At 66.6% G+C, this 228186-nt stretch carries 223 protein-coding genes, 1 pseudogene and 3 riboswitches (2 of these 227 running past the window's edge); of the genes and pseudogenes, 109 read left to right on the top strand and 115 right to left on the bottom strand.

Going from position 1 to position 228186, the window contains the following annotated elements; translation table 11 throughout:
- The 5 genes from PGN27_RS03440 to PGN27_RS03420 form a co-directional block, all read right to left on the bottom strand.
- On the bottom strand, window positions 1–595 hold the 5' end (the start) of the coding sequence (locus tag PGN27_RS03440; RefSeq protein ID WP_335324838.1) for a protoporphyrinogen/coproporphyrinogen oxidase. 725 nt of this gene lie to the left of the window's left edge; the window shows 595 of its 1320 coding nt (coding positions 1–595); the start codon lies at window positions 593–595; its stop codon lies off the left edge, out of view.
- Window positions 596–703: 108 nt separating this feature from the next.
- A complete protein-coding gene (locus PGN27_RS03435; RefSeq protein WP_335324837.1) occupies window positions 704–1789 on the bottom strand; it encodes an oxidoreductase family protein in 1086 nt (361 codons plus the stop codon).
- Window positions 1790–1814: 25 nt separating this feature from the next.
- Complete coding sequence (locus PGN27_RS03430) at window positions 1815–2744, bottom strand: alpha/beta hydrolase (protein ID WP_335324836.1); 930 nt, start codon at window positions 2742–2744, stop codon at window positions 1815–1817.
- The gene (locus PGN27_RS03425) at window positions 2741–3391 is read right to left on the bottom strand and encodes a TetR/AcrR family transcriptional regulator (protein ID WP_335324835.1); all 651 of its coding nucleotides are present in this window, start codon (window positions 3389–3391) and stop codon (window positions 2741–2743) included. Before PGN27_RS03425 ends, PGN27_RS03430 begins: the two co-directional genes overlap by 4 nt.
- On the bottom strand, window positions 3381–4754 hold the full coding sequence (locus tag PGN27_RS03420) for a flavin-containing monooxygenase (RefSeq protein WP_335324834.1): 1374 nt from the start codon (window positions 4752–4754) through the stop codon (window positions 3381–3383). The genes PGN27_RS03425 and PGN27_RS03420 overlap by 11 nt, the downstream gene beginning before the upstream one ends.
- A 413-nt stretch (window positions 4755–5167) precedes the next feature.
- Here PGN27_RS03420 and PGN27_RS03415 point away from each other — a divergent pair, with 413 nt between their 5' ends.
- The 9 genes from PGN27_RS03415 (at window position 5168) to PGN27_RS03375 (ending at window position 14574) form a co-directional block, all read left to right on the top strand.
- Entirely contained in the window at window positions 5168–5845 is a 678-nt protein-coding gene (locus tag PGN27_RS03415; RefSeq protein WP_335324833.1) for a hypothetical protein, read from the top strand.
- A 249-nt stretch (window positions 5846–6094) separates the two neighbouring features.
- On the top strand, window positions 6095–6499 hold the full coding sequence (locus tag PGN27_RS03410) for an SCP2 sterol-binding domain-containing protein (protein ID WP_019509865.1): 405 nt from the start codon (window positions 6095–6097) through the stop codon (window positions 6497–6499).
- A gap of 3 nt (window positions 6500–6502) precedes the next feature.
- Entirely contained in the window at window positions 6503–8041 is a 1539-nt protein-coding gene (locus PGN27_RS03405) for an acyl-CoA synthetase (protein WP_335324832.1), read from the top strand.
- Window positions 8038–9294: a cytochrome P450 gene (locus PGN27_RS03400; protein ID WP_335324831.1), complete on the top strand. Its 1257-nt coding sequence runs from the start codon at window positions 8038–8040 to the stop codon at window positions 9292–9294. Before PGN27_RS03405 ends, PGN27_RS03400 begins: the two co-directional genes overlap by 4 nt.
- 12 nt (window positions 9295–9306) lie before the next feature.
- A complete protein-coding gene (locus PGN27_RS03395; protein ID WP_335324830.1) occupies window positions 9307–10098 on the top strand; it encodes a coniferyl-alcohol dehydrogenase in 792 nt (263 codons plus the stop codon).
- A gap of 102 nt (window positions 10099–10200) precedes the next feature.
- On the top strand, window positions 10201–11538 hold the full coding sequence (locus PGN27_RS03390) for an aldehyde dehydrogenase family protein (protein ID WP_335325212.1): 1338 nt from the start codon (window positions 10201–10203) through the stop codon (window positions 11536–11538).
- Entirely contained in the window at window positions 11538–11723 is a 186-nt protein-coding gene (locus PGN27_RS03385; protein WP_019509870.1) for a ferredoxin, read from the top strand. Before PGN27_RS03390 ends, PGN27_RS03385 begins: the two co-directional genes overlap by 1 nt.
- 45 nt (window positions 11724–11768) lie before the next feature.
- On the top strand, window positions 11769–13361 hold the full coding sequence (locus PGN27_RS03380; RefSeq protein WP_335324829.1) for an FAD-dependent oxidoreductase: 1593 nt from the start codon (window positions 11769–11771) through the stop codon (window positions 13359–13361).
- 22 nt (window positions 13362–13383) lie between these two features.
- Window positions 13384–14574, top strand: a complete 1191-nt coding sequence (locus PGN27_RS03375) for an acetyl-CoA hydrolase/transferase C-terminal domain-containing protein (protein WP_335324828.1) — start codon at window positions 13384–13386, stop codon at window positions 14572–14574.
- Window positions 14575–14667: 93 nt separating this feature from the next.
- On the opposite strand, the gene PGN27_RS03370 is transcribed toward PGN27_RS03375, so the two are convergent.
- The 5 genes from PGN27_RS03370 to PGN27_RS03350 all read right to left on the bottom strand — a co-directional run bounded on the left by PGN27_RS03370 (window position 14668) and on the right by PGN27_RS03350 (window position 20472).
- The gene (locus PGN27_RS03370) at window positions 14668–15981 is read right to left on the bottom strand and encodes a cytochrome P450 (RefSeq protein WP_335324827.1); all 1314 of its coding nucleotides are present in this window, start codon (window positions 15979–15981) and stop codon (window positions 14668–14670) included.
- Window positions 15982–16124: 143 nt separating this feature from the next.
- Entirely contained in the window at window positions 16125–17276 is a 1152-nt protein-coding gene (locus PGN27_RS03365; protein WP_335324826.1) for an acyl-CoA dehydrogenase family protein, read from the bottom strand.
- A gap of 5 nt (window positions 17277–17281) precedes the next feature.
- The gene (locus PGN27_RS03360) at window positions 17282–18433 is read right to left on the bottom strand and encodes an acetyl-CoA C-acetyltransferase (RefSeq protein ID WP_030136661.1); all 1152 of its coding nucleotides are present in this window, start codon (window positions 18431–18433) and stop codon (window positions 17282–17284) included.
- A 68-nt stretch (window positions 18434–18501) separates the two neighbouring features.
- Window positions 18502–19173, bottom strand: coding sequence for a TetR/AcrR family transcriptional regulator (locus tag PGN27_RS03355; protein ID WP_335324825.1), 672 nt, complete (start codon window positions 19171–19173; stop codon window positions 18502–18504).
- A gap of 135 nt (window positions 19174–19308) precedes the next feature.
- Complete coding sequence (locus PGN27_RS03350) at window positions 19309–20472, bottom strand: acyl-CoA dehydrogenase family protein (RefSeq protein WP_335324824.1); 1164 nt, start codon at window positions 20470–20472, stop codon at window positions 19309–19311.
- A 59-nt stretch (window positions 20473–20531) separates the two neighbouring features.
- Here PGN27_RS03350 and PGN27_RS03345 point away from each other — a divergent pair, with 59 nt between their 5' ends.
- The 3 genes from PGN27_RS03345 to PGN27_RS03335 are packed head-to-tail and all read left to right on the top strand — an operon-like array spanning window position 20532 to window position 22757.
- Complete coding sequence (locus PGN27_RS03345) at window positions 20532–21152, top strand: cytochrome c oxidase subunit 3 (RefSeq protein ID WP_335324823.1); 621 nt, start codon at window positions 20532–20534, stop codon at window positions 21150–21152.
- A complete protein-coding gene (locus PGN27_RS03340; RefSeq protein ID WP_335324822.1) occupies window positions 21152–21421 on the top strand; it encodes a cytochrome C oxidase subunit IV family protein in 270 nt (89 codons plus the stop codon). Before PGN27_RS03345 ends, PGN27_RS03340 begins: the two co-directional genes overlap by 1 nt.
- A 49-nt stretch (window positions 21422–21470) precedes the next feature.
- Window positions 21471–22757 carry a protoporphyrinogen/coproporphyrinogen oxidase gene (locus PGN27_RS03335; protein ID WP_335324821.1) on the top strand — a complete coding sequence of 429 codons (1287 nt, stop codon included), beginning with the start codon at window positions 21471–21473 and terminating at the stop codon, window positions 22755–22757.
- A gap of 20 nt (window positions 22758–22777) precedes the next feature.
- On the opposite strand, the gene PGN27_RS03330 is transcribed toward PGN27_RS03335, so the two are convergent.
- From PGN27_RS03330 to PGN27_RS03310, 5 genes are all read right to left on the bottom strand, one after another.
- Window positions 22778–23215 (bottom strand): pyridoxamine 5'-phosphate oxidase family protein, encoded by a 438-nt coding sequence (locus tag PGN27_RS03330; protein ID WP_335324820.1) that lies wholly within the window; start codon window positions 23213–23215, stop codon window positions 22778–22780.
- Between the two features lie 102 nt (window positions 23216–23317).
- Window positions 23318–24838, bottom strand: a complete 1521-nt coding sequence (locus PGN27_RS03325; protein WP_335324819.1) for a GMC family oxidoreductase — start codon at window positions 24836–24838, stop codon at window positions 23318–23320.
- Window positions 24835–25326, bottom strand: coding sequence for an SRPBCC family protein (locus tag PGN27_RS03320; protein WP_335324818.1), 492 nt, complete (start codon window positions 25324–25326; stop codon window positions 24835–24837). Before PGN27_RS03320 ends, PGN27_RS03325 begins: the two co-directional genes overlap by 4 nt.
- On the bottom strand, window positions 25323–26213 hold the full coding sequence (locus tag PGN27_RS03315; protein WP_335324817.1) for a PaaI family thioesterase: 891 nt from the start codon (window positions 26211–26213) through the stop codon (window positions 25323–25325). The genes PGN27_RS03320 and PGN27_RS03315 overlap by 4 nt, the downstream gene beginning before the upstream one ends.
- 125 nt (window positions 26214–26338) lie before the next feature.
- Window positions 26339–26845 carry a CAP domain-containing protein gene (locus PGN27_RS03310; RefSeq protein ID WP_335324816.1) on the bottom strand — a complete coding sequence of 169 codons (507 nt, stop codon included), beginning with the start codon at window positions 26843–26845 and terminating at the stop codon, window positions 26339–26341.
- 309 nt (window positions 26846–27154) lie between these two features.
- Here PGN27_RS03310 and PGN27_RS03305 point away from each other — a divergent pair, with 309 nt between their 5' ends.
- A complete protein-coding gene (locus tag PGN27_RS03305) occupies window positions 27155–27817 on the top strand; it encodes a TetR/AcrR family transcriptional regulator (protein ID WP_335324815.1) in 663 nt (220 codons plus the stop codon).
- 6 nt (window positions 27818–27823) lie between these two features.
- Here PGN27_RS03305 and PGN27_RS03300 read toward each other — a convergent pair whose 3' ends face one another.
- The gene (locus PGN27_RS03300) at window positions 27824–28882 is read right to left on the bottom strand and encodes a phosphotransferase family protein (protein WP_335324814.1); all 1059 of its coding nucleotides are present in this window, start codon (window positions 28880–28882) and stop codon (window positions 27824–27826) included.
- An 87-nt stretch (window positions 28883–28969) separates the two neighbouring features.
- Here PGN27_RS03300 and PGN27_RS03295 point away from each other — a divergent pair, with 87 nt between their 5' ends.
- The 6 genes from PGN27_RS03295 (at window position 28970) to PGN27_RS03270 (ending at window position 33281) form a co-directional block, all read left to right on the top strand.
- Window positions 28970–29557, top strand: coding sequence for a TetR/AcrR family transcriptional regulator (locus PGN27_RS03295; RefSeq protein ID WP_335324813.1), 588 nt, complete (start codon window positions 28970–28972; stop codon window positions 29555–29557).
- Window positions 29558–29691: 134 nt separating this feature from the next.
- Window positions 29692–30000: a fibronectin-binding protein gene (locus tag PGN27_RS03290; RefSeq protein WP_335324812.1), complete on the top strand. Its 309-nt coding sequence runs from the start codon at window positions 29692–29694 to the stop codon at window positions 29998–30000.
- 99 nt (window positions 30001–30099) lie between these two features.
- A complete protein-coding gene (locus PGN27_RS03285; protein WP_335324811.1) occupies window positions 30100–30483 on the top strand; it encodes a hypothetical protein in 384 nt (127 codons plus the stop codon).
- Between the two features lie 118 nt (window positions 30484–30601).
- Window positions 30602–30871, top strand: a complete 270-nt coding sequence (locus PGN27_RS03280) for a DUF3297 family protein (protein ID WP_335324810.1) — start codon at window positions 30602–30604, stop codon at window positions 30869–30871.
- Window positions 30872–30890: 19 nt separating this feature from the next.
- A complete protein-coding gene (locus tag PGN27_RS03275; RefSeq protein WP_335324809.1) occupies window positions 30891–31346 on the top strand; it encodes a GNAT family N-acetyltransferase in 456 nt (151 codons plus the stop codon).
- Between the two features lie 522 nt (window positions 31347–31868).
- On the top strand, window positions 31869–33281 hold the full coding sequence (locus PGN27_RS03270) for a wax ester/triacylglycerol synthase family O-acyltransferase (protein ID WP_335324808.1): 1413 nt from the start codon (window positions 31869–31871) through the stop codon (window positions 33279–33281).
- Window positions 33282–33337: 56 nt separating this feature from the next.
- On the opposite strand, the gene PGN27_RS03265 is transcribed toward PGN27_RS03270, so the two are convergent.
- Entirely contained in the window at window positions 33338–34324 is a 987-nt protein-coding gene (locus PGN27_RS03265) for an NAD(P)H-dependent flavin oxidoreductase (RefSeq protein ID WP_335324807.1), read from the bottom strand.
- A gap of 7 nt (window positions 34325–34331) precedes the next feature.
- Window positions 34332–34943 (bottom strand): PadR family transcriptional regulator, encoded by a 612-nt coding sequence (locus PGN27_RS03260; protein ID WP_335324806.1) that lies wholly within the window; start codon window positions 34941–34943, stop codon window positions 34332–34334.
- A 113-nt stretch (window positions 34944–35056) separates the two neighbouring features.
- Here PGN27_RS03260 and PGN27_RS03255 point away from each other — a divergent pair, with 113 nt between their 5' ends.
- Window positions 35057–36136 (top strand): LuxR C-terminal-related transcriptional regulator, encoded by a 1080-nt coding sequence (locus PGN27_RS03255; protein WP_335324805.1) that lies wholly within the window; start codon window positions 35057–35059, stop codon window positions 36134–36136.
- Here PGN27_RS03255 and PGN27_RS03250 read toward each other — a convergent pair whose 3' ends face one another.
- From PGN27_RS03250 to PGN27_RS03220, 7 genes are all read right to left on the bottom strand, one after another.
- Complete coding sequence (locus PGN27_RS03250; RefSeq protein ID WP_335324804.1) at window positions 36137–36340, bottom strand: ferredoxin; 204 nt, start codon at window positions 36338–36340, stop codon at window positions 36137–36139. It abuts the gene before it with no gap.
- Window positions 36337–37692 (bottom strand): cytochrome P450, encoded by a 1356-nt coding sequence (locus PGN27_RS03245; protein WP_335324803.1) that lies wholly within the window; start codon window positions 37690–37692, stop codon window positions 36337–36339. Before PGN27_RS03245 ends, PGN27_RS03250 begins: the two co-directional genes overlap by 4 nt.
- Window positions 37689–39209: an aldehyde dehydrogenase family protein gene (locus tag PGN27_RS03240; RefSeq protein ID WP_335324802.1), complete on the bottom strand. Its 1521-nt coding sequence runs from the start codon at window positions 39207–39209 to the stop codon at window positions 37689–37691. Before PGN27_RS03240 ends, PGN27_RS03245 begins: the two co-directional genes overlap by 4 nt.
- 1 nt (window position 39210) lies before the next feature.
- Window positions 39211–40269: an alcohol dehydrogenase catalytic domain-containing protein gene (locus PGN27_RS03235; RefSeq protein WP_335324801.1), complete on the bottom strand. Its 1059-nt coding sequence runs from the start codon at window positions 40267–40269 to the stop codon at window positions 39211–39213.
- Window positions 40262–40672, bottom strand: a complete 411-nt coding sequence (locus PGN27_RS03230) for a hypothetical protein (protein WP_335324800.1) — start codon at window positions 40670–40672, stop codon at window positions 40262–40264. Before PGN27_RS03230 ends, PGN27_RS03235 begins: the two co-directional genes overlap by 8 nt.
- Window positions 40673–40815: 143 nt before the next feature.
- Window positions 40816–41760 (bottom strand): haloalkane dehalogenase, encoded by a 945-nt coding sequence (locus tag PGN27_RS03225; protein WP_335324799.1) that lies wholly within the window; start codon window positions 41758–41760, stop codon window positions 40816–40818.
- A gap of 32 nt (window positions 41761–41792) precedes the next feature.
- Window positions 41793–44060 (bottom strand): arylsulfatase, encoded by a 2268-nt coding sequence (locus PGN27_RS03220; protein WP_335324798.1) that lies wholly within the window; start codon window positions 44058–44060, stop codon window positions 41793–41795.
- Between the two features lie 80 nt (window positions 44061–44140).
- On the opposite strand from PGN27_RS03220, the gene PGN27_RS03215 reads away from it, so the two are divergent.
- Window positions 44141–44752: a TetR/AcrR family transcriptional regulator gene (locus PGN27_RS03215; protein WP_335324797.1), complete on the top strand. Its 612-nt coding sequence runs from the start codon at window positions 44141–44143 to the stop codon at window positions 44750–44752.
- A gap of 14 nt (window positions 44753–44766) precedes the next feature.
- Here the strand turns inward: PGN27_RS03215 and PGN27_RS03210 are convergent, their stop codons facing one another.
- The 4 genes from PGN27_RS03210 to PGN27_RS03195 all read right to left on the bottom strand — a co-directional run bounded on the left by PGN27_RS03210 (window position 44767) and on the right by PGN27_RS03195 (window position 48705).
- Complete coding sequence (locus PGN27_RS03210) at window positions 44767–45597, bottom strand: DUF1330 domain-containing protein (RefSeq protein ID WP_335324796.1); 831 nt, start codon at window positions 45595–45597, stop codon at window positions 44767–44769.
- 94 nt (window positions 45598–45691) lie between these two features.
- On the bottom strand, window positions 45692–46960 hold the full coding sequence (locus tag PGN27_RS03205) for an NRAMP family divalent metal transporter (RefSeq protein ID WP_335324795.1): 1269 nt from the start codon (window positions 46958–46960) through the stop codon (window positions 45692–45694).
- Entirely contained in the window at window positions 46927–47790 is an 864-nt protein-coding gene (locus PGN27_RS03200; protein ID WP_335324794.1) for a magnesium transporter, read from the bottom strand. Before PGN27_RS03200 ends, PGN27_RS03205 begins: the two co-directional genes overlap by 34 nt.
- A 57-nt stretch (window positions 47791–47847) precedes the next feature.
- Window positions 47848–48705 (bottom strand): oxidoreductase, encoded by an 858-nt coding sequence (locus PGN27_RS03195; RefSeq protein ID WP_335324793.1) that lies wholly within the window; start codon window positions 48703–48705, stop codon window positions 47848–47850.
- A gap of 135 nt (window positions 48706–48840) precedes the next feature.
- Between PGN27_RS03195 and PGN27_RS03190 the strand changes: the two genes are divergently transcribed.
- Together PGN27_RS03190 and PGN27_RS03185 are read left to right on the top strand one after the other, a co-directional pair.
- The gene (locus PGN27_RS03190; RefSeq protein ID WP_335324792.1) at window positions 48841–49824 is read left to right on the top strand and encodes a hypothetical protein; all 984 of its coding nucleotides are present in this window, start codon (window positions 48841–48843) and stop codon (window positions 49822–49824) included.
- A gap of 99 nt (window positions 49825–49923) precedes the next feature.
- Window positions 49924–50223 carry a hypothetical protein gene (locus PGN27_RS03185; RefSeq protein WP_335324791.1) on the top strand — a complete coding sequence of 100 codons (300 nt, stop codon included), beginning with the start codon at window positions 49924–49926 and terminating at the stop codon, window positions 50221–50223.
- Between the two features lie 37 nt (window positions 50224–50260).
- Here PGN27_RS03185 and PGN27_RS03180 read toward each other — a convergent pair whose 3' ends face one another.
- Together PGN27_RS03180 and PGN27_RS03175 are read right to left on the bottom strand one after the other, a co-directional pair.
- Window positions 50261–51847 (bottom strand): MFS transporter, encoded by a 1587-nt coding sequence (locus tag PGN27_RS03180; protein WP_335324790.1) that lies wholly within the window; start codon window positions 51845–51847, stop codon window positions 50261–50263.
- A 9-nt stretch (window positions 51848–51856) separates the two neighbouring features.
- Complete coding sequence (locus PGN27_RS03175; protein WP_335324789.1) at window positions 51857–52870, bottom strand: TerC family protein; 1014 nt, start codon at window positions 52868–52870, stop codon at window positions 51857–51859.
- 144 nt (window positions 52871–53014) lie between these two features.
- Between PGN27_RS03175 and PGN27_RS03170 the strand changes: the two genes are divergently transcribed.
- Genes PGN27_RS03170 through PGN27_RS03160 form a run of 3 tightly spaced genes read left to right on the top strand, consistent with a single transcriptional unit; the run spans window position 53015 to window position 54881 of the window.
- On the top strand, window positions 53015–53578 hold the full coding sequence (locus tag PGN27_RS03170; RefSeq protein ID WP_335325211.1) for a biotin transporter BioY: 564 nt from the start codon (window positions 53015–53017) through the stop codon (window positions 53576–53578).
- 17 nt (window positions 53579–53595) lie between these two features.
- The gene (locus tag PGN27_RS03165) at window positions 53596–54282 is read left to right on the top strand and encodes an energy-coupling factor ABC transporter ATP-binding protein (RefSeq protein ID WP_335324788.1); all 687 of its coding nucleotides are present in this window, start codon (window positions 53596–53598) and stop codon (window positions 54280–54282) included.
- Window positions 54279–54881, top strand: coding sequence for an energy-coupling factor transporter transmembrane component T family protein (locus PGN27_RS03160; protein ID WP_335324787.1), 603 nt, complete (start codon window positions 54279–54281; stop codon window positions 54879–54881). Before PGN27_RS03165 ends, PGN27_RS03160 begins: the two co-directional genes overlap by 4 nt.
- Before the next feature lie 8 nt (window positions 54882–54889).
- On the opposite strand, the gene PGN27_RS03155 is transcribed toward PGN27_RS03160, so the two are convergent.
- Window positions 54890–55225 carry a hypothetical protein gene (locus tag PGN27_RS03155; protein ID WP_335324786.1) on the bottom strand — a complete coding sequence of 112 codons (336 nt, stop codon included), beginning with the start codon at window positions 55223–55225 and terminating at the stop codon, window positions 54890–54892.
- A complete protein-coding gene (locus PGN27_RS03150) occupies window positions 55222–55977 on the bottom strand; it encodes a hypothetical protein (protein ID WP_335324785.1) in 756 nt (251 codons plus the stop codon). The genes PGN27_RS03155 and PGN27_RS03150 overlap by 4 nt, the downstream gene beginning before the upstream one ends.
- 229 nt (window positions 55978–56206) lie before the next feature.
- Here PGN27_RS03150 and PGN27_RS03145 point away from each other — a divergent pair, with 229 nt between their 5' ends.
- Entirely contained in the window at window positions 56207–56362 is a 156-nt protein-coding gene (locus tag PGN27_RS03145; protein ID WP_335324784.1) for a hypothetical protein, read from the top strand.
- A 42-nt stretch (window positions 56363–56404) separates the two neighbouring features.
- Here the strand turns inward: PGN27_RS03145 and PGN27_RS03140 are convergent, their stop codons facing one another.
- From PGN27_RS03140 to PGN27_RS25690, 3 genes are all read right to left on the bottom strand, one after another.
- Window positions 56405–57781 (bottom strand): dihydrolipoyl dehydrogenase family protein, encoded by a 1377-nt coding sequence (locus PGN27_RS03140; RefSeq protein WP_335324783.1) that lies wholly within the window; start codon window positions 57779–57781, stop codon window positions 56405–56407.
- A gap of 43 nt (window positions 57782–57824) precedes the next feature.
- Complete coding sequence (locus PGN27_RS03135; RefSeq protein ID WP_335324782.1) at window positions 57825–58748, bottom strand: lytic transglycosylase domain-containing protein; 924 nt, start codon at window positions 58746–58748, stop codon at window positions 57825–57827.
- Between the two features lie 119 nt (window positions 58749–58867).
- Window positions 58868–59146: a hypothetical protein gene (locus PGN27_RS25690; RefSeq protein WP_418888520.1), complete on the bottom strand. Its 279-nt coding sequence runs from the start codon at window positions 59144–59146 to the stop codon at window positions 58868–58870.
- 79 nt (window positions 59147–59225) lie between these two features.
- Between PGN27_RS25690 and PGN27_RS03130 the strand changes: the two genes are divergently transcribed.
- Complete coding sequence (locus PGN27_RS03130) at window positions 59226–61016, top strand: alkaline phosphatase family protein (protein WP_418888519.1); 1791 nt, start codon at window positions 59226–59228, stop codon at window positions 61014–61016.
- A gap of 3 nt (window positions 61017–61019) precedes the next feature.
- Here the strand turns inward: PGN27_RS03130 and PGN27_RS03125 are convergent, their stop codons facing one another.
- Complete coding sequence (locus PGN27_RS03125; protein WP_335325210.1) at window positions 61020–61634, bottom strand: VldE C-terminal domain-containing protein; 615 nt, start codon at window positions 61632–61634, stop codon at window positions 61020–61022.
- A 409-nt stretch (window positions 61635–62043) separates the two neighbouring features.
- Here PGN27_RS03125 and PGN27_RS03120 point away from each other — a divergent pair, with 409 nt between their 5' ends.
- Together PGN27_RS03120 and PGN27_RS03115 are read left to right on the top strand one after the other, a co-directional pair.
- Window positions 62044–63768 carry a hypothetical protein gene (locus tag PGN27_RS03120; RefSeq protein ID WP_335324780.1) on the top strand — a complete coding sequence of 575 codons (1725 nt, stop codon included), beginning with the start codon at window positions 62044–62046 and terminating at the stop codon, window positions 63766–63768.
- Between the two features lie 133 nt (window positions 63769–63901).
- Window positions 63902–66238, top strand: a complete 2337-nt coding sequence (locus tag PGN27_RS03115) for an esterase-like activity of phytase family protein (RefSeq protein WP_335324779.1) — start codon at window positions 63902–63904, stop codon at window positions 66236–66238.
- Here the strand turns inward: PGN27_RS03115 and aceA are convergent.
- Window positions 66235–68514: an isocitrate lyase ICL2 gene (gene aceA / locus PGN27_RS03110; protein WP_335324778.1), complete on the bottom strand. Its 2280-nt coding sequence runs from the start codon at window positions 68512–68514 to the stop codon at window positions 66235–66237. The two genes, PGN27_RS03115 and aceA, sit on opposite strands and share 4 nt — an antisense overlap.
- A gap of 118 nt (window positions 68515–68632) precedes the next feature.
- On the opposite strand from aceA, the gene PGN27_RS03105 reads away from it, so the two are divergent.
- On the top strand, window positions 68633–69052 hold the full coding sequence (locus PGN27_RS03105) for a DUF4267 domain-containing protein (RefSeq protein ID WP_335324777.1): 420 nt from the start codon (window positions 68633–68635) through the stop codon (window positions 69050–69052).
- On the opposite strand, the gene PGN27_RS03100 is transcribed toward PGN27_RS03105, so the two are convergent.
- On the bottom strand, window positions 69040–69459 hold the full coding sequence (locus PGN27_RS03100; protein WP_335324776.1) for a DUF5313 domain-containing protein: 420 nt from the start codon (window positions 69457–69459) through the stop codon (window positions 69040–69042). The genes PGN27_RS03105 and PGN27_RS03100 overlap by 13 nt on opposite strands.
- A 72-nt stretch (window positions 69460–69531) precedes the next feature.
- On the opposite strand from PGN27_RS03100, the gene PGN27_RS03095 reads away from it, so the two are divergent.
- From PGN27_RS03095 to PGN27_RS03070, 6 genes are all read left to right on the top strand, one after another.
- Window positions 69532–69912 (top strand): ArsR/SmtB family transcription factor, encoded by a 381-nt coding sequence (locus PGN27_RS03095; RefSeq protein WP_335324775.1) that lies wholly within the window; start codon window positions 69532–69534, stop codon window positions 69910–69912.
- On the top strand, window positions 69909–71603 hold the full coding sequence (locus PGN27_RS03090) for a SulP family inorganic anion transporter (protein ID WP_335324774.1): 1695 nt from the start codon (window positions 69909–69911) through the stop codon (window positions 71601–71603). The genes PGN27_RS03095 and PGN27_RS03090 overlap by 4 nt, the downstream gene beginning before the upstream one ends.
- On the top strand, window positions 71600–72241 hold the full coding sequence (locus PGN27_RS03085; RefSeq protein WP_335324773.1) for a sensor domain-containing protein: 642 nt from the start codon (window positions 71600–71602) through the stop codon (window positions 72239–72241). Before PGN27_RS03090 ends, PGN27_RS03085 begins: the two co-directional genes overlap by 4 nt.
- Before the next feature lie 53 nt (window positions 72242–72294).
- Window positions 72295–73602 carry an acyltransferase family protein gene (locus tag PGN27_RS03080; protein ID WP_335324772.1) on the top strand — a complete coding sequence of 436 codons (1308 nt, stop codon included), beginning with the start codon at window positions 72295–72297 and terminating at the stop codon, window positions 73600–73602.
- 63 nt (window positions 73603–73665) lie between these two features.
- Window positions 73666–76044 (top strand): Tex-like N-terminal domain-containing protein, encoded by a 2379-nt coding sequence (locus PGN27_RS03075; protein ID WP_335324771.1) that lies wholly within the window; start codon window positions 73666–73668, stop codon window positions 76042–76044.
- Between the two features lie 21 nt (window positions 76045–76065).
- The gene (locus PGN27_RS03070; RefSeq protein WP_335324770.1) at window positions 76066–76335 is read left to right on the top strand and encodes a YdeI/OmpD-associated family protein; all 270 of its coding nucleotides are present in this window, start codon (window positions 76066–76068) and stop codon (window positions 76333–76335) included.
- On the opposite strand, the gene PGN27_RS03065 is transcribed toward PGN27_RS03070, so the two are convergent.
- Together PGN27_RS03065 and PGN27_RS03060 are read right to left on the bottom strand one after the other, a co-directional pair.
- Window positions 76336–77580, bottom strand: a complete 1245-nt coding sequence (locus tag PGN27_RS03065) for an MCE family protein (protein ID WP_335325209.1) — start codon at window positions 77578–77580, stop codon at window positions 76336–76338.
- 105 nt (window positions 77581–77685) lie between these two features.
- Complete coding sequence (locus tag PGN27_RS03060) at window positions 77686–78843, bottom strand: acyl-CoA dehydrogenase family protein (protein WP_335324769.1); 1158 nt, start codon at window positions 78841–78843, stop codon at window positions 77686–77688.
- A gap of 87 nt (window positions 78844–78930) precedes the next feature.
- Between PGN27_RS03060 and PGN27_RS03055 the strand changes: the two genes are divergently transcribed.
- The 3 genes from PGN27_RS03055 to PGN27_RS03045 all read left to right on the top strand — a co-directional run bounded on the left by PGN27_RS03055 (window position 78931) and on the right by PGN27_RS03045 (window position 80385).
- Entirely contained in the window at window positions 78931–79569 is a 639-nt protein-coding gene (locus PGN27_RS03055) for a TetR family transcriptional regulator (protein ID WP_335324768.1), read from the top strand.
- Window positions 79570–79646: 77 nt separating this feature from the next.
- Window positions 79647–80015, top strand: a complete 369-nt coding sequence (locus tag PGN27_RS03050) for a YidH family protein (RefSeq protein WP_335324767.1) — start codon at window positions 79647–79649, stop codon at window positions 80013–80015.
- A gap of 1 nt (window position 80016) precedes the next feature.
- Complete coding sequence (locus tag PGN27_RS03045) at window positions 80017–80385, top strand: DUF202 domain-containing protein (protein ID WP_335324766.1); 369 nt, start codon at window positions 80017–80019, stop codon at window positions 80383–80385.
- On the opposite strand, the gene PGN27_RS03040 is transcribed toward PGN27_RS03045, so the two are convergent.
- Entirely contained in the window at window positions 80369–80638 is a 270-nt protein-coding gene (locus PGN27_RS03040) for a metal-sensitive transcriptional regulator (RefSeq protein WP_335324765.1), read from the bottom strand. The two genes, PGN27_RS03045 and PGN27_RS03040, sit on opposite strands and share 17 nt — an antisense overlap.
- A gap of 263 nt (window positions 80639–80901) precedes the next feature.
- Here PGN27_RS03040 and PGN27_RS03035 point away from each other — a divergent pair, with 263 nt between their 5' ends.
- Both PGN27_RS03035 and PGN27_RS03030 read left to right on the top strand, forming a co-directional pair.
- Complete coding sequence (locus PGN27_RS03035) at window positions 80902–82065, top strand: DUF7159 family protein (RefSeq protein ID WP_335324764.1); 1164 nt, start codon at window positions 80902–80904, stop codon at window positions 82063–82065.
- A 90-nt stretch (window positions 82066–82155) separates the two neighbouring features.
- A complete protein-coding gene (locus PGN27_RS03030) occupies window positions 82156–83085 on the top strand; it encodes an SAM-dependent methyltransferase (protein ID WP_335324763.1) in 930 nt (309 codons plus the stop codon).
- Here PGN27_RS03030 and PGN27_RS03025 read toward each other — a convergent pair.
- Genes PGN27_RS03025 through PGN27_RS03005 form a run of 5 tightly spaced genes read right to left on the bottom strand, consistent with a single transcriptional unit; the run spans window position 83082 to window position 89350 of the window.
- A complete protein-coding gene (locus PGN27_RS03025; RefSeq protein WP_335324762.1) occupies window positions 83082–84746 on the bottom strand; it encodes an acyl-CoA synthetase in 1665 nt (554 codons plus the stop codon). The genes PGN27_RS03030 and PGN27_RS03025 overlap by 4 nt on opposite strands.
- A 48-nt stretch (window positions 84747–84794) precedes the next feature.
- Window positions 84795–85229: a cupin domain-containing protein gene (locus PGN27_RS03020; RefSeq protein ID WP_335324761.1), complete on the bottom strand. Its 435-nt coding sequence runs from the start codon at window positions 85227–85229 to the stop codon at window positions 84795–84797.
- A 45-nt stretch (window positions 85230–85274) separates the two neighbouring features.
- Window positions 85275–86465 (bottom strand): FAD binding domain-containing protein, encoded by a 1191-nt coding sequence (locus tag PGN27_RS03015; RefSeq protein ID WP_335324760.1) that lies wholly within the window; start codon window positions 86463–86465, stop codon window positions 85275–85277.
- Entirely contained in the window at window positions 86462–87829 is a 1368-nt protein-coding gene (locus tag PGN27_RS03010; protein WP_335324759.1) for an MFS transporter, read from the bottom strand. The genes PGN27_RS03015 and PGN27_RS03010 overlap by 4 nt, the downstream gene beginning before the upstream one ends.
- Before the next feature lie 30 nt (window positions 87830–87859).
- Window positions 87860–89350, bottom strand: coding sequence for an aldehyde dehydrogenase (locus PGN27_RS03005; RefSeq protein ID WP_335324758.1), 1491 nt, complete (start codon window positions 89348–89350; stop codon window positions 87860–87862).
- A 126-nt stretch (window positions 89351–89476) separates the two neighbouring features.
- On the opposite strand from PGN27_RS03005, the gene PGN27_RS03000 reads away from it, so the two are divergent.
- The 3 genes from PGN27_RS03000 to PGN27_RS02990 all read left to right on the top strand — a co-directional run bounded on the left by PGN27_RS03000 (window position 89477) and on the right by PGN27_RS02990 (window position 93484).
- The gene (locus PGN27_RS03000; RefSeq protein WP_335324757.1) at window positions 89477–91279 is read left to right on the top strand and encodes a helix-turn-helix domain-containing protein; all 1803 of its coding nucleotides are present in this window, start codon (window positions 89477–89479) and stop codon (window positions 91277–91279) included.
- Window positions 91280–91415: 136 nt separating this feature from the next.
- Window positions 91416–92408, top strand: a complete 993-nt coding sequence (locus PGN27_RS02995) for an amidohydrolase family protein (RefSeq protein ID WP_335324756.1) — start codon at window positions 91416–91418, stop codon at window positions 92406–92408.
- Window positions 92405–93484, top strand: coding sequence for an NADH:flavin oxidoreductase/NADH oxidase (locus PGN27_RS02990; RefSeq protein WP_335324755.1), 1080 nt, complete (start codon window positions 92405–92407; stop codon window positions 93482–93484). Before PGN27_RS02995 ends, PGN27_RS02990 begins: the two co-directional genes overlap by 4 nt.
- Before the next feature lie 14 nt (window positions 93485–93498).
- Here PGN27_RS02990 and PGN27_RS02985 read toward each other — a convergent pair whose 3' ends face one another.
- Window positions 93499–93903 (bottom strand): hypothetical protein, encoded by a 405-nt coding sequence (locus PGN27_RS02985; RefSeq protein ID WP_335324754.1) that lies wholly within the window; start codon window positions 93901–93903, stop codon window positions 93499–93501.
- Window positions 93904–93967: 64 nt separating this feature from the next.
- Entirely contained in the window at window positions 93968–94324 is a 357-nt protein-coding gene (locus PGN27_RS02980) for an Rv0313 family protein (RefSeq protein WP_030136741.1), read from the bottom strand.
- A 37-nt stretch (window positions 94325–94361) separates the two neighbouring features.
- Here PGN27_RS02980 and PGN27_RS02975 point away from each other — a divergent pair, with 37 nt between their 5' ends.
- Genes PGN27_RS02975 through PGN27_RS02965 form a run of 3 tightly spaced genes read left to right on the top strand, consistent with a single transcriptional unit; the run spans window position 94362 to window position 96217 of the window.
- Window positions 94362–95162: a ketosteroid isomerase family protein gene (locus PGN27_RS02975; protein WP_335324753.1), complete on the top strand. Its 801-nt coding sequence runs from the start codon at window positions 94362–94364 to the stop codon at window positions 95160–95162.
- Between the two features lie 52 nt (window positions 95163–95214).
- Window positions 95215–95808, top strand: coding sequence for a hypothetical protein (locus tag PGN27_RS02970; protein WP_335324752.1), 594 nt, complete (start codon window positions 95215–95217; stop codon window positions 95806–95808).
- Between the two features lie 40 nt (window positions 95809–95848).
- A complete protein-coding gene (locus tag PGN27_RS02965; RefSeq protein WP_335324751.1) occupies window positions 95849–96217 on the top strand; it encodes a DUF732 domain-containing protein in 369 nt (122 codons plus the stop codon).
- A gap of 9 nt (window positions 96218–96226) precedes the next feature.
- On the opposite strand, the gene PGN27_RS02960 is transcribed toward PGN27_RS02965, so the two are convergent.
- Complete coding sequence (locus PGN27_RS02960) at window positions 96227–97018, bottom strand: SGNH/GDSL hydrolase family protein (protein WP_335324750.1); 792 nt, start codon at window positions 97016–97018, stop codon at window positions 96227–96229.
- A gap of 73 nt (window positions 97019–97091) precedes the next feature.
- Here PGN27_RS02960 and PGN27_RS02955 point away from each other — a divergent pair, with 73 nt between their 5' ends.
- The gene (locus tag PGN27_RS02955) at window positions 97092–97568 is read left to right on the top strand and encodes an NUDIX hydrolase (protein ID WP_335324749.1); all 477 of its coding nucleotides are present in this window, start codon (window positions 97092–97094) and stop codon (window positions 97566–97568) included.
- A 27-nt stretch (window positions 97569–97595) separates the two neighbouring features.
- Here the strand turns inward: PGN27_RS02955 and PGN27_RS02950 are convergent, their stop codons facing one another.
- The 3 genes from PGN27_RS02950 to malQ form a co-directional block, all read right to left on the bottom strand.
- Complete coding sequence (locus PGN27_RS02950) at window positions 97596–99017, bottom strand: serine/threonine-protein kinase (RefSeq protein ID WP_335324748.1); 1422 nt, start codon at window positions 99015–99017, stop codon at window positions 97596–97598.
- Window positions 99018–99039: 22 nt separating this feature from the next.
- Entirely contained in the window at window positions 99040–99480 is a 441-nt protein-coding gene (locus PGN27_RS02945) for a hypothetical protein (protein WP_335324746.1), read from the bottom strand.
- Window positions 99481–99544: 64 nt separating this feature from the next.
- Complete coding sequence (malQ, locus tag PGN27_RS02940; RefSeq protein ID WP_335324745.1) at window positions 99545–101653, bottom strand: 4-alpha-glucanotransferase; 2109 nt, start codon at window positions 101651–101653, stop codon at window positions 99545–99547.
- A gap of 81 nt (window positions 101654–101734) precedes the next feature.
- On the opposite strand from malQ, the gene PGN27_RS02935 reads away from it, so the two are divergent.
- Window positions 101735–102937 carry an MFS transporter gene (locus PGN27_RS02935; protein WP_335324744.1) on the top strand — a complete coding sequence of 401 codons (1203 nt, stop codon included), beginning with the start codon at window positions 101735–101737 and terminating at the stop codon, window positions 102935–102937.
- Here the strand turns inward: PGN27_RS02935 and PGN27_RS02930 are convergent.
- Together PGN27_RS02930 and PGN27_RS02925 are read right to left on the bottom strand one after the other, a co-directional pair.
- Window positions 102906–103229 (bottom strand): DMT family transporter, encoded by a 324-nt coding sequence (locus PGN27_RS02930; protein ID WP_335325208.1) that lies wholly within the window; start codon window positions 103227–103229, stop codon window positions 102906–102908. The two genes, PGN27_RS02935 and PGN27_RS02930, sit on opposite strands and share 32 nt — an antisense overlap.
- Window positions 103229–103570 carry a DMT family transporter gene (locus PGN27_RS02925; protein WP_335324743.1) on the bottom strand — a complete coding sequence of 114 codons (342 nt, stop codon included), beginning with the start codon at window positions 103568–103570 and terminating at the stop codon, window positions 103229–103231. Before PGN27_RS02925 ends, PGN27_RS02930 begins: the two co-directional genes overlap by 1 nt.
- 133 nt (window positions 103571–103703) lie before the next feature.
- Here PGN27_RS02925 and PGN27_RS02920 point away from each other — a divergent pair, with 133 nt between their 5' ends.
- The 5 genes and pseudogenes from PGN27_RS02920 (at window position 103704) to PGN27_RS02900 (ending at window position 108881) form a co-directional block, all read left to right on the top strand.
- On the top strand, window positions 103704–105257 hold the full coding sequence (locus PGN27_RS02920; RefSeq protein ID WP_335325207.1) for a carboxylesterase/lipase family protein: 1554 nt from the start codon (window positions 103704–103706) through the stop codon (window positions 105255–105257).
- A gap of 71 nt (window positions 105258–105328) precedes the next feature.
- Window positions 105329–106219: a sterol desaturase family protein gene (locus PGN27_RS02915; RefSeq protein ID WP_335324742.1), complete on the top strand. Its 891-nt coding sequence runs from the start codon at window positions 105329–105331 to the stop codon at window positions 106217–106219.
- Between the two features lie 39 nt (window positions 106220–106258).
- Window positions 106259–107665 (top strand): NAD(P)/FAD-dependent oxidoreductase, encoded by a 1407-nt coding sequence (locus tag PGN27_RS02910; RefSeq protein ID WP_335324741.1) that lies wholly within the window; start codon window positions 106259–106261, stop codon window positions 107663–107665.
- Window positions 107666–107798: 133 nt separating this feature from the next.
- A pseudogene (locus PGN27_RS02905) lies at window positions 107799–107969 on the top strand (LysM peptidoglycan-binding domain-containing protein); the annotation flags it as partial.
- Window positions 107970–108122: 153 nt separating this feature from the next.
- The gene (locus PGN27_RS02900; protein ID WP_418888518.1) at window positions 108123–108881 is read left to right on the top strand and encodes an Rv1815 family serine proteinase; all 759 of its coding nucleotides are present in this window, start codon (window positions 108123–108125) and stop codon (window positions 108879–108881) included.
- On the opposite strand, the gene PGN27_RS02895 is transcribed toward PGN27_RS02900, so the two are convergent.
- Window positions 108794–109234, bottom strand: coding sequence for a PNPOx family protein (locus PGN27_RS02895; RefSeq protein ID WP_335324740.1), 441 nt, complete (start codon window positions 109232–109234; stop codon window positions 108794–108796). The two genes, PGN27_RS02900 and PGN27_RS02895, sit on opposite strands and share 88 nt — an antisense overlap.
- 100 nt (window positions 109235–109334) lie before the next feature.
- Here PGN27_RS02895 and PGN27_RS02890 point away from each other — a divergent pair, with 100 nt between their 5' ends.
- Genes PGN27_RS02890 through PGN27_RS02880 form a run of 3 tightly spaced genes read left to right on the top strand, consistent with a single transcriptional unit; the run spans window position 109335 to window position 112065 of the window.
- Complete coding sequence (locus tag PGN27_RS02890) at window positions 109335–110024, top strand: TetR/AcrR family transcriptional regulator (RefSeq protein WP_335324739.1); 690 nt, start codon at window positions 109335–109337, stop codon at window positions 110022–110024.
- Between the two features lie 45 nt (window positions 110025–110069).
- On the top strand, window positions 110070–110564 hold the full coding sequence (locus PGN27_RS02885; RefSeq protein WP_335324738.1) for a VOC family protein: 495 nt from the start codon (window positions 110070–110072) through the stop codon (window positions 110562–110564).
- 19 nt (window positions 110565–110583) lie between these two features.
- Entirely contained in the window at window positions 110584–112065 is a 1482-nt protein-coding gene (locus tag PGN27_RS02880; protein WP_335324737.1) for an FAD-binding protein, read from the top strand.
- Window positions 112066–112084: 19 nt separating this feature from the next.
- On the opposite strand, the gene PGN27_RS02875 is transcribed toward PGN27_RS02880, so the two are convergent.
- On the bottom strand, window positions 112085–114016 hold the full coding sequence (locus PGN27_RS02875; RefSeq protein WP_335324736.1) for an ABC transporter ATP-binding protein/permease: 1932 nt from the start codon (window positions 114014–114016) through the stop codon (window positions 112085–112087).
- Between the two features lie 155 nt (window positions 114017–114171).
- On the opposite strand from PGN27_RS02875, the gene secA2 reads away from it, so the two are divergent.
- The 13 genes from secA2 (at window position 114172) to PGN27_RS02810 (ending at window position 127402) form a co-directional block, all read left to right on the top strand.
- Window positions 114172–116505, top strand: a complete 2334-nt coding sequence (gene secA2 / locus PGN27_RS02870) for an accessory Sec system translocase SecA2 (protein WP_335325205.1) — start codon at window positions 114172–114174, stop codon at window positions 116503–116505.
- Window positions 116506–116515: 10 nt separating this feature from the next.
- Window positions 116516–117175: a CDP-alcohol phosphatidyltransferase family protein gene (locus tag PGN27_RS02865; protein ID WP_335324735.1), complete on the top strand. Its 660-nt coding sequence runs from the start codon at window positions 116516–116518 to the stop codon at window positions 117173–117175.
- Window positions 117168–118076: a DUF881 domain-containing protein gene (locus PGN27_RS02860; protein ID WP_335324734.1), complete on the top strand. Its 909-nt coding sequence runs from the start codon at window positions 117168–117170 to the stop codon at window positions 118074–118076. The genes PGN27_RS02865 and PGN27_RS02860 overlap by 8 nt, the downstream gene beginning before the upstream one ends.
- Window positions 118077–118101: 25 nt before the next feature.
- Window positions 118102–118434, top strand: a complete 333-nt coding sequence (locus tag PGN27_RS02855) for a small basic family protein (protein ID WP_030136766.1) — start codon at window positions 118102–118104, stop codon at window positions 118432–118434.
- A gap of 3 nt (window positions 118435–118437) precedes the next feature.
- Complete coding sequence (locus PGN27_RS02850; RefSeq protein WP_335324733.1) at window positions 118438–119256, top strand: DUF881 domain-containing protein; 819 nt, start codon at window positions 118438–118440, stop codon at window positions 119254–119256.
- A 28-nt stretch (window positions 119257–119284) separates the two neighbouring features.
- Window positions 119285–119680 carry a glycine cleavage system protein GcvH gene (gcvH, locus tag PGN27_RS02845; RefSeq protein WP_335324732.1) on the top strand — a complete coding sequence of 132 codons (396 nt, stop codon included), beginning with the start codon at window positions 119285–119287 and terminating at the stop codon, window positions 119678–119680.
- 199 nt (window positions 119681–119879) lie between these two features.
- Window positions 119880–120344: a glycogen accumulation regulator GarA gene (gene garA, locus PGN27_RS02840; protein WP_335324731.1), complete on the top strand. Its 465-nt coding sequence runs from the start codon at window positions 119880–119882 to the stop codon at window positions 120342–120344.
- Between the two features lie 28 nt (window positions 120345–120372).
- On the top strand, window positions 120373–121101 hold the full coding sequence (gene ftsR, locus PGN27_RS02835) for a transcriptional regulator FtsR (RefSeq protein WP_335324730.1): 729 nt from the start codon (window positions 120373–120375) through the stop codon (window positions 121099–121101).
- A 46-nt stretch (window positions 121102–121147) separates the two neighbouring features.
- Window positions 121148–121642, top strand: a complete 495-nt coding sequence (locus tag PGN27_RS02830; protein WP_281570417.1) for a bifunctional nuclease family protein — start codon at window positions 121148–121150, stop codon at window positions 121640–121642.
- A 190-nt stretch (window positions 121643–121832) separates the two neighbouring features.
- Window positions 121833–122456 carry a MerR family transcriptional regulator gene (locus tag PGN27_RS02825; RefSeq protein ID WP_335324729.1) on the top strand — a complete coding sequence of 208 codons (624 nt, stop codon included), beginning with the start codon at window positions 121833–121835 and terminating at the stop codon, window positions 122454–122456.
- 62 nt (window positions 122457–122518) lie between these two features.
- A riboswitch (glycine riboswitch) is annotated at window positions 122519–122616 on the top strand.
- Window positions 122617–122711, top strand: a riboswitch (glycine riboswitch).
- Between the two features lie 51 nt (window positions 122712–122762).
- Window positions 122763–125591, top strand: coding sequence for an aminomethyl-transferring glycine dehydrogenase (gcvP, locus tag PGN27_RS02820; protein ID WP_335325204.1), 2829 nt, complete (start codon window positions 122763–122765; stop codon window positions 125589–125591).
- A gap of 9 nt (window positions 125592–125600) precedes the next feature.
- Window positions 125601–126506 (top strand): alpha/beta fold hydrolase, encoded by a 906-nt coding sequence (locus PGN27_RS02815; protein WP_335324728.1) that lies wholly within the window; start codon window positions 125601–125603, stop codon window positions 126504–126506.
- Between the two features lie 32 nt (window positions 126507–126538).
- Window positions 126539–127402 (top strand): endonuclease/exonuclease/phosphatase family protein, encoded by an 864-nt coding sequence (locus PGN27_RS02810; RefSeq protein WP_335324727.1) that lies wholly within the window; start codon window positions 126539–126541, stop codon window positions 127400–127402.
- Here the strand turns inward: PGN27_RS02810 and PGN27_RS02805 are convergent.
- The 9 genes from PGN27_RS02805 to PGN27_RS02765 form a co-directional block, all read right to left on the bottom strand.
- On the bottom strand, window positions 127383–129398 hold the full coding sequence (locus tag PGN27_RS02805) for a vWA domain-containing protein (protein WP_335324726.1): 2016 nt from the start codon (window positions 129396–129398) through the stop codon (window positions 127383–127385). The genes PGN27_RS02810 and PGN27_RS02805 overlap by 20 nt on opposite strands.
- Window positions 129399–129444: 46 nt before the next feature.
- Entirely contained in the window at window positions 129445–131628 is a 2184-nt protein-coding gene (locus PGN27_RS02800) for a malate synthase G (RefSeq protein ID WP_335324725.1), read from the bottom strand.
- Window positions 131629–131670: 42 nt separating this feature from the next.
- Entirely contained in the window at window positions 131671–132549 is an 879-nt protein-coding gene (locus PGN27_RS02795) for a 3-methyladenine DNA glycosylase (protein ID WP_335324724.1), read from the bottom strand.
- Window positions 132546–133598: a hemolysin family protein gene (locus PGN27_RS02790; protein WP_335324723.1), complete on the bottom strand. Its 1053-nt coding sequence runs from the start codon at window positions 133596–133598 to the stop codon at window positions 132546–132548. Before PGN27_RS02790 ends, PGN27_RS02795 begins: the two co-directional genes overlap by 4 nt.
- Complete coding sequence (locus PGN27_RS02785; RefSeq protein WP_335324722.1) at window positions 133588–134952, bottom strand: hemolysin family protein; 1365 nt, start codon at window positions 134950–134952, stop codon at window positions 133588–133590. Before PGN27_RS02785 ends, PGN27_RS02790 begins: the two co-directional genes overlap by 11 nt.
- A gap of 244 nt (window positions 134953–135196) precedes the next feature.
- The gene (locus PGN27_RS02780; RefSeq protein ID WP_335324721.1) at window positions 135197–136633 is read right to left on the bottom strand and encodes a GuaB1 family IMP dehydrogenase-related protein; all 1437 of its coding nucleotides are present in this window, start codon (window positions 136631–136633) and stop codon (window positions 135197–135199) included.
- Window positions 136634–136734: 101 nt separating this feature from the next.
- Window positions 136735–138189 carry an NADP-dependent phosphogluconate dehydrogenase gene (gene gndA, locus PGN27_RS02775; RefSeq protein WP_335324720.1) on the bottom strand — a complete coding sequence of 485 codons (1455 nt, stop codon included), beginning with the start codon at window positions 138187–138189 and terminating at the stop codon, window positions 136735–136737.
- 77 nt (window positions 138190–138266) lie between these two features.
- The gene (locus tag PGN27_RS02770; RefSeq protein WP_335324719.1) at window positions 138267–139214 is read right to left on the bottom strand and encodes a M56 family metallopeptidase; all 948 of its coding nucleotides are present in this window, start codon (window positions 139212–139214) and stop codon (window positions 138267–138269) included.
- A 14-nt stretch (window positions 139215–139228) separates the two neighbouring features.
- Window positions 139229–139645, bottom strand: a complete 417-nt coding sequence (locus PGN27_RS02765; protein ID WP_030136605.1) for a BlaI/MecI/CopY family transcriptional regulator — start codon at window positions 139643–139645, stop codon at window positions 139229–139231.
- Window positions 139646–139860: 215 nt separating this feature from the next.
- Between PGN27_RS02765 and PGN27_RS02760 the strand changes: the two genes are divergently transcribed.
- The 8 genes from PGN27_RS02760 to PGN27_RS02725 all read left to right on the top strand — a co-directional run bounded on the left by PGN27_RS02760 (window position 139861) and on the right by PGN27_RS02725 (window position 145648).
- Entirely contained in the window at window positions 139861–140640 is a 780-nt protein-coding gene (locus PGN27_RS02760; RefSeq protein ID WP_335324718.1) for an iron reductase, read from the top strand.
- Between the two features lie 179 nt (window positions 140641–140819).
- Entirely contained in the window at window positions 140820–141221 is a 402-nt protein-coding gene (locus tag PGN27_RS02755) for a PaaI family thioesterase (protein WP_335324717.1), read from the top strand.
- 45 nt (window positions 141222–141266) lie between these two features.
- A complete protein-coding gene (locus tag PGN27_RS02750) occupies window positions 141267–141569 on the top strand; it encodes an urease subunit gamma (protein ID WP_030136602.1) in 303 nt (100 codons plus the stop codon).
- Between the two features lie 10 nt (window positions 141570–141579).
- Window positions 141580–141897, top strand: coding sequence for an urease subunit beta (locus tag PGN27_RS02745; RefSeq protein ID WP_335324716.1), 318 nt, complete (start codon window positions 141580–141582; stop codon window positions 141895–141897).
- On the top strand, window positions 141894–143627 hold the full coding sequence (locus PGN27_RS02740; RefSeq protein ID WP_335324715.1) for an urease subunit alpha: 1734 nt from the start codon (window positions 141894–141896) through the stop codon (window positions 143625–143627). Before PGN27_RS02745 ends, PGN27_RS02740 begins: the two co-directional genes overlap by 4 nt.
- A complete protein-coding gene (locus PGN27_RS02735) occupies window positions 143627–144295 on the top strand; it encodes an urease accessory protein UreF (protein ID WP_335324714.1) in 669 nt (222 codons plus the stop codon). Before PGN27_RS02740 ends, PGN27_RS02735 begins: the two co-directional genes overlap by 1 nt.
- Before the next feature lie 23 nt (window positions 144296–144318).
- Window positions 144319–145002: an urease accessory protein UreG gene (ureG, locus tag PGN27_RS02730; RefSeq protein WP_335324713.1), complete on the top strand. Its 684-nt coding sequence runs from the start codon at window positions 144319–144321 to the stop codon at window positions 145000–145002.
- Between the two features lie 4 nt (window positions 145003–145006).
- A complete protein-coding gene (locus tag PGN27_RS02725) occupies window positions 145007–145648 on the top strand; it encodes an urease accessory protein UreD (protein WP_335324712.1) in 642 nt (213 codons plus the stop codon).
- A gap of 14 nt (window positions 145649–145662) precedes the next feature.
- Here PGN27_RS02725 and PGN27_RS02720 read toward each other — a convergent pair whose 3' ends face one another.
- The 4 genes from PGN27_RS02720 to PGN27_RS02705 form a co-directional block, all read right to left on the bottom strand.
- The gene (locus PGN27_RS02720; protein ID WP_335324711.1) at window positions 145663–146148 is read right to left on the bottom strand and encodes a DUF2628 domain-containing protein; all 486 of its coding nucleotides are present in this window, start codon (window positions 146146–146148) and stop codon (window positions 145663–145665) included.
- Window positions 146149–146219: 71 nt separating this feature from the next.
- On the bottom strand, window positions 146220–147605 hold the full coding sequence (locus PGN27_RS02715) for a type II NADH:quinone oxidoreductase Ndh (protein WP_335324710.1): 1386 nt from the start codon (window positions 147603–147605) through the stop codon (window positions 146220–146222).
- A gap of 125 nt (window positions 147606–147730) precedes the next feature.
- The gene (locus PGN27_RS02710) at window positions 147731–148657 is read right to left on the bottom strand and encodes an LLM class F420-dependent oxidoreductase (protein WP_335324709.1); all 927 of its coding nucleotides are present in this window, start codon (window positions 148655–148657) and stop codon (window positions 147731–147733) included.
- A gap of 67 nt (window positions 148658–148724) precedes the next feature.
- A complete protein-coding gene (locus tag PGN27_RS02705; RefSeq protein WP_335324708.1) occupies window positions 148725–149396 on the bottom strand; it encodes an SDR family oxidoreductase in 672 nt (223 codons plus the stop codon).
- Window positions 149397–149708: 312 nt separating this feature from the next.
- Here PGN27_RS02705 and PGN27_RS02700 point away from each other — a divergent pair, with 312 nt between their 5' ends.
- Together PGN27_RS02700 and PGN27_RS02695 are read left to right on the top strand one after the other, a co-directional pair.
- Window positions 149709–150680 carry an alanine and proline-rich secreted protein Apa gene (locus PGN27_RS02700; protein ID WP_335324707.1) on the top strand — a complete coding sequence of 324 codons (972 nt, stop codon included), beginning with the start codon at window positions 149709–149711 and terminating at the stop codon, window positions 150678–150680.
- 144 nt (window positions 150681–150824) lie between these two features.
- Window positions 150825–151127: a GlsB/YeaQ/YmgE family stress response membrane protein gene (locus tag PGN27_RS02695; protein ID WP_335324706.1), complete on the top strand. Its 303-nt coding sequence runs from the start codon at window positions 150825–150827 to the stop codon at window positions 151125–151127.
- Between the two features lie 5 nt (window positions 151128–151132).
- Here PGN27_RS02695 and map read toward each other — a convergent pair whose 3' ends face one another.
- Complete coding sequence (map, locus tag PGN27_RS02690; protein WP_335325203.1) at window positions 151133–151900, bottom strand: type I methionyl aminopeptidase; 768 nt, start codon at window positions 151898–151900, stop codon at window positions 151133–151135.
- A 110-nt stretch (window positions 151901–152010) separates the two neighbouring features.
- Here map and PGN27_RS02685 point away from each other — a divergent pair, with 110 nt between their 5' ends.
- Window positions 152011–152277: a helix-turn-helix domain-containing protein gene (locus tag PGN27_RS02685; RefSeq protein ID WP_335324705.1), complete on the top strand. Its 267-nt coding sequence runs from the start codon at window positions 152011–152013 to the stop codon at window positions 152275–152277.
- A 6-nt stretch (window positions 152278–152283) separates the two neighbouring features.
- Here the strand turns inward: PGN27_RS02685 and PGN27_RS02680 are convergent, their stop codons facing one another.
- The gene (locus tag PGN27_RS02680) at window positions 152284–153060 is read right to left on the bottom strand and encodes a CPBP family intramembrane glutamic endopeptidase (protein WP_335324704.1); all 777 of its coding nucleotides are present in this window, start codon (window positions 153058–153060) and stop codon (window positions 152284–152286) included.
- 84 nt (window positions 153061–153144) lie between these two features.
- On the opposite strand from PGN27_RS02680, the gene PGN27_RS02675 reads away from it, so the two are divergent.
- From PGN27_RS02675 to PGN27_RS02665, 3 genes are all read left to right on the top strand, one after another.
- A complete protein-coding gene (locus tag PGN27_RS02675) occupies window positions 153145–155517 on the top strand; it encodes a CaiB/BaiF CoA-transferase family protein (protein WP_335324703.1) in 2373 nt (790 codons plus the stop codon).
- Window positions 155514–156938 carry an aldehyde dehydrogenase gene (locus PGN27_RS02670; RefSeq protein WP_335324702.1) on the top strand — a complete coding sequence of 475 codons (1425 nt, stop codon included), beginning with the start codon at window positions 155514–155516 and terminating at the stop codon, window positions 156936–156938. Before PGN27_RS02675 ends, PGN27_RS02670 begins: the two co-directional genes overlap by 4 nt.
- Window positions 156939–157030: 92 nt before the next feature.
- Window positions 157031–158506 carry an acetyl-CoA acetyltransferase gene (locus tag PGN27_RS02665; protein WP_335324701.1) on the top strand — a complete coding sequence of 492 codons (1476 nt, stop codon included), beginning with the start codon at window positions 157031–157033 and terminating at the stop codon, window positions 158504–158506.
- Window position 158507: 1 nt separating this feature from the next.
- On the opposite strand, the gene PGN27_RS02660 is transcribed toward PGN27_RS02665, so the two are convergent.
- The 8 genes from PGN27_RS02660 to PGN27_RS02625 form a co-directional block, all read right to left on the bottom strand.
- The gene (locus tag PGN27_RS02660) at window positions 158508–159497 is read right to left on the bottom strand and encodes a malate dehydrogenase (protein WP_335324700.1); all 990 of its coding nucleotides are present in this window, start codon (window positions 159495–159497) and stop codon (window positions 158508–158510) included.
- Between the two features lie 60 nt (window positions 159498–159557).
- On the bottom strand, window positions 159558–160790 hold the full coding sequence (locus PGN27_RS02655; RefSeq protein WP_335324699.1) for an NAD(P)/FAD-dependent oxidoreductase: 1233 nt from the start codon (window positions 160788–160790) through the stop codon (window positions 159558–159560).
- A 2-nt stretch (window positions 160791–160792) separates the two neighbouring features.
- Window positions 160793–161440 carry a DNA glycosylase family protein gene (locus PGN27_RS02650; RefSeq protein ID WP_335324698.1) on the bottom strand — a complete coding sequence of 216 codons (648 nt, stop codon included), beginning with the start codon at window positions 161438–161440 and terminating at the stop codon, window positions 160793–160795.
- A 40-nt stretch (window positions 161441–161480) separates the two neighbouring features.
- Window positions 161481–161804 (bottom strand): TfoX/Sxy family protein, encoded by a 324-nt coding sequence (locus PGN27_RS02645; protein ID WP_335324697.1) that lies wholly within the window; start codon window positions 161802–161804, stop codon window positions 161481–161483.
- A gap of 49 nt (window positions 161805–161853) precedes the next feature.
- Entirely contained in the window at window positions 161854–162327 is a 474-nt protein-coding gene (locus PGN27_RS02640) for an OsmC family protein (protein WP_418888547.1), read from the bottom strand.
- On the bottom strand, window positions 162324–163340 hold the full coding sequence (locus tag PGN27_RS02635; RefSeq protein ID WP_335325202.1) for an LLM class flavin-dependent oxidoreductase: 1017 nt from the start codon (window positions 163338–163340) through the stop codon (window positions 162324–162326). Before PGN27_RS02635 ends, PGN27_RS02640 begins: the two co-directional genes overlap by 4 nt.
- Before the next feature lie 73 nt (window positions 163341–163413).
- Window positions 163414–165750, bottom strand: coding sequence for an endopeptidase La (lon, locus tag PGN27_RS02630; RefSeq protein WP_335324695.1), 2337 nt, complete (start codon window positions 165748–165750; stop codon window positions 163414–163416).
- 66 nt (window positions 165751–165816) lie between these two features.
- Window positions 165817–166503, bottom strand: a complete 687-nt coding sequence (locus tag PGN27_RS02625) for a VC0807 family protein (protein WP_335324694.1) — start codon at window positions 166501–166503, stop codon at window positions 165817–165819.
- 197 nt (window positions 166504–166700) lie between these two features.
- Between PGN27_RS02625 and PGN27_RS02620 the strand changes: the two genes are divergently transcribed.
- Window positions 166701–168473, top strand: a complete 1773-nt coding sequence (locus tag PGN27_RS02620; RefSeq protein WP_335324693.1) for a BCCT family transporter — start codon at window positions 166701–166703, stop codon at window positions 168471–168473.
- A 498-nt stretch (window positions 168474–168971) separates the two neighbouring features.
- On the opposite strand, the gene PGN27_RS02615 is transcribed toward PGN27_RS02620, so the two are convergent.
- The 3 genes from PGN27_RS02615 to PGN27_RS02605 form a co-directional block, all read right to left on the bottom strand.
- Window positions 168972–169967: an esterase family protein gene (locus tag PGN27_RS02615; protein ID WP_036462141.1), complete on the bottom strand. Its 996-nt coding sequence runs from the start codon at window positions 169965–169967 to the stop codon at window positions 168972–168974.
- 185 nt (window positions 169968–170152) lie between these two features.
- A complete protein-coding gene (locus tag PGN27_RS02610) occupies window positions 170153–171553 on the bottom strand; it encodes a mechanosensitive ion channel domain-containing protein (protein WP_335324692.1) in 1401 nt (466 codons plus the stop codon).
- Window positions 171550–173712, bottom strand: a complete 2163-nt coding sequence (locus tag PGN27_RS02605; RefSeq protein WP_418888517.1) for an adenylate/guanylate cyclase domain-containing protein — start codon at window positions 173710–173712, stop codon at window positions 171550–171552. Before PGN27_RS02605 ends, PGN27_RS02610 begins: the two co-directional genes overlap by 4 nt.
- A 77-nt stretch (window positions 173713–173789) precedes the next feature.
- Between PGN27_RS02605 and PGN27_RS02600 the strand changes: the two genes are divergently transcribed.
- Window positions 173790–175112, top strand: coding sequence for an NAD(P)/FAD-dependent oxidoreductase (locus PGN27_RS02600; protein ID WP_335324690.1), 1323 nt, complete (start codon window positions 173790–173792; stop codon window positions 175110–175112).
- On the opposite strand, the gene PGN27_RS02595 is transcribed toward PGN27_RS02600, so the two are convergent.
- The 10 genes from PGN27_RS02595 to PGN27_RS02550 all read right to left on the bottom strand — a co-directional run bounded on the left by PGN27_RS02595 (window position 175103) and on the right by PGN27_RS02550 (window position 185058).
- Window positions 175103–176380, bottom strand: a complete 1278-nt coding sequence (locus PGN27_RS02595) for an alpha-amylase family glycosyl hydrolase (RefSeq protein ID WP_335324689.1) — start codon at window positions 176378–176380, stop codon at window positions 175103–175105. The two genes, PGN27_RS02600 and PGN27_RS02595, sit on opposite strands and share 10 nt — an antisense overlap.
- Complete coding sequence (locus PGN27_RS02590) at window positions 176377–176856, bottom strand: nucleoside deaminase (RefSeq protein WP_335324688.1); 480 nt, start codon at window positions 176854–176856, stop codon at window positions 176377–176379. Before PGN27_RS02590 ends, PGN27_RS02595 begins: the two co-directional genes overlap by 4 nt.
- A gap of 30 nt (window positions 176857–176886) precedes the next feature.
- Window positions 176887–177102 (bottom strand): hypothetical protein, encoded by a 216-nt coding sequence (locus PGN27_RS02585; protein ID WP_019510027.1) that lies wholly within the window; start codon window positions 177100–177102, stop codon window positions 176887–176889.
- A gap of 132 nt (window positions 177103–177234) precedes the next feature.
- A complete protein-coding gene (locus PGN27_RS02580; protein WP_335324687.1) occupies window positions 177235–178911 on the bottom strand; it encodes a tetratricopeptide repeat protein in 1677 nt (558 codons plus the stop codon).
- Between the two features lie 19 nt (window positions 178912–178930).
- The gene (locus PGN27_RS02575) at window positions 178931–179950 is read right to left on the bottom strand and encodes a hypothetical protein (protein ID WP_335324686.1); all 1020 of its coding nucleotides are present in this window, start codon (window positions 179948–179950) and stop codon (window positions 178931–178933) included.
- Entirely contained in the window at window positions 179950–180531 is a 582-nt protein-coding gene (locus PGN27_RS02570) for a TetR/AcrR family transcriptional regulator (RefSeq protein WP_335324685.1), read from the bottom strand. The genes PGN27_RS02575 and PGN27_RS02570 overlap by 1 nt, the downstream gene beginning before the upstream one ends.
- 97 nt (window positions 180532–180628) lie before the next feature.
- Window positions 180629–182224, bottom strand: coding sequence for a regulator (locus tag PGN27_RS02565; RefSeq protein WP_335324684.1), 1596 nt, complete (start codon window positions 182222–182224; stop codon window positions 180629–180631).
- A gap of 12 nt (window positions 182225–182236) precedes the next feature.
- On the bottom strand, window positions 182237–182929 hold the full coding sequence (locus tag PGN27_RS02560) for a cysteine hydrolase family protein (RefSeq protein ID WP_335324683.1): 693 nt from the start codon (window positions 182927–182929) through the stop codon (window positions 182237–182239).
- Window positions 182926–184332, bottom strand: a complete 1407-nt coding sequence (locus tag PGN27_RS02555; RefSeq protein ID WP_335324682.1) for an allophanate hydrolase — start codon at window positions 184330–184332, stop codon at window positions 182926–182928. Before PGN27_RS02555 ends, PGN27_RS02560 begins: the two co-directional genes overlap by 4 nt.
- 57 nt (window positions 184333–184389) lie before the next feature.
- Window positions 184390–185058, bottom strand: coding sequence for a GntR family transcriptional regulator (locus tag PGN27_RS02550; RefSeq protein ID WP_335324681.1), 669 nt, complete (start codon window positions 185056–185058; stop codon window positions 184390–184392).
- Window positions 185059–185183: 125 nt separating this feature from the next.
- On the opposite strand from PGN27_RS02550, the gene PGN27_RS02545 reads away from it, so the two are divergent.
- Window positions 185184–185807, top strand: a complete 624-nt coding sequence (locus PGN27_RS02545) for a PaaI family thioesterase (RefSeq protein ID WP_335324680.1) — start codon at window positions 185184–185186, stop codon at window positions 185805–185807.
- Window positions 185808–185814: 7 nt separating this feature from the next.
- Here the strand turns inward: PGN27_RS02545 and PGN27_RS02540 are convergent, their stop codons facing one another.
- Window positions 185815–187815 (bottom strand): FUSC family protein, encoded by a 2001-nt coding sequence (locus tag PGN27_RS02540; RefSeq protein ID WP_335324679.1) that lies wholly within the window; start codon window positions 187813–187815, stop codon window positions 185815–185817.
- Window positions 187816–187916: 101 nt separating this feature from the next.
- Here PGN27_RS02540 and PGN27_RS02535 point away from each other — a divergent pair, with 101 nt between their 5' ends.
- Window positions 187917–188627, top strand: a complete 711-nt coding sequence (locus PGN27_RS02535) for a hypothetical protein (RefSeq protein ID WP_335324678.1) — start codon at window positions 187917–187919, stop codon at window positions 188625–188627.
- Window positions 188624–189379, top strand: a complete 756-nt coding sequence (locus tag PGN27_RS02530; RefSeq protein ID WP_335324677.1) for an enoyl-CoA hydratase/isomerase family protein — start codon at window positions 188624–188626, stop codon at window positions 189377–189379. The genes PGN27_RS02535 and PGN27_RS02530 overlap by 4 nt, the downstream gene beginning before the upstream one ends.
- Window positions 189380–189383: 4 nt before the next feature.
- Here PGN27_RS02530 and PGN27_RS02525 read toward each other — a convergent pair whose 3' ends face one another.
- Window positions 189384–189575 carry a (2Fe-2S)-binding protein gene (locus PGN27_RS02525; RefSeq protein WP_335324676.1) on the bottom strand — a complete coding sequence of 64 codons (192 nt, stop codon included), beginning with the start codon at window positions 189573–189575 and terminating at the stop codon, window positions 189384–189386.
- A 4-nt stretch (window positions 189576–189579) separates the two neighbouring features.
- Window positions 189580–189780 carry a hypothetical protein gene (locus PGN27_RS02520; RefSeq protein ID WP_335324675.1) on the bottom strand — a complete coding sequence of 67 codons (201 nt, stop codon included), beginning with the start codon at window positions 189778–189780 and terminating at the stop codon, window positions 189580–189582.
- Between the two features lie 261 nt (window positions 189781–190041).
- Here PGN27_RS02520 and bfr point away from each other — a divergent pair, with 261 nt between their 5' ends.
- The 4 genes from bfr to PGN27_RS02500 all read left to right on the top strand — a co-directional run bounded on the left by bfr (window position 190042) and on the right by PGN27_RS02500 (window position 193679).
- Window positions 190042–190533, top strand: coding sequence for a bacterioferritin (bfr, locus tag PGN27_RS02515; protein WP_019510040.1), 492 nt, complete (start codon window positions 190042–190044; stop codon window positions 190531–190533).
- 84 nt (window positions 190534–190617) lie between these two features.
- Entirely contained in the window at window positions 190618–192726 is a 2109-nt protein-coding gene (locus tag PGN27_RS02510) for an MDR family MFS transporter (RefSeq protein ID WP_335324674.1), read from the top strand.
- Between the two features lie 42 nt (window positions 192727–192768).
- Complete coding sequence (locus PGN27_RS02505; protein WP_335324673.1) at window positions 192769–193251, top strand: carboxymuconolactone decarboxylase family protein; 483 nt, start codon at window positions 192769–192771, stop codon at window positions 193249–193251.
- Between the two features lie 44 nt (window positions 193252–193295).
- Window positions 193296–193679, top strand: a complete 384-nt coding sequence (locus PGN27_RS02500; protein WP_335325201.1) for a hypothetical protein — start codon at window positions 193296–193298, stop codon at window positions 193677–193679.
- Here the strand turns inward: PGN27_RS02500 and PGN27_RS02495 are convergent.
- From PGN27_RS02495 to PGN27_RS02485, 3 genes are read right to left on the bottom strand one after another with little or no spacing between them, the layout of a single operon-like run.
- Window positions 193668–195002, bottom strand: a complete 1335-nt coding sequence (locus PGN27_RS02495; RefSeq protein WP_335324672.1) for a cytochrome P450 — start codon at window positions 195000–195002, stop codon at window positions 193668–193670. The genes PGN27_RS02500 and PGN27_RS02495 overlap by 12 nt on opposite strands.
- Window positions 195003–195032: 30 nt before the next feature.
- Complete coding sequence (locus PGN27_RS02490; protein WP_335324671.1) at window positions 195033–195506, bottom strand: nuclear transport factor 2 family protein; 474 nt, start codon at window positions 195504–195506, stop codon at window positions 195033–195035.
- A complete protein-coding gene (locus tag PGN27_RS02485) occupies window positions 195496–197283 on the bottom strand; it encodes an N-acyl-D-amino-acid deacylase family protein (protein WP_335324670.1) in 1788 nt (595 codons plus the stop codon). Before PGN27_RS02485 ends, PGN27_RS02490 begins: the two co-directional genes overlap by 11 nt.
- A gap of 92 nt (window positions 197284–197375) precedes the next feature.
- Here PGN27_RS02485 and PGN27_RS02480 point away from each other — a divergent pair, with 92 nt between their 5' ends.
- The 3 genes from PGN27_RS02480 (at window position 197376) to PGN27_RS02470 (ending at window position 199898) form a co-directional block, all read left to right on the top strand.
- Window positions 197376–198272, top strand: a complete 897-nt coding sequence (locus PGN27_RS02480) for a dienelactone hydrolase family protein (RefSeq protein ID WP_335324669.1) — start codon at window positions 197376–197378, stop codon at window positions 198270–198272.
- Between the two features lie 83 nt (window positions 198273–198355).
- A complete protein-coding gene (locus PGN27_RS02475; protein WP_335324668.1) occupies window positions 198356–199462 on the top strand; it encodes a glycosyltransferase in 1107 nt (368 codons plus the stop codon).
- 43 nt (window positions 199463–199505) lie between these two features.
- Window positions 199506–199898 carry a hypothetical protein gene (locus PGN27_RS02470; RefSeq protein WP_335324667.1) on the top strand — a complete coding sequence of 131 codons (393 nt, stop codon included), beginning with the start codon at window positions 199506–199508 and terminating at the stop codon, window positions 199896–199898.
- On the opposite strand, the gene PGN27_RS02465 is transcribed toward PGN27_RS02470, so the two are convergent.
- The gene (locus PGN27_RS02465; RefSeq protein ID WP_335324666.1) at window positions 199888–200166 is read right to left on the bottom strand and encodes a winged helix-turn-helix domain-containing protein; all 279 of its coding nucleotides are present in this window, start codon (window positions 200164–200166) and stop codon (window positions 199888–199890) included. The two genes, PGN27_RS02470 and PGN27_RS02465, sit on opposite strands and share 11 nt — an antisense overlap.
- Window positions 200167–200478: 312 nt before the next feature.
- On the bottom strand, window positions 200479–201234 hold the full coding sequence (locus PGN27_RS02460) for a MetQ/NlpA family ABC transporter substrate-binding protein (RefSeq protein ID WP_335324665.1): 756 nt from the start codon (window positions 201232–201234) through the stop codon (window positions 200479–200481).
- A 168-nt stretch (window positions 201235–201402) separates the two neighbouring features.
- On the opposite strand from PGN27_RS02460, the gene PGN27_RS02455 reads away from it, so the two are divergent.
- Complete coding sequence (locus tag PGN27_RS02455) at window positions 201403–202854, top strand: APC family permease (protein WP_335324664.1); 1452 nt, start codon at window positions 201403–201405, stop codon at window positions 202852–202854.
- Window positions 202851–204185 (top strand): glutamine synthetase family protein, encoded by a 1335-nt coding sequence (locus tag PGN27_RS02450; RefSeq protein WP_335324663.1) that lies wholly within the window; start codon window positions 202851–202853, stop codon window positions 204183–204185. The genes PGN27_RS02455 and PGN27_RS02450 overlap by 4 nt, the downstream gene beginning before the upstream one ends.
- Here the strand turns inward: PGN27_RS02450 and PGN27_RS02445 are convergent, their stop codons facing one another.
- Together PGN27_RS02445 and PGN27_RS02440 are read right to left on the bottom strand one after the other, a co-directional pair.
- Window positions 204186–205484, bottom strand: coding sequence for a cytochrome P450 (locus PGN27_RS02445; RefSeq protein WP_335324662.1), 1299 nt, complete (start codon window positions 205482–205484; stop codon window positions 204186–204188).
- Window positions 205485–205553: 69 nt separating this feature from the next.
- Window positions 205554–205991, bottom strand: coding sequence for an acyl-CoA thioesterase (locus tag PGN27_RS02440; protein ID WP_335324661.1), 438 nt, complete (start codon window positions 205989–205991; stop codon window positions 205554–205556).
- Window positions 205992–206033: 42 nt separating this feature from the next.
- Between PGN27_RS02440 and PGN27_RS02435 the strand changes: the two genes are divergently transcribed.
- On the top strand, window positions 206034–207017 hold the full coding sequence (locus PGN27_RS02435) for a threonine ammonia-lyase (protein WP_335324660.1): 984 nt from the start codon (window positions 206034–206036) through the stop codon (window positions 207015–207017).
- Here the strand turns inward: PGN27_RS02435 and PGN27_RS02430 are convergent.
- A complete protein-coding gene (locus tag PGN27_RS02430; protein ID WP_045546466.1) occupies window positions 206985–207206 on the bottom strand; it encodes a hypothetical protein in 222 nt (73 codons plus the stop codon). The two genes, PGN27_RS02435 and PGN27_RS02430, sit on opposite strands and share 33 nt — an antisense overlap.
- 253 nt (window positions 207207–207459) lie before the next feature.
- The gene (locus tag PGN27_RS02425; protein ID WP_335324659.1) at window positions 207460–208938 is read right to left on the bottom strand and encodes a peptide MFS transporter; all 1479 of its coding nucleotides are present in this window, start codon (window positions 208936–208938) and stop codon (window positions 207460–207462) included.
- A 236-nt stretch (window positions 208939–209174) separates the two neighbouring features.
- Between PGN27_RS02425 and PGN27_RS02420 the strand changes: the two genes are divergently transcribed.
- Both PGN27_RS02420 and PGN27_RS02415 read left to right on the top strand, forming a co-directional pair.
- Window positions 209175–210497 carry a DUF7159 family protein gene (locus PGN27_RS02420; protein WP_418888516.1) on the top strand — a complete coding sequence of 441 codons (1323 nt, stop codon included), beginning with the start codon at window positions 209175–209177 and terminating at the stop codon, window positions 210495–210497.
- A 139-nt stretch (window positions 210498–210636) separates the two neighbouring features.
- A complete protein-coding gene (locus tag PGN27_RS02415) occupies window positions 210637–211362 on the top strand; it encodes a L,D-transpeptidase (protein WP_335324657.1) in 726 nt (241 codons plus the stop codon).
- Window positions 211363–211372: 10 nt separating this feature from the next.
- Here PGN27_RS02415 and PGN27_RS02410 read toward each other — a convergent pair whose 3' ends face one another.
- Together PGN27_RS02410 and PGN27_RS02405 are read right to left on the bottom strand one after the other, a co-directional pair.
- Window positions 211373–212023 carry a sterol desaturase family protein gene (locus PGN27_RS02410; RefSeq protein ID WP_335324656.1) on the bottom strand — a complete coding sequence of 217 codons (651 nt, stop codon included), beginning with the start codon at window positions 212021–212023 and terminating at the stop codon, window positions 211373–211375.
- Complete coding sequence (locus PGN27_RS02405) at window positions 212020–212742, bottom strand: FadR/GntR family transcriptional regulator (RefSeq protein WP_335324655.1); 723 nt, start codon at window positions 212740–212742, stop codon at window positions 212020–212022. Before PGN27_RS02405 ends, PGN27_RS02410 begins: the two co-directional genes overlap by 4 nt.
- Before the next feature lie 178 nt (window positions 212743–212920).
- Window positions 212921–213054: riboswitch (cobalamin riboswitch) on the top strand.
- A gap of 142 nt (window positions 213055–213196) precedes the next feature.
- Here PGN27_RS02405 and PGN27_RS02400 point away from each other — a divergent pair.
- The 3 genes from PGN27_RS02400 to PGN27_RS02390 all read left to right on the top strand — a co-directional run bounded on the left by PGN27_RS02400 (window position 213197) and on the right by PGN27_RS02390 (window position 216171).
- Window positions 213197–214246 (top strand): FecCD family ABC transporter permease, encoded by a 1050-nt coding sequence (locus tag PGN27_RS02400; RefSeq protein WP_335325200.1) that lies wholly within the window; start codon window positions 213197–213199, stop codon window positions 214244–214246.
- A complete protein-coding gene (locus PGN27_RS02395; RefSeq protein WP_335324654.1) occupies window positions 214243–215061 on the top strand; it encodes an ABC transporter ATP-binding protein in 819 nt (272 codons plus the stop codon). Before PGN27_RS02400 ends, PGN27_RS02395 begins: the two co-directional genes overlap by 4 nt.
- 81 nt (window positions 215062–215142) lie before the next feature.
- A complete protein-coding gene (locus PGN27_RS02390) occupies window positions 215143–216171 on the top strand; it encodes an ABC transporter substrate-binding protein (RefSeq protein WP_335325199.1) in 1029 nt (342 codons plus the stop codon).
- 18 nt (window positions 216172–216189) lie between these two features.
- On the opposite strand, the gene PGN27_RS02385 is transcribed toward PGN27_RS02390, so the two are convergent.
- From PGN27_RS02385 to PGN27_RS02375, 3 genes are all read right to left on the bottom strand, one after another.
- Window positions 216190–217014, bottom strand: coding sequence for a formate/nitrite transporter family protein (locus PGN27_RS02385; protein WP_335324653.1), 825 nt, complete (start codon window positions 217012–217014; stop codon window positions 216190–216192).
- 70 nt (window positions 217015–217084) lie between these two features.
- A complete protein-coding gene (locus PGN27_RS02380; protein ID WP_335324652.1) occupies window positions 217085–218527 on the bottom strand; it encodes a HAMP domain-containing sensor histidine kinase in 1443 nt (480 codons plus the stop codon).
- On the bottom strand, window positions 218524–219219 hold the full coding sequence (locus PGN27_RS02375; RefSeq protein WP_335324651.1) for a response regulator transcription factor: 696 nt from the start codon (window positions 219217–219219) through the stop codon (window positions 218524–218526). Before PGN27_RS02375 ends, PGN27_RS02380 begins: the two co-directional genes overlap by 4 nt.
- 129 nt (window positions 219220–219348) lie before the next feature.
- Here PGN27_RS02375 and PGN27_RS02370 point away from each other — a divergent pair, with 129 nt between their 5' ends.
- Window positions 219349–219951, top strand: coding sequence for a hypothetical protein (locus PGN27_RS02370; protein WP_335324650.1), 603 nt, complete (start codon window positions 219349–219351; stop codon window positions 219949–219951).
- Between the two features lie 29 nt (window positions 219952–219980).
- Here the strand turns inward: PGN27_RS02370 and PGN27_RS02365 are convergent, their stop codons facing one another.
- A complete protein-coding gene (locus PGN27_RS02365; protein WP_335324649.1) occupies window positions 219981–220757 on the bottom strand; it encodes a helix-turn-helix domain-containing protein in 777 nt (258 codons plus the stop codon).
- An 86-nt stretch (window positions 220758–220843) separates the two neighbouring features.
- Here PGN27_RS02365 and PGN27_RS02360 point away from each other — a divergent pair, with 86 nt between their 5' ends.
- Window positions 220844–221194: a hypothetical protein gene (locus PGN27_RS02360; RefSeq protein WP_335324648.1), complete on the top strand. Its 351-nt coding sequence runs from the start codon at window positions 220844–220846 to the stop codon at window positions 221192–221194.
- On the opposite strand, the gene PGN27_RS02355 is transcribed toward PGN27_RS02360, so the two are convergent.
- Window positions 221139–222413, bottom strand: coding sequence for a cytochrome P450 (locus PGN27_RS02355; RefSeq protein ID WP_335324647.1), 1275 nt, complete (start codon window positions 222411–222413; stop codon window positions 221139–221141). The two genes, PGN27_RS02360 and PGN27_RS02355, sit on opposite strands and share 56 nt — an antisense overlap.
- A 209-nt stretch (window positions 222414–222622) precedes the next feature.
- Here PGN27_RS02355 and PGN27_RS02350 point away from each other — a divergent pair, with 209 nt between their 5' ends.
- On the top strand, window positions 222623–223285 hold the full coding sequence (locus tag PGN27_RS02350; protein ID WP_335324646.1) for a hypothetical protein: 663 nt from the start codon (window positions 222623–222625) through the stop codon (window positions 223283–223285).
- Between the two features lie 12 nt (window positions 223286–223297).
- Here the strand turns inward: PGN27_RS02350 and PGN27_RS02345 are convergent, their stop codons facing one another.
- From PGN27_RS02345 to PGN27_RS02335, 3 genes are all read right to left on the bottom strand, one after another.
- Complete coding sequence (locus tag PGN27_RS02345) at window positions 223298–225544, bottom strand: molybdopterin-dependent oxidoreductase (protein ID WP_335324645.1); 2247 nt, start codon at window positions 225542–225544, stop codon at window positions 223298–223300.
- 1 nt (window position 225545) lies between these two features.
- On the bottom strand, window positions 225546–226103 hold the full coding sequence (locus PGN27_RS02340) for a TetR/AcrR family transcriptional regulator (RefSeq protein ID WP_335324644.1): 558 nt from the start codon (window positions 226101–226103) through the stop codon (window positions 225546–225548).
- Window positions 226104–226246: 143 nt separating this feature from the next.
- The gene (locus PGN27_RS02335; RefSeq protein ID WP_335324643.1) at window positions 226247–227377 is read right to left on the bottom strand and encodes a nitronate monooxygenase; all 1131 of its coding nucleotides are present in this window, start codon (window positions 227375–227377) and stop codon (window positions 226247–226249) included.
- 180 nt (window positions 227378–227557) lie between these two features.
- Here PGN27_RS02335 and PGN27_RS02330 point away from each other — a divergent pair, with 180 nt between their 5' ends.
- Window positions 227558–228186, top strand: partial view of a fatty-acid--CoA ligase gene (locus PGN27_RS02330; protein WP_335324642.1) — the 5' portion only. The gene runs 16 nt beyond the window's last position; only the first 629 of its 645 coding nucleotides appear in the window; its start codon is at window positions 227558–227560; the stop codon falls past the right edge of the window.

Below are 228186 nucleotides of genomic sequence, written 5' to 3'. Positions count from 1 at the left end.
CGTTACGCAGCAGCGCGACCAGGAACGAGCGCGAGATCGTGGACAGATCGGCACCGGTCAACGGTTCCATCAGGGGGCGGACCACATACTCGTGGACACGGTCGCCGAACATCCGGCGAGACCATGCCTCCATGGTCTCGCCGTTGTCGTCATCGGCCAGCGATTGCAGATCGAACGGCTCGGGCCCGCGGCGCAGCACGAGCATGGCGATGCCCGCGACGAGGCGAACACGATCCGTCCACCGAAGCTGGGGTACGCGCAGGAATGTGTGCGGCGCGTCGAAACGCACCGGGTAGCGTCCGCGTGCGTCGCGCAATTCGGTGCGCGCCAACCAGCGTCGCATGTGGTGTGCCCTTCCGGCCTCGGCGATGGCGCTGCGGGTGCGTCGGTAGGTGCCCATCACGAAGATGGCCCCGGAGTCGATGGCGAATCCGTGTTTGCGGTCGGTGCGCGTCCTGCCGCCGACGGCATGCTCGCGGTCCAGCAGCACGGCGTGTACGCCGGCGGCGGTGAGCACGCGTGCGGCGGCGGCGCCCGCCGGTCCCGCGCCGATGACGATGACGTCGGTATCGGTCGAAGTCTGGGGAGTCGGCATGGCGCTACCTCGATCAGCTGGGGGATTCGGGCTCGAAGGTCAGATCGCCACGAACATCTAGAATTTAACAGCAATTCGAAAATATGACGAACCGACGAGGGGGCTGGGTCAGCCGGCGAGCGTGCGCAACGCCGTGAAGCTGTCGTTGTCGACGATCTGTTGTGCTGCCCTGGCCGCCATCGCGGCGAACATCCGGTCCCCGCGTTCGGAGTTCTGGACTCCCAGCGAGACCGGAATGCACAACACCAGGCCGTACAGAGCGTGTGCACGATATTCCAGCCAGCACCGCTCGAAGTCGTAGTCGGTGACGCCGAGTGCCACCAACCGCCGGTGATACTCGGTGACCAACGCGCGCTCGTGTTCGGCCCGCGCGGCCTCCGCCATCGAGGTGCCCAGGAGATACGACACGTCGATCACGCCGGGTGCGGCGGCCACGCTCTGCCAATCGACGACGGCGATCGAGGTGTGCCCGCCCTGCGCATCGAACAGGAGATTGTCCAGCCGGAAGTCCCCGTGCCAGAGGCAACGGAGCTCGGCCAGCGTTGCCAACCACGCCGGCACGTCCCGGGCCAGCTGCCGGGCCGCCTCGACGTGCTCGGATCCCAGGTGGGAGCCGAAACGCTCCAGCCACGGGTCGATGATCTGAGGGAGATGGCCGGCCAAGGCATTCCACACTCCGCCTGCGCCGAGCCAGGGGTGCTCGGCCAGCCGGGCGTGCCCCCACGAGCCTGCATGCAGTGCGGCAGCCTGAGCCAGCGCGAGATCCGCCTCATCGGCGGTGCAGCCGCCGATCTGCTCGACGGTCCGTGCCGGGCCCATGTCTTCGAGAAGCAGCACGAAGGTACCGAGGTCGTCGGCGATGTGGGCGGCGAAGCATCGTGGTGCGCGCACGGTGGTCATATCCAGAAGGTGTTGGTAGAACAACACCTCGCGCTGGTAGGCGCCGGTACCGGTCGCCATCTGACGGCTGGCAGGGTCGGTGCTGGACACCTTGGCGATCACGGTGTCCGGAGCGCCTGCCGGACGCACCGCGTAGTCGAGTGTCAAGCGATAACTGCTGGCCATCTGACCGGTCCCGACCGGTGTGGCGTCCAGCGTGGCGACCTCGACGGTGTCCCATCCGGGCACATCGGCAAGCAGCGCCGATATCACCGACGGGCTGAAATGATCGACGGAGTGGGGGATGACGGTCATATTGTCTCCTTCTGAGCGGGTCGGGTCAGGTAACGGTGACGGCACGCCGCGCCAGCACCCGGCGCAGGAACGCCTTCTGGTGTTCGGTGACGCGATCATGATGTGCCGCAGCGGGGTAGACGTCGAAGTGGTCGCACGGGTAGTGATGCACGGTGGCGCGGGCCCGCGTGGCGGCCGACGTCGCGGCTCCCGGGGGCGCGCTGCGGTCACCATCGGCGATCTGCATCAGCACCGGACACGCGATGCGGATGGCGCCGGCACCCGGGCGATACATCCCGATCCGCAGGAGCACCCGCGCCGCGATGGCATTGCGCCAGGTGGGCCCGGCGATCGCCTGCATACCGTCCACCGCGCCGGGGGCGCACAGTGCGGCGGGCTCACCGGGGTGTCCGACGATCGGCGCGAGTACTGCTGGTCGGTGGCGTAGTGCGGCCAGTTGGTCGGCGAGCCCGATCCGTAACAGCCGCATGACGTGGCCGGGTCCGTGCGCCCCGAGCATCGTCCGCACCGCCGCAGCACCGTCCACTGCGGGTGTCAGGCTGATGACGCCGGCGATCCGGTGATCCTCGGCCGCGACCCGCAACACGTGTCCGCCGGACAGCGAGACACCCCACACCACGATCCGGTCCGGGTCCACCCCGGACAGTGACCTGGCGTGGCCGACGGCAAGATGGTAGTCCTGGATCTGCCGTTTCAGGTGCACGAGTTGCCTTGGCTCACCGGAGGATCCGGCGAAGTGGCGATAGTCGAAGGCGATCACGTCGGCGCCCGCGGCCACCAGGGCCGCCGCGAAGCCGTCGAGACCGCAGTCCCGGGTGGCGCCGACGCCGTGCGCCATCACGACGCACGGACGCCCGTGGGTATCGGTCAGGTCATCGCTGTCGGCGCGGTGGTGCTCGGCCGCCAGGTGTCCGCCGTCGGGTGTGTCGATGCGGATCTGCCGTGCGGTGCTCATCGGGAACTCCGATCGATCGTCGAGGTCGGTTCGCCGTATATCGCGTTGACCCAGATGTGCTCCAGGGCCGCGTGGACCGACTCGGCGCTCGCCAGCCCGGTGCCGCGCAGATGGCGTTCCAGCGTCAGCGCATTCAGCGATATCAGTGAGTGGGCCAGTTCGCGCGACGGGATCGGTGCCGTGGATCGGTGCTCGTCGATATAGCCGGCGACGAAATCTTCGTAGCGCCGTAGCCATGCTTCCCAGATCTCGCGCGTCTCCGGATCGGCATCGCGGGCGTCGAGCATCGCGAGGAATCGCCGGCGCTGGGTCACCCACGATTGCACAGCCAGGTGCAGTGATTCCGACAGATTGACCCGTGGGTCTCCAGGCCTGCTGATGACCCTGCTGGCCTCGTCGATCTGGGTATCGAAGATCTCGCCCAGTAGATGGGTCACCGCTTCGTTCTTACTGCTGAAATAGAAGTAGAACGCAGAACGCGCCAAACCGGCCTCCTCGGCCACCGCGGCGACCGAGATATCGGCCAACGATTGGTGTTCCAAGTGCTCGGCCAGCACCGCCAACAGTCGATGGCGCCGATGCTCGCCACGTGGTTGAGGCTTGCCGGGATTGCGCCGGCGGGTGGCCTTGGCCGCGTCAGCTGGCACGGGGGGAGGCCGCGGGTGCCCGACCGGTGAGTATCACCGGTCCGTATTTGGCTGCCCGCCGCGCCCCGGCGGGCAGCTCCCGGGTGCGCATATTGCGTTCGTAGTCGAAGTAGTCCACCTGCTGGGTGTGCCGGGGCTTGTCGGAGAAGTGGCCGATGTACTTGCGCTCGTCGGCGGCGATGGTCTTGTGCATCTCGGCGATGGACGGCGGCCGATACGTCCCGGCCAGATAGGCCGACGCGAGCCGGGCCTGGCATTCGACGAAGGGGAACAACGTGGGCAGTGCCTGGGCGAAGCCGACGAAGATCAGATCATCGAGGCCCGGCTTGAGCATGCGCTTGTACAGGGGCAGATGGTTGTTCGGAGCGCTGAGGAAGTCCGGGTCGAAGAACGGGAAGGTGATGTTGTACCCGGTGGCGTAGATCAGCACGTCGGCCTGCACCGACGTCCCATCGACGAAGTGCACCGTGTCACCGTCGAGTCGTTCGATGTTGACCTTGGCGGTCGCGTCACCGGCGCCCAGCCGCATGAGCAACTCGGCGGACTGCGTCGGGTGGGCCTCCAGGAAGTGATGATTCGGCGTGGGCAAGCCGTAGTTTTCGGGATTGCCGAACAACCAGCGGGCCACCGGACGCATGGCGCGACGTTGCCAGGACAGCGGAATCACCGGCAGCGTGCGTGCGATCTTGTCGGCGGTCATGCCGAAGGTGTACTTCGGTACCACCCAGGCGCCCGATCGCGTCGACAGGTACACCGTGTTCTGCCACGACTTCTGGGAAAGCTCGGAGACCAGATCGGCCGCCGAGTTGCCGATCCCCACGACCACGATGCGCTTGCCCTTCAGGTCGAGCGGCTCGGTGGGGTCGATATAGGCGTGGGAGTGGATGATCTCGCCGGTGAACTCCCCGGGGAAATCCGGGAAACGCGGATCCCAGTGATGACCGTTGGCGACCACGAGCGCGTCGTAGGTGCCGCTTCTCCCGTCGCTGGTGTCGATGCGCCACCCGCCGCCGGGAAAGCGGTGGGCCCGGGTGACCGAGGTGTTGAACTGGATGTGCTCGCGCAGACCGAATGCATCGGTGTAGTCGTCGAGATAGTCCTTGATCTGGGAGTGGTGCGGATAGTCGGGCAGGCTCGGGTCCATCGGAAAATCCTTGAAGCACAGTAGATCCCGAGAGGTGTCGATGTGCAGGGAGCGGTACGCGCTGGAGTGCCCGTTGGGGTTGCGAAACGCCCAGTTTCCCCCCACTCGGTCAGAGGATTCGAAGCAGTCGTAGCCGACACCGGCGTCAGCGAGGTTCTTCGCGGTGGTCAGACCGCTGATGCCGGCGCCGATGATGGCCGTACGGGGTGTGTTCTGCATTGCACTCCTGATCCGATGTGGCTTGGCTCACGCTCGGTCACCGACGCTAGCTTCAAAAACTGACAAGAGTCAACATTTGGTGCGCGAAATCTAGCGAAAAGTCGAAAATTGCGGGAGGGTGCGGAGCCGGCGCGTTCGACCCCGTGTGGAGGCCATCCGCTGCGCACCCGGCCGATCGGTCGGGTGCGCAGCAGCCGGGCCCAGGTCGACGATGGCGCCGAATAGGTTTTTCCTTGAGTAGGTTTGGCGCACGCGGCAGCGGTGATCCGATCCGCTCGACCGGCACTTCGGGCATAACCTTGTCGTGGATGACCGCGGCGGACTATCTTTTAATCCACATTAAAACTTCTGCAAGGTGGTGTGCTTTGTCGCGTCGAATTCAAGTGATCTGTGCATGGTGCGGTCCGGCCACGGTGATCGTCGCCTTCATCGGCTGGCTGATCGCCGGCGTACTACCGATTCCGTTGGGATCGTCGAGCACCACCGAGGAAGTGGTGAGCTTCTATGCCAATGACACCCGGGTGTTGTTCGGTCTGGTGATCGCGCAGCTGGGCGTATGTCTGGTCTTTCCGCTGATCGCGCTGATCGGCTATCGGATGTTGCGCATGGAGGGGCGCCATCCGATCCTGGCGCTGATCCAATTGGTGACCGGGGCGGCCACCGGGGTTCTACTCTTGCTGCCGATGCTGTTGATGGCGGTCATCGCCTTCCGGCCCGACCGCAATCCGGAGATCACCGTGACGCTCAACGACATCTGCTGGTTGTTGTTCATCACCCCGATTGCTCCGTTCATCATCCAGAACATCGCCATCGGCACCGCGATTCTCCGGGATCGGAACCGCACCCTGCCGCGTTGGGTCGGATACACGAACTTCTGGATCGCCGCATCATTCCTGCCGGACCCCCTGGCATTTTTCTTCCACGGCGGGCCGTTGTCCTGGCGCGGCATCTTCATCTTCTGGCTTGCGTTGACGTCGTACAGCATCTTCTTGATCGTGATGGGCGTCGTCTTGCGCGCCGCGGCGTTGCGCGAGGACGCCGCCGGAGAAGCTCCGGTCGAGTCCGCTCCGGGGGAGGCGATCCCGAGCTGATATCGGACATGGTCGAAGAAGAATTGAAGTTTTCATCGAAAAATCGAACTGGTCTATCTGCGGCCGACACTCGAGCGCCCGCTATCGACGGCCCGGCACGTCTACCGGTCTGTACAGGGTAAATGCCGCACTGCGGCTGCGGTTTGGCGAAACCATAGGTTGACTTATGGTGACCCAAGTGTGACGATGGCCTCACCTTCAGGTCCGGTCCGGACAACGTTTTGAATCGAACATAAATTAAGGAGAACGATGGGGTTCGCCAGCTCTGACGAAGTTGTCAAGTACATCGGCGGGATCTTCGACGAGGCCTTCGCCGACCCGGAGATCGGTCCGAAACTGGTCGACACCGGGCTCGTCGTGGCTTTCGACTTCACCGATCCCGACGCGGTCGTCGTGATCGACATGGCCAACAAGGCGGTGCGTTCGGGTGTCGACGGGGGAGCCGAGCCCATGGCGACCATGTCGATGACAGCCGAAACCGGTAATGCCTACTGGCAGGGGAAGGTGAACCTGCCGTTGGCCATGGCGAAGAAGAAGATCAAGGTCGAGGGCAATGTCGCCAGCCTCCTCAAACTGGCGCCGTTGGGTAAGAAGCTCTACGGCCCGTATGTCGAACGGCTCAAGGCCGACGGCCGCGAAGACCTGCTGGCCTGACCGATGTTCCCCGGAGTTCACGCCAAGACCGATCCCGACAAGCCAGCGGTGATCATGGCCGAGACCGGCCAGACGCTCACCTATCACGAGCTGGATCAGCGCTCCGCAGCGATCGCCGCAGCCCTTCGCGACCTCGGACTGCGGCGCGGAGATGTGATCGCGCTGCTGTCCGACAATGTCCTGGAGGCATTTGAGATCTACTGGGCGGCAATACGATCAGGTCTGTACATCACCGCGGTCAACTGGCATCTGGCCGCCGACGAGGCCGCCTACATAGTCAACGACTGCGGTGCGCGGGTGTTGTTCGCCTCGGCCGGTGTCGGTGAGCTGGCTCGCGAGATCGTCTCGGCCACCCCCGGGGTCGATCACCGATTCGGCTTCGGCGGCGATATCGACGGACACCGCAATTACATCGAACTGATCGAGCCCGGCCGGAACGGGCTGGCCGATCAGCCTCGCGGGGCGGAGATGCTGTACTCCTCCGGCACGACCGGCCGCCCGAAAGGTGTGAAGCCGGTGCTGCTGGATCTGCAGGTCGACCAGCCGGGAGAACCGCTCGTGGGTATGCTCGCCCACGGCTTCGGCTTGACTGCCGACGACCGCTATCTGTCTCCCGCGCCCATTTACCATGCCGCACCGTTGAAATGGTGTGGCGGGATCCATGCGCTCGGCGGCACGGTGGTGCTCATGGAGAGGTTCGACGCCGTCAAGGCGCTGGCGGCCGTCGAGCAGTACCGCATCACCGCCACCCAGATGGTGCCGACGATGTTCATCCGGATGCTCCAACTGCCATCCGAGGAGCGCGACCGTTTCGATGTGTCGTCGCTGCGGGTGGCGGTCCACGCCGCCGCGCCATGCCCGCCGGACGTCAAGCAGGCCATGATCGAATGGTGGGGGCCGAAACTCGTGGAGTACTACGGCGCCACCGAGGGGCATGGGGTGACGGTGGCAACGTCCCAGCAATGGGTCGACAAGCGCGGCACGGTGGGTCGCGCAGCGCTGGGCACCCTGCACATCTGTGACGACGAAGGCACCGAGTTGGCGCCTGGACAGATCGGCACCGTGTATTTCGAACGCGAGCTGGCGCCCTTCGAGTACCACAACGACCCGGAGAAGACGGCTGCAGCGCGACACCCGCAGCACCACAACTGGTCCACCGTGGGCGATATGGGCTACGTCGACGAGGACGGCTTTCTGTTCCTGACCGACCGCAAGGCTTTCATGATCATCTCCGGCGGGGTGAACATCTATCCCCAGGAGATCGAGAACGTGTTGGCGCTGCATCCCAAGGTGGGCGATGTCGCCGTGATCGGCATCCCGGATACCGAGATGGGTGAACAGGTCAAGGCCGTTGTCCAGCTGCGCGATCCGGACCAAGCGGGTGACGACCTTGCGGCCGAGCTGATCGGCTATGTCCGCGATCGGATCGCACATTACAAGGCCCCCAAGACCGTCGACTTCGTCGAGGAGCTGCCCCGGCTTGCGACCGGCAAGCTGGCCAAGCGCAAACTTCTCGACCAGTACCTGGAGGTCCGGCAATGAGTGCGCCCACTGCGACCGCGCGTGACTTCGACCCGGTGAGCATCTCGTCGCTGGATTTCTGGGCGACCACGGCGCAGGAACGGGAGAAGTCGTTCCAGATCCTGCGCGACGAACGGCCGCTGAGCTGGCACCGCCCGATCGAGGGCGGCCTGATGGAGGCCGAGATCGACGGGCTGTGGGCGGTGACCCGCAACGAGGACATCGCCTATGTCAGCAAGAATCCGGCACTGTTCTGTTCCGGTCAGGGCGTGATGATCGAAGCCGTCCCCGAAGACCTCCTGGACGCAGCTCAGTCCTTTCTGGCAATGGACGGTGCTGCGCACTCCACGTTGCGTCGCTTGATCAGTTCGGTGTTCACGCCGCGGCAAGTGGCCAAGATTCGGGATCAGGTGCGCCTGCAAGCCGCCACGATCGTCACCGATCTGTTGGCCACCGACAGCGGTGACTTCGTGGAGCAGGTCTCCAAACGCCTACCGATGTGGACCATCTACGAGATGGTGGGTTTGCCCGAGGAGTTCCGCGACGAGGCCGCCCACCATGCCGATGGCATGGTGTCGTGGGCAGACCCCGATGTCGCCGCCGGCCGAGAGCCCGGTGAGGTGCTCAACGAGTCGCTGGTGGGGCTGTTGTCCATGGGGCTGGAACTTGCCGAGCGCAGGCGAATCGAGCCGACCTCGGATCTGATGTCGCTACTGGTGCAGGCCGAGGTCGATGGCCGCAGGCTCACCGACGAGGAACTCGGAGCCTTCTTCGTCCTGCTCTCGGTCGCCGGGAACGACACCACCCGCAACACGGTCACCCTGGCCACCATGGCGCTGCAGGAGTTCCCCGAGCAACGTGCCCTGTTGCAGAACGATTTCGACACCCATATCGCCCGTGGAATCGAAGAGTTCGTCCGCTGGGCGACCCCGGTGATGACCTTCCGGCGCACGGCCACCCAGGACACCGAGCTGTGCGGTCAGCAGGTCAAGCAGGGCGACTGGGTACTGTTGATCTATTCCTCGGGAAACCGCGACCCTCGGGCATTTGCCGACCCTCACCTGTTCGATATCACCCGAGAGCCCAACGGCCACGTGGGATTCGGTGGCGGTGGACCACATTTCTGCATGGGTGCGTTCCTGGCCAAGATGCAGCTGGAATCGCTATTCCGGGAGTTGATTTTCCGCGCACCGAACCTGCGGGTCGGTGAACCCGAGTATCTCACCGGCAACTTTGTGCACGCCGTCAAATCCCTTCCCTACAGCCTGGATTGATCAGAGGAACACATGTCGGAATTCATCGGTAAACACTTCGTCGTCACCGGCGCCGCGTCGGGGATCGGACACGCGGTCGCCGAGCAGCTGCTCGCGGCCGGAGCCTCGGTGACCAGCCTGGACCGCAACCAGCCCACAGCGGCGGTCACGCGCCATATCGAGGTCGATCTGGCCAATCCGCGCAGTATCGACTCGGCCCTGGAGTCGCTGGAAGGGCCCTATGACGGTCTGATGAACGTTGCAGGCATTCCCGGCACCGCCCCGGCCGATACCGTGCTCGCAGTCAACAGTCTGGCCGTGCGCCACTTGACCGAGGCGTTCTTCGACCGACTGGTGCCCGGTGGTTCGGTCACCGTGGTGTCCTCGACTGCCGGCTTCGGTTGGCCGGACCGCTTGGATGTCATCCGAGATCTGTTGGCCACCGAGACATTCGAAGAGGGCGCTGCGTGGTTCAAGGCCAATCCGCAGCAGGGCAACGCCTACAACTTCTCCAAGGAGGTCACCACGGTCTACACCCAGTCGATGGGTTTGGCGTTGGCGCAGATGGGGTTGCGCATCAATGCGGTGTTGCCGGGCCCGGTCGAGACACCCATTCTCGTCGACTTCGAGGAGTCGATGGGCAAGGACGCCCTCGACGGGGTCAGGGATCTGTTGGGACGCCACGCTCAGCCTGCCGATGTCGCCGCCGTCGTGTGTTTCCTGGCCTCGGATGCTGCACGTTGGGTCAACGGTCAGGCGTTGGCGGCCGACGGCGGGATCACCGGAGCTGTGGTCACCGGTGTCGTTCCGAAGCCCGAGATCTGAGGCGGCACCGTGACGTCAACCTCTCCGGGGGCAGCCTCGACAACAGCCTCGACAACGGTCGGGGATCCGGCACCCGAGACCTCCGGCGCCGAACGTGTCGAGCTGCACCGGGTCTTCCGCACCGGGCGAACCCGTTCGCTGCAATGGCGATTGGACCAGTTGGCCGCGATCGAGGCATTGTGCGACGAGCAGGAGTCCGCGGTGGCTGCCGCACTGGCGGAGGACCTCGGCCGCCCGCCGGTGGAAGCCTGGCTCGGCGATATCGCCTCCACCAAGGGCGAGGCGGTATACGCCCGCAAGCACCTCAAGAAGTGGATGCGCCGGCAGCGCCAACCGCTGCCGTTGGCGCAACGACCCGGACGTGGCTGGGTGCAGTACGACCCGCTGGGCAGCGTGCTGGTGATCGGACCGTGGAACTATCCGTTCTACCTGAGCATGGGTCCGCTCGTCGCCGCGGTCGCCGCGGGCAACTGCGCACTTCTCAAGCCTTCCGAACTGGCACCGGCCACCTCAGCCCTGCTCGCCGATCTGGTGCCGAAGTATCTCGACAGCCAGGCGGTGCGGGTCGTCGAGGGCGACGGCGCGACCACGCAACGGCTTATCGGACAGGGCTACGACCACATATTGTTCACCGGCGGCACCGAGATAGGTCGCAAGATCATGGCCGCGGCCGCCCCGACACTCACGCCGGTGACACTGGAGTTGGGCGGCAAGAGCCCGGTGATCGTCACCTCGGATGCAGATCTCGACGTCACCGCCCGGCGCATCGCGTGGGTGAAATTGATGAACTCCGGGCAGACCTGTATCGCGCCGGACTATGTCCTTGCCGAGCGTTCGGTGGCGGACACGCTGACCGCCAAGATCGTCGAGAACATGGCGGTGTTCCGGGCGCAGGAGGCCTCGACGGGTCAGCGCATCGTCAATCGCCGTCAGTTCGACCGGTTGCGCGGGCTGGTCGAATCCACCTCGGGCACGATCGTCACCGGCGGCGGGCGCGTCGAGGCCGAACTGCGTATAGAACCCACCGTCATCCGTGATCCCGCGCCGGACGATGCGGTGATGGCCGACGAGATCTTCGGTCCGATTCTGCCCGTCTTGGGGATCGAGAACACCGCGGCAGCAGTCGAATTCATCAACTCTCGGCCCAAGCCGCTGGCCTTGTACGTGTTCACCGGTTCGAATCGGCTCGGCGAGGAGCTGATCGACGCCATACCGTCCGGTGGCGCGGTGATCAACCACGTGGCCATGCACTGCCTGGTACCGCAGCTGCCGTTCGGTGGCGTGGGAGCCAGCGGGATGGGTCAGTACCACGGGCGATGGGGTTTCGAGGCACTCAGTCACCGCAGGGCGGTGCTGGCCAAGGGCGCCAAACCCGATCTGGCACTGACTTACCCGCCCTACACCGACCGCGCGATCAAGATCATGAGGAGGTTGTTCTGATGGGAGTACGGGTCGACGGCTCCAGGTGCTCGGGCATCGGAATGTGTGAGATGACCGCCCCGGACGTCTTCGAGATCGGTGACGACGGCCAGGCCCATGTCATCGGGGATCCGGATGGGAACCGGGAGTTGACCGCGGAGGCCATCTCCAATTGCCCCACCAGCGCGCTGTCGTTCGACGACTAGCCCGACGCGACCCATCTTCAGCGATCGAGTACTCGAGGAGAATCGATGACCTTCGTCATCACCCAGAACTGTTGCACCGATGCCAGCTGTGTTCCGGTGTGCCCGGCCGACTGCATTCGCCCGGCTCCGGACACGGCCGGTACCGCGGCGCCGATGCTCTATATCGATCCCGCCAGTTGCGTGGATTGTGGTGCGTGTGTGGCGGTCTGCCCGGTCGGTGCGATCTATCACGAAGATGACCTGCCGGAGTCCCAACAGCGATTCAAGACCATCAATGCCGACTACTTCGCCGGCACACCGCTGGATATCCGGGCCACACCCGCGCGGTGGTCACCGACACCGGTCGGCCGCGATGCGTTACGGGTGGCGGTCGTCGGTGCCGGTCCCGCGGCGTGCTACGCGGTGGCCGACCTGACCCGCAGCCCCGGCGTGCGCGTCGACGTCTTCGATCGTCTACCCACCCCCTATGGGCTGGTCCGCTTCGGGGTGGCCCCCGACCACCAGCACACCAAGGACATCACCTCGGTGTTCGACACCGCGCTGTCCGGGCCGAGCGTGCAGTGCTTTTTCAACGTCGGTGTGGGTACCGACGTCACCCACGAACAGCTGACGGCGTCCTATGACGCGGTGATCTATGCGACCGGCGCCACCCGCAGTCGCGAGCTCGGCATTCCCGGCGAGCGGCTACCCGGCAGCGTTGCCGCCGCCGACTTCGTCAACTGGTACAACGGCCATCCCGATCACGCCGAGGCGACGTTCCCGCTGGACTCGGAGCGGGCGGTGATCATCGGCAACGGCAATGTCGCGCTGGACGTCGCACGGATCCTCGTCCTGGACGAGGCAACCCTGCGCGCGACCGATATTGCCGAGCACGCGCTGAACGAGCTGCGCCGCAGCGCGGTTCGCGAGGTCGTGATCCTGGCTCGCCGCGGTGCCGGGGCGGGTGCGTTCTCGGTCGGCGAGCTGATGGCGCTCGGTTCCCTGCCCGATGTCGATATCGTCGTCGAGGGCGCCCTCGGTGAGCGGCCGGACGATCACGAGGGGGCGCTGAAGTTCGATATCGTCGGCGAGTACGCCACGCGTCCGACCGTCGCCGGTCGTCGCCGCATCGTGCTCCGATTCGGTGCCCGACCGTTGCAGGTGAGCGGAACCGAGCGGGTCGAGGCGTTGGTCATCGAGGACGGCGATGAGACCAGCACGATCGAGACGTCGATGGTGTTGCGTGCCATCGGGTATCGATCGGCACCGGTGCCCGGCCTGCCGTCCGACCCGGAGACCGGGGTGGTGCCCAACCAAGCGGGACGGGTGACCTCCGACGGTGCGCCCGTGCCGGGGCTGTATGTCACCGGCTGGGTCAAGCGCGGCCCGCGTGGTGTCATCGGGACCAATCGTCTGTGTGCTCGCGAGACGGTGGAAAGTCTGCTCGCCGATGCTGCCGCCGGTCGGTTGCCGACACCGACGGCGCAGCCGGAGGCGATCCGCGCCCGCCTCGACGAGCAGGGGGTTGCCGTCGTGGACTGGTCGGGCTGGCGGCAGATCGACGAAGCGGAACGGGCGCAGGGATCGGTCGCCGATCGGCCACGGGTCAAGGTCGTCGACCGCGCCGCGCTGCTCACCGCGGCCGGCTTGGCCGGCTAGCCGACGATCAGGACACGCTACGGTGCACAGTGGTGATCTTGCCCGCCTGCTCGCGCGCCTGCCGACCGACCGCCCCGTCATCGCGCTCGGTGACGGGGTAGGCGCACTCGGAACCCTCGCCGGGAGCACCGACACGATCGGTGCGGTACTGAGCGACTACGCGGCGAACACCGGCGGTGCGACCCTCGTCCTCGGATGGAGCCCTGTTGCTCCGCAGGATGTTTCGGCCGAAGCCTTCGCCAGGATCGTGACGCTGATGCCGGGCTGGGGAGTCCGCGGTCTGCTGCCACATCCGGGCACCTGCGCCATACCGACCAGTCTTGCGGCGATTCCGGGTCTGTTGACCGGGCCGCTACGTCCCGATGTCCTGATCACCCGGATGGCTCGCCGCGGTGACACCGTGCACTTCTGCACCGAGGTGTCATGGCAGCAGGCGCTGGTCGATGCTGGTGTTCCGGTATGGGCGGTGCTCGACGATGCGGCACCGGCGGCCAGCGCCGAATCCGGGCTGCCACTGGATGCGGTGTCGGTGGTGGGCCGGGCCGGTGACACGCCGGCATGTGTGGCCCCGCGGGCGCCCGAGCCGCTACATGAGGAACTGGCCGACCGGGTCCTGGCGCTGATCCCCGAGGGAGCCCGGGTGCAGTACGGTCCCGGACAGCTGGGCACCGCACTGCTGCAACGCGGCCGCACGCCCATGGCGGTCGACACCGGGCTGTTGACCGATGCGGTGATCGATCTGGAGCGCCGTGGGCTGCTCATCGGGGAACCGTCGGCGACGTATCTGTTCGGCGACCGAGCCCTCTATGACTGGGCCGATGGACGGCCCATCCTGCGCGGTATCGGCCACAGCCACGACATCACCAGATTGTCCCGTGGCCGACCCTTTTTCGCGGTCAACACTGCCATCGAGATCGATCCGTTCGGTCAGGTCAACGTCGAGGGTATCGGCGACAAGATCGTCGGTGGCATCGGGGGACACCCCGACTACTGCGCAGCCGCGCGGCTGCATCCGCATGGGCTGTCGATCATCGCGGTCGGTTCCGGATTCGGCGGGCGCTGCACCCTGGTGGACACGCTGAGCAGGCCAGCGTCGACACCGGCCCATGACATCGAGGTGATCGTCACCGAGGCCGGGCATGTGGATCTGCGTACCGCGGACTGGGGGCAGCGACGTGCCCTGATCGAGAAACTCTTCGATCGGTCGCGCTGACCGTCGGTGCCGCCCACACAGACCACGGCACCCCCCGCCCCGACAACGGTGTCGGGGCGGGGGGTGCCGGTTCAGTCGGGGAGTCGGACGAACTCAGTGCCCGACCGGACAGCGCGCTTGGGCATGCATGGTCTTCACCGCTGCGGCGAAGTTGCTGACCAGCATGTCGGGTTCACCGAACCGCAACTCGGGCAGGCGATGCAAGATCTGGTCCAGCATGTGCTTGAGCTGCATCTTGGCCAGGAAGGCGCCGAGGCAGTAGTGCGGCCCGCCGCCACCGAAGGCGACGTGTTGATTGGGCTTGCGGCTGATGTCGAAGGTCCAGGGGTCGGGAAACTCGTTCTCGTCGCGGTTGCCCGACGAGTAGATCATCACCACCCAGTCGCCCTTGCGGATCTGGCGTCCGCCGAGCACCGTGTCCTGGGTCGCGGTGCGCCGGAAGGTCATCACCGGCGTCACCCAGCGCAGCACCTCATCGATGGCGGCGTCGATCCTGCCTTCGAAGTCCTCGAGCAGATACGCCGTCTGGTCCGGGTTGTCGACGAAGGCCTTCACGCCCAGTGACAATGTGGTGCGGGTCGTGTCGTTGCCCGCGAAGGACATCAGCACGAACATCGAGGCGAGTTCGTCGTCGTCGAGCTCATGACCATCGACGGTCGAGGTCACCAGGTTCGACCAGATATCGTCGCGCGGGCAGGCCCTGGTCGTCTCGGCGAACTCCAGACCGATCCCGAGATTGCCGACCAGAGCGTCGTTGAGGACCTCGGCAGACGACCGGCCTGCAGCGATGTCGGGGTCGTTCCAGCCGGCGAGCTCGTCGGCGAAATGCGCTGCCTCATCCCGTTTCTCCACGGGGAGGCCGGCCATCTCGTAGATCGTGTTCATCGGCATCTGCTTGGCGACATTCTCGACCCAGTCGCCGGAACCTTTGGCAAGGAATTCGTCGACGATCGTTGCCGCCCGGTCGCGGATCTGGTCTTCGATGCGCTTGACCTGGCGAGGCGTGAACGAGCCACTCATCAGCCTGCGATAGGTGAGGTGGCGTTGACCATCCATCGCCAGGAACGATGATGCCGCCTCGAGAAACTCGTCGGGCACATCTTCGAGTTGAATACCGCCGCCGGAGCAGAATATCTCGGGATGTGTGCTGACTTCACGGATCAGCTCATGGGAGGTCACCGCCCAGAAGCCGGTGATCTCCGACGGGGCGAGATCACTCTCGACGGGCCGCTGCCAGCTCACCGGGGCCCGGCGGCGTAATTCTGCGAATGCGACATCGCGCTCGCGGGCCGATTTCGCCCAGAACGATTTGGGGGAGATGTCGACGGGGTCATACTCGCGCTCCGCGGGGTTGTCTGGATCTTGATCGTTGTGCGCTGGTGCCGAATCCACCGGGCTGCTGGTCATCGGGCGCTCCTCGGGTGTGCGAGCAAATGAATTTTTAGTATAGATTCGAAAATCGGAACGGATCAAGGTTTTTCGCTGATGGGTTGTCCCGCCGACGAATATGCCCGGGGCCGGTTGTTCCAGCCCCGGGCATAAACAGATGCTCAGCGGGCGGCGATATCGCGCCCGATGATCTCCTTCATGATCTCGGTGGTGCCGCCGTAGATGGTCTGGATGCGGGTGTCCAGATATGCCCTGGCGACGGGATACTCCATCATGTAGCCGTACCCACCGTGCAGTTGCAGGCACCGGTCTATGACCCGCTTCTGCAGCTCGCTCAGATACCACTTGCCCTTCGCCGCGTCCGCAGCGCTCAACTCGCCGGCGTTGTAGGCGAGCACGCTACGGTCGGTATAGGCCTCTGCGATGTCGATCTCGGTCTCCATCTCGGCGAGCTCGAAGCGCACATGCTGTTTGTCGGTCAGCGGCGCGCCGAAAGCCTGCCGGTTCTGGCAGTACTCGACGGTGGCGGAGAAGATGGCCCGCGTGGTGGCCATTGCCTTGGCGGTGACGCCGAGCCGTTCACGGGGCAGATGGCTCATCAGGTACTGCAGACCCTTGCCCTTGTCGCCCAGCAGGTTGGCCGCAGGCACCACGGCATCCTCGAAGTAGAGTTCGGCGGTGTCCTGGGCGGGCAGACCGAGCTTGTCGAGTTTGCGGCCGCGTTCGAATCCGGGAGTGTCGCGTTCGACGACGAACAGGCTGAAGGCGCGTGAGCCACCGTCGGGGTCGGTCTTGGCGGCCACGACCAATACATCGGACATGATGCCGCTGGAGATGAAGGTCTTCTGGCCGTTGAGAATCCAGTTGTCACCATCGCGGCGGGCTGTGGTGCGCATACCGCGCAGGTCGCTGCCCGCGCTGGGCTCGGTCATCGCCAGGGCGCCGATCAGCTCGCCGGCGGCGAATCCCGGCAACCAGCGTTGCTTCTGCTCGTCGTTGGTCAGGTCGAGCAGGTAGTGCAGCACGAGGTCGTCCTGCAGGCTGACCGTGAGCCCGAACGAGAGCGCGTTGATCCGGGCGATCTCCTCGCACACGATCATCCGGTACCGGTAATCGGCCTCGCCGGATCCGCCGTAGGTTTCGGGAACCTGTAGGGCGTAGATGCCCGACTTGGCGGCACGCGCGAAGACGGAGCGGTCGATCCAGCGTTGCTCGTCCCAGTCATGCTGATGCGGAACCACTTCGCGGGCAAGGAATTCCCGCACGGTGTCCCGGTAGGCCTCGTGATCGGCTTCGTACAGTGAGCGCTTCATGATGATCAGAGGCGTTCGATGATGGTCACGTTGGCCTGGCCGCCGCCTTCGCACATGGTCTGCAGGCCGAATCGTCCGCCGGTGCGCTCGAGCTCGTGCAGCATGGAGGTCATCAGCCGGGCGCCGGTGCAGCCGATGGGATGTCCGAGCGCGATTGCGCCGCCGTTGGGATTGACCTTGGCGGGATCGGCGCCGATCTCGGCCAGCCACGCCAGTACGACCGGAGCGAAGGCCTCGTTGATCTCGACGACGTCGATATCGTCGATCGACATACCGGCGCGCTTGAGCGCGTGCTGGGTCGCGGTGATGGGCGCCGAGAGCATCATCACCGGATCGGCGCCGCGTACCGACATGTGGTGGATGCGAGCGCGGGGGGTCAGTCCGAATCGGTCGACAGCAGACTTGGAGGCGACCAGCAGTGCGGCAGCGCCATCGGAGATCTGGCTGGCGACTGCGGCCGTGAGCACTCCGCCCTCCACCAGGGTGGGCAGCGAGGCCATCTTCTCGGCGGTGGTGTCCGCACGGGGGCCCTCGTCGACGCTGACGCCCTTGAACTCGGTGATCTCCCTGGCAAAGTGGCCGTCGGCGATCGCGGCGAGGGCGCGTCGATGGCTTTCCAGGGCGAACCGCTCGTTGTCCTCGCGGCTGAGCTTCCATTGGGCCGCCATCATCTCGGCACCACGGAACTGGGAGATCTCCTGGTCGCCGTAGCGGTCCTGCCAACCTTCGCACCCGGTCCACGGATCGCTCGATCCGAAGGGTTCACCGGCGTTGAACGCGCACAGGATGGGGTACTGGGTCATCTTCTGGACACCGCCGGCGACGATGAGGTCCGACGTTCCACTCATCACGGCCTGGGCGGCGAAATGTACTGCCTGTTGGGCAGATCCGCATTGGCGGTCGATCGTCACACCCGGCACTGACTCCGGCAGTCCGGCGGCCAGCGCCGCGGTGCGGGCGATGTCACCGGCCTGGCTGCCGATGTTGTCCAGACAGCCGAGGATCACATCGTCGATGGCCGCCGGGTCGATATCGTGGCGACCGGTGACGGTCTTGATCACGTGAGCGGCCATATCGGCCGGGTGTGCGTCTGCGAAACCGCCCTTGCGCCGTCCGACGGCGGTGCGGGTGGCGTCAACGATATAAGCCTCAGTCATGCCGATTAATTTAACATAGAATCAAAAATGTCGGCAATCCGTTGGTGCGCATCGAGCGGGCGCGAGCGTCACCGCTTGCGGCGGGTCTTCGCCGGTGGCACCGGACTCAGGCCGTGGCGGACGAACACCTGGGCGTTGTGAACCATGGTCTCCACGGAGTTGCGGCGCGGGTCCCACCATTCCGCCGCCCAGTTCAGCGCGCCCAGAACCAGGGCCTGGGCCAGCATGGGATCGAGATCGTCGCGGATCTCACCGTCGTCGGCGGCGGCCTTGACCAGCCCTCTCCAGATCCGGGTGTATGCAGCCTCTTCCTTCTTCTGGCGGGCCTTCAGATGATCGGGGATCTGGCCTGAGTTGCGGATGGTGGCGCGGGCATAGTCGGAGAGCTCGAGCTCGTGCTGCAGATGGGCCTCGACCGCGGTCATGATCCGATCCATCGAGTTCATGCCGTCGGGAAGCGCGTCGAGCACACCGGTCAGATGCCGTCGCATATCGCTGATCCCGCAGAACATGACCTCTTCGATGAGATCGTCGCGGGACTTGAAGTAGTAGTAGATCGCCGGCGCCTGCAGATCGGCCTGCGTGGCGACATCGGTGAGGCGGGTGCCCGCGTAGCCCTTGACGCTCAGGACGCGCGCGGCGGCGTCGAGGATGCGCGCCCGGGTGCGTTGCGCCTTGGTGTCACCCGACGTGTCATCCGATGCTTCACGTGTTTCGGCAATCGCCGGCTTTCTCGCCATCAGATGATGATAAGAGCGTGAGCGCCATAAATTTGGCTGCGCCCCCACTTCGTCGCCATGTCGTCGGCGACGCAGGCGGTACGAGTGGGCGGCGCGAGCCCGGCGTCCGGGTGCCGTGTGCGACGTCGTTCCCGCTCAAAGGGTGCCACGCGAAACAAGTTGGGCGGCGATGACGTTGCGCTGGATCTCGTTGGTTCCCTCGCCGACGATCATCAGCGGAGCGTCGCGGAAGTATCGCTCCACGTCGTACTCGGTGGAGTAGCCGTAGCCGCCGTGGATACGCACGGCGTTGAGCGCGATCTCCATGGCCGTCTCCGAGGCGAACAGCTTGGCCATACCGGCCTCCATATCGGCACGTCGTCCGCTGTCGTAGCACTGTGCAGCGTGCAGCGTCAGCTGACGCGCGGCGGTCAGTTTCGTGGCCATGTCGGCAAGGTAATGACCGATCGCCTGGTGCTTCCAGATGGGCTGGCCGAAGCTCTCTCGTTCCTGGGCGTAGGCCAGCGAGTCCTCCAGTGCGGCGGTCGCGACACCGAGCGCGCGGGACGCGACCTGGATTCGTCCGGTCTCCAGGCCGCGCATCATCTGGGGGAAGCCCTTGCCGGGCACGCCGCCGAGAACGGCGCCGGCAGGCACTCGGCAGTTGTCGAAGGACAGCTCGCAGCTCTCCACCCCCTTATAACCGAGTTTGGGCAGGTCGCGCGACACTGTCAGGCCGTCGCCGTGTTCGACGAGGACGACCGAGATGCCGGTGTGTTTGGGCGTGGCCTTCGGGTCGGTCTTACACAGCAGTGCGATCAGCCCGGACCGGCGAGCATTGGAGATCCAGGTCTTCGCGCCGTTGATGACGAGTTCGCCGTCATTGTCGGGGGCGGGCAGTGCCGTGGTGGTCATGGCTTGCAGGTCCGATCCGCCGCCCGGCTCGGTCAGTGCCATCGTGGCACGCATCTCGCCACTGGCCATCGCCGGAAGGTACTTCTGGCGCTGTTCTTCGGTGCCGAACTGGGACACCAGCTTGGCCACCACGGTATGTCCGCCCATCGCTCCGGCGAGGCTCATCCACCCGCGTGCCAACTCCTGGGTGACCAGGACGTAGCAGGCGGTGGACACCGGTGTGCCGCCGTACTCCTCGGGAACGGCCAACCCGTAGATCCCGATACGCTTCATCTGATCGATCCACGCCTCGGGGTACTCGTTGGCGTGTTCGACGTCGCGCACCGTCGGTCGGACATCGCGGTCGACGAACTGACGCACGGTGTCGACGAGCAGGTTTTCTTCCTCGCTGAGCTGACTCACCATACCGATACCGTACTCCACTTTTTATTTCATGTTAAATTCTTCGTCGTACGGTCCGATCAATGACGAAGGGCGCCAGCATGCCGACGACCGCCAAGCACACTCGAGCAGGAAACGATGTGCCACGGCAGCGACATCTCCCCGGTGAAGAGGGCATGTGGGTCTTCATCTTCGGGGACATGACAGTGTTCGCAATGCTTTTCGGCGTCTATCTGTACTACCGCGGCGCCGATACCGCGGAGTTCAACCAATCGCAGCTCCTGCTCAACCAGACCTTCGGTGTCGTCAACACCCTCGTACTGCTGACCAGTTCACTGTTGGTGGTGACCGCCCTGCGGGCAGTTCGCGGTGGTGCCCTCGAGCTGGCCCGCCGGCTTCTCTACGGGGCCATGGGGTGCGGGGTGGTCTTCATCGTCAACAAGGCGATCGAGTACGGCGAGAAGATCTCGCTGGGTCTGGTGCCGGCGACCAACGAGTTCTTCATGTACTTCTACGTGATGACGGGGCTGCACCTGCTGCATGTGGTGATCGGACTCGCGTTGTTGTGGTTCATGGTCACCCTGACCCGTCGGCCGGCGCGCGGTGAGCGCCAGCAGCGCTACCTGGAGGGCGCAGCGTGCTTCTGGCACATGGTCGACCTGTTATGGATCGTCATCTTCCCACTCCTCTACTTGGTGAAATAATGCTGACAAATCTTCTGCGCGACCGCATCACGGTTGTCTGGTTCTTCCTCGTCGCGGCCACCGTGGCATCCTGGATCCTCGGCGTCGGACACGAACTGGGCGACCGCAGCGCTGCGATCAGCATCATCGTGATCGCCTTTGCCAAGGTGCATTTCGTCGGCCAGTACTTCATGGAGCTGCGCGACGCGCCGTTCGCGCTGCGCGCGGTGTTCGGCGTCTGGAACATCGTGGTCGGATTGCTGCTCGTCGGCCTCTACCTGCTGGCATGACGCGGCGCCCGGCCTGCCACCCCGATCGTCGGACAGAGGAGACATCGCCATGTATGTGATCATCGGAGGCGGGATGGCGGGCTGCGCCGCCGCAGCGACCCTGGCACGTGCCGGAAGACCGGTAGCTGTACTGGAGGCCGGTGATGCGCTCGGCGGTCGGACCCGCACCGTTACCCGCGGGGGATTCGGGGTCGAGGTCGGTGCCATCTACCTGTTGAATTCCTATGACCGGACGATCGCGATGCTCACCGACGCGGGCCGCGGTGATCTGCTGACCGGCTGGTCGCCGCTGGCAGGTCTGTGGGACGGCCGACAGCTGAACGCCATCCGCTACGACTACATCCCCTCGGTGCTCGCGTCGTCTCTGCTGTCCTTCGCAGACAAGGCGCGTCTGGCGGCGCGTGCAATCCAGGCGATCGTGTCCCCGGCGCCCGATCCGTTCGAGACAGACAGTCTGGCGGAGTTCGACACCGGTGAAGACATGGAGAGCTGGGCGCGACGCCGATTGGGTGACAACCTCTTCGAGTGCTTCGTTCGGCCACTGATCGAACCGTCGTTCGGAACCGACTGCCGCGATCTGTCGATCCCGTACCTCCAGGGGTTGATGAAGCGCGCCCACCGCGCGAAGTTCTTTCTGCCACGCGCGGGCATGGGAAGTCTGTGCGCAGAACTGGCCAGGGACGCACAGGTGCGCCTCGGCACCGAGGTGACCTCGGTGACAGCTCGGTCGGACGGGTCGGTGCTCGTGGGAATCGCAGACGGGACGTCGCTGTCGGCCACGGGTGTCGTGGTGGCGACCGATTCGGCCACCGCGGCAGGGCTGCTCGGCGATGCCGCCACGGCAGACGCACGCCGGGTCTTGATGGATGCTCCGTATGCGTCGATGGCTCACGTCAATCTCCGCTGGGAGCGGGATCCCTGGCCCAGCAGCGCATTCGAGATATTGCTGCCGATCGGCGCCGGGCCACGCGACGTTCTCGGGACGATTGTGAAGACCGCCCGCACGTCGGATCTGGTACCCGCCGGGGCGCGGATGACCGATTCGTACTTCTCCAGCGAGGCCACCGGGCGCCTCGACGACGACGAACTCATCGCGGTGGCGCAACGACACGTGGGGGAGATTCTCGGTTCGCGATATCCGCAGCCGGAAGCGGAGGTGTTCCGCTTCGATCGTGCGCTGGCGACATGCCCGCCCGGCCACTATGCGCGCATGCGCGACCTGCGGGCGTCGATGCCCCCGCGAATCCGGGTGGCCGGCGACTATCTGGCCCACCTGGGCGTCGAGACCGCCGTGGTGAGCGGGGAGCGGGCAGCCCGTCAACTGCTGGACAGTTGAGGGCGCCGGGACCGACCGAGCTATGCAGGCCGCTGTGCGATCTTGCGGAAGTCCCAGCTGCGCAGCCGGTTCGGGATGACCCGCAGCCATGCGTGGCGCCCGTCGCTGACGAAGTCGGCGGAGCCGAAGTACTTGTCCGCGAACAGCCGTTCCGGTTCGGTCAGCTGTGGGTCGGGGGTGGTGGTCCGCGGGATGTCGCCCACCGTCTGTGCGACCCCGAGGATCTCTACTCCGCGTAGTTCCGCGTAACGCTCCCCGTCATCGATGACGACGCTCACTCGGGGATCACGAACGATGTCGGCCCAACGCTGACTGTCGACGATGGAGTACAACCACACTGCTGTGCCGTCCCAGGCAAACCACAACGGGGTCACGTGCGGTTGCCCACTTGCCGAGACGGTGCCGACTCGGCACGTCCGCTGCGCACGGAGGAAAGCATCGAGCTCTGATCGGGTCATGGCAAGCGATCGCCGACGCCGCTGGGGTGGCGGGCTTCCGGGTGAAGACGTTTCGGGTGAGGACGTTTCGGGTGAAGACATAGCGGCTCCTGCGTGAAATGGTCAGCCGTGCAGAATGACGTCGGCGGCGCGATAGCCGATCATCATCGAGGGCGCGTTGGTGTTGCCGGAGGTGATGTTCGGCATGATCGAGGCATCTGCGACACGGAGCCCGCCCACAGCGTGTACACGTAGATCCGGTCCGACGACGGCGTCGTCGTCGGTTCCCATGCGGCATGTGCCGACTGCGTGGTAGATGCTGGATTCCTTGTCGCCCAGCCAGTCTGCGTCGAAGCGTCCGGTGTCGTCCAGATACCGCCCGGCCATGGGCCGCATCGCCGATGTGGATTCCACCAGCTCGCGGGCCAGTGCGGTGCCCGACAGCAGATCGGCGCGATCCCGGGCGTCGGCCAACCGGTGGTGACGTACCACCGGTTGGCCGTTGCGTAACTCGACGTGCCCGCGGGATCGCGGGTGCAGCAGCACGGTGTACACCGTGAATGCATCGGCACGTCCGATCCTGGCCCGTCCCCGGAGCGGATCGAGCTGATAGTGGACGGGTGATATCGCGATCTGGAAATCGTCGGTGAAAAGCTGTGCCTCGAATGGTGTGGTGGTCAGCGGGCCGGAGCCACGCGCGGCCAGCGAGCCCAGTGCCCGTGCCGCCTGCGGCACGGTCAGGGAGTTGATCGTGGGCACGTGACTGGACCAGTGCTGTGCCACCACGAGGTGGTCCTGAAGATTCTGGCCCACCCCGGCCAGATCTGCGGTGGTGCCACCGGGTCCGATTCCCGATCTCAGCAGCACGGCCGGTGTACCGATCGCGCCCGCACTGAGAATGACATCGTGCTCGGCACGCAGGAGTCGCCCGCGGGCCATGACCCCGATGGCCCGACCGCGCTCGAACACGACCCGATCGACCGGCGCCCGGGTGATGACGCGCGGTCGCCGGTCGGCGGGCAGCGGGCGGAGAAATCCGGTCGCCGCCGAGCATCGCAGGCCTCGCCGCTGATTCACCTGGGCCGTGCCGGCACCGAGTTGTGACGCGCCGTTGTGGTCCGGATTACGGTCGAAGCCGGCTTCGGCGGCAGCGTCGAGGAAGGCCGCGTCGAGCGGGTGGGTATGTCCGCACCAGCTCACGTCGATCGGGCCGCCGGAGCCGCGGAACTCGTCGGCACCGTCGCACCAGTTCTCCAGGGCCCGAAACGCCGGCAGCACATCCTCGTGGTCCCATCCGGTGGCACCGGCTTGCGCCCAACGTCGGTAGTCGGCGGCACGTCCTCGCACGTAGACCATCGCGTTGATCGACCCACTGCCACCGATGATCCGGCCGGCCGCGAATGCACTGGGTTGATCGTGCTTGCTCGGATCGGGCAGCATGGGATATCGCCAATTCGCGGTCGCGAACAGGGAGGCGATGCCCAGCGGCAGCCGCACATCGGGGCGGCGGTCGGTGCCGCCGGCCTCCAGTAGGGCGACCCGGGCCCCGGCTGCCGCCAGCCGTGCGGCGATCACGCACCCCGCCGAGCCGGCCCCGACAACAATATGGTCGAACACCTCGGGATTCGAGGCACCGGCGGTCACGGTAGGACCACACCGTTCGGCTGGGCCGAGGTCTCGGCGATGCGCCGGATGGTACGAAGCGACTGGTCGATGTTGCCCTGCAGGTCGGTTCGGCGGTCCTTGACCCGCAGCGCGATACGTTCGAACAGCAACGCGACCGTGGGAAGGTCGACACACATGGTCATCTCTTCGCTGAGCTCGCAACCGTGCGGTGCGGGCACCATACGGTAGATCCAGGTGGTGAAGTCCGCGCCGCCCATCTGGACGGCGAAGCCGAATTCCCGTCCCGGATCATCGGCGATGATGCGCCCGGTGGTGGACCAGCGTCCGAATCGGCGACGATTGGTGCCGCGGAACTGTTGAGGACCGGTCCATTCGGCGCGGATGCACTCCGGGCTCCATTCCGGAATTCGGCGGATATCGGACACGATGTCGTAGACGTGCCGCGCGGAGGCGCGCACCACCGTCCTGCCTGTGATGCGGTCACCCTTGCGCAGTGCCGTGCTCATCTGGCCTCCTCCTCGGTCGATGCGGATGTCGAAGTCGATGCCCGATCGACGGCGCCCAGCCGGCGTGCGGTCACGGTCGACACGGTGCACAGCTCTCCGGAGCCGCCGAAGCCGAGAACTTCGACGACGGCCGAGGACCTACCGACGTGATAGGCACGAGCCGTTGCGACATAGGGAGATCCGACAACGACCGGGCGCAGGTAGGCGGTGTGTACGTGCGCGGTGTGCAGGTCCGGATTGTGCGCGCGAACGTACTCGGCGGCGGCCAGTTCGGTGACACAGGCGGAAACACCGCCATGCATGATCCCGAATCCGTTGACCCAGCCATCTGGATCCGTCATCTCCACGTGGAGCAGGTCGTCCGACTGCCGATAACTCAGGCCGAGAACGCGATCGATGTCACTGCAGTCGATCGGCATATCCTCTTGTGCGGCATCCTCCTGTGAGGCGTTGTCGGTCAACGGATCTGCTCCGGCAGCGGCAACGGTGACGCTGCGCGTCGTGCCGGTTGCCACGATCTCGCCCGTGCGGTCGGTGATGTGACATTCGACGAACGTCTCCGAACGTCCGGCCACGGTTCGCGCTTCGGCGATGAGTTCTCCGTCCAGCGGAACCGCCCTGATGATATCGAGGGTCAGTTCCCCGGTGAGTGTCCAGGTTCTCGGCGGCCTGTTCAGGTAGGGGAGCTCGCCGAGGATGTGGTCGGCCAGCACCATCAGTGCGCCCACTCTCGGTCGCCCGGACCGATCGCGGGCCCACGGTGGAATCCGGAACGCGCAACGATTTCCGTCGGCGGTGAGACGACAGTCGTGCAAACCGAAGCGGGCTTCGACCGATGTCGGGTCCCCGACCATGCACCCGGCGCGGGTGTCATCGGCAGTGGTCATGTGTTCATCCAATTTCTCTGGTGCGCGTCACGGCAACACTGATGAGCTGCCGGGGTACGGACGGATGCCATGTCGCCGAACGTGTTCCGGCTGAGGACGTTCGATGGGACATTGCAGGTGGCCGGTCAGTTCGGCTGACCGAACACCGCGACGACGACGGTACGGTCAAAGCTGTTCTCCGACCACACTCCGATCTCGGTGTTGGCGCAGTTGCGCATGATTCCCAGCGAGACGGGGTTGTGATACCACTGGTTGATCAATTCGATTCCGCTGATGGCCAGTGCCGGGTTGATGGCAACGGTCTGCTGTGCGGTCCCGCGGTAGCCGGCCCTGTCCGCGCGGGATTGCGAAGTGGAACCGTCAGATCCGAGTTCGCCGAACACGTCACGATGGGCCACCGCATCGCGCGCATGCCATTGGGCGGCAAGCTGCAGCGCAGGGTTGCGGGTGATGTCGGTCGGGCAGCCCGCCTGACGTTGCACCGTGTAGACATTGGCGATGACGCTCTCGTTGAGCCTGCGGTTGTCCGCATGCGCCGGCGCCGCGCCGAGCACCGCGATCGGCAGGAGAGCGGTAAGCGCGATGCTGCGCCGGAATGCTGTGGTCGCGCCACCCGATGCCGATATGTGCATGGTGGTCGCTCCGATCCAGGGGTGCTCGGCCGGTGATGCTCGCGTCGCCAACCGAGCATCGCGCGTTCAGGCGTGATCTCACCGAGGTTCGAGTGCTCGCGTTCTTGAGCGTCCGTCGCGGTCCGCGCGGCGGGGGCCACCCATCACTGTGCGCAATGCAAGCGGTTTGGTCAAGCAGTTTTTAGTTTATATTCATTTTTTGTGGCGGCGGCAGCCGGTTGCATGCCGGGACGGTGATGGGTCATGGCGGTACCGCCGACCCAGTCGGATGTCGACCGACCTGGGTGAGCCCGGCCGTATCATGTCGGAATGCCCAGGCACAGCAATCGGCCCTCGACGTCGGCGAATCAGGTGGATTCGGGCGAGTCCGAGCACGAATCCAAATCGGCTCTGACGCGCAAGCGCATCCTCGACGCCGCCGCCGGGGTCCTGTCTGAGCATGGCTATGCGGGTCTTCGATTGACTGATGTCGCCGCCGCCGCGGATCTGCAGGCGCCCGCCATCTATTACTACTTCCCGTCTCGCGACGAACTGATCGAAGAGGTGATGTGGGCGGGCATAGCGGATATGCGGGAGCATGTGGCGTCGGTGCTCGACGAAATTCCCGACGGAACCCCGGCCCTGGACCGACTACTGGTTGCCGCGGAGGCTCATCTTCGACATGAACTGGAGATATCGGATTACACGACGGCCGCGATCCGCAACGCCGGTCAGGTGCCTCAGGAGATCCGGAAGCGGCAGATTCTCGAGGAGGAGCGCTACGGCGACATCTGGCGCAGGCTGATCAACGATGTCGCCCGAGATGGCGTCCTACGCCGCGATCTCGATCTGTACATCGCGCAGATGTTGGTGCTCGGGGCGTTGAATTGGGCAGTGGAGTGGTGGAATCCGCGTCGCTCATCGGTGGAGGCTGTCGTCGAGAACGCTCAATCCATCATTCGACACGGTATTGCCGACGCCGCGCATCGTTGAGCTGGATCAGCCGATATCGCGCAGGTGCTCGCGCGCCGATGCCAGCAGTACCCCGATCGAGTCTTCGAGAGCACCCGGGTCGATGGCGGCGTGCGTTCCCATCGCTCCGGACAGACGACGGAATCGCACGCCCTCCAAGAGGCTTGCCGCCCGCCACTGGGTGAAGGCGCGGTAATAGTCGAGATTGTCGACGTCCCGGCCGGTGACGTTGCGGTATATGTCGATCATCTCGGCACGATTCGGGAAACCGCCGGCCCGGGTGGGGCTCGGCATCACGATGGCCGGTTCCGCGGCGGGCCGCCAATCGTCGAGGAGCCAGGCCAGATCGGCGAGTGGGTCGCCGACGGTGCACAGCTCCCAGTCCAGCACGGCGGTGATCCGACCGCCGGCTACCAACAGATTGGACAGCCGGTAGTCACCGTGCATGATGACCGCAGGTGCGTTCTCGGGAAGGTGCTCGGCGAGCTTGTCACGCGTGGCCGACCACGCGTCATCGTGGCGGCTCTCTGCGCGGACGCGTTCCCAGGCCGCCGTCACCCGTCGGATCTGACGAAGCAGATACGGGTCGCCCGACACCTCGATGTTCAAGATCGCGGGGTCCAATCGATGCAGCGACGCGAGGGTCATGGCCACCGAACGACCGAGGGCATGCCGCTGGTCCGGTGTGAGGGAACGGGCATCGTCTTCTGTCTCCAGCGCCGAACCGGCGGCGCGCTCCATGACCACGAACGGTGCTCCGCCGGAACTCCTGCCGGTGCCGATGACCGCCGGAACGGGTACCTCGGTGGGTGCCAGCGCACGCAGGATGCCGACTTCCCGGTCCAGATTGTGGGTCTGACCGGCCGCGGTGCCTGCCGGTGGCTCGCGCAGCACCCATTCCCGGCCCGCGGCATCGACGACGAGTGTGGTGATGTTCGATTGCCCGATACCCACTCTGGTGATGGTCAGTGGAGTGCTGACGTCGATACCGTGGGTCCGTAGCCAGGTCGCCACGGCGTCGGGTTGCGTCCACATACCCGAGTCTGCGCGGTCCTCGCGGGCGGAGGTGGCTGGTCGGATAGTCATATGCGGATCTCCATCGGGCCGGCGGGTCTCGCACGCACTGCGTGCAGTGAGATGCTTCCCTTGGTTATTTATCATAGATTAGAATTTGTGCGTGCCCCGACCCGACAACCTGCAGCGGTCCGGCCGACAGTGACCCGGGAGGATTACGTGGCGGTCGGGCTGGAAGTCCTCGGCGACCGGGGGCATTTGGGGCTGAAGCTGGCTGAGGTGTGTCGAAGGTTGGGGGTCACCTCCGGGTCGTTCTATCACTACTTCGACAACTGGGCGGACTGCCGCCATCAACTCATCGAGTACTGGAAAGTCAACGGCACGTTGGCGCAACTCAAGGTGATCTGCGCCGAACCCGATCCGCGGCGGCGTATCGAGGGCCTCGTCGAGGTGGCATTGCGACTGAATCACCCCGCGGAATGTGCGATACGAGCCTGGAGTCGGGTGGATCCCGAGGTGGCGGCCATTCAGGCCGAGGTGGACCGATTGCGGCAACGAGTTGTGTTCGATGCGGCCCTTGAGCTTGGTGTCGACGGGATCCGCGCCGGTCGCTTCGCCGATGCGGCCCTCTATCTCCTCGTGGGTTACGAGCAGGCCGCCTTGGCTCCTGATCTGGACGGCCTCGAGGCGATCTTCCGCGACCTGTTGAGCCTGATAGAAGGCCGCACCGGTCTTGCGAGTGGATGAGAAGATGTGGAACTCCGGTGCCGACATTCCTACTTCGCCCATATTTGAATGCAAATTCGAATATGATCGGCGCCAATGGAGTGTGCACCGATGTGTCGGGCGTCGTGCCATCGGCGGCAGGAGAGGGGCGTGACGTGACGGGCACCATCCCGATGGACGGTCCGCGACCGGGTATCCCGGCCGCGGCGAGGCGACGAGGGTTGTCGGCAGTTGTCGCGATCGCCGTCGCCGCGTTTATTGCCGCTGTGGTCCTGGCGTCACCGGTTCACGCCGAACCGGTGGACGAGCCCTGCGCGTTGGCGGTCTCCCTGCTCTGTCGATTTGTTCCGATCGCCCCGTCGCTGGACGGGGACGTGGACTACACCCAACAGCAGCCGGGGGCGGGCATCCTCGCTCCCGAGTCGGCCCAGCCTGTCGATCCATGTGTCAGCGGATGTATCTGAGGAGCGTCGCCACGGCGGACGATGCGGCGGCGGGGCCGGCGCGCGGCAATGGGCCAGCGGCACATTGGGTCGTGAGAAGGGGGTAGCGAAGTGGTGGTGATGGACCGAGCGGCCGAGGTGGCCTTCGCATGGGCGCTGTTGCATGCCGCGCGGGGCTTCGTGGATCACAGCGCCTACTCCTGGCTGTGTACGAAACTGGGCGCCGGTGAGACGCAATCGGTCATCCGAGATCTGCTGGCCGGTTTCGTCGGCAGTTCGACCCCGCTCCCCGCGGCGATTGCTCCTTCCTTGTCGTCCTGGGTCGACGGGTTCCACGGCAGCGACGCCGAGGTGGACCTGCGTGATATCGCCGCCCGGCTTCGGCTGACAGAGCCCGGTGCGGCTGATGCTGCGACCTCCGGCCCGGCGGCCAGGTTGGTGGCTCGCCAGACCGGTCGGGCCGCTGACGGGTTCGCCCTCGTGCTGGTGCCCCCGGCGTTGTAGTTCGATTCGCCCGAGGTGGGTGCGCCGAGGGCGACCTGGGCTGACCGGGTCGGCCCCGGTCGCGTAGGTTCTTTGGGGACCACAGCCGAGAACATCGCAGCATTGGACGATAGTCATCATGTCTGAGCAAGACTCTGAGCACCAGAACGAGGACGTTCCTCCGAACCACCTCTCCATCGACCCGCGCAGTGCCCACTACAGCGAGGACGTACTGATCCGCGGTGTGGGGATCCGATTCAATGGCGTCGAAAAGACCAATGTGCACGAGTACAACGTGGCCGAGGGGTGGGTTCGCGTAGAGGTGCCCACCGCCAAGGACCGCCGCGGGAACCCGATGGTCGTCAAGGTCAACGGGACAGTCGAGCCGTACTACCGCTCCGCGGAGTAGTCGGCGCTTTCCTCGTCTCGTGTGTCCGTCGGCCGGTTCTGTCCTGTGTACTCGGCGGATTGTTCGTGCCGACTGGCAGTGGATCGCGGCATGGTTCGGCGATGAAGAGCTCAACCGCCGACTGGGTCCGCTCGACGAGGAATGGCTCGAACATGTTCTGGCCGAGAGTGCGGGCGTTCAACTGGTGATCACCGACGCCGACGGCGCGCCGGTGGGTCTGGCGGGCTGCGCCTGGGGCCCCTCCGATGGGGTGCACGCCATCACCGATCTGGCCGTGTGCCCGTGGCGTAGGCGCTCGGGTCTGGGGCGGGAAGTCTTGTCAGCTGTGCTGAGCTGGGGTGACCATCCACCGACGCGGGGGTGGGTCGCATTCGTCGACCCGGATAACCGGGCGGCCGTCGAGTTCTTCGTCGCGGCCGGCTGGCATGTCGACGGTGACGAAGACGGTATGCATCGGTTCCACCTGGTCCGCTGAGTTCGGAGCCCAGTGCCGTTCTTTCGTGCCTGTGGCGCGCTCGCCCGCCGAGGTCGAGCCCGCATGCGCTGACGCTGTCACGGAATCAACCGCCTGACGACGCTCGCGGACACCGGCTTCGTGGCGTCGAGCGGAATAGGCGACGAAATTCGTGGTGTGCCGCCGTTGGTGTAATCGATCCATCGTGGAGGGGGTGTGAAATCACCTGCGGCCGTCAGCTATTCGTGCCGACCTACCGAAATCGCTGTGATTGGAAATCTCTCATATGTGAAAGGCATTGGTAGAAAACGATTCCCGTAGGATGCAGCCAGTATTAGCCGTTGCCGTACTGGCTGGTAACTCCGCCAAGCGCTGATATTTACTGATGCGAAGGGAATTCCGGCCATCTCGTTGAATAGGTCACACGCCGTGCGAATTTCACGATCATCTTCTAACGTTGATTCAAATCATCTCGGGGTGAGAAGGGGCGACCAACGATGACGCGGCGGATGTTGACAGGGCCATCCGAGGGGTGGGATTGAAATGCGACGACTCTCAAGTTTGGATGCGCAGTTTTTCGCTGCCGAGCGTGCGGGCGCGGAATCGCACTATTGCGGGCTGTCGATCTACGACACGTCGGACGATGCACGGCCGATCACCGCTGGCACTGTCGCGCAGCGTATTCGGGAACGTATCGAGCACTATCCGCCGTTACGCTGGCAAGTGGTCACCGTGCCATTCGGGTTGGACCACCCGGTTTTCGAGACGGTGACCGTGGATCCGGCCGACCACGTGCGCGAGGTCGAGTTGGACATCAGTGACGAGCAGGGCCTGCGAGCCGCCGTCAGCGACGACCTCAAGGTGCCGCTGGACCGCGGCAAGCCGCTTTGGCGGGTCACCGTGTTCCACGGGTTACCCGGGCGCACCGCGGTGGCCTTCACGCTGCATCACGGTGTGGTGGACGGTATCAGCGCCAAAGAGGTTTTCGGGGTGTTGGTCGACGACGCAACCTCGTTGGGGACACCGCCCGCGGCGCAGGGCGAGTCGTCCGGTGCGGTGAGCAGGCTCGGCCTGGCTGCACGGGCAATGCTCGAGACACCGGTAGGTGCGGTGCAGAAGGTGCGCAATATCGCTGGAAGCCTTGCCCACCTTGACCAGAGCCCGGTGCTGAGGTCGTTGCCCGGCGTACAGGAACTCGCGCGGCTGATTCGCCGTGATGGTTCCCCGTACGCGGTGCACGCCCCGCGTACTCGCTTCAACAGCCGGTTGTCGGGCACCCGGTCAAACGGCTTCGCCAGTGTATCGCTGGAGGACGTCAAGACCGTCAAACGGCACCTCGGCGTCACCGTCAACGACGTGGTGCTGGCCGCCTGTGCCGGCGCGTTACGAAACCGATTGCTGGCCAACGACGAACTTCCCGAGGTGCCGCTGCTGGCCTACATTCCGGTGTCTGTCCGCCACCCCGAGCACCGGCGGTACGGCAATGCCATCACCTCGATCATCGCCCCGCTGCCGACTCATCTGGGCAATCGGCGTGACCGCGTCACGTTTGTCAGCGATGTCATGAAACGTGCCAAAGACCGCACCGCACAGATACCGCCGAGTCTGATGGCCGATGTCAACGACATCATCCCCACGCCGATGTTCCAGATGGCGGCGCGCGGCCTGATGGACGTCATCTGCTCGCCGTTGGTGCGCCCGCCGGTCAACTTGATCATGTCCAACGTGCCGGGGCCGAGCGACGGGCTCACCCTGCTGGGCGCGCCGCTGCTCGCGCATTACCCGCTGAGTCTGATCTTCGACGGGATTGCCTTGAACATCACCGTGGTGAGTTACCGCGACGGTATGGACATCGGCGTCGTCGGCGATGCCGATGCCGTGCCCGATGCGGCGGACCTCGTCGAGGACCTGCGCACGGAATTCGCTGCGCTGCTGCGGCTCACCACCGAGGACTGAGTTCGATCGGGTGTGCGGGCGGTGAACTGATCACCACCCGAACACTCGACCGGTCCTCACACGCCTGCGGGAGCGACGCTTTCGGTCAGCAGCCTGCTGCGCGCCTCGCTGTACTCGCGGCCCAGGCGTTCCACCAACTGCGCCGTGGTCGTGACCTCACGAATCGGGCCGATACCCTGGCCAGCGCCCCAGATGTCCTTCCACGCCTTGGCATCGGTGTTGCCGCCCGAGCCGAAGTCCATTGCCGACGGGTCCGACTGCGGGAGATTCTGTGGGTCCAGCCCGGCCGCCTCGATCGAACCGCGCAGGTAGTTGCCGTGCACACCCGTGAACAGATTCGAATACACGATGTCACTGGCGCCGCTCGTGGTGATCATCTCCTTGTAGGCGGGCTCGTTGCGCGCCTCGGTGGTCGCCAGGAACGCCGATCCGATATAGGCCAGATCGGCACCGGCGGCCTGTGCCGCGAGGATGGAGCGGCCGTGACCGATGGCGCCGGAAAGCAGCAGCGGTCCGTCGAACCAGGCCCGAATCTCCTGTACGAGTGCGAACGGTGAGATGGTGCCGGCGTGCCCACCTGCTCCGGCGGCCACGGCGATCAATCCGTCGGCACCCTTGTCGACCGCCTTGCGGGCGAAGGTGTCGTTGATGACATCGTGCAGAACGATGCCGCCATAGGAGTGGATGGCGTCGTTGACGTCGGCTCGGGCTCCCAATGAGGTGATCACGATCGGCACCTTGAAATCGACGCACGCCTGCACGTCCTCTTCCAGGCGCTCGTTGGATTTGTGCACGATCTGGTTCACGGCGTACGGCGCCGTCACCAGTTCGGGATGGTCATGCCGGCGGCGCTCCAACGTGGTCGAGATCTGCTCGAGCCACTCGCGCAGCGCGGGTGCCGGGCGCGCGTTGAGGGCGGGGAAGGAGCCCACCACGCCGGCGCTGCACTGGGCGATCACCAGCTCCGGGCCCGAGCAGATGAACAGTGGCGACGCCACGACGGGCAGTGCGAGATTATTGCGGAGAATATCGGGAAGGGTCATCTGGCAATCACTTTCGTTCGGTGTGGACGATGGGGGACAGCGGGGGCGGCGGCGCCGACCCGGGACACGACGGCGCCAGTTCGTCAGCGGTTTCCGCGATCTCGCGCCAGAACGCGATGGAGGCCTTCTCGATCATCTGGCCGGCCTTCAACGTCGCCAGCGGATAGCCGAGATCGGGCCGATCCTGGTATCGCCGCTCCAGATCCGCGTAATAGGCCAGCCGTGCTTTACGTTCGACGATCTGGTTCTCGGCGAGCTCGCGCATGCTCGACGGGTCGACGAGCTCACCGAAATGCAGTTTGAGAAGCGCTTCGTCATGCAGTTCGGCCGGTAGCGATGTCGTAGGGTCTCGAAGCCAATCGCGAAGGCAGTCAAGGCCTTTGTCGGTGATCGTGAAGAACTGACGCTTGCGCCCACCGTCTTCGGTCTCGGACCGCAGCAGTCCGGCAGCTTCCAGTCGACGTGGCTCGCGGTACAGCGTCGCGTGTTGTAGCGGCCATAGATAGGCGATGGACTCGGCAACGTACTGCTTGAGTTGATACGAGGTGGTAGGACCCCGGACTGCGGTCACACCCAGAACCACATAGGACAGGTGAGTGACGCGGAAACCCTCGGACACCGCTTGACCGTATCATTGATACGGTTAGCGCGACCAGTGGCGGCGCCCGGGAAACGGTCGTCTACGCTTGTGTGGTGCCTCACAATAGCGGCGCGAAACGGGATGGGTCACACGTGGAACGCGATGGCCGGTTGCACGCGGTGCTCGACGAGCTGCGGTCGGTGAGCACCGCCGCCGGGGTCGATGCCGCCGGTCCCGCCGGTGTATCGCCGCAGGTGGCGCAGCGGGTGCTTGCCGATGCCTGGTCCGCATTGGCCGATGCGCTCGACGGCGACAACGAGGCTGTCGCGGTGCTCGCCGCGCTGCGCACCCTGGCGGGTGCCGACGCCGCAGTGGCGCAGGCCAGGGATCGGACACGTGGGCTCGGCGATGCGCTCGCCCGGCTCGACGCCGCGCCGTGCACCGTCACCGAGCTGATGGATCTGGCCCCCCAACTGGTCACCGGGCTCGGATTCGACAGGGCCATCTTCTCCCGCATCGTCGACGGGGTCTGGGTCTCACACTCGGTGCACATCCCCGACGAACCGGACTGGGCGGCCGAGATCAACCGGGTCGGCCAAGAGCAGTCCCAACCTCTGGTGCGCGGCCTCTTCGAGACCGAGATCGTGCGCCGTCGAGAGGCCCGTCTGGTCACCGACGTGCAGCACGACTCCCGCGTCCACCGGCCCATTGCCGATGCCTCGCGCTGCGATTCCTATGTTGCCGCTCCCGTCATGGCCGGCGACCGGGTCGTGGCGCTGATCCATGCCGACCGCTACCGACAGCGCCGCGACGCCGACGACGCCGACTGCGAGGTGCTCACCGCCTACGCACACGGGCTGGCGCTGGCGTTCAGCCGTGCGCGGGCCGCCGAGCGACTGCATTCGGTGAGCGCGGCACTGCAATCGGCAGCCCGCGACTGTACCGAGGCCGCGATCGGTGTCGGTGACTATGCGCTGGCTCCGATCGGTCGTGACGAGGAATCGTCCGCACCGGTGCGCCAGGGACTTCGGTCGGTGCGCGGACTGCTCACCTCGCGCGAAGGCGAAATTCTCGAACAGATGGCCAGCGGTCGCACCAACGCCGCGATCGCCGCCAAGCTGTTCATCTCCGAAGGCACGGTCAAACAACACGTCAAACACATCCTGCGCAAACTCGGCGCCGAGAACCGGGTGGAGGCCGTCGCCATGCTCTACCAGTCCCACGCTGGGTGATCAGACGGTCTGCACCCGCAGCGACTGCGTCGGACAATTGCGCGCCGCCTCCTCGACCTGATCACGCAGGCCGTCGGCGAAGTCGTCGCGCTGAGCGTGCACCCGCCCGTCGTCGCCCACCTCGAACACGTCGGGTGCCAGCGCCTCGCACATGCCGATCCCCGAGCACTGATCGGTGTCGATGAGCACCCGCCAGCCGCTCATGCCGGCTTGCCCGGGTCGAATGGCATGCTCAGCACACCCCTGATGAAGTTGGTTCGCACCAGTTCCGGTACGCCGGTGCTGAAGTCGGGCGCCTGGGTGTAGAGCTCGCGGAACAGCGAGCGAAGCATGACCTTGGCGAGCTGGCTGCCCAGACAGTAGTGGATCCCGCCCCCGCCGAACGCCATATGCGGGTTGGCGCCCCGACCGAGATCGAAAACGGTCGGATCGGTGAACACGGACTCGTCGCGGTTGCCCGACGCGTACATCATGACCACCTTGTCGCCCGGCAGGATCTGCTGACCGCCGAGTTCGTACGGACTCACGCAGGTTCGACGGAAGTTCTGCACCACCGAACCCCACCGCAGGAACTCTTCGATGGCCGGGTTGATCCGGCCGTCGAAGTCCTCCCACAGAAAGGCGCGTTGCTGCGGAAAATCGTTGAGCGCCTTGGCCGCCAAGCTCGATGTGTGCCGGGTGGTGTCATTGGCGGCCACCGAGAACAGCACCATGGTGGCGCCGATCTCGAAATCGGAGAGCTTCTCGCCGTCGACCTCGGCGCTCACCAGGGCCGACAGCAGATCCTCCTGGGGTGAGGCTCGGCGCTCGTCGATCAACTCCTGGGTCATATCGTGAATACGCAGGGCGGCCTCGATCTGAACCTCGGCGGGATCTCGACCGGCCAGCAGGACCGGGTCGGCCCACGCCTGCGTTTCATCGGCTGCGTGCACCACATCGACCCGCATGTCCTCGGGGAATCCGAACATGTCGCCGAACATCTCGGTGGGCAGGTGTCGGGCGATGTCGGCCACGAAGTCGACCGCTTCGCCCGCGCGACCCTTGTCCACCGCTGTGGCAACGATGCGTTGCGCGCGCGAGGCGATATCGCCCTCGATGCGCCGGATCTGGCGGGGCGTGAACACCGAGCTGACCAGTCGCCGGATCTTGTGGTGCTGCGGATTGTCCATTGCGAGAAAGGACATTGCCATCTCCAGGAACACCGGCGGCAGCATGTCGAACATGACGCCGTACCGGGACACGAACACGTCACTGTTCTGGCTGATCTCGACGATATCGGCATGCCGCACCACCGCCCAATAACCGGGATCATCGGGATCGGGGGAGACCGCGGTCTCGATGGGCGGTTGCCAGCTCACCGGGCGGTGCACACGCAGCTCCGCGAAGATCGGTTCGCGGTCGGGCAGGTCCAGATCCCAGAACGCGTCGGTCGAGACATTGATCGGGTCATAGACCCTGGTGGCCGCGACGTCATTGGTGGGCGGAACGTCGACCGTATCGTCGTCGTCATCGAATGATAGATCGGCGCTGAACAATTCGTTGTCCAAAGTGCTCATGAGTTTTCTCCGTCGTCGGCGTGGCTGAGCAAGATGTCATAGGGTTTCGGCGGCCGGCCCCCGGACAGATCGAGGTGAACGGTCTTGGTCTCGGTGTAGGCATCCAACGCATCGGGCCCGAGTTCGCGGCCCAATCCGCTCTGTTTGTATCCGCCGAAGGGCACCTGACAGTTGATCTGGTGGGCGTCGTTGATCCATACGCTGCCGCAGGCGATACGCTCGGCCAGCTCCAGCGCCCTGGTGTTATCCGAACTCCAGATACTGGCCGCCAGACCATATTCCGAGTCGTTGGCGATGGCCGCGGCCTCGTCCTCGTCGGCGTAGGGAATGACCACCAGCACCGGGCCGAATACTTCTTCTCGGGCGATCCGCATATCGTTTCGCACGCCGGTGAGGATGGTCGGTGTCACCCAGAATCCCGGTTGGTCCAGCGCCTCGCCCCCCAGTGCGACAACGGCTCCCTCGGCATCCGCTGCCCGGATGTGGTCCACAATGCGGTTCTGTTGTCTGGCATTGATCACTGGGCCCATATCGGTATCCCAGTCACGGGTCGGACCCATGGTGATGGTTGCGGCCCTGGCCACCAACCGGGTGACGAACTCGTCGTGCAGCGATGCCGGAACCAAAGCGCGGGTACCGGATTCGCAGATCTGTCCGGAGTAGACGAAGCATCCGTAGAGCACACCGTCGACTGCGAGATCCAGGTCGGCGTCGTCCAGCACGATCGAGGGTCCTTTGCCCCCGAGTTCGAGGGTGACCTGCTTGACGGTGCCCGCGGCCAGTCGCATGATCTCACGGCCCACCGCGGTGGAACCGGTGAACGCGATCTTCCCGACGTCGGGATGGCCGGCCAACCGCGCGCCGGCGTCCGGTCCGTCACCAGTGACGACATTGAGCACTCCTGGCGGCAATCCGTTGGCCTCCGCGATGCGCGCGAACGCCAGGATCGACAGCGGCGTGTGCTCGTCGGGTTTGACGACGACGCTGTTGCCGGCGGCCAGCGCAGGCCCGACCTTCCACAGCGTCAGTAACAGCGGAAAGTTCCACGGCGCGATGGCCCCCACGACACCGATGGGCTCGCGGTGCACGACGGCCTGGCCGAGGGCCGGGAACGAGGTGATCGGCGCGGGACGCTGCCAGGCGTAGGTTTCAGCCAGATCGGCGAAATAGCTGAAATGAGCCAGAGCGTAACCGATGTGGAATCCAGTGGCTTGTCGCACCGTTGCGCCGTTGGCGCTCAGCTCCAGCTCGACGAGCTCCTCGGCGGCATCATTGGCCGCCGCGACGATGCGGCGCATGACGGCGGCGCGCTCCTGGGGGGTGCGGTGCCGCCATACCCCGGACTCGAACGTCGCGCGCGCGGCGGCCACGGCGTCGTCGACGTGGCCGGCACTGCCGTGTGCGACCGTGGCGACGGTGTCGCCGGTGCTGGGATCCACGATGTCGCGGTGGTTCTCGGTGTCGACATCGCGACCACCGATGAGCATCGAATGATGTTGGAGGGCAATGCTTGTCATATCAGATCCTCGGATCCAGGACGATCTTGGTGGCCTCCCGTGCCTCGAACATCCGGTAGGCCTCGGCCGCGGAGGACAGCCCCATCTGGTGGGAGACGATCGAACTCGGCCGTAGCTTGCCCGCACAGTTCAACGCGATCACCTCGTCCATGTACTCGGTGATATGCGAGACGCCCATCTGCAGTGTCACACCCTTGAGGTAGAGCTCGCCGAAGGGCAATGTGATCGCATCCTCGTTGTACACACCCGGGATGGACAACGTGCCGCCCGCCCGCACCAGCGCAATCGAGGACAACAAGGCCGATTCGTGGCCGACGGCGTCGACGACGACGTCGGCGCCGCGCCAGTCGGTCAGATCGAGCACCGCATCGGCAGGGTCGTCTTCGGAGGCGTCTACAGCCACAGCACCGAGATTGGCCGCCTCCTTGAGCCGGGCCGCGACCTTGTCGATGACGATCACCTGTGCGGCGCCCAGGATGTCGGCAGCCATGGCCGCACACAGGCCCACCGGGCCTGCGCCCACCACGGCGACGGTGTCACCAGGGGTGATGGCCCGGGCGACCGCCTCGTATCCGGTGGTCATGATGTCACCGGCGAAGAGGAAGTCGTCATCACACGCAGAGCCCGTATCCGGGATGGCTCGCGCGGTGCTGTCGGCATTGGGCACCACCACGTAGTCGGCCTGTCCGCCCGCCAGGTCTCCCAGGGCCAGTCCGAGGCCGAAGATCCGTGAGCCCGCGCAGTTTCCCGGCTGGTGGCGGCGGCACTGATGGCAGGCTCCGCAGCTGACCACACACGAGCTGACCACCCGATCGCCCTCGGCGAACCGGCCGACTGCCGAACCCGCCGCGACGACGGTGCCCAGGAACTCGTGGCCCAGTACGATATCGGGCTCCAATTCCAGTCGGCCCTCGTAGGGGTGCAGATCGGTACCGCAGATGGCGGTTCGTTCGACTCGGACCAAAATATCTGTGGGGCTGGTGATCTCGGGTATCGGGATCTCCGCGACCTCCACCCGGTACGGCGCGCGCAGGATCACCGCGCGCATGGTGTCAGGCATGCGTACCGGCCTGGGCGTCCTTGACGGCGACCTTCTCGCGGTACATCGGGAACAGCGGCTTGGTCAGCGGGACCAGCTTCAGGATCTTGTTGACCGGGCCCTTGGCCTTCACCTGCCCCTTGGCCAACCCGATCGCGAGGTTGTACTCACCCCGCCAGAACTGGTCGCCGGTGTCGCCGCGCATCAACAGGGTGACATCGGCCTTCTCGTCACAGGGGCCGAAGATGACCTTGCTGTCCGGGCGGAAGACCATCGTCATCTCACAATCGGGATCGGTGTAGATGACCCGCATGATGATGTTGGCGCCCTTGAGCTTCGGGCCCGATTCGGGATGGTCGAGTGCGTCGCGGAAGACGCCGCCGATATAGGTGTCCAATTCGGCGGGGTCGGTGAAAAAGCCCATGTCAGAAAGCTCCAGTTCTCGCGGTGTGACGGGTGTCACCCATGTAAACACCGCGCGTGAACTACAGGCAGCTGTCCTTGGTGAGCTCTTTCTACCCCCTTAGAGGGATACGGTGAGGCGGGATGGTGTCCGACGTCGAGGGATCAACGGACACCGTGGGAACTGGATGGGCTCGACGAGGGCGTGGCAGCGATGAATTCGTTGATCAGCGCGGCGAGTTCGGGACCCCGGTCCTCCTGCAGAAAGTGTCCGCCGCCGGTGATGGTGGTATGCGGTTGTCCATGCGCTCCCGGCACCTTGGCCTGGAAGAGTTGATCGCCACCGCGGGTGATGGGATCTTGGTCGCTGAAGCAGGTGAGCAGTGGCTTGTCGAAGGTGGACAGGACCGACCACGCGTCGATGTTGGCAGCCGATTCGGGGTCATCTGTACTCGTCGGTACCAGGGTGGGGAAGACCCGGGCACCTGCCTTGAACGAGTCGTCGGGGAACGGTGCGTCATAGGCGGCGATGACCTCGGCGGGCAGATCGGTGGTGCAGCCACCGTTGATGATGGCACCGACGGGAAGGTCGGGGACCTCTTGGGAGAACTTCTGCCAGGCGGCGAACGCCTCACCGAGCGGGAACTCACCGGTCGGCAGGCCGGTGTTGGCCACGATCACCCGATCGAATCTCTCGGGTTGAGCGGTCATTAGGCGTAGTCCGATCAGCCCACCCCAGTCCTGGCCGAAGAATGTGATGTTGCGCAGGTCGAGCATGTCGAACAGCAGCGCCGACATCCAGCCGATATGTCGCGCATAGGTGTAGTCCCCGGTCGCCGTGGGTTTGTCGCTGCGGCCGAATCCGACCAGATCGGGCGCCACGACCCGGTGGCCGGCTGTCACGAGCGGGCCGATCATGTGCCGGTACAGATAGCTCCACGACGGTTCTCCGTGCATCAGCAAGATCGGATCGGCGTCGACCGGACCTTCGTCGAGATAGTGCACACGCAGCGATTGTCCGCTGCCACTCGGTATTTCGACGTAGTGCGGCGCGAAATCGTAGCCGGGTAGGTGGGCGAACTGCTGGTCGGGGGTGCGGACGATATCCATAGTGTCGCTCTTTCCGGGATGGCGGGTCGGGTCTACTGGCGTGCCATCGCCGCTCTTGAGGCGACGGCATCGGATTCCGTGGGCGGGGGTGAGACCAGGTCGACGGTGATCTCGTGCAGCGTTCCCCGGAAGGCAAAGGGCGATCGATAGCGATCCGAGACCGCAGATCCGTGGTCGTATCCGATGCTCGATCCGACGGAGGAGATCATCAGCATGTACAGCGGCAGGTCGACGTGGCCCGCCGGCGTGGTATCGATCTCGATATCGACTGTGCCGCCGCGGTGATCTCCACGCCGGAACCTGACGGTCAGAACCGCATCACCGGCAGGTAGCGGCCGGGTCGAGGTGAGTACGGTGTGTTCGCCAAAGGCGTTGTAGTCCACCACCAGATGATCGTTCTGCACAAAAGCCGCAATGCCCGAATTCTCCGTGCCGGTGGCCCACAGCACGCCGTCTTGACCGTCGGCGCGGGTGACACGAGCCGACACGTAGAAGCTGGTGCCCCCGATGGGGGCGAAGGCCTGCGGCGGTATCGGCGAGCACGGCGGCCGATAGATGTAGCGGCCTTCGACGGGGTGCGGGGAGCGCTGTCGAAACCGTGGGGCGAACAGCTCGATACCCCGATCGTCGAGTGGCAGCACGCCGTGCCGGTCGGCCTCCAGCCACCACAGGGTGATCAGCTCCCTCAGCCGTTCGGGTTCGGCTGCGGCCAGGTCGTCACACTCGGACATGTCCCGGGACAGGTCGTAGAGCTCCCACTGCTCGGTGTCATAGTCCGCGCCAGGGATGTGCTTGCACACCGCCTTCCAGTGGCCGGCGACGAGCGCACGGCTACCGGCCATCTCGAAATACTGGACGGTGTTGGTGGCGGGCGCGTCGGCGTCGTTCAGCAGACCGGCGAACGAGTGGCCGGTGACCGGCAGTTGCGCTATCCCGCGGTAGATCTGCGGTGGTGTGACCCCGGCGATCTCGTACAGTGTCGGGGCGATATCGCTGACGTTGACGAATTGGTCGCGCCGGCTACCGCGGTGGTCCTCGGCGATACCGGCCGGCCAGTGCACCACCATGGGGACGTGCACGCCGCCCTCGTGGGTGTTCTGCTTGTACCACTTGAACGGTGCGTTTCCGCACTGTGCCCAGCCCCACGGATAGTTGGTATGGCTGTGTGGTCCGCCGATATCGTCCAGTCGTGTCACCGCCTCGGCGGGGTCCTCCAGGATGCCGTTGAAGAACTTCATCTCGTGCAGAACCCCGATCGGCCCGCCCTCCTGGGAGGCCCCGTTGTCCGACATCAGGATGAGCACGGTGTCGTCCCATACGCCGAGTCGGCGCAGCCCGTCGACGAAGCGGCCGATCTGATCGTCGGTATGGTCCAGGAAGGCGGCGAACGCCTCCTGCAGGCGGCACGCCAGGCGCTGCTGATCCGGGGGCAGGGTATCCCAGGCCGCCACGCCCGGATTGCGCGGTGCCAGTGCGGTACCCGCGGGTATCAGCCCGGTGCGGAGTTGGCGTCGGTAGACCCGTTCACGGACGATATCCCAGCCCTCGTCGAAGGCGCCGCGGTACTTGTGCAGATAATCGGCCGGTGCCTGGTGCGGGGCGTGCGCGGCTCCGAAGGGCAGGTAGGCGAAGAACGGTCGGTCGGGCCGCACGCTGGTGCTGTCCGTGATCATCGCCAGCAGCCGGTCCACCAGATCTTCGCTGAGGTGGTAGCCGTCCTCCGGTGGTGCGGGGGGCTCGACCATATGGTTGTCGCAGACCAGTTCGGGGCTGAACTGGTCGGTCTCACCGTCGAGAAAACCGTAGAACCGATCGAATCCGCGTGCCAGCGGCCACTGGTCGAACGGGCCCGCCGCCGAGCACTGTTCCATGGGCGCCAGATGCCATTTGCCGGCCGCAAAGGTGGCGTAGCCGGCCGTGTGCAGCACTTCGGCGATGGTGGCGGCGCGGTCGGTGATGTGTCCGAGTTGGTGTGGAAACCCGGTACGGAAGTTGGAGACCGTGCGCATGCCCACGGCGTGTTGGGACCGGCCGGTCAGTAGGGCGGCGCGGGTCGGTGAACACAACGGTGTCACGTGGAAGTTGGTGAACTGCAGGCCATCGCCGGCGAGTTGATCGATGTTCGCGGTGTCGATATCGGAGCCGTAGCAACCCAGCTGGGCGAAGCCGGTGTCGTCGAGCACGATCACCACGATGTTGGGTGCACCATCCCGCGGGTGCGGTGGTTCATGGAAATCCGGTACCGATTCGGCGATGGTGGCCCCGATGGTGCCACTGAAATGATCGTCCGGTTGCGACATGGCAACCCCCTCTCTTCCGTGACGCTATGTGTTGATAGTTCAACTGTCAATATATTGAGGTGGTGCTAATCTCGTGGTCGATGAATCAGACACCTCCGGAGCCTGCCGAACCGGTCGACGGTCGCCGCGCGCGGCGCGAACGTGGCCGGGCAGCTGTGGTGGAGGCGACCATCGACCTTGTGTTGGAAGGGTTTTCACCGCCGACGGTGGAGCAGGTTGCCGAGCGGGCGGGCGTTTCGACCGCCTCGGTGTTTCGATACTTCGACACCCTCGACGAGCTGCGTGACGAAACCACTCGCCGCTACTACCAGCGATTCGCCCACCTGCTGCAGATTCCGGACATCGGCGCAGGCGCCTTGGACGCCAGGATCAAACGCTTCGTCGACAGCCGTCACCAGCAGTACTCCGTGACCGCGCCGATGGCTCGAATGGTGCGCCACCGCGCCTCGAAGGTGGCTGCCCTGGGTGCGATCTTGCATCGGCATCGCGCGATGACGGCGACCGATATCGGCACCCACTTCGCCGCCGAACTGGACGAACTCGGCGCCGCGGCGCGGGCGGAATTGATCGGCACCATCGCCACCCTGACCTCGTTCGAGGCGTGGTCTGAGTTGACCGAAGGTCACCGCCGCACGCCGGCTCAGATTCGACGCGGGTGGACCAGCGCGCTCCTGCGATTGCTGACCGCCTGAACCGCCCTGGTTCCTCATGCGTGCAGTGCAGCGGCCAGGGTGTTGACGACGGGCCGGGTGATCATCGTGTATGTGTCGGCGATGGCGGCCTCGCGGTGCGTCTGCTGTGCCTGTAGCCGCGCCGGGTCGGCGGCGACCGCCATGAAAGCCCGCAGGCTCGGGAAAAGATTGAATCGAACCTGGTGCCATAGACGGCCGTCGCCGACGATGGTGCCGTCGACGCCGAACCAGCCCGCCACGCGAGCGCCATGGGACAGTGCGACGCCGGCGGCGGCGCTCTGATACGCCTGCATCGCATCGGGTGTGGTGCGTGCGGATTCCGGATCGTTGAAGCGCAGCACGTGCACGATCATCACCGGCCCATCTTGTGCGCTGGGGGGTTCGGGAACATCCTTCCAGTCGGGCTGTTGCAGTCCGTGCGGAATCGTGGGGTAGGGCAGCGGATCGCAGCCGAGGACGATGGTCTGATCCATCCCGGCTTCTTTGTGGACGTGTGCGGCCTGGAAATCGGGGCGTGACTGCATGTCGATGAACGATCGCCCGGTCGGGTAGCGCACGACGGCGATTCGATCCCACGTCGGCGCATCGCCGAGGAGTTGGGTTTCGACATCGGCCAGCAGGCACAACTCGGCGCCGATCGCGGCCAACGTATCCATGGGTGCGTACAGATCGTCGGCCTCGCGTCCGGAGATGGTGCCGCCGAGTCCGTCGCCATAGTCTGCGACGGCGCGGTACTTCATCAGATTGACCATCCAGCATGGTTTTCCGGACTCAGGTGCCGCACCACTGAGTCGGGCCGCGTAGTCGGCATCGATGAGTCCGTATCGGGGGTGGTGTTGGATCACGTTGTCTCCATGGCGATTGCGGCAGTGGGGGCGAGGCCGGTTCCACGCTAAATTGTGAGAGTGCAACTGTCAATATATGTCCACGCGGGAACGGTCAACCGAGAATGGTGGTGATCGCCAGCGCGATGACACAGGCGGCGATCACCAAGGTGGTGAGTGCATAGACGGCGGTGCCGCCCCGGCCGACGGCAAACGTGCCCATCAGATTCCGGTCGCGCGCAATACCGATCATCGCGATCAGGATCGGCAGCAGCAGTACGGCATTGAGGATCTGGGTGGCGACCAGAATGGTGACCAGGGGCACCCCGGGTAACAACACGGCGGCTGCCCCGGCGACGGTGACGGCCCCGAATGTCACATAGAACGTCCGTGCCTCCCTGAACGAGTCGTCCACCGCCCCCTCCGTGCCCGCGTACTCGCATACCGAGTACGCGGTCGACAGCGGCAGGACCGAGGCTGCCAGCAGCGCGGCGCCTATCAGCCCGATGGCGAACAGGGTGGCCGCGGCACCGCCGGCCAACGGCTCCAAAGCCCGAGAGGCATCGGCGGCATCGGTGATCTGTAGTCCGTTCTCGTGCAGTGTCGCCGCGCACGCCACCACGACGAAGAATCCGATCACTCCCGTCAGCACGGCCCCGGTGACGACGTCCACCCGCTCCAAGGGGAGATCGTCGGTGCGTAGTTTCTTGTCGACCGCATAGGACTGGATGAACGACAGACCCCACGGCGCCAGCGTGGTGCCGACGGTGGCCGTCACGATGGCCAGCGCGGCGCCCGTGGCGGGCATCGACGGCACCACGAGTCCGCGGGCGGCAGCACCCCAATCCGGTTCGGCCAGAATGCCCGAGGCGATGTAGGCGAGAAAGACCGTCGACAACAGCAACAACACATGCTCGACGCGATGAAAGCTGCCACGCAGCACCAGGAGTGAGACGATGACCGCCGCCGCAGGCACGCTGACCTGACGACTGATGCCGAACAGTTCCGAACCCGCCGCGATGCCCGCGAATTCGGCGCATGTGGTTCCGATGTTGGCGACCACAAGGGTCGCCAGCGTGGCGCCGCCGACGCGCACGCCGTAGCGCTGGCGCACCAAACCGATGAGTCCCTGGCCCGTGACGACACCCATCCGTGCCGCCAGCCCGTGGAACATGACGAGTGCGATGGTGGACAGCAACAGCACCCACAGCAGCTGGTAGCCGAACTGAGCGCCGAGTACCGAGTACGTGGTGATACCAGCGGGATCATCGTCGGACAGACCAGCCAGCAAGCCGGGGCCGATCACGGCGATCAATGCGGCGACGGTGAGTTTGCGACGGGGGCCGGCCGTCATCGCTGCCGCCGTGCCCGGCGCCGCGGCCATACCCGTGAGCGCAACATGTGGCGGCCGAGCAGGTGCGGTGTGCGCTGCAGGCGAGCGCGCCACTGCGCCGCGTGGACGGACGGCATTGCGGTGACGATGCGTTCGACATCGCGGTCCGGCAGTGCCCGCAGCACTCGCTCGCCGGTGTCGGGATTCATCCGGACCGCTGACGCGGCTACCGTAGCGGGGTAGCCTGCGACCACCTCGGCGGCCGCAGACACGTCCAGCCGGCCGATCAACTCGGCCAATCCGTCAGCGTCGAGGCGGTGGACAGCGGCCCGCGGGGTCGACAGCGCGATCGCGTGGCCACGGTCTGAGGTCGGGTGCAGATCGGCCCACGTCACGGTGTCGTGCGGCGCGTGCGCGGTGAGCCTTGCCAGCCCCAATCTTCGCAACACACCGGCGAATCCGACGTCGACGCCGATCGCCTGCAGTGTCGTGCTCCGCCGCAGCAAGAGAACGTCGGAGACCCTGGCTATTCGGCGACCGACGACATCGAGGACCTGGGTATCCAGTACATCGCGGTGCAACCAGATCTCCGCGCTTGCCGGTGGCGGCGCGGTGGCACTCGCAGCAATGTCCAGTACGAGTCGATGAGCGTGCCAGGACAGGACCGCCGACGACGGGACGATCAGTGCTGCGCCGTGGTGTCGGGTGACGACCAAGCGGGTCACCGGTGCCGGCTCCCGGAGCCCGGTGAAAGGGACGCACAGATCGCGGAGGCGACCGACGGATCGGCCCAACTCGTCACACACGTCGCGGCCCAGCAACTCGCTGAGCAACACGGGTTCGTGCGTGCGGCCGTCGGACGGTTGCGTGTTGGCCCGCATGTGGTTCCCTTCTGGCCGGGCCTCATCCCGAAGGTGCTGTCGAGGTCACACTAGGCGTCAGGGTGCGAAGTCGGCGGGCAGTTCGAGGTCGGCGATGGCGACGTTCTCTTCCAGATGTGCCACCGACGAAGTACCGGGGATCAACAACACGTTGGGTGCGACCGACAGCGTCCACGCCAGCGCGATCTGGGCGGGGGTGCGGCCGAGGTCGGCGGCCGCCTTCTGCACCGAGGGATTACCCAAGACCGGATTGTCGGTGGTGAAACCGGAGCCCAATGGAAAGAACGGGACGAAGGAGATGCCGTTCTCGACACACAGATCGAGCACCGGCTGAGAGGAGCGGTCGACCAGGTTGTAGGCGTTCTGCACGGTGACGATATCGGTGCGGTCCAGCGCAATTCGGAGGTGCTCGACCGAGACGCTGGACAGTCCGATCCCGGCGATCAAACCTTCGTCGCGCGCGGCGATCATTGCGGTCAGCTGGCGATCGAACAGCTCCCTGTCCACCGGACCCACACTGTTGGGATCACCGGAATGGATCCGCAGATTCACCGCTGCGAGGCGATCGACACCCAGGGTTTCCAGGTTCGTCTCGATATCGGCGCGCAGTTCGTCGGGTTGCTGCGCGGACAGCCATTCACCTCGTTCGTTGCGGCGCGCGCCGACCTTGCTGACCAGCGCGAGGTTTTCGGGATAGGGGTGTAGTGCCTCGCGGATGAGTTCGTTGGCGACATCGGGTCCGTAGAACTGCGCGGTGTCGATATGGTCCACGCCCAACTCGACGGCCCGCTGCAATACGGCGATGGCCTGTCCATGGTCACGCGGCGGGCCCATGACGCCGGGTCCGGGCAACTGCATGGCGCCGAATCCGATGCGCTTCACGGTGAACGTGCCCAGCGGGAATGTTGACGTCATGGGGCACACTACCTCGCCACCGACGGGATTATTCCGCGATCGCGTGCTTGTGGCGTACTTGTCGGGGGCCGCGCGCATAGTGCAGACAAAGCGCGCAGCCAGCGTGGCGGCGCCCATCGGGGTAGGGGGGGCATCATGGGGAACAGAGCCAACATCGTGTTGGTGGACCACGACGGATGGCAGCTGCGGTACGCGCACTGGGCGGGCTGTCGCATGCTCGATGCGCTCTTGGCCGGACCGGAGATGGCGACGCGCTACATACGGTCACAACAGATCAGTGATTTCTGGACCGACGAGCTGTGGGCGGATGGGGGCCTGCTGCTCGACCTCACCGAACACCGGCTGCTGTTCTTCGGTGAGGAGCTCATGACGACCGTGAACGAACGCAGGGCCATGTTCGAGGTTCTCGTTCTGCTCTGGCCGGGTTACACGATCTCGTGGGCGTACGGTGCGACTGCGGAGATCGCGGCATATGTGGGGGCACAGGCGTCGTTGCGCGACATGCCATCCGAACCCGAGCTGACCCTGGCCGAGGACACTGCGCGGTTGCATCATCTCGTCACCGTCATCGACCGCATCGGTCGGGTGCGCGCGTGGCCGCTGTGGTGGGGTAGTAGCGCGGCGTGGCTCGGTCCGGACCTGGTCGACAACTTGCCCGGGCCCGGTGAACGGGCCTTGCAGCTGGGGGCGATTCCGGAGAGCGGGGTGTATGTCAACGTGCCGAACAAGACGCTCGGGGTGTGGATGACCCGTCCCGCGCCGGGATTGCTCCGATGGTTGCCGCAACGGTGGCCCGGCTGGCGTACCGAGTTCTGGGAGGACCGTTACGAAGAACAACTGCGGCGGTGTGGCGGTCAGATCACCGCCCCTGAGGTCGATATCGCCTCCGGCCTCGCCGAGGCGCAATCGTGGCTCAGGAAAAGGGTCTTCCAGAGTGACGCGGACAGCCCGGCGGGCCAGGTCGCGCACCTTGCCGAACTGCTGGCTGATGCGAATCTGCCGATTCCTGAGATCAGTCCGGCGGCGGTAGCCGGACAAGGGTCACGGCCGACGTCGCAGGAGTGGGCACGATTCGAGGACGCCTGTGCCGTAGTGCGTGCCGGTGGGAGGGCGGCATGATGCGGTGACGCGATTGCGTCGCCGTGATTTGTCCTGCGCGCCATCCGGTATCTCTCGATTCGGCTACCGCGCCGGCACACGCAGGCTATGAATCAATGGATGAGCAATCACCACGTGAACCTGACCCCTCAAGAAGAGTCACTGATCGGCGAGAGCCATCCTGAGGCGCTGAACCGGATGGACGAGAAGGCCCTCAAGGAGTTGCAGAGCCGGTTGCGCGCCGCCCGCGAGAAGAACTTCAGCCTGCTCCGCAGGCAGGGTGCGGCACGAGTGGAGGCCGAAGGTGGCCGCGGTGCGGCCGCGCAGGCCAACGAGAAGCGCAATGAGAAGGTCGACGTCTTCGGCGACGCGCTGACACGGGTCGGTCAGCGGCTGGAGGAGCTCGCTGCATCGGACTGAGCGGCCGACAAAGTGCGTGCGGCTGGTGTCGGACACGTCAGCGCTGCGGCGGCACGGCAATCAGGTGATGCGACACCGGCTTTCCCTGCGCGTACCGTTCGACGTTCTGCTCTATCACCAGATCCTGTCCGGTCTGGCGGGTGTGATGCTGATGAAGGTGCTCGCCCCAGGACCGCACGATGAAGGTCTCCACAAAGGTGTGCTCGCGTTCGACACTGCGGTACAGCCGCCACCTGGCCGCTCCGGTGCGCTGCCGGGACCTGCCCAGCACCGCCATCGCCGCGAGGAACTGCGCTTCATCTTGGGCGGGGACCAGATAGTCGGTCATGACCAGCACCGGGCCGTCGAGCGGTTCAGGCTCGATCACCAGCGACGGCTCCGGCCAGTGCGATGACGGGCTCAGATCGATGTTGCCGGTCTTTGCGTGCAGGGGCCACCACAGGGTGGAGACCGCGCAGCCGACCAACAGGCCTGCGCTGACCAACAGGCTTGTCACCGGCGTGGCTGCGCCCGCCAGCACACCCCACAGGATCGACCCCAGTGCCTGCCCACCCATGAAGATCAGCTGATACACCGACAACCCGCGGGCTCGCACCCAGCCGGGCAGGCTCAGTTGCATCGAGGCATTGAGAGTGGACAGACACAGCAGCCAGGCGGTCCCGCCGAACACCAGCGCCACGAGCACCACGGCGAACACATCTACCAGCGCCAGAATTGCCGTCGCCGCGGCGAATCCGGTGGCTGCCAACGCCAGCAATGTGTTCTCGCCGAACCGGGACCGCAGGCGGGACAGGCCCACGGCGCCCAGCACGGCACCCAGTCCGAGGGCACCGAGCAGCAGCCCGTATCCCGATGACGTCAATCCCAGTTTGCGGTCGGCGATCACCGGCAGCAGGCCCCACAATGCGCTGGCCGGGGCGATGAACAGTGCAGTACGCAGCAGGATCCGACGCACGATGGGGGAGCTTCGGATGTATCGTCCGCCGGCGCTCAGCGCCGCCAGTGCGCGTTCCGATGGGAAGCTCTGGTCGGCGGTGGGCTTGCGCCAGAGCACCAACACGATCACCGTCCCCACGAAGGAGACTGCGTTGAGAGCGAACACGACGGTGGGCCCCGACAGCGACACCAGCGCCCCGGCGATCGCCGGTCCGATGGCGCGAGCGCCGTTCATGCTCATGCTGCCCAGTGCCGCGGCCGCTGGGATCTGCGCTGCGGGAACGAGATCGGGCTGGATGGCCTGCCAGGCCGGCATGGTCAGCGCCTGACCGCACCCGATCAGGAACAACAACAGCAGCAGGACCGTGGGGGTGGTCAAGCCTGTGCCGGTCAGTACCGCGAGCAACGCGACCGCTGACGCCATCGCACCCTGGGTGGCGATGAGCAGCCGCCGCCGGTCGATCAGATCGGCAAGCACTCCGGAGGGCAGCGCCAGCAGCATGACCGGCAGCGTGGTGGCGGTCTGTACCAGCGGCACGAGCACGGCAGCCCGGGGGTCGCCGACCAGCATCCACTGGGCACCCACCATCTGCATCCATGTGCCGAGATTGGAGACGAACTGCGCGATCCACAATGCCCGGAAGACCGGCGACCGTAACGGCGCCCAGGTCGTCACCGGCGAGCTCACGGGCTCAATCTACGCGCCATCGGTGCGCTCTTCCGGCCGATGGGGGCTGGCCCGCAGCGAGCCGGGATGCGCCTTCGCGCTGGGATCCTTGCGTGTCTTGATCAGGCTGGCGACCGTCACGATCGTGAGGATGACGATGATCACCGCGAGGCTCACATAGGTGTCGATCTCCGGGATGCTTGGGTTGATGTCGACATGGCCCCAGTGCAGGACGAGCTTCACGCCGATGAAGGCCAGGATGATCGACAACCCCGTGGACAGGTAGACCAACCGGTCGAGCAACCCTTTCACGAGGAAGAACAGTGCGCGCAGCCCGAGCAGCGCGAAGGCGTTGGCCGCGAAGACGATATAGGCCTCGCTGGTGATGCCGAAGACCGCGGGGATCGAGTCCAGTGCGAACAGCAGATCGACACTGCCGATCGCGATCAGGACCGCCAGCATCGGTGTGGCCATCCGGCGGCCCTGGGCCCGGGTGAACAGCTTCCCGCCGTCGTAGTCGTCGGTCACCGGCACGAATCGACGCGTCGCGCGGACTACGAAGTTGTTCTCGACATCGGGATCCTCGTCGCGATGCCGGAACAGCTGGATGGCGGTGTAGATGAGCAGCAGGCCGAACACCAGGAACATGAACGAGAACAGCGACAGCAGCGTCGCGCCGAGCGCGATGAAGATGGCGCGCATGATCAACGCCAGGATGATGCCGAAGGTCAGCACCTTGTGTTGGTGCTCCTCGGGGACGGCGAACGTCGTCATGATGATGACGAAGACGAACAGGTTGTCCACCGAAAGGCTCTTTTCGACCAGGTAGCCCGCGAAGTACTCGGTGCCGGCGTCACCGCCGTAGGTCATGGCGAACCAGACCCCGAATGCCACGGCCACCAGGATGTAGAACACCGACCAGGCGGTGGCTTCCTTGAACCCGACCCGATGCGGCCGCAGCGCGGCAAGCAAGAGATCGACAGCGAGCAGGGCGATGATCACCGCTATCGTCACGCCCCATGTCACCGGGCTGATATCGAGCATGTATGTGCGTCTCCTCCGCCTGACCGGCACGCCCGGTTTTCAAGATCACCGGTACCCAGTCGGGGGAGTGGTCAATCACTTCGTGGTGTCGACCATAATTCCTCCGTGAGTGCACAGATCTCCCGGTCGCGCCGATTCGGACGCATGGAGTCCGCCGACCTGACCCAGGCCGCCGTATTCGCAGGTCTGTTGGCCGCGCTCGGCCTGCCCGGCACGCTGACGATCGGCCCCTCGGGTGTGCCCATCACGCTGCAGACCCTCGGTGTGATGTTGGCCGGATCGATCCTGGGCCCGCGTAAGGGCGCGTTGGCGGTCGGGTTGTTCGCCGTGCTGGCCATCGCAGGGTTGCCGATCCTGGCCGGTGGCCGTACCGGGCTGGTGTCACTGTCCTCGCCGACGGCCGGATTCTTCGTCGGCTGGCTGCCCGCCGTCATCGTGATCGGAGCGCTGACCGCGCTGATGATGCCGCGCTATCGGACGCTGTGGGGTATCGCCATCAACATCCTCGGCGGGATGGCGGTCATCTACCTGTTCGGCACCGCTGGTCTGATGCTGCGCACCGACCTGTCCTGGTGGGCCGCGCTGTCCACCAACGGCATCTATGTGCCCGGCGATATCGCCAAGGCGGTGTTGTGCGGAGTCGTCGCCGCCCAGGTCCATCGCGCGCGTCCCGGGCTGATCACCCCGTGGCGGACCGCGCGGGCCTAGACGGGTACGGACACAGGGTGACCGAGGAGACCATCATCCTCGACGGCGTCTCGCACGCCTTCGGGGAGCGCACGGTGCTGCGTGACATCACGCTGACCATCGGCGAGCGTCGCGTCGGCATCGTCGGAGCCAACGGCAGCGGTAAGTCGACGTTGGCCCGGTTGATCAACGGGCTGGTGATCCCCGACGCCGGGGCGGTGCGAGTGCACGGTCTGGACACCAGGCGCTCTGTCAAGCAGGTGCGCCGACTGGTCGGGTTCGTGTTCACCGATCCCGACCGGCAGATCTTGATGCCGACCGTGGGCGAGGACGTCGAACTCTCGCTGTCGCGCCTGCCGCTGGATCGAGCCGCCAAGGCGGAGCGGGTGGCCGAAGTGCTCGAGAGGTTCGGGCTGTCCGGGCATGCCGACCAGCCCGCGCACCTGCTCTCGGGCGGACAGAAGCAATTGTTGGCGCTGGCCACCGTGCTGGTCACCGAGCCGGCCGTAGTGGTGGCCGATGAGCCGACCACGTTGTTGGATCTGCGCAATGCCCGCATGCTGCGTACCGCCTTCGCCGGCCTGGACACCCAGTTGATCGTCGTCACCCATGATCTGGATCTGGTCGAGGACGCCGATCGGGTGATCGTGCTCGACGCGGGCAGGGTGGTGGCCGATGACGAACCCGCCGCCGCGCTCGCGGTGTACCGGCGGTTGATGGGGTGAGCGTGCTGGGGGACTACCGGCCGGGAACATCGTGGCTGCACCGGTTACCGGCCGGGGGGAAACTCGTCGGGCTGGGCGCGGTGATCATCGTGATGACCATCATCGTGGATTCCCCGGTCCGGCTGGCCTTGGCCACCGTCGCGCTGCTGCTGGTTGCCGTTTCGGCGCGACTGTCGGTCCGGTCGCTGATCGTGCAACTGCGCCAAGTGCTCTGGGTGGTGGGCTTCATCTTCGTTCTGCAGGTCGTGCTGACCGACTGGCACCGGGCGCTGGTGGTCTGCGGGGTGTTGCTGCTCGCCGTGGCCTCGGCGGCAATGGTGACTTTGACCACCCGGACGACGGCGATGCTCGACGCGGCGATGCGGGCGATGGCGCCGCTGGCGCGGTTCGGTTTTCCGGTTCGGCAGGTGGCCTTGGCCCTCGCGCTGACGATCCGCTCGATCCCCTTGCTCGTCGAGATCATCGCCCGCGTCGACGAGGCGCGGCGCGCCCGTGGCCTGCGGGTCACACCGCGGATCGTGTTCGTCCCGATCATCGTGGGGGCGTTACAAGCCGCCGATGACTTCAACGAGGCGTTGATCGCGCGCGGTCTCGACTGACCGGTTTGCTAGCCGCTCTCGGCGCGACGGGCCTCGCCGTGGACCAGTTCGACGGTGTCACCGACGTCGATGGTGACCACGGCCGTCGCCTGGAACAGGCCATGCACGTCGTCGGTGCGCGCGACAGTGTGGGCCCGCGCGAAGAGCGGCTGGACGTCGAACACTTTGACGCGCACCACTTCCCGGGTGAGACGGCCCAATTCGCGCCCGGACTCCGGGTCTGTGATCACCTGGCCGAACTCCGATCGGACCGCGAACACCATGCCCGCCGTCACGCCGGCCTGGGCGCCACGGTTGATGACCAGTGTGTAGTCATCCTCGATATGGGCGACTTGGCCGTTCACGAGGCCGCCAATGAACTGCTCTCCCGCAGAGCGGTTTTGGCGCCCGGGCGGATGCGCGGCCGGACCACGGACTCATCGGGTAGCAGCAATGCGTCGATGGGCGTCGTGTCGTTCTGCTCCGTACCGAGGGTGAGCTCGAGGGCGGTCTTGGCTTGGAACAGGGCGATCATCGCCGCCTGCTGGCGTTCGGCACCGAAGGAGTTCAGTGCCACCGTGAGCTTGTGGTCGACGTAATCCATCGCGCGCTGTAGATCGCTCTCGGACGTAGCGCCCGGGCGGGCCGTCTCGGGCTGCGCGGTGTGTTCGGCCAGGGTCTGGCCGTTGCCGTACCGGCGATGGCCGAGTGCGCCGAGTGCGATGGCACACACCGGGATCACCACCACCGAGCACAGCAGACCCGCCGTGCCCTGCCAGGCGATCGATCCCACGATGCCGAGCAGCATCGAGGTGGCCAGCACCGCCATGGCGCGCAGCGCCGCGGGCACGGAGCCGACCGCTCGACTGGTCATGCGTGCCAGGTCGGCGCAGCCTGCGGCTATCCCACGGATGGCGATGAACAGGGTGGTGCCCGCGCCGCGGACCAGCCGGCCTGCGCTGTCCACATGGTGGCGGGTGACCGGATTCTTCGGCATGGACCATTGCCGGGAACGCTTTCCAGAAGGCGTAGCCTCCGCCTGTGCGGCTGGGACGAACCCTGGGTCGCTGGGCGCGGCGGACTGCTGGTCGGTGGTCACCGGCGTCGTCTGCGCCACATCCGCACCATCAGCGGGGTTTGCATCACTGGCCGCATTCGCATCATCAACCACATTTGTATTTTCGCGTCCCCGCCGTGCGAAAATCTCTCCGGCGCGCCGATGCCACTCCGAATATGTGCCGGACAGGTGCATAAAACGAGGACTCGGACGCGAAGCGAAGTTATTGACGGTCGTGGCGTGAAATGTGCGTGCACGGGGTACGCGTGCGTCGGCGAAAGGGAACCCGATGACGAATGCAGGGGAGCGGCGGCTCGGTTTGTGTCCGGGTTGCGGCTATCCGGTGATCGGTCCGCAGGCATGTGCGGTGTGTGCCCCATTGTTGACCGCAGCGCACGGGGAGCCCGCCGAACCGACGCCCGCAGGCCCGATCGTCGCCGCCTGAACTTTCGATGGGCGCCGTCAGCGAGCCGCCACCGGGCAGCCGTCACCGCAGCATTCCCAGCAGTTGATTGAAGAATTCGGACATCGACGGGTGGGTGTATATTCCCTCCCGCATCGCGGTGGCGGTGATCTGATGCCGCATGGCCAATGCCACGAGATTGATGATCTCGTGTGCGTCGTGGCAGAGCAGGGCCGCGCCGAGGATCATGTCGGTCTCGGCGTCCGTCACCAGTTTCATCAGGCCCGCGGTCTCACCGACGATGCGGGCTCGCGGCACCGTCGCCAGCTTCGCCACCGGACTGACCGCCACCCGAACGGCCCGACCGGACTGGCGCGCCGCCCGCTCGGTCAGTCCGACCCGGGCCAGCGGCGGGGTCAGGAACAGACAGTTCGGGACGGCGGTGCGCTGGGCGGTGGAGCGTGGATGGGCGGCGCCTGTCAGCTGGTCGAGCACGATGCGGTGATCGTCAAGGGAGATATAGGTGAATTGCGGGCCGCCGTTGACATCTCCGACGGCATACACGTTGGGCAGGCTGGTGTGAAGGAACTCGTCGACCGCGACAGCGCCGTCGGCAGTGGTGCGTATCCCAGCCGTGTCGAGGCCGAGGCCCGCGGTGTCGGGAACCCGGCCCAGGGCGACCAGGATGGTGTCACCCTCCGCGGCGGTGGCGCGGCCGTCGACCGAGTAGCTCACCCGCGCCCCGCCGCCCACCGTGCTGACCTCTTGGATGGCCGCGCCGGTGACGATCCGCACCCCGCGCCGCTCCAACAGGTCGCGCGCCGACGCGGCAACATCGTCATCCTCGAATCGAAGGATCTGCGAATGATGTTCCAGGACTGTCACTTCGGTGCCGAAGCCGGCCATCATCGAGGCGAACTCCAGCCCGATGTACCCGCCGCCGAGCACCACCAGCCGGTCTGACCGCGGGACACGCTCAAGCAGTTCGGCGCTGGTGACGGCCACCGGGCACCTGCGAAGGCCCGGGATGTCGGGAACCACGGGCACCGAGCCCGTGTCGATCACGATGCTGTCGGCCGACACGGTTACTTCACCGTCGGCGGCGCTCACCGATACCGAATCGGGCCCGGTGAAAGCGGCTCTGCCGGTCAGCACCCTGACACTGGGAATGGGATCGAAGATGCCGTAGTTGACTGCGCGCAGATCCGCGGTCAATGCCTGAGTCGCCGCCACCGCGTCGGCATGGGCGGTGACACCGTCCTCGCCGGGGCGACGATGCTCACTGCGATAGACCATCGATTTGGTCGGTACACACCCCACGTTGATGCAGGTGCCGCCGTACATGGTCGGGGACCGTTCGACCAGGACCACGCTGCGACCCTGGTTGCCCAGCGTCGCCGCCAGGGTTTTGCCACCCTTGCCGAAGCCGATGACCAGCAGGTCCACTCGCAGATGTGTCATGCTGCCTTCCTCTGTGGTGCAACGGTATTCGCCCACACCGAGATCACTGTGGATGCGTCGCGATGTACTCGACGGCCGGAACGGGGGTGAGTCGTTCATAACCGACCGGGAGTAGCACGTCGCCGGCCGTGGTCCGGTAGTACACCTCCCATCGGTAGAAGCCGGCGAAGGCGCGCGGATCGGCGGCGAGTACCGCCGCATAGGCCTGCACGGCGGCAACGTAGTCGTCGGAGTTGTTGTAGCGGAACAGCGCATGAGCGGGATCGTCGACGAAGGCGTTGGCGGCCAGATAGCGGCCCGCGGCCAGGATCGCGTCGCGGGGGTCGTGGATGTCTCCGCCGGCGCAGTGTGCTGCGAACGTCGACGGTAAGAACTGCATGGGGCCTTGTGCGCCGGCGCTGCTGGTGCCGGTGATGCTGCCGAGCCGGGTCTCGACCAGATTGACCGCGGCCAGGTAATTCCAGCCCACGCCCGAGACGGCTTCCGCTTCTCGGTAATGGTCGAGCAGTTCGTCGGCGGGCCTTGGCGCGACGACCCGCCAGGCAGGCAGGGTGGCGTTGGCCTCGGTTGTGAGCAACGCGTCCAGATGGCGGCGGGCGGTGATGTTCAGGTCGTAGACCGCGACGAGATCCGCCGCGATGCGTGGGCGGACGACCGCATCCCATTCGGGATGCCGACCGATGGTCCGGTAGGCCATCTGTTGGCGGCGCGCCGCGTTCTGCAGTGCCTGCTCCGGCGCACGGGCGTTACGCAGCACTCGTTCGTCGGTGACCAGATCGTCGGCGATCTGTGCCGGTTCGGCGGCCAGGCGAGGCTGTGCGGGAGGTGTCTGGACCGGCCGTGGCCGGGACGGAGCGGCCCGTGCGGTGGTATTCACGGCCGCGGGCTCCTCGACCGACTCCCGGGGGTGCGCGCAGGCGACCAACGTTGTCAGCACCGTCATCGCTGCGGCAACAGCCACCGCCATCGACACGTCCCGGCCAAGTCGCGCATTCCCGGCCGTCGGGAGGTGTCGTTCGCGTAATTTGCGATGCAGCTTCACCGAGCAGCGTGTGACGACGATGTGGCGACCATAGCAAGCGGCCGTCACCGGCGCGTCCGTGCTGCGAATTCGGTGCGGTGCATCGGTATCGCTTCGGAAAGGACTCTCATGGGATATGCCGCGCACATCGGACGAGTGGGGGCGTTGGCGGTCACCTTGGGGGTCGGCGTCGCGGTGGGGTGGGCGCCGGCGGCGTCGGCCGATGCGTCCGGTGACTCGTCGTCGAGCAGTTCTTCTTCTTCTTCTTCTTCTTCAGCCTCGTCGGCCGGTTCTTCGACGTCGAGTTCCGCGGAGTCGTCACCCGCTGAGACAAGCCAGGCCACATCACCCACCGCAGGGGGACCAACTGCTCCGTCGGGCACAGATCCCGGGCCGACGGACCCGACCGACACCTCGGGGCAGGTGGGCGCCGACGAATCCGATGCCGTGCCGGAAGCGAAGAAGACCACCCGGAAATCGGCTCGTCAGGCCGCGACATCGGGCGTGCTGGAGCGCCGCGCCATGACTCGGGCCGCCGAGACCGCCGGCCCCGACTCGCAAACGGGCACCGAGCGCACCACCGCCCGAGAGACAGGCATCGAGCAGCCGGACAACACGCCGAGCACCGCGCCGGTCGTGACCGCTGACCGGGTGTCACCGACCAGCGCACCGGCCACGATCGTCGATACCGGCGAGCCGGTCCTCGGCGCCGGTGCCGCCACGACAGCGACGGAACTCGCCTCGGCGGCCACCGGCCAACCGCTCGTCGAGACCAGCCCGGAGCAACCGCCGCTGCAGGCCGCGGTCGCCGTCGCGGCGTTGGCTGCCGTGCGCGACGAGCTGGAACGTAATGCGATGCGCCGCAATGCTTCTCCGAACGCGGTCGCTGCCGCATCGCCGGAGAGTAAAAATGTGCTGCTCATCGGGGTGGACGGCACGAATCTCAGCAAGGTGCTTTCCGATCCCGCAAATGCCAACTTCTTCACGCTGATCCAGGAGAGCACCACCGCTCCGTCGAGCATCGTCGGGCACACGACCATCTCGAATCCGTCATGGACCTCCATCCTGACCGGGTTCTGGGGTGAGCGGACCGGGGTGATCAACAACATCTTCACGCCATGGACCTATGACAACTACCCGACCGTGTTCAACCAGCTCGAGGGCGCGCACGGCGACGGTATCCAGACCACGGCCATCGCCAACTGGGACGTCATCGCGGCCATCGCCGCGGCAGGCGCCAACCGAGCCGACACTGTGCACTACATCGGACCGGAGTCCAGTTGGGCGGCGTCCGACGATCTGGTCGGTTCGGTCACCGGCGCCACCATCGCCGCCGCCGACCGCGATGTCGCCAACTTCATCTTCAGCTATTTCGTCGGCGTCGACGAGGCCGGACACGCCTACGGTGGCGGCTCGCAGGAATACACCGATGCGCTGTTGAACTTCGATCGCAACCTCGGCTTGATCATGCAGCAGGTGCGTGACTGGGAGGCCGCGAACGGTGAGGAATGGACGGTCATCCTGGTCACCGATCACGGCCATCAGCCGCAGCGTGGACTCGGTCACGGTTTCCAATCCCCGGACGAGACAGGCACTTTCGTCGTCGTTCGGGGTGAGGGATTCGGAGGATCGGGACCAGGGAACGGTCTGATCAACCTGCAGTATGAAATCGTCGACGTCACCCCGACCGTCGTCACCCTGTTCGGCGGCACCGTCCGACCGGGTAGCGACGGCACCTCGATGACCGAGCTCACCAACAATGTCCGGCCGATCGACAATGACGACGCATTGCGTGCCGCCCTGCAGGACATCATCGGCAAGAACGGCTACCCCGACATCGCCACCGATGTGGCGTTGGGTGTGCGTACCATCTTCGCCTCCATCCCGTACTTCCTGGTCGATATCGTCGACGGCATCGTCGGTGGCCTGAAAGCGGTTGCCGGACAGAACATCTTCCTGGTCAGCTTCCTGGCCGGTGCGGCTGTCGGACCCGTCGAGTTCATCGGAGACCTCGGCTACGTGGTGACCAACTTCGCCGCACAGATCGTCGCCCGAATCACCGGGGTGACCGGCGCCAGCATCTTCCCGTTGTGGCCGCCCGCCGCACCCGACTTCACCCCCTATGACCCGGACCAGCTGATCACGATGGTCGCGGTGTGTGGCGACCCGAGTGCTGCCGGCACCGCATCGTGCCCGGTGTCGGTCGCAGTCTGACCGTCAGGATTTCATCGAGCCGAGATAATAGGACTCGTGGCCAGTGGGGTAGCCGCCCCCATCGGTGGCGATGTGGATGTGGTCGAAATGGTTCAGGGTTTCCGATCCGTAATCGGCCGTCCAGCTGGGTGCGCCGATGCCGGGATAGAAGCCTTGCCGCCAGATCACGTGGATGACGCCCCACCGTTGCGCGTTGGCCAGGGCGAGCCCGGCGATCTGGTTGCCCAGCTCGATGCCTTGCTCACTGCTGTGATCGGGGATCATCACGTCGATCGCCAAACCATTGGGATGCCATTTCAGCGCGTCTTGTCGATAGCCGCCGATGGTGGTGATCTCCGGGTACATCATGCTGATGGCACGAGCGACCCAGATCGTCTTCACCTGCAGCCCGCCCTCCGGGGCGACGCCGGGGTCCAACGGAAAGTCGAGAACTCGCGGTTCGACCGGCACCGACGCCGCCAGCAATTCGGCTTCGGTGGCACTCGGCCCGGGTTGAGCGGGGACGGTGGGCGGCGCCGTCGGGTTCGCGGCGGTGGCCGCACTGCCCTCGGTGTCGGCGAGGTGCGGTGGCACCCCGTTCTGGGCAATGATCACCATCGCCGAGACCGCCACCGACATCGTGAACGCGAGCCACCGGCCGCGGTTGCCGGCTAACGCGATCTTGCTCACGGAGTGCACCTTAAACCCGGTGTCGGCCGGATCATGGCAATGTCGGTGAACTGACCCGATGAGTTCGCCCGGACGAACCGCGACACGGCGCCGCACTGCGAGGTCGCGCCGGTAGAGCAGCAACCGATACCGCCGTCGGGTGCCGCGGCTGCATCGTGACCATCAGCAAAACAGGGTCGACGGGATTCGGTGCAGGGTTACCGCGATGACGCCAGGCAAATGAACGGTCATTGGCCGAAGCGCGGCGCTCGGCGGAACACGTTTCGACGATGTGTCGCAAACTGAGAGTTTTCTAAGCGCATGTCTGACATACTTCTCGCGGCAAATTGGGTCAGCTTAAGGAGCTTCGGTGGGAAACGTGCCCAGCACAGTCTTTTCGGCATTGGCAGCGGGTGTTTTGGCGACGACGGGAGTGGCCGTCGTCTCGGTGGATGGTCAGCGCGCGGACCTCGCCGGCTCGGCAACCGTCGTGGCCCCGCACATCGTGCACGCTCAACCGATGCTGGCCGCCGCGACCGCAGTGCTGCCCGCCCCGGCACCGAATGCGCTCTATGGCGCGCAGGTCGGCGTCGATGCCCAGAACTCCGGAGCCCCGGCCGCGGCGGATGCCGGTGGCACCCTGATCACGTTCGTCCCGACCGACAACGGTGCCGATGACGTCTCCGCTGCGCCCGGTGGCTCGGCGCGTTCGGCGGCCGGTGCCACCCCCGAATTCACACCTGAAGTGTTGGCAGATGCCGTCGCACGTACAGGTGGAGACCGCGATACGCCGGTCACCATGATGATCGCGGCGGCGGACGGTTCCCTGCAGGTCGCACAGACCAATCTGGGTGATCTGCCCGGCGCGATTGCCGGATTGCTCGGTGACATCGGTGGCCGGATCCCGGTGATCAGCTTCTTCGTCCGCAACGGTGACGCGGCCAATCCCGACGGCGGCCTGCTCATCGGCAACGGTTTCACCTCGGTGACCGCGGGTGTCAACGGCGGCCGCGGCGGGTTGCTCTTCGGCAACGGCGGCGCCGGTGGCATAGGCGCAGACGGCGGACAGGGCGGTCTGCTCGGCAATGGCGGCGACGGTGGCCTCGGTGGCGGCAACGGCGGTCATGCCGGTTTGCTGGGCAACGGCGGGCGCGGCGGCGACGGTGTCGGCGGGATCGACGGCGGTGACGGCGGGCGCGGTGGCTTGATCTTCGGTGATGGCGGGCGCGGCGGTAACGGTGATCTCACCAACACCGGCGCGGTCGGAGGTGCCGGTGGCGCCGGCGGGCAGGCAGGCCTGCTGGTCGGCAACGGTGGCGCCGGTGGTGACGGTGGCAGTGCGCAGGGCGCGAACGCGGTCGGTGGCGCCGGCGGCGACGCCGGAACCGCGGGCATCCTGGGTGCCGGTGGCGGCGGTGGTGCCGGTGGTAGCGCGACCGGGACCAGCGGCACGATCACCGGTGGTGCCGGTGGCACCGGTGGCCAGGGCCTCTACGCGCCCGGCCGCGGTGGCGACGGTGGTTCGGCCACCGCGTCCGGGACGGGTTCGGCCGTCGGTGGTGCCGGCGGTGCCGGAGGCGTGGTCGAAGTCGGATTCGCCGGCGAAGGCGGAACCGGCGGTGACGCGACGGCTACGTCCGGGAACGCCACCGGCGGTGCCGGCGGTAGCGGCGGCGGCAACGCGATCGTCGGCGGCGGCGGGCGTGGCGGCAACGGCGGCAACGGCACATCGCAGACCGGTGCCGGAACAGGTGGTGCCGGCGGTAGCGGTGGCGGCAGCGGCCTGGTGCTCTTCGGTGGTGGCCGCGGCGGCGACGGCGGCAACGGGACCCGCGATGACGAGGGCGGCATCGGCGGCACCGGCGGCCAGGGCGGCAATGGCCGCGGCATCCTGACCGGTGGCGGACGCGGCGGCGACGGCGGTAACGGCGTCGGTGCCGGCGGCCTCAACACCGGCACCGGCGGCAGCGGCGGTAACGGGGGCAACGGCAACTTCGGTGGATTCGGTGGCAACGGCGGCAACGGTGGCCAGTCCAACGGCAATCCCGGTCAGGGCGGCAGCCCGGGCGGTGGGCCGGGCAACACCGGCGGCAACGTCGACTGACCCGATCGCTCATGTGAGAAGGGCCGACCCGCGGAACAAGGGTCGGCCCTTTCTCGTTGGCCAGCTGAGTGACACTGGACGTGCACCCGGCGATATCACGATCGCCTGGGGCCGAATCGAACACGGGGGGCCCATGACCACGTCCGGTCTGTTCCGGGCCACCACCCTCATCGTCGCAGTCACCGTCCTCGTCGCAGGATGCGCCACCGACTCGGGACGCGATGATCACGGCCGACGCGGGCTGCAGGCCCAACGCGCCACCTCGCCGATCGACTTCGCCTTGCCGGAATCCGAGCGCTATCACCGGTTGGCGACATACCCGGTGTATCTGAACCGGCCGGCCGGCACCGACCCGGCGGCCGAGACCGCGGCCGAGATCGCCACCGCGAGCTCCGATGGCAACACCGTCGTCCACACCGACGCCGCCGCCGCGCGCATCGGCTTCGTCGATATCAGTGATCCCCTCAAACCCATTGGTAAGGGTACGATTTCGTTACAGGAGCTCGGGCGTGCCGGCGACCGGCCGACATCGATCACCGCGGCGGGCGAGTTCGCACTCGTGGTCATCGACGGCACCGGGGCAGACCTCACCAATCCGTCGGGGCGGCTGGACGTCATCCGGATCGCCGACAGGACCAGGGTGCGCAGTATCGATCTCGGCGGCCAGCCCGATTCGATCGCGCTGAGCCCCGACGGCGCCTTCGCGGCGATCGCCATGGAGAACCGGCGTGACGAAGACTTCACGCCAGCCGGCGGCGCCGAAGGAGACCTCCCGCAACCGCCGACCGGATTCGTCCAGTTGGTGACTCTCGCCGGCGGGCCCGGCCAGTGGCGGACTCGCAGGGTCGACTTCGACATCGACCAGGCCCGTGCTGCCGGCCTGGACACACCCGAAGACCTCGAACCGGAGTACGTCAGCATCAACAAGCGCGGGCAGATCGCGGTGACGCTGCAGGAGAACAACGGCATCGCGATCATCGACGGAAACACGGGGGCCGTTTCCTCGATGTTCAGCGCGGGCACGCAGGCCGTCGAGGGTATCGACATCCACGACGACGGCACGGTGGACCAGCGCGGCGCGATCGCCGCGGCGCCACGTGAACCGGATGCCATCGGCTGGATCGGTGACGATCATGTCGTGACGGCCAACGAGGGTGACTGGAAGGGCGGCACCAGAGGCTGGACGGTTTTCGATGCCGCCACCGGTGGTGTCGTCTGGGACGCGGGCAATTCACTGGAAAAGCTCGCGGTACGCACCGGGATGCACGTGGAGTCGCGGGCCGAGGCGAGGGGTCCGGAGCCCGAGGGCTTGATCAGCACCGAGATCGGCGGTCGGCCAATGGTGTTGGTGGCGTCCGAGCGGAGCAACTTTGTCGCAGCCTATGACGTCGGTGATCCGAAGGCCCCTGCGTTCCGCCAGATCCTGCCGACCACGGCAGGCCCCGAGGGCATCCTGGCGATCCCATCGCGCAATCTGCTGGTGGTCTCCTCTGAGACGGACGAGGCCGCCGACGGCGTGCGTTCGGCGATCACGATCTTCGGATACGGAGGGGCCTACGCGGGCATCGATGCCGGTAGGCCCGTGTTCCCGTCCGTCGTCTCCGGTGACCTGGACGGGACCCCGATCGGCTGGGGTGCGCTCGGCGCGCTGGCGGCCGACCCCGCCGCTCCGGACCGGTTGTTCACCGCTACCGGCGGCGCGTACGGGCCGGCACGAGTACTGAGCATCGACCTGTCCAAGACACCCGCGCTGATCGACAGTGAACTGACCATCACCGACAACGGCTCACCGGCGAGCCTGGACATCGAGGGCCTCGCGGTGCGTCCCGACGGTTATGTGCTGGCCGCGGAGGGGCGCGATGGAGCCGGCAATGAGTTGGTCAACGTGGCGCCCGACGGGGCGATCAAGGATCACGTGCGGCTGCCCGCCGATGTCGCCGCGGGCCCGGCCGGTCAGGGACTGCAGGGTGTGGCGATCGACGGAGAGACGATCTGGGTGTCCCTGCAGCGCACGCTCGACGGTGATCCGCCAGGAGTCGTACGTCTCGGGAGGTACACCCCGGCGAACCGACAGTGGGATTGGTTCGGGTACCGGCTGGAGCCGACCGAGTCCGAAGGGGATCGGATGAGCCTGTCCGAGATCGCCGTGTACGACGGTGCGTTGCTGGTTCTCGAACGCGACAACCGCGCGGGTCCCGAGGCCAGGGTGAAGGCCATCTACCGGGTCGAGCTGCCCACCGGGCCCGGTGCGGCCGGTACCGCCGAGCCGCCGGTGCTACCGAAGACACTCGCCCGCGACCTGCTTCCCGATCTGGCCGCCACCAAGGGGTTCGTTCAGGAAAAGGCGGAGGGCTTCGCTGTCGCAGGCAATGCGAATCTCTATGTCGTCACCGACAACGACGGAGCCGGGGGCGTCACCGGCGAGACCGTGTTGTTGAATCTCGGCCCCGCCGGCGACGCGCTCGGTTAATCCTCCTTGCGGATCAGCCGGCCCAGTGCCGCGCGGTCGGAAGCCAACAACTCATCGATCCGCGCCTGGTTGACGTCGGCGACGATGATCTCGCCGACCTCCTGATACACATTGCTGAACAGGCCGTGCTTCTTCAGCTTCTCGGTTTGGTAGATGTTGTCCTCAGTGGGTGTCACGTAGTACACGATCTCGGGCTTGAAGCGGTGGATCAGCCACAGGTGGATCACGTCCATCAGGCGCTTCTTACGCAACTTCTCGGCGTAGGTGTTCTGGTCTCGCACCGTCAGGATGCTGCGACCGTGCCGATCCTTGATCGGATCGACGATGACGTCGGCGACCTTGTCCTCCCCGTCGCCGTAGATGCCGAGCTCCAGCACGTCGGATCCGGCGCGACGCGGCCTCAGCTGCACCCGCAGGGTCTCGCTGAGCTGATAGTGCTCGCCCCAGATGGCCAGCCACTCTTCCAGCAGCTTCTTCGGCACTTCGGTCTGCACGAGGTGCTGGTGTTGGGTAGACCCCTTGCCCATCGATTTGGTCGTCGCGGTGCGTCCCGACGATGCGGCGAGCGCGGCATCGCTGCGCGGACCACCGACGAGGGTTTGCGGTGTGCGATAGGGCGATTCGACCAGGCGCATCTTGCGCTGCAGGCGGGCCAAGGACAGCATGCCGTCCTGGAGCAAGGCGGTCGCGAACTCTTCGGCGGCCACACCGTCGATCTGATGTCCGCCGTAGGTCATGAAGTTGAACACAAAGCCGAGCTTGCCGATCTCCTCGGGGAAGGCTCGCATCTCGTCATCGCTCATACCGGTGGTGTCCCAGTTGAAGGACGGTGAAAGGTTGTAGGCCAGCATCTTGTCCGGGTACACCGCATGGATGGCGTGGGCGAACTCGCGGGCGTCGGCCAGGTCCGCGGTCTTGGTCTCCATCCAAAGGATGTCGGCAAATGGCGCCGCGGCAAGGGATTTGGCGATCGCGTAGGGAATACCGCCGCGGATCTGGTAGTAGCCCTCCGGCGTCTTCACCCGTTCGGGGTCCCACGCCACGTCCGCACCGAGGGATTTGGCCTTCTCGCGTGCGGCGTACAGCGAGGCGGTCTTGGCGAACTCCCGCCACTCTGCGGCGCTCATGTCGGCCTTCTCGCCCTCGCGTTCCCGGAACTCCAACAGTTCGGCCACGGCATCGCCGTAGGTCTCCAACCCCGCATCGTCCTGCCAGGCCTGGACGAATTGGGATTCCACCTCGTCGAACAGGGCATCGACGGATTGGCCGGGCTGGTAGGACTGAGCTGCCCTGGCCACCGCGTCGAGCAGACCCTGGCGTTCCAGCCAGGATTCGGCCGCCGCGTATTCACCCTCGGGCAGCGCGTAGAGCAGGTGTCCGTTGAGTTCGGTGATCCCAAGGGTGTGGAAGCGCCGGGTGATCGCCAGGAAGCAGGCCTTGTACGGCGGGATCTTCACATTCGTCGCGCCGAGCAGGAACGGTTGATCACGCTCGTCGGCCCGGCTGTCGATCAAGTTGGCGGCCTCGGCATCGGTGCGCGCGACGATGATGCCGGGCACCCGCATGATGTCGAGCTGGAAGCGAGCGGTGTTGAGCCGCTTGATCTGTTCGTCTGACGGCACCAGCACCTTGCCGCCCTGGTGACCACACTTCTTGGTGCCGGGCCGTTGGTCCTCGATGTGATATCCGGGGACCCCAGATTCGACGAAACGCCGAATCAGGTTGCGCACGTGCGGATCTCCGCCGTGGCCGGTATCCGCGTCGGCGATGATGAAGGGGCGGTAGTCGACCGGAGGTTGCGCGGCTCGCTGCTCGGGGGTCATCTTCAGCCGCAGGTACTGCTGGTTGCGGTCGGCGGTCAGCAGCGCGCGGACCAGGCCGGCCGCTTCGTCGGGTACCTGGCTGAGCGGGTAGCTGGCCAGATCGGGTCCGGGGTCCTCGCTGATCGACCCCTTCGCCGAGGTCGCCCAACCGCCCAGGTAGATGCCCTCGATCCCCATCCGCTTCATGGTCACGGCCTGGCCGGGAGAGTAGGGCCCGAAGGTGGTTATGCTCTTCTTCTGCTCGAAGAGTTCCCGCAGCCGCGGATAGAACGCCGTGGCCGCCTCACGCGCCACCGGATAGTCCGAGGGGATGGTGCCCCGCTGTTCTGCGACCTGGCGGGCCGAGTACAGCCGGGTGATGCCGTCGAAGCGCGGGCTGTCGAAGTACTCCTGGGTGGCGGCCACATCCTCGGCGAACTGCTGCTCGGATGTGGTGTCGGCGCTGGTGGCCATCTATCTGCTCCTCGTCGAGCCTCTGCGGACCACTCGATTATCGCGGTACGGGTTCGTGGCCGGACCGACTTGGGCCGATTGCGCACGACCGGTCGAGTCCGGACCTTGGCTGCCAGCCATGTCGATCGACGGTGCGGCCGTGGCAGTCGGGGGATTGCGGATGGCTTCGGGCATCTCGTTTTTGGTGGACCCGCTGCGAGCGAATCGGCTGTGGGGCTCGTCCGATCGCCCCGACGCCACCGCCCAGCTGTTGTTGCGGTCGATGGGTTACCGCGATGCGTTGATCGGGGGAATGTTGTTGGCGGCCGGTGTGCGCGGCAGGAACACCCGCGGGTGGTTCTCCCCCGCAAGCGGGAGGTACCCCCACGCCTCCGGCGGCGCCGATGTCGCCTACCTACTCGGTGGTGCCGGTGTGCATCATCAGATGCCGCAGTCCCAGCGGATCATCGGCCTCGGCGGTGCGGTCGTCGGCATCGGGGTCGGACTGTGGGGTGCCACCCGGCGGCGGGTGAGTGCGCCTCCGGCTCAGATGTCGTGACTGCCCGCCGGACCCGAACGCGGGCCGTAACGCTCCTCGTAGGCCCGGTGTTTGTGGGCATTGCGTTGTCGGGACAGGGCGTCGACCAGGTTGGGGTTCAATCCGTGCTTGGCCAGCATGTGCCGGCGCCAGACCTTGTTGAGCGCGTGTGAGAAGAACACGAACGGGATGAAGATCGGCATGGTCATGCTGATGTGCAGGTACAGCGACATCGGGATGAACCAGATGGGAGCGAGGATGGCGATGGCCGGCACCGCGACCCTGGCCATCATGCGCACCGTTGCGCCGGGGCCGGCAAGATCCTCGGCAACCCACTGCCGCATGGACGCGGGAAGTCGCTTGCCGTAGCAGTAGGCGATGTACTGAAGCGGGCCGGGTCGTGTCTCGGGCCCCGTGGCGGTCGGCATGGACGCGAAGTCTAAACGTCGGTATTCTGAATTGCGAATTTTCTCAATCCATCAATCAGGGGTGCGGCGGGCGTGGCGGATAGTTTCCTTGGCGGGCCGGAGCGACCGCTCTACGAGATCAAGGCCAACCTGTTCAAGGCCCTGGCGCACCCGGCGCGGATCCGCATCCTGGAGATCCTCTCGACCAGCGCCGCAGCCACGCCGGTGAGCGCGATCCTCGCCGATACCGATATCGAGCCCACCCAGCTGTCCCAACATCTCGCCGTGCTCAAGCGCCATCACGTCGTGCGTGGGCGCCGGGTCGGCAACGCCGTCTACTACGAGCTCGCCCATCCCAAGGTCGCCGAGTTGCTCGTCATCGCACGGGTGTTCCTGACCGACACCCTCTCGGCTCAGCGCGACCAACTGGACGCCATCGGCGCACTGCCGCCCATCGGCACAGCCGCACGATGACCTCGCTGTCGCGATGGCGGACAACCGCCCGCGCACTGCTGCCCGGCGTTCGTGACTACGCCGGGCTGCGGTCCTGCTGGCGCCGCGATGTCGTTGCCGGTATCACCGTGGGTGTCGTGGCGCTGCCGTTGGCGCTCGCATTCGGGATCAGCTCGGGGGTCGGTGCTGCCGCGGGCCTGGTCACCGCGATCGTCGCGGGCATCGTCGCCGCAGTGTTCGGCGGCTCCAACGTGCAGGTGTCCGGCCCCACCGGAGCCATGGCCGTGGTCTTGGCGCCGGTCGTCGCCCAGCACGGCCCTGGCAGCGTGGCCGTCGTGACGATCCTCGCCGGAGCCATCGTGTTCGTCGCCGGTGTGACGGGTGTGGGCAGGCTCGTGACGGTCATCCCGTGGCCCGTCATCGAAGGGTTCACCCTCGGTATCGCGGTGATCATCTTCCTGCAACAGGTTCCTGCGTCCGTCGGCACCGCGACACCGGAGGGGTTGCGGCCCCTGCCCGCCGCCGTCGAGGCGCTGACGACCGCAGACGGTGGCACCGCCCGATGGGCGCTGCTGGTGGTGGCCGTGGTGGTCGTGGTGATGATCGGCCTACCTCGCCTGCTCCCGGCCCTTCCGTCATCTCTGGTGGCGGTCATCGCGGCTTCGGTGCTGGTTTCGGTTGCCGCACTGCCGATCCCACGGATCGGGGAACTACCCGCCGGATTGCCCATGCCGACCTGGCCGCAGGCAGATCTCGCGACGTTGCACGCGCTGTTCGGTGCGGCACTGGCGATCGCGGCGTTGGCGGCCATCGAATCACTGTTGTCGGCCCGCGTCGCCGCGAGCTTGGCGGGCACCGCTGCAGGTGATCCCGATCGTGAGCTCGTGGGCCAGGGGATGGCCTCGGTGGCCGCCGGACTGTTCGGCGGGATGCCCGCAACCGGGGCGATCGCGCGCACCGCGGTGAATGTCAAAGCCGGTGCCAGAACCCGGATCGCCGCGCTGACGCATTCGGTTCTGCTGATCGGTGTGGTCTATCTGCTCAGTGGTCCGGTGGGCGCCATCCCGTTGGCGGCGCTGGCCGCGGTATTGATGGTGACGGCAGCCACCATGATCTCCGGCAGCGTCGTCACCAGGATCGTGCGCAGCGGTCGGTCGGCCGCGCTGATCTTCGTCCTCACTGCGGGCGTCACGGTGTGTCTCGACCTGATCCAGGCCGTGGAATTGGGAATCGTGGTGGCGGCGCTCTTCGCGCTGTCCGCCATGGCCCGGCGCAGCGGCGTTCACCGCGAGGCGCTGCCTGGCGCATATCGACCCGGTGATGAACGCATCATGCTGCTGCGGTTGGACGGTGCGATGTTCTTCGGCGCCGCCGAGCGGATGTCGGCGACGATCGCCGAACTCGCGGTCTCCGGGCCCGCGGTGGTGATCCTCCGGATGTCGGGCCTGCATCACCTCGACGCGACGGGCGCGCATGCACTGAGCCGGATCACCGAGCAGCTGGAGTCGCGCGGAACGCTGGTCATCATCAAGGGCGTCGACCCAGAGCAACACCAGCTGCTGACGAATATCGGCATCCTCGAATCGTTGCGGCACGAGAACCACCTGATGGACAGTCTGGATGATGCGATCGCCCATGCGCGCGACCACGTGCATCGCGACAATGCGATGACGCCACAGCGACCGGCACCACGCCTAGACTCACAGCCGTGACCAGGCTGTGGGCTGTGGCGGTGCTGATCTGCATTCTGGCCGGCTGCACCCGGACGGTGGACAACCCGCGGGCCACATCCCAAGCGTCGATCGGACCGATTACCGCCGGACAGGTCGCCGACCTGCTCAGCCCCGATGTCCAGAATCAGGATGGGAACAGGTTCGCCATCGTCGTTCCGGACAGCTGTGCCGGCACGGCCCTGGAGGTCGACCCGCCGTTCCTCGTCGACCACAGGCCCGCCGCTGTGGACGGCGGGCACTGGTCTGGGTCGAACGGCAGTTCCGAGGTGGTGAACGAGGAGATGGTCGCGGTGTACCCGTCGGACTTCTCGGCCGCCGACGCGCTCGCATCGGTGCGGCGGGTCGTCGAATCCTGTGCGGGCAGTGAGGTGGAGGTGACCACCATGGCCGACCGCACCTACACGCTCACCGTCGAGGTGCCCGCCGTGCAGGCGCCCGCGGGTTCGGTGCTGTGGTCATTGCGCAGCGCGGAGTGGAACTGCGACAACCTGGTGGTGGCGGCGCACAACGCAGCCATCGAGGTGACCAGCTGCGGACCGGGCGGTGGCATGGATACCGTCGCGGCCGCAGAGCAGGCACTCAAGCGCATCGAGATGCTGGCCGACAACACGGCCTGAACTCGGGTAGTCCTACTCATCCGCGCGGCCGCCTGGTGCGGCACGCTATATCCATGCCGCTCGCCAAGCTCCTGCCCGCGCCCCGTTCGGTGACCGCCGGAGCGGGGAACCGTGATCGCGCCATCGATGTCGCCCGGCTTTCCGCCCTGATCGTCGTGATGTTCGGGCACTGCGCGCTGCTGCTCGCCACCATCGACAGCGATGGTTTGTGGATCGGCAACATCCTCGGCGAGTTGCCGCAGCTGACCCCCCTCACCTGGGTGGTGCAGGTGATGCCCCTCTTCTTCTTCGCAGGCGGCGCGGCGGCCGCCTACGGCTGGCATCCGGGCACGGCGTGGGGGAGTTGGCTGGTGAGCCGGGCGCAGCGGCTGTGCCGGCCGGTGTTCTGGTATCTGGGGTTCTGGACCGTGGCGCTGGTGGTGGCGCGGATGATCCTCGGTGGGGCGTCGGCCGATCGGTTGGGCCGCGAATGCGTGGCGCTGCTGTGGTTTCTCGGCGTCTATCTGGTCGTGATTGCCTTCGTTCCGCTGCTCACCCGCATCGGTAGTGCCGGCACGGCCGCGGCCGTGGTCGCCGCGCTGGTGACCGTCGCCGCGGGTGTCGACCAGATCCGGTTCGCCGTCGGCTCGTCCGAAGCCGGGGTCGGCAACTTCCTGTTCGTATGGCTGATCCCGGTGGTCATCGGCGTGGCATACGCCCGCAGGCTGATCCGGCCCGCCGCCGCGTTGGCCGCGGCGGCGGTGGCGTTGGGTGCCCAGGTCGCGCTGGCGCTGACGCAGACCTATGAGGTGTCCCTGGTCACGACCGGCAGCAGCCACGGTGTCTCGAACGTGTCGCCACCGACGGTGTTGCTCGCCCTGCATTGCGTCTGGATGTCCTGCGTCTTCGTAGCGGCCGCGGGTCCCATCGGTCGCTGGGCGCAGCGTCCTCGGGTCTGGTACGTGGTCGCGGTCGGCAATTCGGGGGCCATGACCCTCTATCTGTGGCATATCCCGGCGATCGCCGTCGCCACCTTTGCGCTGAACGCGTTCGGACTCGACGCCTATGACGTGCACGCGCCGGACTTCTGGGCGATGTTGGCGTTGCGGGCGGCGGTCTTCGCGGTGGTGATGTTCGTGACGTTCCTGCTGCTGTCCCCACTGGAACACCGCAGAATGCCGTGGTGGGATGATCCGGTCGGGGCGGTCGGAGCGAACTCGCGGCGAGCCGAGATCCTGTCGGTGGTGGCGGGCGTGCTGATCTGCGTGTCCGGGGTGGCGATGCTGCTGGTCGCCAAGAATGGGCTGGCCGGGGCCGACGGCTGGGTGCCGTTGGCGTGTTTCCTTGTCGCAGTGCTGGCCGCGCGCGCCTGCGCGCGATAGCTGTCTCGGTCGCGCGCTCTCACCCTCCGAACGGCTGTCAGGGCTATTCGGTAGTGTCTCGGCGTGACTTCGAGCGTGCCCGTGATCCGTACCGTAAATGCCCGTCTCGCTGAGGAACTGGCGGTAGCCGAACGCCAGGTCGCGGCGGCCGTGCAGTTGCTCGACGAGGGTGCCACGGTCCCGTTCATCGCGCGGTACCGCAAGGAGGTGACCGGCAGCCTCGACGATGGTCAGCTGCGCACCCTTGAGGAGCGGTTGGCATACCTGCGTGAACTCGATCAGCGCCGCGACGCCGTGCTGGCTTCCATCGAGGAGCAGGGCAAGCTGACCGACGAGCTGAGGAACGCGCTGCTGACGGCGGAGACCAAGGCCCGTATCGAGGACATCTATCTGCCCTTCAAGCCGAAGCGGCGGACCAAGGCGCAGATCGCGCGCGAGGCCGGGCTGGAGCCCCTGGCCGACCGGCTGCTCGCGGACCCGACGCTGGTACCGGACGAGGCTGCCGCCGAATTCGTGGGGGAGCAGGTCGCCGACACCGCCGCCGCACTCGACGGGGCCCGGCACATCCTGATCGAGCGGGCGGCCGAGGATGCCGAACTGGTCGGTGACGTGCGCACCAAATTCTGGGCCGACGGCACGCTGCGGACCGCGCCGTGGTCGGAGGAGGCCGCAAAGAGCCCGGCCGGGCAGAAGTTCCGCGACTACTTCGAATTCTCCGAACCGCTGGAGAAGATGCCGTCGCACCGGGTGCTCGCGGTGTTGCGTGGCGAGAAGGAGCAGATCCTGGCGGTGAACTTCGACGGCGGAGCCGACGAGGTGTACCAGGCGCGGGTCGCCCACAGCCTGGGCGTCGATCTGGCCGCGGCGGGCCCGGCCACCCCGTGGCTGGCCACCACCGTGCGATTGGCCTGGCGGACCAAGCTGATGATCTCGGCGGCCGTGGACGCCCGCATCCGGTTGCGCCAGCGCGCCGAAGCCGATGCCGTCGCGGTGTTCGCCCGCAACCTGAAGGATCTGTTGTTGGCCGCTCCGGCCGGGACGCGCCCCACGCTGGGTCTCGACCCGGGATTCCGGACCGGGGTCAAGGTCGCCGTGGTCGACGGCACCGGCAAGGTCGTCGACACCTGCGCGATCTTCCCGCATCAGCCGCAGAAGCAGTGGGATTCCGCCAAGGCCACACTGGCGGCATTGGTCGCCCGCCACGGTGTCGAGCTGATCGCGGTCGGCAACGGCACGGCCTCACGGGAGACCGATGCGCTGGCCGCCGAGCTGATCGCCGACATCCGCGCCGCCGGCGGGGCTGCGCCGGTGAAAGCGATGGTCAGTGAGGCAGGCGCCTCGGTGTATTCGGCGTCTGCTTATGCGGCACACGAACTGCCACAACTGGATGTGACGTTGCGCGGGGCGGTGTCCATCGCGCGGCGATTGCAGGATCCGCTGGCCGAACTGGTCAAGATCGAACCGAAGTCGATCGGCGTCGGCCAGTACCAGCACGATGTCACGCCCGGCACCTTGGCCCGCAGTCTCGACGCGGTGGTCGAGGATGCCGTCAACGCCGTGGGCGTCGACCTGAACACGGCGTCGGTGCCGCTGTTGGCGCGGGTCTCCGGTGTCACCGACACCTTGGCCGAGGCCATCGTCGCGCACCGGGAGAACACCGGGCCATTCCGCAGCCGCAGCGCGCTGCTGAAAGTTCCGCGGCTGGGGCCCAAGGCTTTCGAACAGTGCGCGGGGTTCCTGCGGATCACCGGAGGCGATGACCCACTGGATGCGTCCGGGGTGCACCCGGAGTCTTATCCGGTGGTGCGGCGCATCCTGGACCGCTCCAACATCACACTGGGCGAATTGATCGGAAATGAGCGCGTCCTGCGCGCGCTTGCTCCAACGGATTTCGCCGACGAGCGGTTCGGCGTGCCGACCGTGACCGACATCCTCTCCGAATTGGAGAAGCCCGGACGCGACCCGCGCCCGGCATTCTCCACCGCGACCTTTGCCGCCGGTGTCGAGAAGGTCGCCGATCTGAAGCCGGGGATGGTGCTCGAGGGCGTTGTCACCAACGTGGCGGCGTTCGGGGCGTTCGTGGACGTGGGTGTGCACCAGGATGGGCTGGTGCACGTGTCGGCGATGTCGGACAGATTCGTCTCCGATCCCCACGAGGTGGTCAAATCCGGACAGGTGGTGCGGGTCAAGGTGGTCGATGTCGATGTCGACCGCCAGCGGATCGGGTTGTCCCTGCGGCTCAACGACGAGCCCGCCCGCGGTGGTGACCGCGGGCCCGGCAAGGGCGGGCAGGGCCACCAGAATCGCGGCAACCAGCAGCGTGGCGGTCAACAGCGAGATCCGCAGCGAAAGCCCAACCGCGGAAACAACTCCGGCCGCCGCGAGTCGGCGCCGTCGGGATCCATGGCGGATGCCCTGCGCAATGCGGGCTTCGGTCGGTAGCCCGCGGGCTATATTGCCGGAATGGCAGAACAGCAGGTCCCCGGCGGGGTGGTGCATCCCCTGCCTGCCGATCTCCGTTACGCGCTGATCGGAAACGGCACCGCGCTGGCGGCGTGGAAGGACATCACGCCGCTGGCCCGCAACGAGTTCATCTGTTGGGTCGAGGACGCCAAGCAGGACAAGACGCGGGAGCGCCGGATCCGGCGTACGCAGGAGGAGCTCGAGGAGGGTAAGCGGCGTCCGTGCTGCTGGCCGGGCTGCAAGCATCGCGAGCGCACCGGTAAGGCCTGATCAGGGGTTGATGGTGTCCTCGCCAACCTGACGTCCCCAGACGTATTCGTTCATGATCGGCTGTCCGAGCTCGAAATGGTTGTACGGGGCGATGCTGGCGCCGGTGTCCATCACCAGATACGGCATCGGCCATAGGTCGCGGGTGATCGGCTGCCAACACCCGGGACGGCCGCCCGGCCCACCGCGGGCGTTGACGCGCGGCAGGTTGTCCGGGAAAACGTAGCGATTTCCGGCACCCACCAGTTGGTCGCGTAGCACCAGGGAGTAGCCGTTGCCGCCGAGCATGTCGGCGTACTTGGGTGCCACGTTGTGGTAGTTGCGGAGGCTGCAGAGCAACTGCGGACTGTAGTAGTCCAGCAGTGCGCTGGTCGGCAGCAGATCCTGAGCGCCACGCACGAGGTACGGGCCACCTCGTTCGAAGACATCGGCGGCGTTGTTTCCGAATCCGACCGCCGAAAGCAGTGCCGCGTCCACAGCGCCACGCTGGTCGTTCATTGCTCGCGCGGTGACCGAACCGTTGTCCAGCCCGTCGAACAGATCGGGTGCGGCATCGGCATAGGTGTCGGACAATGCGATCAACCCGGACACATCACGACGGATCTGCGGCATGCGCACGTTGAGCTCACCGAGAATATCGTTGCCGTCCACCAATGACCGACCGAACTTGTCTCCCAATCCATTCAAGGCCTGGGCGGTGGCGGTCAGGGTCTGGTTGAGCTTCACCGGATCGATCTGCTGGGCGATACCCATGATGGTCTCGAACACGGTGTTGAACTCGGTGGTGGTCGCCGATGCATTGATCACCGCACCGGGTTCGAGTCGGTCGGGCGAAGGATCAGCCGGCGAGAGCAGCGAGATGTACTTGTTGCCGAAGACCGTCGTTGCCCGCAGCTGTGCGTCCACGTTGGACGGAATCAACTGCAGGTATTGCGGTTTGACATCCAAAAGCAGCTTGGCGCGGACATCGTCGCCCTCGGTCACCACACCGGCGGATGTGAGCCGGCCGATCGGGACACCGTTGAACGTCACCTTCGAACCCGGATCCATCGAGAGCCCGGCGCGCTCGGCGATGATCACCAGCGGCACAACATCTTCCAGGTAGCCGCGAAACTGCACCCAGGTCAGGCCGAACACCAGCGCGACGATCAGAAGCAATATCGCACCAGCTGCCCGATACGGTGGTTCCTTCGGGTCGTTGGTGGGCCCCTCGTCGACCGATTCGGTGGCATCGGCCCCAGACGCCATGATCACCGGCCAATTGCACCACAGCACAAGGGAATCAGGATCATCGCTGGGCTGTGACGCCCATGTCACCCAATGCCTGTTGTGACGGCGGTTACAAAATGACTGCTACAGTCCCATGTCCTTGGCGATGATCATCTTCATCACCTCACTGGTGCCTCCATAGATCCGGCTGACCCGGTTGTCGGCGTAGAGGCGGGCGATCGGGTACTCGTTGATATAGCCGTAACCCCCGTGCAGCTGGAGGCAGCGGTCGATGACCTTGGACGCCAGATCGGTGCAGAACAGTTTTGCCGCAGCAGCGTCGGCGGGTGTCAGCTCGTCGGCGTCGTGGGCGTTCATCGCGCGGTCCACCACGGCCTCCATGGCGTCGACATCTGCTTTGCAGGCGGCCAATTCGAACTTGGTGTTCTGGAACGCCGCGACCGGCTTGCCGAAGACCGTGCGGTCCTTGGTGTACTGCGCAGCGAAGCGCACCGCGGCTGCCGCCTGCGCGTAGGAGCCGACCGCGATGGCCAGTCGCTCACGGGGGAGGTTGCGGCCGAGGTAGGAGAAGCCCATGTTCACCTCGCCCAGCACGTCCTCGGCGGGCACGATCACGTCGGTGAAGTTCAATTCGGCGGTATCGGAGGTCCGCAGGCCTAGCTTGTCGAGTTTGCGGCCGACGGTGTAGCCGGGCGACGTGGTGTCGACGACCAGCAGCGTGATGCCGAACCGGCGGTCGTCCTCACGCGGTGCCGCAGTGCGGGCGCACACGATGACGCGGTCGGCGTGGACGCCACCGGTGATGAAGGTCTTGGAACCGTTCAGTACGTAATGTGTGCCATCGCCCGACGGCTTTGCGGTGGTGCGCATTCCGGCCAGATCCGAGCCGGTGCCCGGCTCGGTCATGGCGATGGCGAACATGGTCTCGCCCGACATCATGCCCGGGAACCAGCGCTGCTTCTGCTCCTCGGTCGCCAACTCCTTCAGGTAGGGCAGGCACAACCCGATGTGGACGCTGGAACCGCCGAAGGACACCGCCGCGCGGGAGCACTCCTCGGTGATGATGGCCTGGAACTTGTAGGAGTCGATGCCGGACCCGCCGTACTCGGTGGGGATCTCGATGCCGAAGAGGCCCAGCTCGCCGAGCTTGTAGTAGAAGTCGCGCGGCGCGATGCCGTCCTCGAACCACTTGTCGTACACCGGCACGACCTCGGACTCGATGAACGCTCGGATCATCGCCCGAAAGTCCTCATGTTCCTGGGTGTAGACGTCCCTGCGCATCGCTACCTTCCTGATTGGTGAACGGTGTTAGCCAATGTCGACCACTATAAGCTAACGTCGTTCGCCAACGCAATGAAGGAGCTCATGGTGGCAAGGCCGCGCATTCTCAGCCGCGAACGGATCCGCGACAGCGCCCTCGGCATCATCGACAGGGACGGCCTGGAAGGGTTGTCCATGCGTAACCTGGCCGCCGATCTCGGAGTGCAGGCCGCCTCGCTCTATAAGCACTACCCGACCAAAACCGAAGTGCTCGACGAGATTGCAGGCATGGTCGTGAGCATCGTGGACACCTCCGCCTTCGACGCCGACGAAGCATGGGATGTGGCGCTGGCCGATTGGGCGCGCTCGTACCGCTCTGCCCTGGCTGCGCATCCCAATCTGGTGCCTTTCCTGGCGCTCGGGCTCAGGCATCGCGATGAGAGTCTGCGCATCGCCAACGCTGTACACGGCGGGCTGGTGCGGGCCGGATGGCCGCCTCGCGAGGCGACGATGATCGGCGCCGCCACTCGGTCATTGGTCCTCGGATCGACCATCGGGTCGTTCTCGCGCGGTTTCGCCGATGATGCGCAGATATACCGGGATCGCTATCCGCACATGCGGCAGGCGCACCGGCTGCCGGCAAAGGCCGACGAGATCGACCAGGCCAGTTTCGAGCTCGCGCTCACCTCGTTCATCGATGGATTGCGGGCCCGATTCGTCGCCGTCGGTCGTACTGCCGGAGTGTGAATCATCGCGCCGTACCGGCGCAGCGCGTCGGCGTGCCGACGTACGCTGACCCAGATGCGTGGCACCGGGAAGCGGCGATGACCGACGCCGATGACGAGTGGGTGGAAGCGGAACCGGATTACCGGTTCACTCTGGCCAACGAGCGGACGTTCCTGGCCTGGATTCGCACGGCGCTGGCCCTCATCGCCGGCGGTATCGCGGTCGTCCAGTTCGTCCCGTCGTTTGGCATCGCCGGCGTGCGGCACGGTTTGAGCATCGCGTTGACCGCCGGCGGGGGAGTATTGGCCGCCCTCGCGGTATGGCGCTGGCGCCGCGTGCAAGAGGCGATGCGCCGCGATGCGGATCTCCCGCCCACGCTGATTCCCACCGTGCTCGGGATGGCGATCTTCGCCATCACCGTCACCGTGCTCGTCGTCTTGGTCGTCTGGCCTCCCGGTGGCCGGTGACATGCCCGGGTCGCCGCCGGAGAAACCCGGTCTGCAAGCAGAGCGCACCCTATTGTCATGGGAGAGAAGCGCTTTGGGATTCGTTGCCGGAGGGGCGCTGTTGATCATCCGTCAGCACGGACCCTTCGGGGCGGGCCGCGCACTTCTGGCCCTGATCGCCACCGGTCTGGCGTTGAGCGTGCTGGCTGTCGGCTGGCGCCGTTCGAGACTGCTCAACAGCCGGGCTCCGGGTCAGACGCGGGTGCCCGCACCGCAGGCGGAGGTGATGTGGATAGGTACCGCGACCGTTGTCTTCGCGATCGTCATCCTCGGTGCGCTCGTCGCGTCGGCCCTCTTCGCCTCGGCGCCGGACATCATGCCAACGCCATGAACAACTTCTCCAGTTCGGCTTCGGTCAGTGGCCGCTGACCGTCGGCCGCCTCGCCGGTGAGGCACTCTCGCATGCCCGTGGCGACGATCTTGAAGCCGGCCCTGTCCAGGGCGCGTGACACCGCGGCCAGCTGGGTCACGACGTCCTTGCAGTCGCGGCCCTGCTCGATCATGGAGATGACACCGGCGAGTTGGCCTTGCGCCCTGCGTAGCCGATTCAGTACCGCTGTGATTGCTTCCTCGTCGCCAACCATGGCTGCTCCCTTCGCTACACCGAACAGCAATGGTACCGGCGGGGGTATTCCTCGGAGTGGTGGATGAACTCTCGGTGAACTGGACACCCCGACCGGTGGTGTGCGATGGCCCCGTTGCGCCTGGTAACACGAGTCGGCATGGTGACGATAACCAGGATACGGCGCCGGAAACGGCGTTCTCACGAGATGCCGAGTCGAAGCGAGCAAACTAGGCTTCGTCGCGATCCGCAGCCGGGGGATGAGACAGGAGTAGAGGTCAGGGGTTGAGAACCGTACTCGGATTGTCGCTGACCACCAATGGAGTCGGCTGGGTTCTGGTCGATGCCACCGTGCCCACCGGGCGTCCGATCGACGACGACCGGTTCGCGGTGCGACGTCCAGAGGACATGCTGCCGCGTTGCCTGGCCGCGGTCCGCGGGGCCGCCGGTATCGCCGCGGCGGCCGGCTATCAGGTCGGTGCGGTGGGCGTGTGCTGGAGTGCCGATCTGGAAGAACGGTCCACCGATCTGTTGGCGGCGCTGCGGGACGCCGGCTGGTCCGACGTCCGTCCGGTGCGGCAGGTCACCCCCGGAGTATCCGAACTGGACCAACGTCCCGAGTCGGAAGCCGGCACCCAGGTGCCTACGGACCTTTTCGGCGCCGCGCTCGAGGTGGATTTCCCCGATTGTGCCGATTGCGCCGGACGTATCTCCGATTGTGATCCCGAAGTCGTGCAGACGCCGGCCTATCAAGCCGCGCATCTGGTGTTGACCAACGCGGTGCCGCACCAGACCGGGACGCAACATTCCGAACATCGCATTCGGTTGCGCGCGCAGCTCGGCGGGCGGTTGTTGTCCCTGGCCGGAGCGGCCGCCGTGACCGCGGTGATCGCGTTGTTCGCCGTCGGCTCTCAGTTCGGCGGGTCCGAAGTGCCGGAATCGGCGACCCTGGCAAACCGGGCCACCGTCTCCACGCCGCAGACCTCGCCGATCGTGCCTGCCCGACCGGTGGTCGCCGAGTCCGCGCCGGCGGCAGTGCTGCCAACGGTGCCGTCGGTGGCTCCCGTTGCGACACCGGCGGCCAGTGACATCGTCGACACGATTCCCAGCACGGAGTGGGTGCCACCGGCCGTGCAGTACGCCGTGCCCGCACCCGCGGAGCCCGCGGTGATGCCCGAGCCGGTATCGCATCTCGGCGACCCCGTTGCTCCCGTCGCCGCGCCCGGCCCCGAAGCAGCAGCGCCCGCGCCGGACGCGTCGATGTTGACCGTCCCTGCCGCGCCGGTGCCGACGGGTGTGCCGGTTCCCGCCCCCGGCGCGCTGCCAGGTCCGGCGCCCGTTGAAGTGGCGCCCCAGCCGATGCCGGCCGAGCTGTTACCGCCCCCACCGCCGGCGGCTCCACCTGTGCCGGCCCAGTCGGTCGATCCGATCCTCGGCGCTTTGCCCTGACCGCACGAGTCGGTGCGGTGCACCGGCAATCGATGTGGGCGCTCTCGTCGTCGACTCGCATCGCTCGGCAGAAGCGTAGGCTGTCTAACTATGGGACGAGTCGACAGTGACACCTGGGACCTTGCGACAAGCGTCGGCGTGACGGCGACCGCCGTGGCCATGAACCGGGCGATCGCCACCCGGGCGAATATCGCCGGGATCAGCGATCCGTACGCCGAGCCGCTGGTATCGGCCGTGGGGATCGGCGCGTATGCCCGATACGCCCGCGGTGAGATCGATGGTGCGGCGGCCGACGATATATCCCGGATGGCCGACGGTATCGCCGCGCGCACCCGGTTCTACGACGACTTCGTGACCGCCGCAGTCGATTCGGGCATCCGTCAGGTCGTCATCCTGGCCTCGGGTCTGGATGCCCGCGCCTATCGGTTGGGCTGGCCGTCCGATGTCGTGGTCTACGAGCTGGACCAGCCGCAGGTGATCGAGTTCAAGACCCGAACCCTGGCAGATCTGGGCGCGACCCCGGCGGCGGAGCACCGCACTATCGGGGTGGACCTGCGCGACGACTGGCCCGCCGCGCTCCGGACGGCAGGATTCGACCCATCTAGCCCGGCCGTCTGGCTGGCCGAGGGGTTGCTGGTGTACCTACCGCCCGAGGCCCAGGATCGGTTGTTGGACAACATCTCCGAGCTCAGCGCCCCGGGAAGCCGGATCGCCACCGAGAACACCGCGACCATCAGCCCGGACGACCTGGTCAAGATCAGCGAACGGATGCAGGAAATGCGCGGGAGATGGCAGGACAGGGGGATCGACCTCGGTGTCGACGTCGACGTCGCCGAACTGTTCTATCCCGGTGAGCGCACCGAGACCGCAACCTATCTCGCAGGCCGCGGATGGCAGCCCGTGTTGCGTCCGAGCTCGGAATTGTTCGCCGAGTACGGTATGCCTGCATCCACCGAGGCGCTCTCCGCCTTCGGCGATATCACCTATCTGGTTGCCACTTTGGGCGAGGGCGCGGTCTAACCTGCAGGCACGCTCTCGCCGGTGGCGACAGCTTTGGCCCAGCGGTAGTCGGCCTTACCTGCAGGTGACCGCTGGATCTTGGGATGCCGGATGAAGGCTTTCGGGATCTTGTAGCGGGCCACCGATCGTCCGCATACCGCGGCAAGGTCCTCGTCATCGGCGTCGGCACCCTCGGCAAGCTGAACCACCGCCACGACCTCGGAGCCCCACCGCTCCGAGGGGCGTCCGACCACGACGACGTCATAGACCGCCGGGTGCGCGGCGATGGCGCGTTCCACCTCCTCGACGAAGATCTTCTCGCCGCCGGAGTTGATGGTGACCGAGTCCCTGCCGAGCAGTCGGATGCGGCCGTCGTCGAGGACATCGGCCCGGTCGCCGGGCACCGACCAGCGCACACCGTCGATTGTCGGAAATGTGCGCGCCGTCTTGTCCGCATCGCCGAGGTAACCCAGCGGGATCAGATCCCGGCGCGCCAGCCAGCCGCCGCCCTCACCGGCGGTGAGCACCCTCGACAGGTCCTCGGCGACCACCGCGGTATCGGACTGTGCGGTGAAGACCGCCGGTGTCGTCTCGTCGCCGGACGTGGAGAACGTGCTCAACTGTGCGCCGGATTCCGAGGCACCCACCGCGTCGAGCAGCGTCACATGGGGCAGCGCGGCCAGGATGCGCTCGCGCACCGTCGGCGAGAGCGTTGCCCCGCCGTTGGTGATGGTGAACAGCCCGGACAGGTCGTAGTCCCCACGTTCGATCTCCTCGACGAGCGGCCGGGCGACGGCGTCGCCGACCACCGGAATCGTCAGCACGCGTTCACGTTCGGCCAGCCGCAGGACCTCGGTCGGCCGCAACCGCTCGACATCGTCGGGGATGACCAGGCGCCCGCCCATCGTGATCGCGTTGTAGGCCGCCCACTGCGCAGCGCCGTGCATGAACGGCGGGATCATCAGCATCGCCAGTGCTCCGGCTCCCGAGCGGGCCTTATCGGCCAGCTCGGCGTAGGAGGCCAGCGCGCGATCGGCGCCGAACGGCCTGCCGCCCATCGACGAAAGGAAGATGTCGTGCTGGCGCCACAGTACTCCCTTGGGCATCCCGGTGGTGCCCCCGGTGTACAGGATGTAGAGATCGTCACCGGACACCTCCGGCATTCCGGTGGCCGGGGCGGGCGTGCGCAAGGCCTGCTCGTAGTCCACCGCGCCGGGCAGGAGGTTGTGACCGGTGCCATCGTCGACCTGGATCAGTACCTGGAGATGGGGCACCCGGTCCAGGATCGAGGCCACCCGCGGAGCGAACTCGGCGTTGTAGACCAGGGCCCGGGCTTTCGAGTCGTTGAGCAGATAGATCAGCTCTTCCTCGACGTAGCGAAAGCTGACGTTGAACGGTGCGACTCGGGCGCGGTAGGCGCCGATCATCGACTCCAGGTACTCGTTGCCGTTTCGCAGATAGATGCCCAGGTGGTCCTGGCCGGACTCGTGGCCCGCCAGCCCATCGCGTTCGGTATGACAACCGAGACCTTGCGCCGCGAGAAAGTGGGCGAAGCCGTCGACCCGGGCATCGACATCGGCGTAACTCAACCGGCGATCCCGCCAGACGAGGAACGTCTGGTCGCCGACGGCCCTGGCCACGGTGCCGAAGACCGATGAGAGATTGAAGGTCGAGTCGCTCATACATTGACCATACATCGAATGCTGAGGCGTATGATCGAGATAGTCTGCTCAGTTCAGCGGAAGCGGTGGATTGGCGCTGTCGAGGTGCTCCACCGTCGTGAATACCAGGTCGCCGTCCCCGATGTTCTCGATATCGTGCAGCAAGAACTCACCGGGACCGAAACGGAAATGTCGAGTCTCGCCCGCGTCGTAGGACACCTCACGCACGGTGCCGTCGTGGGTGTGCTGCCGGCTGCGTCCCGCGTTGATCGCAGTCCAGAAGTAATCGAGGACATGGCGGTGGGCGTGCCAACGCTCCCCGGGTGCCAACCGGATCTCCCACACCCGGACGCGATCGTTCTCGCTGAGCAGCCGTGATCCGACCGCACCGTCGTGGGCGTGCTCCTCGAACTCGGTCTTCAACCAGTCCGGCCAGGTCTCGAAATCTTTTGCGACGAGTTCGCCGGCGAGCGGCAGGTCGGTCAGGAAACTGTTGTCGGTCATGCGATGCGCCTTTCGGGAGGGGTTTCTCGGGGGATACAGACGGGATCAGATTCCGGGGCCGTACAGACCGAATCGCAGATCGGGATCATGGGGATCCCAGGTGTTGTGAAACTGGGACCGCTCTCCCATGCTGACCACGCGGCGCAAAAGGGAATCGCTGAGTTGCAACTGCGCGGGCTCCCATTTCGCAAGCGCGGAGGGGATGTCTCCGGTGGTCTCGGACAGAGCGGTGGCAAGCGTCCAGGCGTCGGCCGCCGCCTTGGCGGTGCCCGCCGCGGCATGCGGTCGTGACGCGCACGCCGCGTCACCGATCAGTGCCACCCGACCCAGTGCCATCCGGTTGGAGCGGACGTCGGAGAGGACCTGCAGATACGGCATCTCGGTCGCAACGACGACCTCGGCCACCGCCGGTGCGAACAGTTCCGTTGCCGCTCGGCGCATCTCGTCGATGTAACGGTCCTGGACCTGGCCGGGATGAATGGACACCGACCCGGTGAAGCCACGCTTGTCGATCAGCATCTCGCTGAGCTCGGGTCCGGCCGGCACGTTGCGATACCAGACGTAGTTGATCAGCCGGTGCGCCTCGTCGAGCCCCTCTTCGCCCGGAATCGGGTACATCGTGATGTGCGAGTTCGGCACCACGTCATAGGTGATGGCGTCGTGAAGCGTGGCGCGCGTGGCGTCGGTGAGCACCGACTGAGCAACTGTGCCACGCCACCCGATATAGCCGGAGTAGACCAGTTCGGAGCTCGGATCGAAGCGCTGCCGTGCCGCCGAGGTGATGCCGTCGGCGAACACCACCAGATCGGCACACTCGGTGCGACCGCTGACGAAGCGCACCGTGGCCCGCTCGTCGTCCTGGTCGAAACCGCAGGCGTATTCGCCGTAGTGGTAGTGCTCGGTGCCGAAGTCCGCCAGTAGGGCCCGGTAGAACGTGCCCCAAGAGGTGTAGGTCCAGCGAGCGGGCTCGCGGTGGGCGATGCCGCCGTCGGCGTTGAGGTATTGGACGTGCGAGGTCGCGGTGTGGAGGTCATCCAGGCGCTGGCTGCTGCGCTCGACGAACCAGCGCACGGTGTCGGGTTGCAGCACGATGCCTCCGCCGCGGCCGTCCAACGGGCCGGGCGTGCGCTCGTACACATCGACGGTGAAGCCGATGTCGCGCAGCAGCAGGGCGGTGGTCAGTCCGCCGATGGATCCGCCGATGACGATGGCCGACAGATGGGAGTGGTCGCTCATGAGTGGCTCTTCTCGATGGGTGTGACGGGCTCGAAATGGCTGTCGGCGGGCAACGGGACACCGCGGGTCTCGGCGGCGAAGGCGAGGCCAACGACGGCGATCAGGCCGAGGGCCGCCACCGTGGCGGTGGCCACCCCGAGGTTGCCGCCGAACCAGGAGGCGGCAATGACGCCGGCGCCCAGCGGTCCGAGGGCTGTGACGAATCGACCGACGCTGTTGGATACCGCGAGTGCGGTGGCCCGCACACTTGGCGGGAACACCTCGGGGCCGTAGATGAAGGTTCCGGACAACGCGCCGAACAATCCGAATCCCAACAATGGCATGGCGAAAAGGAACTCGGTGTACCCGCGGTCAAAGGGAAAGGTCCAGGCAATCGACGCGGCCGACACGGCGAAGCTCATCAGGAAGGTCCTGCGGCGTCCGATGGCATCGGCAATGAAACCCCATGCGGCATAACCGATGATCCCGCCGGCGTTGAAAAGCATGGCCGTGACTGCCACGCGGTGATCGGTGACCGATTGCGGCACAGCATCATTCGCGCTGATCTGCCGGATGATCTGCGGGTACCAGGTGGACACACTCCAGAAGGCAAGCAGGGCGCCCGATGCGAGTGCGGTGCACACCAACATCGGCCTGCGCAGTGGTGGTGAGATGAGGCGGCGGAGGACGAATTGCTCACGGGTCCCGGCGGCCTTGCGCTGCCTGCGCACGTGCATCGCAGCATCGATCTCCGGCGGTTCCGGGACGTAGCGGCGAATGAACCAGACCAGTAGCGCAGGCAGACCGGCCAACAGCATCATGAAACGCCAGCCGTGATCGCCCAGCACCGCGTATACCGCAGCGGCGGCGAAGAATCCGCCGGCGTAGCCGGCCATCATGACCCCACCGGCACGGGCGCGGTATCGATTGCGCCAGGTCTCGGCGATCAGCGCGGCACCCACCGGCGCCTCGACGCCGGAACCGACGCCGGCGATGAATCGCAGCAGGCCCAACTGCCACCAGGTGTCGGCGAAGGCGGCCAGTGCGCTGAACACGGCGTAGGTCAGGATGCCCACCGAGAGAACCCTGGTGCGGCCGAAATAGTCAGCGAGCATCCCGAACAAGATGCCGCCGACCGCCCAGCCCATCAGGAACAGCGCAACGGTGAGCCCGCCGTACAGGCCGATCGATGACGACGAGACCTCGATGCCGCTGTGGGGGAGCAGTTCGGTCATGGTCGGTCCGAGAACCAGGACATAGAGGCTGCCCGCGAAGCCGTCGAGGCCCCAGCCCAGGGTGGTGCCGGCGAGGACGAGCCATTGCACGCGGGTGATCTCATGTCGCCAGCCGGTACCAACCGGCTGACGGGACGTGTTGTCGTTCACGAAAAACCTTTCAGGAGTCCGGATCCGGGATCAGTTCAGGCGACGCTGGCCGAAGTTGCCGTACCAATCCACGGGTTCGGCGGCGGTGCGCACCACGATCGTCTTGATCCATGAGAAATCGTCGAAAGATTCGGTGCCGGCGTCTTTCCCGGTGCCGGATTCCTTCACCCCACCCCACGGCAGCGATGGTTCCAGGCGGTGGTGGTCGTTGATCCACACCATGCCTGCGATGATCTGTCCCGCGACGCGATGCGCTCGGGCCACGTCGAGGGTCCATACCCCGGCGCCGAGCCCGAACTCGTTGTCATTGGCCATCGCGACCGCCTCGGCCTCGGTGTCGAAGGGGATGACGACTGCGACCGGGCCGAAGATCTCTTCCCGGGCGACCGTCATGGCCATGGTGGCGTCGGCCAGAACGGTGGGGGATATGAAGTACCCGTCACGCAGATCCTCGGGGAGCTCGGGGGTCAGCCCGCCTGCCGCCAGGCGGGCACCCTGGTCGACACCGGTCTGGATCAGCCGACGTACCTTATCGCGTTGGCGGGCACTGATGAGCGGGCCCATCTGGGTGTCCGAGGCGGTGGGGTCGCCGACGACAATGGCTTGCGCCCGGTGCACCAGGGCTGTCACGAACGCGTCATAGATGCTGCGGTGCACCAGGAATCGAGAACCGGCGACACAGGACTGACCGGCGGCCACGAACGCCGAGAACGCCGCGCCCTCGGCGGCGCTCACCGGGTCCACATCGCCGAAGACGATGACCGGGGTCTTGCCGCCCAGTTCGGCGGTCACCCGGGCGAACCGGGATGCGGTCGCCACGGCGGCCGATCGCCCGGCCTCGGTGCCTCCGGTCAGGGTGATCTTGGCGACGTCCGGATGTTCGGTCAATCGGATTCCGGCCTCGCGCCCTCCGGTCACCACATTGACGACTCCGGCCGGTATCCCGGTTCCGGCGATGATGTCGGCCAGCGCCAGCGTGGTCAGCGGTGTCATCTCCGAGGGCTTGACCACCACGGTGTTGCCGTTGGCCAGCGCCGCGGACAGGCTGCGGGCCAGGATCAGCAGCGGATGGTTGAACGGGGTGATGATGCCGCATACCCCGAGTGGTAACCGCTGCTGGTAGGTCAGATAGGGCCCATCGCCGGGAAGTACCGAATGCCGCTGAGCGGCAAGGAGTCCCGCGTTGTAGCGGAACCACTCCGGCACACGCGACAGTTGGGCACGCGTTTCGGTGATCGGGCGGCCGTTGTTCTGGGCCTCCAAGGTGTAGAGCCGCTCGGAATGCTCCTCGATGGCATCGGCGACGCGCAACAACACTCGCGCGCGTTCACTGCGCGGCATCTCGGCCCATGGACCGTCGGAGAAGGCGGCCGCGGCGGCGGCCACGGCGGTGTCGACCTCCGCGGCGCCCATCTCGGCGACCGTGGTGATCACCGTCGCGGTGGCCGGATTCATGATCGCGCGAACGTCGGGTATCTGCGGCGGCGCGGTCACGGGGGCGGCATCGGTGCTGCTGGTCATGTGGGGTGTCCTTCTCCTCGGCGTGACTATGAGTGTCGTCACGTTCGGACGGTCGGACAATGTAGACGGGACCATAAGAGTGCTGTTCCTATGTTTGCGTGTACATGCCCGTGTCATGCTGTTCGGGTGAGTACGACCAACAGCGGCACCGCCGAGGTTCGGCCGGGTGCGGAGATGTCGACGTGGCTCGGCGCGATGCGCGAACTCAGTGCCGCCGCGACCTCGGCTGCCGGACTCGCCGAATTACTCGGCCAGGTCGCGACCACCGCCCGCGCACTGCTGGGGTTCGACTTCTGCGGAGTGCTGATCCCGGACTCCGAGTCCACCAGGCTCGTCGTGGCCGGCTGGAGCGGGTTGTCCGAGGACTACGTGAACCGGGTGAACGGTGACCGGCCGATCCGCCTCGACGGTGGTGCCCCGTCGGCCCGCGCATTCCACAGTGCCCGGTCGGTCACCATTCGCGATATCACCGCGGATCCGGAATTCACGCCGTGGGGTGGTGCGGCCCAGGAGCAGGGGTACCGGGCACTGATCAGCGTGCCGCTGATTGCCGGCGGTCGTACGCTGGGCACGCTCAACGGCTACTACATGCCGGTGCACACCTTCACGCCGACCGAGATCGAGCGGATGACCCTGCTGGCCAATCACGCAGCGATCGCCCTCACTTCGGCCGACCGATTGGAACAGTTGCGCACGCTCAACGACGAGCTGCGTGCGCAACGGGATGCCCTTGCGCGTTCGGAGGAAATCCACAACAGCCTGCTGGCGGTGACGCTTCGCTCCGGCGGGCTCCAGGGCGTTGCCGATGCGCTTTCCGGTCTCATCGGCAGGCCGGTGCTGATCGAGGATCCGCTGCATGAGATCCTCGCCGTGGCAGGGGATTCGGACTCGCTGCCCGATTCTGCGGTGCGGACCGAGAATGCGCCGGGCCACGACGGATCCTCACGGCCGATGCGGTCGGCCGACGGATCCTTCCTGGTGTCCTCGCCTGAACTGGACGGGGAGTTGGTGGCCCGTATCTGGTTCCCCGATGGCGCCCACGAGCCAGATCCGATGACGGTGCGCGCCGTCGAGCACGCATCGATGGTGGTGTCTTTGGAGCTGCTGCGCGAGCGCACCGCGGCCGAGGTGGAGCAACGGCTACGTGGCGAGCTGCTCTCCGAGGTGCTCGGCGAGACGGGCGGCCTTCCCGAAGCCGTGCTGCGGCGAGCTCAGTTGCTCGGACATGACCTGAGCCAACCGCATGATGTGATCGTGGCGAGGATCGACCGTCCTGCCGGGGCGCCGGACAAGTTGCTACGCCAACGCATCTTCGGATCGATCGCCGACTTGGCTGCCGGACAACGCTTTCGGCCACTGGCGGCGAACATCCGCGATGATGTGGTCGTGCTGTGGCCGCGGGCGATGCCGGTTCCCGGTGGTGATGAGGGATCCGCCGCCGCGGTCGCGGCGGCAATCCACGGCGCACTGGCGCGCATGGCGGGTGGGCTCGAGGTCACCGTGTCCGGGGTTACTCCCGGGCAGCAGACCTATGCCGAGGCATACCGCGTCGTCAAGGGTGCGCTGTCGATCGCGGTGGCCGCGCGGCGCACCAATACCGTGGTGACCCTTGAGGATCTGGGTGTCGCCGGACTGCTGCTTCAACTCGATGACCCAGCCCTGCTGACCGCCTTCGCCGCCCGCACGCTCGGGCCGCTACGCGATTACGACCGGGCCCACGGCACGGAACTGGTCAGCACCATCCGCACGTACCTGGCGCACAACCAGGACCGCAGAGGTGCCGCTTCAGCGCTGCACATCCACCCCAACACCTTGACGCAACGATTACAGCGCGCCGAAGCGTTGTGTCAGGTGACATTGGCCGATCCCGCGGTGGTGCTGCAGTTCGCCACCGCGCTCACCGTCGACGCGGTGGCCACCGGTCGGTAGGGCACCGTGCGCCCGGACCGGCGTTTTTCTCATGGTCTTCGGCACATCGAATCCGCGAAACTGTGTGCCCGCGGACATTGAGCCGGGTCTGCGGCGGTCCGACACTCATAGGCACCTTCCGAGAAAGGACATATCGATGATCAGCGCAGACCTGGCGCCCGGCGTGATCGACGTACACGCGCACTGGTTGCCGCGGGAGCTGTTCGACCTCCCCGGCGTCGGTCCGCACGGACGCATGCACGATCGCGACGGGCAACTCTTCCTCGGTGAGATCCCGCTGTCGATCGCCACCGACGCGATGAGCGATATCGCTGCCATCCGTGCCGACATGGACCGCAACGAGGTCGGGGTCCGGGTGCTGTCGGCACCGCCGTTCGCGTTCCCGCTGCAGCCCGGCGCCGCCGCCGATGACTACGTGACAGCCTTCAACAGCGCGCTCACCGACGTCGTCGCCGGCGCCGACGGTACGCTGCTCGGACTGGGACTTGTCAGCCTGGCCGACAGCGCCGCCGTCACCAGGCAGCTGACACGACTGGCCGACACCGAAGGCATTGCCGGCGTTGCCGTTCCACCGTTACTCGGCAACGAGTCCCTGGACGGACCCGCTCTCGGGCACGTGCTGCGTGAGGCGGCCCGGCTCGATCTGTCGGTGTTGGTGCACCCGATGCAGTTGCCGCAACCACAGTGGGCGAAGTACTACCTGAACAACCTCATCGGCAACCCGACCGAATCGGCGACAGCGGTGGCAGCACTGATCCTCAGCGGACTCAAGGACGAGCTCCCGGGTCTGCGCATCTGTTTCGTGCACGGTGGCGGTTGCGCCCCGGGTCTTCTCGGTCGATGGAGCCACGGTTGGCGGGCGCGTGCCGACGTCCGGGCCGCCGGGTCACGTGCACCGCAGGACGTGTTCGGCGAGCTGTTCTTCGACACCGTCACCCATGGGGCCGCGCAGCTGGACCTGCTCTGCGCCCTCGCCGGCACCGACAAAGTGCTGTGCGGCAGCGATTACCCGTTCGATATGGCCGATGCCGATCCCGCCCGGTTCGCCGTCGAACACGGCCCAGGGCGCGACAGCATCATCCGGGCGGCCATGGCCTACCTCGGCCTGGATCGGGAGCGGCAGCGATGACACGGTTGTTCAGCCCGCTCACCCTGCGCTCGGTGACCTTCGCCCATCGGGCTTGGATGTCACCGATGATGCAGTTCGCCGCCGTGCCTGCGGGTCCGGACGAGGGCTCACCCACCGACTGGCACACCCAACATCTCGGTTCGCGCGCCGTCGCGGGGGCGGCACTGGTCATGGTCGAGGCGACCGCCGTGCACCCGGTGGGCCGCAGCAGCGTGTTCGACCTCGGCCTGTGGAACGACCGGCAGGCCGACGGTCTGCGTCGCATCGCCGAGTTCGTCGCCGCGCAGGGTTCGGTGCCTGGTATCCAGATCGTGCACGCCGGACGCAAGGGCTCCACCGGACGCCCGTGGGGTGTCGATGACCAGCGCTGGCCCACGGTGGGCGCCAGCGCTGTGCCGTTCGGTCGTCTGCCGACGCCTTCCGAGCTCGGTATCGACGAGATCGGTTTGATCACAACGGCATTCGCCGATGCAGCCGGGCGGGCCGCGCGAGCCGGATTCAAGGTGCTGGAAATCCACGGTGCGCACGGCTATCTGATCCATCAATTCCTCAGCCCGCAGTCCAACCGACGCACCGACGGTTACGGCGGATCGCCGGACAACCGGATGCGGTTTGCTCTGGAGGTTGTCAGCGCCGTGCGCTCGGCGTGGCCGCAGGAGTTACCACTGTTCTTCCGGGTGTCGGCGACCGATTGGCTCGGCGGCGATACCGAGGACCCACGCCCGGGGTGGACGGTGGCGGAGACCGTCACGCTCGCGACGAGACTGAAGGCGCTCGGCGTCGATCTGATCGACGTGTCCAGCGGAGGATCGGTCCCCGACGCGCAGATCCCGGTGGGGCCGGCCTATCAGGTTCCGTTTGCGGCCCGCGTCCGCAAGGAGGCCGAGATCCCCACCAGCGCAGTCGGCCTGATCACGGACCCCCAACAGGCCGACAGCATCATCGCCGGCGAGGAGGCCGATGCGGTGTTCCTGGCCCGGGAGCTCCTGCGCAACCCTGGCTGGGTCTGGCAGGCGGCCGAACAGCTTGGTGCCGACCCGGAGCATCCGGCGGCCTACCGCCGCGCCTTCACGTGACGCACGGCCCTCGGTCAAGCAGGGAAGAATCCGTCGCCGGTGAGGGTTCCGGGCTGCCAACCACGAGTTCCGAGGCACAACATCGGCCTGCCGTCGGCGGTCTGGGCCGCGCCCTGAGGAACCGAGCACGGCGCGCCGACCTCCTGGACCCCGTGCAGGTCATAGGACACCGTCCAGAAGCCCGTATAGACCGGCGGCCACTGATTCGGGATCCAGCTGCACTTCATCGGCTGGCCACCGCGACCGCGGCCGAACGTGAACAGCTGGGTGTTCTCGCACGGAGCGCCGAGCGCGGCGTGATAGTTCATACCGGGCACGTCGTTGGGGTAGTGGCCCGATTCGTCATCGGCGACGGCGGGCGCAGCAAAACCCACCGCGGCGACGATGGCCGCCGCCGCAACCGTCAGTTCACGAAACATGTCCCGCCCTCACCGTCGTCGATCATCCCGGCAAAGCTTAGTGGTGTCGGCCAGGCGATGGTGGCTATTCCGGTGCGTCGAGCGCGCTGACCGCGATGCCATACGGCAGGAAGCGCACGCGCCTGGCCGGGTCGGTGTTGTTCTTGTTGGCCCGCAGCGCCTGTAGTTCGTTGGGGTACACCTCTTCGATGTGCGCACCGCCCGCGGCATCGACGGTGTAGATGGCCCACACGCCGTCGCCGGCATCCCCGGTGGTCTCCGGCGCTGCCGGTTTGGCCTGAGCGGTGAACTGGTCGATCAGGGTCGACCAGCCCGCCCTCTTGCCGAATCTGTCCAACGCATCACGCAGTCCCTCGCCGGCTTCGCGAGCCAGCCTGTCAAACTCTTCTGGGTCGATACCGAACGGCCCGTTCTGGCTCATTGCCGTCCTCCTTCGCACAGGGGTGGTACCCAAGGATATGTCCACAACACGTACAGCGGTTCTGGCAGCGGTCGAACGCTCGCCGGCGGCCGCCGCCGCGCATGATCGGGCGGCATGGGTGGGCCTGTTCACCGCGGGGGCACGCATCGAGGATCCGGTGGGGTCGCGTCCGCACACCGGCCGGGCGGAGATCGAACAGTTCTACGACACCTTCATCGGTCCTCGGGACATCACCTTCCATCGCGATATCGACATCGTCTGCGGTACCACCGTGTTGCGCAACCTGGTCCTGGAGGTTGCGATGAACGCGTCGGTGACCATGCGTATCCCGGCCGTGCTGCGTTATGACCTCACCGTGGTCGGTGACGCGCTGGCCATCGACCGGTTACAGGCCTACTGGGAGCTGCCCGCCATGGCGTGGAAGTTCACCCGCAACGGTCCCGCTGCTTTTCCCGCGGCCGTCGCGTTGACCCGTGCTCTGTTGACCAACCAGGGACCCGCGGGTGCGCTCGGCTTCGTCGCCGGCGTCAACGGTGTGGGAGCCCGCGGCAGGCGCCTGATCGGTCAGTTGGTCGACGACGCGATTGCCGGTGACGAGATGACGGTGAAGCGGCGGCTGGGCGATGCCGAGATCACCGCAGGTGACACCGGGCGCCTGCGGCCCAGCGAACTGGTGGCCGCACTGGCGGGCAAACGCCGGCGGACAATCCTGACGGCAGGCAGGCACGTCGTCGTCAGCCTCAGCGGTACCGACGGGCCAGCCGTCCTGATCACCGAGGTGGGTGTTCGGCCCAGCCGGGTGCGGCGGGTGCGGCTGTTCACCGAGACGCCCCGATAGATGGGTGTGTCGCGCACGGTCACGTGCGCCACGTGAGACGGTAGTGAGCATCATGGAAAGTTCCACACCTGCCGAACCCGCCACCGGCGCGTCGGCCAGGTACATCAGTTACGAGGAGTTCGGCCGCCACTTCTTCGATGTCGCGGTGTCCGAGAAGCGCGTCGCCGACGCAATCGGGGCGATCGCCGGTGATGAGTTCGAGATGGGTCCGATGGGCCAGGGTCCCGGTGGTATCGCCAAGGTGACCGCCCGGGTGCGCGTCCAGTATCCGCGGGTGACGCGCCATGTGGGCGAGGCCATCTCCTTCGACATCCGCATCCCACTCGAGATCAACATGGTGATCGATCTGCGGATCGACAAGCCGCGCTTCATGGTGTTCGGCGAGATCTCGCTGCAGGCGGTGGCGCGGGCGGCCGAACCGCTGTTGCTGATCCTCGATGTCGGCAAGCCAGGGCCCCGCGATATCGCCATCCACGTGACCTCGGGGACATTGCGTGCCGAGGTGCTGCGCGTGATGGCCGGTATCGACGCCGAGATCAAGCGGTTCATCTCGGCGCATGTGGCCGGTGAGATCGACAGTCCGGGGGCCAGGGCGGCCAGAATCATCGACGTGGCCCAACAGATCGACGGTGCCTGGCACAGCTGAGGGCGCATCAGGGCGTGTCGGTGCCCTAGCATGGTCACCCATGCGCCGAATTCAAGCTTGTGTGCTCACCGCCGTGGCAGCGGCCGGTCTCGCCGTCGCCGTCGCAGGCCCGGCACACGCGGATTCTGCGGCCGATGTCTTCCTCGGTGCGCTGGACGCCGCCGGGGTGACCGCGCCGACCACGCTCAACGCGGTCGACACACTGGCGCTGGGCCAGTCGGTCTGCCCGATGCTGTCCGCGCCCGGCCAGAACGTCGCCAATGCCGCCGCCACGGTCGCCGACCGGGCCGGCATGTCCCTGGGGCCCGCGACGATGTTCACCGGCGTGGCGATATCGATGTTCTGCCCGGCGGCGGTGGCCGGGATCGGAGACGGCAAGATCTTCGGCTTCGACCCGTTCGGCCGCTGAACGTCGTTGCTACTGCACCACTGAACTGGCCGGGACCGGCACAAGCTGCGGATGTCGAGCCTGGTGTCCGTGAAAGGCACTGCGGCCCCGCAGATGTCGCCAGATCCACGGCATGAACATGTTCCGGGTCCACTGCAGTTGCGCCGACACCCGCGATCGAGGTGAGCGATGATCGTCCCCCGCCGCGGCCAGGGCCCAATCATGATCGGCCCCAGCCAGTTCCAGGGCTTCCGCCGCGGCCGCGGCGAACAGGAGATGCCCGGTGGTGGAACCGTGCACCCGGTCCGGACTCCAGACGGCGGGATCGGTCATCGATGCGGCGCTGTACAGGTCGACCAACCGGAATCCGTGCCGGCCCGCGGCGTTGCGGATGACATCGTTGATCCGAAGCACCCGGGATACCAACAGCCGCCCGGCGGGTAGCAGCTGGGTGATATCGGGGAACGTGGTGGTCACCACGGTGGCCCCCGATGACGCCAACGCGTCGTAAAGCACATCGAGTTCGCCGAGCGCGCGAGTGAATCTGCGACCGGGTCGGGTCACATCGTTCATACCCACGCACACCGTGATCAGGTCGGGTTGCATCGCAACGGCCTGCGGCAGTTGCACATTCAGCACATCGGCGATGCGTTTACCCCGGATCGCCAGGTTGGCATAGAGCAGGCCGGGGGAGTCTGCGGCGATCATGCCAGCCAGTCGATCGGCGAATCCGACCAGTGCCCCGGAGCCGTCGACATCCCAGAGGCCTTCGGTCTGACTGTCACCCAGGGCGACGTACCTGTGGTACCGGCTGCCGGTCACGCAGGTGACTGTAGCGCCGACACCGGCATGGTGCTCGCCGAGACTGGTCGGGGCTGTCGACTACGCTGCGCTGATGCCACGTACAAGCGCAGGGTTGCTGCTGTACCGGGTGACCGAGGGCACGGCCGAGGTGCTGATCGGGCACCCGGGCGGCCCGTTCTGGGCACGCAAAGACGATGGCGCATGGTCGATTCCGAAGGGCGAGTTCGACGAGTCCGAGGACGCCTGGTCGGCAGCCCGCCGAGAGTTCAGCGAGGAGATCGGGTTGCCCGTACCCGAGGGCGAACGGATGAATTTCCCGCCGCTGCGCCAGCCCGGCGGCAAGATCGTCACCGCATTCGCGGTCGAGGCGGATCTCGATGTCACCGGCGCGGTCAGCAATACGTTCGAGTTGGAATGGCCACGAGGTTCCGGCCATATCCGGCAGTATCCGGAACTCGACCGTGTGCAGTGGTTCACCGTCGGTGAGGCCCGGATCAAACTGCTCAAAGGGCAACGGCCGCTACTGGATCAGCTGATGGCGCGGCTGGCCGGCCGGGCCGGCGAATAGCTCACGCCGGCCGAGCCGGCCAGCGGCTCAGGGCAATCCATTGCTGATACGGATCTGCTCGCGGCACTCGCGGCGGGTCTGACCGGTCTGCTGCATGCACACTCGCACCGGGGACTCCAACGCGGCGGGCAGCGGTTCCTCGCTGGGATCCGGCGCCTCGGTGGTCACCGTGGGACTCGGTACCGGTCCCGGCGTCAACGACCAGATGGTCGCCTGGGTCCCCGCCAGGGTTTCGCAGTAGACCGTCGTCCCATCGGCGGTTGTGCCCGTGCCGCCGACCGGACCGCAGTCGGCACCGACCACCGCTGCGGCGGCCGGTTCGGTCACATCGGTGGTGACCGTGACGGTCGCATCGGGAGCGGAGGTGGTCGTGCTCGCCGGCGGCGGCGCCGGGACGGCCGTGGTGGAGGGCCGGGTGCTGGAGGTGGTCACGGGTGCCGCCTCCGGACGTTCATCATCGGCGCGGCCGAATTCGAATGCCGCGACCACGATCGCGATGCACAGCAGTACCGCCAGAACCCCGGCAACCAGGATCGCGGCCGCGGGGCGCTGCCTGCGCACCCTCGGTTTCTTGGGGGCCGGTGCCAACCTGGTCTGCTCGGAGGTGTCACCGGCCAGTTGGTGTCCGAGGGCGCGGGCGAAGTCGGTACACCGGTCGAACCGGTCGCCGGGCTCCTTGGCCAACGCCTTGGCGAACACCGGGTCCAGGTGCGCCAATTCGGGTCGCCGGCTGCCGATCGCGGGCGGCGAAGCCGACAGATGTTGACTGATGACCACCGCCGGGTTGGAGTTGCGGAACGGCGGTGTTCCGGAGAGCAACTCGTATGCGGTGGCCGCGAGGGCGTATTGATCCGACCTACCGTCCAGGGGATTGCCCATCAGCTGCTCGGGTGCCGCGTAGGACACCGTGCCGACGGTCATGTTGGTCGCGGTCAATCCGCTGACATCATCGGACCACCGCGCGATACCGAAATCGGCCAGCACTATGCGCTGGTCGCCGGAGTCCGGACCACAGATCAGGATGTTGGCCGGTTTGACGTCCCGATGCAGCAGATTGCGCTGATGCGCGTAGTCCAGCGCCTCGGCGACCGCGGTGACGATCTGGATGACCTGTTGCGGCGGGAGACCATGGGGGTGGTCCTCGCGCAACAACCGGGCAGCGTCGGTGCCGGGGACGTAGTCCATCGCGATCCAGAGCTGACCGTCGCTCTCGCCGCGGTCGTGCACACCGACGATGTGCGGATGCCACAAGGTGGCGGCGATATCTGCCTCGCGCTCGAATCGTTGTCGGTACTCGTCGTCGGTGGACACCTGCGCGAGCAGGATCTTCAGCGCGTCCTGGCGCGGGAGTCGAGGGTGCTGGGCGAGGTAGACCTCACCCATCCCGCCGGCGCCCAGGGCGCGAACGATCGTGTATCCGGCGAACGTCTCGCCAGGCGCCAATGGCATGGGCGAATACTAGACGCCGGACTCAGGGAGCGGGCGGAGGAACGGGCGCCGGCGAGGTGGGAACTCCCGCTTGTGCCGGCGGCATCGGTGTCGGGGTCACGGTCGTGACACCGTTCGCGCCGACCGTGCGCCCACCCGGGCCCGATCCGGTGGACCGGCTGGCACCGGCGGCATCGAATGCTGCCTGGGTGCAATTGAGCATCAGCTGCATCTTCCCGGACGGGATGTACTTCTGCTTCTCCACGATGCACATGCTCTGCTGGATGTCGCTGCCCACCGCGCCACCGAACATGGACGGGATGCCCATGCTCTTGAGGATCGCAACGGCCTTGCCGTACGGTTCGCCGACCACGTTGTAGGCGGCCTGCGCCGCCTGCGGGTCCGAGCTCGCCGTGCCTGCGGTGACCATGGCCGCCGATGCGATGGCGCAGGCGCCCAGCCCCAAGCCGATTAGCTTCTTCACGTGACCTCCGGGTGTCGCGGTGCGCTGCGAACATATCGCAGAACCACACCTGTAGAAACTCCAGTCACGTGTCCATCGCCGGCACCTGGGCTTTCATTACTTCGGCAAGCGCATCGGCGCGGCGATCGGTGAATACGTCCTCCAGGGACATCCGCGCACCGTCGGGCCCGGACAGTGGGACCCGCCAGTTCGGGTACTCGTCGGTGGTACCGGGCTGGTTCTGCGCGCGGAGGTCACCGACGGCGTCCGGCAAGGCCAAGGCCAGCAGTTTCGACGGTGTGCGTCCGAGGAAGGCGTGCAGGCCGCGGACGATCTCATCGATATCGGGCTGTTCTCCGACCAGGCCGAGGCGGCGCAGTTCGTCGAGCCAGGCCTGCTGATCCACCCGATCGTCGGCGATCTCCTCCTCGACCGGCCGGGTCAGCAGCCCCAAGGACTCGCGCAGGCGGATGTGCTCACCTGCCAGGTAACCGGCCGTGGGCGGCAGATCATGGGTGGTCACCGCGGACAAGCAGGCCTCACGCCAGTGTTCGGCGGGCAGCGGTGCGCCCTCGTCGGTGCGTTCGAACCACAGGATCGACGTGCCGAAGAGTCCGCGGTCGCGCAGATAGTCACGTACCCACGGCTCGACAGTGCCGAGATCCTCGCCGACCACGACGGCGCCGCTGCGATATGCCTCCAGTGCGACGATGCCGATCAGCGCATCGTGGTCATAGCGCACGTAGGTGCCCTCGGTCGGCGCCGCGCCCTGCGGGATCCACCACAACCGGAACAGTCCGATGATGTGGTCGATGCGGACGCCGCCGGCGTGGCGTAGCACTGCGTTGACCAATGCTCGGAACGGTGCGTAGCCGGTGCGTCGCAACTGGTCGGGCCGCCATGGCGGTTGCGACCAGTTCTGGCCGAGCTGGTTGTACTCGTCCGGCGGTGCCCCGGCAGTCACCCCACGCGCCAACACATCTTGTAATGCCCAGGCGTCCGCGCCGTCGGGATCGACGCCGACGGCGAGGTCGTGCATGATGCCGAGGTCCATGCCGGACTGGGTGGCTCTAGCCTGAGCGATGGTCAGCTGATCATCGAGTTGCCACTGCAGCCAGCGGTGGAAGTCGACGGCTGCCTCGTTGGCGGCCGCGAACGCGGCAACCTCGGGGTTGTCCGGATGGGTCAGCGCTTGCGGCCAGGTGTGCCAGTCCGGGCCGTGCACCTCGGCCAGCGCGCACCAGGTGGCGAAGTCGTCGAGGCTGCGGCCCTCGCGAGCCCGGAAAGCCGCGTACGCCAGTTCCCGACCCGCGGACCGAGGCACCCGGTACACCTGTTGCAGGGCAGCACGTTTCACCTTCCAAGCCGCGTCGCGGTCGATCCCGTCACGGCGTCGGGCGCGGGCGGCAAGCTCGGCTCGGGCCTTGCGCAGGGGGCCGCGTCTGCGCAACTGTGCGTACTCGTCGATGGCCTCCACTCGCAGATACAGCGGATTGACGAACCGGCGGGAGGTCGGCAGATAGGGCGACGGCTCCATCGGGGCCACCGGCGCGGCCGCGTGCAAGGGATTGACCAGGATGAATCCCGCGCCGTGCCGGGCCGCCGACCAGATGGCAAGGTCGGTCAGGTCCGTCAGATCGCCGGTGCCCCAGGACTGTTCGGAGGTGACGCTGTAGAGCTGGGTGGCCAGGCCCCACTGCCGCGTGCGCGGCGGCGCCAACGCCGATGGTGCGACGATCAGGTTGGTGTCCGTCTCGATCGTGTCGGTCCTGGCGTGTAGGCGGTGATACCCGGGCGGTAGATCGGCAGGCAGTTCGAAGGTGGCCTCACCGATCATCCGGCCATCCAGATCGTATGGCGCACGATTGTTTTCGAGCTGGCGCAGCTCGGCGCGCAGGGAACCGTCCTCCAGCTCGACCCACACATCGACCGGCCGGCCATGGGTCACGTGCACCCAGAACGGCGCGGCGGTGCCCGAGCGGGCCACCACAGTCGGCGCCAAGGTGTCACCCCAGTACTCGCGGTCGTGCGACCGCGCGGCGCGCTCCCGTTCGGCCGGGGTAGCGGCGGGGACTCCGAGCGCGGCGAGCACGGACACCAGCGTGTGCTCGGGCACCGGAACGCTGCGGCCACGCCAGTCGACGAACTCCGTTGCCACCGCGTACCGCCGTGCGAGATCGGCCAATTCGGTCATGCTCGCAATCTTGCCGGATCTGCCGCGCCGCCGCCGGACCGGTGGACAACGTTGCGCGCGGCGTCAGTATCGTCGGCGGGCATGCCGCCAGGAGCCAGTACCGACCCCGACCGGCGAGCACGGATCGCCGTGGGCGCACTGTTCCTGACCAATGGCGCGGTGTTCGCCAACCTGCTGCCGCGATACCCGGAGATCAAGAGTGATCTGGGGCTGTCCAATGCCGGGTACGGAGCGGTGGTGGCGGCGTTCGCCGCAGGTGCGCTGGTGGCCGGACTGGCCGCCGGCGCGATCATCCGGCGGTTCGGATCGGCACGTGTCGCGGTGGGTTCGTCGGTGCTGTTGGCGGTGTTGATCGCGACCGCGGGTTCGGCGGGCACGCCCGCGCTCCTGGCCGCGGCACTGTTCTGCGCCGGGGCCTGCGATGCCGTCACAGATGTCGCGCAGAACGTGCATGGCCTGCGCGTTCAACACACCTACGGGCGCTCGATCATCAATTCGCTGCACGCGGTCTGGGCTGCGGGCGGCATCCTCGGTGGGTCCATGGGTGCCGTCGCCATCGCCCTGGGTGTCGGGCGAGGGTTGCACCTGGCCATCGCGGCGGCGTTGTTCGCGGCGGTGGCGCTGGCGGCCTATCCGTTCCTGTTGCCGGGGCCCGATCGCGCCGAGGACCACCATGACGGGCCCACCGGGGCGGGACGGCCGACGCGGCTTCCGGCGTATGTGTTGCTGGCGGTTCTGGTGGTCGTGGCCATCGCCGGGGCCATCATCGAAGATGTCGGCAGCACCTGGGCCACGCTCTATCTGCGCGACGGGCTCGGCGCACCGGGGCCGGTCGCGGTGTTCGGCTATGTCGCGTTGATCGGGTGCATGTTCGTCGGGCGGCTGTCAGGTGATCGCTTGGTGGACAGGTTCGGCGAGCGCGCAGTCACCAGGACCGGCGGACTGGTGATGGCGACCGGTATGGGTCTGGCCCTTGCGTTTCCGTCGGTACCCGGCACGATCGCCGGTTTTGCGGCGGTCGGCCTCGGGGTTGCCACACTTGTGCCTGCGGCGATGCACGGCGCCGACCGACTACCCGGGTTGCGGCCGGGGACGGGGCTGACGGTGGTGGCGTGGCTGATGCGCCTGGGGTTCGTCGCCTCGCCGCCGGTGATCGGGCTGATCGCCGATGCCGCCGGGTTGCGGGTGGGACTGCTGCTGGTACCCGCGGTGGGAATGCTGGTCGCGCTGCTGACCTGTGTGCCGGGCGTGCTCAGTGCACCACGCCGGCCATCTCGATCGTGAGCACCCCGGCGATGATCAGGGCGATACCCGCGATCATCCGCCAGGTCAACGGGTCGCGGAACAGCACCCGTGCGGCGACGGCCACCAGCGCGACACCGCATGCGGTCCAGATGCCATAGGCCACACCGACCGGCATCCCCAGCGACAGCGACACCCACAACAGATAGAAGGACAGCAGATAGCCCGCCGCCACCGGGACTATCCACCGGCGGCGGCGGAAACCATCGGATGCCCGCAATGACAGCGTGGCGAGCACCTCGGTGCCGATCGCGGCGGCCAGCGCCAGCCACATCACGGTGTCGCCTGTGACGGCGCGTCGTGGGAGCCGAATTCGACCAGCAGGACACCGGCGATGATGAGCACGATTCCCGCCAGCAGCGGCCAGGTGAACGCCTCACCGAAGATCAGCGTGGCGGCGCTGGCGGTGACGGCGGTGCCGGTTGCGCCCCAGATTCCGTAGGCCACCCCGACGGGCATCCCGGTCCGGAGCACCGCGGCCATCAAGATGAACGACGAAAGGTAGCCGGCGACCACGAGGATCAGCCAACCGGAATGGTCCTGTGAGGCGCGCAGTGACAGCGTCCCGGCGACCTCTGTCGTGATCGCTCCGCCCAGCAGGGCCCACTTACGCATTGCGCCAACCTAACCGTGTGCGCGGCCCGCGACCGAAACGGGTGGTGCCGACGTGCCAGTGGGCAACGACCCACGTAGCGGGTGGATATGGACCCCGTCACGTATCGGCGTACCCGAGATCGGCGGTGCCACTATGGAGGATGTGACCGATACCAGATTCTCGATCGATGACACCGCGGTCGTGGAGACCACCAGCGGTCCCGTGCGCGGCGCCGGCGATGGCGTCGTCACCCACTGGTTGGGGGTTCGCTATGCCGCCGCGCCGGTTGGCCCGCTGCGCTGGCGTGCGCCACAACCGCCGCAACGGTGGACCGAGCCGGCCGATGCGACCCGCATGGGGCCGGTGTGCCCACAGCCCACCGACCCGCGTATCCCGCTGGATCTGGGCGCGCCGCAGGGAGCGGACTGCCTGACGGTGAACATCTGGGCTCCGGCCCGCGGCGGTGGTCCACGACCGGTGTTGGTGTGGGTGCACGGCGGTGCCTACATCCTCGGTTCGGGCGCCCAGCCGCTCTACAACGGGCGCGAACTGGCGGCCGGCGGGGACGTCGTGGTGGTGACGGTGAACTACCGTCTCGGCCCGTTCGGATTTCTGGACCTGTCGTGGCTGGGCGAGGGTTTCGAGACCAATATCGGCCTTCGCGATGTGCTGTTCGCCTTGCGGTGGGTACGCGACAACATCGCCAACTTCGGCGGTGACCCGGACCGGGTCACGCTGTTCGGTGAGTCGGCGGGCGGTGGCGTGGTGACCACGCTGCTGGCCAGCCCCGCTGCCGAGGGTTTGTTCCATCGCGCCATCGCGCAGAGCTCGCCGGTCACCTCGGTCTACGACCAGAGACGCGCGCAGCGGATCGGGGAGCAGTTCCTCGCCGAACTCGGTATGACGGCACAGCAGTCAGACCAGCTGAGCGAGCTGCCGGTGACCGCCATCATCGCCGCGGCAAAGGAGCTGTTCAACGATGTGCCGCGGCTGGCGCCGGGCACCCTGGGGTTCGCGCCCATCGTCGATGGCGACATCGTGCCGGACTACCCGGTGAACGTCGCCAGATCGGGACGATCGCTGCCGGTTCCATTGATCATCGGCACCAACGAGCACGAGGCGGCGCTGTTCCGGTGGATGCGTTCGCCGCTGCTACCGATCAGCGGGCAGGCCATCAGCGAGATGTTCACCGCGATCGCGTCAGAGCAACCCGACCTGCAGATCCCCACCCCGGCCCAAATCGCGGCGGTGTACCGCGGGCGCGGTAAGAAACCCGGTCTCGGCGTCGCGCGTGATATCGGTTTCCGGATGCCCTCGATCTGGTTCGCCGAGGGACACAGCGTGGTCGCGCCGGTGCACATGTATCGGTTCGACTGGTCAACTCCCATGCTTCGCGTTCTCGGCCTGGGCGGTGCGCATGCCACCGAACTGCCGTACGTGTGGGGCAATCTGGTGGCAGGTCGCCGCGACCCGACATTCAAACTCGGTGGTCTTGCCGCGGGTACCGAGGTTTCGCGACGAATGCGCCAGCGATGGTGCAATTTCGCGCGCGGCGGCGCACCGGATGCCGATGACGCGCCGCGGTGGCGCCCATACGACGAGCGGGACCGCGTCAACCTGCTGATCGGGCGCGATGACCGGCTGGCGTTCGATCCGGACCATATCCAGCGCAGTACCTGGGGATCCGAGGTGCTGAGCTTCCGTTGACCCGGCACTGCTGCGGTTAGGCTCCTCGGACGGACGTCGTCACGGGTTTGCTCTTTGCACTGCCCGCGCCGATGCGCGACCCCGTGCTGTTCGCCATCCCGTTTTTCCTGCTGCTGCTGGTCGTGGAGTGGACCGCGGCGCGCCGCCTGGAACATCTCGAGTCCGAGCCCAGCGCCGGCCAGCGCAGCCCGGCGGGCGCTTACCAGCGCCGCGATGCCTGGACGAGCCTGTCGATGGGGTTGGTCTCGGTGGTGACCACCGCGGCGTGGAAGGCCGTCGCGCTACTGGGCTACGCGGCGATCTACGCCTATCTGGCGCCGTGGCAGCTGCCGGCGGACCGGTGGTACACCTGGGCGATCGCGCTGCTCGGTGTGGACCTGTTGTTCTACGCCTATCATCGGGCGGCTCATCGGGTACGACTGATCTGGGCCACCCACCAGGCCCACCACTCCAGCCAGTACTACAACTTCGCCACCGCGCTGCGCCAGAAGTGGAACAACAGCGGCGAGATCCTGATGTGGATTCCGCTGCCGTTGCTCGGCGTTCCGCCGTGGATCGTGTTCGCGAGCTTTTCGGTGAACCTTGTCTACCAGTTCTGGGTGCACACCGAGCGGGTCGACAAACTTTGGCGGCCAATTGAATTCGTCTTCAACACACCGTCGCATCATCGCGTGCACCACGGTATGGATGCCGAGTATCTCGACAAGAACTATGGCGGGATCCTGATCCTGTGGGACAGGATGTTCGGCAGCTACCAGGATGAGCTGTTCCGACCGCACTACGGATTGACCACCCAGGTCGACACGTTCAACATCTGGACACTGCAGACCCATGAATACGTCAAGATCGCCCGGGCGGTGCGCGGGGCCCGGCGATTGCGGGATAAGTTCGGATACGTCTTCGGTCCGCCCGGGTGGACCCCGACCCGCAGCAGCGAGCCGGTCGGGACGGTGGCGCCCTGAACCATCCGCAGCGGCCGCTGGCCACGTAGTGTCGCCCGGGTGAGGACAGTCTTCGACGCCCCTGTCGACCCCGCGCTGGTGGAACGGTCGCTGGCGGCAAGCGTGTTCGCCCCGATGTGGCTGGATATCGCCCGTCCGCAGCATCCACCGTTGGTCGGGTCGCAGCGCTGCGATCTGTTGGTTGTGGGCGGCGGTTACACCGGGCTGTGGGCGGCACTGCACGCCGCCGAACGGTATCCGGATCGCCGCATCGTCCTGATCGAGTCGGACCGGATCGGGTGGGCGGCCTCGGGTCGCAACGGTGGTTTCGTCGACGCCAGCCTCACCCATGGCGCCGAGAACGGACGGTCAAGGTGGGCAGCCGAATTCGACACCCTCACCGAGCTCGGCATGGCGAACCTCGACGGGATGGAAGCCGATATCGAACGGCTCGGGCTGGACGTCGACTGGGAGCGGACCGGGATGCTGTCGGTGGCCACCGAGCCGCATCAGGTGGAATGGCTCACCGAATCCGCCGCCGCCGGCGAGGGACGGTTCCTCGACCAGCAGCAGGTGCGCGCTGAGGTCCACTCGCCGACCTATCGGGCCGGTCTGTTCGAGCCGGACAGTTGCGCGCTGGTGCACCCGGCCAAACTCGCCGTGGAGCTGGCCAGGGCCTGTCAGCAGGCCGGCGTGCAGATGCACGAGCACACGCGGGCGATATCACTGGAGTCCGCCGACGGTGCCGTGCGCGTGGACACCGGCTCCGCGACGCTGACGGCGGGAGAGGTGGTGCTGGCCACCAACGTGTTTCCCAGTCTGCTGCGCCGCAACCGTTGGTACACCGTCCCGGTCTATGACTACGTGCTGTCCACCGAGCCGCTGACCGCAGCGCAACTGGAGCGCATCGGCTGGACCGGTCGTCAGGGCGTCGGCGATTGCGCCAACCAGTTCCACTATTACCGACTCAGCGCGGACAACCGGATCGTCTGGGGCGGTTACGACGCCGTGTATCACTTCGGTCGCCGGGTCGATCCCACCTATGAGGACCGGCCGCAGACCTACCGCAGGCTGGCCGAGCACTTCTTCATCACCTTTCCCCAACTCGATGACGTGCGCTTCAGTCATCGCTGGGCGGGTGCGATCGATACCAACACCCGGTTCTGCGCGCACTGGGGTACCGCGCACCGGGGGAAGGTTGCCTACGTCAACGGGTTCACCGGGCTGGGGGTGGGCGCGACGCGTTTCGCCGCTGACGTCTGCCTGGATCTGTTGGACGGCACGCCGACGGTGCGCACCCGATTGGAGATGGTCCGCAAGAAACCGCTGCCGTTCCCGCCGGAACCGTTCGCGTCGGTGGGGATCCAGGCGACGCGGTGGTCACTCGATCGCGCCGACCATTCCGCGGGTCGGCGCAATGTGCTGTTACGCACGCTGGACAAGCTGGGTCTGGGCTTCGATTCCTGACCGACGCGCAGCGTCGAGTCCCAGTGTGCAAATTCCTCCCGTGACCGCCCCGACGGTCTCTAGGCTGTGACCACGAGGGGAGAACGACATGGGGATTCGACTTCAGCGCGCCAAGAGGAGCGCCCAGTGCGCGCCGGTACCGGCAGTGCGCCCACGGACTTATGCCGTGGTGTCCGGTGACACGCTCTGGGGCATCGCGGAGCGGTTCTATGGGGACGGCAGCGAGCAGCAGCGCATCGCGGACGCGAGCGGGCTGACCGATGTCGACCTCGTCCATCCCGGCCAGATCCTGACCCTTCCGTAGGGCCGCTGAACGTTACGCCATGTTACTGGTGTGACTGCTGTGACACGCGGGCCGTTACACGATTTGTGATGTAACGAGATCTGACCGTTATCCGATTCACCCGTCAGCACCCCGGTAATTTCGTCCCGGAGGGGTGGAGGATCGGAGGGCTGGATGCGTGCACGGCTGTTCCTGACGATGATCGCCGCGGCCGTCGCGGTCGGTGTGTCCCCGGCCGGCACTGCCGCCGCCGAACCCGCTGCCGCCCCTGAACCTGCCGTCACCGTGCATCCCGGGATGGAGATTCGGCAGGGCACCACCATGTGCACTCTCGGATTCGTCGATCCCGCCGCCCGGGTGGCCTTCACCGCCGGTCATTGCCGCGGCGCGGGACCGGTGACCGACCGGTTCGGCAACGCTCTCGGCGAGATGGCCCTTTTCGACGACAACACCCCCGATGGCGCGACGGTGACGGGTGATCATCAGCTGGCCGACTGGGGTGCGATCACCCTCAACCCCGACGTGGCGGTCAACACCGTGCTGCCCGGCGGTCGGTCGCTGGTTCTCGACCAGGGCCTGGCCGTCCAGCAGCCGGGTCAGCCCGTATGCCACTTCGGCATCGTCACCGGCGAGAGTTGTGGCACGGTCGGCGTGGTCAACAACGGCTGGTTCACCATGAAAGACGGTGTGGTCAGCCAGAAGGGCGACTCCGGAGGTCCGGTCTACGTCCTGACGTCCGACGGTCGGGCCGCCATCGTGGGGTTGTTCAACAGCACCTGGGGTGGTGCACCCACGGCGGTGTCCTGGCAGGCCACGGTGCCGCGGATCCGCGAGGCGGTTGCCACTCAGCCGGCGAGCTCGAACACCGGGATCGAGGCCGCGATCTCGCTGACCTCGGATTCGCTCGACGACGGTGTCAACCCGCCCGCGTGACCTTTGACTTCCCAGTACCAGCGGTCCAGATAACGCCGGAGTAGTTCGGGCTTGTCGGCGTCCCCGACCTCCACCACCCGTCGGCGCCTGCGCTTCCAGCGCGGGCCGGTGTCCACCACGCCGGCGGCTCTGGCATTGCGGACCCACTGCGTGTTCCCGCGAGTGGCGATCACATAGTCGCGCCCGTCGACGGTCAGCACGTTAACCACCACCGAGCGCCATTGCCCGGTGCTGCGGCCGCGGACCCGTAGTGCACGGCTACCTGCGATTTCTATCCCCAGTTCGGCCAGGTGTCGGATCAGCGTGTTGGCGGCCCTGGCGAGCCGGCCGGGCTCGTCGTATCGCATGGTCATCAGTTTCTCCCTTGTTCTGTGAGCACTGCTCTCTTTTTACGATGGCAGCACGGCCGCGAAAAATCAAGAGCACTGTTCTCGTTTGTGGCACACTGGCCCCGTGGGTAAGCGGCAGGAGGCGCGTGACCGTATCGAGGCGCAGATCGTGCAGGTCGGCCGACGGCATCTGGTGACCGATGGTGCGGCCGGATTGTCGCTACGTGCCATCGCCCGCGAGTTGGGCATGGTGTCCTCGGCGGTGTATCGGTACGTGGCCAGCCGGGACGATCTGCTGACACTGCTGCTCGTCGATGCCTACGACGATCTCGCCGACGCGGTGGACGCTGCCGCGCGAACGGGGGGCTGGGATCGTCGGCTCGTCGCGCTGGGGCGGGCGGCGCGCGCTTGGGCGCTCGACCAGCCCGCGCGGTGGGCACTGCTCTACGGCAGCCCGGTGCCGGGTTATCACGCGCCACCGGAGTTGACGGTGGGGCCGGGCACTCGGGTGGTCGCCACCTTCTTGTCGATCGTGGCCGATGGGGTGCGCAGCGGGGCCGTGGGTAACCCGGACGACTCCATGGGTGAACCGTTGTCGTCGGATTTCGACGCGATCCGGGCGGAGTTCGGATTTCCCGGCGGTGACCGGCTGATGCTTGCCTGCCTGTCGGCTTGGGCGACCGTGATCGGCGCCATCAGTCTGGAGGTCTTCGGGCAGTACGGCGCCGATACGCTCAGTGATCCCGGCGCGGTCTTCGACGCTCAGTTGACAATGCTCGTTCAAGCGATGAGCAGGGACTTCCCGACAAATTAGAACCTGTTCTAGCCTTCGTCGAAGGCTGGCGATATCCTCACTGCGATGCGCGATCAGACACCTGTCCAGGTTGCCTGGGTGACCGACGACCTGGCTGCCAGCGAGCGGATGCTCAGTGCGCTGTTGGGTGCCCGGACATGGGTGCGCATGCCCGCCGTGCACTTCGGTCCCGACACCTGCACGCATCGTGGTGAACCCGCAGACTTCGTCGCCGACATCTCGCTCAGTTACGCCGGTGACATGCAGCTCGAACTCATCGCGCCGGTACGCGGCGACAGCATCTATACCGAATTCCTGTCCTCCCATGGCGCGGGACTGCACCACATCTGTATTGCCGTGCCGGATGAGGACGCGTTCGAGGCTGCGCTGGGCGATGCCGCGGCAGCCGGTGCGCCCGTGGTGACCAGGGGTGTGATGCCCGGCGGTATGCACTTCGGCTACGTCAGCGGCACCGATGCCGGCGTGCCGTTCGTCGAGATCGCCTACATTCCGCGCGATATCCAGACCTTTTTCGACCACGTCAAACAACAACAGCAGTGATGCGCCCGAGGAGACAACGATGACCCTGCAGCAGATCCCGGCGACCATCGGCGTGGCCGACGTCAACTCCTGGTCCGATGACGTCGATGTCGTCGTCGTGGGTTTCGGTATCGCCGGTGGCTGTGCGGCGGTCACCGCGGCCGAGAGCGGCGCCCGGGTGCTGGTGCTCGAGAAGGCGGCCGCGGCCGGCGGCACCACGTCGATGGCCGGTGGGCACTTCTACCTCGGTGGCGGAACGGCCGTTCAGCAGGCCACCGGGCATGAGGACAGCGCCGAGGAGATGTACAAGTACCTGGTCGCCGTCACCGAGGACCCCGAGCTTGACAAGATCCGCGCCTACTGCGACCACAGCGTCGAACACTTCGATTGGCTTGAGTCCCTTGGCTTTCAGTTCGAGCGCAGCTATTACCCCGGCAAGGTCGTCGTCCCCCCGGGCACCGAGGGCCTTTCCTACACCGGCAACGAGAAGGTGTGGCCGTTCATCGAGCAGGCCAAGCCCGCGCCCCGGGGGCATTCGGTGCCGGTTCCCGGCGAACTCGGCGGTGCCGACATGGTGATCCAGTTGTTGCTCAAACGGGCGGCGGAGCTGGGCGTGCAATTCCGCTACGAAACCGGTGCGACCAACCTCGTGGTCGCCGACGGTGCGGTGCAGGGCGTGGCCTGGAAGCAGTTCACCGAAACCGGCGCGGTGAAGGCGAAATCGGTGATCATCGCCGCCGGGGGGTTTGCGATGAATGCCGAGATGGTGGCGCAGTACACGCCGGAGCTGGGGCAGGAGCGCAAGACCAAGCACCATGGTCTGGTCGCGCCCTACATTCTGGGTAACCCCAACGATGACGGGCTCGGCATCAAGCTCGGGGTGTCCGCGGGTGGTGTCGCCAAGAATCTGGATCAGGCGTTCATCACCGCCGCCGCCTACCCGCCGGAGATCCTGCTCACCGGTGTCATCGTCAACAAGGATGGTCAGCGGTTCGTCGCCGAGGACTCCTACCATTCGCGCACATCGGCTTTCGTCCTCGAACAACCGGACCATGCCGCCTACCTGATCGTCGACGAGGCGCATATGCAGATGCCCGAGATGCCGCTGATCAAGTTCATCGACGGGTACGAGACGATCGCCGAAGTCGAGCAGGCACTGGGCATTCCGGCAGGAAATCTGGCAGCCACCCTGGAGCGGTACAACATGAATGCGGCCGCCGGTGTCGATCCCGATTTCCACAAGCAGCCGGATTATCTCGCCCCGCAGGACACCGGGCCGTATGCAGCCTTCGACCTGACCCTCGGTGTCGCCATGTACTCCGGGTTCACCATGGGCGGGCTGACGGTATCGCTGGACGGCGAGGTGCTCGATGAAACAGGCGCGGTCATACCGGGTCTGTATGCCGCCGGCGCGTGCGCGTCCAATATCGCGCGCGACGGTAAGGGTTATGCCAGTGGTGTCCAGCTCGGCGAGGGTTCGTTCTTCGGCCGCCGGGCGGGCAGGCACGCCGCCGCGCGCTGATCCGCGCGCGGGGGTCGGCTCAGTTCGGCTTGGGCGAGTTGGGCTTACCGGTCTCGGGGTCGACATCGCCGAGCACCCACTTGCCCCCGCCGAACAGATGCAGGTGCTGCTCGTGGTGCTGGCCCACCGTGCTGCGGTGGGTGACGCTGACCAGGATGGTGTCGGGCAGTTCGCGGCGCACCAGGTCGTACATGGTGAACTCCAGGCCCTCGTCGAGGGCAGAGGTCGCCTCGTCGAGGAACACCACCCTCGGCTTGGTCAGCAGGACCCGTGCGAAAGCGACACGCTGTTGCTCGCCAGGGGAGAGGACCTTGACCCAATCGGCCACTTCGCCAAGGCGTCTGGCGCATTGCGGTAACGACACCTTGTCCAGTGCGGCGATGAGCTCCTCGTCGGTGAACGCGTCGGGGCCCTTCGGATAGGACACCACCGCACGCAGATCACCGAGGGGTACATAGGGCATCTGGGACAGGAACATCGTCTCGTTGGCGCCCTCGGGGCACCGCAGGGTTCCGGTGGCGAATGGCCACAGTTGCGCCAGGCTGCGCAACAGGGTGGTCTTGCCCGCACCGGACTGGCCCGTGACGATAAGGGTGTCACCAGGCTGCATCTGCAGGTTCAGTTCCTCGACCAGGATCTCGCCCGTGGGCGTGCTCACCGCGACATCGCGGATCTCGACCGGGCAGCTACCGCACGGTTCGACGGTGAGCTCGTTGAGTGCCCGGCCCTCCTCGTTGGCCACCACCAGCCCGTGCAAGCGGATGATCGAGGCGCGCCAGCCGGCAAACGCGTCATAGGAGTTGCGGAAGAACGACAGCGAGCTCTGGATGTTGCCGAACGCCGATGAGGTCTGCGAGACGTCGCCGAGTTTGATCTCACCGGCAAAGAGCCGGGGCGCCTGGATGATCCACGGCAACGGGTTGATCAACTGGCTGACCGTCAGGTTCCAGCCGTTGAAGGCGATCGACCGGTTCACATAGCGCTTGTAGTTCGACACGACGGGTTCGAAGCGTCGGCGCAACTGCACCCGTTCGGCAAGCTCACCGCGGTAGAACGCCACCGCTTCTGCCGCGTCGCGCAACCGCACCAGCGCGTAGCGGAAGACGGCGTTGAATCGCTCGTTGTCGAACGTCAGCCGGATGATCGGGCGGCCGATCCAGAACGCGATGATGGTCGCGATGGACACGTAGACGATGGCGATCCAGAACATCGCGCGCGGGATGTTGACACCGAACACGGTCAGATTCCCGGACAGGTTCCACAGAATCGCGGTGAACGAAATGACCGAGGCGATCGAACTGATGGCACCGAACAACAGGGTGGAGCCGCTGGTGTTGTTCGGAGTGTTGGGCAGCGGACCGACGTTGGTGGTGAAGATGTCGATATCGGCCTGGATGCGCTGGTCGGGGTTGTCGATGGTGTCGTCGATGAAGCGGCTGCGGTAGTAAGCCTTGCCGTCGAGCCAATCGTCGGTCAGCCTGCCGGTCAGCCACACCCGCCAGGCCAGCATGAACCGCTGCATCATGAATATGTCGAGCAGGACCCGGCAGACGTGGATGGTGGCCAGCACCGCGAAGATCAGGATGGAGAACCAGAACCCGTCGATACCGGACTGGCGGACCGCGTCGTCACCGGCGGCCACACCCTGCACCGCGGTCTGGGCGGCGGTCATCAGGTCGTTGCCGTAATAGCTGAGCAGCACGTCCAAGCGCACGCCGGAGATGATCGAGAGCAGGATGGCACCCAGCCACAACCACACCTTCACCGATCCCCGGCCGGTGAAGTAGGCGCCGGTGATGCGCCAGAACTGCCGCCCCCAGACCGTGAACTTCGCCAGCAGGATCAGCACGATCACGGTGCTGACCGCCGCTATCGTCCAGGCCTTAGCGATCCAGATCAGGGAGGTGCCCAGCTCACTGCCCCAGTCCAGCGTCGGGGTGAACATGTCCATGCGGGCAAGGTACAGGCTGTGGCTGCTGGCAGCGCGGCTGATGGCATCAGTCCGATCGGTCGGCGCGGTCGGTGTGTCCACCGGCTGTGGTACCGCTGAGTTCAACCGCCTCCGCGTACCGTATGACTGTGGCTGTGAGTTCCAAGACCTCGAAGGTGTCCAAGTCCGGCGGCGCGAAGACCGGACGGTTGAGCAACCGGTTCTGGAAGCTGCTGGGTGCCAGCACCGACAAGGACCAGGCGCGCTCGATGACGCAGGTGCATGCCGCGGCCAAGTTCGAGGAGAAGGCGGCCGGTCTCGACGATGATCAACTGCGCAAGGCAGCAGGCCTGCTCAACCTCGATGACCTGGCCGATTCGTCGGACATACCGCAGTTCCTTGCCCTGGTCAGGGAGGCCGCCGAGCGTTCGATCGCGCTGCGGCCGTTCGACGTTCAGTTGCTCGGCGCGTTGCGCATGCTGGCCGGTGATGTTGTCGAGATGGCCACCGGTGAGGGCAAGACGCTGGCCGGTGCCATCGCCGCAGCCGGATACGCGATCGGTGGCCGAAGCGTGCACGTCATCTCGGTCAACGACTACCTGGCTCGCCGCGACGCCGAATGGATGGGTCCGCTGCACCGTGCGCTCGGACTGACCGTCGGCTGGATCACCGCCGATTCGACGCCCGAACAGCGTCGGGAGGCCTACGGCTGCAACATCACCTACGGCTCGGTCAACGAGATCGGCTTCGACGTGCTGCGCGATCAGTTGGTGATCTCCGTCGACGATCTGGTCTCACCGAGCCCGGACATCGCGCTGATCGACGAGGCCGACTCGGTGCTGGTCGACGAGGCGCTGGTGCCGCTGGTGCTGGCGGGCACGTCCCACCGGGAGACCCCGCGGGTCGAGATCATCCGGCTGGTCGGCGAACTGCGTGAGGGCGTCGAGTACGAGACCGATGCCGACAAGCGCAACGTGCAGCTCACCGACAAGGGCGCGCGGCGTCTGGAAGCCGCGCTCGGCGGTATCGACCTGTATTCCGAGGAGCACGTCGGCTCGACACTGACCGAGATCAACGTGGCCCTGCACGCACACGTGCTGCTGGAACGCGATGTGCACTACATCGTGCGCGACAACGCGGTCCACCTGATCAACGCCTCCCGTGGACGCATCGCCTCGTTGCAGCGCTGGCCGGACGGGCTGCAGGCCGCGGTCGAGGCCAAGGAGGGCATCGAGATCACCGAGACCGGCGAGGTGCTCGACACCATCACGGTGCAGGCCCTGATCAACCGGTACCCGCGGGTCTGCGGTATGACCGGCACCGCATTGGCCGCCGGTGAGCAGCTGCGCCAGTTCTACAAGCTCGGCGTGTCGCCGATCCCGCCGAACAAGCCCAATATGCGCGAGGACGAAGCCGACCGCGTGTACATCACCATCGCCGCCAAGAATGACGCCATCGTCGAGCACATCGCCGAGGTGCACGCCACCTCGCAGCCGATCCTGGTGGGCACCCGCGATGTCGCCGAATCCGAGGAACTGCACGAGCGGCTGGTCAATGCCGGCATCCCGGCCGTGGTGCTCAACGCCAAGAACGATGCCGAGGAGGCCGCCGTCATCGCCGAGGCCGGCGCACGGGGCCGGGTGACGGTGTCGACCCAGATGGCCGGGCGCGGTACCGACATCCGGCTGGGCGGCTCGGATGAAGCCGATCATGATCAGGTCGCCGAACTCGGTGGTCTGCACGTCATCGGCACCGGACGGCACTACACCGAACGCCTGGACAACCAGCTGCGCGGTCGCGCAGGCCGACAAGGCGACCCCGGTTCCTCGGTGTTCTTCTCCAGCTGGGAGGACGACGTGGTGGTGTCCTTCGTCGAGCCCAATAAGCTGCCGCTGGCCACCGACGGTGACGGCCGGATCATCAGTGACCGGGCGGCCGCCCTGCTGGATCACGCGCAGCGCGTGGCCGAGGGTAAGACACTCGACCTGCATGCCAATACCTGGCGCTACAACCAACTGACCGCGCAGCAGCGCGCGATCCTCGTCGAGCGCCGCGACACCCTGCTTCGGACCGCGGCCGCGCGTGAAGAACTCGAAGAACGCTCCCCGCAACGCTACGAGGAACTTGCCGAGACGATCCCGCAGGAGCGGCTCGAGGAGATCTGTCGTCTGATCATGCTGTATCACCTGGACCGCGGGTGGGCCGACCACCTGGCGTACCTGGCCGATATCCGGGAGAGCATCAGCCTGCGGGCCCTGGGAAACCAGAATCCCCTCGACGAGTTCCACCGGATGGCGGTGGACGCCTTCGCCTCACTGGCCGCCGACGCGATCGAGGCTGCCCAGCAGACCTTCGACACGGCGACCATCGTCGACGACGACGAAGGGGTTGCGGGGCTGGACCTGACCAGACTGGCGCGGCCCACCTCGACGTGGACGTACATGATCCACGACGACCCACTGGCCGACAACGTCATGTCGGCGCTGAGTCTGCCCGGCGTGTTCCGCTAGGTTTCTGGCCATGAGCCGGGCGAGCGGAGCGACGGGGGACCGCCCACAGGATTCGGTGCCGAGAGACGCCGGTGACCGGGTGCTGACGATCCCCAACGCGCTCTCGGCCATCCGACTGGTCCTGGTGCCGGTCTTTCTGTACCTGTTGTTGATCGCCGGGCAGACCGGGTGGTCGGTGGCGATCCTGATGTTCAGCGGGTTCTCCGACTGGGCAGACGGCAAGATCGCCCGGCTGGTCGACAATCAGTCGTCGCGGCTGGGCGAGCTGCTGGACCCCCTGGTCGACCGCATCTACATGATCATCGTCCCGTTGGCGTTGGCGGCGGCCGGCGTGGTGCCGTGGTGGTTCGTGATCGTGCTGCTGGGTCGGGATCTGTTGCTGGCCACGACCCTTCCGCTGCTGCGCTCGCGCGGCCTGACCGCCTTGCCGGTCACCTACCTCGGTAAAGGCGCCACCTTCGCGCTGATGTCGGGACTGCCATTGGTGCTGCTCGGTCAGTTCGACGCACTGTGGAGTCGGGTGATCCTGGCCTGCGGGTGGGCATTTTTGATCTGGGGTCTGGCGCTCTATCTCTGGTCGGCCGTGTTGTACCTGGTGCAGGTGTCCATGGTGGCGCGATCCATGCCGCGCGTGGCTGCGACATCGCGGGGGCGCGGCACCGTTGGCTGATCGATCGAATTCGCTGGGCGGGTACAACCCGCGTGCGGGGCTGAGCGCGCACCAGGCCGGCGCACCCCGACGAATCCCGGTCCCCTCCCTGCTGCGCTCGTTGCTGACCGAACATCTCGATCCCGGTTACGCGGCGGCGGCCGCCGCCCGCACCGACCAACCACCACGGCGCGGGCGGCAATGGGGCTGGACCCTGCTGGCCGGGCTGATCATCGCAGGAGTCTTCGCCGCTGCCGCATCGCAGGCGCAGGCGCTGGCTCCGGCAAACCGTCAGACTCAGCAGGTGCTCTCCGAGAGTGCCCGTGCTGCCGAAACCCGCACGGCGGCAATCGAAGCCACCCGTGACGAGCTGGCCGCCGAGGTGGAGTCCGAGCGCCGCGGCAGATTGGCGGGCGACGAACAGGGCCGGGCGCTGCTCGCCCAACTCGACGCTGCCGAATTCGCCGCCGCCGCAACCCCGGCGATCGGACCCGGTGTCACGGTCACCGTCACCGATCCCGGCGTGTCCCGCGATCTGACCGATGTGAGCAAGCAACGCGTCGCAGGCAGCCAGCAGGTGATCCTGGATCGCGACCTGCAGCTGGTGGTCAACTCCTTGTGGGTGGGCGGCGCCGAAGCGGTGTCGGTCGGCGGGGTCCGGGTGGGCCCCGGGGTCACCATCCGGCAGGCCGGTGGCCGCATCCTGGTCGACAACCGCCCGATCACCAGCCCGTACGAGGTGACCGCGCTGGGTCCACCACACGCCATCCAGGACGTGTTCAACCGCAGTTCCGGCATGCAGCGGCTGATGCTGCTGCAGCGGTCCTATGGTGTCGGGGTTACGGTCAGTACCGGCGAGGCGCTGAACGTGCCGGGGGGTTCGGTCCGCGAGATCCGCTTCGCCAAGGAGATGAAGCCGTGACGGCAGCTGCTGAGATGATCGAGCGATGATCGGAATCGCCGCACTGGCCGTCGGCATCGTGTTGGGGCTCGTCTTCCACCCCGGTGTGCCCGAGGCGATCCAGCCGTATCTGCCCATCGCGGTGGTCGCGGCGCTCGATGCCGTGTTCGGTGGTCTGCGTGCCTACCTGGAGCACATCTTCGATTCCAAGGTGTTCGTCGTCTCCTTCGTCTTCAACGTGCTCGTGGCCGCCCTGATCGTCTACGTGGGCGATCAGCTCGGCGTCGGTACGCAGCTGTCCACCGCGATCATCGTGGTGCTCGGAATCCGGATCTTCGGTAATGCCGCGGCCCTGCGCAGGCGATTGTTCGGGGCCTGAGGCATGGGGGAGCACAGCGAGCACACCGATCACCGGCCGACCGAGCACGAGCCCGAGCATGGCAGGCACGAAATGCCGCCGGGCGGTGCCGGCCGGGTGCGGCGGACCCGGTCCCAGGTGATCTTCGGGACCTTCGGCGTGCTGCTGTGTCTGCTGCTCGGTATCGCGATCGCGACCCAGGTCCGTCAGACCAGCACCGGTGATTCCCTGGACTCGGCACGCCCGGCTGATCTACTGGTGCTGCTCGATTCGCTGCAGCAGCGTGAGGCCGCCCTGAACACCGAGGTCGCCGAGCTGCAGGAGACCTTGAGCTCATTGCAGCAGTCCGGCAGCAGCGATCAGGCCGCCATCGAGAATGCGCAGGCCCGGCTGGCGGCGCTGTCGATCATGATCGGCACGGTCGCCGCGGTCGGCCCCGGTGTGACGATCACCATCGAGGACGCGGCCGCCGGTGTGTCGCCTGAGACCATGCTCGACGTGATCAACGAGCTGCGGGCCGCCGGTGCCGAGGCCATGGAGGTGCGGGGGACCCGCGCCGGCGGGGCCGGACGTGACGCGGCGGGTATCCGGGTCGGGGTCGACACTTGGGTGGTCGGGGCGCCGGGCGCGTTGATCATCGACGGGGTCACCATCGGGGCGCCGTATTCGGTTCTGGCGATTGGTGATCCGCCGACACTGGCCGCCGCGATGAACATCCCCGGCGGTGCGATGGACAGCGTGAAGCGGGTCGGCGGATCGATGACGGTGGCCCAGGCCGATGTCATCGAGGTGACCGCCTTGCGGCAACCGAAACCTCGCCAATACGCTCAGCCCGTCAAGTAAGTCCGCTTGTATCCGTCAAAGGAGCCCCGTGAGCGAGATCCCGTCCGATCTGCAGTACACCGCCGAGCACGAGTGGGTGCGACGCACCGGCGAGGACACCGTCCGGGTGGGCATCACCGACTATGCACAGGCGGCCCTGGGTGACGTGGTGTTCGTGCAGCTGCCCGATGTCGGGGCCGCGGTCAGCGCGGGCGACAGCTTCGGTGAGGTGGAGTCGACGAAGTCGCTGTCGGATCTGTACGCCCCGATCACGGCGAAAGTCGTCGCCGTCAACGGTGAGCTGGAGGGCAATCCGGAGTTGGTCAACTCCGACCCCTACGGCGCCGGCTGGCTGGTCGAACTGCAGGTCGAGACGGCCCCCGAGCCGGGCCCGTTGCCCGATCTGCTGGACGCGGAAGGCTACCGGGCAATCCTTCCCGAGTAGGTGTTGTTAGGGTTTTGCCGATCGTTCATCAACGACAGGCGTGACCGAGCCCGTGTCAGGCGGATCCGGCGGTGGTGGACCCAATGGTCCGCCCGGCGCGGTACGGTCGACATGAGACGCAACCACGGTCCGTTGGGCTGCCGAATGGCCTGACGGGCATCGGCCAGGCACGCCACAGCAGCCAGCAGAGGAGCAGCGGGTGACGGAGAACAGCAACTTTCAGGCAGACCAGTCCGACGAGGTGACGGTAGAGACGACCTCGGTTTTCCGCGCCGATTTCCTCAACGAACTGGACGCCCCGGCCAGCACCGGCACCGAGAGCTCGGTATCGGGCGTGGAGGGTCTGCCTGCGGGTTCGGCGTTGCTCGTCGTCAAGCGTGGCCCCAACGCCGGTTCGCGGTTCCTGCTGGATCAGGCCACCACGTCGGCGGGCCGCCACCCCGACAGCGATATCTTCCTCGACGATGTGACGGTCAGCCGTCGGCACGCCGAGTTCCGGTTGGAGTCTGGCGAATTCCAGGTCGTCGATGTCGGCAGCCTCAACGGCACCTACGTCAACCGGGAACCGGTCGATTCGGCCGTGCTGTCCAACGGTGACGAGGTGCAGATCGGCAAGTTCCGGCTGGTGTTCCTGACCGGTCCCAAGTCCGACGACGCCGGCTGAGTCGCCGGAGCGCTCGCGCGAGGACCAGATGACCCAACCGGACCCGGTGCCAGCCGGGATCTCCATCGGAGCGGTGCTCGATCTGCTGCGCCCGGACTTCCCTGATGTCACCATCTCCAAGATCCGGTTCCTGGAGGCCGAGGGACTGGTCACACCGCAGCGGTCGGCGGCCGGGTATCGGCGCTTCACCGCATACGACTGCGCACGATTGCGTTTCGTGCTCACCGCGCAGCGTGACCAGTATCTGCCGCTGAAGGTGATCAAGGCGCAATTGGACGCCCACCCCGACAACGAGTTGCCTGCCAGTGCGGGTTATTCGACACCGAGGTTGGTCCAGGTCGCCGACGGTGACCCGGCAGGAGATCCGGCGGCGATCGCCCCCACCCAGGTACGGCTCAGCCGTGAGGATCTGGTGGCCCGGTCGGGGATCGACAACACCATGTTGTCGGCCCTGGTGACCGCGGGTGTGATCAAGCCGGGACCGGCCGGATTCTTCGATGAGCATTCGGTCACCATCGCCCAATGCGCCAAGGCCCTGGCGGATTACGGTGTCGAGCCACGTCACCTGCGCGCATTCCGTTCGGCGGCCGACCGGCAGTCCGACCTGATCGCCCAGATCGCGGGACCTGTCGCGGCCGCAGGTAAGGCCGGCGCCAGGGACCGGGCCGACGATCTGGCCCGCGAGGTTGCCGCCCTGGCAATCACACTGCACACGTCGCTGATCAAATCGGCCGTGCGCGACGTTCTCGACCGGTGAGGACTAGAATTTTCGACGACGGCTTCTTCGCGGAGGGCAGGCGCTGATGGGTGAGGTACGGGTTGTCGGAATTCGCGTTGAGCAGCCGCAGAACCAGCCGGTGCTGCTGCTGCGCGAGGCGAACGGCGAGCGCTACCTGCCGATCTGGATCGGACAGCCCGAGGCGCAGGCCATCGCCCATGAGCAGCAGGGCATCGAGGCGCCCCGACCGCAGACCCATGATCTGATCCGCGATCTGATTGCTGCGTTGGGACATTCGCTCAAAGAGGTGCGCATCGTCGACCTGCAGGAGGGCACCTTCTACGCCGACCTGATCTTCGACCGCGATATCAAGGTCTCGGCCCGCCCGTCGGACTCGGTCGCGATCGCCCTGCGAGTCGGGGTCCCGATCTACGTCGAGGAATCGGTGTTGGCCGAGGCCGGTCTGCTGATTCCCGACGAGAGCGACGATGACTCCGCCGAACCCGTCCGCGAGGACGAGGTGGAGAAGTTCAAGGAATTCCTCGACAGCATCTCGCCGGATGATTTCAAAGCGACCTGACCAAGATCACGACTGCGTCTCGTGATGTCGACACGCGGTTTCTGTGTCGGCGACGTGTCGAACGGGCAGCCATAATTTTGATCGACGACGAGCAGTAGCGGCAATGTGTTGAGCGTATGCTCGACACATTCGAACTCGGGTTCCGACGTGATCTCACGTGTGCCCGGGGGCGACGGCGAGAGGATGGACTGTGGGCGACACGCCACATCAGGGGGAGTTGGATCTGTCTTCTGTTGGCGGGCTGACACCGCCCGTGAACGGCGCATCCGGAGAACCCGTCCAGGGCGGCCTGTTCCCGGATGATTCGATCCCGGACGAGCTTGTCGGCTACCGCGGTCCCAGCGCCTGCCAGATCGCCGGGATCACCTATCGCCAGCTCGACTACTGGGCGCGGACCTCACTGGTCGTTCCGTCCATCCGTGGCGCCGCCGGATCGGGAAGTCAGCGGTTGTACTCCTTCAAGGACGTGCTGGTCCTCAAGATCGTCAAGCGGTTGCTCGACACGGGCATCTCGCTGCACAACATCCGCGTCGCGGTCGACCACCTGCGCCAGCGCGGAGTGCAGGATCTCGCCAACATCACGCTGTTCTCCGATGGCACCACCGTCTACGAGTGCACGTCGGCCGAGGAAGTCGTCGACCTTTTGCAGGGCGGACAAGGTGTGTTCGGTATCGCGGTGTCCGGTGCGATGCGCGAGTTGACCGGTGCGATTGCCGACTTCCCCGGCGAGCGTGCCGATGGCGGCGAGTCCATCGCCGCCCCCGAGGACGAACTGGCGTCCCGGCGCAAGAGCCGCGACCGCAAGATCGGCTGATCCGGGCCGTTCCCGGCGCGAACGCCGTCGGATCGGGTGAACCGCTAGAATCGAGCGCGTATCGCCCATGCGCGGGAGAGTTCCGTGGCCGCCAGCCACGGACGCCGAAGGAGCAACACCTCTCCGTCAACCTCTCAGGCCCCCGGACCGCGCGCGGCCACGATGCCTCTGGAAAGCGGTGCCGCGCGCACCCGCCCATGGGGAAAGGCCCGGATCCGGGCTGAATCTCTCAGGCACCCCGACAGAGGGAGAGGACGCGCTTCGCGGCGCACACCTCGACCCGGGGAGACTTCTGTGTCACCTGATGTGCCTTCGACCTCGTCCGGTTTCATTGCCCGCCATATCGGGCCCGATTCCGACGCCATCGCCACCATGCTGGGTGTGATCGGCGTCGGCTCCCTCGACGAGCTCGCAGGTAAGGCGCTGCCGGCCGGCATCCTCGACGCGGTCGACGCCGAGGGTATCGCCCCGGGTCTGGAAAAGCTGCCGCCCCCGGCCAGCGAGGAAGAGGCGCTCGCCGAACTGCGCGCGCTTGCCGATGCCAACACCGTGGCGGTGTCGATGATCGGGCAGGGGTACTACGACACCCTCACCCCGCCGGTACTCACCCGCAACATTCTGGAGAACCCGGCCTGGTACACCGCCTATACGCCGTATCAACCCGAGATCAGCCAGGGACGGCTGGAGGCGCTGCTGAACTTCCAGACCATGGTCGCCGACCTGACCGGGCTGGACGTGGCCAACGCCTCGATGCTTGACGAGGGCACCGCCGCCGCCGAGGCGATGACGCTGATGCACCGTGCGGTGAAGGGTCCGTCCCACCGGCTTGCCGTGGACACCGATGTGTACGCCCAGACCGCCGCCGTGCTCGCCACTCGCGCCGAACCGCTGGGCATCGAGATCGTCACCGCCGACTTGAGCCAGGGCTTGCCCGAGGGTGACTTCTTCGGCGTCATCGTCCAGCTGCCCGGCGCGAGCGGGCGCATCCAGGACTGGTCGGATCTGGTCACCGCCGCCCACGAGCGCGGTGCGCTGGTCGCCGTCGGTGCCGACCTGCTGGCGGCGACGCTGATCACCCCGCCGGGGGAGTTCGGTGCCGATGTCGCCTTCGGCACCACGCAGCGGTTCGGCGTGCCGATGGGATTCGGCGGTCCGCACGCCGGTTACCTCGCCGTGCACACCAAGCACGCCCGCCAGCTGCCGGGCCGGTTGGTCGGAGTGTCGCTGGATGCCGACGGATCACCGGCCTACCGATTGAGCCTGCAGACCCGCGAGCAGCACATCCGCCGCGACAAGGCGACCAGCAACATCTGCACCGCACAGGTGCTGCTTGCCGTGATCGCCGCCATGTACGCCAGCTACCACGGCGCCACCGGCCTGACCGCCATCGCGCGCCGGGTGCATGCGCACGCGGCACGGCTCGCCGCCGGCCTTGGTGACTCGCTGGTGCACCAGGCGTTCTTCGACACCGTGCTGGCCCATGTCCCCGGCCGCGCCGACGATATCGTCGCCGCCGCGAAAGACGCCGGGATCAATCTGTGGCGCGTCGATGCCGACCACGTGTCGGTGGCCTGCGATGAGGCGACCACCGATGCGCACGTCGACGCTGTGCTCGCTGCTTTCGGGGTGGCTGCCGCCGAGCCGACCGGTGTCGATATCGAAACCCGCACAACGGAATTCCTGACCCACCCGGCGTTTCACCTGTATCGCACCGAGACGTCGATGATGCGATACCTGCGCTCGTTGGCAGACAAGGACATCGCGCTGGACCGCAGCATGATCCCGCTGGGTTCGTGCACGATGAAGCTCAATGCGGCCGCCGAGATGGAGCCCATCACCTGGCCGGAGTTCGCCAAGCAGCATCCGTTCGCCCCCGCGTCGGATAATCCCGGTCTGCGCCGGCTGATCTCGGATCTGCAGACCTGGCTGACCGGGATCACCGGCTACGACGAGATCTCGCTGCAGCCCAACGCGGGATCACAGGGTGAGTACGCCGGTCTGCTGGCGATCCAGGCCTACCACCGCGCCAATGGCGACACCGAACGCAATGTCTGCCTGATCCCGTCCAGCGCGCACGGCACCAACGCGGCCTCGGCGGCGCTGGTCGGGATGCGGGTCGTGGTGGTGAAGTGCCGGGCCAACGGTGACGTCGACCTGGATGACCTGCGCGCCAAGGTGTCCGAGCATGCCGATCGGCTCGCCGCGCTGATGATCACCTACCCGTCCACCCACGGTGTGTACGAGCACGACGTCGCCGACATCTGCGCCGCGGTGCACGACGCGGGTGGCCAGGTCTACGTCGACGGTGCCAACCTCAACGCGCTGGTCGGCCTTGCCCGCCCCGGCCGGTTCGGTGGCGATGTCAGCCATCTGAACCTGCACAAGACGTTCTGCATCCCGCATGGTGGTGGCGGTCCCGGTGTCGGGCCGGTGGCGGTGCGCAGCCACCTGGCACCGTACCTGCCCGGCCATCCGCTGGCAGACGAGCTCGGCGATCACTACACCGTGTCGGCGGCTCCCTATGGGTCGGCGTCCATCCTGCCGATCACCTGGACCTACATCCGGATGATGGGCGCGGTCGGGCTGCGGGCGGCATCGCTGACCGCGATCGCATCGGCGAACTATGTCGCACGTCGGCTCGACGAGTACTTCCCGGTGCTCTACACCGGTGAAGGCGGCATGGTCGCCCACGAGTGCATCCTCGATCTCAACCCGATCACCAAGGCCACCGGGGTGACCGTGGACGATGTCGCGAAACGCTTGGCGGACTTCGGCTTCCACGCCCCGACCATGAGCTTCCCGGTCGCAGGCACGCTGATGGTCGAGCCCACCGAGAGCGAGAGCCTTGCCGAGGTCGACGCGTTCTGCGACGCCATGATCGCGATCAGGGCCGAGATCGACAAGGTCGGATCCGGGGTGTGGCCTGCCGATGACAACCCGTTGCGCGGTGCCCCGCACACCGCCGAGTCGCTGCTGGTGAGCGAATGGGCGCACCCGTACAGTCGCGAGGAGGCCGCCTACCCGTTGGGCAAGGGTTTCCGTCCCAAGGTGTGGCCGCCGGTGCGCCGCATCGACGCCGCCTACGGAGACCGCAATCTGGTCTGTTCGTGCCCGCCGGTGGAGGCGTTCGCTTAGCCTGACCGGGTGCTACCGGCAGAGGTGCAGGACTGGGCGGATGGTGGTCGATTCCTGACCACCCCGTCGGGTCGGATCTTCGTCCGGTCCGCACCGGGTGCGGGCCCGGCGCTGCTTCTGCTGCATGGGTTTCCGTCCAGCTCCTTCGACTATCGCAGGGTCGTCGACGAGCTGGCCGGGCAGTCCTGGCTGACGCTGGACTTCCTCGGATTCGGGCTGTCGGACAAGCCTCGGTGGGCAGGAGCGCAGCGACCGGGGAGTCGGCGCAGCTCGCGCGTGTACAGCCTGCTGGAGCAGGCCGACATCGTCGAGGATGTGCTCGCGCAGACGACGACCGGTCCGGTGGTCATGGTGGTCCACGACATGGGCACCTCGGTGGCCACCGAACTGTTGGCCCGAGATATCCAGGGGCGCCTGACCTTCGATCTGCGAGGTGCGGTGCTGACCAATGGCAGCGTGATCCTGGAGCGAGCCAGTCTGCGCCCGTCGCAGAAGGTGTTGCGCGGGCCGCTGGGACCGCTACTGTCCCGGCTGACGGGTTGCGCCGCATTCATCCGCGGCTTCGGCAGGCTGTTCTCCCCGGCACACCCACTCACCGCTGACGAGGCTGAGGCGCAGTGGGCGTTGTTGGCCCACAACGATGGTCATCGCATCATGCATCTGCTGTGCGCCTACCTGGACGAGCGCGTGCGCTACGCATCGCGCTGGCACGGCGCGATCGCGGCGTGGACGAAACCGTTGAGTTATCTGTGGGGGCTGCAGGATCCGGTGGCAACATCCAACGTCCTGGCCGGCCTGCGGGATCTGCGGCCGGCCGCCGACGTGGTCGAGTTACCGGACGTCGGGCACTATCCGCAGGTCGAGGTGCCCAGGGAGTTCGCCGTGCAGGTGCGGGATCTGTTGTCGCTGCGCTGACATCGGGGACCGGCGGCGTACGTTGGGGTGTCATGAAGCGGGTGTGGCCCTCGGTGTTGCGCAGGACCACGCCGATGCCGGTGCGACGGTTCGACTCCGGCTGGACTCGTAGCACCGGTAGGCCCGGCACCGGTGCGGACCTGGACCGGCTTTCCCTGGCGACCTACAACATCTGGTTCAACGAGCTGTGCGCCGCACGGCGCTATCAGGCGATCGCCGACATCCTGGCTCGAGAAGAGCCGGATGTCATGGTGTTCCAAGAGGTCACCGAGCCGGCACTGAGCGTGCTACTGGCCCAACCCTGGATCCGCGCGCACTACTCCAGCGCCGCCGTGTGCGGTGGCAGGCTCGGCCACTACGGCATGCTGCTGCTATCGCGCATCCCGGTCGACCGGGTGAATTACACGCGGCTGCCGTCGAACCTGTCCCGCGGGTACCTCACGGCGCGGTACACCATCGGCGGCCACAGCTTCACCGTTGTGGGCTTGCACCTCGAAAGCGGAAAGGCCGCAGCCGCGTTACGCGAACGCCAGCTGCGGCTGGTGGTCGACTCGGTGCGCAGCCACCAGGACGTCGTGATCATGGGGGACTTCAACCTGCGCGACGCCGAGAACGCCATCCTGCCCGCCGACTTCCGCGACGTGTGGCCGACGCTGCATCCCGACGAGCCGGGATTCACCGAGGACACCACCATCAACCACATGCGCTATGACATGAAGGACAAGCACCGCCACGTCCGATTCGATCGGGTGCTGCTGCGGGCCGACGCCTGGAGCGCACGATCCATCCGGCTGCTCGGGCGTGAACCGGTCGCATCCGAGCTGCCCCGCATCTTCCCTTCGGATCACTTCGGCGTGCAGTGCACGCTGGAGCGGGTCAGCCGAGGAACTCGCTGACGGCATCGCCGAATGCCGGATCGGCGGCACCGGTGACATTGCGGTACTGGCCACCGCTGGCCTGGGCCACCGCCTCCCAGGTCGCCCGATCCGGATCGTCACCGATGTTGATGACGTTGACCGCCACCGGACGCTGCTGATTGGCGGCACCCTGGATATAGGAGATCAATCCGGGACCGTCGAGACTGCGGTCGGTATGCGGGCCCGCGGTCACCACCAGTACCGAATTCGGTTGGTCAGGACGGAAACCGGCCAGCGCGTCGCCGTAGACCAGACGCAGCGTCGTGAACGACACCGCACCGCTGGCCGAACCGCCCTGGGACTGCAGGCTCGAACCGAGCGCCGCAGACCGTGGCGTGCCGCCGAGGTCATCCCCGAGCGGACCGGTGGTGATCGCCGACCGGCCGGCCACACCGTCGAAAGTCCACAGGCCCACCGCCGCCGACGGCGGCAGTTGTTGTAGCCGATCGTTGAGCGCGGTAGCGACGTCGGTCAGGTCAGGAACGGACTGGCCGAGCATCACGGTGACGGTGCCGTCCCGCACCGGGGCGGCCAACCGGGCCGCCAGGCCGGCACGTTCGGCCGGGTCGGCGAACGACAGTGGTGACGTCACGGCGGGAAAGTCGGTCACCGGGCTGTCCGGGTTCGATGCACCGTCGGCGCGGAAACCGGCCTCGGCCAGTTTGGCGAGCTGCTCGGGTTTGCGCATGAAGCGGTCGAATTCGCTGGCCGCACTGACCTGTTCCTTGGCCAACCGGTCGCCGCTGAGCAGCACGACGGGAAAGTCGGCCACCGGGGTCGGACCGGCCGGAATCCAGGCGGCCAACTTGCTGCCCGCATCGGCCATATCTGCCCCGCGCCGGAACACCTGCTGCTCGGTGGTGGCGACGGCGTGTACCGGCGCGGCGGCCGGGTCGGCTGCGTTGACCAGGGCATCGAGTGCGGTGGACGCCTGCTTGTCGGCGAGTTCGGGCTGCGCACCCATGAGCCGTTGTGCGGCACCGGCACCGGAGGTCACCGGCGCATTCGGGGCTGCGGAGGCCGCCGCAACGGCCTCGGCCGCGAGGATGCCCGCGTCGCTGTTACCCGCGGTGGGTAATGCCAACCGCAGTCCGCCCCAGCCGGGCAGGTTCAGTCCGTCCAGCGCTGCCGGATTGGTCTGTAGATTCGGCAGTGCCGACCAGTTCTGCTCGGACAACTCGGTTTTCAGTTCCGGTCGGACGGCCAGCACCACCGGCGAGCTGACCAGGGAGCGGCTGTCGATCACCGATTCCGGCCCCGCGGCCGCTTCCAGCCGGGACTCCGCCGACGAACTGCCGGGGAGCCACACGGCGGGCCGCTCACCCAGGTCACCCGGCCACTCCCCGGTGAACCCGGCGACGACGGCGTCGGCATCGGCGGACGTGACGGCCACCTTGACACAGCGGTCACCGACGCGCGGGTTGGTACCGACGTAGTCCTGGGCCTGTCCCGAGATCTGCTCGGCGATGGCCGGATCGGCGACGACGGCGACGGTGACCTCACCCTCGACGCACCTGTCGGCCGATGCCTGGCTGCGATCAGACAGCGCATTGCCGAAGAACTGCCACAGAATCACCGCACCGACCACGGCGACCACCGTGATCAGTGCGATGACGACGCCGCGGCTGACGGTGCGCCGGCCGGGGGTGATGGCCCGGTGCGAACCGGTCCATTCCCCGCCCTCGAAGGTGCGCTGCCGACCGGTGACGGAGAACGCCTGGGTGGGGGAGTCCTCGTCGGCAACCGCCGGGAAACCCCGTGGAGCCGGATCAGGATCCTCGTACTCGTGCTGGCGAGCGTGGTCGTCACCGGCGTCCGTGTCGTAGCGGTAATCGTCTGCGTCGTAACCGAACTCGGGCTGTTCGTGCTGCCCGGCCGACGACCCGGCAGCGGGCTCGTCGCGGCGGGGATCGCCGAAGACTCCGAACTGCTCGTCAGGCTGGTCGTCGGGATCGGGAATGCTGTGCCTGCCCATCCCTACCCTCTTGTCTCGTCGTGTCGAATACCCCGCCGCAGTCTAGTCACTGGTTCGCGGCACGCGCCTTGAACTCACGACGACGCCGGTGCAGGATCGGCTCGGTGTAGCCGCTGGGCTGCTGGGCTCCCGAGAGGATGAGTTCTTGGGCCGCCTGGAAGGCGATGCTGGCCTCGGGATCCGGTGCCATCGGCAGATAGTCGGGGTCGCCGGCGTTCTGCTCGTCGACGATGGCGGCCATCCGGCGCAGGCTGGCCTTGACATCGCCTTCGGTGATGACGCCGTGGCGCAGCCAGTTGGCCAACAGCTGACTCGAGATGCGCAGCGTGGCACGGTCTTCCATCAGCGCCACATTGTGGATATCGGGCACCTTCGAGCAGCCGACACCGGCGTCGATCCAGCGCACGACATAGCCGAGGATCGACTGGCAGTTGTTGTCCACCTCTTCGTGGATCTCGTCGGGGGACCAGGCCAGCTCACCGGCCAGCGGGATGGTCAGCAGCTCGTCGATGGTGGCCCGCTTCTTGCCCGCCAGCTCCTTCTGCACCGCGGCGACGTCGACCTGGTGGTAGTGCATCGCGTGCAGGGTGGCGGCGGTGGGCGAGGGCACCCATGCGGTGGTGGCGCCGGCCTTGGGCTGACCGATCTTCTGCTCGACCATATCGGCCATCAGATCGGTCATCGCCCACATGCCCTTGCCGATCTGGGCCCGCCCGGCCAGGCCGGTCGCCAGGCCGGTGTCGACGTTCGCGTCCTCGTAGGCCTTGATCCAGGGCTGCGATTTCATCGCGCCCTTGCGGATCATCGGGCCCGCCTCCATCGAGGTGTGGATCTCGTCGCCGGTGCGGTCCAGGAAGCCAGTGTTGATGAACACGACGCGGTCGGCCGCGGCCTTGATACACGCCTTCAGGTTCAGCGTGGTGCGACGCTCCTCGTCCATGATGCCGACCTTGAGGGTGCCCTGCGGCACCCCGATGACATCCTCGACGCGGGAGAACAGCTCGCAGGTGAACGCGACCTCGTCGGGCCCGTGCATCTTGGGCTTGACGATGTAGACCGAGCCGGTGCGCGAGTTGCGGTACGGGCCGTTCTGTTCGCCCTCTTTGAGGCCGTGGATGGCGATCAGGCCGGTGAACAGCGCATCCTGGATGCCCTCGGGAACCTCGGCGCCATCGGCACCGTCATTGTCGAAGACGATGGCGTCGTTGGTCATCAGGTGTCCGACGTTGCGGACGAACAGCAGACTGCGGCCGGGCAGGCTCAGCTCGCCGGACCCGTCCGGGGTGGTGAACTCCCGGTCGGGGTTGAGCACCCGGTTGAACGACTTGCCGCCCTTGCTGACCTCTTCGGAGAGGTCGCCGCGGTTGAGCCCCAGCCAGTTGCGGTAGCCGAGCACCTTGTCCTCGGCGTCGACGGCGGCCACCGAGTCCTCGAAATCCATGATCGTCGTGATGGCCGATTCCAGGACGACATCCTTGATGCCTGCCTTGTCGGTCGACCCGATCGGCGAGGACGGGTCGATGAGGATCTCGATGTGCAGGCCGTTGTGCTTGAGCAGCACCGACCAGGACGCCGCGCCCAGCTCGCCGGTGTAGCCGACGAATGCCGACGGGTCGGCCAGGGTGGGCACCAGTTGCCCGTCTTCGATCTTGACCTCGGTGATGTCGGCCCAGGATCCCTCGGCCAGCGGCACCGCCTCGTCGAGGAAGTTGCGGGCATAGGCGATGACCTTGTCGCCCCGGACCTTGTTGTAGGAGGAGCCCGCCTCGGCGCCGCCCTCGTCGGAGATGACATCGGTGCCGTAGAGCGCGTCATACAGCGAGCCCCAGCGGGCGTTGGCCGCATTGAGCGCGAAGCGGGCGTTGAGGATCGGCACAACGAGCTGCGGGCCCGCGGTCGAGGTGATCTCGGTGTCCACCCCGGAGGTGGTCACGGTGAAGGCGGGAGGCTCCGGCGCCAGATAACCGATATCGGTGAGGAACTGCTTGTACTCGGCGGCATCGAAGGGACCGATGACCCGGGCGCGGTGCCACTTGTCGATCTGGGCCTGCAGGTCGTCGCGGCGGGCGAGCAACTCCTCGTTCTGCGGGGCGAGGTCGGCGACGACCTTGTCCACGCCTGCCCAGAAGCTGTCCGGATCCACACCGGTACCGGGCAATGCCTCATTGGTGATGAAATCGTGCAGCACCTTGGCGACCCGCAGGTTGCCGACGGTCACGCGCTCGGTCATGATTCCTCCCTTTAACAGTCGACCCAGTTTACCCATCGGTAACTACGCGCGAACGGGCGCGGGCAGCCGTGCCAGTAGCGCGTCGCACCGGGCCAGCAGCTCCGCACGTAACGGCGCGGCGCGGTCGGCGATGTCCTGCTGTGCCTTGGCGTACTCGGCACGGCCGGCGGCTGTTTCGATGGCCACCGGTGCAAAACCATAGTCGGTAAGGTCGTATGGGCTGGCACACATGTCCAGGACTCGGGCGTCGGCGGCCAGATCCAGACAATCCAGCACCAGTTCGGACTCGACCAGCGGTCCCAGCTTGTAGGCCCATTTGTAGAGATCCATACCGCTGTGCAGGCAGCCCGGTTGCTCGGAGGTGAGCTGACCGTCCCTGGTGAGCGGCTCGGCGTTGCGTGGCACGGCGGCCGGTGTGAAGAACCGGAACGCGTCGAAGTGACTGCACCGCAGCGGCATCGACTCGACCACGGCATCGGTGCCCGCCGGGCCCAGCCGCAGCGGCACGGCGCCGTGCCGGACCTCGTCGGACCGGTACACCATGGCCCATTCGTGCAGCCCGAAGCAGTTGAACCGGGCCGGGCGCCGGGCGGTACCGCGTAACAGGGCGGCGACGAATGCGACGGTGTCATGCCGGGTGCGCAGCACCTCGTCGGATACGCATACCTGACCGTCGGTCGCGGTGTAGCCGGAGCGGTCCAGGAATCGCCGGGCGTCCGGCCCGGCCAGCGCCACCCCGAATCCGGGATGCCAGCGGCGCAATTGGCGGGGTCGCAGGCTGTAGTAGGTGAACAGGAAGTCCCACACCGGATGTGGCTCACCGCGCCGGGCGCGCTGCATGTGCGGCGCGACGAACATCTCCACCCGCCGCTGATGGGCGGCCTCGCGGGCCGTCCAGACGTCCTGGCCGAGCTCGATCACACCCGGTGGGTCCCGTCGCGCACGGTCCCGACGAGGTCCTCGACCAGATCCTCCAGCGTCACCATCGCGGTCACCCCGCCACCGCTGGTGACCAGCGCGAGATGGCTCTTGGACCGGCGCATCCGGGTCAGGGCGTCGGGCAGTGACAGCGACGAGGGCACCTGGACGAGCGGACGCACCATATCGGCGGGGAGCACCGTGAGATCCTCGCTGAGCACGGGCAGGACATCCTTGATGTGCAGGTAACCCAGATAGCTGCCGTCGGCGCCGACGACCGGGAAGCGCGAGTAGCCGGTCTGCGAGAGCGCGTGTTCGATGGCGGCGATGGTGGGGCCGGAACCCGGCTCGGCGGCCGGCACCGCGAAGATCCGATCCAGCGGGATCGCCAGGTCGGCCACATGGCGGTCGCGGATCTGCAGGGCGCGGGTCAACCGGGTGTGCTCCTCGCGGTCGAGCAGGCCCTCCGAGAGCGATTCGGCGATCATGTCGGACAACTCGACCGTCGACACCGTGATGTCGAGCTCATCCTTGGGTTCCACGCGCAGCGCACGCAACGTGGTGTTGGCGGCCCAGTTGTAGAAGGCGATGAAGGGTCGCGCGGCACGGATATAGAGCAGGTAGGGCGGGACGAGCAGCATCGCCGTGCTCTCCGGCCCGGCGATGGCGATGTTCTTGGGCACCATCTCCCCGAGCAGCACGTGCAGGGTCACCACGACGGCCAGCGCGATGACGAACGACACCGTGTGCAGCATCGCGTCGCTGATCCCGATGAGCGCGGCGGGTTTCTCCAGCATGTGGGCCACGGCGGGTTCACCCACCCGGCCGAGCAGGATCGAGCAGATCGTGATGCCGAGCTGGGCGCCGGCCAGCATCAGCGACAGGTGTTCCCCGGCGCGCATCACCGTCACGGCGCGCTTCTTGCCCTGCTCGGCCAGCGCCTCCAGGCGGTCACGACGAGCGGAGATGAGCGCGAACTCGGCGCCGACGAAGAACGCGTTGGCCGCGAGCAGGAGCACGGCGAGACCGACCCCGAACAGGTCACCACCCATGGGTGTCCTCCTCGGGTTCACCGTCGACCTGGACCAGCTCGAGCAGATCGATGCGCCTGCCGTCCATCCGCAGCACGCGGGCATGCCAGCGCACCGCCGGGTCACCGGGCCGGTCCGGGTCGAATTCGGTCAACTCGACGGTCTCGCCCACCTGGGGGATGTGCCCGAGCTTCTCCAGCACCAACCCGCCGATCGTCTCGTAGTCGCCCTCGGGCGCCCGGAACGGCGTCTCCGAGTCGACCTCGTCGATGCGCAACAGCCCCGACACCTGCCAGCCGGTGCGGCTCTGCACCACGTCCGGGGTGGCGTCGTCATGCTCGTCGCGCACATCGCCGACGATTTCCTCGATCAGATCCTCGACGGTGACCATGCCCGCGGTGCCGCCGTATTCGTCGACGACCATGGCGGTTTGGATGCCGTTGCCGCGGATCTGCGTCATCACCGCATCACCGTCCAGTGTCGACGGAACGGTCGGCACCGGGACCGCGAGCCGGGACAGCGGGGTTCGCGCGCGCAACTCGGCGGGTACCTCGAAGACCTGCTTGACGTGCACCATGCCGACCGTCTGATCCAGGTCGCCGTCGACGATCGGGAACCGGGAGTGGCCGGTGCGGATCGCGGCCGCCATCAGGTCGGCCACGGTGTCCTCGATCTCCAGGGATTCGATCTTCGATCGCGGGGTCATCAGCTCCTCGGCGGAACGGTCGCCGAATTGCAGGGACCGGTCCACCAGCACCGCGGTGTCGGCATCGAGTGCGCCGCTGCGCGCGGAGGTGCGCACCAGCGAGACCAGCTCCTGCGGTGAGCGGGCCGAACGCAGCTCCTCGGCCGGCTCGATCCCCATCCGGCGCAGGATCCAGTTGGCGGTGCCGTTGGTGGCCTTGATCACCGGGGTGAACAGCGTGGAGAAATACCACTGCGGGGCGGCCGCGAACCGGGCGGTGGCCAGTGGTTTGGCGACGGCCAGATTCTTGGGGACCAGCTCACCGAAGATCATCGACACCGACGTGGCGATCAGCAGGGCCAGCGCCAACGCGATGCCGCCGACCCAGTCGGCCGGGATGCGGATCGCGGTCAGCGGGGCGTAGAGCAATCGGGCCACCACGGGCTCGGCCAGATAACCGGTGGCCAAGGTCGTGATCGAGATACCCAGCTGGGCGCCCGACAGCTGGAAGGACAGGGTGCGATGGGCCTTGCGGATGAACTGGTCGCGCCGCCCGCCGGCCCTGGCGTTGGCCTCCACGACGCTGCGTTCGAGGGCGGTCAGGGAGAACTCGGCCGCCACGAAGACCGCGGTTCCGGCGGTCAACAGGATGAATGCCAAGAGGCTGAGCAGGGTCATGGTGAGATTCACGGCCACCTCACCGGATGGCTGCCGGGCCGCATGCCCGGCCGACTAGGGGACGGTTCGGCGTCGGATGCCTCGCCGGGTGGGGTCGCCGTTCCCGGCGAGCCTCCCGCGCCCAGCGGTGAACCCGGAGCCTCCACGGGTGCCTGTGGCACGGGGTCCCTCTCTGGTCTTCGGCGCGACGCGGTCGCGGCAGTCTTCGGGTGGCAGAACCGGTCCATCCTAACCGCCCGCTGCGTGGCGCCGAGCATCACCAACCCGTCGGCAGCGGATGGCCTTCGGCGAAACCGGCGGCCGACTGCACGCCGAGGACGACCTTGTCGTGCAGCTCGGGCAGAGTCCGCGCGCCGACGTAGGTGCAGGTGCTGCGCACACCGGAGGTGATGTGGTCCAACAGGTCCTCGACGCCACCCCGGTTGTGGTCCAGGCTCATCCGGGAGCTGGAGATCCCCTCTTCGAACAGCGCCTTGCGGGCCCGATCGAAGGCACCGTCGGCCGCGGTGCGGGCGGCGACGGCCCGCTTGGAGGCCATGCCGTAGCTCTCCTTGTAGGGGTGACCGTCGCGGTCGCGGAGCAGATCGCCGGGGGATTCGTAGGTGCCGGCGAACCAGGAACCGATCATCACGTTGGACGCACCGGCTGCCAGGGCGAGGGCCACGTCGCGCGGGTGGCGCACACCGCCGTCGGCCCACACGTGGCCGCCGAGTTCTCTTGCTGCCGAGGCGCATTCGACGACGGCGGAGAACTGCGGGCGGCCGACGCCGGTCATCATCCTGGTGGTGCACATCGCGCCGGGGCCGACGCCGACCTTGACGATCGAGGCGCCGGCGTTGATCAGATCGCGGGTGCCGCCCGCCGAGACGACATTGCCCGCCGCCAGCGGTAGTCCCAGGTCGAGGCCGGCGACGGCGGCCACCGCGTCCAGCATCTTCACCTGATGGCCGTGCGCGGTGTCGATGACGATCAGGTCGACACCGGATTCGGCGAGGTCGCGGGCCTTGGCTGCGACGTCACCGTTGATGCCGACGGCGGCCGCGATACGCAGCCGGCCCGCGTCGTCGACGGCGGGGGAGTAGATGCCTGCGCGCACGGCACCGGTTCGGGTCAGCACCCCGGCCAGATTTCCGGCACCGTCGGTGAGCACCGCGACGCCCACCGGCGCGTGGTCGAGCAGATCGAACACCTTGCGCGGGTCGGTACCGGCCGGCGCGGTCACGAAATCGGTGGTGGCCACATCGCGCACCCGGGCGAACCGGTCGACACCGGCGCACCCGGCCTCGGTGACGACGCCGACGGGCCTGCCCTCGGAGACGACGACGGCCGCGCCGTGGGCCCGCTTGTTGATCAGCGCGAGCGCATCGGTGACCGAGTCGTCCGGCGCGAGCTGAACCGGGGTGTCGGCGATCAGGTCACGGCTCTTGACGAAATCGACGGTGTGCCGCACGGCGGACAGCGGAATGTCCTGGGGGATGACCACGATGCCGCCGCGACGGGCCACCGTCTCGGCCATCCGCCGACCGGCGACCGCGGTCATGTTCGCCACCACGACCGGGATAGTGGTGCCCGACCCGTCGACGGTGGACAGATCCACGTCGAAGCGGGAGGCAGCCTCCGAGCGGCCCGGCACGATGAAGACATCGTTGTAGGTCAGGTCGTACGGGGGACGGTGGCCGTCGAGAAAGCGCATGCCCCGAGTCTAGTGGCCCCCGTTCTTCCCGCGAGCAGACGCGTTTACCCCTGAAACTGTGGCAGAGAAGGGGTATACGCGTCTGCTCACCAGAGGAAAGGCTAGGCCTCGATCTCGTTGCGTTGACCGCTCCACAGCGTGTGGAACCGCTTGTCCCGGTCGGCGTCGATGCGCCCGTAGGTGTGCGCGCCGAAGAAGTCGCGCAGGCCCTGGGTCAGGGCCGCGGGCAGCCGCTCGGTGCGCAGGCCGTCGTAGTACGACAGCGCCGAGCTGAACCCGGGGATCGGGATGCCCAACTCGGTGGCCTTGATCACGACGCGGCGCCAGCCGTCGATCGCGGCCTCGACGGCATCGCGGAAATACGGGTCGACGATCAACGTCGGCAGCTCGGCGTTGTTGTCGAAGGCATCGGTGATCCGGTTGAGGAACTTGGCCCGGATGATGCAGCCGCCGCGCCAGATCCGCGCCATGTCGCCGGGGGTGATATCCCAGTTGTATTCGGCGCTGCCCGCCTGGATCTGGTTGAAGCCCTGCGCATAGGCGATGATCTTCGAGGCGTACAGCGCCTGGCGGATGTCCTCGGTGAACTGCGCTGCGTCGCTTGGCTTTTGCCCCAGGTCCCCCGATGCCAGGCCGGTGGTGGCCTTGCGCTGGGCGACCGATCCGGACAGCGCGCGGGCGAAGACGGCCTCGGCGATCCCGGTGACCGGGACGCCCAGGTCGAGCGCTGACTTGACCGTCCAGCGGCCGGTGCCCTTCTGCTCGGCCTCGTCGAGGATCAGGTCGACCAGCGGCTTGCCGGTCTTGGCGTCGACCTGCTTGAGCACCTCGGCGGTGATCTCGATCAGGTAGCTGTCCAGATCGCCCTTGTTCCACTCGGCGAAGACGTCGGCGATATCGGCGGCGGTCAGCCCGAGTCCGTCGCGCAACAGCTGGTAGGCCTCCCCGATGAGCTGCATATCGGAATACTCGATGCCGTTGTGCACCATCTTGACGAAGTGGCCCGCGCCGTCGGGGCCGATATGGGTGCAGCAGGGGACACCGTCGACGTGCGCGGAGATCTCCTCCAGCAGCGGGCCGAGGGACACATAGGACTCGGAGGGACCACCCGGCATGATGGACGGCCCGTTCAGCGCGCCCTCCTCGCCGCCGGAGATGCCTGCGCCGACGAAGTGCAGGCCGCGCTCGCGGATCGCCTTCTCTCGACGGATCGTATCGGTGTAGAGCGCGTTGCCGCCGTCGATGATGATGTCGCCGGGCTCCATGGCGTCGGCCAGCTCGTTGATGACGGCGTCGGTCGGGTCACCGGCCTTGACCATGATCAGTACCCGGCGCGGCTTCTCCAGCGCGTCGAGGAACTCCGCGATGGTCTCGCTGCGGACGAAGTTGCCCTCGGAGCCGTGCTCGGCCAGCAGCGCGTCGGTCTTGGCAATCGAACGATTGTGCAGCGCAACGGTGTAACCGTGCCTGGCGAAGTTGCGCGCGATATTGGATCCCATGACCGCGAGGCCGGTGACCCCGATCTGAGCTTTACCGGTGTTGCCCGAGTTGGTCATGCGGGAGCCTTTCGCGTCGGTGTGTGTCCTTCTCGATCATTCCCTGACCACATCGCGACCGCCGAACCGGGGGATCGCTAGCCGCTGAACAGGCGGTGCAGCTCGGTCAGCCAGGGCAGTGCCAGCGCGATGGTGGGGACGATCAGGATGGCTGCCGCCGCCGCATACGCGGCCACCGCCAGTGCCAGGCTGTTGCCCTCGCCGCACAGGCGTTGCACCCGGACCACGGTGGTCGGGCCGCCCGCGGCGAGCGCGCCGGAGGGGGTGCGTCCGCCTGCGCATGCGACCAGCGCGCGCGCCAGCGGTGTCGGTCCGGCGACACGGACGGCGGCGTCGTCGGCGAGCAGTTCGATCAGCAGACGCACCGCATCAAGGGCGCTACCGCTGCGGACGAACCGCGGGAATGCGCGGTGCACGGCGGTGAACATCTCCAGCACGAGATCGTGGCGAGCGCGCAGGTGGGCACGTTCGTGGGTGAGGATCGCCGAGATCTCGTTCTCCGACAGCGAGCTCAGTGTTCCCTCGCTGACCACCACCCGACTGCGCACACCCGGCAGGCAATAGGCCATCGGCTCGGCGACGTCGAGGATGCGCAGGCCCGCCGGTCGGCGCGCCGGTGTGCTGATCTGGTCACGGCATTTACCGACCAGGTCGACGACCATGCGGTGGTGTGCGCGGCGGCGTCGGGTGGCCACCCCGACCTGGATGACGGCGACGATCAAGCGTGCGCCGATCATCAGCGTCAGTGCGAAGACCACCACGTACAGCGCCCACAGCGGCCAGCCGAGGACCGCGATTTCGCTGGTCAGGGTGGCGGTCGGACGTCCGTCGGGACCCGGAACGAATAGCCGGCTGGCGATGGCGATCCCCGCGGAGAAGGCAGACAGCACCGCCGCCAACGCTATGGCCTGCCACAACACGATCGCCGCGCGTGGCGCCCGTAGCGGCCAGCGGGCCCGCGCCAACAGCGCGGGTACCGGACCGACGAGCACCAGCGCGACGATGGAGAAGGCCAGCGCGGACACGCCGTAAGTGTCTCTCAGTCGGTACCGGAATTACCAGTCGGTGTGATCGTGGCGTGCTTGGCCTCCAGTTCGGCCAGTGCACGCCGCAGTGCCGCCGCCTCACCGGCCCCGACACGTTCCACGAAATGCACGAGGGCGGCCTCGCGACTGCCCGAGTCGGCCGCCTGATCGAGTGCGTCGACCATCAGACCGGCAACCAGCTCGTCGCGCCCGTGGGTGGGCGCATACCGGTGGGCCCGGTCGTCACGGTGCTGGACGACCAGATTCTTCTTCGCCAGGCGCTGCAGCACCGTCATGATCGTGGTGTAGGCAAGATCGCGGCGTGCGGCCAGCGCCTCGTGGACCTGGCGCACCGTCTGCGGTTCGCGCGAGGTCCAGAGGTGGTCCATCACTTCGCGCTCGAGTTCCCCGAGCCGCGTCAACTTGGCCATGTTTCGTTCACTCCCTGAGCAATGAAAACAGCGTACTACGCGCTTACTACCGTGCGTCGTATCCAATCACCGGGTTTGCCGCTTCGCCTGGCGAAGAAACCTCCCGCGCCGGTCACAGACCATTTTCCGCAACCCTGTGAGTCCAGTCACAGGCTTTGGCCCGTTGGTCGGTCGTGACTATAGTAAGGCTAACCTAACCGATTGAGGAGGTGCCGATGACGGTCGTGGTCGACGATCCACTGATCGCCCGTATGTCGATTCGGCGGGCTTTGCCGCTGCACGAGTCGAGTCGCCGGCTGCGTGAGTTGTATCCGGAGTGTCCGCGGGTGTACGGCGTGGCCGTGATGGGTGACCTGTCCCGGCGACGCTGGTGGCCGCTGATCGAAATGATCACGACCGAGCGCCTGCGCCTGATGTTCGACGCCGCCGTGGCCGAGACCGACAGTCGGGTCGCGGTCGCCCAGCAGTTGGCCGCGACGCTCTCGCATGTCGTGATCGGCCGGGTCGTCCCGCTGGTGGCGCTGGAGGGCCGGGCCTGGGATGTCGGGCTGGAGAACCTGTGGGTGCACGTGGATTCCGAGGGTGCCATCGACTGGGTCGGCGTCGTCGACCCGACATTGCGCGCACTTCCTGATGATCCGCACCTCGCGCAACGCCGCAGTGTCGGCTCGGTGCGTACCCGCCGCGACGGCATCGTGGCGCTGCCGAGTGAGGCGGCGCTGACGACCTGGGTCGCCCATCGCAGTCATCGCGCGCTGGCCCCGCTGTTCGCCAAGCTCCACGAGGTGAGCGACGGTGCCATCTCCATCGCGTCGATGTGGAACATCGTCGGTGCCGCCGTGGTGGGCGCCTCGACGCAGGTGCCCCTGCTGGCCGGTTCCAGTGAACTGACGAGCATGAGCCGCGGCCAGGCAATTCTCGATGCGCTGGTCGGCTTCGGCCTGCCGGTGCGCGGCGCGAGCCGATTCTCGGCGGGAAAGGCCTTGCTTAATTAGGCAAGCCTTGCCTATGATGATTACGCGAGACTAACGGACCGAGCCGGAGTCCTGAGGGCTGCAGAGACCCCCGGTCCACTCGAAGGAAGGGCCCCACGTGATACGCGTGGGGCCCTTCCGCATTCGCCGGGTGTACTGCCGTGACGCCGCGTCCGTACAGAGGTGTAAACAGATCATTCGTGACTTCTTCTTTGCCGCCCGGCCTCGGCGCCGGCTTCGACAGCGAACTGGGACTCCAGTATCTGGAAATGACCCCCGACGGTGGCCGCGCGCGGTTGGTCATCAGCGACAAGCTCAAGCAGCCGTGGGGCATCGTGCACGGCGGCGTGTACTGCGCCATCGTCGAGAGCCTTGCCAGTGTGTCCGGACATGTGTGGCTCGCCGAGCACGGCGGCGGCACCGTCGTCGGGGTCAACAACAACACCGACTTCCTGCGTGCCATCAAATCCGGCACCGTCACCGCAGAGTCGACGCCGATTCACCGTGGGCGTCGCCAGCAGTTGTGGCTGATCACCATCACCGACGAGGAAGACCGCACCGTCGCCCGCGGCCAGGTCCGGCTGCAGAACATCGCCGACTGACCGCAGCGCTGCCGAAACGCCGTCGGCGTGGCAGGATCGCCCACTATGCGTTTGACGCCGCATGAACAGGAACGACTGCTCATCTCCTACGCTGCGGACCTGGCACGCCGCCGCCAGGACCGGGGGCTGAAGCTCAACCATCCGGAGTCCGTCGCGCTGATCACCGACCACATCCTCGAGGGTGCGCGCGACGGACGCACGGTGGCCGAACTCATGGTCAGCGGTCGCGCGGTGCTCACCCGGGATCAGGTGATGGACGGTATCCCCGAGATGCTGCACGACGTCCAGGTCGAGGCGACCTTTCCCGACGGCACCAAGCTCGTCACCGTCCACCAGCCGATCTCCTGAGGCCGTCGCGATGATTCCCGGTGAGATCCTCTACGGCGACGGTGATGTCGAACTCAATAACGGCGCTGCGCGGCTGTCGCTGCCCGTCGTCAACGGCGGGGACCGACCGGTCCAGGTCGGAAGTCATGTTCACCTCGCCCAGGCCAACAGTGCGCTGGAATTCGACAGGGCCGCCGCGCGCGGGTACCGCCTCGACATCCCCGCCGGTACCGCCGTGCGGTTCGAACCCGGTATCGCCCAGACCGTGTCGCTGGTCCCGTTGAGCGGCACGCGCGAGGTGCACGGACTGTCACTCGATCCGCCAGGAAGATTGGATCCGTCTCTGTGAGCTCGCTTTCCCGCGAACGGTATGCCGCGCTGTTCGGACCCACCGCCGGTGACCGGATCCGCCTTGCCGATACCGATCTGGTCATCGAGATCACCGAGGACCGCAGCGGCGGGCCAGGGTTGGCCGGTGACGAGGCCGTCTTCGGCGGTGGCAAGGTGCTGCGCGAATCGATGGGCCAGTCGCGAGCGACCCGGGCGCAGGGCGCTCCCGACACCGTCATCACCGGCGCAGTGATACTGGACTACTGGGGAATCATCAAGGCCGACATCGGTATCCGTGACGGCCGCATCGTGGCCATCGGCAAGGCGGGAAACCCGGACATCATGTCGGGTGTGCACCCCGATCTGGTGGTCGGACCCTCCACCGAGATCATCGCGGGAAACGGCCGCATCGTGACCGCCGGCGCCATCGATTGCCATGTGCACCTGATCTGTCCGCAGATCATGGAAGAGGCGCTCGGCGGCGGCATCACGACGATCGTTGCCGGCGGCACCGGTCCGGCCGAGGGCAGTAAGGCCACCACGGTGACGCCGGGGGCATGGCATCTGGGCCGGATGCTGGAAGCCCTGGACTCCTGGCCGCTGAACATCGCCCTGCTCGGCAAGGGCAACACCGTCAGCCACGAGGCGATGTGGGAGCAATTGCGTGGCGGTGCGGCGGGATTCAAACTGCACGAGGACTGGGGGACCACCCCAGCGGCCATCGACGCCTGTCTCACCGTTGCCGATGCCGCCGGTGTGCAGGCCAACATCCATACCGACACCCTCAACGAGATGGCCTTTGTCGAGGACACGTTGGCCGCGATCAAGGGCCGGTCCATTCACGCCTACCACACCGAGGGCGCCGGCGGGGGGCATGCACCCGACATCATCACGGTCGCCTCGCACCCGAATGTGCTGCCCAGTTCCACCAATCCGACCCGCCCGCACACCGTCAACACCCTCGACGAACACCTCGACATGTTGATGGTGTGCCATCACCTCAATCCGCGCATTCCCGAGGATCTTGCGTTCGCGGAGAGTCGGATCCGGCCGTCGACGATTGCCGCCGAGGATCTGCTCCACGATATCGGCGCCATCTCGATGATCGGTTCGGACGCCCAGGCGATGGGTCGCATCGGTGAGGTGGTGCTGCGCACCTGGCAGACCGCGCACGTGATGAAGACGCGCCGGGGAGCACTGGAGGGCGACAGCTCCGGGCCCGGGGGAGCCGACAACAACCGGGCCCGCCGGTACGTGGCCAAGTACACGATCTGCCCGGCCGTCGCGCACGGCCTCGACGGTGAGATCGGATCGGTCGAGGTCGGCAAGCTCGCCGACCTGGTGTTGTGGGAGCCGGCCTTCTTCGGCGTGCGTCCGCACGCCGTGGTCAAGGGCGGCATGATCGCCTGGGCCGCGATGGGTGACGCGAACGCATCCATCCCGACCCCACAGCCCGTGTTGCCGCGGCCCATGTTCGGGGCCGATCCGGTCGCCGCCGCGGCCACGTCGGTACACTTCGTCGCCCCCGCCGCCATCGAGGACGGATTGGCCGACCGGCTGGACATCCGGCGAAAGCTGTTGCCTGTCAGAAATGTTCGCCAGGTCGGCAAGGCGCAGATGCCGCTCAACGACGCCACGCCCCGCATCGAGGTCGACCCCGACACGTTCACCGTCCGGATCGACGGTGACGTGTGGACCGAACAGCCCGCCGCCGAGTTGCCGATGGCGCAGCGCTACTTCCTGTTCTGATGCTCGCCCAGGCGCCGCACGGGTTGGCCACGTTGCTCACCCTCGCCGATTCTCGGTTGCCCACCGGTGGGCATGTGCACTCCGGTGGCATCGAAGAGGCGGTCACCACGGGCCGGGTGAACGATATGCCTACTCTGCGCGCGTATCTGCGCCGCCGAATCAGCACCCAGGGGCTGGTGAGCGCCTCGCTGGCCGCCGCTGTGCACCGCGGTGACCTGTCCGTGGAGTCGGCCGACGCCGAAACCGATGCCCGTACACCGTCGCCGGCCGCTCGGGTGGCCTCGCGCGCCCAGGGCCGCGGACTTCTCCGGCTGGCCAAACGTGTGTGGCCGGAACCGGCGGCCGCCGCGGTCTTGGGATGGGGGGCGCTGGGTGTCAAACCACACCTTCCGGTGGTCGCCGGAGTGGTGGGCAGCACCAGCGGCATCACTGCCGAGCACACCGCGCTGTCGATGGTCTACACGACCATGACGGGGTCGGCGACCGCCGCGCAGCGCCTGCTGGCGCTGGACCCGGCCGATGTGGCCGCCGTGACCTTCGAGCTGTCCGCGCTGTGCGCGCAGACCGCCGCGACGGCGTTGACGGGCCTTGCCGATCTGTCCGACCCCTTGCTCGACGTGTTGGCCGAACACCACGCTGCGCGCGAGCGCCCCCTGTTCTCCTCCTGACCGACCGATATCGAAGGAATGACATGCCACCACATCTGATCGACGGCGAACCCCACGATCACCAGCACGACCGGCCGAAGCGGGTCCGCCGTCCCGGTGAACCGCTGCGTATCGGGATCGGCGGGCCGGTCGGGTCGGGCAAGACCGCGTTGACCGCCGCGCTGTGCCGTCAGCTGCGCGATGAGCTCTCGCTGGCCGTGCTGACCAACGACATCTACACCACCGAGGACGCCGACTTCCTGCGCCGCCACGCCGTACTGCCCGACGAGCGCATCACCGCGGTGCAGACCGGCGGCTGCCCGCACACCGCCATCCGCGATGACATCACCGCCAACCTCGATGCGATCGACGATCTGATCGCCGCGAACCCGCGGCTCGATCTGATCCTCGTCGAATCCGGCGGTGACAATCTGACCGCCACGTTCTCTTCCGGCCTCATCGATGTCCAGATCTTCGTCATCGATGTCGCCGGCGGCGACAAGGTGCCACGCAAGGGTGGCCCGGGGGTGACCTTCTCGGATCTGTTGGTGATCAACAAAACCGACCTGGCGCCGATGGTGGGGGCCGATCTGGATGTCATGCGCCGAGATTCGACAACGGTGCGCGGGGATCGGCCGTTCGTGCTCATCTCGCTGACCGAGGACCCCACCGCGGGTCCGGTGCTGGCGTGGGTCCGCGAACAACTCCAGGTGCCGGTGTCGGGCTGACATCGTGCGTTCCGATGTCCTGTTGGTGGCGCGGCCCGGTCGCGGCGCGCATATCGAATGCACCGGCGGCATCACCGCCAGGCGAACCGGTGCCGAGACCGTGCATCTGCTCTCGGCGGCCGCCACACCGCTGGGCGGTGACGTCATCGCGGTACGGATCATCGTGGAACCGGGAGCGCGGTTGGCGGTCCGTTCGGTGGCAGCCACCGTCGTGTTGCCCGGTGCCACGACCGCCGAGTCGCACAGCACGTGGGACGCAGAGGTGTGCGGAGAACTGGACTTCGATCCGGAGCCGACCGTGATAGCGGGGAACTCGCGGCATTCGGCGGCCACCCGGATCCGGGTGGCCGCCGACGCGCGGATCCGGGTGCGCGAACGCATCCAAATCGGCAGGCACGGTGAACACGATGGCTACTGGACGGGGTCGTTGCGCGCCGATATCGACGGTGCACCGTTGCTGCGACACCGCGTCGAGCTGGGCACCGCCTCGGTCAACGATGACCAGATCGCCGCGCCCCGCGCCTGCGTCAGCGAATTACGCTATCCGCAGGCATCTTTCGCAGGTGCCGGGACGGTGCTCAGCCTCGCCGCCGGCGGGGCGTTGTCGACGTGGCAGGGCCCGCGGCTCGACGAGACGCCGGCCTGAGCCGTGCGATCGGATCAGCGCTTTCCGCGGAACATCGGCGCACCCTCGAAGGGGTTCCAGCTGGTGCTGCCGCGAGTGACGTGCAGGAAGTAGGCCCAGTTCGCCGTGCTGGAGTAGAGCACGCCGATCGCGGCGCCGTACGCCGCGGACGGGAAGCTGAAGTTCAGCGCGATCTCGATCACGCTGATCACCATCGCCAACACGAACGAAAAGCCGAACAGGCTCAACCCTTTTCGCCACGGTCCCTTGATGGCGAAATAGATCGGCCCGAAGAAGAACGCCGGGCCGTTGGCCCCCAAGCGCATCCGCTGGCCGAACGAGAGTTGCTTGAACGCTGCCTGCGCGGCCGGCGTGGAGGCCGGGTGCCCGTAGCGGGAGAAGAACTCGAAGCGGCTACGCCACTGCTCGGGAACCTGGACGCCCGCAGGACCGGGAGGCGGTGCGCCGTAAGGGATGTCGGGATTGTGGGGATACTGGGACGGGAAGCCGCTGTCTGTCACCGCGCCATAGTACCGTTCGCGCACGTCGTTGTGCGGCTACGGTCGGTGGATCACATGGCGGTGAGATCGGTTCAGCTGGCGGCTTTCTCGCTCTCCTGTACCGCGGCCGCGATCTCTTGGAGTTCCTCGATCCTGATCCGAGCGTAGGCCTGCTGCTCGGTGATGGTCAGCTGACCGCGCTGTCGGCTCAGGAACGTCACCGCCCATGACAACAATGTCGCGATTTTGGTCTTGAAGCCGACCAGGTAGATCAGGTGCAGGCCCAGCCAGGCGAGCCAGGCGATGAAACCGCCGAACTCCAACTTGCCGACCTTGGCCACCGCATTCCACTTCGACACCGTGGCCATCGAGCCCTTGTCGAAATACTTGAACGGCACCCGCGGCTTGGGCTTGGTGCCGTGGGCGCGCGCCGCCGCCTCGTTCTTCACGATCGCGGCGACATACTTGCCACCCTGGATCGCGCCCTGCGCCATACCGGGCACACCGGGCACGAAAGCCATGTCACCGACCACGAACACGTTCGGGTGACCCGGGATCGACAGATCCGGGTTGACGACAACACGACCGGCGCGATCGATCTCGGTCTCCGACTGCGCGGCCAGATCCTTGCCCAACGGGCTTGCCTGGACGCCTGCCGACCACACCTTGCATGCCGATTCGATGCGGCGCAGCGTGCCGTCTTTGTCCTTGACGGTGATGCCGTTGCGGTCGACATCGGTGACCATGGCGTTCAGTTGGATCTCGACGCCCATCTTCTCCAGCCGTTCCTTGGCCTTGAGCCCGAGCTTCTCACCCATCGGCGGCAACACCGCCGGAGCGGCATCCAGCAGGATGACGTGGGCTTCGGTCGGGTCGATGTGGCGGAAGCTGCCCTTGAGCGTCTGATCGGCGAGCTCCTGGATCTGTCCGGCCATCTCGACACCGGTGGGGCCGGCGCCGACGACGACGAACGTCAGCAGCTTCTTGCGGCGCTCGGGATCGCTGGACCGCTCGGCCTGCTCGAAGGCGCCCAGGATGCGTCCGCGAAGCTCCAGCGCATCGTCGATGGTCTTCATACCCGGCGCCCACTCCGCGAAATGGTCGTTGCCGAAGTAGGACTGACCGGCACCAGCGGCCAGGATCAGCGTGTCGTAAGGGGTGCTGTACGTGTGCCCCAACAGCACCGACTCCACGGTCTGCTTCTCCAGATTGACGTGGGTGACGTCGCCGAGAAGGACCTGTGCGTTGCGCTGCTTGCGCAGGATCAGGCGGGTCGGCGGGGCGATCTCACCCTCGGAGATGATGCCTGTGGCCACTTGGTACAGCAGCGGCTGGAACAGGTGATGGGTGGTGCGCGCGATCAACTTGATGTCGACGTCGGTGCGCTTGAGCGCCTGCGCGGCATTCAAACCACCGAAACCCGATCCGATGATGACGACCTTGTGCCGATCCGATGCCGTAGCTCCGGGATGGCTCATCTCTGCTCCTAGCGAAGTGCTTTGTCAGTACAACCACAGGGTAGTCGGTGGCCATCCCACCAGCGCGGTGAGATGGCACACCGGACCGATAATTCACTCCCTGGGTCGGGCTTGCACCGAGAGCTCTACCCCGAAATCAGCGGTTTCAGCGCTTCGGCCACCCCGGTGACACCGCCGGGGACGTACCCGCCCATGGTCGCCGGGCTCAAGATCACGCCGTCGACCCCGACGTCATACACCTTTTCCTTGAGCTGCTCGGCGATCTGCTCGGGGCTTCCGAACACGGCCTGCTGCTTGAAATCGTCGGGGATCATCTCGGCGGTGAAGTGCTCACCGATCAGCGCAACGACCAGCATGCTCGTCTCCAGGGTGGCCGGATCGCGGTCGATCTCCTCGCACCTGGCCCGGACGACATCGAGCTTGCGGGCCAGCTCGTCGAAGCCGGCGATGATGTTCAGGTGGTCGAAGTGCCGCGCGGCCAGCGGGATGGTCTTCTTCTCGCCGCTGCCACCGATCATCAGCGGGATATGGTCGCGGAAACGGGGATTGGCGAACGCCTCGTTCGTACGGTAGTAGGCGCCATCGACGGTGACCCGCTCACCCTTAAGCATCGGGATGATGATGCTCAACGCCTCATCGAGCTTCTTGAACCGATCGGTGAAGGTGCCGAACTCGAATCCGAGGCTGTCGTGTTCGAGTTCGAACCACCCCGTGCCGATACCCAGAATGGCACGGCCCTGGCTGATCACGTCGAGTGTGGTGATCTCCTTGGCGAGCACCGTCGGGTTGCGATAGGTGTTGCCGGTGACCAGCGTCCCCAGCTGGACCCGTTCGGTGGCCGTCGCGAGAGCTCCGAGGGTGGTGTATGCCTCCAGCATCGGTTCTTCGGGGGCGCCGAGGCCGGGAAGTTGGTAAAAGTGGTCCATCACGAAGACCGAGTCGAAACCGGCTTCCTCGGCCTCGCGGGCCTGCGCGATCACGGTCGGGAAGAGATCGGAAACGCCGGTGCCGTAGGAGAAGTTGGGGATCTGGAGTCCAAGTCGAATCGCCATGGACCCACCAAAGCACAGTGAACCGGAGTGGTCACCCCGTTTCAGCTCGGGGTGAACACGGAATATTTCAGCCGAACTGCGCCAACGCGCCCTGGCTCACGTGCAGCGTCTCGCCGGTGATGTGGCGCGCCGCCGGAGTGGCGAGGAACAGTGCCAGGCGGGTGATCTCGGAGGCTGTCGAGCCTGCTGCCGAATCGGCACCCGGGTAGCCGGCTTCAGCGCTTCGCCCTGCGGCGATGGTGTTGATGGTGATGCCCCGGATGCCGAAATGGGCGGCCTGGCCGGCGGTCCAGTTCGACAGCGCGGCCTTGATCGCGGCGTCGGCACTGCCCTCGGCGGGGTTCTCCGGGACGATGTTGAGGATCGATCCACCCGAGCTGAGCTGATCGCCGAGGACGGACACGGTCAGCACCGCCGAGAGGACGGTGGTGTCCAACGCGTGCCGCCAGGTGGCGGCGCGTTCGGCTAGCGAGTGCGTCCGAGGATCGCCGGCGTCCCAGCGCGGCGCAGGAACGTTGACGATGCCGTCCAGGTGCTGGGGGAGTGTCCCGCGAGCGGCCTCGAGGCTGGCCGGATCGATGTTGTCCAGCACGACAGATTCGACGTCGAGTTCCTTGGCGGCGACCTCGAGCTCCGCACGCCGCGAACCGGCGATGAGGACATCGTGGCCGGCTTCCCTGAAACCGCCGGCGATCTGACGGCCGAGGTCGGTGTCGCCACCGGTGAGCAGCACGTGCATCGAACCCTCCTTGGTTCAGCGCTGAGTCAGCGAATACCGGCGATGTTACTGGACAGTAGCTAGGACGTGAAATCTGACGCGCCCGCCGTGGGGCGCTGTGGTAACGCCGGTGCATCCGCGCGCGAAACATCGATGAGACCCGCCGAACGTGCGCCGAGCACGGTCGGTGCACCCCACGCTGACCGGCCATTACCGGCAACGCGGGTAGGGTCTATCTGCGTCGCGTTTTGGCAACCCCAGCTATCTTTCAGCAAAACACTATTAGAGCAACTCACACTTGCGTCACGGCTGTAACACGGTATTTTCTTCTCCATGGATCAGTCGGACGTGAATTCCTCACACCGCAGGCGCCGCACCGCCGGATTGCTGGCGGCTGCGGCCGCCGGTGCGACAGCGGCCGCGCTGACACTGCCGGTCGCGGTGTCGCATGCCGAGCCGGTTCCGGCTCCGCCTTCTCCCGTTCCCGCCGATCCGGCCCAGCCTGCGGCGCCCGCACCGGCGCCGCCCGCACCTCTTCCGCCCGGTGTGCCACCACCACCGGCCGATCCGAATGCACCGCCGGTCGACCCGAATGCCCCGCCGCCGCCTCCCGCGCCCGAGCCGGGGCGGGTCGACAATGCGGCGGGTGGTTTCAGCTATGTCGTGCCCGAGGGCTGGAAGGTCGCCGACGCCACCCAGCTGTCCTACGGGCAGGCGCTGCTGACCAAGATTCCGCCGGCCGGAACGGAACAGCCAGCCAACGACACCAGCGTGCTTCTCGGCAGGCTCGACCTGAAGCTCTTCGCCGGTTCGGAGGCCGACAACGCCAAGGCCGCAACCCGGTTGGCCTCGGATATGGGTGAGTTCTTCATGCCGTTCCCCGGGACCCGGCTCGGCCAGGAAAGTACCCCGCTGACCGCGGGCGATCTCACCGGATCCGCGTCGTACTACGAGGTCAAGTTCACCGATACCAACAAGCCCAACGGCCAGATCTGGTCCGGGGTGGTCGGCACGCCGGTGGCCGCGGGCACCCGTGGGCAGCGCGCTCCCGAGCGTTGGTTCGTGGTGTGGCTGGGCACGGCCAACAACCCGGTCGACAAGGCTGCGGCCGTGAATCTCGCCCAGTCGATCCGGCCCTGGTCGCCGCCCCCGCCTCCGCCGCCGCCGGACCCCAACGCGCCTCCGCCGCCGCCGGACCCGAACGCGCCCCCGCCGGATCCGAATGCCCCGCCTCCGCGCCCGGCGGTGGGTGTACCGGTCCCGGTGGATCCGAACTCCGCTCCCGGGATGCTGCCGCCCGCCTGATGTCTGCGCGCTTTGGCACGATCGTGCCCATTTTGGGGGCGTGATCGTCACCTGACCGGGGTACACCGGAAGGCAGCGCGGCTTGAAGGGGCCGAGCATCCCGCTACGGGAGCCCATCCGGGGTATCGAGGCAGGAGTGTTGATATGGACATGCTGGCGGCAACGGAAGTTCTGGCCCGCTCGACCACCCAGACGAGCGTCGGGTGGATCGGTTACATCATCATCGGCGCGATCGCCGGCTGGATCGCCGGAAAGATCGTCAAGGGCACCGGGTCCGGGATCCTGATGAACATCGTCATCGGCATCGTCGGTGCCCTCATCGGCGGTTTTCTGCTCAGCTTCTTCCTCGACACCGCCGGCGGCGGATGGTGGTTCACGTTGTTCACCGCGGTGCTGGGCTCGGTGATCCTGTTGTGGATCGTCGGACTCGTCACCAAGAAGTCGTAGCCGTCTCAGGCGCGCGCGGTGAGCACCCGGGGTGCGCCATCGGTGATGGCGATGGTGTGTTCACTGTGTGCGGTCCGGGAGCCGTCGGCGGACCGAATGGTCCAACCGTCCGGGTCGTAGACGATCCGGTCGGTGCCGGCGGCCAACCACGGCTCCAAGGCCAAGGTTAGGCCGGGACGCAGCGTCATCCCGCGGCCGGCCCGACCGATGTTGGGCACGTGAGGGTCCTCGTGCATGGTGCGTCCCAACCCATGCCCGCCGAAGTCCGTGTTCACCCGGTAGCCGTAGTCGGCCGCGACGTTCCCGATGGCCGCGGAGATGTCGCCGAGTCGGTTCCCCGGCTGGGCCTGGGCGATACCGGCGGCGAGTGCGCTTTCGGTGGCCTCGATGAGCCTCAGATCCTCGGCCCTCGGGCTGCCGACGATGATGCTGCGAGCCGAGTCGGCCACCCAACCATCGATCGATACGGCAATGTCCATCGTCAGCAGGTCGCCGTCGGCGAGTGTGTAGTCGTGCGGAAGGCCGTGCAGCACCGCGTCGTTGACCGACAGGCAGATGACATTGCGGAACGGTCCGCGGCCGAACGACGGCGCGTAATCCCAATAGCAGGATTGCGCGCCACGCTCGGCGATGAGATCCCGGGCGCGCTTCTCGAGGTCGAGGAGATTCACCCCGGGCCGAGCGCGGTCGGCGAGATCATCGAGAAGGGTGGCGATGAACGCCCCGGTGACCGCCATCGCGTCGACTTCCTGCGTTGTCTTCAGTTCCACCATGTTCGTCGGTACCTCACCGTGATCGTCGATGCCGGTATGAAAATACCGACTTGTGCTCACGGTAGCCGACGCTGTCGGTATTTTCATACCGGGAGCGCTAGGCTGGCCGCATGGTGCGCCTTCCGTTGACCGCCGAACAGCTCGCCGCCGGTAAACGCATCGGCGAGCGCCTCCGCCAGGCCCGCGGTGAACGGACGCTGGCGGAAGTGGCCGCGTCGGCCGGGATCTCACCGGAGACCTTGCGCAAGATCGAGACGGGGCGGCTGGCGACCCCGGCATTCACCACCGTTGCCGCGCTGGCGCGGGTGCTGCCGGTGTCCCTCGACGAGCTGGCCGACAGCTGCCTGTTTCCGGTCGACCTGGAGAACGCGGGCTGACCGTGTTCAGGTGGAGGCGTGCCACACCAGCGCCGCCGCCAACGCACCCATCCCGTTGAGTGACCAGTGCAGCGCGATCGGTGCGATGAGGCTGCCGCTGCGGCGCCGCAGCCAGGTGAAGACGAAACCCGCGGCGCCGGTGACGATCACGGCGCCGACGATGCCTGCGACCATGCCGAACACGCCGCCGCCGAGGATGCGGGTGAAACCGACATTGCCACTGGTCAATCCGAACGAGCTGGCAATGTGCCAGAGGCCGAACAGCAGCGATCCGGCCGCTGCGACGCCACGAAATCCCCAGGCGCGGTCCAATGCGCCGTGTAGGACACCTCGGAAGGCGAGTTCCTCGGGGATGACGGTCTGCAGCGGGATGATCACCATCGACGCGACGAGGGCACCGGACACTGTGGCGTAGTGATTGTTCAGGAACATCGGTCGCGTCCACGGCAACGCGACACCGATCGCGATGACGGCGAGCACGACACCGACGGCGGCCAGTGCATAGCCGGCGCCCGAGCGCCACTGTTGGCGGCCGAGTCCCAGTTCCGTCCAGCCCAACCCTCGCGAGCGCACCAGGATCACCAGGCCTACGGCGGCGGCGGGGACGATCGCGACATTGGCCCACGGGGTGGTGAAATGGGCGATGAGATTGGTGGCCACCAGTACGGCGACGACGATCCCCACGTCGATGTAGACCCGGAATCGCTGCAACGCGGAAAGCTGCCCAACCAGCGGGTGGGCAGGCGAATCGATCGGTGAAACCACCGCGCCGGCGTCAGACATCGCTTGTCAGTGTACGTGCTGGTGTTGTCTACCTAAGTTAGCGAACTGACACGCTATGGTGTCGGTCGTGCGGAAGAAGATCTTGTGACAGCGGGGCAGGTGCTGCTCGACGGAGTCCGCGTTGTCGATGCCGCCGGACCCGATGGATCGGCGGTCACCCGACTGCTCGCCGATCTCGGGGCCGATGTGATCAAGATCGACCTGCCCGCCGGTCGTGACGACAGGCTGGCACCGCCACTGGTGGGATCCCTCAGCGTCCCGTACACGCTGGACAATGCCAACAAGAGGTGTGTGCCGCTGGATCCGGCCGCCGACGCCGATCGCGACCGGTTCCACGAACTGGTCGCTGGTGCGGACATCCTGGTGGCCGACCGTGACCTCGCCGCCGCTTTCGGCGCCACCGCCGCCGAACTGGCCGATCGTCATCACGAGCTCGTGGCGATGACTATCACCGACTTCGGTGCCGATGGGCCCTACCGGGACTGGCGCGGTACCGACGCGGTCTTCTACGCGATGTCGACGGCCTTGTCGCGCTCCGGACCCGCCACCGGTACCCCGGTCCTTCCGCCGGTCGGCATCGCGTCGGCGACCGCCGCCGCGCAGGCCGCCTGGGCGGTGCTGGCCGCCTACTACCACCGCCTCCGGCACGGCGGCGGAGAGTACATCGACTTCTCCCGGTTCGAGGCGGTCGTCCAAGCCCTCGATCCGCCCTTCGGCTCTCAGGGGCAGGCCGCGGCGGGCCTCAAACGTTCCGGCGGATGGCGTGGACGCCCGCGCAACCAGCAGATCTACCCGACGTTCCGGTGCCGCGACGGTTACGTCCGCATCTGCCTGCTGTCACCGCGGCAGTGGCGCGGGATGCGGGCCTGGCTCGGCGAGCCCGCGGAGTTCGCCGACCCCGAGTTCGACTCGATCGCCGCCCGGTTCGCCGCCACCGAACAGCTCAACGCGCTGATCGGCGCCCTGTTCGCCGAGCACACGATGGCCGAACTGGTGCAGCACGGGCAATCGCGCGGCGTGCCGATCGCTGCGGTGCAGACGCCGGCCGAGGCGCTGGCCTCCGATCATCTCCGGACCGTCGGAGCCCTGGCATCACTGCCGGTGGACGCCGACGCGTCGGTGACCGTGCCGGTGGGACCTTTCGTCGTCGACGGGCATCATCGCGGGCTGAGCCGGCCCGTCGTGCAGGACGCCGCGGCGCAGTGGCTGGGTGCGCCCAATCCGCTGGGGCGCCCGCAGAAGCAGGGCGTGCGGCCGTTCGACGGCCTGCGCATCCTGGACCTCGGGGTCATCGTCGCCGGAGGCGAACTGGGGCGGCTGTTCGCCGATCTCGGCGCGCGGGTGGTGAAGGTGGAAAGCGCCGCCTATCCCGACGGGCTGCGTCAGACCGCCCCGGGGCAGGCCATGAGTGCCTCCTGGGCGCTGACCCACCGCAATGAACTGAGCTTCGGTGTCGATCTGCGCAGTACCGAAGGTGCGGAGATCTTCGCCAAGTTGATCGGTCGGACCGATCTGGTATTCGCCAACTTCAAACCGGGAACCCTTGCCGGGCTCGGCTTCTCATTCGAGAAGCTCCGGCAGATCAACCCGCGGCTGGTGCTGGCGGAAAGCAGCGCGTTCGGCGACGCGGGGCCGTGGAGTGCCCAGATGGGTTATGGGCCGCTGGTGCGGGCCACCACCGGCGTCACGCGGCTCTGGCGGGCACCCGGGGGCCGCGGGAACACTTCTGCAGAGTTCTTCGATGCCACCACGGTCTTTCCCGATCACGTCGCCGCCAGGATCACCGCGATCGCGACCCTTGCCGCGCTGATCGGCCGCGAACGCACCGGAACCGGGGCGCATGTGCACATCTCGCAGGCCGAGGTCGCGATCAACCAGCTCGCGGTGGCCTACGTCGCCGAGGCGGCCGCCCAGTCCGGGCTGGAACTCACCGAGGATCCTGCCGTGCACGCGGTATGCCCCTGTGCAGGCGAGGACGAGTGGTGCGTCATCTCGGTGCGCAATCAGGCCGATCGCGACACGCTGGCCGCCCTCATCGGCATCGACCTGCCCTCCGGGGCCGCCGCGCTGACGGCCATCCTGGGCGCCTACACCAGTGGGCGTGACAAGCACGAGCTCACCGAGCAGCTGCAGCAGGCCGGCGTCCCGGCCGGCCCGATGAATCGTCCGGCCGACGTCCTCGATGATGTGCAGCTGCAATTCCGCTCGCTCTACGCGGATCTGGAACATCCGCTGTTCGACGAACCCATGCCCAGCGAGACCGGTCCCGCCCCGTATCGGCGGATCCCGCGGGGTGAGCTGCGGCCGGCGCCTACGGCGGGGGAGCACACCCGCGATATCGCGCACCGCGCACTCGGACTGGACATCTCCGATATCGATCGGTTGATCGCCGAGGGTGTGCTCTTCGAGACCGCATCAGCTGCCGCCACCCCCACCGACCAGAGGACCGCGACATGACCACCGCAACCATCTTCATCGACGGCGAGTTCCGGCCGGCGTCGCAGTCGACCCCGGTCATCGAGGCCGCCACCGAGCAGCAGCTCGGGTTGGGTTCGGCGGCAACCGAATCCGAGGTCGACGCCGCGGTGGCCGCAGCGCGCTCCGCGCTGACCGGATGGCGGCAGACCCCGGCTGCCGAACGTGCGGCGACACTGCGGCGCTTTGCCGATGCCCTGCAACAGCGCGGTCCCGAGACCCACACACTGTGTTCGCGCGAGAACGGGATGCCCATCCGGTTGTCCAAGGGCGCCAACGGGCTGTACCCGGCGCTGCTGCTGCGTTACTACGCCGACCTCGTCGAACACGGTGCCGATGAGGAGACCCGCACCGCGGCCATCGGACACACCATCGTGCGCCGTGAACCGGTCGGGGTGGTCGCGGCGATCACCCCGTGGAATTATCCGCAGGCCCTGGCCGCGATGAAGATCGCGCCGGCGCTGGCCGCCGGGTGCACCATGGTGCTCAAGGCCGCCCCCGAAACCGCGCTGGACGCACTGGTGTTCGCCGAGGCCGCACACGAGGCCGGCCTACCTGCCGGCGTGCTCAACGTGTTGGCCGGCGGGCCGCAGGCCGGCGCACACCTGGTGGCACACCCTGGGGTGGACAAGGTCGCCTTCACCGGTTCGACCGCCGCCGGGCGGACCATCGCCGAGCTGTGCGGCCGGCTGCTGCGGCCGGTCACGCTCGAATTGGGTGGCAAGTCGGCAGCCATCATCCTCGACGACGCCAACCTGGATGCCACCGTGAAAGGTCTACGTTCTGCTTCGTTCGTGAACAACGGTCAGACGTGTCACCTGAGTTCGCGGATCCTGGCCCCTCGTTCGCGTTACGGAGAGGTGGTCGACGCCATCGCCGCTCTCGCCGACGGACTGGTGGTCGGTGACCCTCTGCAGAAGTCCACCGATATCGGACCGCTGGTGAGCAAGCGCCAGCAGCAGCGGGTACTTGATTACATCGAAGTGGGCCGATCCGAGGGCAAACTGGTTGCCGGCGGCGCGGTTCCGGCCGACCAACCGCAAGGCTGGTTCGTCGCACCGACGGTTTTCGCCGATGTCGACAACTCGGCCCGCATCGCCCAGGAGGAGATCTTCGGCCCGGTGCTGACGGTGATCCCGTACGGCTCGGATCAGGAGGCGATCGATATCGCCAACGACAGCGAGTTCGGCCTCGGTGGCACGGTGTGGTCGCAGGATGTCGAACGTGCCACCGATATCGCGCGCGCGGTCCACACCGGCACCATCGGCGTCAACGAGTACCAACTCGATGTGAACGCACCCTTCGGTGGCGTCAAGGCCAGCGGGCTGGGCCGCGAACTCGGACCTGAGGGATTGGCCGCCTATCAGGTGCTCAAGTCGATCTACCGCGTCGGCCCCGCCTGACCCGCCACCACCCCGGCGAGCGTGCGTGTCTGCACCCCGACACCCCGCCCCCGCCCCGAATTTTCCGCACGCTCGTGGAGAGGAATGCACGCATGACCATCGATCCCAGGACCCCGGTGCTCGTCGGTTTCGGACAGACGAACCAGCGCGAGGAGAGCGCGACGACGGAGCCCGTTGACCTCATGGAGACCGCCGCGCGCGCCGCCGCCGATCCGCGCGTGCTCGCCGCCGTCGACTCGGTGCGAATCGTCAACCTGCTGTCCTGGCGATATCGCGATCCCGGTCTGCTGTTGGCGCAACGCATCGGTGCGGCATCGGCGGCCACCCGCTACACCCCGATCGGCGGCAACGTGCCGCAGTCGCTGGTCAACCAGGCGTGCCTCGACATCCAGCAGGGACGCAACGATGTGGTCCTGATCAGTGGCGGTGAAACATGGCGCAGCCGGACCCGGTTGCGGGCCCGCGGGGAAAAGCTCACCGGCACAAAGCAGGACGAGTCGGTGCCGTTGGCGCCGGGATCCGATGACGAATTCGCGCTGGCCGGGCCCGGCGAGCTGCGCATCCATCTGGACCGGCCGTCATTCGTGTACCCGATGTTCGAGCAGGCGTTGCGCATCGCGGCCGGCACCGCGCCGGCCGAGCACCAGCGCCGCATCGGCGAACTGTGGTCGCGCTTCAGCGCCGTCGCGGCGACCAATCCGCACGCCTGGAACCAGCAAGCGTTGTCCGCCGACGAGATCGCCAACCCGGGACCGAAGAACCGGATGATCAGCACGCCCTACACCAAGCTGATGAACTCGAACAATATGGTCGACCAGGGTGCCGCACTGATCCTGATGTCCGCAGAGAAGGCGACCTACCTTCAGATTCCCACCGAGCGTTGGGTTTTCCCGTACGCCGGCACCGACGCGCACGACACCTACGAGATCAGCCATCGCGCCGAGTTCCACGGCTCACCGGCCATTCGGATCGGTGGAAGGACCGCGCTGGAGCTGGCGCAGACCGATCTCGCCGATATCGCGTTGGTCGACGTCTACTCCTGCTTCCCGTCGGCGGTCCAGGTCGCGGCCAACGAACTCGGACTGGCGCTCGATGACCCGCGCCGGCCGCTGACCGTCACCGGTGGGCTGACCTTTGCCGGCGGACCGTGGAACAACTATGTGACACATTCGATCGCGACGATGGCCGAGCGGCTGATCGCCGAACCGGGCAGCCGGGGCCTGATCACCGCCAACGGCGGATATCTCACCAAGCACAGCTTCGGGGTGTACGGGACCGAGCCGCCGAGTCACGAATTCCGTTGGGAGGACGTGCAGCCGAAGGTGGACGCCGAACCCACCCGGGCCGCCGAGGTCGAGTGGTCCGGCGTCGGCACGGTGGAGACGTGGACGACCCCGTTCGACCGTGAGGGCGCGCCGGAGAAGGCGTTCCTGGCGGTGCGCACCCCCGCCGACACCCGCTCCCTGGCGGTGCTCACCGACCGCTCCGAGGCGCAGGCCAGCGTGGCCGAGGACATCGCCGGGGCGAAGGTCACCGTGCACGCCGACGGCACGGCGACGTTGGGCTGACCTACAGCAGGCCCAGTGCCGCGACGGCGTCGCGCTCCTCGCGTAGTTCGGCTACCGAGGCGTCGATCCGGGCGCGGGAGAACGCGTTGACATCGAGTCCCTCGACGATCTCCCAACGGCCGTCGACCGACCGGCACGGGAATGAGGACACCAGACCTTCGTCGATGCCATAGGCACCCGGCGACGGCAGTGCCACCGAGGTCCAATCATCGGCCGGGGTGCCGTGCACCCAGTCGTCGATATGGTCGATGGCCCCGTTGGCGGCCGAGGCCGCTGAGCTGGCGCCGCGGGCTTCGATGATCGCGGTGCCGCGACGAGCCACCGTCGGGATGAAATCGTCGGCAAGCCAATGGGTATCGGCGGCGTAGTCGGCTCCGGACCGGCCACCCACCACGGCGTGGAAGATATCGGGATACTGCGTCGGGGAGTGGTTGCCCCAGATGGTCATCCGGCTGATCTCGGTGACCGGCACTCGCGCATGCCTTGCCATCGCGGCGACGGCCCGGTTGTGATCGAGGCGGGTCAGGGCGGTGAATCGGTCACGCGGGATATCGGGTGCGTGCGCCGATGCCACCAGGGCATTCGTGTTGGCGGGATTCCCGACGACGAGCACCCGTACATCGCTGGACGCACCGGCATTGAGTGCAGCGCCGGCGTTGGCGAAGATCTGCGCATTGGCACCGAGCAGGTCGGCTCGTTCCATGCCCGTGGTCCGCGGCCGGGCACCGATGAGCAGCGCGACATCCACCCCGTCGAAGGCACGCGCCGGGTCGTCGTAGATCTCGGTGCCCGCCAGCAGTGGGAATGCGCCGTCATCGAGTTCCATCACCACGCCCTCGGCGGCGCGCACCGCATCGGGCAGCTCGACCAGTCGAAGCGTGACCGGCGTGTCATGACCAAGCATCGCGCCTGCGGCTATCCGGAACAGCGCCGCGTAGCCGATCTGGCCTGCGGCGCCGGTGACGGCGACGGTGACTGGGGTGGAGGACATGCCGACCACCCTATCGGTGCCCATTTATGCCTATCTGTGCCTTTCCGTGCCTATTCACGGTCAGTCGATCAGCTCGGCGAGCGGGACCTTCGGGTCGGCGAGCTTCTGCCGGTCGATCTTCGCACCGGATCGGATGAGGGCTTTGATGTCATCGAGGCCCTCCCAGATGTTGACGTTCATCCCGGCCAGCACGCGGTCCTTCTTGCCCAGCCAGAACGAGGTGTACTCGCGACCCTCGACATCGCCACGGAAGACCACGTCCTCGTAATCGGGTGCGTGACCCACATACTCCATGCCCAGGTCGTACTGGTCGGTGTAGAAGTAGGGCAGCTCGTCATAGACGCCCGGCTTGCCCAGCATACCGGCGACGGCGACGAGGGGTTGTTTCTTGGCGGTGGCCCAGTGTTCTGTGCGAATCCTGCTGCCGTACAGCGGATGTTGAGCCGCGACGATGTCACCGACGGCATAGATGTCCGCGTCGCTGGTTTGCAGCGAGGCGTCCACCGCCAACCCGCCGTCGGCGATGTCCAGGCCTGCGCGTTCGGCCAGCTCGAGATTGGGTTGCGCACCCACGGCAATCAGAACCGCGTCGGCGGGCACCGTGGAACCGTCGCCGAGGCGCAACCCGGAGGCCGGTCCACCGGCAGTGGTGGTGATTCCCTCGACGGTCGCGCCGAACCGGAAGTCGACGCCGTGCTCGGTGTGCAGGTCGGCGAACACCTCGGCGTTCTCCCGGCCGAGCGCCCCCAGCAATGGCAATGCCGCGCTCTCGACCACGGTGACAGCCACATCCCGGGACCGTGCGGCGGCGGCGACCTCCAGGCCTATCCAGCCCGCGCCGATGACGGCCAGTCGCTGCCCGTGCTGCAGGGCCGACAGTAGGGCGTCGGCATCGGAGACAGTACGCAGCATGTGCACGCCATCGGCATCGGCACCGGGGATGTCCAACCGGCGCGGCCGTGATCCGGTGGCCAACAACAGTTTGTCGTAGTGCTCATGTCGGCCGTCGTCGAAGGCGACCGCGTGCGCGGCTCTGTCGATGGTGGTGACCTCGGTACCCAGCCGCAGCTGCACATCGTGTTCGCGATACCAATCCGCATCCTGCACAGTGAAATCGGGCGGTGCGGCCTTGCCCAGCAGGTAGTCCTTGGACAACGGTGGCCGTTCATAGGGAAGCGCGGATTCGGCGCCGAACAGGATGATGTCACCATCGAAGTCGCTGTCGCGCAACGCTTCAGCGGCTTTGGCGCCGGCCAATCCGCCGCCGATGATCAGATAGCTGGGTGTGGTCATGTCTACTCCGTGGTTGCGGGACCGAGGGTGTCGCGTAATTCGTCGTCGAGGGACACCCGCACCAGGGCCGCGGCCAGCCGGGCCGACCTGCGCGGTGCCAATCGGTGCAGACCTTCCGGGTCATCCGGCAGACCCAGGTCACGGGCGGCTTCGATCGCACGGTCGTCGAAGTAGGGGCGCACCCATGGCCATACGTCCTGCACCTCGCGCAGGAAGATGTCCGCGCCGATGGGTCCGATCCCTTTGAACTCCTGCAGAGCCCGTTTCGCCGCTGCGACGTCGTGTCCCGAGGCTTCGGCGAGTTCGCGGAGATCACCGGAGTAGTGCTCGAGGACCCGGGCCGCGAGTTCGGTTAACCGGGTCGCTGAGCTCTCGTCGTAGCGGGCGTACTGCGCCCGTCCGAAAGAGTCGATCATCGTCCGTCGGTCGGCATCCAACACCGCCTCCGGCGTGCGCAGGCCTGCCTCGTGGAGTTCGCGGGCGGCAGCGGTGGCGATATCGGCGCCGATGGGCTTGCTGGCCAGCATTGCCAGCGACAGCAGCTGAAACAGCGGGGCAGGGGTGTCCTTGAGCGTGATGCCGGCTTGTTCGGCATACGTCGTGCCCGCCTGCTGGATCAGCCGCTCGGCTCTGTTCTGCGAATCAGACATCGGTGTTGAGGTACCCAGGGCGGTCCAGCACAAACGTCGGCTACTTGGGTGGCAGTGACCTCGCATGCGCGATCCCGCGATCCACCCAGGATCGCAGTCTGCGTTTGTCGGGAATCCCGGCGGTCGACACCCGGATCCAACCACGGACCTCGCGCCCCGACATCACCATCGGCTCGACATGTTCACGGCCCAGCAGGACGCCGGTCTCCTCGGCGGGCACCCGCACCATCAGCCCGCCCTGACCGGACACACAGACAGCCATGTGCCCGTTCACCAAGAAGGCCAGCCCACCGAACATCCTGCGCTCATCGGCTCCGCCGACAAGCTCCCGCACGCGCTCGGCAAGATCCCGGTCGTAGGCCATGTCAGTGCAGGTCCACCCGGACGGTCAGCAGGTCTGTCATGCCGAGATCCTACGCAGCGCCGGGCTCACAGCGGACGTCGAAATTCACCGAATTCGCGATGAAGCACAGGTGATGGGCCCGCTCATGGATCGCGGACAACGCATCGAGGTGTCGGGGATCATCGACCCGCACCTCCGGTCGCAGCACCACCTCGGTGAAATGCCCACCGCTATCCTCGGTTTCGGCCATCGTGCCCGACGGGTGGTCACTGTATTCGGTGACGACGATGCCCTCCTGCGCACACAGCGCGAGAAACCACAGCATGTGGCACTGGGACAGGGACGCGACCAATAGCTCCTCGGGATTCCACCGCTGCGGATCACCGCGGAAGGACGGATCCGCGCTGCCGGGAATCGTCGGCTTGCCGGCCCCGCTGATTTCATGTGCGCGCTCGTACGCACGGTAACCACTGGTGCCGGTTCCGGTGTTACCGGTCCAGGTGATGTCCAGTTCGTAGCGGTGCGTCTTGCCGGCCATGCTCATACGGTAGGGGTCCACCCGAGCGCAGGTCCCAGGTGGGCGGCCAGGTCGCTGATGATCTGGGTGTAGTCGGCCGGCTCGAAGGTGAACGGCAGTGCGAAGGTCACCTCGTCGGCGCGCTGAAATCCTGCGTGCTCATGGAGCAGGTCGGCGAGTTCGCTGGAGGGGCCGACATAATCGGGCGAGAACAGCATGCCGCGCGGACCTTGGGGTCTCTTGGTCCGCTCGAAGCGGCCCGCGGCGTAGTCCCGATAGCGGCGCACCTGTTCATCGGTGGCGCTGTCAGTCGGGATGACCACCAAACCCTGTGAAACCCTCGGGTTTCCGGTGTGCGCGGCCCGGTAGGCGTCGATGTGCTCGGCCTGGATGGTGGCGAAGTCCCTGGAATCGGTTCCCTCGATCGAGACAACGGAGCTGGTCAGATAGTTCAGACCATGGTGGCCGGCCCAGATGGCCGAATCCCGGCCACCCCCGTACCAGATCCGTTCGACCAGGCCAGGGGAGTACGGTTGGACGTAATCGGTGAACTGCTCGACGCCGACGGTGCCGGAGAAGTCGCTGACCGGGTCACCGCGTAGCGCACGCACCAGGCGCAGCACCCGTTCCTTGGAGAAGTCCTCCCGGTCGTGGGTGTCCGGGTACAGCGCCGTCTTGTAGTGCTCGTAGAGCATCGGGGTTCCCACCGACACGCCGGGATTGACGCGACCACCGGACAGCAGGTCGACGGTGGCCAGGTCCTCGGCCAGCCGTAGTGGGTTTTCCAGGCCCAGCGGGATCACCGCGGTACCGAGTTCGATGCGGGAGGTGCGCTGGGTGGCGGCCGCCATGATCGCAACGGGTGAGGAGATGCCGGGTTGTAGGTGCCGACACCGCAGCCAGACGCTGTCGAACCCGAGTTGCTCGGCGAGCTCGATGACCTGAAGGGTTTCCTCCAGACCTGGACGCGGATCGGCCGCGTCGAACCGACCGATGGTCAAGAATCCGAGCTTGCGCAGCGGTTCACCGCGTCGAGGCATCATCCTTCTTCCTGCCGAGCGTGCGTGTCTGTTGGCTGAGTGTCAGGACCTACAAACACGCACGCTCGTCAGGTTATGCCGCGACCGTGGCCGTCGCGCCTTCTGCGGCCGGCTCCAACGCCAGCGCAATGATCTGGGCGACATCGGTCATCGGCCGGACATCGAGCGCTGCCAGAACCTCCTCGGGGACCTCGTCGAGATCGGGTTCGTTGCGCTGCGGGATGAAGACGGTCTTCAGCCCGGCCCGTTGGGCGGCAAGCAGTTTCTGCTTCACACCGCCGATGGGCAGCACCCGACCGTTCAGCGTCACCTCGCCGGTCATGCCCACGTCACCGCGGACCTGCCGTCCGGTGGCCATGGAGACCAGGGCTGTCACCATCGTCACGCCTGCCGACGGGCCGTCCTTGGGCACCGCACCCGCGGGCACGTGCACGTGGATCTGCCGGTCCAGCGCCGTCGGATCGACGCCGAGCTGCTCGGCATGGGCACGCACGTACGACAGCGCGATCTGCGCCGACTCCTTCATCACGTCGCCGAGCTGACCGGTCAGCTTGAGACCCGATTCACCGTCGACCGCGCCGGCCTCGATGTAGAGCACATCGCCACCGAGTCCGGTCACGGCCAGACCTGTTGCCACGCCTGGCACCGCGGTCCGCTCGTCGGAGTCCGGAGTGAACCGCGGACGGCCAAGGTAGCCAACCAGATCTGGCTCATCGAGGGTCAATGCCTCGTCAGAGTCAGCCAGCTTGGTGGTCGCCTTGCGCAACGCCTTGGCCAGCAGCCGCTCGAACTGCCGCACCCCCGGTTCGCGGGTGTAGTCCGCGGCGATCTTGCGCAGTGCCGCGTCGGTGACAGTCACCTCCTCGGCGGTCAGTGCCGCGCGGTCGCGCTGCCGGGGCAGCAGGTAATCCCGCGCGATGGCCACCTTGTCGTCCTCGGTGTAGCCGTCGATCTGGATCAACTCCATGCGGTCCAGCAGCGCCGACGGGATGTTCTCGATGACGTTGGCCGTCGCCAGGAACACCACATCGCTCAGGTCCAGGTCCAGCTCCAGGTAGTGGTCGCGGAACGTGTGGTTCTGCGCGGGATCCAGGACCTCGAGCAGTGCCGAGGACGGGTCGCCCCGATAGTCGGAGCCGACCTTGTCGATCTCGTCGAGCAGCACGACGGGGTTCATCGAGCCGGCCTCGCCGATGGCCCGCACGATGCGGCCGGGCAGTGCGCCGACGTAGGTGCGCCGGTGCCCGCGGATCTCGGCCTCGTCGCGCACACCGCCGAGGGCGACGCGAACGAACTTGCGGCCCAACGCCCGCGCCACCGACTCACCCAGCGAGGTCTTGCCGACCCCGGGCGGACCGGCCAGCACCATCACCGCACCGGAGCCTCGCCCGCCCACGACGGACATGTGCCGTTGGGCGCGCCGCGCCCGGACCGCCAGGTACTCGACGATGCGGTCCTTGACGTCTTCCAGGCCGTGGTGGTCGGCGTCGAGGATTTCGCGGGCCGCTTTCAGATCGGCCGAGTCCTCGGTCGTGACATTCCACGGCAGGTCCAGCACGGTGTCCAGCCAGGTGCGGATCCAGCCGCCCTCGGGACTCTGATCGCTGGAGCGTTCCAGCTTGCCGACCTCACGCAATGCGGCCTCGCGGACCTTCTCCGGCAGCTCGGCTGCCTCCACGCGGGCCCGGTAATCGTCGTCGCCCTCCTGGCCGTCGGGACCCAGCTCGCCCAGTTCCTTGCGGATCGCGGCCAACTGTTGGCGCAGCAGGAATTCCTTCTGCTGCTTGTCCATACCGGCCCGGACGTCCTCGGCGATCTTGTCGTTGACCTCGACCTCGGCCAGGTGCTCGCCCGTCCATTCGATCAACAGACGGAGCCGACGCTCGACATCGGCGGTCTCCAGTAGCTCACGCTTCTGCACATCGGTCAGGTATGAGGCGTAGCCGGCCGTATCTGCCAGCGCGGACGGGTCGGTGATCTTGTTGACGACGTCGACGATCTGCCAGGCCTCGCGGCGTTGCAGCATGGCCAGCAGTAGTTTCTTGTATTCGGCGGCCAGGGCCTTGGTCGCCGCGGAGACTTCTGAATCGGCGATCGACTCGACCTCGACCCACAGCGCGGCGCCGGGCCCGGTGGTACCGGAGCCGATGTGCGCGCGGGTCTCGCCCTTGACGACGGCGGCCGCGCCGCCGCCGGGAACCCGACCCACCTGCACGATCGAGGCGAGTACCCCGTAGGTGGGGTAGCGGTCATCCAGGCGCGGTGCGATGAGCAGCTTGCCGGTCTCGGTGGCCTGCGCGGCATCGACCGCGGCGCGGGCGGCCTCGTCGAGCTCGATGGGCACCACCATGCCGGGCAGCACGATCGGCTCGCTGATGAACAGGACCGGGACTGCGATGGCTTCAGACATCAAACCTCCAAAGTTGATTCTGATGCACTCAACCCAGGGCGGTCTCTGGTTGTTCCCGGCGCACCGTCACTGCGCTGAGGGCGAACACGAGGGTGGCGGTGCCGGGAGATCGGCGGAGGAAACCGCCGACTCGACCATGAGCTGCCAGCGCGCCCGCGCCCGCTTGGCGACGATGAGCGTCACCAGGATCAGCAATGCGATCACGGCCAGCGACACGGCGGTGTTCAGTCCCTTCCCGACGTCGACCGAGAAGGAGAAGATGATGCCCAAGCTGATGAGCGTGCCGCCGAGAAGCCCGACTCCCCATACTGCGGAGAGCAGAACGTGCACCCGATGCTTGAAGGCCGCCTCGCCGGGTTCGGGGGAGCTGTCGTCATCCTCGACGCGCTCGGCGACAACCTGGGTCAAGGGCTTACCGATCACGCAGCTGCCCAGGAAGATCAGCGCCCCGATGCCGCCGACCAGCGTGTCGCCCACCATCAACATCCGGGCATCCGATGTCGCCAGTCCGACGGCCAGGCTCAGTCCGAAGTTGAGCATCAGGTAGCCGGCGAACGGGTCCAACCGGCGCGCGCGGATCGCGTCGTAGCCGACCTTGACACCGGCCAGCAGCGTCGCGGTGAGCAGGGCCAGATATTCGGACACCCCCGCGGATCGCAAACCGTAGTAGGCGACCAGCGGCGGGGCGACGTCCAGCAGTATGCCGCGCAGAACCGGACCCGACGACCGTCGTGTCGTATGCCCCTCGGTCACATGCCGACATTATGGCCCGAAGCTGACAATCCGCTGCGTGGGGAGGCGTCGGGGTGATGAGTTTCAGCTGCTCCCGGTTGAACGAGCATCGCTGCACGAGATGAAGGTATGGTCAGTCCCCGCGGGCCGCGAGTCCGCCCATGGCCAGATTCGACTGGCGCACGTGAGTTGAGTGAAGACGATGACGAGGTTGGTCGATGCCCAAGGGTTCGCTGTCTGTGATGTCTGAGGCGTTCCGCGCCCTGAAACCACAGGTGTTCATCCCCTCCTCGGTACTCATCATCGGTCTGATCGTCTTCTCGGTGGTTTTCTCGGCCACCGCCGAAGGTGCCTTCGCCGAACTCAACAAAGCCATCACGTCCGGGGTCGGGTGGTGGTACATCTTGGTCACCACGGGCTTCGTGCTGTTTGCCATCTACTGCGGGGCGTCGCGGATCGGCACGATCAGGCTCGGGGCCGACGACGAGGAACCCGAGTTCACGTTCATCGCGTGGCTGGCGATGCTGTTCAGCGCGGGCATGGGTATCGGCCTGGTCTTCTACGGCGTCGCTGAGCCGCTGACCCATTACGTCGATCCACCCGCATCGCTGGGTGTCGACGGTGCCACCGCGCCCGCAGCGAATCAGGCGCTGTCGCTGACGCTGTTCCACTGGGGTCTGCACGCCTGGGCGATCTATGTCGTTGTCGGCCTTGGCATGGCCTACATGACCTACCGTCGCCAGCGCCCGCTCTCGGTGCGGTGGCTGCTGGAGCCGCTCATCGGCAAGAATCGCGTCGAGGGACCTATCGGCCATGCGGTCGACGTGGTGGCCGTCGTGGGCACCCTGTTCGGCGTGGCCACATCGCTGGGGTTCGGGATCACCCAGATCGGTGCCGGACTGCAGTATCTGGGTTGGATCGAACTGGACAACACCTGGACGCTGGTGCTCATCGCGGTGATCACGGCGATGGCCACATTCTCTGTGGTCAGCGGCGTCGCCAAGGGTATGCAGTGGCTGTCCAACATCAACATGGCACTGGCGGCGGCGTTGGCCCTGTTCGTCATCGCCCTGGGGCCGACGCTCTTCTTGTTACAGGCATGGGTGCAGAACCTCGGCGGGTACGCCCAGGCGCTGCCACAGCTTTCCCTGCGCACCGGACCATTCAGCGACGGCAGCTGGCTGGGATCGTGGACCATCTTCTACTGGGGCTGGTGGATCAGCTGGGCGCCGTTCGTCGGCATGTTCATCGCACGTATCTCCCGCGGTCGCACCATCCGCGAATTCGTCACCACGGTGCTGCTGGTGCCGACGGTGATCGGTTCCTTGTGGTTCACCATCTTCGGCGACTCGGCGATTCTGCGGCAGCGCACGGATGGCGACATGGTGGTCGACGGCGCCGTCGACTCGAATACCTCGCTGTTCCAATTGTTGTCGACGCTGCCCTGGCCCACCATCACCGGTGTGGCTGCGGTGCTCGTGATCATGTTCTTCTTCATCACGTCGTCGGACTCGGGTTCGCTTGTCATCGACATCCTGTGCTCGGGTGGAGACTTGGATCCGCCGAAGGCCACCCGGGTCTACTGGTCGGTGCTTGAAGGCGTGGCGGCGGCGGTTCTGTTGTTGGTCGGTGGAGCGGGATCTCTCACCGCTCTACAGACGGCGTCGATCGCCACCGCGGCACCGTTTTCCTTGGTGATGGTGGCAGCGTGTGTGGCGATGTTGCGGGCCTTCCGGTACGACCTGGCCACTACACCGCGGCTTTTGCATGTCACTGCACCCGACCTGCCTGCGTCGCACCGCCGCCATGACGTGTCGGCAACCATGGCCGGATTGGTTGCGGTACGTACGATCACGCCGGCGGACTGGGAGATTCACCCGGCGACCGGAGAACTCTCGATCAGTGAACCGATAGATCCGCTCGCCGATGGTGAGGTGACCCCGGGCGCGGACCCATCTCAGGAGCAGTGCCCGACGGAAGAGGCGCGCTGAGGCCGCTGAGCTCGCCCTCCGATGCGGCTGTACTACAGCAACCTGAGATGAAGGTGCGGTCACTCATCGACTGAATCGGTCGGCGCAATTGTGTCCTCTAGGAGAGTCCCTCGGTCGACGACAGCAACGAGGCCCTCAACTCGGTCACGCGAACAGCGCTTTCGTTCCGACGTACCCGGAGCATGGCAGTGCTGTATGCGATTCCGGGAGCGTTCGGAGCCCTGCCCCACATTGAGCTTATTGCGTTGGCGCGCAAGCTGTCCCAGCTGCCGCCCTGATGCTGCTGGTGTCTCATGGGTACCACTCAACGCGTTACCCGGTGGCGAAAGCAACCGATTTTTCGCCGGCACACAACCGTGAGAGTGACGTTTCTGCGCAATCCAGGACTTGGAAAGCGCAGAAACGTCACTCTCGACGAACAGATACAAAGCAGGGAGCCTGCCGTTCGGGGGGTACGGCAGGCTCCCTGGGTCTTGGGTGTGTCGGGTCAGTCCGTCATCATGCGACGGCCTGGGCTCCCAGCACACGCTGGATATCAGGCTTCATCATCTGAAGCTGCTGGCCCCAGTAGCCCCAGCTGTGGGTGCCCTGTGACGGGAAGTTGAATACACCGTTGGTCCCGCCGGCGGCGACGTACTTGTCCCGGAAGCTGACATTGGTCCGCAGGGTGAAGCCCTCCAGGAACTGCGCGGCCATCAGGTTGCCGGTGTTGGCGCCGACGTCGAGGTCCGACGGGGTGCCGGTGCCGCAGTAGATCCAGATGCGCGTGTTGTTGGCGACCAACTGGTTGATGTTGACCATCGGGTCGTTGCGCTTCCACGCCGGATCCGAGGACGGGCCCCACATGCTCTCGGCATTGAAGCCGCCGGCATCGTTCATGGCCAGGCCGATCAGCATCGGCCACCAACCCTCGGACGGGTTGAGGAAGCCGGAAAGCGATGCGGCATAGATGAACTGCTGCGGGTGGTGGATCGCGTAGTTCAGCGATGCGCTACCGGCCATCGACAGGCCGACCACGGCGTTGCCGGTGCGTGACACGCCCTTGACGGTCTCCAGGTAGGTGGGCAGCTCCTGGGTCAGGAAGGTCTCCCACTTGTAGGTGTAGTTCTGCCCGTTGCCCTTCGAGGGCTGGTACCAGTCCGCGTAGAAGCTGGACTGGCCGCCGACCGGCATGATGGTGGACAGACCGGACTGGTAGTACCACTCGAACGCCGGGGTGTTGATATCCCAGCCGTTGTAGTCATCCTGGGCGCGCAGACCGTCGAGCAGATAGACCGCGTGCGGTCCGCCGCCCTGGAACTGCACCCGGATGTTGCGGTTCATCGACTGGGAGAACACGTCGAGGTACTCGACGGGCAGTCCGGGCCGAGAGAACGCACCAGCAGTCGCCGAACCCCCGGCGAAACCGATCAGCCCGGGCAGCGCCAGCATCGACGCGGCAACCACCGCCAGTCTGCGTAGCCATCCGCCACGGATTTTCCTGATGGTCTTCATAACGGCAACAAACCCACCTTTCGTGTCCAAGCAATCGCCGTTGCTTTCTTCGATGGGTAGTTCAACACGCGCCACTTGCGTCACACGCGTACCAGCGCGGCGTGGTGTATCGCGGTTGGGCAACGATTACGACTCGACGTCGAGACCAGACACGTCGCACTGCGCGAGGCTGGTCCCGGGCAGATTCAGTCGGCGGCTGACAATGCGTCGCGCATACTTATCCGTCGATCCTCGATGATGCGCCCGATCTCCTGCAGCAACAGGGGATTTCGCATCACCAGATCCTCGACGTGGCTGCGTCCGATTTGTAGGACGGCTACCTCTTCGAGAGCGCGGGCGTCGGCGCGGACAGGTTCTCGGGTGAGCGTCGTCTGGCCGAGGAAGTCACCCTGTTCCAGGGTGGCGACCGCAACGACGACTCCATCCGCGCGTGGCGCGTGCAACTGCACCCGGCCCTCGAGGATGAACGCCATCTGGTGGGGGACTTGCCCGCGGGACTGCACCAGTTCATCGGCACCATAGCGTGTCACCCGGGCGTGCTCGACGATCCCGTCCAGCTCACTGTGATGCAGACGCAGGGTGACCGCCACTGCCTGTAGTGCCTCACCGACGCGCGCGGCGGTGCTGAACTCGTCGGTGCGCTCGTCGAGATGCAACCCCGCGCGCCGGGAGGCGTACCAGACCCAGCGCAGGAACGTCGCCTTGGCCGCGCCGTCGTCGGCGGGGCTGCGGACCGGGATCGACGTGCGGTACTCCAGTCCACCGATCGGCACGGCTTTCGGACTGGCTCCGCTACGCAACTGCGGCAGCGTCGCGGCCACTTCGGTGAGCATCGCGCAGACTTCGTCGGGCGCGTCCTCGGTGCTGAACACACTGATGACCGAGATGCTGTGCTGGCCTGCAGGTCGGCTCAGGTTGGTGAACGATGCGGCGGCCAGCACCGAGTTGGGCATGATCTGCAGCCCGCCACCACCGGTGTCGACGTGGGTGGCCCGCCAATTGACCTCGACGATGCGACCCCGTGCCGACGGCGTGTCGAGCCAGTCGCCCAGTTTGAAGGGTTGTTCGAACAGCAGGAGCAGGCCGGAGACGATCTGGCCGACCGAATTCTGCAGGGCCAGGCCGAGAACGATCGACGTGACGCCCAGCGCTGTGAACAAGCCGCCGACATTGGCGCCCCACACGAAGGACAGGATCATGGCCAGACCCACCGCGATCAGCGCGAGGCGTGCCACGTCGAGGAAGATCGACGGAATGCGCTGGCGCCATGAGCCGTCGGGGGCGTCCTGGAACAACGCGGCATTGAACCCCGATAACAGCAGGATCAGGACCACAAAACCGAAAACGGTCGCGATGATGCGCACACCTGTGGCTTCGGCCGATATCTCGGTGGCCTCGGTGAGCAAGAGCAACAGTGCCCCGATCGGCACCACATAGTTGCGAACCAGGCCGACCGCGGGGGTGAGCGCGCTGCCACGCCGGGCCAGCGCGTTACGTAACTCGGTGAGTATCACCAGGGTGACCGGCAGGCCGACAGACACCCCGACGGCCCACAAGAACCACGGGGCGTCGAACAGTCCGTTCACGAGCGCTGCTCGGTCAAGCGCCATACCGGTTCGCCGACGCCACCGTCTTCGACAGTGGTGAAAGTGCGGCTGCCGTCCATCACGTCGTGCACGCGCGCCGTGACGTAGATCCCGGGCTGCGACGAGCCACTCTGCATACTGTTCGCGAGATCCACGGTGGCGCCCCACATGTCGTAGGCCAGGCTGGACTTGCCGATCAGGCCACTGGTGACCGTGCCCGTGTCGATACCGGCGCGCAGGGTCAAGCTGTGGCCGGTCTCGGCGTTGAAGCGGTCGACGATGCGCTGCATCTCGACCGCGAAGTCCACGGTGCGGCGCACATTGTCCAACCTGGGTGTGGTCAAACCGCAGCTCGCCAGGTAACCATCGTGCAGGGTGCGTACCTTCTCGACGCCGAGATCCTCTGCTGCCGCGTCGAACTGGCGGATCAGATGGTTGACCAACGAAAGTCCTTCGTCGGCGCTTAGCTCGGCGGAGAGCTCGTCCAGACCGGTGATGCCGGCGAAGATCACCGTGACGTCCTGATGGTCCTGAGCGATGGTCTCCTCCCCGTCGCGGTAGCGCGCGGCGACCGGCTCTGGCATCAGCGACAACAACAAGCGGTCGTTCTCCCTGCGTTGCTCGTTGAGCAGATCTTCCTTGATCGCCAGATTGCGGCTCATTGCGTTGAAGGCGACCGTCAGGTCACCGAACTCGTCCTTGGACTGCACAGGTACGGTGACGCCGTAGTCACCGGAACTGATCTGGCGGGCTCCCGACTCCAAGCGCCGGATGGGTCTGGTGAACAGCCGCGCCAACAGCATCGAGGCGATCGACACGATGAAAACGATGGCCGCTGTCGACAGCACCAGTGTCCGCGTGAAGGTGGCAACCGGGGCGAACGCCTCGGAGGTGTCGATGTTGGCGACCATCACCCAGTCCAGGCCCGGTAGGTCCACCGGTCCGTACGCCTGCAGCGATTCATTACCTAGGTAATCGATTTCGACGATGGTTCCGGTCTGTCCGCGTTGGGCCCGTCGAGTGGCCTCGTCCGCCACTGGCTGGATGAGGACATTGGTGTTGTTGCGCAGCGACTGATCGGCGACATCCGGAGGCGTACCGGCATCTACCACCCGAGTGCGGAACGCGTCACGGTCCTCTTCGAAGAGCCGCGAGTTGGACCGCATCGTCCCGTCGGGTCCGATGAGGAAGGTCTCACCGGTGCTACCCATACCGGCCTGTTCCCAATCTCGGTCCATCGTCATGACCCGGTTGACGCCGATGGTGGGAAACTGCAATGCCAGCACCCCGTCGATCTGCCCGCCGGAACCGATCGGCGACATGAACCATGCCGTGGGCTCGGCGGTCGGCTGGTAGTAGGCGAAGTCCGTGACACCGACATAGTCGACGACGTTGGACTCCAACGCGGACCGGTATGCCGCCGTGAGCTTGCCGTCCCGATAGGGCCCGGTCAGAATGTTCGTCCCGAGATCGGGTCCCTTGTAGGCCGTGTAGATGACGTTGCCTTGAGTATCCAATAACAGCGCATCTTCGAATCGGAACCGATGCACGATCTGGCGGAAGAAGTCGTTGAAGCGGGCGTTGGCCGCCGACCATCGGCTGCCGTCACCGGCATCGTCGTTCCGCAGGGCGGCATCCCAGTCGTCGAAGGGCGCGGTGTAGTAGGCCTGTAGGTACTTCTGTGCCGGAGAGGTGGGAAGTAGGCCGCTGATATCGATGTCCTGCCCCGTCGCCTCGGTGGTTTCCTTGGCGAACTGATCCCGGTAGTAGACGTCGAGCGCGCGGTCCTGCGCGGGGGTGGTCGTGGCGGTGCCGAGCTCGTCGAATCCCGCTTTGTACTCGCGCGCTGCTTCGTGTGCCGTGGAGCCGCGGGTGTAGATCACCAGCGATTCGCGCAGATAGCGGTACTCGGCCTCCAACTGGCGGGTCTGTGACGAGAGGATCTCGTTGAGCCGGTTGAAGGCTGCGTCGCGCAGCGAGGTACGCCCGGACTGATACCCGATATAGCCGATCACTGCGGCGGACAGAATGCTGGTCGCCAGCAGCATGATCAACAATTTGGACTGGATGCTCATCCGCGACAGAGCACTTCGCCTGCGGCGCTTGTGGTTGTCGGAAGCGGGCCCGGGCTGTGATGCTGCTTCGCTGGTGATCGCCATCAACCGGTGAGCGTAGCCGTCTGTGGCGGATTGCACGCGCGGGTTGACGAAGTGGCCTGGCGACTAGCCTGGCATGGGTGAACAACGGACGCACCAGGGTGCTCATCATCGGGGGCGGATTCGGCGGCCTGTTCTGCGCCCGCAGGCTCGGGCGCACGGGCGCATCGGTCACCCTGCTCGATCGTGCGGCGGGGCATATCTTCCAGCCGCTGCTCTATCAATGCGCCACCGGAACGCTGAGCATCGGACAGATCAGCCACTCGCTGCGTGAGGAGCTTTCGAGATACTCCAATGTGCGCACCCTGCTCGGCGAGGCGGTGCAGTTGGATCCGGATGCAAAGACCGTGACGGCGCTGCGGCCCGATGAGTCCACCTACACGCTGGATTACGACGTCCTGGTGATCGCGGCTGGCATGCAGCAGTCCTATTTCGGTAACGAGCGTTTCGCCGAGTGGGCACCGGGGATGAAGACACTCGATGACGCGCTGTGCATCCGGCAGCGGTTGTTCACCGCATTCGAGATCGCCGAGACGCTGCCCGCCGGTCGCGAGCGGGACAGCTGGCTGACCTTCGCCGTCGCCGGCGGCGGGCCGACCGGGGTCGAGATCGCCGGCCAGATCCGCGAAGTCGCCACGCGGACGCTGGCCAACGAATTCCACAGCATCCAACCCGAGGACGCCAGGGTGCTGCTCTTCGACGGTGGTGACCGGGTCTTGAAGTCGTTCGCCCCGGGCTTGACCGATAGGGCCACCCGCACCCTGCAGGCGCTCGGTGTCGAGTTGCACATGGGCGTGCACGTCACCGATGTCGGCCGCGACGGCGTGACGGTGACGCCCAAGTCCGGCGGACCGGGTCAGCATTATGAGGCAAGGACGGTCCTGTGGACCGCCGGGGTGGAGGCAGTGCCGTTCGCCCGGCACGCCGCGCACGTCCTGGGCGCCGAGACCGATCGGTCCGGTCGAATCGACGTCCAACCGGATCTGTCGGTGCCTGGTCATCCGGAGGTCTTCGTCATCGGCGATCTGGCCGGGGGCGACTATCCCGGTGTGGCCGAGAACGCGATGCAGGGCGGCCTGCACGTCGCCTCGTGCGTGCGTCGTGAGCTGGCCGGTAAACCACGCCGCAGATACCGGTACCGCGATCTCGGCTCGGCGGCATACATCAGCCGCGGCAATGCGCTGCTCCAGGTCGGCCCCGTGAAGCTCTCGGGTCGACTGGGCTGGATGGCATGGGGCTTCATCCACATCGCGTTCCTGACCGGTGTGCACAATCGGATCAGCACGGTGCTGACATGGATGGCGGCCATCGGGCGCGACGAGCGCGAGCACCGGACGTTCATGCTCGGCGATCGCGGTATGCCCGAACAGCCCTACACCTGGACCAAGAACGATCAGCCGTAGTCGACGATCACCCAGCCGTGCGGGGGCACGACGAGTTCGTCGACCGGTTCGGCAGGCGGGGCCCCGGAACCCGCGACCACCCGCCCGGTGCCGGGCAACCCGGCCGTCAACGGGGCGTCGTCGACGTTGAGGGCCACCACCAATGCCCGGTCGTCGGCGGCGACGCGGTAGGCATAACCGGTGTTGGTCAGGCTCAGTGATTCGGTACGGGCGTTGTGCAGCCACGGGTTCCGCCGACGCAGGCCGATCAGGTACTGGTAAAGGCGCGTCATGTCATCGGGCGGGATCGGCGGCGTCGCGAACTCGGGGCGGATCGCGTCGTCGCCGCCGACGCGTTCTTCCTTGACGCCACGCCAGGCCCACTCGTCACCGGCATAGACGCTCGGTGTGCCTCCGGTGGTCAGCAGCAGCACGAGGGCATGCTCGAGATGCCGGGGATCATCGATGCGACTGGCGATCCTGGTCACATCGTGGTTGCCGATGAACGTCAGCGGCACAAAGGACTCGAGAAAGTCGTTGTGCCGCTGCAGAGCCCAGTCGAGTTCATGGAAGTTCTTGTCGTTCAGGGCACTCCAGACGGCCTTCCACAATTCGTACTGGGTGACCGAGTCGTAACCGGCAGCGTTCACCTGCGCTGGGTAGTCGCCGTGGATGACTTCGCCGAGGAACCAGGCGTCGCGATGGCGACGACGAACCTGCGGTAGGACCTGCCGCCAGAATCCCGGATCGACCGCGTAGGCGGCATCGAGGCGCCAGCCGTCGGCGCCGCGATCGAGCCAGTGGTTCATGATCTCGACGGTGTGTGCCACGACCTCGGGATTACCGTGGTTGAGCGCGATCAATTCGCCGTGGCCCTCGAAGGTGTCGAAACCCCCGGAGCCATGCCGGAACCAATCCTTCGGGCCGCCCTCGACCGCGTCGCGATAGCGTGGGTGGTCGGTGCCGACATGGTTGAACACACCGTCGAGCAACACCCTGAGACCACGGCGACGGCATTCGGAGATGAGTCGGTCGAAATCGGCATCGGTGCCCAGGCGTGGATCGATGCGGAAGTGATCGGTGGTGTCGTAACCGTGGGTCCGGGAACTGAACACCGGTCCCAGCGCCAGGCCGGAGGCGCCCAGTTCCAGCGCGTGATCGAGCCAGTCGATGATCCTCAGCAGCCGGTGCTCGTCGGCCGTCGGAGCATCTGCGGGAAACGCGCCGACGAACCCGAGGGGATAGATCTGCCACCAGATGACGTGGCGTACCCAGTCGGGATCGCTCATGGTCGGAACGCCCGCTCGTAGAGATCGCGCATCTCGTCGCGCAGTTGCGTTGCGGGGCCGTCGACTACGAGCCCGGGCGCGACGGTGGTGATGGGGAGCGGCGCGACCGGCGCCGGGGGAGCGCCCCACTCGTCGCGCCATTGACTGAGCTGTTGGGCCGATGTCGCGTAGACGATGCGCCCGAGGCCCACCCATGCATGTGCGGCCGAACACATGGCGCAGTGTTCACCTGAGGTGTAGACCGTGGCGCCCGCGCGTTGTTCGGGTGCGAGGTGCTCTGCGGCCCATCGGGCAATGGCGAACTCGGGGTGCTCGGTGGCGTCACCGTTGCTCACGCGATTGTGATCGGCGAACAGGATGTCACCTGCTTCGTCGACCAAGAGCGAGCCGAAGGGCTCGTCGCCGACCTTCAGAGCGTCGCGTGCCAGTCCGACACACCGCCGAAGGAATTCCAGGTCCGCGTCGGTGATCGCCACGCGGGCGAGTTTACCCAGCGGGATCGCGTGTCAACCGCAGCGCAACGGTTGGGGCGCCGATTCGTCGGTGGCCGCCCCCCAGCACCACGCCGCGTACGCGGCCGCGACGGCGATGGCCTCGACATCGGCTTTGCTGCCGCCGGCGGAGCGGACCGGGTCGCTCACTGCGTGCCGGATCATCCCGACCAGTGCGACCAATGGCTCGTCCTTGGAACGGAGGTGCGCCAGGTGGCGTTCGTTGGACATCGTTGTCCTCTCCACAGGTAGGGGCGGGAGCGCACTCGTCTTGCGCGGGCCCCCGGTTCTTTTCCTGACGGACACGATAGTGGCTCGGGGCCTTGTTGGTTGCATGACACGTTGACTGCCAACTAAATTCACCTATTCGCAACACGTCTCCGGCCCCGCCGTGACATCGAGGCGGCACGCGCACGACGCAAGGACGGGGACATCGGCGCGGGCGCGGGCCAAGATCAGCTGCTGACCGATGATTGCCGCTTCTGCATCACGGCCCAGACGTTGCAGGCATTCGTGGTATCCGTGCAGGCTCCAGACGTTGCCAGGGTGCTGGCACGACCGGCGCAGAGTGCTGTCGAGACCCAGATCCGCCGCGTACACGTCGGCTGCCTCGGCCACCAGGCCCTGCTCGAGCAGAAGCGCGCCGTAGGCGTGTCGTGTCGGCTGCATCCAGCCCCACGGTTCGTCGTAGGGCAGCGCGTCGTCGAGGGCGATGGCTTGGCGGAGCCGATCGAAAGCGCTGTCGAATCGTCCTTCCCGATAAGCGATCTCACCGTCGAGCATGGCGATTCCGATGGCGAGGATATCGTGACTTGTGTTGTTGAACAGGTAGCGGGTATCGGGAATCCGCGCGTAAGCCGCTGCGAGAGCGTCACGTTCGGCGTATGCCTGAGATAGCTGGCCGGTCGCGGCGTAGGCGATCCCGCGGCCGTAGTGCATGGTCGCGGTGGTGGTGCAGTAGAGCTCACCGTCTTCGGGTAGCGGCAGCGAGATCAGGTCGGACCACCGTCCGAACCGCACCAGCACGTGAACCTCCAGGGCCGCGAAGGCCTCCAGCCAGTCGGCCATCGGGGGCGAAGGGATGGCCAGCAGTTCGGGGGTGAGCTGTTCGGCGAGCTCGCGCGCGGCGCCGTGCGCGATCTGGAACCGGCCCTCGAACATTGCCGAGTAGACCACGAAGTGCAGATCGTGTGCGCGGTAGAGCGAATAGAAGTTCAGTGGCCCGGCATCGGCGACAAACAACCGATCGGCGGCCACGGCGGCCTGGTTGGCCACCACCGAGGCCCGGTAGTCGCCGCAGAGCACGTCGATATGGCTGGGCATGTGCTGCAGATGGCCGGCATCGGGCACCAGGCCGCGGAGCAGGTCGGCCGCGGGCAACGCGAGCTCGGGGTGTGCCGACATCTCCATCGCATGGATATAGAGGTGCAAGATCCCGGGATGTGCCTGCCCGGCGGCCCCGGCCAGGGCTGCCTCCAGGATCGCCGTGGCCTCGTCCACCCGTGAACCGGGGGCCGGCTGACCGGTCGCGCTGTCCCAGAGTTCCAACGCGCTGACATTGAGCAGCGCGTCGGCGGCCAGTGCCAGCACGTCGACATCGTCGGGGAAGCGCGCGGCGACCGACACCATTGCGTCGGCGTAGGTGGCGTGCGCGTCGCGCAGTGCGGTGTCATCGGAGGGGTTGTCGGTCGGGAACCGCAGCGACAGAGCGTCGATCAGGGCGCGTTCGGCGGCCGAGGCACGTCCGGCCGAGGCGGCGGCCAACTCGGCTCGTGCTCGGCGCAGCGCCCCGTCCAGTTCGACGGGATCGAAAGCATCCCAGGCCTTGTTGTAATTCGGGCCGACGGCGTAGGCGATGCCCCAGCGGGCGACGGCCAGGTCGCGATCGTGATCCAACGCGCGTTCGAAACAGCGCACCGCCTCGTCGTGGTTGAAGGCGTAGGCCCACACCAGACCCCGGTCGAACCACAACTGCGCCTGTGCAGAATCGGTGTCGACGGGGCGCCGGTAGTGGCCCAGATCGTAGTAACCCGCATCCATCGACCAACCATAGTGGTGGTCAGCCGCGCGAGCCGGCGCGACGGCGCAGGCGCTCGACGGCCGGTGTGCGCACGGTGGTCGCCAACGCGGCGAGCACGAGTCCGGCGGTGGCCCAGATCATCAGTGTGGCAAAGGGTGTCAGCGCGCCGTTGCCGTCGAAGTACTCGATGCTACGCAGCAGCGAGACTCCCGAGCCCTGCGGCACGATCTGGTTGAACAAAGTGTAGAAGCCGGTCAACAGCGGTCGGCCGACCGGGCCGGCGGCCGCGGCGTTGCCGACGACCACCAGGAACGCGGTGACCGTCATGGCCGCCACCGTGCCGAAGGCGGCGGCAACCCCGGTCACCGCGCCGCCGACCGCCATGGCGTAGAGCCACAACGCCCCGAAAACCTGCCAGGGATGACCGGTCAGTGCCCCGAGTCCGCTGTCGACGTACACGGTGACGACGCCGGCCAGCAGGGCCGCGTAACAGCCGAGCGTGACCGTCCGCAACGCGAGGGTGGCCGGGCGGTGCACGGCGCCGACCAGTCGCCCGAATGCCGCCGCGCCCACCGAGGCGCCGATCGAGACGAAGATGACCGCGTAGAACTCGACGGTGCCGGACGGGTCACCCGCCGAGGTCGGCGCGATATCGGTGACCGCCGGGGTCAGTCCGACTCCGGCCGCCACGCTGCGCCCCACGCTCTCGGCGGCGGTGGCCACGCTGCGACCGCCGCCGCCGGCGACATAGATGTCCAGGGTTCCCGTGGGGCGTGCGACCAACGCGGCGTCGGCCTTTCGCTGCAGCACGAGATCGCGGGCGGCGCCGTCGTCGGTGACGGCGGTGACGGCGAGTTCTGGCCTTTCCTGCATTGCCTCGATCAGCTGGTTGGGCGCGACGACGGCGATATCCATATGGCGCAGAGTCGGTTTGGCGAACGCACCGGCGTAGCTGGCGATCATGGCCAACACCAGGGCGGTGAACACGCCCATCGCGAGTGCGACGTTGCGGATCTGGGTCGCGGTGACGACCGCAGGTGCGTCGCGATGCTTGCCCATCAGATCCGTCCCGGCAGCGTGAGCAGGGCGTTGACGGTGTCGAATGCGGCGGTCACCCGCTCACGGAGATCACGCGCGTCGTGGTTGTCCGGCGTCTCCATCCACGATCGCAGCACCTCCATGAAGCCGCCGACCAGGAAGCGTGTCACCGCTTCGACGGTGAGGCCGGACATCGGCGCGATGACTGACATGCCCTGCGCCGCGATCTCGGCACAGGCCGGTGCCAGCTCGGCGCGGAAGGCATTGACGACCCGCTGGGTGACCGCGCTGGGGATGACATTGCGGTACATCTCGCGATGCTCCCCGGCAAAATCGAACAGCCGGGTGATGCGCACTCGGGGGTCGTCCCCGATATCGGCGGTCGCGTGTTCGAATGCCACCGCGAAGGCGGCCGCGACCGCGTCGTCGCGGTCGCGGAAATGTTGGTAGAACACCTGCCTGCTCACGCCGGCGCGACCGACGATGGTGGCAACGGTCAGCTCGTCGACCGGATGTTCGTGGGCCAGTGCGAATGCGGCCTCGTGAAGGAGGGTGCGGACCCGTTCGGCGCGCGGGTCCGCACTGTGTGTGCGTGCAGCCATGTATGCGAGGGTAGTGCACTTCGTAGACAAGTGACTACGAAAGCTTAGGTTATCTATGCCACCGTCGGCGTCGGCGTGTGACCCTCGCCGCATCGGGTCAATGACCGGCGACGATATCGCTCTCGTCGATCATGGCCGGCTCCTTGGCGCCCGGCAGCAGGCTGTACAGCAGGCATACTGCGGCGAAGAGGAGATAACCCAGCGCCACCGACGGATTGGCCGCCCAGGCGACCGCCGGAGCGTGGATCAGTCCGATGAAGGACAGTGCCGCGCCGACGGTCGCCGCGGCGGCGGCGAGGAGGAATTTCTTCTCCAGGATGAAGACCACCATGGTGCCCAGGATCAGGCCGACCAGAACAGCGCCTTCGCCCAATGTCTTCAACCCCGCGTACACCACGCCGGAATCGTTGAGCGCATCCATGCCGACCTCCGACGCTGTCGTCCCCGCAGCGTTGAGGGCATTGTCGATCTGCGCCTTGGCCCATTCGGCGAGATTGGGCAACAAGGCGATCACCACCGCGATCGCGTGCAGGCGTGGCACCGCCTGGAACGCCTGGGCGCCGATCAGGAGACCGATGTAGAGCAGGATCGGCACGATCGCAGGCACCGGCAGCAGGGCGTCCAGGATGCCGAAGAGCCCGACGAAACACAGCACACCGATGAGCAGACCACTGGCCAATGAGTAACTGGCGCGACCACCCGCGTCTTTCCACCCCGGATGGCCGATGTAGACCGCCGGCGGGAAGGGTGAGCCGAAGGCCGAACCGATGACAGCTCCCGCCCCGTCGGCCAGCAGCACGCTGCGCAGGTTGTAGTTGTCACCGGCCGCCGCGGCACTCTCGACATTGCTCATCGCCTCGGTGAAGTTGTAGACACCCAGCGGGATCGCCGTGCCCAGCAGCGGAGCCAGGTTGGTCAGTCCGGAGAACAGCAGGTCCAGGCGCAGGTCGGGGATGCCGATCGCGATAACGGAGACGGCTTGCCCGACATCTGGGGCCGACATGTATCCGCCGATCCAGCCGATGGCGGTGCCCACGAGAAGCGCCGCCAAACCGACGGGCATCCCGAATGGGAGTTTCACGTCGGTGAAGAAACCGATCAGGATGATGGCCAGCACCGGCAGGCCGATCCAGGCGGCCTCCCACATCTGGGCGGCCGGCCGCATGGAGATGAAGGTGATCGAGATCCCGGCCAGCGTGCCGAGCATGGCGGCACGGGGAGTCAGCTTGCGGATGTAGGGCCCGACGAACGCGCCGATCATCACGATGACGCCGATCATGAACGCCCACGCCAGCCCGGCGGACCACGCCCGCAGTGGGTCCTGGGTGTTCAGATACACCGGCAGCATCACCACGAAGACGACGATGAACATGTGCGGCACCGAGGGGCCGTAGGGGAGTGCGGTGACGTCGGTGCGGTTCTCACGCCGCGCGAGCCGGCGGGCAAGGAACGTGTAGTACAGATTGCCAAGGATCAGCGCGACGCCGAGGGCGGGCAGCACCGTGCCGAGCACATCGCCGGCGGGTACCGCGACAACCCCGATCATCAGCCCGGTCAGGGTGAGGACGTTGACCAGGATGTTGAACCCGAGCCCGAAGAACGCGTTGGTGTCACCGCGGGTCCACCACGGCACGGCAGCAGCGGACTCGGGCACCGGTGGGCCGACCGGCGGATCGGTGATCTCGGTACTCATGGCAATCTCCGATCAGGCGGCGTCGATGGTCAGGGTGTGCAGGGCCGCACGGACGGCGGCGCTGTCGGCGACCCAGCCGAAGATCCCGCCCTGCGCGGCGATCATCTCCAGGCCGATTCGATGGAACTCCGGGAAATACGAACCGACACAGTCGGATACGACCAGACATTCGAATCCACGGTCGTTGGCCTCGCGGGTCGTGGTGTGCACGCACACCTCGGTGGTGACACCGGTGATCAACAGCTGCGTGATTCCCGCCCCGGTCAGCACCTCGGCCAGTTCGGTGTCGTAGAACGCGCCCTTGCCCGGCTTGTCGATGACGATCTCATCGTCGACGGGGCGCAGCTCGTCGATGATGTCGTGGCCGTACTCGCCACGGATCAGGATGCGGCCGAACCTGCCCTCGTCGCCGATCCGCTTGCTGGGGACGCCGCGCCGCAGTTTGGCCGGCGGGCAGTCCGACAGGTCCGGCCGGTGCCCTTCACGGGTATGGATCACCATGACGCCTGCCGCGCGCGCCGCTGCCAGAAGATCCGTGAGCGGGGGTACGACCTTCCTCAGTTGTCCGACATCGTTGCCGAGGCTCTCGCCGAAACCGCCGGGCAACAGGAAGTCACGCTGCATGTCGATGATGACCAGCGCGGTGCGGCCCGCCATCACGGTGAACGGCTCGGGCGTGGCTGGAATGGCAACGTGCTGGCTCATACTCGCTCCTCGATGGCGGTGGGGACCGCTGCGCCGGTGGTGGGCTTGCTGCGTGGCTCGTCGAGGATCTGCGCGGCGATGTGCAGCGCGAGGTCGTCACGCAGGGCGGCCGACAGCACGGTCGCGCTGTGCGGTCTGCCGTCCTGTGTGCGACCCAGTGGGATTGCCACCCCGAGCAGATCGAGCAGATTGCCGAAATGGGTGTAGTGCCCGAGCGTCGTGTTGGTGTCGATCGGCCGGGCCAGCACCTCGTCGACGGTGAAGGTGGTGCCGATCGTCGGGACCACGACGGCGTCGACATCGCGCCAGATCCGGCTTACCTCGGCGCGTAGTTCCTGCAGTCGCTGAAGCGCGGCGAACGCGTCGACGGCGGAGTATTTCTCACCACTGCGCAGGATGTCCCGAACCACCGGATGTATCGAGTCCGGCTGGGCGGCAAGGAAACCACCGAACACCACCAGCCTCTCGGCCACCCACGGACCCTGATAGAGCAATTCGCCTGCGGCGAGGAATGGTGCCAGCGACACCTCGACTGTCCGCACCTGACCGGCGAGCCGACGACGAAACGTCTCGTGCGCGCGTGCCATCTGCTCGTCGCCGAAGAACTCGAGTTCGCCGACGGCGGGTAGCCCGATGGTGATGGGCGCTCCTGTGTACCGGGGACCGCGGTCACGCGACCACGCGTCGGCGTCGTCGCGGCGGGCCATCACGTCGAAGACCCGGTCCACGTCATCGATACATCCGGCCATCACGGTGACGCAGTCCAGCGACTTGCACGCTGGTACCAATCCGACGGTGCTGATCAGGCCACGTGACGGTTTGAAACCGATGACGCCGTTCAGTGCTGCGGGAACCCTGCCGGACCCGGCGGTGTCGGTGGCGACCGCGAAGGGGACCTGGCCGAGTGCGACGGCCACTGCGGAGCCGGAACTCGAACCGCCCGAGATCAACTGACCGCCATACACGCTGCGCGGGATGGTGTGGGGAGTGCGGGTGCCGTTGAGGCCGGTGGCGAACTGGTCGAGGTTGGTCTTGCCGACATACAACGCGCCGGCGTCGAGAAGACGCTGTACCGCCGGCGCGGTCTCGGTCGCCAGGTAGCCGAAGTCGGGACAGGACAGGGTGGTCGGGAAACCGGCGACATCGATACTGTCCTTGACCCCGAACGGAACACCGTAGAGCGGTAGGGTGCGTGCCCCTGGTCGGCGCTCGATCTCCGCTGCCGCGCTCAGGAGTTCGGCTCGGGGCACGGTAGACAGCCAGGTGCCGTCGTCACCGCGGGCGGCGATCGCATCGGCCACCCGGGCGGCGGTCTTGGTCGGCGAACCGCTTCCGCTCTCGTGTGACGCCAGTATCTCTGCCACCGACGGCCCGATGGACGGACCGAAGACATCTGAATCCATATCTGTCGATTGTCGACAGAATCGTGGCGATCGCGGAACGGCCGTGTGTCGATCGTGTTAGCGATCGGGCAGCTCCAGAAACTGGAGGTGACCGTGCTCTGCGAGCGCGTTGATCACCGTCGCAGGGTCGTTGGACTCCAGTGCGGTCAGGATTGCGCGGTGCCGGTCCAGCCCATCGCGCGCCCGATGGTGCCGGGCCTCCTCGCGTAGGTTCATCGCCATCGGAAGTTGGAGCTTGAGCAGGATCGGTGCCAGCGCGATGTCGAGTTGTCGGTTTCCGGCCAGCGCGACCACGGCGGCGTGGAAGCGGCGGTGTGCATCGTCTCGGTCCAACTCGTCGGAGGCGCAGGCCATCTCGTCCAGCGCGCGGCGGACCGGTTCAAGCTCGGTGGCCGGATCGGCCAGCGGCAGCGCCAGTTCGATGGCGTGCCGCTCCAGGACGTTGCGCAGTGCGAAGAGCTGGAGGATGTCGGTCGGAGACCAGACCGTGACCCGGGACCCGCGTCGCGGAAGATGCTCGACGAGCCCCTGTTGGGTCAACAGTCGCAGGGCCTCACGCAACGGTGCTCGGCTGATCCCGAGATCGGCGCAGAGCTGTTCTTCGACCAACTTCTGGCCCGGCGTCAATGCGCCGCTGAGAATGGCGGCCCGCAGCCGATTGGCGGCCACGTCGACGAGTGTCGCGGGCAGGCCCTGTCCCGGATCGGGCATTCTGGGTGCCGCCATGGCTCCGGTCGTCACCTCCCGCCGTGTCGTGCAGCCGCCATCGGTCTGTCGCGACCATAGCGGCACGCTACGGACAAGGCGCGGGGTGGCTCGACAGCGTCGCTAGAACATGTTCTAGTTCTGGGATGTTGGACTTCACCCACGAGGACCTCAGCACCGAGGAGGTCGAGCGGCTGCGCAGCATCTTCGGGCCGCTCACCGCATCGGTTCGTCAGCTCGTCGACGCGACCATCCGCACCGAAGCCGATGCCGACACGGTGGCGGCCGCCAAGGCACGCATCGACGAGGCCACCGCGGCCCTGCGGACGAACCAGCTCGAGGGGGCGTTCGGCGTGCGATTCACCGCCCATGGCGACCGGATGCCCTGGGGTAACGCCGTCATCGGTCTGCGCAACCCCATTGCCCCGCCGTTGACGGTTCGCCGCGGCGACGATGGCGCGGTGGCGGCCGACTTCGTCCTCGGTGCCCCCTACGAGGGGCCGCCGGGACATGTGCACGGCGGTATCGCCGCGCTGATCCTCGATCATGTCCTCGGCGAGGCGGCCAGCCCGGCCACCAGTCCGCGGCTGACCGGAACCATCAGCGTGCGATATCTGCGACCGACACCGCTTGGCGCGCTGCGCGCCGAGGCGGCGATCGTGCGTACCGAGGGCATCAAAACCTTTGCCGCGGGCACGATCTCGGACGGCTCCGGGGTGACGGTGCAGGCCGAGGGGGTGTTCATCCAACCCAAATGGGCTCGGGAGTGACGGCGGCTCAACCCACCTGGATATCGCTGGCAGCGACCTCGGTGACCACCGCGGTGATGGTGGCGATCTCGGCAACGAGTACCCGCTCGGCGCCGTCGGCGTCGGTCAGCAATGCCGCCGCCGTCCGCACGCCGGCATTGGCGGCGAGCAGCGCGTCGGTATCGACGCGCCACGGTGCGGCGGGGGTGGCGGGATCACCCGACAGCGCCTTGACGTATTCGTCGACGGCCGCGACGAACTCCCGGTCCAGGTCGGCCGGCGGATGTGCAGGCAGGTTGGCCTCCAGCGTGGCGCATGAGGTGGTGACCGCGTTCAACGCCGCCCGGTAGGAACGCATCCATCGGCGCAGCTGCTGCCAGTCGGTTCCCGTCGCCCCGGCGGTCGCCTCGAACGCGGTGCGCGCACTGACCGCCCGTGCCCACGCCGACTCAAGTGATTCCTTGGGATGATCCAAGTCGTGCACGAACGCCCGCACGACCGTTGCCGCATAATCGATCTCGGTCTTGAGCAGCTCGCCTGCGCGCTGTCGTAATCGCACCAATGCGTTGTCCGGCAGGGCGACGTGCACCGTCACCGCCAGCGCGCCGCCGATCAGCACCGCCAGCAGGCGGTCGGCAATGGCGGCGGCATCACCGGTGCCACCGGTGTTGAGCAGCAGGACGAGCGCCGCGGCGATCGCCGTGTTCACCGCCAGATAGCTGATCTCGGCGCTGGCGTACGCCGATGCGATCAGCAGCACCGCAAGGATCACCGATGCAATCGGGGACGGTCCCACCACCGCGACGATGATGGCCCCGAGCGCCACCCCGGCGGAGGTGCCGACTATTCGCCATACGCAGCGGGTGTAGGTGTGTGCGGTCTCCGGTCGCAAAACCATCAAGACGGTGAGTGCTATCCATGCCCCGTGCGGCACGCCGGCGAAGCGCCACACCGCCACGCCGATGACGGTGGCCGCGGTCAGCCGGATCGTGTGCCGCAGGATCGGCGAGTAACGATCGGTCTGTTCGCGCATCAGGTGGACGGCGGCGGCGAGGGCGTGCGGCAGGCCGGCCCGGCGCAGGTGCGCGACCTGTTCGGGTTCGAACTGTCCGTAGCGCAATTCGACCGCCTCCCGCAGCTGGCTCGCCAACCGGACGGCGGTGTCGTGCGCCGCACCCTCGACGGCCTGCGCCGAGCCCTCAAGTTGTCCGAGAGCGTGAGCGAGGTCTTGCCGAGAGCGGCGCCTGGCGTGGGCGATGACGGTCAGCAGATCGGCAGCTGCGCGCAGCAGCCGTGCGACGGCCTCGTCATCTGTGTGTCCGCGCAGACCGGTCAGGGACTCCAAGACGCGTTCGGGCAGGCCGTACCAGCCGCGGTAGATCGGCGGCCGGCGTTTGGCCATCGCCTCGCTGACGGTGAAGGCCTCCCGCAGTCGCAGCAGCGGTTCGTTGTCCGATTCGGCGCCCGGATCGGTGAGCACGCCCTGGGCATAGGTGGCCAGCGACAGATAGGCCCGGGTGAGGGCGGTGCGTTGGTCGCGCCACCGGCGCTGCGGCCACAGCGCGATGAGCACGGCCTGGGTCAGTCCGGCGGCCAACGCGAGTGCGGACGCACTCACCGCCGCCGATACCGTCGCCGGCGGCTCGGCCGTCAGCAACAGCGCCGCGCCTGCTGCGGCGACCAGACCGGCGTTGGCGCTAAGTGCCCAATGCAGGCCCGCCACCACACACCACAACGCGAGCGTGATCAGCAGCGCCAGATCATCAGCGCCGGCCAGCGCGCCCAGGAGGACCGCGACAGCCATCTCGACCGAGACGAGGAGCACGATCGGGAACCGGCTGCGGGGGCTGTCCTGTAACGCGCTGGCGCCGGCAACCAGCCCGGCCATCGCCGCACTCGCCACCGCCGATAGCTGGGCCGGGAACCCGAGCAATATCGCGGGCACCGTGATCGCGATGACACCCACCAGGCTGCGGGTCACCGCACCGGAGTCGTACAGCGTCAGGCGCAGCCGGCGGCTCGTCGTCATCACGCCATTGTCACCCCGGTCGCAGTAGTAACACCGGTGATCGTCACTTCCCGCGCGCCGTTGTCATCATCGAAACCGGCTGCGGTTGCTACGTTCTGATCGTGGAAAAGGTGATGATCACGTTGCGCCGACCGGCCGCCGACGAGCAGTGGTGCCTGCGGCTGCGGACCGAGGTGGCGGCCGACCTTTCCGGGTTGGGTCTGGCCGGGCTGACGATCAACGTCCGCGACGATGACGTGCGTGCGTCGATGATGACGCTGACCACTCTCGACCCGCCGGTCGTCGCGGTGGTGAGCATCTGGACCCAGCAGTACTACGGGAGCGCGGTCGCGGCGGCGCTGCAGCGGCTTTCCCGAGAATGCGACCTGCTGGCTGCCTACCTGGTGACCGAGTCGGTGCCGCTACCCGCCCCCGAGGTGCCCGCCGGCGCGCGCACGCCCGGTCTGGCCAATGTGGCGCTGCTGCGCCGTCCCGCGGATCTGGATGTCGCGACATGGCTGGTGCGCTGGCATATCGACCACACGCCGGTGGCGATCGAAACGCAAGCCACCTTCGGTTACACCCAGAACACCGTGGTCCGCGCCCTCACCGCCGATGCGCCGGTGATCGACGCCATCGTCGAGGAGCTGTTCCCGATCGGGGCGGTATCGGACCTGCTCGCCTTCTTCGGAGCCGCAGATCAGAGCGATCTCGCCGACCGGATGGGGCGAATGGCGGCCAGCGTCGCGAGGTTCGGCGCGGACCGCGATATCGACACGGTGCCCACCAGCCGGTACGTCTGTGCGGCCCGGGGGCTTACGCTGCACGCGTGACACTTTTGATCTCGGATGACAACCGGGTGCGGACCCTGACCCTCAATCGACCGGAGGCGCTCAACGCGTTCAGCGAGGCGCTGTACGACGCGACGACCGAGGCTCTGCTGGCCGCGGCAGAAGACCCCGAGGTCTCGGTGGTCCTGATGACCGGCGCCGGCCGGGCCTTCAGCGCGGGCAACGATCTGGTCGAGATGCAGAAGCTGGTCACCGACCCCGCGTACACGCCCGGTAAACATGGCTTCCGCGGGCTGATCGAAGCGCTCACGGCATTCCCCAAACCTCTGATTCTCGCCGTCAACGGCCTCGGATTGGGAATCGGCGCAACCATTTTGGGCTATGCCGATCTGGCCTTCATGTCGAACACCGCGCGGCTGAAGTGCCCGTTCACCAGTCTGGGGGTGCCGCCGGAGGCGGCCTCGTCCTATCTGATGCCCAGATTGATCGGGCGGCAGAATGCCGCCTGGCTGTTGCTGTCCTCGGAGTGGATCGATGCCGACGAGGCGCTGCGGATGGGACTGGTGTTCAAGGTCTGTGAGCCTTCCGAGCTGATGTCCGAGGCGCGTTATCATGCCGAGCTGTTGGCATCCCGGCCGCTCAACAGCCTGATGGCGGTCAAGCAGACCATGATGGAAGCCATCCGTCCGGCGATTGCCGCGGCGTCCGAGCGCGAGAACGCACTGTTCGCCGAGCTGCTCGGTCAGGCCGCCAACGTCGACGCGCTGGCGTCGTTCAACGCCGGACGCGGCTGACAGGTCAACCTGCGGCGTGCACCGGGCACTCGGTGGTGCGGGCTGCGGCCAGGATCGCCCGCACCGTCCGGCGACACCTGCCGCAGTCCGAGCCTGCCCCGCAGGCGTCGGCGACCTGTCGAGACGTCGTTGCGCCCGCAGCCACGGCGTCATGCACCGCCTGGGTGGTGGCGCCGGTGCACAGGCAGACGAACATCGGATCAGGCCGCCGTGCTCATGTTGCCGAGCGCGTTCTCGGATAATTGCAGTGCGCGCTGACCTTTCGAATACGGCCAATTCATCGACAACGAATCACGTGCGAAATCGGAAATCGGGTGCCGTGACGCCGCTGCTGCGAACAAATGGTCTGAATTGCGCCGGGCGATAGCCGAATGCGGTGAGGAATTCGCGCGTTGCGTCATGATTCCCCCTTCGTTTTCGGGTGTCCCGCGACGCTGTCGCCGGCCTGGGCTGCAAGTTAGGCCATCGTAACCTAAGTAAGGGTAGCCAGTCCATAAGGTGTCCGGATACTTGGGTTTGCCTTGCCTACGGCACGCCGTAGCGGCGGAAATCTCTCCGACAAACCGCCGTCGACACCCTCGCTGTGGCCTTCCCGCTGGACTAGATTCAGGTGCGCACGGCTTTGGCGACACTTGACAGCCCTCAAGGTGCTTAGGAGCGATATGCAAGGCGATCCGGATGTTCTGAAACTGCTCAACGAGCAGCTGACGAGCGAACTCACGGCGATCAATCAATATTTCCTGCATTCCAAGATGCAGGACAATTGGGGATTCACCGAATTGGCGCGTCACACCCGCGAGGAATCCTTCGAAGAAATGCGCCACGCAGAAACGATCACCGACCGCATTCTGCTTCTGGACGGATTGCCCAACTATCAGCGCCTGTTCTCGCTGCGGGTCGGGCAGACGCTGCGCGAACAGTTCCAGTCGGATCTGGCCATCGAGTACGAGGTGGTCGAGCGTCTTCGCCCCGGCGTCATGATGTGTCGCGAGAAGGGTGACGCGACGTCAGCGGGCATCCTGGAGACCATCCTGGCCGACGAGGAAAACCACATCGACTACCTGGAGACCCAGCTCGAGTTGATGGACAAGCTGGGCGAGGAGCTGTACTCCGCGCAGTGTGTGTCGCGCCCGCCGGGTGTGGGTACCGCCTAGGGCGTGCGGTCGTCCGGCTCACCGACCGCGGTATATTAGATAGTAAGGCTAATATTTCGCTGGGTCGGGGAGGACCGGGGAATCGTGACGGCCACTGCTACGGGGTCGAGTGCCGCCGACGCACAGATCAGCCCCCAGCGCCGCAACATCGTCTTTGTCGCGGTGTTGTTGGGCATGTTGCTGGCGGCGCTCGACCAGACCATCGTGGCCACCGCGCTGCCGACGGTGGTATCCGATCTCGGGGGAGCGGGGCATCAGTCCTGGGTGGTGACCAGCTACCTGCTTGCGTCGACCATCGCGACGGCGATCGTGGGAAAGCTGGGCGACCTGTTCAGCCGGAAGTCTGTGTTCCAGGTCGCCGTGGCGTTCTTCCTGCTCGGCTCGGTTCTGTGCGGCCTGGCCAATTCGATGACGATGCTCGTGGGTGCACGCGCCCTGCAGGGCATCGGCGGCGGCGCGTTGATGGTGACCGCCACCGCCGTCATCGGCGAGGTCATTCCGCTCCGCGACCGCGGTCGCTACCAGGGCGCGCTTGGTGCGGTGTTCGGCGTCACCACGGTCATCGGGCCCCTGCTCGGCGGCTTTTTCACCGATCACCTGTCGTGGCGCTGGGCCTTCTGGATCAATGTGCCGGTTGCAGTGGTGGTGTTCCTGGTCGCTGCGGTCGCCATCCCGGCACTGGCTCGTACCTCGCGCCCTGTGATCGACTTTGCCGGTATCGCGCTGGTCGGTCTCGGCGCCTCCGGTCTGACATTGGCCACCAGCTGGGGCGGCGGTGAGTACGCCTGGACATCGCCGGTGATCATCGGTCTGTTCGCCGGGTCGGTGGTCGCGTTGGGGATCTTCGTACGGGTGGAACTCCATGCACCCGAACCGATTCTGCCGATCCGGCTTTTCGCGGGACGGGTGTTCACGGTCTGCTGCGTGCTGGGGTTCATCGTCGGTTTCGCGATGCTGGGTGCGATGACGTTTCTGCCGACGTTCATGCAATTCGTCGACGGCGTATCGGCGACCGTATCGGGGCTGCGCACCCTGCCGATGGTGGTCGGCATGCTGATCACCTCGATCAGCAGCGGCTCGATCGTCGGCCGCACCGGACGGTACAAGATCTTTCCGGTCACCGGAACGGCCGTCATGACCGTGGGTTTCGCATTGTTGTCCACCATGGATGCGCACACCGCGTTCTGGATGCAGTCGTTGTATCTGTTCATCCTCGGCGCCGGCATCGGATTGTGCATGCAGGTACTGGTCCTCGTGGTGCAGAACACCGCCGACTTTGCCGATCTCGGGGTGGCGACATCGGGTGTCACGTTCTTCAGGACCATCGGAAGTTCCTTCGGTGCGGCAATTTTCGGATCGTTGTTCGCGAACTTTTTGTCGAGCCGGATCGGGCAGGCGGTGGCGGTGAGCGGGGCGCCTCCGATCGCCGCAGAATCACCACAGGCACTGCGTGCGCTGCCGCCGGAGATGGCCGCCCCGATCATCGACGCCTACGCCGATGCCCTCGGCATGGTCTTCCTGTGCGCGGCCCCGGTTGCCTTCGCGGGATTCATCGTTTCGTTGTTCCTCAAAGAGGTTCCGCTGCGTGAGATGGAGACGGTCTCGGCATCCGATCTCGGCGAAGGATTCGGCATGCCGACGCCGGAGACCTCTGACGAGATACTGGAGATGGCGGTGGCGCGTATCTTCCGGGACTCGCCGGATATCCGCCTGCGCAGGCTCACCGAGCATCCGAGGTGCGAACTCGATATCGCCAGGCTGTGGTCCGTCGTGCAGATATACCGGCACAACCAGGTCTACGGGTCGGCAACCTTGGCCGATATCGCCGATCTGCGACGCGTCCCCGTCGAGGTGCTGGAACCATCGTTCCAGCGCTGCGTGGACACCGGTTACGCGTTGCGTACAGGTGATCAACTGTGGTTGACCCAAGCCGGTGCCGACCAAGTGCAGGTGGTCATCGATGCGCTGGTGAGCAAGTTGATAGACCGCCTGCACGGGGCGAGCGCAGCGATGGGGGATAGGCACGGGGCGAGCGCAGCGACGGGGCACGGTTCGAGCGTGAGCTTCGCCGCTCGACCCGATCGACTCCAGGTGGAGGCGGCTTTGGAGCGAATCGCGCGCCGCATGATGGTGCAGCCGCAGTGGGTCGAGGATCGAGAGGAGCTGGCGAGCGCCGGCGCACGAAAGAACTAGAACACGTTCCACTTCAGTCCTCGGCGGCGTACGGTGGCGCATATGAGCCGTATCGGAGAATTCGCTGATGACGATGCCGCCGCCTGGATCACCAAATCGCCGGATATCGGGATGGCGATGGCGGGCTACACCCACGCCGTCTACAACAAGAACCGGCTGCCCATGCGGGTGCGGGAGTTGGCGCGCATGGTGATCGCGCTCAACAACGAGTGCGTGGTGTGCCAGAACACGCGCGATTCCGACGGCGCGTCGGCCGGCGTCGACGAAGACCTCTACGATCACGCGGCGGTGTGGCAGACCTGGCCGGGGTACAGCGACCAGGAGCGGGTCGCCGCGGAGTTCGCCGAGCGTTTTGCCAACGATCACACCGGTCTGCGTGATGACGAAGACTTCTGGACCCGCTGCCGTGAGCAGTTCAGCGATGAACTGCTGACCGATCTGGCGCTGTCCTGCGCGATGTGGCTCGGGATGGGTCGGATGCTGCGCACCCTCGACATCGGCCAGTCCTGCAAGATCACCCTTTGACCGCTCCCGCCGCGGCGACCGCGCTCACCTTCGTCTGGCTGGGGATGGTGTTGGCGATCTCCTTCTTGGAGGCGCCGCTGAAGTTCCGGGCTCCCGACGTCACCCTGCGGATCGGCCTGGGTATCGGCAGGCTCGTGTTCCGCGCGCTGAACGCCGTCGAGGCGGTACTCGCCGCACTCATCGGCACGGCGTTGGTGCTCGCCTCGGCACACGGGCCCGCCCTGATCGGATTCGCTGTCGCGGCAACGATGTTGGCGATCCAGCTACTGGCCGTCCGGCCACGACTGAGCCGCCGGTCCGATGCGGTGCTCGCCGCGCCGCCGGGATGTGGCGAGCCCGCTCGGTCGCGAGCGCACTACGTCTATGTCGGGTTGGAACTGGTCAAAGTCGTGGCGCTCGTCGTGACCGGTGCCGCGCTACTGCGCTGAGGCCGCCACATGAGGGCACCCCGGTGGCGTCGCCGCGGCGTGCCGCGCACGAACGCGAATTCTCGCCCCGCGGTGCGGCATCAGGATCACGCTCTTGACGCGTCGCCGTTCGCCCGGCGCCGTCGCGGTGTCCAGGTCGACGCGTCGCAAGACCTCCCGCAGCACGATCGCCATCTCCACCAGTGCGAAGTTTGCACCGAGGCAGCGCCGGTTGCCGCCGCCGAACGGCAGCCAGGTCGTCGGACCCAGCTGGGCGTCGAGCATCCGGTCGGGATCGAACTGTTCGGGATCGGGATAGCGATGGGCATCAGCGTGTACCAAACCTATTCCGGGCGCGACCATCACACCGGCCGGAAGTCGGTACCCGCCGATCTCGACCGACTCGGTGAGAACCCGTCCGACGTCGAAGACCACCGGGCGGATCCGCAGGATCTCCTTGCAGACGGCATCCAGATAGACGTCATCACCGCCGCGGGCCGCCGCGGTGGCCTTGGCCAGCAGATCGGGGTGCCGGGTCAGCCTCTCCAGAGCCCAGGACAGCGCGGTCGCGGTGGTGTCGTGTCCGGCGACCAACAGCGTCATCAGCTGGTCACGCAGCTGTTCATCGGACATCTGGCCGGTGCGGATCATCAGCGCCAGCGCATCGGTCCGGGATTCCAGCGCCGGATCGGCGCGCCGGTCGGCGATTTCGGCGTACAACAGCTCGTCGGCGGCGCGCAGTCGCTCGGCGAACGGCCGCCATGGCGCCAGTCGTTGCAGGCCAGGGGTGCTGATCGCCAGCGACTCCCAGGTGCCGACACTGAGCAGCTTGGGCATGACGCGCCGCAGTGCGGCCAACCGGTCGGGGTCAGTGGCACCGATCACCGTCCGAAGGATCACCTCCAGGGTGATCTCGGCCATCTTGGGCGCCACCGCGAAGCGTCGGCGCAGGGGCCAGTCTTCGATGTTGTCGGCGGCCACCCGCGCGATCAGATCGGTCTGTCTGGCGACCGCCTCGCGGCCGAACGGTGCCAGCATCATCCTGCGTCGTTGCCGGTGTTCATCCTCGTCGATCACCAAAACCGAGCTGGCACCGAGCAATCCGGTCAACATGGAGTTCGCTTCGCCGGCGTGGTACACCGCCGGGTCACCGCTGAACACCGTTTTGATATCGGCGGGGTCGGCCAGGTAGACCACCGTCCCCATCGAGGCGATGCGGAGGGTGAACACGTTTCCGTACCGACGCCGACAGCCCGCGATCATCCGGGGCCAGAATTTCATCAGCAGTGCTGCCTGCAGTCCCGGCGGCAACGGCGGTCCGGGCGGCAACGCCAATTCAGTCATGTGTATGAGTCTACGGACGAGCGCAACCCCTCACAGCTGACCGGTTGCGTCGTACACCCATGACATGTCGGCGGTGGCGAAATCCGAGAGCCAGTTCGCGGGCGCATGATTGGTCAGACCACCCATGTCCCAGTAGTCCTTCCAGAGGGTGATCCGGTCGTCGAGGACGCGGTGGACGGTGACGAACGGCAGCACCGCTCGCTCACCGGTCGGCCACGTCCAGGTCTCGGAATGCTCGTATATGACATGCGGTCCATCGGCGACGAGCAGGCCGTCGTGATTCTCGTAAGCGGCCAACGGTTCCAGCCCGATCTTGAGGCGCTTGACGATGTCCTGCGGACCACGGGCGGCCGCGGCCGGCCCGACCGGCATATCGGCATAGATGCAGTCCGGAGCCAGGAAGGTGGCGACCTCTGCCCAGTCGCGGCGTGACAGTGCGCGCCACATGCCCAGCACCGTGGCCGATTCGGCACATCGGGCCGCGCCGACGATGTCAGACGGCATCGGCCAACACGCTCTCCTCGGCGCCACGGGCGGGGGATCGATGCGCGGCCCGCAGGAACCGGCCGGTGCGATCCCGACCCACCGATTCGGTGGCGTGCCCGTCGATGAAGACCGCGTGCCCGCCCACCAGCACGGCCGCGACGGTGTCGTCGTTACGATTCACCATCCGCGACAACCCTCCATAACAGTCGACGCGCTCCTCGGCGTAATCGTCCAGGCCGGCGTCCAGGCGCTCGGGATCGATGATCACGACATCGGCCCGATCGCCGATGCGCAGGTGGCCGGCGTCCAGGCGATACCAGTCGGCGAGCTCGCCGGTCAACCGGTGCACCGCCCGCTCGATGGTCATGAACTCCCGCCCGCTGTTCTGCGCATCGCGCACGTGGCGCAAAAGGCGCAGGCCCATGTTGTAGAACGCCATGTTGCGCAGGTGTGCCCCGGCATCGGAGAACCCGAGCTGAATACCGGGTTCGCGGGCCAGCTGTTTGAGCACCTCCGGCCGATGATTGGAAATGGTTGTCCGCCAGCGTAATCCGCGGCCGTGCTCGAGAACCAGGTCGAGGAACGCATCGACCGGGTGTAGGCCGCGGTCGAGGCCCACCTGTCCGAACGATTTGCCGATCGCACCTGCGTCGGGGCACTCGACGATTTCGGCGTCGAAGAAATCGCGGTGCCAGACGCGCACACCGTACTTGCTTTCATAATCCTTGCGGAACTGCCGCCGATAACCCTCGTCGGCTAGCAGCGCATTGCGTTCCACTTCGTCGCGCAGGTGCAGTGCCGCTGCGCCAGAACCGAACTCCTCGAACACCACCAGGTCGATACCGTCGGCGTATACCTCGAACGGCACCGGGAGATGCTGCCAGCGGAAGTTGCCGCCCAGTGCGTTGATCAGTCGCGAGGACGGACCCATGATCTTGATCGCATAGGGGTTCGCCTTGATATCGGCGGCCGAGAGCAGGCTGGTCTTGAGGGGGTTGCGCACGAACCCGAGCGACTGGGCCATCTGGGAGAGCAGGTTCAGTGGGTTCTGGATATCGGGCCCGGATTGCAGGGCCCGACCCGTGCGCCGTAGCAGCGACTTCAACCTGCGCAGCTCGCGCGGTTTGGCATAGGTGGACGGCAAGGTGCGCGAACGGCAGGTATCACCGTCGATCTTGTCGAAAAGTAGTTGCTGCGAGGACATTCCCACGAATCCGGCGTCCAGGGCCTCGGCCAGCATGCGTTCCATCTCGGCCTGCTCGGCCCGGGTCGGCCGTTGATCGGCGCGCGTGGCTCGGTCCAGGCCCATCACCGCGGTGCGCATGTCCGAATGCCCGATGAAGGCCGCGAGGTTGGGCCCCAGTGGCAGCGATTCCAGCGCCTGTACGTAACCCTCGGCGTCGGTCCAGGTCTTGTGGTCGTCGACGGTGTCGATGACATATTCGCGCGGGATCGCCTCCACCCTTCCGAACAGGTCGCCGGCGTCGGCACCGCCGATGTGCACGGTGGACAGTGAGCACGAGCCCAGCATCACCGTGGTCACTCCGTGGCGCAGCGACTCGGTGAGCGACGGCCGGGCCAGCACCTCAACGTCGTAGTGGGTGTGGATATCGATCATCCCGGGGATCACCCATTTGTCCGTGGCGTCGAGCAGCTGTGGGCAGTCGGTGTCATCGAGTTCGTCCGCGCTGATGGCTACCACGTGTCCGCCGCGGATACCGATATTGCGGACGGCGGACGGTGCGCCCGTGCCGTCGAACCACCGGCCGCCACGGATGATTGTGTCGTAGGTCACCCCGTCATCAGAACAGTGCCGCTGACGGGTGTCAACGAAAATCGTGCACAGATTTCCAAAGGTGTCTACTGCGGACGCGCATACTCGACACCATGACGCCACTGCAGCGCTATATCGCCGAAGAGATCGCCACCGATCACGTCGACGGTCTGTTGTCGCGACGGGAGGCCTTGCGCCGACTCGCCCTGCTCGGTGTCGGCACCGCCGCCGCCACCGCGCTCATCGCCGCCTGCGGGGACGCCAGGCAGGACGTCACTGCCTCCAGCACAGAAACGGCCCGATCCACGCCGCCGGGGATGGACAAGGTCCGTCCGACGGTCCCGGTCAGCTGGCAGGGACCGGCCGGGGAGTTGCGGGGCGCATGGGCCGAGGCGGCCGGTCCGCGTGGTGCGACGCTGGTCATCCACGAGAATAAGGGGCTCAACGACTGGGTGCGCTCAGTGGCCGGCCGACTGGCCGGGGCCGGCTACTCAAGCCTGGCCATCGATCTGCTGTCGGCCGAGGGTGGTACCGCCGCCTTCGCCGATCCGGCCGAGGCCACCGCCGCGCTGGGCAACCGTCCGCCCGAACAGATGGTGGCCGACCTGCGGTCCGGGATCGCCGAGGTGCAGGCGCGGACTCCGGGCAAGCCGGTGGCGGCCATCGGGTTCTGTATGGGCGGCGGACTGGTGTGGCGCCTGCTGGCTGCCGGTGCGCCCGAGCTGTCGGCCGCCTTTCCGTTCTACGGCCCGACGCCGGATGATCCTGACTTTTCCGGATCGAAAAGTGTTGCCGTGCTCGGCTTCTACGGTGAGCTCGACCAGCGGGTGAATGCCACCGAACCGGTCGCCGCCGCGGCGCTGGACCGCGCTGGGCTGGTACACGAGCTGGTCACCGAGCAGGGTGCCAACCACGCGTTCTTCAACGACACCGGTGACCGGTACGACCCCAGGGCCGCCGAGGACGCCTGGCAACGCACGCTGACCTGGCTGTCGACACACGTGGGCTGAGCCGCCGGTGCATTCACCGGCAGTTCATGTCGGTGTCGACGGTGCGTGGCCGACCCAACACGGATCGCGGCTACTCAATCTCCATGAGGGTTGTCCAGGTCGCGAACTTCTACGGTCCACGCTCAGGTGGACTGCGCACCGCCGTCGATCGGCTCGGTGCCGAGTACAGCGCGGCCGGGCATGATGTCGTGCTGGTGGTGCCGGGCGCGGATGCCGGTCGGCAGGAGCTCCCCTCCGGTGTCATCCGGATGTCCCTGCCGGCGCGCCGAATACCGTTCACCGGCGGCTACCGCGCCGTGCTGCCCGGCCCGGTGACCGCGCTGCTCGAGGATCTGCAACCCGACGCGCTGGAGGTCTCGGACCGTCTGACGCTTCGTTCGCTCGGCCCCTGGGGCAGGCGCAACGGCGTGGCCACCGTCATGATCTCGCATGAACGCCTCGATCGGCTGCTCGGACAGATCCTGCCGCGCCGGGCGGCCCGCGAGATCGCCGACGCGGCCAACCGACGTACCGCCCGCAACTATGACGCGGTGGTCTGTACGACGGGCTTCGCCCGCGCAGAATTCGAAAGGATCGGGGCGACAAACGTGGCGACCGTGCCACTGGGTGTGGATCTCGACCAGTTCCATCCGCGGTACCGCTGCCCACAACTGCGCGGCCGTTGGGCACGCCCGGAGCAGACCCTGCTGGTGCATTGCGGCAGGCTCTCGGTGGAAAAGCACGCGCACCGCAGCATCGACACCGTTGCCGCCCTCCGCGACTCGGGTGTGGACGCCCGGCTCGTCGTCGTCGGGGAAGGCCCGCTGCGATCGCGGCTGGAGCGTCAGGCCGCCGGGCTGCCGGTCGACTTCACCGGGTATATCGGTGAGCGCGACACCGTGGCCGCCATCCTCGCCTCGGCCGATGTCGCGTTGGCGCCGGGTCCGCATGAAACCTTCGGCCTGGCGGCTCTTGAGGCGCTGGCCTGTGGCACACCGGCGGTGGTCTCACGCACGTCGGCGCTGGCCGAGATCCTCAGCGCCGACAGCGGCGCGGCCGCGGACAACGACCCGGGGGCCATCGCCCATGCCGTCGCCTCGGTGATCAGCAAACCCGAGACGATACGCCGGCGCAGCGCCCGTCGCCGGGCCGAACAGTTCACCTGGCCCCGGTCTGCGGCAGGCATGCTGGAGGTGTTGACACGGCGGTGACCAAACGTGACGGCAGGCCCGCCCCGTGTCCTACGATCTGGGCATGAGACGGCTTGTACTGGCGGTACCGGTGGTGTGTGTGGCGGCACTGCTGGGCGCCGGATCTGCGGCCGCCGCCCCCGAACAAGGGTGCGCGGTCACCCTGCAGCCGCCCGCGGTGGTGCAGGACGCCGGAGTGCGTGCCGTCGTCGCAGCGGTGAGTCCCGGAGCATGTAACCGCGCGGTTCCGCAGCTGCAGGTGGCCTGCCTACAGCAGGTCGACAGTCCGGTGGCCCCGCTGTGCGTGCAGTCCGAGGGCCCCGGAACCGCCGAGGTCAGGTTCAGCCCGTACACCCCTGGTGCCGGATACATCGTGAGCGGCCGGGTGTGCGCGAACGCGGGCAGCCCGCCGGTGACCTATTGCAGTACGGTCGGCCCGACCACGGTCATCCTGTAGTACCGCCGCGCAGATGGTGCACACCGGCGCCGATATCGAATCGGTAGCCGCTGCCGCGGATGGTGGTGATGACATCGGCATACCGGCCGAGTTTGACCCGGAGTCGGCGAACATGGGTGTCGACGGTGCGGCCGGCCCCGGGCCGGTCGTCCCACAGCTCACGCATCAATTCCACACGGGTGACCGTGCGGCGCGGGTGTTCGGCCAGATACAGGAGCAGTTCGAGCTCTCGGTAACTCAGCTGCACGCCGACGCCGTCGATGCTCACCGACCTCTGTGAAGGTTCGATCCGCAGACCGTCGGTCCTTCGGACTGACCCTCCTGCACCGTCTGCGCAGGTGATGACGGCCGGTCGGGCGCGTACCCCGGGTATCGAGCGGGTGATCACTCTGCCGTACTCGTCGGCCAACTGTGCTGTGCGCAAAGGAAGTTCGGTGAATCCGGGCGGCACGTCGAGAACGAGAACGACCTGTACGGGGCGTGGTGCCCGCGATGACGTACCCGCGCCCGATTGGTACATCGCTTCATGGTGCCCCAGAACTCGGGAGCCCGGCAGGGTTTGGAGCGCCGTGAGCGCAATTCAGAACGCGGGGATGACCTGACCCGAATATGTCGTCTCGATGAACATCTTGGTCTGCGGCCCGGTGAGCGCCGCTGCCAGCGTCGCGATATCCGGGTTCAGTTGTCCCGCAGGCTCGGTCACCAGATACTCGGCGTAGACGGGATTGCCGCGATCGCAATGTAGGGCGGTGTCGGTGTGCACGTTGCGTTCCATCGCCTGGTTACCGAAGAGGAACACCGCGTCGAAATCGTCGAGAGCCGAGGCCATCGTCCAACTGGTGAGCTCCTTGAACACCAGCCGGCGCGGGTTGGCCCGCACGTCGGTGGTGGTGGCCAGCTGCCCCGCATCGGGCCGACAATCCAGCAGGCCGAGCCGGTCGAGCATCATCAGTGATCGGTCGGCATTCACCGCGTCGGCAGGTAACGCCACTTCGGCATAATCGGGAATCGTCGCCAGGCTGGTCACCCGGCTGGAGTACAACCCGAATGGCTCGATGTGGACCGCGACCACCGGGGCCAGCGCGGTGCCGGCGGCCCTGTTGAACTGCTCCAGGAAGGGCAGGTACTGAAAGTAGTTGGCGTGCAGTCGGCCTGCGGCAAGCCAGTCGTTGGGCTCGTCGAAACTATCGAACACGATCACCTGCAGATCGATCTGGGACTGGGCCAGCGTGGTGCGGACACTCTCCAAGATCTCTGCGTGCGGGACCGGCGACGCACCGACCCGCAGTGGCCGAAGCCCTTTCGTGCTGACCGATCGCACCGAACTGGTCGACATGGTGGCCAGCGTACTGAAGACCACACAGCCTGCAAGGCGGCAGCCGCGGCGAATGTGCCGCCATGTTACGGACTTCGGCGCACGCTGACCGCAGAGGTTCTCGTGTGTTCGACAGCGGCCTAGGTTCTGGCCAACAGTCATCGCAGGGCCGAGAAGGAATGGTGCACCATGTCCGAGATCACCGCTGTCGCCGGGCAACTGAGCAACCCGGCCAAAAACCCCGACCGGAGGTTGCGGGGCAACCTCGGGGTGGCCTCCATCGTCTTCATGGTGGTAGCCGCCGCCGCGCCCCTCGGGGTGGTCGGTGGTGTCTTCCCGCTGGGCATCGCCAACGGTAATGGTGCGGGATTCCCCGCGACGTTCCTCGTCTCGACGGTGATCCTGCTGCTGTTCGCGGTGGGCTTCACGGCGCTGACCCCGTTCGTCGATGACGCCGGAGCCTTCTTCTCCTATATCCGTCACTCATTGGGCTTCTCGATCGGTATCGGGTTCGGCTTCGTCGCGCTGGTCAGCTACGTGGCCCTGGAGGCCGGCGTGTACGGCCTGTTGGGGCCCGCCGGTGTCGGTGTCATCACCTTGTTCGGCGGGGCCGAGATCCCCTGGTGGGCCGTCGCGGCGGTCGCATTCGCGGTGACGACCTATCTGGGTTACCGCAACATCGAGTTGTCCAGTCGAGTGCTTGGCGTGTTGCTGACCGCCGAGATCGCGGTCATCGGCATCCTCGACCTGGTGATCGTGCTGCGCGGCGGAGGGGATGACGGGCTATCGACCGGCGCGGTCAACCCCGCCACCGTGTTCTCCGGCTCGCTCGGTATCGGACTACTGTTCGCGATGCTCAGTTACATCGGCTTCGAGGCCACCGCGGTCTTCCGCGACGAAGCCAAGGACCCGCAGCGCACCATTCCGCGCGCCACCTACGCCGCGCTGATCCTCATCGGTGCCTTCTACGCCGTCAGCAGCTGGGCGCTGATCTCGGCATGGGGTGATGATCGCGCCGTCACCCAGGCCACCGATTCCGGTGGCACCTTCCTCGCCGACGTCGCCCAGACCTATATCCGCACCGCAGGCAACGACATCATCACCGTGCTGTACTTCACCAGTCTGTTCGCCTGCATCCTGGCCTTCCACAACGTGGCATCGCGCTATGTGTTCGCGCTGTCCCAGCACCGGGTGCTGCCCGATACTCTCGGGGTCGCGCACTCGGCGCATGGTTCGCCGCACAGGGCGTCGCTGTGGATCTCCGGCGTCGTCGCGGTCGGTATCGCTGCCGCCGTCCTGTTCGGCTTGGATCCGGTGACGCAGTTCTACACGTGGTTCGCGGCCACCACCACGGTGGGATTCGTGGTGCTGCTGATCGCGACCAGCGTTGCGGTACTGGTGTTCTTCGCACGCGACCGCCGCGGCTACTCACAATGGCGGGTACGCATCGCGCCGGCATTGGGACTCGTCGGACTCGGTGTCACCCTGGCGTTGATCCTCACCAATCTGGAGGGCCTGGCCACCTCGAATGCGTTGGGGTGGGGCATCATCGGCCTGCTGATCGTGTCCTTCGTCATCGGGGCGGTCATTGCCCGGCGAGCGGCGGGTACCACCGAGGCGACCCCGGAGGTGCACTCATGACCAGCGCCGCCGACACCACCGGCACCCCCGCACCTGCACTGTCCGACCGACTTGCCGACGGTTCACTGACCGAGATCGAGGTGGCCTGGAGCGATCCGCTGGGACATGCTCAAGGCAAACGTATCCCGGCTGCCCAGTTCCTGGACCGGGCGCACGGCTGCGGATTCGCGTTCTGCGAGGCCTCGCTGGGCTGGAACGCCGACGGCACCGTCGTCGACGGCCTGCGGCTGACCAACTGGACAGGCGGCTATCCCGATGTGTTCGCCGTGCCCGATCTGTCGACCTTGCGCGAGCTGCCGTGGCGGCCGGGCGTCGGGCATGTCGTCTCCGATATCCTCACCCACGACCGCACACCGTCTCTGTTGGATCCACGGGCAGTGTTGCGCCGGGTGCTCGATCGCCTTGGGGCACTGGGCTACACCGCCAAGGTAGGCGTCGAGCTGGAGTTCTATCTGCTCAATCCGGACGGCACCGCCCTACAGGACGATATCCACGCCTACTCGCTGGAGAACGCCAACGCGCTGGATCCGGTGTTGTCCGACCTCTACGACACTCTCGGGGCGTTCACCCGGCTGGAGGGAATCCAGAGCGAATACGGGCCGGGACAGGTCGAGGCGAACCTGGTCTACACCGATGCGCTGGCAGCCGCCGACGACAGCGCACGACTGAAGTATGCCGCCAAGGAGGTGGCACGCAGGCACGGCAAAATCGCCAGCTTCATGGCCAAACCCTTCACCGAACACTCCGGAAGCTCTGCGCACCTGCACATCTCGCTCTGGCGAGACGACGAACCGGCTTTCGCCGAGGTGGCCGGCGTCGAGAACGACCTCGCCCAGTTCGCCATCGCCGGTCTACTGGAACACCTGCCTTCGATCACGCTATTCGGTGCCCATTCGGTCAACGCCTACCGACGATTCGTGCCGGACTCGTTCGCACCTGCGACGGTCACCTGGAGCCGCGACAACCGAAGTGCCGCTGTGCGTTCGCTTCTGGATCCGGACCCGCGGGCGACCCGTATCGAACTGCGCACAGGTGGTTCGGATGCCAACCCCTACTGGTTGGTCGCCTCGGCACTGGCAGCCGTCATTGCCGGTATCGAGGCCGGGCGACGCCCCGAACCCGCGCTGGCCGGCAATCTGTACGGTTCGGGCACCCCGTTGCCGGACTCGCTAGCGGTGGCGGTGGCGCTGACCACCCAGGATGACACCATCGCCGAGATCCTCGGGCGGGACTCGGTCGCCGACTTCGCCACGATCGCACGCTCCGAGTGGGTTGCCTACTCGGGACAGGTCACCGACTGGGAACGCCGCCGCTATCTGACCACATCCTGATCAGCCGATGTCGCGGGCCGCGCCGGGCGTCCAGCGCACCGGCAGCCGCTTGATCCCGTGGATGAACGGCGAGAGAAGGCGGTCCGGTTCGGCGTCGGCCAGCAGATCGGGGACCTGGCGGTGTAACTCCTCGAACGTCACCGTGATCTCACGGCGGGCCAGGTTCGCGCCCAGACAAAAATGGGCGCCGCCACCGCCGAACCCGAGATGAGGGTTGGGGGAGCGCAGCACATCGAATCGCCACGGGTCGGGGAACCGGGTCTCATCGCGATTGGCCGAGCCGTACCACATGGTGACCTTGTCACCTGCGGTCATGGCGACACGACCGAGCTCGATATCGCGGGTCAGGGTGCGCCGCATGTAGGCCACCGGCGACGACCACCGCACGATTTCCTCGACGGCGGTCGGTGCGATCCGGTCGTAGTCAGACCACCACAGGTCGCGCTGCTCGGGATGCCTGCTCAGCGCGACGACACCGTGGCTGATGGCGTTGCGCGTGGTTTCGTTACCGGCCACCACGAGGAGGATGAAGAAGGAGGCCACCTCGGCCGATGTCAGCCGTTCACCGTCGAGTTCGGCGGAGACGAGGGCGGTGGTCAGGTCATCGCGCGGGTGAGTGCGGCGGTCTTCGGCCAACGCGGCGGCGTAGGCGCCGATATCGATGGCCACCCTGGCGAATTCGTCGAAGTCGGCGGTGAGATCCGGATCGCCGAAGCCAAGAATGACATTGGTCCAATGGAATATCCGGTCATGATCTTCCCCGGCGATACCCATCATGTCGCAGATCACCTGCAGCGGTAGCGGACCTGCCAGTGCCGAGACCAGATCCGCGCGGCCGTCGGGGTGGTCGGCGACCATCGCGGAAACGAGGTCGCGGGCACGCTCGCGAACCGATTCCTCCACCCTGGCCAGGACCCGCGGGGTGAAGGCGCTGCGGACGATGTTGCGTAGCCGACCGTGCCGCGGATCATCCATGGCGATCATGGAGCCGAAGTACTCGGCCAGCTCCGGAGTTTGGTCGCCGATGGTGATGTTGGGACTCGAACTGAAGATCTCGGGATGCCTGCTGGCATAGTGCACGTCGTCGTAGCGGGTCAGTGCCCAGTGACCGGCCCCGGCATCGACGCCCTCGGCGGTGACCGGCTCATGGAACGAGATGGGGTCGCAATGACGGAGGGTGGCGAACGCGCCGTCGCGGAAATCGTCGTCGCCGCGCCAGAATCGCCATGACCCCAGATCCACCTGCGCCCGGTCGACGGTACGCGGGGGTGTTCCGTTGCGACGGACCGCGATCGACATGGACCTCAGCATAGGATCGTGGGCGACGGCGCGCGTCGGAATCGGCGGTGAAGCGCGCAGTCGGACGGGTCAGGCAGGGTCGGGGGCCACGAAGATGCGACGCAGTTCGTCGGGCACCGGCCGCTTCGCCCAATCGTCGGTGGATACCGTCACGTAGACGTTGCGGCCGCGCACCGCCGTCCGTTCGATGCCGTCGCCATCGGTGCGCAGCACGTCGAAGCTGACGGTGAAACTGGTGGTGCCCACCGACTCGCAGGCCACGACCACCCGGACGGTGTCGCGCCAGCGCACGGGCGCGCGGTAGTCGATCTCGCTGCGCACCACCTGGAAGTCGACACCGGCGGCGATCAGGTCGGGATAGCGCAGCGACCGATGGTCCAGATACGCGGTCCAGGCTTCGTCGAACCAGGTCAGGTAGTGGGCGTGGAACACCACTGACTGCTGGTCGACCTCCGCGTACCGGGGGACCACCGACAGTGCGAACCGTGCATCGTCGACCGGACTCACGGAGCACACCTTGCCCCATCACGCGCTCGTTACGATCAGGGGGTGCCTCCCACCCTGATCAGCATCGACGATATCCGGTCCGCCGCCCGACGCCTGGACGGTGCCGTGCTGCGCACTCCGCTGCTGGCGGCCGACTGGGGTGATTCGCAGCGTCCACTCTTGCTGAAGCCGGAGAGTCTGCAGGCGATCGGTGCGTTCAAGGTGCGCGGCGCGCTCAATGCGATCGGACGGCTCGGCTCCGACGAGAAGCGCCGCGGTGTTGTCGCGTACTCCAGCGGCAACCATGCTCAGGCCGTCGCCTATGCCGCAGCACGTTTTGGACTGCGAGCCCATATCGTCATGCCCGAGGAAACCCCACGTATCAAGATCGAGCGGACCCGCGCCCATGGTGCCGAGGTCGTGCTGTGCGGTATGGGTCGGCGCGAGGCGGTGGCCGCCGAACTCGTCGAACAGACCGGCGCCACGCTGATTCCACCGTTCGATCACCCGGATGTGATTGCCGGACAGGGCACCATCGGCCTGGAGATCGCCGAGGACCGTCCCGATGTCGCCAATGTGGTGATCCCGGTCAGCGGTGGTGGATTGGCGTCGGGCATCGGCACGGCGATCCGCGCGCTGTGCCCGAACGCGCATATCTTCGGTGTGGAGCCGGAATTGGCCGCCGATACGGCGGCCGGCCTACATCGGGGGGCCCGAGTCGACATGTCGATCGAGGATCGCAATCGAACGATCGCCGACGGTTTGCGTTCGCAGCCCTCGGAGCTGACGTTCGCTCACCTGCAGCATGTGCTGACCGATATTCTCACCGTGTCTGAAAACGAGATCCGCTCTGCAGTAGCCGAATTGGCGTTCAAGGCCCGGCTGGTCGCGGAGCCGAGCGGAGCCGTCGCGCTGGCCGCCTATCGGCGCCACAAGATGCCGCCGGGTCCGACGGCGGTGATCGTCTCCGGCGGCAATGTCGAGCCTACGTTGCTGTCGGAGATACTGACCGCGTCAGCCGCGGTCGGGGAAGACCAGCGGGACTGACACGCCGCAACCCAGATGGGCGCAGTGCGACCAAGCATCCTGTTCGGCGGCGGCCTTCAACAGGCGGCGCCGGCCGATCCAGCCGCATGAGCAGCCCGCGGTCGAGTTGCCCACACCGCGGTTGTACACGTAGGCCACCCCGCTTCCGGTTGATGCGGTGAGGCGGTCCTCCAACAGTAAGACGTTCATCTGATTCATCTCCTTCGTCGACCTGACCTCGGTGTCATGCAGACGTGCGAGCCTGTCGCAGTTCGAATTCTGCGCTGCTGGACCCAGGTTCGGCAGGATCGGCGAGTCACGAGTCGACGCTGATCCGGTCAAGCCGGGGTAACGAACAGCTCTGAACTACCCGTGGAACGGCGTTGCCAAACAGTGTGTCTGCCGATGTCGCGGGCATCAGAGATGTTGCTACAGCGTCAATTTGGGGACGCTGGGGCAGCTGTTAATGGACGCCCTCCATCAGCCGGCTGATCCGTCCCGCCAGCCCCAGCACCACGGCGCCGGCGGCGATCGCGACCACACCGAGGATGCCGAAGTATGCGAACTCGGCGGCGGAATCGTAATACCCGGACAGCACGCCCGACATGGCGGTACCCAGGCCCACGGAGAAGAAGTACAGCGCCATCATCTGAGCGCGGTAGGCGTCGGGCGCCAGTTGGGTCGTGACTGCCAGGCCGATCGGGGAGAGTAGCAATTCCGATATTGCGAACACTGCCATGATGCCCATCACCAGCAGTGCCGGCACGGCCTTGCCGGTGGTGCCGGCGAACGGCAGGAACAGCAGGAAGGCCGCGCCCATACCGATCACGCCATAGGCGAACTTCTGCGGGGTGGTCGGCGCACGGTTACCCAGGCGGGTCCACATGATCGCGAAAAGCGGTGACAGCAGGATGATCCAGACCGGCTCGATCGACCCGATCCAGCTCGACGGTGCGGTCCACCCGAAAATCGACCAGTTCATCCGTTCGTCGGAGTACACCGCCAGCACGGTGAAGATCTGTTGGAACAGTGACCAGAACACCGCGTTGGCGATGAACAGTGGGATGAACGCCCGCACGCGAGTCCGTTCCAGGCCGCTGACTTTCGGGCTGCGCAACAGCACCGCGAAGTACGCGACGGAGGCCACGACGATCACGCCGGTGGTGACCTGGGACAGGATGGCCAGCGTCACCAGACCGGTCCAGAACGCGATGACCACCACGACCAGCGCACCGACACCGGCGGCTATTGCGGGCAGGATTCCGCTGCGCGGCAGCGGGTTGGGGACCTCGCGCCCATGAGCGCCGAGGTTGCGCCGGAACACGACGTACTGGGTGAGTCCGATGGCCATGCCGATGGCAGCAGCGCCGAAACCGTAGTGGAAGCCCATCTGCGTCTGGAGCAGACCGGTCAGCAACGGGCCGATGAAGGCGCCGAGGTTGATGCCCAGGTAGAACAGCGTGAACCCGCCGTCGGCGCGGGCATCGCCCTTGTCGTACAGCGTTCCGAGCAGTGAGGAGGCGTTTGCCTTCAGTGCGCCGGATCCCAGTGCCACCAGCACCAGGCCGACCGCGACCCCGGTGATGCCCGGGAGCAGTGCCAGGGCGATGTGCCCGGCCATCACCACCACGCCGCCGTAGAACACCGTGCGTTCCATGCCCAGCACCCGGTCGGCCAGCCATCCACCGAGCACGGTGGACAGATAGACCAGGCCGCCGTAGGCGCCGACGATGCCCGTCGCGGTGGCCTTGGCCATCTCCAGGCCGCCGTCGGTCACCGAGTAGTACAGGTAGTACCCCAGGATGGTGAGCATCCCGTAGAACGAGAATCGCTCCCACAGTTCCACACCGAACAGGTTGGTCAGTCCGATCGGATGGCCGAAGATCGTGCGAGCAGCCCGTGCATCGTGGCCGTCGGTTGCCGTGTGTTCCGCCCCAGTCATGGGACACCACCCTGCCACGCACCGCGAGTGCGTGTCGCATTGTGGCGATGTCACTTTGTCGGCGTGCTTGTGACGACGGTTCGGCCAACGTGTCTTCTGGCCTTGACGTCTACATACGTTCTCATTGGCAAATGCGGGGAGCGTGGTGATGACGCGCTGGCTGGGCTCCGGGGCGCCCACCCGGGTAAGGTCAGCCGGATAACGGGGCGGTGACCGGATCGTCTCGACCCGGTCGCATGCCTGCGACCGGGTGGTCCGAAGGGGTTCATGTGGACGCGGTGCTCGGTTTGTCGATGACGCCTACGTCGCTCGGCGTGGTCGTCGTCGACGGCGACGGAGCCCCCGAGGGTGCGGCCGCGCGGGACTCCTTCGAGGTTCGCGTCGACGGCTCGGACACCCGCTCGGCAACCGAACAGGCGACCGCGGCGGTCGGGGCCATCGCGGCCGCCCGCGGACAACGCCTCAAGTCGATCGGTGTCACCTGGAGCGAGAACGCCGACGCCGAGGCGACCGCCCTGATGGACTCGTTGAATCGCTCGGGTTTCGGCAATGTCGTCCCGATCCGGCTGCCGGAGGCCACCGAGGCGCTCGCCCGGGGGATGGCCGATGTCATCGGATACCGGACCAGCGCGGTGTGCGTCATCGAACCTGATACCGCGATCGCCCTGATCGTCCATACCGACGACGGCGCGATACAGACGGCGATCAATCACGGTATCGACAGCGACGAGAGCCTGATCGGCTGGTTGAGCACCGTGTTCACCCGCGCTGACTGGCAGCCGGAGGCGCTGGTCGTGGTCGGTTCCGCCGGTGGCTTCGACAGCGTCCTGCCGCAGCTGGAAGGGGCGCTCTCGGTGCCGGTCTTCGCCCCTGCCGAGGCGCCCCTGGCGCTGGCTCGCGGCGCGGCGCTGGCCTCCACACACAGCTCAGGTCTGCCGTTCAGTCTGGAATTGCCTGCCCCGGCCGCACCGGGTCGGCATGCCGCCACGGCATCCGGCAACAACTCGACTCGCCTGATTGCCGGGGCACTGGTCGCCGGTGTGCTCACCTTCGTGATTTCCGCATCCGTGGCGGTGGCGGTGCAGTTGTCACCGGCGCGGGAGACCGCTGCCCCCGAGCCCGCCGCCGTGGTCGTCCAGGATCCACCCGCCGCGCGTGTTGCTCCCCGCCCCGCCCCGCCCTCAGCTCCGATCGCCGAGCCGGCCCAGGGGGAGCAGTCCTCGTTGTCCGACGCGCTGGCGCCCCCGGTCGAGTTCGCGCCGCCGCAGGCACCGGTCGAGCCGGTGCTACCCGAAGCGCCCGCGCCCGAGGTGAGCGCCGGATACGATCCCGCGCCCGTCGAAGCGGCGATGCCCGATCCGGCGCTGGCGCCCGCGCCACCGGTCGTCGATGCACCGCCGGCCGTGCTGCCGCCGCCGGTCCCGCCGGTCGCCACGCCGCCGCAGGTGTTCGAGCAGCCCAAGAAACCGTTCCTGCAGCGGATCAGGGACCGGCTCCGTCTCGGTGGTCCCGACCAGGGTCCGCCGGGGCAGATCATCGTCAGTCCGCCGCAAGGCTAGGCCTTTCGGGCGCCGCGCAGGTCGGGGGCTGGCTAACATTTGTCGGACTCGGTGCGACAAGCAGATGAGCGGTCAGGTCGGGTCCGGAGTGTCCGGAGTTCAGGGGAGGTTCGGCACGTTGCGAAAAGCTATTCGGTACATGGTCGTCATGGTGGGCATCACCGCGTTGTCGCTGGGTGCGTCCACGGCCACGGGTGTGGCTGCCGTGAGCGTCCCGGCCCCGGCCGTGGCTGTGTCGCCGGCCGCCGGTGACATCGTCGGTGTTGCCTATCCGGTCACGGTGTCCTTCGGCTCGCCGGTCCTGGACCGCGATGCCGCCGAACGCGGCATAACCTTCTCCGCGCCGACGGTGCCGGACGGAAAGTTCCAGTGGCTCGACGATGCCACCGTCCGGTTCACCCCTGCCGACTACTGGCCCGCGCATTCGACCATCACCGTCGAGGCGGTCGGTCTGAAGTCGAGTTTCCAGACCGGTGCGCTGGTGCGCGGTGTCGCCGACATCGACGCACACACGTTCACCGTGAGCATCGACGGCGAGGTCGCACGCGAGATGCCCGCGTCGATGGGCAAGCCCGGACACGCCACGCCCATCGGCGAATTCACCGCACTGGAGAAGCAGAGCGTGGTGGTCATGGATTCGCGCACGATCGGCATCCCGCTCGATGATCCCGAGGGCTACAAGCTGACGGTGTACGACGCGGTGCGCGTCACCTGGGGCGGGGTGTACGTGCACGGTGCGCCGTGGTCGGTGGGCTCGCAGGGTTATGCCAACGTCAGCCACGGCTGCATCAACCTCAGCCCGGACAATGCCGACTGGTACTACAACAATGTGAGCATCGGCGACCCGATTGTGGTGCAGGCCTGACCATTCCGGCTCATTGGGCGTCGGCGTGCAAATTGCGCGCGGTCGGTGAGGTGTCGACGGTCGCCGGATCCGGGTAGGTCCGCAGCACGCGATCGGCCGTTCCGCTGCTGGTGACGGTGAACCAGTAGTGCTCGTTCTTGAAGTGATGGCGGCGGTGGTTACGCCAGATCGAGCGGTATACCGCACTTTTCGGCTTGTAGTTGGTGTGTATCAGGTAGTGGCACCATTCGTAACCCAACCCGAGTGCGGCCAGGATCGTCAGGAACGTCAGACCGCGGCCGGGGCTCGGAAACGCCAGCGTCGCGATCGCGACCGCCAGTGGCAGCACCCACAGTAATGACGGCCAGGGGATGAACACCAACGGCAGGTCACGTGGTTCGACATGGTGTTCGCGGTGCTTGCGTGACAGCAGCGGATCGACCCGCACGCCTGCGATTTGGCGCGGTCGCCAGTGCAGGATGAACACGTGGATTAGCCATTCGGCGAACGGGAACATCGCGAGCATCGCGGCGGGCACCAGCGCGTCGGTGAATTGCCAATCGCCGGTGTGGATGCGGGCCGCGGCGGCAGCGACCAGTGTCGCGCCCAGCATCCACGGGGTGGGGTGGCGTCGGAATTCCCGTGCCGCGTCCCGCAATGTGGTTCCTCCCCGGCTGTTCATCGCGACTCCTCCAGTTCGGTCAGCGCGGTGATCAGCGCTGTGGTGGCGGGTTCCAGCAGTGCGTGGGCTGCATCAGCGGCCTGGACGGCATCACCGGCGATGACGGCATCGGCGATGGTTTGGTAGGCGTCCGGTCGGCCCACTTCGGCGGCCATCATGGCGGCCAGCGCGGGCAATGCGGGCTCGTAGGCGGCGCGCAGTGTGTTGTACATCAGCCGGAATGCGATCGAATTCGCATGGTCGACAAGGTGATCCCAGAAGTTCAACGCGTGGCGCTGCAACTGCACGGGGTCGCTCTCGGTGCGCAATGCCCCGATGTCGGCCGCGAGTAGGCCGGGTAGTTCCGTTCCGTGGCGACGTGCGGCGAGTTCGGCGACCTTCGGCCCATTGTGCAGACGGGTCTCCAGAATGGAACGCACCACCGCGGTGTCCAGTTCGCCGGCACGCAGCAGTAGGCGGGGGAGCAGGTCCAGTCCGGCATGCCTGCGGAAATCGCGCACCGTGGTCGTGTCACCCTGACGGATCTCGACCAGACCGATCGAGCTGAGCCTCTTGAGTGCCTCGCGGACGGCGGGTCGCGAAACGCCGAGTACCTCGGCCAACCGGCGTTCACTTGGTAACTGGTCTCCGGGCTGCATCGCGCCGCTGAGCACCTCGCAGACGATCTGCTCGACGACATCCTCGGGGACCGAGCGCCGGGGTACGGGTTGAAGGGCCATGCAACGAGGATGGCACCGAGTTGGTAAGAGGTCAAGTGGTCAGACCACTGTTGGCTGGTCTCGATAGCGCTGCCTCCACCTGTTTCGTCTCGGCGCAGTCGAGCCCAGTGCGTGGGGCCCGCGCCGCCGGTCCCTATGGCCGGCCGCCGCGACGCCCACCCACCGGGGATGTGCGCTAACCTCCGTGGTTGAGAACGGTCACATCCGCCCGGTGCGGGTGTCAGGGAACCCGGTGCGAGTCCGGGACTGTCGCGCAACGGTATGGGAGCACGGTCTCCCGAGTCCGATACCTGCCGCTCTCAGATGTTTTCACCGTGTATCTCGCGCTCAGATACCCCGGCATAGCGAGGCAAGACTTGTTGGTAGTCCTTAACCGCCCGACCCCGGACGTCTCCCAGCGTTCTCGGCCGAGCGTTACGCCATGACTATCGGTGAGAGACCCCGCATCGACGACATGATTCGAGCCGGCACCGTTCGTCGGCTACCGGTCGCCGCGTTGACCGGTGCGCTCGCGGCGCTCACGGTGCTGAGCATCGTCGGCTCGGTGGCCTTCGGCGCGGAGGACATTCCGCTGGGCGATGTCTGGCGCGTTGTGCTGGGCCGGTTCACCGGGAGTCCAGGGGATACCGGATTCGATGTCATCATCTGGGATCTGAGGCTGCCACGCTCGGTACTGGCAGCGCTGGTCGGCGCGGGTCTGGCGCTGGCCGGCGCACTCATGCAGGCGCTGGTCCGCAACCCGTTGGCCGAGCCCTACCTCCTCGGCGTTTCCGCGGGAGCGGCAGTCGGGGCAACGTCGGTGATCACCCTTGGCATGCTCTCCGCGTTCGGGGTGTGGGCACTGTCCGGGGCCGCACTGATCGGATCGTTGGTCGCGACACTGACCGTGTACGCGGTCGCACGTGCCCAGGGTGGTCTTACCGCCCTGCGTCTCATCCTGTCCGGAGTGGTTCTGTCGTCCGCTTTCATGGCGCTGTCGTCACTCCTGGTCTTCACCGCCGGTGATCCACACGCGGCAGAAAGCGTGATGTTCTGGTTGCTCGGAAGCGTCGCCGGTGCCACCTGGGTCAAGGTATTCCTCACTGCCGCCGTGGTACTGGCGTCGTTCGCGGCCGCCATGCTGATCCATTCCTGGCTGGATGCGTATGCCGCCGGCGCCGACACGGCGGTATCGCTCGGTGTCCCGCTGCGCGTGTTGCGCAATGCGCTGTTCGCGGTGCAAGCGGTGCTCGTCGGTGTCGTGGTGTCGGTATCCGGTGGCATCGGGTTCGTCGGTCTCGTCGTTCCGCACGCGGCACGGATGGTGGTAGGGGCCACCCACCGCGCCGCGCTCCCGGTTGCGGTCTGCGGTGGATCGCTCTTCATGGTGTGGGTGGACGTGATATCACGCGAGGTTGCTGCGCCCCGCGAAATGCCGTTGGGCATAATCACCGGTCTCGTTGGAGCGCCGGTGTTCCTGTATTTGATGGGCCGACGGCGCTACGAGTTCGGCGGCAGTCCATGAGTCGAACGTGTCTCGAGCCGGTGCGGGCAGCCGTGTCGCTGGCGGCCCACGGCGTGACCTGTCGCCGCGGCCGCAGGACGGTGGTTGCCGGCATCGATCTGAAAGTGCCTGCGGGCAACCGGTTGGCGATCGTCGGCCCCAACGGTGCGGGCAAAACTACCCTGCTACGTGCCATGGCTGGTCTGCAGGCTCCGGCATCAGGGACGATCCAGGTCGACGGTGATGACCTTTACCGGATGCCGGCCCGACAGCGTGCAAGGACCATTGCCTTCGTCGGTCAGGAGGAACAGCCATCGGCGGAGTTGACCGTCTTCGAAGCGGTAGGGCTCGGCCGTGTCCCATATCGCAGTCCGTGGTCTCGAGCGACCATCGGAGAGCGGGACGTCATCGACGACGCCCTGCGCGCTTTCGGGTTACTCGGAAGGGGCGATCGATCGTGCGTGCACCTCTCCGGAGGTGAACGACACCGCGTGGTGCTCGCCCGAGCCTTGTCTCAACAGACCTGCGCACTCGTCCTCGACGAGCCCACCAACCATCTCGACGCGGCGTGGCGACTGAGATTGATGCGCATTCTCGACGATCTCGGATGCACCGTCATTGCCGCCATGCATGATCTCGACTTGGTGTTCCGGCATTTCGACATCGTGGCCGTAATCGCCGACGGCGAAATGTACGCCCATGGGCCACCCGTCGAGGTACTGACATCGTCGTTGCTGCAGCGGGTGTTCGGCGTTGCCGGTGACGTGGTCGTTCACCCGGCCACGGGTCGCCCGCACCTACTTCTCACACATGCCGATCCGGCACCCCACTCATGAAAAGGAATATCCCAAGTGGCACAGAAGCATTCGGCAAGACAACATGCACGCCGGGTCGCCCGACTGGCAGTCGCGGTCGCCCTGTTCGGTGCCGCCACGGCGTGCACTTCGAAGGCTGACTCATCCGCGGCACCTGAGAGCGTCACGGTGAAGAACTGCGGCGTGGATGCCACGTACGAACAGCCGCTGGACCGGTTGTTCGTCAATGACGGCGGAATGATCGCGATTGCGCTGGCTGCCGGCGCACGTCAGGAGATTATCGCTGTCAGCTCCATGGCGCGCGATACCGACGTGCTCCGACTGAAATTCGGTGCCGAAGTCGATGGTCTGAATCAGGTGACGCCGGAGCGGCCGTCTCTGGAGAACATTGTCGGAGCCCGTCCGCAGGTGCTTTTCGCCGGATACAACTACGGTATGGGTGAGGAGCGGGGCATCACTCCCGAGATTCTCGCATCGCACGGTATCTCGGTCTATCAGCTGTCCGAGGCTTGTTTGCAGGTTGCGGGACAACCGACCCGGGGCACCATGGACCCGTGGGCCGCACTCGATACCGACCTGCGGAACATCGGCACAATCACGGGAAACGCTGAAGTCGGAGCTCGTGCGGCCGACGCTGTCTCAGCAAGACTGGAAGCCCTCCGTGCTGCGCCACAACCCGAGCGCAAGCCCACCATCTTCGTATTCGACAGTGGAACCGACACCATCTTCTCATCCGGAGCCTTCGGTGGGCCACAGGGCATCATCGACGCCGCTGGCGCCCGCAACGCCACCGAAGATGTCCGTGACACCTGGACGACGGTGAGCTGGGAGCGTCTTGCCGCCGCAGATCCGGATCTCATCGTCTTTGTCGACTATCCGGGCCAGACCGTGGAAGAAAAGATAGCTGTCCTTAGCAACAACCCTGCCAGTCGAAATCTCAGAGCAGTAAAGGAAAGTCGTTACGTGAATCTTCCATATGCCATGTGGGTTTCCAGTCCGCTCAACATCGATGCAGCCGAGACCATGCGTCACGTCCTCGAACGACACGGATTGGCACCGCAATCCGACATCACGCCCGCACTCGACGTCGCCCGGCTCAAGCTGGCCGGGAACGACTGGCTCGTGAAGTGAACAGGATCAGTCGGCGGATCAGTCTTCGTCGGCCTCGGCCTCGGTACGCTCCTCTTTGATGCGGTCCTTGCTGCGCAGCAGTCGCAGCAGCGTCACCAATCCCAATCCGCCGATGATGTTGCCGACCACCACATAGCCGAACCAGCCGAGCCAGTCCAGATATCCGAACGGTGCCTGTCCGGTGGCAAGGGCGCCAAAGATCAGCAGCGAGTCCAAGATCGAGTGGAACATCTGCAGGCCCGCCAGCAGGAAAGCACCCGCCACCGCGGCGGCGATCTTGCCGAATACCGAGTCGGTGCCGTGCTGCATGCGGGTCATCAGCGTGATGGCCATGCCGCCGAGAAGTGACAGGACAACCGTCTCAGTGGAAAGCGGGGCGGTGACGAAATGTTCGGCGGACTCGATGGTCTGTTCGTGCAACTTGGGAAATCCCAACATGATCAACCACATCAGCACCCAGCCGCCGGCCAGGTTCGCCACCAGGGTGCCGCTCCAGAACGCGAACAGCTGACCGATACCCGCCCGTTTGGCGGCCACCGTGGTGATGGGAATGAGGAAGCCTTCGGTGAACAGCTCACTGCGGCCGAGTAGCAACGCCAGGAAGCCGATGGAAAAAGCCACGCCGGCGAGCAGTTGGTTACCGGTGGCGGCGAGCACCGACAGGTAGGCCAGTACGCCCATCGCCACCTCGGTGCCGCCGAAGAATCCGGTCACCAGCACTTCCCGCGGGCTGCGGTGCAGGCGCTGGGTGCCCTCGTCGACCATCCTGTTGAAGGCGTCTTCGAGTTCGTCCTCGATCGGGCTACCGGAGCTGCCCAACTCGCGCTGGCTGGTCGGGCTCATGGGCGAATCCTCCGCGTCGGTGACAATAGATCCGCGGAGTACCCCGCCGGCGGAGTTCGAAGCTTGGTCTCTACCGGCGCGTCGGCAGCGTCACGGTGAAGCGCGCCCCCGACGGATGGTCGACGCAGACGAGGTCACCGCCGTGGGCGCGGGCAAGTGCCCGGGCGATCGGTAGCCCCAGACCGGCGCCGCCCTGATCGCGGGCTCGCGACTGATCGAGTCGGACGAGTCGGTCGAAGATCCGCTCGCGCTGATCGGGCGGCACCCCTGGTCCGGTGTCGGTGATGGTCACGGTGGCCATCTCGCCGTGACCGGCGACGTCGATGGCGATCGATCCGTCGGCCGGTGTGTGCCTGCGCGCGTTGTCGCCCAGGTTGGTGAGGATCTGCTGGATCCGGATCGGGTCGACGACAGCGGGCAATGCGTCCGGTGCGTTCATCGTCACGGTCACCGACGGCGCCAGCATCGCTATTCGACGTCGCTCGTTGTCCGCCAGTTCGACGATGTCGCAAGGTTGAACATCCAGTCGGGGGTCTGCGTCGATCCTGCTCAGATCGAGCATGTCGGATACCAGTCGTCCGGCCCGCCGTGCCTCGGTCAGCACCAGTTCGGCCCGATGCTGTTGGGCGGCGGCCGCTGGATTGTCGATGTCTTGGAGTGCGGCCGCCAGGATCTGTTGAGCTCCCGCGTGGATGCCGGCGATCGGCGTGCGCAGCTCGTGGGCGGCGTCGGCCAGGAACTGCCGGGTCGCGGCATCTGCGCGCTCCGCTTCTGCCGCTGCGGCCTGCGCACGCCGTTCGGAGGTCTCCAGCGAATCCACCATCGTGTCGAACGCGGTTGCTGCCCTGCCCAGTTCGGTGCCCGGACGATCCGGTGCCAGCCGTGTGCCCCGATCGCCGGCGGCGATGCCCTCAGCCACCGCGGTCAATCGACGAAGGGTAGACATCGTGGCGCGCACCACAACGGCCACACTGATCGCGGCGACCACCAGAACGCCAAGGCTGGACAGCACGAGGATGATGCGCAGCTGTTGCAGCAGCGCGGTGGTCGCCGTGGTGTCGGCAAGCAGGACCAGTCGGTCACCGCCGGGAAGCGGGTGGTCGATGACCGTCGCGGTGGTTCCGACCGGCGGCGGGGGTGGGGGACGGTGCCTCGGACCGGGGTCCGGTGGCCCGCCCGGCCCGGGCGGGTGGGGCGGTGGTGGCGGACCCGCGTCGGATGTCGGACCGGCCGTCACGAAGGGGTCGCCGTAGGACGTCCCGGTGGCGGTGACCAGGCGGGTGCGGATCCCGCCACCGCCGGTCTCGGCGACCAGGCGTTGCGGCGACGCGCCCTGGGCGGCGAGCGAATCGGCACGTGCGACTGCGGACATGAGTCGGTCGTGCAGGTCGTTTCTGGCCTGGGCGCCGACCACCGAGTCGATCGTCACACCGAGCAGCGCCAGCAGGACCGTGAGCACGATCAACACGGCGACGATCGTCCGGCGGGTCAGCGACGGAGTAGATGTGCTCATCCGGTGGGCTGCAGACGGTAGCCGATTCCACGCACCGTGTGCACGAGCCGGGGACCGTGCGCCTCGAGTTTCCGGCGCAGGCTGCTCATGTGTACGTGGACCAGGTTGTCGTCATAGGCGGTGTATCCCCATACCGCGTCGAGTATCTGTGCGGCACTGACGATTCGGCCTCGCTGATCGACGAGGAACTCCAGGAGTTTCAGTTCGGTCGCAGTCAGCGACAAGGGCTGACCCGCTCGAGTGGCGACGGCGGCCTCCTTGTCGACCAACAGGTCGCCCACTTCGATGATCGAGGCGAGCGTGCCGCGGCGACGCAACACCGCGTTGACCCGCGACAGCAATTCGGGCATCTCGAAGGGCTTGACGACGTAGTCGTCGGCGCCGCCGTCGAGCCCGCGCAGGCGGTCGGGTAGGCCGTCCCGAGCGGTGAGCATGATGATGCCGGCCTCGCCCCACTCGCGGACGACATCGATCAACTCGAAGCCGTCCCGACCGGGGATCATCACGTCGAGGATGACGGCGTCGGGCCGGTGACCGGCCAGCCGTTCCTCAAGTCCGTCGCCATCGGAACAGGCCGACACCGTGTACCCCGCGTCACGCAGCGCTTCGGCGACCATGTCGCGGATGGCGGCAGAGTCCTCGACCAGCAGCACGTGCGGTGGGCGGCGTGCCGCGCCGGTGGAGGGTGTCACCCGTCCATTGTGACGTTCGCAGGCTGAAGCGAATCTGAAGATCGCCGATCAGGCGCCCGCCTTCAGGTTCGCTTCAGAACAGCCGCTTAGCGTCGGTTCTCGTCAGCATTCACCACGCGAGGAGCGACAATGTCGAATGATCAACGCAGTCAACCGGATTCCGACGAACCTGTGAGCTCGTCGGAGATCACCACGCCGGTGGCCTACCAGGAGGTGTCCGCCCAGGAGCCCGAGGTCGCCGGACAACGTCCGGCGCGCCGTCATCAGGTCGGGGTGGCGGTGGCCACCGCGGCAGCCGGCCTGCTGGTCGGGTTCCTGGGCGGTGTCGCCGTCGACGCGCACCCCATGGTCTCGTTGACCGTGGGCAGCACATCGGAACCCGGCGGTTTCGCTCGCCCGCCGGCACCCGGTCAAGGACCGGAGGGGCCGGGCGGGCCAGGTGTATTTGCCCCGCGTCCACCGATGCCGCCGGGCCCGGCCGACGGTGGACCCGGTGTGCCCGCCCCCGGTGGCCACGGTCCCGGCGCGCACGGTCCCGGCCCGCAAGGACCGGGCGCCCCGGGACCGGGGCCGGCAGGACCGAACGCCGGCCCCGGTGATCGTGGACCCGCCGGCCCGCCGCCCGGGCCTGTCCCGCCTGCTGACGGCGATCCGGCGGGACCCAGGCCCGCCCCGCCTGCCCCGCCCGCCGGCGAGACGCCGCCGCTGCCCGCGGAGCGCCCCGCGGGCTGATCATCCCGGAGGGCAGCAGTCGCCGGGATTCAGCGCAGCGCCGCGGCCGTCGCGTCGTCGGCCGGCAGGAACGCCTCGATGCTGAGTTCGGCCGCGGTGAGGTCCAGCGCGGTACCGAAGGTGGTGACCGTGCTCAGGAAGGTCAGCACGCTCCCGTCGGTGCCGGTGAGTTCCAGCGGCACCGCCACGCCACCGAGGTCGATGAACTCGTCCTGTCCGCCCGGATAGGACTCGATCTCGGTGAGCAGCGCTGCCGACCGTGCCGATCCGCTCAGTGCTGCTTCCCGGCGCAACCTGCCGATCACGTGGTGGCGCCACTGCGCGAGATTGCGGATGCGCGGTGCCAGGCCGTCGGGATGCAAGGCGATGCGCAGCGCATTGGGCACGGCGAGAAGGTGGGCAGCGATCCCGTCGAGCAGGATCGCCGCACCGCTGTTGGTCTGCAGCACATTCCAGTACCGGTCGACGGCCAGGCACGGGAACGGGTTGTAGGCGTTGAGAACCCGCTCCACGCCGCTGCGCACCGCGGACATCCCAGGATCGCCGAGATCACGCTCGGAGTACGCCGGCGCCAGGCCCGCGGCCAACAGCAAGTGATTCTGTTCGCGGGCGGGAACACCCAGAGCGTGGGCCAGCCGCAGCACCATCGCCCGGCTCGGCACCGCGCGCCCGGTCTCGATGAAGCTGAGGTGGCGCGCCGAGACATCGGCCTCGGAGGCCAGGTCGAGCTGACTCAGGCGCCGACGCTTACGCCAAGCTTTCATGAGCGCACCGAACGGTGGATTCTGAAGTTCGACACCGGTCATCTGAGCCAGTGTCGGCCAGAATCGGACCAGATTCCATTACCTCGGCGGTAATTGCGTGGCCTCCGTGTGGCGAGCACCGTGGCGGTATGAGCACACGAACGGATCCGCGGGTTCCGCGATGGTTGGCAACGGTGTTGCGGTGCGACCGGGCGGGGTCGTCCTGGTACATCGGCACCGGCTTCTTCTTCGCGCCGGTGCTCGCCATCATGTCACCGTGGCCGGCGCTGACGGCCGCACTGTGGGTGCTGATCGCACTGGCCGGGTTGTGGCTGGGACTGCTCGGCATCGCGATGGCGACCGGACTCGCACTGGTGCTTCGCCGGGGTGCCGAGATCGACGAGGGCTACTGGCGTTCGATCCTGGACTACCCCGAGTCCGCAATCACTGGTGCACAGCCTGTTTCGAGGCTCCCACATAGTCGACCTGCCAGTGTTTGATGCCGTTGAGCCATCCTGAACGCAATCGTTCGGGTTGAGCCAACGAGGTGATGTCGGGCATCGCATCGGCGATGGCGTTGAACATCAGATCGATGGTCATCCGGGCCAGGCTGGTGCCGACGCAGTAGTGCGCCCCGGTGCCACCGAAGCCGACATGGGGGTTCGGGTCCCGCAAGATGTTGAACGTGTACGGATCCTCGAAGACGTCCTCGTCGAAATTGGCCGCGCGGTACATCATCACCACGCGCTGACCCTTCTTGATCGACACCCCGGACAGTTCGGTATCGGCCAGGGCGGTTCGTTGAAACGATGTCACGGGGGTGGCCCACCGGACGATCTCGTCGGCCGTCGTCGATGGCCGGTCTCGTTTGAACAGTTCCCATTGATCCGGGAAATCGGTGAACGCCATCATCCCCTGGGTGATCGAGTTGCGCGTCGTCTCGTTACCCGCGACGGCGAGCAGCACCACGAAGAACCCGAGCTCGTCGTCGGAGAGTTTGTGGCCCTCGACATCGGCCTGTACCAGTTTGGTGACCAGATCCTCGCCGGGGGAGTCGGCCCGCTCGGCGGCCAACTTCATGCCGTAGGTGATCAGCTCGACCGATGCGCTGATGGCGTCGTTGCCGGCGAACTCCGGGTCCATGTCGCCGACCATCTGGTTGGACCAATGGAACAGTTTCATCCGGTCTTCTTGCGGAACACCCATCAGCCCGGCGATGGCCTGCAGCGGTAGTTCGCACGACACCTGCTCGACGAAGTCACCCGAGCCTGCGGCGGCCGCCCTGGCAGCGATATCACGGGCGCGTTCGGCGAGGTCTGCGCGCAGAAGTTCGATGGCGCGCGGGGTGAAGGCGCGGGAGATGATCTTGCGCAGGTGGGTGTGATGGGGAGCGTCCATGTTCAACAGGACGAACTTGCCGGTGTCGATCTGGTCCCGGACGGTGCCGTCGGCGTAACGCGGCAGCGCGGTCTTCTCAAGGCTGGAGAAGACATCGCTACGCCGGGAGACCTCCTTGACGTCCTTGTGCTTGGTGACGACCCAGTACCCGCCGTCGCCGAAGCCGCCGACGCCGGCGGGCTGCTCGTTCCACCAGATCGGCGCGACCCGCCTCATCTCGGCGAACTCCTCGATGGGCAGCCGGTGGGCGTAGATGTCCGGATCGGTGAAATCAAAACCGGGTGGAAGGTCGGGCTGCCGGGCGTGGGCGGTGTCGGTCATGGCGTCCAGGACTCCTCGCGACGAAGCTGTCTAGTGGCCTAACGCATTGCTACACCACCCCGGGGCCTGCGCGGCGGCGGTTCGGCAAAGTCGTACGAGATGCTGAGAGGAACCTGTTCTCGTATTCTCCGAGTAACGCGAACCAGGTCGGTGGAGATACATTCTGCGTCAGAACTTCGGTCCCTTGGTTTCAGTGAGAGGCAGCTGCGATGAGTGTCGACCTTCGTCGGTTCGTGACCACGGCGAGCTGGTGCGCGGCGGGCGTGTGTGTCGCGTTCGCTGTTCCTGCGACGGCATTGGCCGAGCCCGTTCCGAGCCCCGTCCCTCCGGTGCCTGCGCCCGGTCCCGTGGTGGCTCCGCCGGCACCAGGCCCCGCCGTCCTGGCCGGCCCGGCCCCAGCGTCGGATCCGACCGCGCCCGCGCCGGATCCCGCTGCTCCCGCGCCCGGCGCGGTCGTGGCTGCTCCGCTGCCGTCGATGGACGGCACGCCGCATCTACCGAGTCCCGATGCTTTGCCGGTGGGCACCACCATGGACCCGGCCCTGGCCGGCCGCGATCCGTCACCGAACGTCAGCTACCTACGTGATCTGTGGCATGCGGTCCAGAATCAGGAGATCAGCGGTAAGGAAGCGCTGGTCCTCGGTCTCGCACAGCGCGGGATGAACACACCGATGCCTGCCCAAGCCCCGGGGCCGAACGTGCCGATCCAGTACCCGCGCGATCCCGCGGCCCCGCTGGCCCCTGGTGCGCCGCTGCCGCCGGTGGCGCCGCCGCCGCCTGGTGCGCCGCTGCCGCCCGCCCCCGCTCCGTCGGGTCCTGCACCGCTGGTGCCCGCCGCCGCAGAGGCTCCGGCCCCGCTGCCGCTCCCGTAGGCGCACGGTGCCTCATGACGAGGCAGCTGCGACCCTTTCCACCCGCGCCGGGACGTGCTTGTGCCAAGGGGTGCCGGCGTACTCGTCGCGCCACTGTGACGCGGTCAGTTCATTGGGTGCCACACCGGGTGCGACAACCCGGCCGTCGGCACCGATGTGGTCCACTCCGAAACCGTTGGGCAGGGCGATATGCCCGCACTGCATGGCATCGCTGATCTCGACGGTGGCCACGGCCGAACCGGTCGCGGTGGTGATGCGTATCAGATCGCCCGTGCTGACACCGGCAACATCGGCGTCCTCGGGACTGATCCGCAACGCGCCATCCTGGTCACGTTTGCGCCAGGACGGATCCCGCAGGATGTCGTTGGCGGTGTAGGCGCGGCGCTCCCCGGCGGACAGCACCAAGGGGAACTCGGTGCTGGTGAGGGGAGGGCGGTCGGCGGTCAGCGCCGTCATCTCGGCACGCATCTCGGGAATGTCGAGGGCGATTCGCCGGTCGGCATGGCTGATCAACGCGACGTCGTCGGCGTACTCATGCTCGGTGAAGGTGACGCCGGACGGGTTGTCCAGTATCGCCCGGAACAGGGCATTGCCATCCGCATGGCCGGCTCGGCGGACTGCTTCCGGATAGGTCATCGCGGTCTTATGCGCCAAACCCCACAGCGCCGCTGCTCCCCTCAGACCCGCGGGCAGGGTCGGGCCGAGCGTGTCGTACAGCACGAACGGAAGGACCCGTCCCAGTGCGGGATTGGTGCTGATCGCGGTGAAAAAGGCTGCGGTGTAGGCCTCCAGCCCCGCGCGGGCGGCAACGCGCAGCGGATGCAGGTCCGCCTCGTCGACCACACCGAGGGCGCGCACCAGCCGCGCCCAGATCTCCGGTTCGGGTAAGGTCCCGGGCAGCGGGTCGAGCACGGGGTGGCGCAGTTGAAACGTGTTGTGCGGGAACTCCAGATTGAAAAATGTCGCCTCGGCCTTCTCGAACTGACTGGCCGCCGGCAGCACATAGTGCGCCAGGCGCGCGGTCTCGGTCATCGCGACATCGATGACCACCAGTAGATCCAGCGCAGCCAACGCACGGCGGACGCGCGCCGAGTCGGCCACCGAGTGCGCTGGGTTGCTGCTCTCCACGATCATGGCACGAATGCGGTCGGGGTGATCGGTCAGGATTTCGTCCGGCACGATGTTGGAGGGCACCAGCCCCGAGATGATCGGGGCGCCGGTGACCGGCGTGCGGCCGACGCCCCCGGCGCTGAACAGCGGCGCGAACGACGAGTGTAGATGCTGGGTACCACGTTTGGCGAAGTTGCCGGTCAAGATCCACAGCAGCTTGTTCAGATATGAGCACAACGTGCTGTTGGGAGCCTGTTGAATTCCGAGGTCCTCGAATACCGAGACGCTGGCCGCGGTGGCGATGCGCCGGGCGGCGCCACGAATCAGCGCCTCGTCGACTCCGCAGCGGGTGGCGTAGGCGGCCACATCGACATCGGCGAGTACCGCACGAACACCCTCCGCCCCGGTGACCCAGGCGGTCAGGAACTCCTCGTCGCAAAGGTCTTCCTGCACCAACACCGCGGCGAGCGCGGCCAGGCACCAGGCGTCGGTGCCCGGCCGGACCCGCAGGTGGAAGTCGGCAAGCTCGGCGGTATCGGTTCGCACCGGGTCGATGACGATCATCGACCGTGCCGGATCCTTCGCGATCTCGTTGAGCACCACCCGCGCCCGCGGGAAGCTCTGGGACATCCACGGGTTCTTGCCCACGAACACCGATACCTCGGCATGTTCGAACTCGCCGCGGGTGTGCCCGCCGTAGAGCTGTGCGTCGATCCAGAACTCGCCGGTCTTCTCCTGGGCCAGCGCATTCGATCGGTAACGAGAACCGATCGCCTTCAGGAACGCGCCGCTGTAGGCGCCGCCGAGATGGTTGCCCTGGCCGCCTCCGCCGTAGTAGAAGACCTTGTCCCCGCCGAACTGGTCGCGCAATATGGCGAACCGCTCGGCGATCTCGAAAATCGCGGTGTCCCAGTCGATCTCCTCGTAACTGCCGTCATCGCGACGGCGTAGTGGGGAGGTCAGTCGATTCGGGTTGTTCTGATAGTGATCCAGACGCAGCGCTTTGTTGCAGGTGTAGCCCTGCGAGGCGGGGTGCGCCTTGTCGCCGCGGATCTTGGTGATCGTCCGGTCCTGCAGTGCAACCACGATGCCGCAGTTGCATTCACAGAGGATGCACGCGGTGGGTTGCCAGTCGTTCTGCTCGGTCATGTCAGTCCCTTCCGGTGGCGGCAGTGACCAGCGCGCGCAACTGTCGGTGCACGAGGTCCAGCGCAGTGCTCGTTCCTGTCGTGCGGCTGACCAGCACGGCGCCCTCGATGGCGGTGGTCGTCAACATCGCCAGTTCGGTCGCCCGGTCGGCATCCACACCGTCGGCGCGCAGCATGCGTTCGATCAGCTCGATCCAGCGGGTGAATGCCGCTGCGGCACGCTCGGTGATCTGAGGGTTGTCGGCTTCCACCGCCACCGCGACCACCGGGCAGCCCGCTCGGTAACCCGTTTCGGTCAATTGGAGGCGGAAACCGTCGGCCACAGCGTCGAGTGCGTCGAGTGCAGACGGCGCCGAAGCGATCCGGTGGGCAATGAAGTCAGCCGCGAAGTCGACTGCCTCACAGAGTAATTGGGTTCGGCCGCCGGGAAAGTAGTGGTAGGCGGAGCCGCGGGGCGCACCGCTGTGTTCGAGCACGTCGGAGATGGCGGTGGCGTGCGCTCCGCGTTCTCTGATCAGGACGGCGGCCGAGGCGACCATCCGGTCTCGGTGTTTGGCCATTGAGTAGCTCCTCCCGCCAGATTATGTATAGCAGCATACATATGCGGCGGGTACACGGGTCAAGCCCCTGCCAAGCACGAATCCCGCCGGTCCGGGAGAACGGAGGCCGGCGGGATTCGCGGTCTTTCGGGTGGCCGTGCCTGCTACACGGTCGCGGCGTCGTTGATCTCGTTGAGCGTGTTGGAGGACTCCAGATACTCCTGCACCCAGCGTTCGATAACGGTGGAGGTCTTCTCGACCTTGGTGAACTGGCCCACCACCTGGCCGATGGGGTTGAAGGCCACGTCGATGGTCTGGTCCGGGAACTTGTGCGTGGCGGCCACGGCCATGCCCGACACCATGTACTGCAAGGGCATGCCCAGCGGTTCGGGATTACCTGCGGTCTGCCATGCATCGGTCCAGTCGTTGCGCAGCATCCGGCATGGCTTCCCGGTGAACGAACGGCTGCGCACGGTGTCGCGACTGGATGCTTTTGCGTATGTTGCCTGCTGCACCGGGGTGTTCTCGGCTTCCTCGACCATCAGCCACTGCGAGCCCGTCCACGCGCCCTGGGCACCCATCGCCAGTGCTGCGGCGATCTGGTAACCGCTGCCGATACCGCCGGCGGCCAGGACGGGGCGCGGTGCCACCGCCTTGACTACCTGTGGCCACAGCACGATGGAGCCGACCTCGCCGCAGTGGCCGCCGCCCTCGCCGCCCTGGGCGATGATGATGTCGACGTCGGCTTCGGCATGCTTGAGCGCTTGCGCGGGGGAGCCGCACAGCGCGGCGACCTTACGCCCGGACTCGTGGATGTGCGTGATCATGTCGGCGGGCGGAGTGCCGAGGGCGTTGGCGATCAGGGTGACCTTGGGATGTTGCAGGGCGATCTCCACCTGTGGGGTGGCGGTCGCCTCGGTCCAGCCGAGCAACTGGAGTGCGTTGTCATCGAGGTCTCCGGTGGGTACACCGTGGTCGGCCAACAACTTCTTGGCGAAGTCGAGGTGTTCCTGCGGCACCAGGGCGTTCAACGTGGCCTTCAGTTCATCGGCCGACATGTTGGCGTCCATGCCCTCGTACTTGTTCGGTATCACGATGTCCACGCCGTAGGGGTGATCACCGATGTGCTCGTCGATCCAGTTGAGCTCGACCTCGAGCTGTTCGGGGGTGAACCCGACCGCCCCGAGCACACCGAAACCGCCGGCCTTACTGACCGCGACGACGACGTCGCGGCAGTGGGTGAAGGCGAAGATCGGGAACTCGATGCCGAGTTGGTCACAGAGGGCGGTGTGCATACCTGCTCCTTGCTAGGGCGCGACTGAAACGTGTTCTAGTTTAGTATCACAGCGACTGTCGTCGACAGGGGGACTCTCGGCAAATCTGGGCCCGATGCCCACGCCACCGTGTGAGAATGTCGTTACCGCAACTGGCACATGCCATTAACAGCGACCGTATCCGCGATCCGGGGGTGTCCGATGAGGGATTGGCTGGCGAACTCGCTGGTGCTGGTCTCCGACTATCGGGTCCCCGACCCCTCCGCGGTGTGGATGCTGTTGCAGCGGCGCAGCGCTGCGCTCGCGGACATGGGTGTGCACCACGTCCTGGTGTACACCTCGACCACCGACTCCGATCGCGTTCTGGTGATCTTGGGAATTCATGCCCACGAGCCCGTGCGTGACCTGCTGCGTTCTCGCGTGTTCTTCGACTGGTTCGATGCCGTCGGCGTGCACGACCTGCCCGCGGTCTTCGCCGGGGAACTCATCGAACGCATCGATGTCGACACCGATACCCATGCCGCGCCGCCGGTCATGGTCTGTCTGGTCACCTCGGTCGCCGATATCGTTCAGCTGAACCGTCGGGTCCGAGAGGACGCCGTGACGCTTCGTTCCGCCGGTGTGCAGCGATTCTGGAGTTTTCGCGCCCTCGATGACCCGCATGAGGTGCTGCTCCTACAACAGGTCGACGACGAATCCAGCGCTCGGCGCTGGCTGCACGAATCAGAGAATGCCGCCGTCTGGCTCGCCGAGGCCGGCGTCGGCGCCTATCCGCCCGTGTTCATCGGACGTTTCTTGCAGATGATGACCATCGAACCCACCCGCGACGA

The sequence above is a fragment of the Mycolicibacterium neoaurum genome (genome assembly GCF_036946495.1).
In the GTDB taxonomy this organism is placed as follows: domain Bacteria; phylum Actinomycetota; class Actinomycetes; order Mycobacteriales; family Mycobacteriaceae; genus Mycobacterium; species Mycobacterium neoaurum_B.
The sequence above is the reverse complement of the archived record's forward strand: the minus strand, read 5'-3'. Positions and strand labels throughout refer to the sequence as shown.

Coding starts and splice junctions, on each gene's coding strand:
- PGN27_RS02900 (WP_418888518.1), top strand. CDS start 108,123: ATGCGTGCACGGCTGTTCCTGACGATGATCGCCGCGGCCGTCGCGGTC.
- PGN27_RS03380 (WP_335324829.1), top strand. CDS start 11,769: ATGACCTTCGTCATCACCCAGAACTGTTGCACCGATGCCAGCTGTGTT.
- PGN27_RS02360 (WP_335324648.1), top strand. CDS start 220,844: ATGAGCACACGAACGGATCCGCGGGTTCCGCGATGGTTGGCAACGGTG.
- PGN27_RS03315 (WP_335324817.1), bottom strand. CDS start 26,213: ATGACCACTGCCGATGACACCCGCGCCGGGTGCATGGTCGGGGACCCG.
- PGN27_RS02340 (WP_335324644.1), bottom strand. CDS start 226,103: ATGGCCAAACACCGAGACCGGATGGTCGCCTCGGCCGCCGTCCTGATC.
- PGN27_RS02545 (WP_335324680.1), top strand. CDS start 185,184: ATGTTGGACTTCACCCACGAGGACCTCAGCACCGAGGAGGTCGAGCGG.
- PGN27_RS02450 (WP_335324663.1), top strand. CDS start 202,851: ATGACCAGCGCCGCCGACACCACCGGCACCCCCGCACCTGCACTGTCC.
- PGN27_RS03225 (WP_335324799.1), bottom strand. CDS start 41,760: ATGGATATCGTCCGCACCCCCGACCAGCAGTTCGCCCACCTACCCGGC.
- map (WP_335325203.1), bottom strand. CDS start 151,900: ATGGTGGAACTGAAGACAACGCAGGAAGTCGACGCGATGGCGGTCACC.
- PGN27_RS02885 (WP_335324738.1), top strand. CDS start 110,070: ATGCGCGATCAGACACCTGTCCAGGTTGCCTGGGTGACCGACGACCTG.
- PGN27_RS02970 (WP_335324752.1), top strand. CDS start 95,215: ATGGAAAGTTCCACACCTGCCGAACCCGCCACCGGCGCGTCGGCCAGG.
- PGN27_RS03020 (WP_335324761.1), bottom strand. CDS start 85,229: ATGACCGACAACAGTTTCCTGACCGACCTGCCGCTCGCCGGCGAACTC.
- PGN27_RS02540 (WP_335324679.1), bottom strand. CDS start 187,815: ATGACGACGAGCCGCCGGCTGCGCCTGACGCTGTACGACTCCGGTGCG.
- PGN27_RS02710 (WP_335324709.1), bottom strand. CDS start 148,657: ATGGCGATTCGACTTGGACTCCAGATCCCCAACTTCTCCTACGGCACC.
- PGN27_RS02915 (WP_335324742.1), top strand. CDS start 105,329: ATGCGCGACCCCGTGCTGTTCGCCATCCCGTTTTTCCTGCTGCTGCTG.
- PGN27_RS02705 (WP_335324708.1), bottom strand. CDS start 149,396: ATGCACGTGCTGCTCACCGGTGGCGACACCGACCTCGGCCGTCAGATC.
- PGN27_RS02950 (WP_335324748.1), bottom strand. CDS start 99,017: ATGCCATTGGCGCCTGGCGAGACGTTCGCCGGATACACGATCGTTCGC.
- PGN27_RS03370 (WP_335324827.1), bottom strand. CDS start 15,981: ATGACCAGCAGCCCGGTGGATTCGGCACCAGCGCACAACGATCAAGAT.
- PGN27_RS02605 (WP_418888517.1), bottom strand. CDS start 173,712: ATGGCGATCACCAGCGAAGCAGCATCACAGCCCGGGCCCGCTTCCGAC.
- PGN27_RS02420 (WP_418888516.1), top strand. CDS start 209,175: ATGCCTGCGACCGGGTGGTCCGAAGGGGTTCATGTGGACGCGGTGCTC.
- PGN27_RS02505 (WP_335324673.1), top strand. CDS start 192,769: ATGAGCCGTATCGGAGAATTCGCTGATGACGATGCCGCCGCCTGGATC.
- PGN27_RS03335 (WP_335324821.1), top strand. CDS start 21,471: ATGTATGTGATCATCGGAGGCGGGATGGCGGGCTGCGCCGCCGCAGCG.
- PGN27_RS03230 (WP_335324800.1), bottom strand. CDS start 40,672: ATGGGCTTTTTCACCGACCCCGCCGAATTGGACACCTATATCGGCGGC.
- PGN27_RS02925 (WP_335324743.1), bottom strand. CDS start 103,570: ATGCGTAAGTGGGCCCTGCTGGGCGGAGCGATCACGACAGAGGTCGCC.
- PGN27_RS02955 (WP_335324749.1), top strand. CDS start 97,092: ATGCCACGTACAAGCGCAGGGTTGCTGCTGTACCGGGTGACCGAGGGC.
- PGN27_RS02355 (WP_335324647.1), bottom strand. CDS start 222,413: ATGACCGACACCGCCCACGCCCGGCAGCCCGACCTTCCACCCGGTTTT.
- PGN27_RS02595 (WP_335324689.1), bottom strand. CDS start 176,380: ATGAGCGATCCCGACTGGGTACGCCACGTCATCTGGTGGCAGATCTAT.
- PGN27_RS02650 (WP_335324698.1), bottom strand. CDS start 161,440: ATGTCTGATTCGCAGAACAGAGCCGAGCGGCTGATCCAGCAGGCGGGC.
- PGN27_RS03265 (WP_335324807.1), bottom strand. CDS start 34,324: ATGACCCTTCCCGATATTCTCCGCAATAATCTCGCACTGCCCGTCGTG.
- PGN27_RS02715 (WP_335324710.1), bottom strand. CDS start 147,605: ATGAGCCATCCCGGAGCTACGGCATCGGATCGGCACAAGGTCGTCATC.
- PGN27_RS03060 (WP_335324769.1), bottom strand. CDS start 78,843: ATGCGCAGGGACGTCTACACCCAGGAACATGAGGACTTTCGGGCGATG.
- PGN27_RS03115 (WP_335324779.1), top strand. CDS start 63,902: ATGACCACGTCCGGTCTGTTCCGGGCCACCACCCTCATCGTCGCAGTC.
- PGN27_RS03070 (WP_335324770.1), top strand. CDS start 76,066: ATGGCAGAACAGCAGGTCCCCGGCGGGGTGGTGCATCCCCTGCCTGCC.
- PGN27_RS03405 (WP_335324832.1), top strand. CDS start 6,503: ATGTTCCCCGGAGTTCACGCCAAGACCGATCCCGACAAGCCAGCGGTG.
- PGN27_RS02985 (WP_335324754.1), bottom strand. CDS start 93,903: ATGTTTCGTGAACTGACGGTTGCGGCGGCGGCCATCGTCGCCGCGGTG.
- PGN27_RS02345 (WP_335324645.1), bottom strand. CDS start 225,544: ATGACCGAGCAGAACGACTGGCAACCCACCGCGTGCATCCTCTGTGAA.
- PGN27_RS02550 (WP_335324681.1), bottom strand. CDS start 185,058: ATGGCGGCACCCAGAATGCCCGATCCGGGACAGGGCCTGCCCGCGACA.
- PGN27_RS03050 (WP_335324767.1), top strand. CDS start 79,647: ATGACCGACGCCGATGACGAGTGGGTGGAAGCGGAACCGGATTACCGG.
- ureG (WP_335324713.1), top strand. CDS start 144,319: ATGCCACCACATCTGATCGACGGCGAACCCCACGATCACCAGCACGAC.
- PGN27_RS02580 (WP_335324687.1), bottom strand. CDS start 178,911: ATGGATGCGGGTTACTACGATCTGGGCCACTACCGGCGCCCCGTCGAC.
- PGN27_RS03065 (WP_335325209.1), bottom strand. CDS start 77,580: ATGGCGTCTGGGGCCGATGCCACCGAATCGGTCGACGAGGGGCCCACC.
- PGN27_RS02685 (WP_335324705.1), top strand. CDS start 152,011: ATGGTGCGCCTTCCGTTGACCGCCGAACAGCTCGCCGCCGGTAAACGC.
- PGN27_RS03320 (WP_335324818.1), bottom strand. CDS start 25,326: ATGAGCACGGCACTGCGCAAGGGTGACCGCATCACAGGCAGGACGGTG.
- PGN27_RS03400 (WP_335324831.1), top strand. CDS start 8,038: ATGAGTGCGCCCACTGCGACCGCGCGTGACTTCGACCCGGTGAGCATC.
- PGN27_RS02470 (WP_335324667.1), top strand. CDS start 199,506: ATGAGACGGCTTGTACTGGCGGTACCGGTGGTGTGTGTGGCGGCACTG.
- PGN27_RS02385 (WP_335324653.1), bottom strand. CDS start 217,014: ATGAGCCCGACCAGCCAGCGCGAGTTGGGCAGCTCCGGTAGCCCGATC.
- PGN27_RS02855 (WP_030136766.1), top strand. CDS start 118,102: ATGATCGGAATCGCCGCACTGGCCGTCGGCATCGTGTTGGGGCTCGTC.
- PGN27_RS03090 (WP_335324774.1), top strand. CDS start 69,909: ATGACCTCGCTGTCGCGATGGCGGACAACCGCCCGCGCACTGCTGCCC.
- bfr (WP_019510040.1), top strand. CDS start 190,042: ATGCAAGGCGATCCGGATGTTCTGAAACTGCTCAACGAGCAGCTGACG.
- PGN27_RS02660 (WP_335324700.1), bottom strand. CDS start 159,497: ATGTCCTCCACCCCAGTCACCGTCGCCGTCACCGGCGCCGCAGGCCAG.
- PGN27_RS02930 (WP_335325208.1), bottom strand. CDS start 103,229: ATGTGGCTGGCGCTGGCCGCCGCGATCGGCACCGAGGTGCTCGCCACG.
- PGN27_RS03235 (WP_335324801.1), bottom strand. CDS start 40,269: ATGCCTGACACCATGCGCGCGGTGATCCTGCGCGCGCCGTACCGGGTG.
- PGN27_RS02455 (WP_335324664.1), top strand. CDS start 201,403: ATGTCCGAGATCACCGCTGTCGCCGGGCAACTGAGCAACCCGGCCAAA.
- PGN27_RS03280 (WP_335324810.1), top strand. CDS start 30,602: ATGTCTGAGCAAGACTCTGAGCACCAGAACGAGGACGTTCCTCCGAAC.
- PGN27_RS03175 (WP_335324789.1), bottom strand. CDS start 52,870: ATGCTCGATATCAGCCCGGTGACATGGGGCGTGACGATAGCGGTGATC.
- PGN27_RS02380 (WP_335324652.1), bottom strand. CDS start 218,527: ATGAGCACATCTACTCCGTCGCTGACCCGCCGGACGATCGTCGCCGTG.
- PGN27_RS02765 (WP_030136605.1), bottom strand. CDS start 139,645: ATGGCCAAGTTGACGCGGCTCGGGGAACTCGAGCGCGAAGTGATGGAC.
- PGN27_RS02405 (WP_335324655.1), bottom strand. CDS start 212,742: ATGGCCCTTCAACCCGTACCCCGGCGCTCGGTCCCCGAGGATGTCGTC.
- PGN27_RS02635 (WP_335325202.1), bottom strand. CDS start 163,340: ATGCCTCGACGCGGTGAACCGCTGCGCAAGCTCGGATTCTTGACCATC.
- PGN27_RS03040 (WP_335324765.1), bottom strand. CDS start 80,638: ATGGTTGGCGACGAGGAAGCAATCACAGCGGTACTGAATCGGCTACGC.
- PGN27_RS03350 (WP_335324824.1), bottom strand. CDS start 20,472: ATGGTGAGTCAGCTCAGCGAGGAAGAAAACCTGCTCGTCGACACCGTG.
- PGN27_RS02880 (WP_335324737.1), top strand. CDS start 110,584: ATGACCCTGCAGCAGATCCCGGCGACCATCGGCGTGGCCGACGTCAAC.
- PGN27_RS02830 (WP_281570417.1), top strand. CDS start 121,148: ATGGGTGAGGTACGGGTTGTCGGAATTCGCGTTGAGCAGCCGCAGAAC.
- PGN27_RS03005 (WP_335324758.1), bottom strand. CDS start 89,350: ATGACCAGCAGCACCGATGCCGCCCCCGTGACCGCGCCGCCGCAGATA.
- aceA (WP_335324778.1), bottom strand. CDS start 68,514: ATGGCCACCAGCGCCGACACCACATCCGAGCAGCAGTTCGCCGAGGAT.
- PGN27_RS02850 (WP_335324733.1), top strand. CDS start 118,438: ATGGGGGAGCACAGCGAGCACACCGATCACCGGCCGACCGAGCACGAG.
- PGN27_RS02965 (WP_335324751.1), top strand. CDS start 95,849: ATGCGCCGAATTCAAGCTTGTGTGCTCACCGCCGTGGCAGCGGCCGGT.
- PGN27_RS02335 (WP_335324643.1), bottom strand. CDS start 227,377: ATGCACACCGCCCTCTGTGACCAACTCGGCATCGAGTTCCCGATCTTC.
- PGN27_RS03100 (WP_335324776.1), bottom strand. CDS start 69,459: ATGCCGACCGCCACGGGGCCCGAGACACGACCCGGCCCGCTTCAGTAC.
- PGN27_RS02810 (WP_335324727.1), top strand. CDS start 126,539: ATGAAGCGGGTGTGGCCCTCGGTGTTGCGCAGGACCACGCCGATGCCG.
- PGN27_RS03270 (WP_335324808.1), top strand. CDS start 31,869: ATGCGACGACTCTCAAGTTTGGATGCGCAGTTTTTCGCTGCCGAGCGT.
- PGN27_RS02790 (WP_335324723.1), bottom strand. CDS start 133,598: ATGGGTGGTGACCTGTTCGGGGTCGGTCTCGCCGTGCTCCTGCTCGCG.
- PGN27_RS02500 (WP_335325201.1), top strand. CDS start 193,296: ATGGTGTTGGCGATCTCCTTCTTGGAGGCGCCGCTGAAGTTCCGGGCT.
- PGN27_RS02935 (WP_335324744.1), top strand. CDS start 101,735: ATGCCGCCAGGAGCCAGTACCGACCCCGACCGGCGAGCACGGATCGCC.
- PGN27_RS03185 (WP_335324791.1), top strand. CDS start 49,924: ATGAGCAATCACCACGTGAACCTGACCCCTCAAGAAGAGTCACTGATC.
- PGN27_RS03025 (WP_335324762.1), bottom strand. CDS start 84,746: ATGAGCGACTCGACCTTCAATCTCTCATCGGTCTTCGGCACCGTGGCC.
- PGN27_RS02490 (WP_335324671.1), bottom strand. CDS start 195,506: ATGCCGTCTGACATCGTCGGCGCGGCCCGATGTGCCGAATCGGCCACG.
- PGN27_RS02445 (WP_335324662.1), bottom strand. CDS start 205,484: ATGTCGATCGCGGTCCGTCGCAACGGAACACCCCCGCGTACCGTCGAC.
- gndA (WP_335324720.1), bottom strand. CDS start 138,189: ATGACCAACTCGGGCAACACCGGTAAAGCTCAGATCGGGGTCACCGGC.
- PGN27_RS03240 (WP_335324802.1), bottom strand. CDS start 39,209: ATGACAAGCATTGCCCTCCAACATCATTCGATGCTCATCGGTGGTCGC.
- PGN27_RS02400 (WP_335325200.1), top strand. CDS start 213,197: ATGATTCGAGCCGGCACCGTTCGTCGGCTACCGGTCGCCGCGTTGACC.
- PGN27_RS02575 (WP_335324686.1), bottom strand. CDS start 179,950: ATGGGCAAGCATCGCGACGCACCTGCGGTCGTCACCGCGACCCAGATC.
- PGN27_RS03300 (WP_335324814.1), bottom strand. CDS start 28,882: ATGACTATCCGACCAGCCACCTCCGCCCGCGAGGACCGCGCAGACTCG.
- PGN27_RS03045 (WP_335324766.1), top strand. CDS start 80,017: ATGCCCGGGTCGCCGCCGGAGAAACCCGGTCTGCAAGCAGAGCGCACC.
- PGN27_RS03145 (WP_335324784.1), top strand. CDS start 56,207: ATGACGAATGCAGGGGAGCGGCGGCTCGGTTTGTGTCCGGGTTGCGGC.
- PGN27_RS03360 (WP_030136661.1), bottom strand. CDS start 18,433: ATGACTGAGGCTTATATCGTTGACGCCACCCGCACCGCCGTCGGACGG.
- PGN27_RS02980 (WP_030136741.1), bottom strand. CDS start 94,324: ATGAGCCAGAACGGGCCGTTCGGTATCGACCCAGAAGAGTTTGACAGG.
- PGN27_RS02700 (WP_335324707.1), top strand. CDS start 149,709: ATGGATCAGTCGGACGTGAATTCCTCACACCGCAGGCGCCGCACCGCC.
- PGN27_RS03310 (WP_335324816.1), bottom strand. CDS start 26,845: ATGCACATATCGGCATCGGGTGGCGCGACCACAGCATTCCGGCGCAGC.
- PGN27_RS02895 (WP_335324740.1), bottom strand. CDS start 109,234: ATGACCATGCGATACGACGAGCCCGGCCGGCTCGCCAGGGCCGCCAAC.
- PGN27_RS02750 (WP_030136602.1), top strand. CDS start 141,267: ATGCGTTTGACGCCGCATGAACAGGAACGACTGCTCATCTCCTACGCT.
- PGN27_RS03080 (WP_335324772.1), top strand. CDS start 72,295: ATGCCGCTCGCCAAGCTCCTGCCCGCGCCCCGTTCGGTGACCGCCGGA.
- PGN27_RS03285 (WP_335324811.1), top strand. CDS start 30,100: ATGGACCGAGCGGCCGAGGTGGCCTTCGCATGGGCGCTGTTGCATGCC.
- PGN27_RS02865 (WP_335324735.1), top strand. CDS start 116,516: ATGAGCCGGGCGAGCGGAGCGACGGGGGACCGCCCACAGGATTCGGTG.
- PGN27_RS02520 (WP_335324675.1), bottom strand. CDS start 189,780: ATGACGCAACGCGCGAATTCCTCACCGCATTCGGCTATCGCCCGGCGC.
- PGN27_RS03355 (WP_335324825.1), bottom strand. CDS start 19,173: ATGGCGAGAAAGCCGGCGATTGCCGAAACACGTGAAGCATCGGATGAC.
- PGN27_RS03015 (WP_335324760.1), bottom strand. CDS start 86,465: ATGAGCGACCACTCCCATCTGTCGGCCATCGTCATCGGCGGATCCATC.
- PGN27_RS03170 (WP_335325211.1), top strand. CDS start 53,015: ATGGAGTCCGCCGACCTGACCCAGGCCGCCGTATTCGCAGGTCTGTTG.
- PGN27_RS02565 (WP_335324684.1), bottom strand. CDS start 182,224: ATGAGTACCGAGATCACCGATCCGCCGGTCGGCCCACCGGTGCCCGAG.
- PGN27_RS03030 (WP_335324763.1), top strand. CDS start 82,156: ATGGGACGAGTCGACAGTGACACCTGGGACCTTGCGACAAGCGTCGGC.
- PGN27_RS03215 (WP_335324797.1), top strand. CDS start 44,141: ATGAATCAGACACCTCCGGAGCCTGCCGAACCGGTCGACGGTCGCCGC.
- PGN27_RS03330 (WP_335324820.1), bottom strand. CDS start 23,215: ATGACCCGATCAGAGCTCGATGCTTTCCTCCGTGCGCAGCGGACGTGC.
- ftsR (WP_335324730.1), top strand. CDS start 120,373: ATGACCCAACCGGACCCGGTGCCAGCCGGGATCTCCATCGGAGCGGTG.
- PGN27_RS02560 (WP_335324683.1), bottom strand. CDS start 182,929: ATGAGCCAGCACGTTGCCATTCCAGCCACGCCCGAGCCGTTCACCGTG.
- PGN27_RS02585 (WP_019510027.1), bottom strand. CDS start 177,102: ATGTCCAACGAACGCCACCTGGCGCACCTCCGTTCCAAGGACGAGCCA.
- PGN27_RS02760 (WP_335324718.1), top strand. CDS start 139,861: ATGACGGTCGTGGTCGACGATCCACTGATCGCCCGTATGTCGATTCGG.
- PGN27_RS02415 (WP_335324657.1), top strand. CDS start 210,637: ATGGTCGTCATGGTGGGCATCACCGCGTTGTCGCTGGGTGCGTCCACG.
- PGN27_RS03125 (WP_335325210.1), bottom strand. CDS start 61,634: ATGTCGGTGGCGGTCTCGGCGATGGTGATCATTGCCCAGAACGGGGTG.
- PGN27_RS02525 (WP_335324676.1), bottom strand. CDS start 189,575: ATGTTCGTCTGCCTGTGCACCGGCGCCACCACCCAGGCGGTGCATGAC.
- PGN27_RS02645 (WP_335324697.1), bottom strand. CDS start 161,804: ATGGCCTACGACCGGGATCTTGCCGAGCGCGTGCGGGAGCTTGTCGGC.
- PGN27_RS02780 (WP_335324721.1), bottom strand. CDS start 136,633: ATGCGCTTTCTCGACGGCCACCGTCCCCCGTACGACCTGACCTACAAC.
- PGN27_RS02350 (WP_335324646.1), top strand. CDS start 222,623: ATGAGTGTCGACCTTCGTCGGTTCGTGACCACGGCGAGCTGGTGCGCG.
- PGN27_RS03220 (WP_335324798.1), bottom strand. CDS start 44,060: ATGTCGCAACCGGACGATCATTTCAGTGGCACCATCGGGGCCACCATC.
- PGN27_RS03200 (WP_335324794.1), bottom strand. CDS start 47,790: ATGCGGGCCAACACGCAACCGTCCGACGGCCGCACGCACGAACCCGTG.
- PGN27_RS02800 (WP_335324725.1), bottom strand. CDS start 131,628: ATGACCGAGCGCGTGACCGTCGGCAACCTGCGGGTCGCCAAGGTGCTG.
- PGN27_RS02665 (WP_335324701.1), top strand. CDS start 157,031: ATGACCATCGATCCCAGGACCCCGGTGCTCGTCGGTTTCGGACAGACG.
- PGN27_RS03105 (WP_335324777.1), top strand. CDS start 68,633: ATGTCGATCGACGGTGCGGCCGTGGCAGTCGGGGGATTGCGGATGGCT.
- PGN27_RS02995 (WP_335324756.1), top strand. CDS start 91,416: ATGATCAGCGCAGACCTGGCGCCCGGCGTGATCGACGTACACGCGCAC.
- PGN27_RS02410 (WP_335324656.1), bottom strand. CDS start 212,023: ATGAACAGCCGGGGAGGAACCACATTGCGGGACGCGGCACGGGAATTC.
- PGN27_RS03365 (WP_335324826.1), bottom strand. CDS start 17,276: ATGAAGCGCTCACTGTACGAAGCCGATCACGAGGCCTACCGGGACACC.
- PGN27_RS03340 (WP_335324822.1), top strand. CDS start 21,152: ATGCTGACAAATCTTCTGCGCGACCGCATCACGGTTGTCTGGTTCTTC.
- malQ (WP_335324745.1), bottom strand. CDS start 101,653: ATGACCGAATTGGCCGATCTCGCACGGCGGTACGCGGTGGCAACGGAG.
- PGN27_RS02735 (WP_335324714.1), top strand. CDS start 143,627: ATGCTCGCCCAGGCGCCGCACGGGTTGGCCACGTTGCTCACCCTCGCC.
- PGN27_RS02920 (WP_335325207.1), top strand. CDS start 103,704: ATGGAGGATGTGACCGATACCAGATTCTCGATCGATGACACCGCGGTC.
- PGN27_RS02875 (WP_335324736.1), bottom strand. CDS start 114,016: ATGGACATGTTCACCCCGACGCTGGACTGGGGCAGTGAGCTGGGCACC.
- PGN27_RS03305 (WP_335324815.1), top strand. CDS start 27,155: ATGCCCAGGCACAGCAATCGGCCCTCGACGTCGGCGAATCAGGTGGAT.
- PGN27_RS02805 (WP_335324726.1), bottom strand. CDS start 129,398: ATGGGCAGGCACAGCATTCCCGATCCCGACGACCAGCCTGACGAGCAG.
- PGN27_RS02425 (WP_335324659.1), bottom strand. CDS start 208,938: ATGACTGGGGCGGAACACACGGCAACCGACGGCCACGATGCACGGGCT.
- PGN27_RS02395 (WP_335324654.1), top strand. CDS start 214,243: ATGAGTCGAACGTGTCTCGAGCCGGTGCGGGCAGCCGTGTCGCTGGCG.
- PGN27_RS02640 (WP_418888547.1), bottom strand. CDS start 162,327: ATGAGCATGGCCGGCAAGACGCACCGCTACGAACTGGACATCACCTGG.
- PGN27_RS03135 (WP_335324782.1), bottom strand. CDS start 58,748: ATGGCGGTGGCTGTTGCCGCAGCGATGACGGTGCTGACAACGTTGGTC.
- PGN27_RS02680 (WP_335324704.1), bottom strand. CDS start 153,060: ATGTCTGACGCCGGCGCGGTGGTTTCACCGATCGATTCGCCTGCCCAC.
- PGN27_RS02655 (WP_335324699.1), bottom strand. CDS start 160,790: ATGACCACACCCAGCTATCTGATCATCGGCGGCGGATTGGCCGGCGCC.
- PGN27_RS03250 (WP_335324804.1), bottom strand. CDS start 36,340: ATGAGCGGCTGGCGGGTGCTCATCGACACCGATCAGTGCTCGGGGATC.
- PGN27_RS02670 (WP_335324702.1), top strand. CDS start 155,514: ATGACCACCGCAACCATCTTCATCGACGGCGAGTTCCGGCCGGCGTCG.
- PGN27_RS03395 (WP_335324830.1), top strand. CDS start 9,307: ATGTCGGAATTCATCGGTAAACACTTCGTCGTCACCGGCGCCGCGTCG.
- PGN27_RS02480 (WP_335324669.1), top strand. CDS start 197,376: ATGACGCCACTGCAGCGCTATATCGCCGAAGAGATCGCCACCGATCAC.
- PGN27_RS02695 (WP_335324706.1), top strand. CDS start 150,825: ATGGACATGCTGGCGGCAACGGAAGTTCTGGCCCGCTCGACCACCCAG.
- PGN27_RS03435 (WP_335324837.1), bottom strand. CDS start 1,789: ATGACCGTCATCCCCCACTCCGTCGATCATTTCAGCCCGTCGGTGATA.
- PGN27_RS02990 (WP_335324755.1), top strand. CDS start 92,405: ATGACACGGTTGTTCAGCCCGCTCACCCTGCGCTCGGTGACCTTCGCC.
- PGN27_RS02370 (WP_335324650.1), top strand. CDS start 219,349: ATGTCGAATGATCAACGCAGTCAACCGGATTCCGACGAACCTGTGAGC.
- PGN27_RS03345 (WP_335324823.1), top strand. CDS start 20,532: ATGACGAAGGGCGCCAGCATGCCGACGACCGCCAAGCACACTCGAGCA.
- PGN27_RS03385 (WP_019509870.1), top strand. CDS start 11,538: ATGGGAGTACGGGTCGACGGCTCCAGGTGCTCGGGCATCGGAATGTGT.
- PGN27_RS02570 (WP_335324685.1), bottom strand. CDS start 180,531: ATGGCTGCACGCACACACAGTGCGGACCCGCGCGCCGAACGGGTCCGC.
- PGN27_RS03195 (WP_335324793.1), bottom strand. CDS start 48,705: ATGACGTCAACATTCCCGCTGGGCACGTTCACCGTGAAGCGCATCGGA.
- PGN27_RS02615 (WP_036462141.1), bottom strand. CDS start 169,967: ATGAAGACCATCAGGAAAATCCGTGGCGGATGGCTACGCAGACTGGCG.
- PGN27_RS03420 (WP_335324834.1), bottom strand. CDS start 4,754: ATGCAGAACACACCCCGTACGGCCATCATCGGCGCCGGCATCAGCGGT.
- PGN27_RS03410 (WP_019509865.1), top strand. CDS start 6,095: ATGGGGTTCGCCAGCTCTGACGAAGTTGTCAAGTACATCGGCGGGATC.
- PGN27_RS02475 (WP_335324668.1), top strand. CDS start 198,356: ATGAGGGTTGTCCAGGTCGCGAACTTCTACGGTCCACGCTCAGGTGGA.
- PGN27_RS03430 (WP_335324836.1), bottom strand. CDS start 2,744: ATGAGCACCGCACGGCAGATCCGCATCGACACACCCGACGGCGGACAC.
- PGN27_RS02620 (WP_335324693.1), top strand. CDS start 166,701: ATGCCCAAGGGTTCGCTGTCTGTGATGTCTGAGGCGTTCCGCGCCCTG.
- PGN27_RS02555 (WP_335324682.1), bottom strand. CDS start 184,332: ATGGATTCAGATGTCTTCGGTCCGTCCATCGGGCCGTCGGTGGCAGAG.
- PGN27_RS02495 (WP_335324672.1), bottom strand. CDS start 195,002: ATGACTGAATTGGCGTTGCCGCCCGGACCGCCGTTGCCGCCGGGACTG.
- PGN27_RS03140 (WP_335324783.1), bottom strand. CDS start 57,781: ATGACACATCTGCGAGTGGACCTGCTGGTCATCGGCTTCGGCAAGGGT.
- PGN27_RS03245 (WP_335324803.1), bottom strand. CDS start 37,692: ATGAGCACTTTGGACAACGAATTGTTCAGCGCCGATCTATCATTCGAT.
- PGN27_RS02460 (WP_335324665.1), bottom strand. CDS start 201,234: ATGTCGACCAGTTCGGTGCGATCGGTCAGCACGAAAGGGCTTCGGCCA.
- lon (WP_335324695.1), bottom strand. CDS start 165,750: ATGTCTGAAGCCATCGCAGTCCCGGTCCTGTTCATCAGCGAGCCGATC.
- PGN27_RS02975 (WP_335324753.1), top strand. CDS start 94,362: ATGTCCACAACACGTACAGCGGTTCTGGCAGCGGTCGAACGCTCGCCG.
- PGN27_RS03190 (WP_335324792.1), top strand. CDS start 48,841: ATGGGGAACAGAGCCAACATCGTGTTGGTGGACCACGACGGATGGCAG.
- PGN27_RS02365 (WP_335324649.1), bottom strand. CDS start 220,757: ATGACCGGTGTCGAACTTCAGAATCCACCGTTCGGTGCGCTCATGAAA.
- PGN27_RS03205 (WP_335324795.1), bottom strand. CDS start 46,960: ATGGCCGCGGCGCCGGGCACGGCGGCAGCGATGACGGCCGGCCCCCGT.
- PGN27_RS02745 (WP_335324716.1), top strand. CDS start 141,580: ATGATTCCCGGTGAGATCCTCTACGGCGACGGTGATGTCGAACTCAAT.
- PGN27_RS02430 (WP_045546466.1), bottom strand. CDS start 207,206: ATGAACGTCTTACTGTTGGAGGACCGCCTCACCGCATCAACCGGAAGC.